159 protein-coding genes, 1 tRNA gene and 2 riboswitches are annotated in these 176,435 nt (G+C 59.7%); of the genes, 69 read left to right on the top strand and 91 right to left on the bottom strand.

Going from position 1 to position 176,435, the window contains the following annotated elements; genetic code table 11:
• From R6X40_RS28470 to R6X40_RS28425, 10 genes are all read right to left on the bottom strand, one after another.
• Positions 1-266, bottom strand: a 266-nt coding sequence (locus R6X40_RS28470; protein WP_318418209.1) for a hypothetical protein, incomplete at its 3' end; no start/stop codon positions are given.
• A 19-nt stretch (positions 267-285) separates the two neighbouring features.
• The gene (locus tag R6X40_RS28465; protein ID WP_318418207.1) at positions 286-1,479 is read right to left on the bottom strand and encodes a saccharopine dehydrogenase family protein; all 1,194 of its coding nucleotides are present in this window, start codon (positions 1,477-1,479) and stop codon (positions 286-288) included.
• 38 nt (positions 1,480-1,517) lie between these two features.
• A complete protein-coding gene (locus tag R6X40_RS28460) occupies positions 1,518-3,023 on the bottom strand; it encodes an aldehyde dehydrogenase family protein (protein ID WP_318418205.1) in 1,506 nt (501 codons plus the stop codon).
• Between the two features lie 54 nt (positions 3,024-3,077).
• The gene (locus R6X40_RS28455) at positions 3,078-3,425 is read right to left on the bottom strand and encodes a cupin domain-containing protein (RefSeq protein WP_318418203.1); all 348 of its coding nucleotides are present in this window, start codon (positions 3,423-3,425) and stop codon (positions 3,078-3,080) included.
• Positions 3,426-3,513: 88 nt separating this feature from the next.
• On the bottom strand, positions 3,514-3,870 hold the full coding sequence (locus R6X40_RS28450; RefSeq protein ID WP_318418202.1) for a cupin domain-containing protein: 357 nt from the start codon (positions 3,868-3,870) through the stop codon (positions 3,514-3,516).
• Complete coding sequence (locus R6X40_RS28445; protein WP_318418225.1) at positions 3,863-5,158, bottom strand: glycosyltransferase; 1,296 nt, start codon at positions 5,156-5,158, stop codon at positions 3,863-3,865. Before R6X40_RS28445 ends, R6X40_RS28450 begins: the two co-directional genes overlap by 8 nt.
• Positions 5,159-5,174: 16 nt before the next feature.
• A complete protein-coding gene (locus R6X40_RS28440) occupies positions 5,175-6,236 on the bottom strand; it encodes an ABC transporter ATP-binding protein (RefSeq protein ID WP_318418200.1) in 1,062 nt (353 codons plus the stop codon).
• Complete coding sequence (locus R6X40_RS28435; RefSeq protein WP_318418198.1) at positions 6,233-7,024, bottom strand: ABC transporter permease; 792 nt, start codon at positions 7,022-7,024, stop codon at positions 6,233-6,235. The genes R6X40_RS28440 and R6X40_RS28435 overlap by 4 nt, the downstream gene beginning before the upstream one ends.
• On the bottom strand, positions 7,017-7,853 hold the full coding sequence (locus R6X40_RS28430) for an ABC transporter permease (protein WP_318418224.1): 837 nt from the start codon (positions 7,851-7,853) through the stop codon (positions 7,017-7,019). The genes R6X40_RS28435 and R6X40_RS28430 overlap by 8 nt, the downstream gene beginning before the upstream one ends.
• 170 nt (positions 7,854-8,023) lie before the next feature.
• Positions 8,024-9,076, bottom strand: coding sequence for a spermidine/putrescine ABC transporter substrate-binding protein (locus tag R6X40_RS28425; protein ID WP_318418197.1), 1,053 nt, complete (start codon positions 9,074-9,076; stop codon positions 8,024-8,026).
• Between the two features lie 57 nt (positions 9,077-9,133).
• Between R6X40_RS28425 and R6X40_RS28420 the strand changes: the two genes are divergently transcribed.
• From R6X40_RS28420 to R6X40_RS28405, 4 genes are read left to right on the top strand one after another with little or no spacing between them, the layout of a single operon-like run.
• Positions 9,134-9,424: a hypothetical protein gene (locus R6X40_RS28420; RefSeq protein ID WP_318418195.1), complete on the top strand. Its 291-nt coding sequence runs from the start codon at positions 9,134-9,136 to the stop codon at positions 9,422-9,424.
• 40 nt (positions 9,425-9,464) lie between these two features.
• Positions 9,465-10,313: a GntR family transcriptional regulator gene (locus tag R6X40_RS28415; protein WP_318418193.1), complete on the top strand. Its 849-nt coding sequence runs from the start codon at positions 9,465-9,467 to the stop codon at positions 10,311-10,313.
• A 15-nt stretch (positions 10,314-10,328) separates the two neighbouring features.
• Positions 10,329-11,594, top strand: a complete 1,266-nt coding sequence (locus tag R6X40_RS28410; protein ID WP_318418191.1) for a glycosyltransferase — start codon at positions 10,329-10,331, stop codon at positions 11,592-11,594.
• Between the two features lie 16 nt (positions 11,595-11,610).
• Positions 11,611-13,089 (top strand): aldehyde dehydrogenase family protein, encoded by a 1,479-nt coding sequence (locus R6X40_RS28405; RefSeq protein WP_318418189.1) that lies wholly within the window; start codon positions 11,611-11,613, stop codon positions 13,087-13,089.
• Between the two features lie 88 nt (positions 13,090-13,177).
• Here R6X40_RS28405 and R6X40_RS28400 read toward each other — a convergent pair whose 3' ends face one another.
• From R6X40_RS28400 to R6X40_RS28370, 7 genes are all read right to left on the bottom strand, one after another.
• The gene (locus R6X40_RS28400) at positions 13,178-13,669 is read right to left on the bottom strand and encodes a BA14K family protein (RefSeq protein ID WP_318418187.1); all 492 of its coding nucleotides are present in this window, start codon (positions 13,667-13,669) and stop codon (positions 13,178-13,180) included.
• A 128-nt stretch (positions 13,670-13,797) separates the two neighbouring features.
• A complete protein-coding gene (locus R6X40_RS28395) occupies positions 13,798-14,016 on the bottom strand; it encodes a hypothetical protein (RefSeq protein WP_318418185.1) in 219 nt (72 codons plus the stop codon).
• 143 nt (positions 14,017-14,159) lie between these two features.
• Complete coding sequence (gene cml / locus R6X40_RS28390) at positions 14,160-15,356, bottom strand: CmlA/FloR family chloramphenicol efflux MFS transporter (protein WP_318418183.1); 1,197 nt, start codon at positions 15,354-15,356, stop codon at positions 14,160-14,162.
• Between the two features lie 220 nt (positions 15,357-15,576).
• Positions 15,577-19,350: a methionine synthase gene (gene metH, locus R6X40_RS28385; RefSeq protein ID WP_318418182.1), complete on the bottom strand. Its 3,774-nt coding sequence runs from the start codon at positions 19,348-19,350 to the stop codon at positions 15,577-15,579.
• A gap of 161 nt (positions 19,351-19,511) precedes the next feature.
• On the bottom strand, positions 19,512-20,675 hold the full coding sequence (locus tag R6X40_RS28380) for an AGE family epimerase/isomerase (protein ID WP_318418181.1): 1,164 nt from the start codon (positions 20,673-20,675) through the stop codon (positions 19,512-19,514).
• Between the two features lie 14 nt (positions 20,676-20,689).
• Positions 20,690-21,184: a heme-degrading domain-containing protein gene (locus R6X40_RS28375; protein WP_318418179.1), complete on the bottom strand. Its 495-nt coding sequence runs from the start codon at positions 21,182-21,184 to the stop codon at positions 20,690-20,692.
• A 14-nt stretch (positions 21,185-21,198) separates the two neighbouring features.
• Positions 21,199-22,095 (bottom strand): ROK family protein, encoded by an 897-nt coding sequence (locus tag R6X40_RS28370; protein ID WP_318418177.1) that lies wholly within the window; start codon positions 22,093-22,095, stop codon positions 21,199-21,201.
• Positions 22,096-22,314: 219 nt separating this feature from the next.
• Between R6X40_RS28370 and R6X40_RS28365 the strand changes: the two genes are divergently transcribed.
• Positions 22,315-22,391 (top strand) — tRNA-Arg (locus tag R6X40_RS28365).
• Positions 22,392-22,530: 139 nt separating this feature from the next.
• Here the strand turns inward: R6X40_RS28365 and R6X40_RS28360 are convergent.
• From R6X40_RS28360 to R6X40_RS28350, 3 genes are all read right to left on the bottom strand, one after another.
• On the bottom strand, positions 22,531-22,698 hold the full coding sequence (locus tag R6X40_RS28360; protein WP_318418175.1) for a hypothetical protein: 168 nt from the start codon (positions 22,696-22,698) through the stop codon (positions 22,531-22,533).
• Positions 22,699-23,040: 342 nt separating this feature from the next.
• Positions 23,041-24,324 carry a cystathionine gamma-synthase family protein gene (locus tag R6X40_RS28355; protein ID WP_318418173.1) on the bottom strand — a complete coding sequence of 428 codons (1,284 nt, stop codon included), beginning with the start codon at positions 24,322-24,324 and terminating at the stop codon, positions 23,041-23,043.
• A 183-nt stretch (positions 24,325-24,507) separates the two neighbouring features.
• On the bottom strand, positions 24,508-26,238 hold the full coding sequence (locus R6X40_RS28350) for a cation:proton antiporter (protein ID WP_318418171.1): 1,731 nt from the start codon (positions 26,236-26,238) through the stop codon (positions 24,508-24,510).
• 221 nt (positions 26,239-26,459) lie between these two features.
• Here R6X40_RS28350 and R6X40_RS28345 point away from each other — a divergent pair, with 221 nt between their 5' ends.
• The 3 genes from R6X40_RS28345 (at position 26,460) to R6X40_RS28335 (ending at position 28,529) form a co-directional block, all read left to right on the top strand.
• Positions 26,460-26,597 (top strand): hypothetical protein, encoded by a 138-nt coding sequence (locus tag R6X40_RS28345; RefSeq protein ID WP_318418169.1) that lies wholly within the window; start codon positions 26,460-26,462, stop codon positions 26,595-26,597.
• Positions 26,598-26,735: 138 nt separating this feature from the next.
• Positions 26,736-26,948 carry a hypothetical protein gene (locus R6X40_RS28340; RefSeq protein ID WP_318418167.1) on the top strand — a complete coding sequence of 71 codons (213 nt, stop codon included), beginning with the start codon at positions 26,736-26,738 and terminating at the stop codon, positions 26,946-26,948.
• Positions 26,949-27,056: 108 nt separating this feature from the next.
• Positions 27,057-28,529, top strand: a complete 1,473-nt coding sequence (locus R6X40_RS28335) for an FAD/NAD(P)-binding protein (protein WP_412178477.1) — start codon at positions 27,057-27,059, stop codon at positions 28,527-28,529.
• Here R6X40_RS28335 and R6X40_RS28330 read toward each other — a convergent pair.
• A complete protein-coding gene (locus tag R6X40_RS28330) occupies positions 28,517-28,648 on the bottom strand; it encodes a hypothetical protein (protein ID WP_318418165.1) in 132 nt (43 codons plus the stop codon). The genes R6X40_RS28335 and R6X40_RS28330 overlap by 13 nt on opposite strands.
• Before the next feature lie 168 nt (positions 28,649-28,816).
• Between R6X40_RS28330 and R6X40_RS28325 the strand changes: the two genes are divergently transcribed.
• Positions 28,817-31,186 carry an arylsulfatase gene (locus R6X40_RS28325; RefSeq protein ID WP_318418162.1) on the top strand — a complete coding sequence of 790 codons (2,370 nt, stop codon included), beginning with the start codon at positions 28,817-28,819 and terminating at the stop codon, positions 31,184-31,186.
• 24 nt (positions 31,187-31,210) lie between these two features.
• Here the strand turns inward: R6X40_RS28325 and R6X40_RS28320 are convergent, their stop codons facing one another.
• Positions 31,211-31,924, bottom strand: a complete 714-nt coding sequence (locus tag R6X40_RS28320) for an META domain-containing protein (protein ID WP_318418161.1) — start codon at positions 31,922-31,924, stop codon at positions 31,211-31,213.
• Between the two features lie 168 nt (positions 31,925-32,092).
• Between R6X40_RS28320 and dxr the strand changes: the two genes are divergently transcribed.
• Positions 32,093-33,286 carry a 1-deoxy-D-xylulose-5-phosphate reductoisomerase gene (gene dxr / locus R6X40_RS28315; RefSeq protein WP_318418159.1) on the top strand — a complete coding sequence of 398 codons (1,194 nt, stop codon included), beginning with the start codon at positions 32,093-32,095 and terminating at the stop codon, positions 33,284-33,286.
• A gap of 7 nt (positions 33,287-33,293) precedes the next feature.
• On the opposite strand, the gene R6X40_RS28310 is transcribed toward dxr, so the two are convergent.
• From R6X40_RS28310 to R6X40_RS28290, 5 genes are all read right to left on the bottom strand, one after another.
• Positions 33,294-34,412 carry a serine hydrolase domain-containing protein gene (locus R6X40_RS28310; protein ID WP_318418158.1) on the bottom strand — a complete coding sequence of 373 codons (1,119 nt, stop codon included), beginning with the start codon at positions 34,410-34,412 and terminating at the stop codon, positions 33,294-33,296.
• Between the two features lie 101 nt (positions 34,413-34,513).
• Positions 34,514-35,731: a 5-aminolevulinate synthase gene (gene hemA, locus R6X40_RS28305; protein ID WP_318418220.1), complete on the bottom strand. Its 1,218-nt coding sequence runs from the start codon at positions 35,729-35,731 to the stop codon at positions 34,514-34,516.
• A 225-nt stretch (positions 35,732-35,956) separates the two neighbouring features.
• Entirely contained in the window at positions 35,957-36,754 is a 798-nt protein-coding gene (locus R6X40_RS28300) for a xanthine dehydrogenase family protein subunit M (RefSeq protein WP_318418156.1), read from the bottom strand.
• 12 nt (positions 36,755-36,766) lie between these two features.
• A complete protein-coding gene (locus tag R6X40_RS28295) occupies positions 36,767-39,115 on the bottom strand; it encodes a xanthine dehydrogenase family protein molybdopterin-binding subunit (protein ID WP_318418154.1) in 2,349 nt (782 codons plus the stop codon).
• A gap of 132 nt (positions 39,116-39,247) precedes the next feature.
• A complete protein-coding gene (locus R6X40_RS28290) occupies positions 39,248-39,736 on the bottom strand; it encodes a (2Fe-2S)-binding protein (RefSeq protein WP_318418152.1) in 489 nt (162 codons plus the stop codon).
• A 431-nt stretch (positions 39,737-40,167) separates the two neighbouring features.
• Here R6X40_RS28290 and R6X40_RS28285 point away from each other — a divergent pair, with 431 nt between their 5' ends.
• The 3 genes from R6X40_RS28285 to R6X40_RS28275 all read left to right on the top strand — a co-directional run bounded on the left by R6X40_RS28285 (position 40,168) and on the right by R6X40_RS28275 (position 48,402).
• A complete protein-coding gene (locus tag R6X40_RS28285) occupies positions 40,168-40,425 on the top strand; it encodes a glycine zipper domain-containing protein (protein ID WP_037097462.1) in 258 nt (85 codons plus the stop codon).
• A 256-nt stretch (positions 40,426-40,681) separates the two neighbouring features.
• Positions 40,682-42,592 (top strand): autotransporter assembly complex family protein, encoded by a 1,911-nt coding sequence (locus R6X40_RS28280; protein ID WP_318418149.1) that lies wholly within the window; start codon positions 40,682-40,684, stop codon positions 42,590-42,592.
• A gap of 98 nt (positions 42,593-42,690) precedes the next feature.
• Complete coding sequence (locus R6X40_RS28275; protein WP_318418147.1) at positions 42,691-48,402, top strand: translocation/assembly module TamB domain-containing protein; 5,712 nt, start codon at positions 42,691-42,693, stop codon at positions 48,400-48,402.
• A gap of 35 nt (positions 48,403-48,437) precedes the next feature.
• Here the strand turns inward: R6X40_RS28275 and R6X40_RS28270 are convergent, their stop codons facing one another.
• Positions 48,438-48,881, bottom strand: coding sequence for an Lrp/AsnC family transcriptional regulator (locus tag R6X40_RS28270; protein ID WP_318418145.1), 444 nt, complete (start codon positions 48,879-48,881; stop codon positions 48,438-48,440).
• Positions 48,882-49,019: 138 nt separating this feature from the next.
• On the opposite strand from R6X40_RS28270, the gene rocF reads away from it, so the two are divergent.
• The 5 genes from rocF (at position 49,020) to R6X40_RS28245 (ending at position 54,437) form a co-directional block, all read left to right on the top strand.
• A complete protein-coding gene (rocF, locus tag R6X40_RS28265; protein WP_318418144.1) occupies positions 49,020-49,955 on the top strand; it encodes an arginase in 936 nt (311 codons plus the stop codon).
• A 34-nt stretch (positions 49,956-49,989) separates the two neighbouring features.
• A complete protein-coding gene (rocD, locus tag R6X40_RS28260; protein WP_318418142.1) occupies positions 49,990-51,195 on the top strand; it encodes an ornithine--oxo-acid transaminase in 1,206 nt (401 codons plus the stop codon).
• A gap of 354 nt (positions 51,196-51,549) precedes the next feature.
• Complete coding sequence (locus R6X40_RS28255; protein ID WP_318418140.1) at positions 51,550-53,340, top strand: PAS domain-containing methyl-accepting chemotaxis protein; 1,791 nt, start codon at positions 51,550-51,552, stop codon at positions 53,338-53,340.
• Positions 53,340-53,819, top strand: coding sequence for a chemotaxis protein CheW (locus R6X40_RS28250; protein WP_037097448.1), 480 nt, complete (start codon positions 53,340-53,342; stop codon positions 53,817-53,819). The genes R6X40_RS28255 and R6X40_RS28250 overlap by 1 nt, the downstream gene beginning before the upstream one ends.
• Before the next feature lie 201 nt (positions 53,820-54,020).
• Complete coding sequence (locus R6X40_RS28245; protein WP_318418218.1) at positions 54,021-54,437, top strand: hypothetical protein; 417 nt, start codon at positions 54,021-54,023, stop codon at positions 54,435-54,437.
• 62 nt (positions 54,438-54,499) lie between these two features.
• On the opposite strand, the gene R6X40_RS28240 is transcribed toward R6X40_RS28245, so the two are convergent.
• Together R6X40_RS28240 and mprF are read right to left on the bottom strand one after the other, a co-directional pair.
• Complete coding sequence (locus R6X40_RS28240; protein ID WP_318418137.1) at positions 54,500-55,879, bottom strand: virulence factor family protein; 1,380 nt, start codon at positions 55,877-55,879, stop codon at positions 54,500-54,502.
• The gene (gene mprF / locus R6X40_RS28235; protein WP_318418135.1) at positions 55,876-58,476 is read right to left on the bottom strand and encodes a bifunctional lysylphosphatidylglycerol flippase/synthetase MprF; all 2,601 of its coding nucleotides are present in this window, start codon (positions 58,474-58,476) and stop codon (positions 55,876-55,878) included. Before mprF ends, R6X40_RS28240 begins: the two co-directional genes overlap by 4 nt.
• Before the next feature lie 224 nt (positions 58,477-58,700).
• Here mprF and R6X40_RS28230 point away from each other — a divergent pair, with 224 nt between their 5' ends.
• The 4 genes from R6X40_RS28230 (at position 58,701) to R6X40_RS28215 (ending at position 62,405) form a co-directional block, all read left to right on the top strand.
• Positions 58,701-59,507 carry a potassium channel family protein gene (locus tag R6X40_RS28230; protein WP_318418133.1) on the top strand — a complete coding sequence of 269 codons (807 nt, stop codon included), beginning with the start codon at positions 58,701-58,703 and terminating at the stop codon, positions 59,505-59,507.
• A gap of 107 nt (positions 59,508-59,614) precedes the next feature.
• Positions 59,615-60,013 (top strand): hypothetical protein, encoded by a 399-nt coding sequence (locus R6X40_RS28225; protein ID WP_318418132.1) that lies wholly within the window; start codon positions 59,615-59,617, stop codon positions 60,011-60,013.
• 389 nt (positions 60,014-60,402) lie between these two features.
• A complete protein-coding gene (locus tag R6X40_RS28220) occupies positions 60,403-61,281 on the top strand; it encodes a DUF6030 family protein (protein ID WP_318418131.1) in 879 nt (292 codons plus the stop codon).
• Positions 61,282-61,649: 368 nt separating this feature from the next.
• A complete protein-coding gene (locus R6X40_RS28215) occupies positions 61,650-62,405 on the top strand; it encodes a sugar transferase (protein WP_318418129.1) in 756 nt (251 codons plus the stop codon).
• Between the two features lie 123 nt (positions 62,406-62,528).
• Here R6X40_RS28215 and R6X40_RS28210 read toward each other — a convergent pair whose 3' ends face one another.
• The 8 genes from R6X40_RS28210 to R6X40_RS28175 form a co-directional block, all read right to left on the bottom strand.
• Positions 62,529-64,253 carry an ABC transporter substrate-binding protein gene (locus R6X40_RS28210; RefSeq protein WP_318418128.1) on the bottom strand — a complete coding sequence of 575 codons (1,725 nt, stop codon included), beginning with the start codon at positions 64,251-64,253 and terminating at the stop codon, positions 62,529-62,531.
• A 75-nt stretch (positions 64,254-64,328) separates the two neighbouring features.
• A complete protein-coding gene (locus R6X40_RS28205; RefSeq protein WP_318418126.1) occupies positions 64,329-64,748 on the bottom strand; it encodes a DUF2160 domain-containing protein in 420 nt (139 codons plus the stop codon).
• Positions 64,748-65,584, bottom strand: coding sequence for a carbohydrate ABC transporter permease (locus tag R6X40_RS28200; protein WP_318418125.1), 837 nt, complete (start codon positions 65,582-65,584; stop codon positions 64,748-64,750). Before R6X40_RS28200 ends, R6X40_RS28205 begins: the two co-directional genes overlap by 1 nt.
• Before the next feature lie 21 nt (positions 65,585-65,605).
• Positions 65,606-66,472 carry a sugar ABC transporter permease gene (locus R6X40_RS28195; protein WP_318418123.1) on the bottom strand — a complete coding sequence of 289 codons (867 nt, stop codon included), beginning with the start codon at positions 66,470-66,472 and terminating at the stop codon, positions 65,606-65,608.
• Positions 66,473-66,474: 2 nt separating this feature from the next.
• Positions 66,475-67,563 (bottom strand): ABC transporter ATP-binding protein, encoded by a 1,089-nt coding sequence (locus R6X40_RS28190; RefSeq protein WP_318418121.1) that lies wholly within the window; start codon positions 67,561-67,563, stop codon positions 66,475-66,477.
• 10 nt (positions 67,564-67,573) lie between these two features.
• Positions 67,574-68,656: an ABC transporter ATP-binding protein gene (locus tag R6X40_RS28185; protein WP_318418120.1), complete on the bottom strand. Its 1,083-nt coding sequence runs from the start codon at positions 68,654-68,656 to the stop codon at positions 67,574-67,576.
• Positions 68,657-68,703: 47 nt separating this feature from the next.
• Complete coding sequence (glpD, locus tag R6X40_RS28180) at positions 68,704-70,245, bottom strand: glycerol-3-phosphate dehydrogenase (protein WP_318418118.1); 1,542 nt, start codon at positions 70,243-70,245, stop codon at positions 68,704-68,706.
• 105 nt (positions 70,246-70,350) lie between these two features.
• On the bottom strand, positions 70,351-71,115 hold the full coding sequence (locus R6X40_RS28175) for a DeoR/GlpR family DNA-binding transcription regulator (protein ID WP_318418116.1): 765 nt from the start codon (positions 71,113-71,115) through the stop codon (positions 70,351-70,353).
• A gap of 174 nt (positions 71,116-71,289) precedes the next feature.
• Here R6X40_RS28175 and R6X40_RS28170 point away from each other — a divergent pair, with 174 nt between their 5' ends.
• The 8 genes from R6X40_RS28170 to R6X40_RS28135 all read left to right on the top strand — a co-directional run bounded on the left by R6X40_RS28170 (position 71,290) and on the right by R6X40_RS28135 (position 80,166).
• On the top strand, positions 71,290-72,060 hold the full coding sequence (locus R6X40_RS28170) for an SDR family oxidoreductase (RefSeq protein ID WP_318418115.1): 771 nt from the start codon (positions 71,290-71,292) through the stop codon (positions 72,058-72,060).
• A 31-nt stretch (positions 72,061-72,091) separates the two neighbouring features.
• Positions 72,092-72,985 (top strand): LysR family transcriptional regulator, encoded by an 894-nt coding sequence (locus R6X40_RS28165; protein ID WP_318418113.1) that lies wholly within the window; start codon positions 72,092-72,094, stop codon positions 72,983-72,985.
• Positions 72,986-73,258: 273 nt separating this feature from the next.
• Complete coding sequence (locus R6X40_RS28160; protein ID WP_412178482.1) at positions 73,259-73,678, top strand: formate dehydrogenase subunit gamma; 420 nt, start codon at positions 73,259-73,261, stop codon at positions 73,676-73,678.
• Positions 73,675-75,231, top strand: coding sequence for an NADH-quinone oxidoreductase subunit NuoF (locus R6X40_RS28155; protein WP_318418110.1), 1,557 nt, complete (start codon positions 73,675-73,677; stop codon positions 75,229-75,231). Before R6X40_RS28160 ends, R6X40_RS28155 begins: the two co-directional genes overlap by 4 nt.
• 5 nt (positions 75,232-75,236) lie before the next feature.
• Positions 75,237-78,116, top strand: coding sequence for a formate dehydrogenase subunit alpha (gene fdhF, locus R6X40_RS28150; RefSeq protein WP_318418108.1), 2,880 nt, complete (start codon positions 75,237-75,239; stop codon positions 78,114-78,116).
• Between the two features lie 8 nt (positions 78,117-78,124).
• Complete coding sequence (fdhD, locus tag R6X40_RS28145) at positions 78,125-78,952, top strand: formate dehydrogenase accessory sulfurtransferase FdhD (protein WP_318418106.1); 828 nt, start codon at positions 78,125-78,127, stop codon at positions 78,950-78,952.
• The gene (locus R6X40_RS28140) at positions 78,942-79,238 is read left to right on the top strand and encodes a formate dehydrogenase subunit delta (protein ID WP_318418104.1); all 297 of its coding nucleotides are present in this window, start codon (positions 78,942-78,944) and stop codon (positions 79,236-79,238) included. Before fdhD ends, R6X40_RS28140 begins: the two co-directional genes overlap by 11 nt.
• A gap of 211 nt (positions 79,239-79,449) precedes the next feature.
• Positions 79,450-80,166: a pentapeptide repeat-containing protein gene (locus R6X40_RS28135; RefSeq protein ID WP_318418102.1), complete on the top strand. Its 717-nt coding sequence runs from the start codon at positions 79,450-79,452 to the stop codon at positions 80,164-80,166.
• A 19-nt stretch (positions 80,167-80,185) separates the two neighbouring features.
• Here R6X40_RS28135 and R6X40_RS28130 read toward each other — a convergent pair whose 3' ends face one another.
• Positions 80,186-80,791, bottom strand: a complete 606-nt coding sequence (locus tag R6X40_RS28130; protein ID WP_318418100.1) for a nucleotidyltransferase domain-containing protein — start codon at positions 80,789-80,791, stop codon at positions 80,186-80,188.
• Between the two features lie 196 nt (positions 80,792-80,987).
• Between R6X40_RS28130 and R6X40_RS28125 the strand changes: the two genes are divergently transcribed.
• The 3 genes from R6X40_RS28125 to R6X40_RS28115 all read left to right on the top strand — a co-directional run bounded on the left by R6X40_RS28125 (position 80,988) and on the right by R6X40_RS28115 (position 86,270).
• A complete protein-coding gene (locus R6X40_RS28125; RefSeq protein WP_318418098.1) occupies positions 80,988-82,382 on the top strand; it encodes a sigma-54 dependent transcriptional regulator in 1,395 nt (464 codons plus the stop codon).
• On the top strand, positions 82,375-84,378 hold the full coding sequence (locus tag R6X40_RS28120; RefSeq protein WP_318418097.1) for a cache domain-containing protein: 2,004 nt from the start codon (positions 82,375-82,377) through the stop codon (positions 84,376-84,378). The genes R6X40_RS28125 and R6X40_RS28120 overlap by 8 nt, the downstream gene beginning before the upstream one ends.
• Positions 84,379-84,617: 239 nt before the next feature.
• A complete protein-coding gene (locus R6X40_RS28115; protein ID WP_318418096.1) occupies positions 84,618-86,270 on the top strand; it encodes an OFA family MFS transporter in 1,653 nt (550 codons plus the stop codon).
• 165 nt (positions 86,271-86,435) lie between these two features.
• Here R6X40_RS28115 and R6X40_RS28110 read toward each other — a convergent pair whose 3' ends face one another.
• A complete protein-coding gene (locus R6X40_RS28110) occupies positions 86,436-86,867 on the bottom strand; it encodes an Lrp/AsnC family transcriptional regulator (protein ID WP_318418094.1) in 432 nt (143 codons plus the stop codon).
• 123 nt (positions 86,868-86,990) lie between these two features.
• Here R6X40_RS28110 and R6X40_RS28105 point away from each other — a divergent pair, with 123 nt between their 5' ends.
• Complete coding sequence (locus tag R6X40_RS28105) at positions 86,991-88,094, top strand: saccharopine dehydrogenase family protein (protein WP_318418092.1); 1,104 nt, start codon at positions 86,991-86,993, stop codon at positions 88,092-88,094.
• Positions 88,095-88,364: 270 nt separating this feature from the next.
• Here the strand turns inward: R6X40_RS28105 and R6X40_RS28100 are convergent, their stop codons facing one another.
• From R6X40_RS28100 to R6X40_RS28065, 8 genes are all read right to left on the bottom strand, one after another.
• Complete coding sequence (locus R6X40_RS28100; protein WP_318418090.1) at positions 88,365-89,792, bottom strand: mannose-1-phosphate guanylyltransferase/mannose-6-phosphate isomerase; 1,428 nt, start codon at positions 89,790-89,792, stop codon at positions 88,365-88,367.
• Positions 89,793-90,034: 242 nt separating this feature from the next.
• Complete coding sequence (locus R6X40_RS28095) at positions 90,035-90,442, bottom strand: F0F1 ATP synthase subunit epsilon (protein WP_318418089.1); 408 nt, start codon at positions 90,440-90,442, stop codon at positions 90,035-90,037.
• A 129-nt stretch (positions 90,443-90,571) separates the two neighbouring features.
• Entirely contained in the window at positions 90,572-92,134 is a 1,563-nt protein-coding gene (gene atpD, locus R6X40_RS28090; RefSeq protein WP_318418087.1) for a F0F1 ATP synthase subunit beta, read from the bottom strand.
• A gap of 24 nt (positions 92,135-92,158) precedes the next feature.
• Positions 92,159-93,037, bottom strand: coding sequence for a F0F1 ATP synthase subunit gamma (locus R6X40_RS28085; RefSeq protein ID WP_318418085.1), 879 nt, complete (start codon positions 93,035-93,037; stop codon positions 92,159-92,161).
• Positions 93,038-93,065: 28 nt separating this feature from the next.
• Complete coding sequence (atpA, locus tag R6X40_RS28080) at positions 93,066-94,595, bottom strand: F0F1 ATP synthase subunit alpha (protein ID WP_318418084.1); 1,530 nt, start codon at positions 94,593-94,595, stop codon at positions 93,066-93,068.
• Entirely contained in the window at positions 94,595-95,161 is a 567-nt protein-coding gene (locus R6X40_RS28075) for a F0F1 ATP synthase subunit delta (protein ID WP_318418083.1), read from the bottom strand. The genes atpA and R6X40_RS28075 overlap by 1 nt, the downstream gene beginning before the upstream one ends.
• Positions 95,162-95,422: 261 nt before the next feature.
• Positions 95,423-95,809: a DUF4345 domain-containing protein gene (locus R6X40_RS28070; RefSeq protein ID WP_318418082.1), complete on the bottom strand. Its 387-nt coding sequence runs from the start codon at positions 95,807-95,809 to the stop codon at positions 95,423-95,425.
• Between the two features lie 89 nt (positions 95,810-95,898).
• Positions 95,899-98,103 carry a primosomal protein N' gene (locus R6X40_RS28065; RefSeq protein ID WP_318418080.1) on the bottom strand — a complete coding sequence of 735 codons (2,205 nt, stop codon included), beginning with the start codon at positions 98,101-98,103 and terminating at the stop codon, positions 95,899-95,901.
• Between the two features lie 96 nt (positions 98,104-98,199).
• Here R6X40_RS28065 and fsa point away from each other — a divergent pair, with 96 nt between their 5' ends.
• Positions 98,200-98,853, top strand: a complete 654-nt coding sequence (gene fsa, locus R6X40_RS28060; protein ID WP_318418078.1) for a fructose-6-phosphate aldolase — start codon at positions 98,200-98,202, stop codon at positions 98,851-98,853.
• A gap of 59 nt (positions 98,854-98,912) precedes the next feature.
• On the opposite strand, the gene R6X40_RS28055 is transcribed toward fsa, so the two are convergent.
• Both R6X40_RS28055 and R6X40_RS28050 read right to left on the bottom strand, forming a co-directional pair.
• Complete coding sequence (locus R6X40_RS28055) at positions 98,913-100,046, bottom strand: AAA family ATPase (RefSeq protein ID WP_318418077.1); 1,134 nt, start codon at positions 100,044-100,046, stop codon at positions 98,913-98,915.
• Positions 100,047-100,055: 9 nt separating this feature from the next.
• Positions 100,056-100,982 (bottom strand): GNAT family N-acetyltransferase, encoded by a 927-nt coding sequence (locus R6X40_RS28050; RefSeq protein WP_318418075.1) that lies wholly within the window; start codon positions 100,980-100,982, stop codon positions 100,056-100,058.
• 130 nt (positions 100,983-101,112) lie between these two features.
• On the opposite strand from R6X40_RS28050, the gene R6X40_RS28045 reads away from it, so the two are divergent.
• From R6X40_RS28045 to ftsZ, 3 genes are all read left to right on the top strand, one after another.
• The gene (locus tag R6X40_RS28045; RefSeq protein WP_318418073.1) at positions 101,113-102,054 is read left to right on the top strand and encodes a tyrosine recombinase XerC; all 942 of its coding nucleotides are present in this window, start codon (positions 101,113-101,115) and stop codon (positions 102,052-102,054) included.
• A gap of 98 nt (positions 102,055-102,152) precedes the next feature.
• Positions 102,153-103,256 (top strand): TraB/GumN family protein, encoded by a 1,104-nt coding sequence (locus R6X40_RS28040; protein ID WP_412178481.1) that lies wholly within the window; start codon positions 102,153-102,155, stop codon positions 103,254-103,256.
• A gap of 245 nt (positions 103,257-103,501) precedes the next feature.
• Positions 103,502-104,533 (top strand): cell division protein FtsZ, encoded by a 1,032-nt coding sequence (gene ftsZ / locus R6X40_RS28035; RefSeq protein WP_412178476.1) that lies wholly within the window; start codon positions 103,502-103,504, stop codon positions 104,531-104,533.
• 40 nt (positions 104,534-104,573) lie between these two features.
• Here the strand turns inward: ftsZ and R6X40_RS28030 are convergent, their stop codons facing one another.
• The 14 genes from R6X40_RS28030 to R6X40_RS27965 all read right to left on the bottom strand — a co-directional run bounded on the left by R6X40_RS28030 (position 104,574) and on the right by R6X40_RS27965 (position 120,109).
• Positions 104,574-105,842, bottom strand: a complete 1,269-nt coding sequence (locus tag R6X40_RS28030) for a CHASE3 domain-containing protein (protein WP_318418070.1) — start codon at positions 105,840-105,842, stop codon at positions 104,574-104,576.
• 117 nt (positions 105,843-105,959) lie between these two features.
• Complete coding sequence (locus R6X40_RS28025; RefSeq protein WP_318418068.1) at positions 105,960-106,457, bottom strand: DUF2867 domain-containing protein; 498 nt, start codon at positions 106,455-106,457, stop codon at positions 105,960-105,962.
• A 106-nt stretch (positions 106,458-106,563) separates the two neighbouring features.
• On the bottom strand, positions 106,564-107,970 hold the full coding sequence (gene lpdA, locus R6X40_RS28020) for a dihydrolipoyl dehydrogenase (protein WP_318418066.1): 1,407 nt from the start codon (positions 107,968-107,970) through the stop codon (positions 106,564-106,566).
• Between the two features lie 24 nt (positions 107,971-107,994).
• Complete coding sequence (locus R6X40_RS28015; RefSeq protein WP_318418215.1) at positions 107,995-108,747, bottom strand: SDR family oxidoreductase; 753 nt, start codon at positions 108,745-108,747, stop codon at positions 107,995-107,997.
• A complete protein-coding gene (locus tag R6X40_RS28010) occupies positions 108,747-109,241 on the bottom strand; it encodes a hypothetical protein (protein ID WP_318418064.1) in 495 nt (164 codons plus the stop codon). The genes R6X40_RS28015 and R6X40_RS28010 overlap by 1 nt, the downstream gene beginning before the upstream one ends.
• 2 nt (positions 109,242-109,243) lie before the next feature.
• The gene (locus tag R6X40_RS28005) at positions 109,244-109,885 is read right to left on the bottom strand and encodes a LysE family translocator (protein WP_318418062.1); all 642 of its coding nucleotides are present in this window, start codon (positions 109,883-109,885) and stop codon (positions 109,244-109,246) included.
• A gap of 33 nt (positions 109,886-109,918) precedes the next feature.
• Positions 109,919-110,335, bottom strand: coding sequence for an MAPEG family protein (locus R6X40_RS28000; RefSeq protein WP_318418059.1), 417 nt, complete (start codon positions 110,333-110,335; stop codon positions 109,919-109,921).
• Between the two features lie 216 nt (positions 110,336-110,551).
• Positions 110,552-111,793: a 2-oxoglutarate dehydrogenase complex dihydrolipoyllysine-residue succinyltransferase gene (gene odhB, locus R6X40_RS27995; RefSeq protein ID WP_318418057.1), complete on the bottom strand. Its 1,242-nt coding sequence runs from the start codon at positions 111,791-111,793 to the stop codon at positions 110,552-110,554.
• Between the two features lie 75 nt (positions 111,794-111,868).
• On the bottom strand, positions 111,869-114,865 hold the full coding sequence (locus R6X40_RS27990) for a 2-oxoglutarate dehydrogenase E1 component (protein WP_318418055.1): 2,997 nt from the start codon (positions 114,863-114,865) through the stop codon (positions 111,869-111,871).
• Between the two features lie 165 nt (positions 114,866-115,030).
• The gene (gene sucD / locus R6X40_RS27985; RefSeq protein WP_318418053.1) at positions 115,031-115,933 is read right to left on the bottom strand and encodes a succinate--CoA ligase subunit alpha; all 903 of its coding nucleotides are present in this window, start codon (positions 115,931-115,933) and stop codon (positions 115,031-115,033) included.
• 17 nt (positions 115,934-115,950) lie between these two features.
• A complete protein-coding gene (sucC, locus tag R6X40_RS27980) occupies positions 115,951-117,144 on the bottom strand; it encodes an ADP-forming succinate--CoA ligase subunit beta (RefSeq protein WP_318418051.1) in 1,194 nt (397 codons plus the stop codon).
• Positions 117,145-117,190: 46 nt separating this feature from the next.
• Entirely contained in the window at positions 117,191-118,153 is a 963-nt protein-coding gene (gene mdh, locus R6X40_RS27975; protein WP_318418048.1) for a malate dehydrogenase, read from the bottom strand.
• Between the two features lie 193 nt (positions 118,154-118,346).
• A complete protein-coding gene (gene zapE / locus R6X40_RS27970) occupies positions 118,347-119,459 on the bottom strand; it encodes a cell division protein ZapE (RefSeq protein WP_412178480.1) in 1,113 nt (370 codons plus the stop codon).
• A 107-nt stretch (positions 119,460-119,566) separates the two neighbouring features.
• Positions 119,567-120,109: a protease inhibitor Inh/omp19 family protein gene (locus R6X40_RS27965; protein ID WP_318418046.1), complete on the bottom strand. Its 543-nt coding sequence runs from the start codon at positions 120,107-120,109 to the stop codon at positions 119,567-119,569.
• 399 nt (positions 120,110-120,508) lie between these two features.
• Here R6X40_RS27965 and R6X40_RS27960 point away from each other — a divergent pair, with 399 nt between their 5' ends.
• Both R6X40_RS27960 and R6X40_RS27955 read left to right on the top strand, forming a co-directional pair.
• Positions 120,509-121,147, top strand: a complete 639-nt coding sequence (locus R6X40_RS27960) for a hypothetical protein (RefSeq protein WP_318418044.1) — start codon at positions 120,509-120,511, stop codon at positions 121,145-121,147.
• A 45-nt stretch (positions 121,148-121,192) separates the two neighbouring features.
• The gene (locus R6X40_RS27955; RefSeq protein ID WP_318418043.1) at positions 121,193-121,435 is read left to right on the top strand and encodes a hypothetical protein; all 243 of its coding nucleotides are present in this window, start codon (positions 121,193-121,195) and stop codon (positions 121,433-121,435) included.
• Positions 121,436-121,672: 237 nt separating this feature from the next.
• Here R6X40_RS27955 and R6X40_RS27950 read toward each other — a convergent pair whose 3' ends face one another.
• Genes R6X40_RS27950 through sdhC form a run of 5 tightly spaced genes read right to left on the bottom strand, consistent with a single transcriptional unit; the run spans position 121,673 to position 125,930 of the window.
• Positions 121,673-122,452, bottom strand: coding sequence for a succinate dehydrogenase iron-sulfur subunit (locus R6X40_RS27950; RefSeq protein ID WP_037097354.1), 780 nt, complete (start codon positions 122,450-122,452; stop codon positions 121,673-121,675).
• Entirely contained in the window at positions 122,445-123,290 is an 846-nt protein-coding gene (locus R6X40_RS27945) for a hypothetical protein (RefSeq protein WP_318418040.1), read from the bottom strand. The genes R6X40_RS27950 and R6X40_RS27945 overlap by 8 nt, the downstream gene beginning before the upstream one ends.
• Positions 123,291-125,135 (bottom strand): succinate dehydrogenase flavoprotein subunit, encoded by a 1,845-nt coding sequence (gene sdhA / locus R6X40_RS27940; protein ID WP_318418038.1) that lies wholly within the window; start codon positions 125,133-125,135, stop codon positions 123,291-123,293.
• 6 nt (positions 125,136-125,141) lie between these two features.
• Positions 125,142-125,522: a succinate dehydrogenase, hydrophobic membrane anchor protein gene (gene sdhD / locus R6X40_RS27935; protein WP_318418036.1), complete on the bottom strand. Its 381-nt coding sequence runs from the start codon at positions 125,520-125,522 to the stop codon at positions 125,142-125,144.
• A gap of 15 nt (positions 125,523-125,537) precedes the next feature.
• Positions 125,538-125,930, bottom strand: coding sequence for a succinate dehydrogenase, cytochrome b556 subunit (gene sdhC / locus R6X40_RS27930; RefSeq protein ID WP_318418035.1), 393 nt, complete (start codon positions 125,928-125,930; stop codon positions 125,538-125,540).
• A 304-nt stretch (positions 125,931-126,234) separates the two neighbouring features.
• Here sdhC and R6X40_RS27925 point away from each other — a divergent pair, with 304 nt between their 5' ends.
• The 5 genes from R6X40_RS27925 (at position 126,235) to R6X40_RS27905 (ending at position 129,034) form a co-directional block, all read left to right on the top strand.
• Positions 126,235-126,882, top strand: coding sequence for a hypothetical protein (locus tag R6X40_RS27925; protein ID WP_318418033.1), 648 nt, complete (start codon positions 126,235-126,237; stop codon positions 126,880-126,882).
• Between the two features lie 105 nt (positions 126,883-126,987).
• Entirely contained in the window at positions 126,988-127,767 is a 780-nt protein-coding gene (locus R6X40_RS27920) for a helix-turn-helix transcriptional regulator (RefSeq protein WP_318418031.1), read from the top strand.
• 72 nt (positions 127,768-127,839) lie between these two features.
• Entirely contained in the window at positions 127,840-128,241 is a 402-nt protein-coding gene (locus R6X40_RS27915) for a VOC family protein (protein WP_318418030.1), read from the top strand.
• Between the two features lie 35 nt (positions 128,242-128,276).
• Positions 128,277-128,681: a VOC family protein gene (locus tag R6X40_RS27910; RefSeq protein WP_318418028.1), complete on the top strand. Its 405-nt coding sequence runs from the start codon at positions 128,277-128,279 to the stop codon at positions 128,679-128,681.
• Entirely contained in the window at positions 128,678-129,034 is a 357-nt protein-coding gene (locus R6X40_RS27905) for a DUF1801 domain-containing protein (RefSeq protein WP_318418026.1), read from the top strand. Before R6X40_RS27910 ends, R6X40_RS27905 begins: the two co-directional genes overlap by 4 nt.
• A gap of 41 nt (positions 129,035-129,075) precedes the next feature.
• On the opposite strand, the gene R6X40_RS27900 is transcribed toward R6X40_RS27905, so the two are convergent.
• The 5 genes from R6X40_RS27900 to tsaD all read right to left on the bottom strand — a co-directional run bounded on the left by R6X40_RS27900 (position 129,076) and on the right by tsaD (position 132,816).
• A complete protein-coding gene (locus R6X40_RS27900) occupies positions 129,076-129,735 on the bottom strand; it encodes a methyltransferase (RefSeq protein WP_318418024.1) in 660 nt (219 codons plus the stop codon).
• Positions 129,736-129,972: 237 nt separating this feature from the next.
• The gene (locus tag R6X40_RS27895) at positions 129,973-130,404 is read right to left on the bottom strand and encodes an EVE domain-containing protein (protein WP_318418022.1); all 432 of its coding nucleotides are present in this window, start codon (positions 130,402-130,404) and stop codon (positions 129,973-129,975) included.
• A gap of 2 nt (positions 130,405-130,406) precedes the next feature.
• A complete protein-coding gene (locus tag R6X40_RS27890; RefSeq protein ID WP_318418020.1) occupies positions 130,407-130,700 on the bottom strand; it encodes a YciI-like protein in 294 nt (97 codons plus the stop codon).
• A 20-nt stretch (positions 130,701-130,720) separates the two neighbouring features.
• Positions 130,721-131,719: an NAD(P)H-dependent glycerol-3-phosphate dehydrogenase gene (locus R6X40_RS27885; protein ID WP_318418018.1), complete on the bottom strand. Its 999-nt coding sequence runs from the start codon at positions 131,717-131,719 to the stop codon at positions 130,721-130,723.
• Positions 131,719-132,816 carry a tRNA (adenosine(37)-N6)-threonylcarbamoyltransferase complex transferase subunit TsaD gene (tsaD, locus tag R6X40_RS27880; RefSeq protein ID WP_318418017.1) on the bottom strand — a complete coding sequence of 366 codons (1,098 nt, stop codon included), beginning with the start codon at positions 132,814-132,816 and terminating at the stop codon, positions 131,719-131,721. The genes R6X40_RS27885 and tsaD overlap by 1 nt, the downstream gene beginning before the upstream one ends.
• Before the next feature lie 76 nt (positions 132,817-132,892).
• On the opposite strand from tsaD, the gene hemC reads away from it, so the two are divergent.
• The 6 genes from hemC to R6X40_RS27850 all read left to right on the top strand — a co-directional run bounded on the left by hemC (position 132,893) and on the right by R6X40_RS27850 (position 138,906).
• Positions 132,893-133,822 (top strand): hydroxymethylbilane synthase, encoded by a 930-nt coding sequence (gene hemC, locus R6X40_RS27875; protein WP_318418016.1) that lies wholly within the window; start codon positions 132,893-132,895, stop codon positions 133,820-133,822.
• Between the two features lie 4 nt (positions 133,823-133,826).
• A complete protein-coding gene (locus R6X40_RS27870; protein WP_318418014.1) occupies positions 133,827-134,537 on the top strand; it encodes a uroporphyrinogen-III synthase in 711 nt (236 codons plus the stop codon).
• Between the two features lie 129 nt (positions 134,538-134,666).
• Positions 134,667-135,962 (top strand): hypothetical protein, encoded by a 1,296-nt coding sequence (locus tag R6X40_RS27865; protein WP_318418012.1) that lies wholly within the window; start codon positions 134,667-134,669, stop codon positions 135,960-135,962.
• A 10-nt stretch (positions 135,963-135,972) separates the two neighbouring features.
• On the top strand, positions 135,973-137,649 hold the full coding sequence (locus R6X40_RS27860; protein ID WP_318418011.1) for a heme biosynthesis protein HemY: 1,677 nt from the start codon (positions 135,973-135,975) through the stop codon (positions 137,647-137,649).
• Positions 137,650-137,675: 26 nt separating this feature from the next.
• Entirely contained in the window at positions 137,676-138,161 is a 486-nt protein-coding gene (locus tag R6X40_RS27855) for a TerB family tellurite resistance protein (RefSeq protein WP_318418010.1), read from the top strand.
• A gap of 1 nt (position 138,162) precedes the next feature.
• On the top strand, positions 138,163-138,906 hold the full coding sequence (locus R6X40_RS27850; RefSeq protein ID WP_318418008.1) for a glutamine amidotransferase: 744 nt from the start codon (positions 138,163-138,165) through the stop codon (positions 138,904-138,906).
• A gap of 3 nt (positions 138,907-138,909) precedes the next feature.
• On the opposite strand, the gene R6X40_RS27845 is transcribed toward R6X40_RS27850, so the two are convergent.
• Positions 138,910-140,151 carry an MFS transporter gene (locus tag R6X40_RS27845; protein WP_318418007.1) on the bottom strand — a complete coding sequence of 414 codons (1,242 nt, stop codon included), beginning with the start codon at positions 140,149-140,151 and terminating at the stop codon, positions 138,910-138,912.
• A 130-nt stretch (positions 140,152-140,281) separates the two neighbouring features.
• Between R6X40_RS27845 and R6X40_RS27840 the strand changes: the two genes are divergently transcribed.
• Positions 140,282-140,575 (top strand): YggT family protein, encoded by a 294-nt coding sequence (locus R6X40_RS27840; RefSeq protein WP_112834609.1) that lies wholly within the window; start codon positions 140,282-140,284, stop codon positions 140,573-140,575.
• A gap of 111 nt (positions 140,576-140,686) precedes the next feature.
• On the opposite strand, the gene ppa is transcribed toward R6X40_RS27840, so the two are convergent.
• Positions 140,687-141,220: an inorganic diphosphatase gene (gene ppa, locus R6X40_RS27835; RefSeq protein WP_318418005.1), complete on the bottom strand. Its 534-nt coding sequence runs from the start codon at positions 141,218-141,220 to the stop codon at positions 140,687-140,689.
• Between the two features lie 152 nt (positions 141,221-141,372).
• Between ppa and R6X40_RS27830 the strand changes: the two genes are divergently transcribed.
• Positions 141,373-141,990, top strand: a complete 618-nt coding sequence (locus R6X40_RS27830) for a hypothetical protein (protein ID WP_318418004.1) — start codon at positions 141,373-141,375, stop codon at positions 141,988-141,990.
• Between the two features lie 14 nt (positions 141,991-142,004).
• On the opposite strand, the gene R6X40_RS27825 is transcribed toward R6X40_RS27830, so the two are convergent.
• Positions 142,005-142,511: a GNAT family N-acetyltransferase gene (locus tag R6X40_RS27825; RefSeq protein WP_318418002.1), complete on the bottom strand. Its 507-nt coding sequence runs from the start codon at positions 142,509-142,511 to the stop codon at positions 142,005-142,007.
• Positions 142,512-143,040: 529 nt separating this feature from the next.
• On the opposite strand from R6X40_RS27825, the gene R6X40_RS27820 reads away from it, so the two are divergent.
• The 3 genes from R6X40_RS27820 (at position 143,041) to R6X40_RS27810 (ending at position 147,579) form a co-directional block, all read left to right on the top strand.
• Positions 143,041-143,907, top strand: coding sequence for an RNA polymerase factor sigma-32 (locus tag R6X40_RS27820; protein WP_318418001.1), 867 nt, complete (start codon positions 143,041-143,043; stop codon positions 143,905-143,907).
• Between the two features lie 198 nt (positions 143,908-144,105).
• Positions 144,106-145,578: a diguanylate cyclase domain-containing protein gene (locus R6X40_RS27815; RefSeq protein ID WP_318417999.1), complete on the top strand. Its 1,473-nt coding sequence runs from the start codon at positions 144,106-144,108 to the stop codon at positions 145,576-145,578.
• 246 nt (positions 145,579-145,824) lie between these two features.
• A complete protein-coding gene (locus R6X40_RS27810; protein WP_318417998.1) occupies positions 145,825-147,579 on the top strand; it encodes a penicillin-binding protein 2 in 1,755 nt (584 codons plus the stop codon).
• Between the two features lie 62 nt (positions 147,580-147,641).
• Here the strand turns inward: R6X40_RS27810 and R6X40_RS27805 are convergent, their stop codons facing one another.
• The 4 genes from R6X40_RS27805 to thiB all read right to left on the bottom strand — a co-directional run bounded on the left by R6X40_RS27805 (position 147,642) and on the right by thiB (position 152,774).
• The gene (locus R6X40_RS27805; RefSeq protein ID WP_318418213.1) at positions 147,642-149,129 is read right to left on the bottom strand and encodes a M48 family metalloprotease; all 1,488 of its coding nucleotides are present in this window, start codon (positions 149,127-149,129) and stop codon (positions 147,642-147,644) included.
• A 307-nt stretch (positions 149,130-149,436) separates the two neighbouring features.
• Positions 149,437-150,159: an ATP-binding cassette domain-containing protein gene (locus R6X40_RS27800; protein WP_318417996.1), complete on the bottom strand. Its 723-nt coding sequence runs from the start codon at positions 150,157-150,159 to the stop codon at positions 149,437-149,439.
• Entirely contained in the window at positions 150,146-151,789 is a 1,644-nt protein-coding gene (gene thiP, locus R6X40_RS27795) for a thiamine/thiamine pyrophosphate ABC transporter permease ThiP (protein WP_318417994.1), read from the bottom strand. Before thiP ends, R6X40_RS27800 begins: the two co-directional genes overlap by 14 nt.
• Positions 151,790-151,796: 7 nt before the next feature.
• Complete coding sequence (gene thiB, locus R6X40_RS27790) at positions 151,797-152,774, bottom strand: thiamine ABC transporter substrate binding subunit (protein WP_412178479.1); 978 nt, start codon at positions 152,772-152,774, stop codon at positions 151,797-151,799.
• A 73-nt stretch (positions 152,775-152,847) separates the two neighbouring features.
• A riboswitch (TPP riboswitch) is annotated at positions 152,848-152,964 on the bottom strand.
• Positions 152,965-153,147: 183 nt separating this feature from the next.
• On the opposite strand from thiB, the gene R6X40_RS27785 reads away from it, so the two are divergent.
• Positions 153,148-153,495 (top strand): hypothetical protein, encoded by a 348-nt coding sequence (locus R6X40_RS27785; RefSeq protein WP_318417992.1) that lies wholly within the window; start codon positions 153,148-153,150, stop codon positions 153,493-153,495.
• Positions 153,496-153,682: 187 nt separating this feature from the next.
• On the opposite strand, the gene R6X40_RS27780 is transcribed toward R6X40_RS27785, so the two are convergent.
• From R6X40_RS27780 to R6X40_RS27770, 3 genes are all read right to left on the bottom strand, one after another.
• Positions 153,683-154,984 carry an MFS transporter gene (locus R6X40_RS27780; RefSeq protein ID WP_318417991.1) on the bottom strand — a complete coding sequence of 434 codons (1,302 nt, stop codon included), beginning with the start codon at positions 154,982-154,984 and terminating at the stop codon, positions 153,683-153,685.
• 16 nt (positions 154,985-155,000) lie between these two features.
• On the bottom strand, positions 155,001-155,276 hold the full coding sequence (locus tag R6X40_RS27775) for a metal-sensing transcriptional repressor (RefSeq protein ID WP_318417990.1): 276 nt from the start codon (positions 155,274-155,276) through the stop codon (positions 155,001-155,003).
• A gap of 320 nt (positions 155,277-155,596) precedes the next feature.
• Positions 155,597-157,099, bottom strand: a complete 1,503-nt coding sequence (locus R6X40_RS27770; protein ID WP_318417989.1) for an MDR family MFS transporter — start codon at positions 157,097-157,099, stop codon at positions 155,597-155,599.
• 122 nt (positions 157,100-157,221) lie between these two features.
• Between R6X40_RS27770 and R6X40_RS27765 the strand changes: the two genes are divergently transcribed.
• The 6 genes from R6X40_RS27765 to R6X40_RS27740 all read left to right on the top strand — a co-directional run bounded on the left by R6X40_RS27765 (position 157,222) and on the right by R6X40_RS27740 (position 164,311).
• Positions 157,222-157,773 (top strand): MarR family winged helix-turn-helix transcriptional regulator, encoded by a 552-nt coding sequence (locus R6X40_RS27765; RefSeq protein ID WP_318417987.1) that lies wholly within the window; start codon positions 157,222-157,224, stop codon positions 157,771-157,773.
• 81 nt (positions 157,774-157,854) lie between these two features.
• Positions 157,855-158,505 (top strand): thiamine diphosphokinase, encoded by a 651-nt coding sequence (locus tag R6X40_RS27760; RefSeq protein WP_318417985.1) that lies wholly within the window; start codon positions 157,855-157,857, stop codon positions 158,503-158,505.
• A gap of 2 nt (positions 158,506-158,507) precedes the next feature.
• The gene (locus R6X40_RS27755) at positions 158,508-160,331 is read left to right on the top strand and encodes an ABC-F family ATP-binding cassette domain-containing protein (protein WP_318417984.1); all 1,824 of its coding nucleotides are present in this window, start codon (positions 158,508-158,510) and stop codon (positions 160,329-160,331) included.
• A gap of 423 nt (positions 160,332-160,754) precedes the next feature.
• Complete coding sequence (locus R6X40_RS27750) at positions 160,755-161,582, top strand: hypothetical protein (RefSeq protein ID WP_318417983.1); 828 nt, start codon at positions 160,755-160,757, stop codon at positions 161,580-161,582.
• On the top strand, positions 161,507-162,340 hold the full coding sequence (locus R6X40_RS27745; RefSeq protein ID WP_318417982.1) for a hypothetical protein: 834 nt from the start codon (positions 161,507-161,509) through the stop codon (positions 162,338-162,340). The genes R6X40_RS27750 and R6X40_RS27745 overlap by 76 nt, the downstream gene beginning before the upstream one ends.
• A gap of 1,179 nt (positions 162,341-163,519) precedes the next feature.
• The gene (locus R6X40_RS27740) at positions 163,520-164,311 is read left to right on the top strand and encodes an SDR family oxidoreductase (protein ID WP_318417981.1); all 792 of its coding nucleotides are present in this window, start codon (positions 163,520-163,522) and stop codon (positions 164,309-164,311) included.
• A gap of 166 nt (positions 164,312-164,477) precedes the next feature.
• Here R6X40_RS27740 and R6X40_RS27735 read toward each other — a convergent pair whose 3' ends face one another.
• The 7 genes from R6X40_RS27735 to R6X40_RS27705 form a co-directional block, all read right to left on the bottom strand.
• Positions 164,478-164,708 carry a glycine zipper 2TM domain-containing protein gene (locus tag R6X40_RS27735; RefSeq protein WP_412178478.1) on the bottom strand — a complete coding sequence of 77 codons (231 nt, stop codon included), beginning with the start codon at positions 164,706-164,708 and terminating at the stop codon, positions 164,478-164,480.
• A gap of 618 nt (positions 164,709-165,326) precedes the next feature.
• Positions 165,327-167,159, bottom strand: coding sequence for a methyl-accepting chemotaxis protein (locus R6X40_RS27730; RefSeq protein WP_318417977.1), 1,833 nt, complete (start codon positions 167,157-167,159; stop codon positions 165,327-165,329).
• 864 nt (positions 167,160-168,023) lie between these two features.
• Entirely contained in the window at positions 168,024-168,371 is a 348-nt protein-coding gene (locus tag R6X40_RS27725; protein WP_318417975.1) for a hypothetical protein, read from the bottom strand.
• A gap of 9 nt (positions 168,372-168,380) precedes the next feature.
• Positions 168,381-169,223 carry a hypothetical protein gene (locus R6X40_RS27720; RefSeq protein WP_318417973.1) on the bottom strand — a complete coding sequence of 281 codons (843 nt, stop codon included), beginning with the start codon at positions 169,221-169,223 and terminating at the stop codon, positions 168,381-168,383.
• Between the two features lie 3 nt (positions 169,224-169,226).
• Complete coding sequence (locus tag R6X40_RS27715; RefSeq protein WP_318417972.1) at positions 169,227-170,333, bottom strand: fused MFS/spermidine synthase; 1,107 nt, start codon at positions 170,331-170,333, stop codon at positions 169,227-169,229.
• A 6-nt stretch (positions 170,334-170,339) separates the two neighbouring features.
• Complete coding sequence (gene speD, locus R6X40_RS27710; protein WP_318417971.1) at positions 170,340-170,711, bottom strand: adenosylmethionine decarboxylase; 372 nt, start codon at positions 170,709-170,711, stop codon at positions 170,340-170,342.
• 409 nt (positions 170,712-171,120) lie between these two features.
• Positions 171,121-171,558, bottom strand: coding sequence for a DUF4345 domain-containing protein (locus R6X40_RS27705; protein ID WP_318417969.1), 438 nt, complete (start codon positions 171,556-171,558; stop codon positions 171,121-171,123).
• A gap of 144 nt (positions 171,559-171,702) precedes the next feature.
• On the opposite strand from R6X40_RS27705, the gene R6X40_RS27700 reads away from it, so the two are divergent.
• From R6X40_RS27700 to R6X40_RS27675, 6 genes are all read left to right on the top strand, one after another.
• Positions 171,703-172,056: a metalloregulator ArsR/SmtB family transcription factor gene (locus tag R6X40_RS27700; RefSeq protein ID WP_318417967.1), complete on the top strand. Its 354-nt coding sequence runs from the start codon at positions 171,703-171,705 to the stop codon at positions 172,054-172,056.
• 11 nt (positions 172,057-172,067) lie between these two features.
• Positions 172,068-172,541 carry an SRPBCC family protein gene (locus R6X40_RS27695; protein ID WP_318417965.1) on the top strand — a complete coding sequence of 158 codons (474 nt, stop codon included), beginning with the start codon at positions 172,068-172,070 and terminating at the stop codon, positions 172,539-172,541.
• A 65-nt stretch (positions 172,542-172,606) separates the two neighbouring features.
• Positions 172,607-172,684, top strand: a riboswitch (SAM riboswitch).
• A gap of 72 nt (positions 172,685-172,756) precedes the next feature.
• Positions 172,757-173,683, top strand: a complete 927-nt coding sequence (gene metA / locus R6X40_RS27690) for a homoserine O-acetyltransferase MetA (protein ID WP_318417963.1) — start codon at positions 172,757-172,759, stop codon at positions 173,681-173,683.
• A complete protein-coding gene (locus tag R6X40_RS27685; RefSeq protein ID WP_318418211.1) occupies positions 173,680-174,132 on the top strand; it encodes a GNAT family N-acetyltransferase in 453 nt (150 codons plus the stop codon). Before metA ends, R6X40_RS27685 begins: the two co-directional genes overlap by 4 nt.
• 142 nt (positions 174,133-174,274) lie before the next feature.
• Positions 174,275-175,291 (top strand): aldose epimerase family protein, encoded by a 1,017-nt coding sequence (locus tag R6X40_RS27680; RefSeq protein ID WP_318417961.1) that lies wholly within the window; start codon positions 174,275-174,277, stop codon positions 175,289-175,291.
• A gap of 166 nt (positions 175,292-175,457) precedes the next feature.
• Positions 175,458-176,225: an SDR family oxidoreductase gene (locus tag R6X40_RS27675; protein WP_318417960.1), complete on the top strand. Its 768-nt coding sequence runs from the start codon at positions 175,458-175,460 to the stop codon at positions 176,223-176,225.
• Positions 176,226-176,435: the final 210 nt, after the last annotated feature.

The following is a 176,435-nucleotide window of genomic DNA, read 5'->3' as shown; positions in this document are numbered from 1 at the left end:
CCCACAATCCGCACCAAACTTTCGTAAGAAACTTCAGAGCGAGTTCGTCGGTCGCCAGCAGCGCCGCCGCCCTCGTTGGTGAGCGGTTTATAGTCCCACACCCCAAAAGAAGTCAACACAGACGGGGAAAGAAAATCAGATTTCTGATAAGCGGCTGTTATCGCTACGCTTTTCTTATACACGGCAAAAACCAGCCGAATCCGGCGAAAAACACCAGAACCAAACAAACGAAATCTTGTCCAAATGGTCAAAATTGGAATGGGCACGGAGGAGGTCAAAGGCGCCCTAAAGCGCCTTTACACTGTGGCTCACCTTGAACTTTCGTTTCTCCAGTTCAGGGAAGAAATCAGCGGCCGTAAAATATTCCTCCGGCGCCCAGACGCCGGGCCGCTTCGGGTTCTTCAAAACCAGTTGGGCTGCGATCGACGCGCTCATCGAGGTGCCCGCATCCACATAAGGGGCATACATTTCATCCGGCGTAACGATCACCTCGTAGCGGACCTCCACCGGCTTGCCGTCCTTCATGCCCCGGCCGATAGCGAAATGGATCTCCGAACTCTCCTGCTGCGGAATGCGGTGCGGGTTGCGGGCGATGTTGCGCTGGATGACGGCATTGAGCACGTCCAGCGGCTTCACCGACACGCCACCGATCTCGACCGGATCGTTGAAATCACCAAACCCGGCCTTCACCAGACCGACCCAGGCTTCATGCTCGCGGTGCGGCAGATGCAGTTTCCAAGTGAATTCCTGAATGCCCTTGTCGCGAATGCCATCGGCGAGCGGTACGGTCAGCTGTTCGGAATGCGGCGAGTACATGAATTCGCAACGTCCCCAAGGCTCGGGAAGGTCGAGCACTTCCCTACCCGTCATCGGCGCGCATTCGACATGTTTACCGCCAAAAAACTGCGTGCTGGGATGGGCATATTCGGCGAGTACCGTCGAGACGCTATAGGGCGGCATCAGGATCGGGTTTTCATCGCCCGTCAGTTCGGCCGCCCAATAGAGATTGATCTTCTCGATCGTATCCAGTTCATCGGCCACCGCCCGGCAAATGACATTGGACATGCCGGGATCGGCACCGACGCCGACAACCGCGGTCACGCCAGCCGCCTTGAAGCGCTCATGTTCGGCGATCTGCTTGACGGTGAATGTGCCGAGGCCACCGAGATCCATATAAGCAACCCTGGCTGACAAAGCCGCCTCGAAGATGGTCATCTGGAAGCCGAGCAGGGTCGGGACGCAATTGATGCAGAGATCCGCAGCCGAGATCGCCTCGGCCAGCCGGGCCGGATCGGTAACGTCCAGGTCAAACAGTTCGAGGCGCGAATCGCCGAGGTCGGCGATGAGACTGTCCATGCGTTCGCGCGACGTGTCGCAGATACGGATCGTCGAGATATCGACAATGGCGCGGTCGGAAACCAGATCGCGGACGATACCGGCGCCCATCAGGCCGGCGCCACCGAGAATGGAGATTTTCATGACGTGCTACTTTCTTCGAAACGGAGACGGTTGGGTTCTCAGACGTGCTTGCGCCCGCCCTCCTCGTAGAACCAGCTGTCGGGATAGGGATACCACCACTCATGGATCACCGGCTTGTGGTCGATGATCACCATTTTCGAGCGGCGGAAGGCATCGAGACCCTGGCGGCCGAGTTCGCGGCCCATACCTGACGCCTTCCAGCCGCCGAACGGCAACGCATCATTGTCGATCATCGGGTTGTTGACCCAGACCATGCCGGATTCGAGCCGCTCTGCCGCCTCCATCGCCTCTTCGAGGCTGGTGGTGAACACGGAAGCGCCGAGACCGAACGGGCTGTCATTGGCAAGCCGCACGGCTTCATCGAAATCCGCAACGCGGGCGACGGCGGCAACCGGGCCGAAACACTCCTCCTGCATGATCGCCATATCCGGCGTGCAGCCGGTGAGGATGGTCGGCTCATAGAACCAGCCGACCGGCTCGCTTTCCGGGATCTTGCCGCCGAGGACAACGGTTGCGCCCTTGGACTTCGCATCCTCCACAAGCCGGATCACTTTTTGCCGCGCGGCTTCGCTGACCAGTGGGCCGATCTCGGCTCGGGTCAGGCCATTGCCAACGCGCAGACGGCGGGCCGCCGTCACAAATTTCTCGATGAAAGCATCGTGCACGCTCTCGACGACGAAGAAACGTTCGGCCGATGTGCAAACCTGACCGGAGAGATGGAAAGCAGCCGTGACTGCGCCGGCGGCCGCGACATCGAGCGGTGCATGTGCGGTGATGATCATCGGATCGCTGCCACCGGCCTCGATCACCGAGGGCTTCATCTGGCCTGCCGCCGCCGAGGCCACGGCGCGGCCGGCGGCGACCGAGCCGGTGAAGGCGACGGCGTGTGTCAGCGGCGAGGCGATCAGATATTGTCCCACCTCGGCGCCGCCGGGCACGCAGGCAATCAAGCCCTCGGGCAAAGCCTCGAAGACAGTCATGAATTCCAGCGTCGAGAGTGTCGTCGCCAGTGCCGGTTTGATGATGCAGGCATTGCCGGATGCAAGCGAGGCCGCCACCGTCCAGCACATCAGCAGGATCGGGAAATTGAACGGCATGATATGCACGCTGGTCCCGAGCGCTTCATAGCGCGCATACTGGAACGACCCGGCCTGCGTCGTGCCCGCCACCTTGCCGGCCTCATCGCGGGCCATTTCGGCGAAGTAGCGGAAGGCGCCAGCGCAATTGGCAACCTCGCCAATCGCTTCCGGATAGGGCTTGCCCATCTCGCGCGACATCAGCTCGGCGCAAATCCGCATGTCCGTCGCCTCGATCCGGTTGGCGATCCGGTGCAGAATGGTGGCACGGCTTTTGGCGTCGAGGCGTTTCCAATCCGTCTGGGCACGCCTGGCCGCAAACAGCACGGCATCGAGTTCGGCACCTGTGGTTTCGGCAAATGCGCCCTCGGTTCCAAGCGTGGCGGGGTTGATCACCGTGTGGCGCTCACCCGTCGCCTTGATGTAGAGCGGGTGCCGGTAAAAAACGGGCTCGGCTGGATTGAACATGGTGTTTTCCACTTCGGAGACTTCAAGCTTGTGGTGAGGCGGCCGCCAAAATCCTCAGCGGATCATGTAAACCTTCTTGATCGTCTCATGGACGGTGCAGACGCCCTTCCAGTGCTGCGGAAAAAAGGCCGCCGTATCCGGGGTGATCTCGATCACTTCGCCGCTTTCGTGCACATAGGTGCAGCGGCCTTCGAGAAAGTGGCAGAACTCATCGCGGGTGACGTGGCAATCCCACTTGCCGGGGGTGCAGACCCAGAGGCCGCATTCGGATTCGCCGTTCGGGCCTTTGTGGATCAGCTTTCCGGTCGTGCGGCTTTCACCCTCGATCATGGTCGTGATGACGCCCCAATCCTTGAGGTCAGTTTGTTCAAGCGGCTTGCGCATCAGTGGCGTGGCAGTCATGGCGTGTTTCCTTTCGTCTTTTCTTTGGGAAGCGGCAGCGTTTCGAGAAACGCCAAGAAACCGCTGCGGTAGTCTCAAGTCTCGCCGGTCAGACCAGCATGTAGATGTTCCGCATTGTGTCGATCACGTGACATTCGCCGGTCCAGCCGCCTGGGAACATCACCACCGTCCCTGCTCCCACCTCGATCACCTCCCCCTCATCAGAGCGATAGATCGCGCGGCCAGCGACGAAATGGCAGAATTCGTCACGCGGGATGGATAAACGCCAGCGGCCGGGCGTGCAGACCCAGATGCCGGATTCCGGCTGGTTGTTCGGCCCCTTGTGCACCAGGCGGCCGGTCGATTTCGATTGTCCCTCGACGCTATCGGGCTGCATGCCCCAATCGACCAGATCGCCGGTGGTCGTGGCGTTGTAGATATGCGGTGCGGATGAAGGCTCAGCCATCGAACTTCCCCGTGTTTGCCAGTTGATCGAGAATTCCGGCGGCCTTTGCCGGACCGTTCTGCGATTGCATATGCGCGCAGGTGGCTGCCAGTTTCGCCTTCATCCTTGAATCAGTGACGCAGGCCTCGAGCCGGGCCGCCAGTTCCTCGTCGGTCCAGTCGTAGCGCGGCATCTTGAAGCCGTGTCCCGTCTCATCGACGCGGGTCGCATTGTCGTGACCGTCCCAGACGTAGGGCATGATAATCGCCGGTTTGCCGAAATAGAGGCACTCGGTGAACGAGTTGTTGCCACCATGGTGGATGGCCGCGTCGATCTGCGGAATAACGGAAGGCTGCGGGAACCAGCTTTCGACAATTATATTACCGGGCAGGTCGACATACTGGTCCTTATAGTCTCCGACATTGACGAGTGCGCGGTAAGGAAGCTTTCCGATCGTTGTGATCAGCCGTTTCAGAAGATCGGTGTCGCCAGCACCAAGACTGCCGAATGATATATAAAGAAGCGGCTTGTCGTTGTTCTCGGAAAAGACCGGGACGTCGTAGGGCTTTTCCTTGCGCACGCAGCCTTCGAGATATTGGAACTGGTCTGGATCGAGCGGATGCTCACGATCGAACTTCACTGACTCTGGATAGAGAAGCAGGTTCATGAAGGGTGAAGCTTCGAAGAACTGACCGATCGGATAGGTGTCCTCCCCGGTCGAGGCGAGGAAGCCGTTGAAATCCTCGTGGATCGGCTTGATCACTTCGTTGAATTTTTCGCGGTAGGCGGCATGGCCAGCCAGATCGTCCTGGCGGCAGCCGGAGAGATGCGGCGGGATATTGTCGTCCTCGATCTCGTTCTCCGAGCAGGAGATGATCCGCACCCAGGGTTTGCCGAACTGCTTGATTGCCGGGAATAGGATGACGTTATCGACGCAGATGAGGTCCGGCTTGATCTTGGCGAGAACGCCCGGCAGATCCTTCTCAGCCCACTTTGCGCTATCGACGATCGCCTCCCAGCAATCGCGTACATAATTGTCGATCTGGTCGTAAGGCGATTTTCGGAAGTTCGGGATATGGCCGTTGATGAAATCTTCCCAGAACTTCGCCATCTGCTCGGGCGGCATCGGAGCCGATAGATTGACCGGATAGGCCTCAAACCCATAGCCTTTGTAGACATCAACAAAGCCCGGATCGGATAGGAAGACCGCTTTGTGGCCGAGCGCCTCGACGGCCTGCGCGATGCCGACAGAATTGAGCGCCGGGCCGAAGGCCGCTTCCGGAAAGAATGCAATCGTCTTGGACATCAGTTCCCTCTTGTTTTCCTTAGTCCTGAAAAATCCGGCAAGCCGCCGCATCAAACCCGAGCGACACCGCCGCCCCCGGGCGCACAACGTCTGCTCCGGTTGCCGCCACCCGAACCTGAAGCGGCGCCATAGATAGAGCTGTCTTGACGTAAAGCTGACGGTCGAGGCCGTGATAGGCGGCATCGACGACTGTTCCGGCGATCCCTGAGCCAGCCGGTTTCAACGTGATGTTCTCCGGCCGGATGGCCAGCACCGCCTTGGTATTGCGTTGCAGAGCGTCCGTGTCACAGGCGAATGCTTCGCCCCCCGCGTGGAACAGCCCGTCATTGCCGATCTCGCCCTCGATGAAATTCATCACGCCGATGAAGCCCGCAACGAAACGGTTAGCCGGCCGCTCGTAAACTTCCTCCGGCGTGCCGCATTGCAGGATGCTGCCATCTTTCAGCACGGCAACACGGTCGGCCATAACAAGCGCCTCTTCCTGATCGTGCGTGACGATAATGAAGGTGATTCCGACTTCATGTTGCAGCCGCTTCAGTTCCAGCTGCATCTTTTCACGCAACTTCTTGTCGAGTGCGCCAAGCGGCTCATCGAGCAACAAAACCTTCGGACGCTTGATCAGCGCACGCGCCAGTGCCACGCGCTGCTTCTGCCCGCCGGAGAGTTCCGCCGGCTTGCGCTCGGCCAATGCCTGCAGGTCCGTCGTCTTCAACATCTCATCGACGCGGGCCGAAATTTCCGGCTTGGCAAGCCGCTCCATTTCCAGACCGTAAGCCAGGTTCTGCCGAACCGTCATATGCGGAAACAGGGCATAGGACTGGAACATCAGATTGAGCGGCCGCTTTTCCGGGGCCTGCTCGGTGATATCGATGCCTGCCAGCCGGATGCGGCCTTGGTCCGGGACTTCGAACCCGGCGATCATCCGCAGCAACGTGGTCTTGCCGCAGCCGGACGGACCGAGCAGCGCAAAAAATTCGTTCTCTCTTATATCCAGCGACAGGCCGTTGACCGCGATGGTCTTGCCGAAACGCTTGACGACAGTATCGACCGCCAGAACCGGGGCTTTGGAAAAAGTGTTCATCGGGTCATCTGTTCTTTGTTCAGCCATTGCGAAAGAAGAAGGGCGGCAGCGCTGACGCCCATGACGATGGTGGCGAGCGCATTGATCTCGGGCGTCACCCCGAAACGGATCATCGAATAGATCTGCATGGGCAAAGTGATCGAGGAACGGCCAGCGCCTGAGGTAAAGAAGGCGATGATGAATTCATCGACCGACAGGGTGAAGGCAAGCAGCGCACCGGCAATGATGGCTGGCAGCAAAACCGGAAAGGTGATCCGCCAGAAGGTCGTGAACGACGAGGCGCCGAGATCCCGCGATGCCTCGACGATAGAGAAGTCGAAATTCTTCAAGCGGGCGCGCACCACGGAGCAAACGAAGGCGAGGTCGAAGATCACGTGACTGATGATGATCGTCGAAAGGCCCATCGTCACGTTCAGGCGCGAAAACAGGGTTAGAAGCGCCACGGCCAGCACGATGTCGGGAACGACCATCGGCGCAAACGCCAGCGCCTCCAGCGGTGTACTTTTACGCTTGCGGGTTTCCATACCGAGCGCCAGCATCGTGCCGAGCACGGTCGCAATCAGCGTCGCAAAGATCGCCACCACCAGTGTATTCCACGCTGCGTGCAGGATATCGCTGTTGTTGGCGAGCGAGACATACCAACGGAACGAGAAGCCAGACCAGGTGGTCGGCAGGCCGCTTTCGTTGAACGACAGGAGAACCAGAACCGCGATCGGCAGATAGAGAAAGCCGAACACCAGGACGAGAATTGTCCGGCCGGTCAACTTGGTGCGCAGGGCGTCAACCATTGGCGGTCTCCTGCCTTTCGCCGCTGAACCGCGCCGAGGCTCGGGCCTGCAACAGGAGGAGCCCGATCATGATGGCGATCAGCACCATGCCGAGTGCGGCACCGAATGGCCAGTCGTTGGCGGTGAGGAACTGGTCATAGACGAGGTTGCCGATCATCTGGAACCGACCGCCACCCAACAATGCTGGGGTAACAAAATTACCGATCGACAGGACGAAGACGAAGACGCCACCGGCGGCGACACCCGGCATGGTCAACGGCAAGGTCACGCGGAAGAATGTCTTCACCCGTCCCGCCCCAAGATCGCGTGAGGCCTCTATCAACTCGCCGTTCAGCCGCGACAGGCTGGAATAGATCGCAAGGATCACAAACGGCAGATAATTGTAGACCAGACCGGTGATGACGGCGCCTTCACTATAAAGAAGAGCCAACGGCTCACCCTCATAGCCAAACCAGCGCAGCATGTTGTTGATCAGCCCCTCGCGGTTGAGAAGCACGATCCAGGCATAGGTACGGATCAGGTAATTGCTCCAGAACGGCAAAACGGCAAAGAACAGCAGCAACGGTTGCGTCCGCTTCGGTGCCAGGCAGATCGCATAGGCAGCCGGATAGGCGATCAGGATCGCCAGCAATGTTGCGAGCCCGGCGATGCGCACCGATGTCAGGAAAATCTTGGCGTAGAGCGGGTCGATAACGCGTTGGACGTTTTCCAACGTGAATGTGTATTCGATGCCGCCATAGAGCCCGCGCGTCAGAAACGCATAGGCAAGGATGATCAGGCAAGGAACGACCATGAACAGGACGAGCCACGCGACGGCAGGCAGAGCCATGAGATTGGAACGAACCGTCTGCGAGGACAAGAAAAGGACTCCGGAAGTTGAAATGCCCCCTCTCCCCCGCCTGCGGGGAGAGGGCTGGCGTGAGGGGCTTTTGGACAGAATTGCCCCTCATCCGCCCTTCGGGCACTTTCTCCCCGCACGCAGGGAGAAGGGAAATCGGCTCAGTTCGCCGCCTTGATCTCGCTGACAGCACGCGAATAGTCGCGCTGTGCTTCGCCGAGATCCTGAAGTTCCTCATATTTGACTAGCGTTTCAGGCGAGACACCCATGGTCGGGTATTTCTTGATCAGCTCCGGATCGAGACTTTCCATCGCCGGCTTGTTTGGCACTTCATAGAAGATGTTGGAGGCGGCCCAGGCGTGGTTCTTTGCCTCGAGGATGAAGTCAAGGAACTTCATCGCGGCTTCCTTGTGCTCGGAATTCTTCATCACGACCATCGTATCGATCCAGAGGTCAGAGCCTTCCTTCGGCACGACGAACTTGATCTTGTCGTTTTCGGCAATGCCGTAGTTGCACCAGCCGTCCCAGGCCTGAACCAGCGAGGCTTCGCCGGACACGAGTTTCGAGAAGAACGTCGTATCGTCATAGGCGAGCAGGCCCTTCTTCGCCTCGATCAGGGCGTTCTTCGCCTCTTCGATCTTGGCCGGGTCCTTTTCGTTGACCGAATATCCCTTGTAGAGCAGGCCCGCGCCCATCAGCCAGCGATCGGTCGAGAGCATGGTGATCTTGCCCTTCAGCGCTTCCGGTGGATTGAGCAGATAGGACCAGCTGTCCGGCGTGCCTTCAACGAGGTCGGAGCGATAGCAAAGGCCGGTCGTGCCCCAGGCATAGGGAACGGCATAACTATTGCCAGGATCGAATGCGAGCTTGGTCGCCTGCGGATAGAGGTTCTTGAGGTTCGGCACTTTCTCCGCGCCGAGCGGCTCCAACAAACCTTGGCCGTTGAGAATATGCGCGAACGGCGAAGAGACGAACACGACATCATAACCCTTGCCCTGGCCCGCCATCAGCTTGCCCATGATCTCTTCATTGGTGGCGTGATTGACCACCTCGATGGTCAGCCCCGTCGCCGCCTTGAAGGTATCGGCGATATCGGGCGCCATGTATCCGGCCCAGTTGGAGATCACCAGATCGGCAGACAGCGCCGTTCCGGCCGAAAGGATCGTGGCTGTCGCGGCAAGACCGGCCAGGCGCAGTTTCACTGACGTTTTCAAGGGTAGTCTCCCGTTGCTGGCGCAGCCGGATGCCAAGCGACCTTGGATCACCACCGCATGCGCAAAACCATCATCCCGGAAGGTATCGCGACAATACGCAATGCCTCACCTGAGGGTTCAACCTCTGTTCCCAAAGCGGCGCGCCGGTTATCCGGTCTATGCCTCGCTTCGTCAGGCAGTATTATTTATAAAAAAAATACGTCAATACGAAATCGTAACATCGGCGAAAATTTAACAAATGCTCTTGCAGACCTTTTGAAGAAGATGCAGCATGCCCGTTACTCTATGGAATTCAAAGGTTATGGCGATGGAAGCAGAGGCGAAAAAGGTAAATCATCGCCATGTTGAACTGGCGCAAAAAATACTTGATATCGCAACAGAACGCGGAATGAGCCGTGGCGAACGGCTGCCGGAACAGGCACTCGCGTCGCGTTGCAACGTCTCGCGCACCCCGATCCGCAAGGCGCTGCAGTTCTTGGCCGAAAAATCGATCGTCACGGCGGAAGTGGAAGGTGGCTATCTGCTCGCCATCGACCCTGCCTCGTTCCCCGGCCTCGAAGACACCACCCAGCCGGCCGAAGAAACCGAACTCTACAACGCCATCCTGCGTGACGTCTCGGCCGGGCGCATCAGCGATTCCCAGACCGTTGCCACCCTGCAGCGCCGCTATGACGCATCCAGAAACGCAGTACAAAATGCCCTGACAAGACTGGCCGAAGACAATCTCGCCGAACGGGCCGCCGGTCAGCAATGGCTGATCAAGCAATTCGCCATCAGTGGCGACGCCATCGCCAAGAGTTTCGAATACCGCCTTTCCTGTGAACCCCTCGCCTTGACCATGCCGGGCTTTCGCCGCGACATCGCGGCCATTACCTCGCTCCGGCAATCGATGGAGATCCTGCGCTCGATGACGGAAAGCGGTTTTGACCAGAAACTGTTCGAGCGCACCGATTTCGACTTTCACATGCTGATCGCCAGAAGCTGCGGCAACCCTTTCATGTCCGAAGCGCTCTCAAGTCATCACCGTCGCCGCCGGTCCAGCCAGCCGCCAGTGCATGTCAATGCCTTCCGGCTGATGCAGTCCAACATGGAGCATATCCAGATGCTGGAACAGATCGAGCGCGGCCAGCTTGAGCTTGCGGCCGACCTGATGCGCGTGCATATCCAGCTTTCCCATTCGCAGCGGCCACGCCTTGCCGGGCGCGGCGTCCCGCCCGTCTTCAAGATCGTGGGATAGATATTTGGTGCACGCATGAGCCAGCCCAAGGTGATCGCCTTTTTCCCGGAAGCCAGTTACGGCGCAGCGCTGAACTGTGTCGGCATCGCCCAGGAATTGCGCCGGTTGGGCGCACGACCGGTCTTCATCTGCCATCCCGGCTTTCGCGGCGTCTTCAGCGAGTACGGGTTTCCCGAGTATCAACTGCAGCCTTCGGGAGCGGAAAGCCAGACCGACTGGACAGACTTCATCAACCGGCATCAGGATGCCTTCCGGCAAACACCGCTAGAGCAGGTGAAAAGCTATGTCGCCCCAACCTGGGAAGCGATCGTCGATACGGCAATCGCTGCGGAAGAACCACTTCGCCAACTGCTGGCACAGCTAAAGCCGGCAGCCATCGTGCTCGACAACGTCGTGATGTTTCCAGCGATCGCCAACGCCGGCGTGCCCTGGGTTCGCGTCGTTTCCTGCGCCGAGACCGAGCTGCCCGATCCACAGGTGCCGCCCTATCTCTCCGGCTGCGGCGGAGAGATAGGCGCGCCATGGTCTGCCTTTGCGCGATCCTATGCCAAGGCCGTGGCCCCGGCTCAGAAACGGATGAACGCCTTTTTGACCGAATGCAGCCTCAGCCCGCTGCCGCCAAGCGAATTCCTCGAAAACTCGCCCTATCTCAACCTGCTCCTGTCGCCTGACGTTGTGCGTTTCCAGCGCGAAAACCCGCTCGATTCCAAGAAATTCGTCTATCTCGATGGCTGCGTCCGGCAGGAAGCGCCCTATACGCTGCCGCATTTTGCCTCGCATCAGGATGCACCGCTGGTGCTTACCAGCTTTGGCAGTCTCGGCGCCATGGACGTGTCGATGATCAAGCGGATGATCGGCGTTTTCGAGACCTTGCCCTATCGCTTTATCGTCAATGTCGGGCCATGGCGCGACGAGTACAACCGCATCCCTGACAACGTCTTCCTCGAAAGCTGGTTTCCGCAACCGTCCGTCGTCGAGCAATCCAGTCTGTTCATCCATCACGGCGGCAATAACAGCTTCTGCGAGGCGCTCTATTTTGGTGTGCCATCGCTCGTCATGCCGTTCTGCTGGGACGGCCACGACAATGCCCGGCGCACCGAAGATGTCGGTGTCGGCGCGCGGATCGACCGCTACCGCTGGACGGACGATGAACTGGTGTCGGCGATTACCGGCCTGCTCGACAATTCCGCTTTGAACGATACACTTGCAGCCAATTCCGCGACGATGAAAAAAGCCGCCGGCGTTACGGTGGCCGCAAAGGCAATACTTGATCTGATTTAAGAGGGGACGGCGACATATGCAGGACAGGCTTTACATCGACGGTGCGTGGGTAAGGCCTGAGAAGGGTGGCACGCTGGATGTCATCGATCCCGCCACCGAACAGGTCATTCACAAGGCGCCGGCAGGCACTAGCGGCGACATCGACAAGGCCGTCAAGGCCGCCCGCTACGCCTTCGATTCAGGGCCATGGCCTCATTTTACCGGCACTGAGCGCGCCGTCTACCTGCGCGCCATCGCCGCCAAGATCACCGAGAAGCGCGATTTTCTCGCGAGGCTCGAAGTCGCCGACAATGGCAAGCCACTGCCCGAAGCACTCTGGGATATCGATGACGTAGCGGGATGCTTCAATTACTACGCCGAACTTGCGGAAGAACTTGATCATCATCCGGAAGAAACGATCCCGCTCAACGAGCCTCGCTTCTCATCAAGAGTTGTGCGCGAACCGCTGGGTGTCGTCGGCGCCATCACGCCTTGGAACTATCCGCTGCTGATGGTCTCCTGGAAAGTCGCACCGGCCCTTGCCGCCGGCTGCACCATGGTGCTGAAGCCCTCGGAGCTGACGCCGCTAACAGCCCTCGAACTCGGTATCATTGCGCAGGAAGTCGATCTTCCCGCCGGCGTGCTCAATATCGTCACCGGCACCGGGATGCAGGCAGGTGAGCCCCTGACCGAACATCCGTTGGTCGACAAGCTTGCCTTTACGGGCTCGGTCTCCACCGGCCGCAAAGTGATGATGGCGGGCGCGCAGGACATCAAGACCGTCAGTCTCGAACTCGGCGGCAAATCACCCTTTGTGATCTTTGCCGACAGCGACATCGAAAAAGCCGTTGAATGGATCATGTTCGGCATCTTCTGGAATCAGGGTCAGGTCTGTTCGGCCACCTCACGCGTACTGGTCGAGGCCGGGATCTACGATGCCGTCGTTTCGCGCCTTTGCGAGGAGGCAGCCAAGATCAAGATCGGCAACGGGATGGACTACGGCACGCTGCTCGGTCCGATCGTCTCAAAGGGACAATATGACAAGATCGTCTCTGCCATCGACCGCGCTCGCATCGACGGCGCCACCGTCGCTTATGGCGGCAGCCGCCCGGCGGGGCTCAACAGCGGCTATTTCCTTGAGCCGACTGTTCTGACTGACATGAGCGAGGACAGCTATGTCTGGAAGGAAGAGATTTTTGGCCCCGTCGTCTGCGTCAAACCGTTCAAGGACGAGGACGATGCGATCCGCATGGCCAATGATAGCCGCTTCGGTCTCGCCGCCGCCGTCATGTCGAAGGACGTGATTCGCGCCGAACGCGTCGCCGAGGCGTTTCGCGCCGGCATTGTCTGGGTCAACTGCTCACAGCCCACCTTCGTGGAAGCGCCTTGGGGCGGCTACAAGCAATCCGGCATCGGCCGGGAACTCGGCCGGTGGGGCTTGTCGAATTATCTGGAAACCAAGCAGATCACCCGGTTCAACAGCAGTGAACCATGGGGATGGTATATCAAGGAATAAAAACTCAGCCAGATAGGGCGCCATTCGCCAAATCGGGCAGGACAATCACATCCTGCCCATCGTGAACGAAATTCAGCACTCCCGAATGTCAGTAGGGCGAAATGCACTGACGACGGCCGCCATTATACGGCTGGAACGTGTTGTCATAGGCCCGGTATGAGCGATAGCGTGCATAGCACCAATCGGCGTGCGAACCGCCCGTACGATAATATCGGCGCTCACCATAATAGCGATTGTCATCGCCGTAGTATCTCGGCTGCGCCAGAATGCCACCAATGATTGCACCTGCGGCAAGGCCGCCAAACGCTGCACCAAAGTTGTCGTTATAGCCACCGTAATAGCGCCGATTATTGTAATAACCGCGATGACCGTAGTAACCGCCATTGCGATAGTTGCGCCTGATGTAAGGGCCGCGGTTGCCGCCATAGCGGCCGATGCCCCAGGAACTGCGATAGGACTCGACCTGTTGAACATCCGAAACTTCTACCTTCGGCCGTTCGACGGATGGAAATGCCTGTGCCGGCACAACGCTTGAAAAGGCGGTGGCCAGCGACAGACCGATGATTGCGAACATCTTCATTTGAATCACCATTTTACCTTTCCCAGAGGAAACGTTTCAAACAGCGCTTTTGTGCCATGGATCACCTAAAAAAATGAAATCGTGATAATCCGGTACGCTCGCTTGACGCTTTTTATGCCGCGCCAGGTTCAATCCAGACGTTTGAATGTCCACTTGACGGTATATTCGCCGCTGCGTTTCATCTTGCTTTTGGTCCGCACCCGCACCGGACCACCAAGAGCAATCTCCGCATCTTCAAAGGCCTGACGCGCCTCGGCCATCGCCCGGTGGTAGGCGCTGTTATCGCGCTTCGGGCTATCGGCAATCGCCTTGAGAAGGGCGATCGTGTCGAGCTTGTTATCGGCCATGAATTCTCCGCACTCTTTCTCGGCTGAACATATATTGACGTGGCTATGCCGAACGCGTGGTTGAATACACCCAACGAAGCGCCTTTCCCAATCCAAACATCCGGAATTGGGCAGGACGGCGAATGCTGCCCTGCCCAATTCCATTATCCCAATATTTTCTGGCGGCGAAGCAAGGCCAGCGCGGTAAGAACCACGACCGCCATGATGGAGGAATAGGCCACCAGTGGCCATGCCGTATCACCTCGCAAAGTGATGACCGCCAGCGTTCCGAGAATACCGGTGATCAGGCTCTGGATACAAAAATAGAACGCAACCGCTGTCCCGGCGATATCGTCAAAGCCTTTCAACGCGCCGTTGGCCGTCACCGAAACCGCAAAGACGATACCGATCGCCATGACCCACATCGGCATGATGAAGGTGAGGAAGGACGCGGCGCCAAAGAGCTGGCCAATGCTCAGCAGGACGGCCCCCAAAAGCAGCAGCAGCATTCCTCTCGCGAGACTGCCGGAAATGCCCCACTTCGCCACAAATGTCCGGGCAAAGCGCGTGGTAACGATCATGGCAAAAGCCGCGGTGGCGAAAGCCAGACTGAACGTTACCTCGGAGAAACCCGCACCATCGATCAGCACCCGGGGCGCGGTCGAGAAAAACACGAAGAACGTGCCCATGGCCGCGCTGAATCCGAGCGTATAGGTCCAGAACGCCAAGCTTATGAAAATCGGCAGGATTGAACGCTTCGTGTTTACCGCAGCTACCGGCCGCGTTTCGTGCCAGCGAAACACGGCATTGACGAGCGCCAGGATCGTGAAGGCGCCCAGGGCCACGAAGATGGCGCGCCAGCCCAACCCATCGGCGAGCACGGCGCCTGCAATCGGACCAAGAGCCGGCACGAAGGACAGCATCGCGCTGAAAAGGCTATAGATCACCGCGCTTTCCGGACGCTCCGCATAAACATCGCGAACGGTCGCAAACGTTGCCACCAAAGCTGCGGACGCCCCGGCAGCCTGAAGAAACCGGAAGACGATGAACGGGATAGCGGTCGAAGACGCAGCAAGGCAGAACGACGCGACGGCAAACAACAGCGCACCGCCGATCAGCACCGGGCGTCTGCCGATACGATCGGAAATCGGTCCGAACACGATCTGTCCAAGGCCGAGCATGACCATATAAAGGCTCAGGCTCAGCTGAACAATCGCCGGGCTGGTATTGAGAATTCCGGGCATGGCCGGAACCACAGGGAGATAGATATCCATCGCCAAAGAGGCGAGAATATCGAACGGGGCCATCAGCAACACAGTTGCCGGCAGGGAGTAGGCCCAGACACGGGAGTTTGTAGACATAGAAAAATCCGCTCAAATGAGTCCATTTGGCGGCGTCTGCCTGTCAGCTTAAGCTGGGATTGGGTTCAACAGATCGCCGCAACAACAAGAATGGTTGTTGCGGCTTACTTGTCTGCCGATTTGGCGGCTCCCATGCCAATGCTCCAAGATCCGGAATTCGATGAACGCTCCTATATCAAATCAGGAGCGTGCAAACAACATTGTCCGGAATGCGGAAATTTTATTCCGCCGCCTCGGCTCTCGGTGCCGGGACATAGTTCAGGATCGGCCCCAGCCAGCGCTCGACTTGGATAACCGGCATGTCCTTGCGTTCGGCATAGTCCTCGACTTGGTCCCGCTCCACCTTGGCGACGCCGAAATAATAAGCGTCCGGATGGCCGATGTAGATCCCTGAGACGGACGAGCCGGGCCACATGGCATAGCTTTCCGTCAGGGTGACGCCGATTTCGTCTTCCGCCTTCAGAAGATCGAACAGCGTTGCCTTCTCGGTATGATCCGGTTGCGCCGGATAGCCGGGCGCGGGGCGAATACCCGCATAAGGTTCGCCAGCCAACTCGCTCGGTGCAAAGGTCTCGCTGGCGGCGTAGCCCCAGAGTTCCTTGCGGACATATTCATGCATGCGTTCGGCAAAGGCTTCGGCAAAACGGTCGGCCAGCGCCTTGACCATGATCGAGGAATAGTCGTCGTTAGCGCGTTCGAAGCGTTCGGCAATCGCCACTTCCTCGATACCGGCAGTGACGACGAAGCCACCGAGGTAATCCTGCTTGCCGCTATCGACCGGGGCCACAAAGTCCGACAGCGCAACGTTTGGCCGTCCATCACGCTTGGCCATCTGCTGGCGCAGCGTGAAGAAGGTGGCGCGCTCGGTTTTCCGGCTTTCGTCGGTGAACAGACGGATATCGTCGCCGACCACGCCAGCCGGCCAGAAGCCGACAACAGCCTTCGGCGCAAACCATTTTTCCGCAATGACCTTGGCCAGCATGGCCTGCGCATCGGCAAACAGCGCGCGGGCGGCTTCGCCCTGACGTTCGTCGTTTAGAATTTTCGGGTAGACGCCCTTCATCTCCCAGGTCTGGAAGAACGGTGTCCAGTCGATGTATTCAGCCAGTTCCGCAAGGTCCCAGTTCTGGAAAACACGCGTACCGAGGAACGATGGTGTCGTCGGCTGGTATGCGTCCCAATCGACTTTCTGGGCATTGGCACGGGCTTTGGCCAGCGGCAAACGCTGCTTCTCCAGCTCGTTGCGCGCATGCGCATCCGCGACCTTCTTGTACTCGGCCCGGACGGTATCGATGTAACCGCCCTTCATTTCCGGCGACAGCAGGCTGGAGACCACGCCGACAGCGCGGCTGGCATCGGTGACGTAGATCGCCTGGCCCTGATTGTAGCGCGGGTGGATCTTGACGGCGGTATGGACACGGCTGGTCGTCGCGCCGCCGATCAACAGCGGAATATCAAAGCCCTCGCGCTCCATTTCGGCCGCCACATGCGCCATCTCGTCGAGCGAGGGAGTGATCAGACCGGACAGGCCGATGATATCGACATTCTTTTCACGGGCGACCTCCAGGATTTTGGCCGCAGGCACCATGACGCCGAGATCGATGATTTCATAATCGTTACAGGCCAGAACGACGCCGACGATATTCTTGCCGATATCGTGCACATCGCCCTTCACCGTCGCCATCAGCACCTTGCCAGCGCTCTTGCGCTCGCCAAGCCCGCCACCGGCCAACCGTTCGGCTTCCATGTAAGGCAGGAGAATGGCGACCGCCTGCTTCATCACGCGAGCGGATTTCACCACCTGTGGCAGGAACATCTTGCCGGCGCCGAAGAGATCGCCGACGACGTTCATCCCGGCCATCAGCGGGCCTTCGATGACATGCAGCGGCCGCTCGGCATTCTGCCGGGCTTCCTCGGTATCCGCCTCGATGAACTCGGTGATGCCATTGACCAGCGCGTGTTCAAGCCGCTTTTCGACAGCCCATTCGCGCCATTTCAGGTCCCGCTCCTTGGCTTCCTTTCCGGCGGTGCCCTTGAAGCGCTCGGCAAGTTCCAGCATGCGCTCGGTCGAATCGGCGCGACGGTTGAGAACGACGTCCTCGCAGGCTTCCTTCAGCTCCGGCTCGATCTGGTCATAGACCACGAGCTGACCGGCATTGACGATGCCCATGTCCATCCCCGCCTGAATGGCGTGATAAAGGAACACGGCATGCATCGCTTCGCGCACCGGCTCGTTGCCGCGGAAGGAGAAGGACAGGTTGGAAACGCCGCCGGAAATATGCACATGCGGCAAGGTATTGATGATCTCGCGCGTCGCTTCGATGAAATCGACGCCGTAATTGTTGTGTTCCTCGATACCGGTAGCCACAGCAAAGACGTTCGGGTCGAAGATGATATCTTCTGGCGCGAAATTGGCCTGTTCCGTCAGGAGCTTGTAGGCGCGGGTGCAGATCTCGACCTTGCGTGCCTGCGTATCCGCCTGCCCCTGTTCATCGAAAGCCATAACCACGACGGCGGCGCCATAGGCGCGGCAAAGCCGGGCGTGATGCAGAAAGGCTTCCTCGCCTTCCTTCATCGAGATCGAATTGACCAGCGGCTTGCCCTGAACGCATTTCAGGCCCGCCTCGATGATCTCCCATTTCGAACTGTCGATCATCACCGGAACGCGGGCGATGTCGGGCTCGGCAGCGATCAGGTTGAGAAACTCGACCATCGCGTGTTTCGAATCGATCAGGCCTTCATCCATGTTGATGTCGATGATCTGGGCGCCATTGGCCACCTGATCGCGGGCCACATCGAGCGCTGCCGCATAATCGCCAGCAGTGATCAACTTGCGGAACTTGGCCGAACCGGTGACGTTGGTACGCTCACCGACATTGACGAAGGGAATGTCCTTGGTCAGCGTGAACGGCTCCAGGCCGGACAGCTTCATCAGCCGCGGCACTTCCGGGATTTCGCGGGGCGCATGTTTTGCAACAGCCTGCGCGATAGCCCGGATATGAGCAGGTGTCGAGCCGCAGCAGCCACCGACGACGTTGACCAGACCTTCGCGGGCAAAGCCCTCGATCTGGGCAGCCATTTCGTCCGGCGTTTCATCGTATTGGCCAAATTCGTTGGGCAGGCCGGCATTTGGGTAGGCGCAGACGAACGTATCGGCGACGCTGGAAATTTCAGCGAGATGGGCGCGCATGGCGTTGGCACCGAGCGCGCAGTTGAGGCCGATGGTGAAAGGATCGGCATGACGCACGGAATGCCAGAAGGCGGTCGGGGTCTGGCCGGATAGCGTGCGGCCGGAAAGGTCGGTGATCGTGCCGGAGATCATCACCGGCAGGCGGATGCCCATCTCAACGAATACTTCCTCGGTCGCAAAGATCGCCGCCTTGGCATTCAGCGTGTCAAAAATGGTTTCGATCAGAATGATATCGGTGCCGCCGTCGATCAGGCCGCGCAGCTGCTCGGTATAGGCGATGCGCAGATCGTCAAAACTGACTGCGCGGTAACCAGGATTGTTGACATCAGGCGAGATCGAGGCCGTGCGGTTGGTCGGGCCAAGCGCGCCAGCAACGAAGCGGCGCTTGCCATCGACCTGTTGCGCCCGTAACCCGGCACGCCGAGCAAGGCGGGCGCCATCGCGGTTCAGCTCATAGACCATCGCTTCCATGCCGTAGTCGGCCTGGGCGATCGACGTAGAAGAGAACGTATTGGTCTCAAGGATGTTGGCGCCGGCGATGGCATAGTTGTAGTGGATTTCTTCGATCGCGCCCGGCTGCGTCAGCGTCAGGAGGTCGTTGTTACCCTGCAGATGACACTCGCAAGCAACGAACCGGTCGCCGCGGAAATGATCTTCACCAAGGCCCAGCTGCTGGATTTCCGTACCCATCGCGCCATCCATGATGAGGATGCGTTCACGCGCCGCCGCCTTCAGCGCGGCCATGACTTCGGATCCATCCGGCTTGGGTAAAACGGCACCGAAAAGTGCATCAATGGCGGACATGGGAAATCTCCCGTTCTGAAAACGACAATAAACTGCAAATCAGAGATCACATAAAGATATCTTTATGTCAATATATCTGTTTGTTATTTGAGCCCACGGAAACAAAACGACCCGCCTCTTCCGGAGGCGGGTCGTTTGGAAAAGCGAGACCATATCCCGGCTTATAGCCGCTTCAGGCAATCGTCCAATTCGTAGATGGCGCACAGAATATGGTAGAAACTGCTGGCCGGTGCCGGTTCGTCGACGAAGACGCCATCTGCTTTCTGCTTGTCACGCCAAAGGCCTTCAACCGGCGTATCGAGAAAGCTCTGCAATGCGGTTGCAGCACGGACGGCGGACCGCAGATAACGTTCACGCTCCTCGCCCTGTGTGAACGCGGCAAAACGGATTGCCGACTTCAGCCATTCCGTTTGCGGCCATAACCGGGCGATCGGATCGGCGACGGAAAAATCATCAAACAGCGTCATGACGGCGACGTCGCGCGGCTGGGCAATGCCATATTGTTCGCCGATTTCGAACAGCCGCCGGGCTTTGACCAGCGCATCGGCATTGCCGCGCCGCTCGGCCCAGCGCAACAACAGCCAGGCCCATTCGAACTGGTGGCCGGGCGCGACGATACGGCCCTTGTCGCCGGGCATCGGTGCCCAGTCGTGATCGAAGAATTCACGCAACGCGCCGGTTTCCCGGTCGATGAAATGCTCCATGCAGAGGAAAGCGATCTCATCGGCAAGATTGATCCAGGCAACAGTATCGAACCCCTCCACCGTCTCGCTGGCAAGGCACGCTTCAAACAGATGCATATGCGGATTGGAGCACAGCGGCAGACGGGAAGGACTATCCTCCTCGAAGCCTGCCAAAGGGTGCTTAAAATGAGCATCCAACCTGTCGCGCAGCGCGTTGCTGCGGTCAATCATCTCCTGGCTGCGCCCGGGGAAAACCTGCGCCAGATAGGCGAAGGACAAAAGTGCAAAAGCCTGATTGTAGAGATCGAAGGACGCATCGATGAGATTGCCGTCGGCATCAGCGAGCGCACCGTAAAATCCGCTCGGCTGCAGATAGACCCGGTCGAAATAGGCGATGCCATCATTGGCGACCGTCTGCCAGTCGCCTGGCCAGCCGCGCCGCCCGGCCTCTGCAAAGCAATAGACCTGGCGCGGCTGGACGCGCGAACGGCGGTTCGCCCGCGTCGGCTGCCCCACCATGTCGATGGTCTCGACGAAACCGCCGCTGCCTGCGTCGAAGCCTTTGTCCCGCCAGAGCGGCAGAGCCTTCTCGGAAAGCCATTCGTTCAGTTTCGCAGAAAAACCGGTAATATCCATGGTCATCTATCCGTTCAGTCTCATTCGCTAAGCGTCAACCCGGCAATATCCTTGCCGAGGAGCCGGGCAAGCGCTTCAACGACCATGATGTGATCGTCGCGCTGCGGCAAGCCCGAAACGGTGACCGCGCCGATGCAGCCGGTGCCCTTGACGACAATCGGGAAACTGCCGCCATGAGGCGCAAATTCAGCGTCAGGCAGGCCGAACTTCTCCTGGAGAGTGCTTTGCGACTTGGCCAAGGATAAGCCCACAGCATAGCTGCTTTTCAGAAACCGGAAGACGCAGTTACGCTTGCGGCGCACCCAGCTCGGGTTGTCGGGCGTCGAACCTTCGAGCGCCACGTAAAACACCGGCATGGAAAACAGTGTTACGTCGATAACGACACCGAGTTTGCGCTCCACCGCCATCTCACGCAGCAGCGATCCCAGCGCCCAGCCGGTTTCCAGGCTGAAACTATCGAACTGCAATTCCTTTTCCTGAAGGGCAATACGCTCCAAATCCGCTTCGATAATCATCCTGCTCTCCCCTTCTAGTCCTTCCAGAGCCATGCGGCACCGCGCACGCCGGAACTGTCACCATGCACCGCCTTGCGGATCGGCGTTTCGAAACTGTCGCCGAAAATGTACTTGACGATCAGATCCGGCAATTCATCGTAAATTTCATCGACATTGGACATGCCGCCGCCAAGCACGAAGACATCCGGATCGACGATATTGGTCAAAAGCGCCAGGCTGCGGGCGAGCCGGTCGACAAAACGGTCATAGACGGCGGTCGCCACCGGTTCGCCATTGCGCTTGTCGGCGATGATGTCGCGGCCGCGCCGATCGACACCCGTGGTCAGACGATAATCCAGCTCGACGCCGGTGCCGCAGGCATACATGTCCAGACAGCCATGTTTGCCGCACCAGCATTTATGACCGGGATATTCCTCCTTGGTCATCCAGGGCAACGGATAATGACCAATTTCGGCAGCAATGCCCTGATAGCCGGCATGGACATGTTTTCCGATCGCCAGGCCGCCGCCGTGGCCGGTCCCGACGATCACCCCGAACACCGTATGGGCATCCTTGCCCGCGCCATCGACGGCTTCCGAAATCGCCAGGCAATTGGCGTCATTGGCAAGCCGGACCTCGCGGCCGAGCGCTGCGCCAAGATCGCGTCCGAGCGGCTGGCCATTCAAGAGCACGGCATTAGAATTGCGCACGATGCCGGTGCGCGGATTGGGGCTGCCGGGAATGCCGATGCCGATCGTGCCTGCTTGGCCGGCCGTCTGCTCAGCGGCAGCGACAAGCTCTTGAACGGCGTGGATACAGGCGTCGTAACCACTGGTCGGCGTGGCGATGCGATGCCGTGCCAGAGTTGCTCCATCGCGATCAAGCGCGATGACCTCCATTTTTGTGCCGCCCCAATCAATTCCAATGAACATGCTGGATCAAACTCTGTGGGTCTGGTTGTCAAAGGCGGCGCCATTGCGGCCGGGTCTCCTCCCCGTTTCGCCGCACCTTGCTTATCATCGGAAAACCGTTCAGCGCCAGCCCCGGCCCGCGTCACGCACATCAGAAAGGCCTGATCGCAGAAAACCACCAAAAAGCGCACCGGAAACACTTGGCTTCCACGCCCACCTTTTGTAAGGGTTCTTCAGGCTGGTCCCATAGCTCAGCAGGATAGAGCGCAAGATTCCTAATCTTGAGGCCACTGGTTCGAATCCAGTTGGGATCACCACTGACCGCCTTCACACGACATTTTCGCGAAAATGCGCAATCGGCAGATCATGTTGCCGCAGCAGCCGGCGGATATGGTGCTGGCAGGCAGGACAATCGCCCCACCTGCGTCACGTTTCGAAGCGATGCTTCAATGGCTATCAATAGCCAACCCGTACGCCGCCCGGATCAGACGCGCCGAAATCAGGCGTCGGGCCATACCCCTGATACTGGGAATAGGTGGTGTTGTTTGCGGCGCCGGTGCTTGCGCATCCAGAAAGCGCCAAAAGCGCCAGCGCTGCAACGGCCATCAGGGATTTAAGGGGCATGATTTTCTCCTGTCGAGGGAATTGGCCAGAAGGCCGGACGGCCACGGCAAATGTTCGTCTAAATCATCTGCAATGACAAGTAGGGTCGTCCCTGCGAAAGGCGAGATAACAAACGATAGCTTAAACACACCTTGAAGGGAAAACCGTGCGGCGGGCAGTCCGCAGACGTACGGACAAAGAAAAAGGCCGGGTGAAAACCCGACCTCTCCGACCCGTCTCGACAGCGATTGCCAGTACATCCGTGGTCAACCGCTGGAAACGAATTCCATGGTCGTAATATGGCAAGCGAATGTAACCATTTCAAGACAAAGCGAAAAATAAGAAAAAATCGCACAAATTCTCTCAGGCTGCATCCAGCGCCATCGTCAGGTCGGCGATCAGATCATCCGGATGTTCGATGCCGATGGAAAGCCGGATGGTGGATGCCAGTACGCCGATCCGTTGGCGAACCTCCAGCGGCACGCCGGAATGGGTCATCGTCGCCGGATGGCTGGCAAGTGATTCGGTGCCGCCGAGGCTGACGGCGAGCTTGAAGATCTGCAGCGCATTCAGAAACTTGAAGGATGCCGGCTGGCCGCCGCGAATATCGAAAGAAAAGGTCGATCCCGCCCCGGTGCACTGCGCGGCAAACGTCTTGCCGAGCGGCGACTGCGGATCATGGTAGGGCAGATAGTGGATGCCTTCGACCTTCGGATGATCGCGCAGGAAATTGGCGACTTCGAGCGCGTTGTTGTTGGCCTTCTCCATGCGGATCGACAATGTTTCCAGCGACCGGCCAAGCATCCAGCAGGAATGCGGATCAAGCTGGGTACCAATGGCGCCGCGCAGCGCCTTGACCTGTTTCATCACCGTTTTTGCGCCGAGCGCCGCCCCCGCGATCAGGTCGGAATGACCACCGACATACTTGGTCAGCGAATAGAGCGAAATATCGGCGCCATGCTCGATCGGCCGCTGAAAGACCGGGCCAAGCAGGGTATTGTCGCAGGCAACGATCGGGGTATGCCCCTGTTTCCTGCCGATCGCATCGGCAATCCTGCGGATCATTGCCACATCGACGAGACTGTTGGTGGGGTTGGCGGGCGTTTCGATCAGGATCATCGAGACCCGGCCTTTCGCCATTGCCTCTTCAGCCGCCGCCTGCACGGACGCCTCGTTGACACCATCGGCAAATCCGACCGCAGCAACGCCCATATTGAGGAAGGTCTTTGCCAGCAGCGTTTCGGTACCGCCATAAAGCGGCTGCGAATGAAGGATGGCATCACCCGGCCGGACGAATGCCAGCAACGTCGTTGCAATCGCTGACATGCCGGAGGAAAACAGCGCGCAGCTTTCCGTGCGTTCATAGACGGCGAGACGGTCCTCGACGATCTCGCTGTTGGGGTGATTGAAGCGGGAATAGACGAGCCCCGCTCCAGTTCCTGCAGGCGGCTCGCGGCGGCCTGAAACAAAATCGAAGAAATCGCGCCCTTCCTCGGCCGACTTGAAGACGAACGTGGATGTCAGAAACACTGGTGGCTTGACCGCTCCTTCGGAGAGCTCCGGATCATAACCGTAGTTCAGCATCAGGGTCTCGGGATGCAGTTTGTGATTGCCGATATGAGTCTTGGAGGGATGTGGAGCGGTCATGACAGTCTCCGGGATTGGATGCGAAAACCGCAGTCTACACCAAATTTCGCCACTGCTTCTTGCCATTCGTCGGCTTTTTTCATGCGAAAATTGCGCTTGAAGCACGAGTAGCGGGAAAAACCGGGATATTTTGAGCAATGCGAATTGGGGATCAGCCCATCTCCCGCGCTTTCCCCAGAACAATCAATCCACCCCGCCACTCTTGAGACTGCCGGGCACATTCATCTTCTTGCGCTCGCGGGCCATATCACTGACTGCAGCGCGCAGGCTCGGATGCCGGGCCATAAAAATGTTGAAATCGCGCCGGTCAAGTCTCAGGAACTGGCAGAAATCCACGGCGATCACATCGGCCGTGCGCAATCCGCCGCTGAGCAGCGCCATCTCACCGAAGAAAGCACCGGCCTCCAGCAGGACGGCATTGCCCGGCAAGCGGACCTCGGCAGCACCGGACGAAATGAAAAACATCGCATCGCCACGTTCACCGACCCGGATCACCTTGTCGCCTGGCGACGCCGATGCCGGCCGGAACAACAGCAGAAGCTCCTCGAGCGCATGCTCGTTGACTTCGGAAAACAGCGGAAAGGTATGGACCAGTTGCTGCTTCTTCAGCTGCTGTTGGCTTTCCTTCTCATCAACCCGCGCCTTGATGACGTCAAGCTCCCGGCTCAACACTTTAATTTTCCGATCGCCATACTGAGGCCCGGCACCACTGAGTGCCGTCTTCAGCCTTGCCGCAACCCAGAAAATCAGCGGATTGAGGGTAATCGAAAGAATGGCACCGGCCAGGATGAGGTCGTAACCCTCCTGCGACATGAGCCCCAGCGAAACCCCAAGCCCGGCGACGATGAAGGAGAATTCGCCGATCTGGGCCAGGCTCGCCGCCACCGTCAGCGCCATCGATGCAGGATAGCCCAGCATCAGCACGAAACCGGCGGCAATCAGCGATTTTCCAAGCGTGATCAGCGCCACGATGGCGAAGACCGCAAGCGGCTGGTCAATCAGGATCATCGGATTGAACAGCATGCCGACTGACACGAAAAACAGCACCGAAAAGGCATTCTGCAGTGGCAGAGAATCCGCGGCAGCCCGGTGGCTCAGATGCGATTCGCTCATGATGACGCCCGCAAAGAACGCTCCCAGAGCAAATGAGACACCGAAAAGCATCGCCGAGCCGAAGGCGATGCCAAGCGCGATGGCGAGAACGGTGAGTGTGAATAGCTCGCGTGAGCCGGTGCGGGCAACCAGAGTCAGCAGCCACGGAACGATCCTCGGTCCCAGAACGATGGCAAGGACGGCAAATGCACCGAGCTTGACCAATGTCAGAACGATCGTCAGCACAATAGGCGTCGTACCGGCGCTCGCCCCATGTGCCCCGGCCCCCTGAGCGCCCAGAATCTCAGCGGCGATCGGCAGGAGAACGAGCACCAGGACCATCGCCAGGTCCTCGACGATCAGCCAGCCGATGGCCACCCGGCCATTCGGCGAGTTGACCAGATTTCGCTCTTCCAGCGCCTTCAGCAGAACGACGGTGCTGGCAACGGAAATGCTGAGCCCGAAGACCAATCCGGCGCCGAGGTTCCAGCCCCAGAGCGTACACAGGCCGATCCCCAGAAGCGTTGCCAGGACGATCTGACCGACAGCGCCGGGAATGGCCACTCCGCGAACAGCGATCAGATCTGCGGCAGAAAAATGCAGGCCGACACCGAACATCAGGAGAATGACGCCGATCTCGGCCAATTGGGTGGCAAGGGCTGTATCGGCCGTGAACCCGGGTGTGAAGGGGCCCATCAGAATGCCGGCAACCAGATACCCGACCAGCGGCGGCAAACGGAGCCGATCCGCAAAATAACCGCAGCCTGCAGCCAGCACGAAGCTGATCGCGACAGTTGCTACCAATGCCATATCCTGATGCACGCACGACCCCCGGCTGCTCTTCATTCCGTCAATCTGATGTATTTGCATCATAAGCTGCCAGCAAGCGTTCGACCAACCGCCTATCGGAAAAAGGGAATATTATCGTCTTCCCGGTACCAGCAGGACGTGATGCCGCGCCCGGATAAGGCCTTGTAGCCAGCGCTTTCGGAACAAGCCGCCGATCCACACGTTTCAAGGCATGCTTAAACAGGAAATGCACAATGCAAATGACCATGCGCGCCGTTGTCTTCGTGATCGTCGGGTCGATTCTCAGCATCCTCGTGATCAAATATGCCGACAACGATCTGAACGCTGCCGTACCGATGATGGACCCCGCCACTGCCGCAGCGCCGGCCTGATCCCGCAGCGATAAAAAACCGCCACAATCAATCGTCACTCGTATCGTTCAAGGACGCGCCGCACCTCTGAGCGAAGCGTAAGCCTTGTTGGATTACGGCATTGGCAGGTCCGTGCCAGCCGGCAACAGGAGACGAAGTATGACGAAATGGCGCAACGAGCCGATGCTCCCCGATCACGTCCAGCTGTGCCAGCGTGTTTTTGACAGAGCAAGGTCAGCCCGTAACATTGCTCCCGACAGCGACGCTAACGACCCGGTGGCGGCCTTGGTGTTGACGCTCTATCGCCACGGTGTTCGCGACGAGGAAGAGCTGCTGACGCGAGTGCTCGTGGCGCTGGACGAGAAGTCCTGAAAACCGCGATGGGACCTCCGGCAGGGTTCGTCGCCACGGTAAAGGCTTGACCGTCGAATAATATTGATAAAAACTATAGACTATCAAACGGCCCGACGGTGAGGTGTCATGAACCAGTTGATCGTCAACCAGATGACAGTACCCGGCGCAGTCTCAGACGAAGCACCGGCGGGCTCGCAACGGCCGGTCGTCGCCATTATCGGCGGCGGTGTGTCGGGCGCGGCGACGGCCTTCCATCTCGCGCTGACGAACCAGACTCTGGCGCCGGAAATCATCGTGTTCGAGCCGCGTGAAAGCCTTGGCAAGGGCCTTGCCTACGATACGGCGGAACCCGCTCACCGCATCAACGTGCCGGCCGGGCGTATGAGTCTTCTGACCGACGAACCGGATCATTTCCTCCGCTGGATCGCCGACCAATCGGCAACATCAGGCGATGACGATGCCCTGCGGCCCGATGGCGCATTGTTTCCCCGCCGCAGTGTATTCGGCGATTATGTCAGTGCGATGCTGCAACCGCTTGTTACCAGCGGTGCCGTCCAGCATCGCCGCTCCACAGTCGCTCATGTCCTGCGCGATGGGCAACGCTGGTTGGTCGTCAGTGACGACGGCGCACAGACCAAGGCTGACATCGTCGTCATTGCCACCAGCCACCCGCCGCCGGTGGCACCCGGCCAGCTTCAAGCCGTGTTGAAGGACCATCCCCGCTTCATACCCGACCCAACCAGAGTAGATGCGCTTGCGGCCATCCGCCCATCGGACCGGGTGCTTGTCGTTGGCAACGGACTGACCTCAGCCGATGTGATCGCCGCACTCACTCTCAAAGGCCATGACGGCCCGGTCACCGCGATTTCACGTCGTGGACTGCGTTCTCGCGGCCATGCGCGGGTGGCGCAGGATCCCTCCGGGGACTTCCTTACGGAGCCAGCCTTCACCGCACAGGCCCTGCTGAAAAGTATTCGAAGTGCGATCCGGCAAGCGGCGCTTGACGGCCGGACCTGGCACGGTGTTATTGATCAGGTTCGGGCGCAGGGACAGGCGCTGTGGCAAATTCTCCCACTGGTGGAACAGCGGCGCATCGTCCGGCATTTGCGGCCGTTCTGGGATGTGCACCGGTTTCGGGTCGCGCCGCAGGTGGAAGCAGCGCTCGATACGGCGATCGCCGAAGGGCGTCTTGAAATCCTGGCCGGGTCGGTTGCGGCAAGCCGTATCGAGGCGGATGCGGTCCACTGTACGCTGCGTCTCCGGCGGTGTCCCGCGACCATAGAAAGAACCTACGATGCCATCGTCGTTACCACCGGCCCTGGTCATGGCGGCATTCTTGGCAGCCAGCCGTTCCTCGCCGAACTCTCGCAAAACGGCTATCTCGAACTCGATCCGACCGGCCTTGGGCTATCCTGCACCCGAAACTCGGAAGCCATCGGCCCGGTGGCGGGCGTGACGCCTTCCTTGCTGATCGCCGGCCCCCTGGCGCGCGGCACGTTCGGCGAGTTAATGGGGCTGCCGCAGGTGACCGACCATGCCGTGTTCATTGCCGCAAGGATCGCTGAATACTTGCAGGGACAGAGGCATCAACGGCCCTGATTGAGCTGGCCGGAACGTTGGCCACCCGGATTGGCTTCCATCTCGACCACCACCGGCGCGATGCTCGCGCCCACACACGGCATGATCCAGCGCGCTGGAAAGCCCATGTTACCAGCCATTTTCACCTGAACGGCATCACGACGCCGAAAAACTGCGCGCTTTGAAGGAGCCACCCGTTCCGGCGATACATCGGCACCAAAAACGGGCAATTGTTACTGTTACGTACTTACTCACGGCATCCCATTGCCATTTTCTGCGTGCACGAAACTCTGAGTGGAGCGGTGATCATGATATCGAAGCGGTCTTTGGTGGCCTCCCTCTTGCTTTCGGCAACGGCGTTGCTGCCTACCAAGCTTTCGGCCCAACAGGCGGATGACGCGGCGACGCCGAAGGCCCCGGTCGTATTGCCGTTCTCTGAACCAACGTTTCAGGGAGAGGTCGGGCGAACCTTCAAGGATTCCGACCTGCCGCAATTTCCGCGCCCGGTCCGGCCGCCACAGGGCGCCCCGAACGTGGTTGTCATCCTGCTCGATGATGCCGGGTTTGGCCAGTTCAGCACATTCGGCGGGGGCACGCCGTCTCCAACGGCAGACAAACTGGCGGCCGAAGGGTTGCGCTACAACGAATTCCATACGACGGCGCTCTGCTCGCCTACGCGCGCCGCGCTTCTGACAGGCCGCAATCACCATTCCTCCGGGTTTGGTGTGATCAGCGAGATCACCGACGGTTACGATGGCTATACCGGTATTCTGCCGAAGAGCACGGCAACCATAGCCGAAACCTTGCGTCTCAACGGCTATGCGACGGCGTGGTTCGGCAAAAACCACAATACGCCCGCCTGGGAGCAGAACCCGGCCGGTCCTTTCGATCACTGGCCCAGCGGCTATGGCTTTGACTATTTCTACGGCTTCATGGGCGGCAATGCCAGCCAGTGGGAACCGCTGATGTTCGAGAACCACACACCCGTGCCGCGCTCCGCCGACCCGAACTATCATATGGCCGCCGACCTCGCCGACCGGTCGATCGACTGGATACGATCCGAGCAGGCGATCGACCCGCAGCGGCCCTATTTCCTTTATCTCGCGCCCGGCGGCACACACTCGCCGCACCATGCGCCAAAAGACTGGATCGACAAGTTCAAGGGACAGTTCGATGCGGGATGGGACGTCTATCGCGCCCAGACCCTGGAGCGGCAGAAGGCGCTCGGGGTGGTTCCGGCAAACACGATGCTCACCGCCCGCGCCGAAGGCATTCCGGCCTGGGATAGCCTCGAGCCCGATCAAAAGCGCCTCTATGCCCATATGATGGAGGTCTTCGCCGCCTATGGCGCCTATACCGATCACGAAATGGGCCGGGTCGTCGATGCGATCCGCAAGATGCCGAATGGCGACAACACCATGATCATGTACATCATGGGCGACAACGGCGCGTCGGCGGAAGGTGGTCTCGACGGAACGCTGAATGAAATTGCGGCCTACAGTTCCGTGCCGATGACATGGAAAACCATGCTCCCGGCCATCAACGATCTCGGGTCGAAGAAATACGACAATCATTTCCCGGTCGGCTGGGCGCTGGCGATGAACACACCCTTTCAGTGGACCAAGCAGGTTGCGTCCCATTTCGGAGGCACCCGCAACCCGATGATCATTTCTTGGCCGGCCCGGATCAAGGACAAGGGCGGACTGCGGCCACAGTTCCAGCACATCATCGACGTCGCACCGACGATCCTTGAGGCAGCCGGCCTGCCGCAGCCGACGATGGTCAACGGTGTTGCGCAAAAGCCTATCGAGGGCGTCAGCATGGAATACACCTTTGACGGCGCCAAGACCGCCAGCCATCGCAAGACACAGTATTTCGAGATGCAGGGCTATCGCGGCATCTATCACGACGGCTGGATGGCCTCCTCGATCACCTTCCAGCCCTGGGTGCTGCTGCGCCCGGAATTCGATATCGATAAAGCCAAATGGGAACTCTACAAGATCGACGAGGACTTCTCGCAGGCCCACGACATCGCCGCCGCAAATCCTGGAAAGCTCAAGGAGATGGAAGACCTCTTCTGGGCTGAAGCAGCCAAATACAATGTGCTGCCGATCGACTGGCGCTCGCTTGAACGCTCATCGGACGAGGCGATGGGCCGGCCGAACCCGACCATCGGCCGCAAGCATTTTGAATATCCCGGCAACCTGACAGGCGTTCTTCTCGGCAGCGCACCGGTGCTCGTCGACCGCTCGTTCACGATCACCGCCGATATCGATATACACGCGGACAAACCGGACGGCATGCTGTTCACCCAAGGCGGCTTTACGGCCGGTTGGGGTTTCTTCGTTCAGAATGGCAAGCTTGTGGCGGAGCACAACTTCCTCGGCCTGCAACGCTACCGGATCGAATCGTCTGATCCACTGCCGGCCGGCAAGGCGACCGTTGCCATGGACTTCACCTATGATGGCGGTGGCCGCGGAAAGGGCGGGCGTCTCCTGCTATCGGTCAACGGCAAATCGGTGGGCGAAGGCAGGGTCGAGCGAACCGTGCCGCAACTCTACTCCGCCTTTGAAGGCCAGGATATCGGCATGGACAACGGCTCGCCGATCGATGAGAGCTATGCTCCGCCCTTCAAATTCCAGGGCAGGATCGACAGCGTGACCGTCGATCTGAAATAGGCACCCACCACCTGTGGACGCCGCTCACTCCACTTTGGAGCAGGAGACCCCAACGTCATCCTCGCCCTTCATGGTGTCGATCAACGTCGCCCCGTCGCCCTTCGTCCACCAGACATATTGCCCGCCGGCATATTTGGCGCCGGATCCCGAGATGACGTTTGACGCAACCACGAACTCGCTGCCGATGGTGAGTGTCACCAGCGAGACAGGTCCTGCATTGATGTATTCGGCGGCGACGGATTGACCGGCGCAGTCGTAGCGAACCGCCTGCCGGTCGATTGCCCGGGCGCCGGGAATATTGATGAGAACGTCTGACGACACCGTGTGCGGGGCAAGCCGCAGGGCCGCCTTCGAATCGGCTTTGATAAGCACCAGCTTTGTCTGTTCGATCTTCCAGGACAACCCGGTCTTCAGGGCCGCGAAAAACTTGGTCTCCTGGTCCATCACCGCCGGCACGCACATCTTGCGTGTCGCGCCCGCCGGACCGAACAGGATCTCCCCGCCCTTCAGGTCGAAAGTACCGGTGTAGTTGTTGCAGCCAGCAAAACCGGAATAGGTGCCGTCATCGTTGATTTCCAGCGTCGTCTGCAGATAATCGATGACGCCGCCGCCACCGATATCTTCGGCGAGCCATGTGCCGACCAGCTCGTTCGGCACCGATTCGGCCGCGACAGTGGAAACCGACGTGGCATCGATCAGCACGCAGGAACAGGAAAGAAACAGTGCAAGCTTCAGCATAAGGAACGTCCTTTCCGGCAAACGCCGGATTGCGCCTTGCCACCTGCGGCCAGTGATTCGCAGCACCTGCGACCCTATCGCCACCACCCGGAGCGAAGCTACCCTTGTTGACATCGGCTTTCACCTGTAGAGCCTAGCGTGAAACAACAAAAACCACGGGACTTGGCCATGACCTCCGGCGCATCTGACAAACGCCGCCTGACGATTCTGGGCTCGACGGGCTCGATCGGCACCAACACGCTTGACGTCATCCGTCAGCTCGGTGGCCGCGAAGCTTTCGAAATTGCCGCCGTGACCGGTAATGGCAATATAGCGCTGCTTGCCGAACAGGCAAAAGCCTCGGGTGCCGAGCTCGCCGTTACGGCCGATGAAAGCCAGTACGAAAATCTCAAGGCGGCACTGGCCGGAACCGGTATCGAAGCCGCGGCCGGCCGTAGCGGCCTGATCGAGGCAGCACAGCGGGATGCCGGCTGGGTCATGGCCGCCATCGTCGGCACGGCGGGTCTTGCGCCGACACTGGCTGCAGCACGGCGCGGTGCCGACATCGCGCTCGCCAACAAGGAATGCCTCGTTTCGGCCGGCGATCTCTTCGTGCGCGCCGTCCATGCCGGTGGCGGCAAGCTGCTACCGGTCGATAGCGAGCACAACGCCATCTATCAGGTATTGGAAGAACATCAGCGCCATGCCGTCGAGCGGATCATCCTGACGGCATCCGGCGGCCCGTTTCGTCGGTCAACGCTTACAGAAATGCGCGACGTCACCGCCGCAACAGCCCGCGCCCATCCCAATTGGTCGATGGGCCTGAAAATCTCGATCGACAGCGCGTCGATGTTCAACAAGGCGCTTGAGATGATCGAGGCCAAGCATCTTTTCGGCATGCGGCCGGACCAGATCGAAGTGATCGTCCATCCGCAATCGGTCATCCATTCGATGGTCGGCTATAGCGACGGTTCGGTGCTGGCACAGCTCGGCTGCCCGGATATGCGCACCGCCATCGGCTATGCGCTATCGCATCCGGCGCGACCGGCGCTCGATGTTGAGCGGCTGGATTTCGCAAAACTCTCCCGGCTCGATTTCGAGGCGCCGGACGAAGAGCGCTTCCCCGCGCTACGTCTTGCGCGACTGGCCATGGAACGCGGCGGCATGCAGAGCGCTGTGCTGAATGCCGCCAAGGAAGTGGCGCTGGAGGCTTTCATCGAAGGGAATGTCGGTTTCCTGCAAATGGCCGAGATCACCGAGACGGTCATGGAGGCGATGATCACCACTTCTGCCGCATCCAGCATGGACGACGTGTTTTCCGTCGATGCTGAAGCCCGGCGCATCGCAAAAACGATCGTCGAACGCAAGGCGGCGGCCGCCTGAGCGCAGACTACGTCGCGTAGACTGCCTCGACGATCCGGCCGGGGAACTCGCCCATACATCCTTCCAGCGCATTGTTGGTCATATTCAACACCGTCAGCCCGTTGGCTGGATCGATGAACCAGCTGTGCCCATAAACGCCTCCCCAGCGGATAGTGCCTGTTGACTGGGGCGTCATTGCTTCATCGGGGTTATCGATAATCGCACCGAAGTAACCGAAGGAGCAACCGGGGTCCGAGAGCAGCTCCCCGATGCGATTGGAAAGACCGAGACCCACCGTCTCCGGCTTGAGAACGGCACCGCCGCCGGTGCGCAACGTTTCCAGGAAAATAAGAAAGTCATCAGCCGTTCCCACCATTCCTGCACCACCGGATTGGAAGGCCTTGGGGTTGAAAATCCGCGACGGCGAAAACCCGAGCGTCCATTCCGCATCTGCCGGCCCGAAATAGGGATCACCCATTCGTACGGGAGTAGGATGCGCATCCGCATAGGGTACGGCAAGCCGCGTCCTATCGGTGACGTGAAACCGGCTATCAGCCATTCCAAGCGGACCGGCAATGTGTGCCACCACGGCATCTTCCAGCGATCCGCCATGAACCTTGGCAATCACCGCGCCGAGAATATCCGTGGCGAAGGAATAGGCCCATGCGGCTCCGGGGCGGAAAGCCAGCGGCAAGGCATTGTGACGACCGAAATTCGCCTCATAACTGAGGTCCGTATCGAGCAGCCCGCAAGTGATGGCCTGCCCCTCGGGCAGACGCTCAAGCGCCACGTCGTAGGCTAGGCCGGATGTATGGGTCAGGAGGTGATGGACCGTAATATCCGCCCTGCCGCCGTCCGAGGCTTTCGGCTGGAACCAGGGCAGATGGTCGGTAACACGGTCTGACAGGTCCATCAGGCCACGATCGACCATCGCCAGCGCCGTTGCCGCAACGATCGGCTTGGTCAGCGACGCCATGCGGAAAATCGTATCGAATTCAACCGGCTTGTCCGCTTCCCGGTCGGCAAGGCCAGCGGCGCGGCGGAAAAGCGGTTCTCCATGCTGATAGGCAAGAACCACCGCCCCGGTGATTTTGCCGGATTCGAGAAACCGGTCGATCACCTGATTGAGCCTGTGCTCGATGCCCATGCGAGAACTCCTGAAAGACTGTCCAGAATCAAAAATGCGGATCATCTTTCGACAATCCGCATTGTAAATTCAAGCCTTTGCCAATTCTTCCGCAAGAGCCCTTACGCGACAGCCCTTGCCAGCGCGCAACGCGACCAGAGTTGATGCAGAGCGCCGACCAGATGATCGATATCAGCATCCGAATGCAGCGGCGTCGGGGTGATGCGCAGACGCTCGGTCTTCTTCGGCACCGTCGGATAGTTGATCGGCTGGACATAGACGCCGCAATTGTCGAGCAAAAGATCGGAGATCCACTTGCATTTCGCCGCATCGCCGACAATCACCGGCACGATATGGCTGGCATTATTGAGGTGCGGAATGCCGTTCTTGTCGAGCAGATTGCGCAGCCGGCGGACCCGTTCCTGATGGGCGAAGCGCTCGACCTGGCTTTCCTTCAGGTGACGGATCGAGGCAACCGCACCGGCAGCAAGTGCCGGCGGAAGCGCCGTCGTGAAGATGAAGCCGGAGGCGAACGAGCGGATGAAGTCGCAAAGCGCGGTGGATGCGGCGATATAGCCGCCCATCACGCCAAAAGCCTTGCCGAGCGTGCCTTCGATGACCGTCAGGCGGTGCATCAGACCTTCGCGTTCGGCAATGCCGCCGCCACGCGCGCCGTACATGCCAACGGCGTGCACTTCGTCGAGATAGGTCATTGCACCGTACTTGTCGGCGAGGTCGCAGATTTCCTTGATCGGCGCGATATCGCCGTCCATCGAATAGACCGATTCGAATGCAATGATTTTTGGCGCGCGCGGATCGGCAGCCTTCAGCTTCGCTTCGAGATCAGTGAGAGAATTATGCTTGAAGATGACCCGCTCGCACTTGGAGTAGCGGATGCCTTCGATCATCGATGCGTGATTCCCGGCGTCCGAAAAGACGATCACACCGGGAATCTTCGAACAGAGCGTTCCGAGCGCTGCCCAGTTGGACACATAGCCGGAGGTAAACAACAGCGCCGATTCCTTGCCGTGCAGATCGGCAAGTTCGCGCTCGAGAAGAACGTGATAGTGGTTGGTGCCCGAAATATTCCGAGTGCCCCCAGCACCCGCGCCACACTGGTCGATGGCGAGCTTCATCGCCTCGGTGACCTTGGGGTGCTGGCCCATGCCGAGATAGTCGTTGGAACACCAGACGGTGACGTCCTGTTTCTCGCCCGCTGCATTGTAACGGGTCGCCTTGGGGAACTGCCCACTCTGGCGCTCCAGATCGGCGAAAACACGGTAGCGGCCTTCCTGATGCAGGCCGTCCAACTCACCCTTAAAGAAACTCTCGAAATCCATCATTGTCTCCAGAACCTTGCCGTCTTTTTGATCCAAAGCGTGGCTGCGTCAACCTTTGAGAGGGTTATCGTGGCCAAGTGCGGCAAAAGGCCCCTAATTTTGAACAGTTCCAAACTATCCGTCATGGATTTCATTCCACTTAACCTTGATCTGAGTCAAGACCATGCAAAAAGGACGGGGCCTCCCGTCCTTATATTCTGTTTCAAATAGATCAGCGGTAATCCCTCACGCGCCAGCAACGGCGCGTTTGGCCATGACCTTCACCAGATTGGCGCGATACTCCGCATTGGCGTGGATATCCGCCAGCAGATCCGACGGATCGAGCGTGATCCCGGCAAGCGCATCCGGTGACCAGTTGGCGGCAAGGGCTGCCTCCATTCCGGCATGCCGGAAGACCCCATCGGCGCCAGCACCGGTTACCGCAACCCGCACATCGCCATTGTCCCGGCGTGCCACGAAGACACCGGTCATGGCATAACGCGATGCCGGATTCCGGAACTTGGAATAGGCAGCCTTGGCCGGTGCATCGAAGGTCACAGCGACGATCATCTCGCCCTCCTCCAGCGCCGTTTCGAACAGGCCGGTGAAGAAGTCCGCCGCCTTGATCTCCCGGCCGTTGGTGACAACAACGGCATCCAGTGCCAGAAGAGCGGCGGGATAATCCGCCGCCGGATCATTGTTGGCCACCGAGCCGCCAATCGTCCCCATATGCCGTACATGCGGATCGCCGATATGATGGGCGAGATCGCAGATTGCCGGACAGACGGCTTTCAGCTCGGCTGAAGACGCCACATCGAAATGCGTCGTCGCAGCCCCAATCCGCACCGACTTGCCGTTGATGGAAATACCCTTGAGATCGGGAATATGCCGGAGATCGACGAGATCGCTCGGCGACGCCAGCCGCTGTTTCATGGTGGCAATCAGCGTCATACCGCCCGATAGATATTTGCCTTCATCTGCACCGGCTTTCAGCTTCACCGCATCCTGAACCGAGGATGCGCGATGGTAATTGGTTGCATACATATCGTTTCCTCCTCAGTTGGCGGCGTTGAGCGCAGCCCAGACCTTTTGCGGGGTGGCTGGCATCGTCAGGCTGTTATCGCCGATCGCATCGGTTATGGCGTTCATCACCGCCGGTGGCGAACCGATGGCACCCGCCTCGCCGCAGCCCTTGATCCCCAAAGGATTGGACGGGCACGGCGTGTTCTGATGCGACAGCTTGAACGACGGCAGATCATCGGCGCGCGGCATGGCGTAATCCATGTAGCTTGCAGTGATCAGCTGGCCGTTCTGCGGGTCGTAGTGGACGTTTTCAAGCAATGCCTGGCCGATCCCCTGCGCGATCCCGCCATGCACCTGACCTTCGACGATCATCGGGTTGATGATATTGCCGAAATCATCGGCAGCCACGAACTGGATGATATCGGTCACCCCCGTTTCCGGGTCGATCTCCACCTCACAGATGTAGCACCCGGCCGGGAAGGTGAAGTTGGCCGGATCGTAAAACGCCCCCTCCTTCAATCCCGGTTCCATGCCTGCGGGTAGATTGTGGGCGGTATAGGCCGCGAGCGCCACCTGAAACCAGGGCAGTGCCTTGTCGGTACCGGCCACTTTCAACTCGCCATTCTCGATGACGATATCACTTTCGTCCGCCTCCATCAGATGGGCGGCGATCTTCTTGGCCTTGGCCTCCACTTTATCGAGCGCCTTGGCGACCGCCGACATGCCGACGGCACCCGAACGCGAGCCATACGTGCCCATGCCCATCTGCACCTTGTCGGTATCGCCATGAACGATGTTGACGCTGTCGATCGGAATGCCGAACCGGTCCGAGACCAGCTGGGCAAAGGTCGTTTCGTGCCCCTGGCCATGACTGTGCGATCCGGTCATCACTTCGATGGTACCGACGGCATTGACCCGGACCTCCGCCGATTCCCAAAGGCCGACGCCCGCACCGAGCGAACCCACCGCCGCCGACGGCGCAATACCGCAAGCCTCGATGTAACAGCTCATGCCGATACCACGCTTCATGCCACGGCTGGCGGCCTCTGCCTTGCGGGCAGCAAAACCGTTCCAGTCGGCGGATGCCATCGCCGCCTCCAGCGAAGCCTCATAGTCTCCCGCATCGTAGTTCATGATCACAGGCGTTTGGTAAGGGAAGGTCCGCACGAAGTTCTTGCGCCGCAGCTCGGCCGGCGAAACGCCGAGTTCCCGTGCTGCGGTTTCCATCGTCCGTTCGAGCAGGTAGGTCGCTTCTGGCCGCCCCGCCCCGCGATAGGCATCGACTGGCACTGTGTTGGTATAGACCGTGCGGACATTGGCATGGATGGCCGGAATGGCATATTGGCCGGATAGCAGCGTCGCATAGAGATAGGTCGGCACGCAGGACGAAAACAGCGACATGTAGGCGCCCAGATTGGCAATCGTATCGACCTTCAGCCCGATGACGCGGTTGTCCTTGTCGAACGCCATTTTCACTGTCGAGACGTGATCACGGCCATGCGCGTCGGTGAGGAAAGCTTCCGTGCGGTCGCATGTCCATTTGACCGGAACCCCAGTCTTCTTCGACGCCCAGAGACATACGATCTCCTCCGGGTAGATATAGATTTTCGAACCAAAACCGCCACCAACGTCGGGCGCAATCACCCGCAGTTTGTTTTCCGGCGCGACATTGTAGAAGGCGCTCATCACCAGCCGGGCGACATGCGGATTCTGACTGGTGGTGTAGCAGGTATAGTGATCCTCGGCGCTGTCATAAATCCCGAGCGTGGCGCGCGGTTCCATCGGGTTTGGCGCCAGACGGTTGTTGCGCAACGTAATCTCGGTCACATGCGCGGCTTCGGCAATTGCCTTGTCCGCCGCGGCACCATCACCGATCTCCCAGTCGAAAATCAGATTGTTCGGGGCTGCCGGATGCAGTTGCGGCTGGCCCGGCTCCATGGATTTCACGGCATCGGTGACAGCGGGAAGGACGTCATAGTCGACCACCACGGCTTCGGCCGCGTCGCGCGCTTCACCCAGACTGTCGGCAACCACGACGGCAATGGCATCGCCGACATAGCGCACGGTTTCATGCGCCAGAGGCCGCCAAGTACCCATTTTCATCGGCGAGCCATCCTTGGAATGGATCATCCAGCCGCAGATGATGCTGCCGATCCCATCGGTCTCCAACTGCTTGCCTTCGAGGATGCCGACGACCCCCGGCATGTCGTTGGCCGCAGACATATCGATGCTTATGATCCGTGCATGGGCGTGCGGGCTGCGCACGAAGAACGCATATTTCATGCCCGGAACGCTCATGTCGTCCGTATACCGGCCCTTGCCGGTCAAAAATCGCTTGTCTTCCTTTCGCGCAACGCTTGCGCCAATGCCTTCAACACCCATGCTGCATCTCCTCCCGAGATATCTCTGCGTGGTCGGGTCGTGGCAGACGTTGGACGGCAATAGCGAAACGGCAACGCTGCAAGAGCGTGTTCGTTTCGTGTCCACCGGCTACCTTAAGTCTTCGACCGCTGCTTATTCGGCTGCTTGCTGCGCGCCGGCCATTTCGGCAGCGGCAGCGAGGATCGATTTGACGATATTGTGGTAACCGGTGCATCGACAGATATTGCCGTCGAGTTCCGAGCGCACCGTCGCCTCATCCAGATTGGCACCGTGCCTGCGGATCATGTCGACGGCAGTCATCACCATTCCGGGTGTACAGAAACCGCACTGGAGACCGTGATTGGCCTTGAAGGCCGCCTGGACAGGATGCAGCTCGCCGTTTCCGGCCAGCCCCTCGATTGTCAGGATCATCGAGCCTGCCGCCTGCGCAGCCAGGATGGTACAGCTCTTTACCGACCGGCCATCCATATGCACGACACAAGCACCACATTGCGTGGTGTCACAGCCGACATGCGTTCCAGTCAAAGCCAGATTTTCCCGTAGAAAATGCACCAGAAGGGTGCGGTCTTCGCAGTCACTGCCGACCTGCCGGCCGTTGACCGTCATTTTCACTTTCGCCATATCGCTCCTCCGAGGTTGGTCTTGCCAACGCGAGCGGCTTGTCGGGCAGATAAATCCGTTATCGCGACAGAACCGCGTCAACTCTCATGCCTGGACCGCAGGCTTTCTCCTCAAAGCGTTACGGCATTCGCATCATTTGTCTTTTTTCGGATTGCTGCAACCGCTACTTTCGATCCTGCGAAAAATTCGGAAAGCTGAGAAACATCGGCTGGACCTGTCACGCAAGGAACAGCCTTCAGCTTCCGTTCAGGTTGAATAGCATTACTTGCGACGAGGGGATTTTGCAGGATATCTGTAGACTTTCACAGACAGGCATTTATCTTTCGAAGGTGCAAGTTCGACCGGAGGGGGGCCTTACAGTCCATCTTCTATCCCTGGGGAGAAACGGGCGGCCGAGAACTCGGTTCTCGCGTCCACATTTGGAGAAACATATGAAGAAGGCCATCGTGCTTGTTTTGCTCGCTCTATCCGTCGCGAGCTGCACGCAGACTGAAAAGGGTGCCGGCATCGGCGCAGTTTCCGGCGCCATCATCGGCGGCGCAATCACCGGCGACGTTCGCGGCGCGGCTGTTGGCGCAGCGATCGGTGGCGTTTCGGGTGCTGTCATCGGTCACGTTACCGAGCAGCCCGGCCAGTGCTACTACCGCGATCGCTACGGCCGCCGCTACATCGACAGCTGCCCGCGTTGATTGCAGGCCGCGTCGCAAAAACGGTGCAACACACCGCTTTTTGACTCTCAACCCCGGAGAAATCCGGGGTTTTTTGTTTCCCTCCTGCCACACCGGCCGGGGTTTTCCATAAAAAAGAAAGCCAAAAGTCTTCATCCCCCGGCCAATGCTGTGTAGGGTCATCATTAACAAACGGCAAACCTTGTCATGCGATTGTACCTCTGCCGTGATGGCAGGCAGGTGTTCGGAGTGGCCTGAACAGCGGAATGCGGAAATTATGCGTTTGCCGACAATGAGTGTTGCGTATCGGAAGATTGGTGCTGCTTTTGCGGTCGCGGCTCTGGCTGCCTGCGGGCCTCTGTCGGTCAGCGATGCCTATGCTTTCAAGATCTTCGGCATGCGGTTTTTCGAAAAAGAAGAAGAACCCAACGATATCGTCGATCCCGTCAATTTCAGCCTGACACTGAATGAATCCACCGGCGACGCCGACCTGAAGAGCGCGCTGGAAAACAGTTCGCGGCTGTTCCAGGACAAGGACAAACCGGTTTCCGGCGATCTTGGCCTCGCCATCAAGGCCCGCGACGACCGCGACCGGCTGCTGGCAGCACTTTACGAACAGGCCCGCTATGGTGGCACGGTGGCCGTCAAGGTCAATGGCCAGGACATCGACACGCTGCCGCCTGACCCCGTCTTTCCAGACGGCGCCCCGGTGCCGGTCGAAATCACCGTAACACCCGGCCCGGTTTTCACCTTCGGCGATGTAGTTCTCAAGGGAGACGCTATCGGCCGCAAGCCTGATGAATATCTGAAGCCAGGCGCCCGGGCAGACTCCACTCTGATCATCAAGGCCGGTGAGAAGGTTGTCGAAGACCTCAAGGAAGAAGGCCGTCCACTCGCCAAATTGATCGAACGCAGCGTCGTTGCCGACCACGCGACCAACACCGTCGATGTGACAATCGCAGCCGAAGGCGGCCCCGTCGCACCGGTCGGCGCCGTCACCGTCAACGGCACCAAGACGGTCGATCCGAGCTTTGTGGCCGATTATTCCCGCCTGAACGGCGGCAAGCCCTATTCTCCGGAAGCATTGCGCAAGGCCTCCGACCGTTTGCGGCAGTTGGGCGTGTTTTCTTCGATCACTATCAAACAGGCGAACGAGCTGGCTCCTGATGGCACCATCCCGATGACCATCGAAGTTTCGGAAGGCAAGCACCGCTATTTTGGCGCCGGTGCGCAATACTCCACCACCGATGGCTTCGGTATCCAAGGCTATTGGGGTCATCGCAATCTGTTCGGCAGGGCCGAATCCCTGCGCCTCGAGGGCTCGGTCAGCCGCATCGGCGAGACCACTGATATCGGCAATCTTGATTATTCGGCCGGTCTGCTGTTTGCCAAACCCGGCGCCTTCGGGCCTGCCTCCACCTTCAATGCCAGCTTGAAGGCACAATTGCTCGATCCGGATGCCTACAAGGCGACAATCTTCACGGCGGCGGCGGGGGCCACGTTCGAATTGTCCGATACTGACACGATATCGGCCGGCGGCGAACTGGCCTGGGCCGACGTCGAGGATGCGTTTGGAAAGAACGAATACCTGACAGCATCGATTCCTATCGAATACGTTCGCGACACCCGCGACAACAAGCTCAATCCGGCCTCAGGATATCGCGCCTCGATCAACGCCAAGCCGAGTTACGAGATCAACGGCCAGAGCTTCTTCAGCTCGTTTGAGGGATCGGCCGCAGCCTATGTCGGGTTCGGAGAAGAAAACCGCTTCGTTCTGGCCGGGAGGCTCGGCGCCGGCGTGATTGCCGGTGGCGACGGGCTCGCCTCTATTCCGGCAAACCGGCGCTTCTATCTCGGTGGCGGTGGCACCGTGCGTGGTTATTCCTATCAGGAGATCAGCCCGCGCAACGGCGACAACGAAATCCTCGGTGGCCGCTCCTATGTCAATGCAACGGTGGAAGCGCGCATCGGTATAACAGACACAATTGGCATCGTACCCTTCATCGATGCAGGCACCGTATCGGCCAAGACCGCGCCTGACTTTTCCGATATCCGCGCCGGTGCAGGCATCGGCCTGCGCTACAATACACCGTTCGGGCCGATCCGCCTGGATGTCGCCGTGCCGCTGAATGCCTATCCGGGTGGCACAAAATACGGAATCTACGCCGGCATCGGCCAATCCTTCTGATTGCTCCGGGCAATCACCACGACCTGAACCCGAACGCAAAGAGCCGGTTTCAGGGACACGCAATTTCACCGCGACGCGACTTGCGCTATGGATGAACTATGAATCGTTTGCTCCGTTTTCTGAAAATTGCGTCGCGCTGGCTGGCTTACGGCCTCGGCTTTGCCTTGGTCGCCCTCGTGCTTCTGGTGCTTTTCGCGGGCTTCACGGCCCCGGGAGCACGCTTTGTCGCTGCGATGATCGAGAAATACGCATCCACGCCGGACCAGATCGTTCGCATCAACGACCCCAGCGCACTTCTGACTGGCGATTTCACCGCCTCCAGCGTGACGCTGTTCGACAGCAAGGGCGTTTATGCGGAAATCCGCGAAGTGGCGATCGACTGGTCGCCGACGGCGCTGTTTTCCAAACGCTTCGATGCAGCGAAACTGTCGGCCGGATCCGTGCGCCTTGAACGGCTGCCGATTCCCTCGCAGGAAACCAAACAAGTCCGTGAGACCTTTGCACTGCCGCTTGAGGTCAAGATCGATGCCTTCAATCTGGAAGAAATCGTCATCGGCAAAGACATTGCCGGCGTCGATCAGTTCCTCAACGCGCAGGGTAAGCTGAACGCCACCAATGCCAGCATTGCTGCAGCCCTTGCCGTTGCCCAGCGCGACCGGCCGGACGCCAAGGCGATCGCCGATATCGTCTTCAATCCGGCCAATGATGAACTGAAGCTGGAAACCACTATCAACGAGCCAAAGGGTGGATTGCTGGCCAAGGCCATGCGCCTGCCCGGCGAGCCGGCGGTCCGCATTTCCGTAACTGGTGATGGGCCGCTGACGAAATGGACCGGCAAGGCTACCGCTGCCCTCGACGGCAACGAAGTGCTCAAACTGGACGGCGAGCACACGCTTGCTCCTGATGGATTCCGCACCCTGGCTCTTAAGGGTGGCGGCACGTTCAGCGATCTCCTGCCGGCCGCTTTCAGGCCGCTGTTCGAAGGTACCACGGACATTGACCTGTCCGCGGCAATCGATGGCACGACCATGCGCATTCAGCGCGGTAAATTCACCACCGCTGCATTCACGTTCGCAGCCTCTGGCACGTACACTACGGCAGGTCAGAACGACCTGCAGGCAAGCCTCACCGGCACGAACGGCCCCATCGACTTCCGCCTGCCATTGGCGAAAGGCGAAGCACAGTTTTCGATCAACAATGCCAACGTCTCGCTGATCGGCGAGGCACAAGCTGCCGTACTCGACATCGGCGCCGACATCGGCAAGGCGACGCTGCCACAGGGCGAGATCGACGCAATCAGGCTGCATGCCTATAGCGATGGGTTCAACCTCTCGACCAAGACCGGGCCGCTGAAAACCACGATCGAGACCGGTGCAACCCGCTTTGTCAGCGCCGATGTCGACCGTCTCGTCAAGGGACCGGTCAAGATCGACGGCACACTGTCAGTAACCCCAGAAACGGTCTCCTTCGATCCGTTGACACTGGAAAGCGCCAGCATCGGCGGCGCACTGACCGGCTCCTACACGATTGCCGAAAACACGCTTGCCACCGGTTTCAAGCTCTTCGCCTTGCCTGCCGTCCTTCCGCCCGCGCTGGCTGAAAAATTCGACACAACCATCGCTATCACCGGTAATCTCGGCACCGGCGCAAACGGCAGCGTCAATGTCAGCGATCTCGCCCTCAAGTCCGGAACCATCGAAGCGGCCGGATCGGCAGCACTCGAAACCGGAAACCTGACTGCCGCAGTCAGCGGCACCGTTCCCGAAATCGGCAAGTTCCTCGCAGACGCCAAGGGTGCCGCCAATTTCAAGGCGGATGTCAGTGGACCGCTCGACGCCCTGGTCATCAAGGCTGAGGTGACGGCAAACGGCGCGACGCTTGCCGGACGCAGCCTGAACGATCTCGCCGTCAATGCCGATGCGACCGTTGGCCAGAACGGCCCCAATGCGACGGTCACGGCCACCGGTTCGCTGGATGGACAGACGATCAACGCAAAGGCCGAAATTGCCTCGGCCAAAGGCGCAACCAGCCTTCCCTCTATCGAAGCGACAATCGGCCAGAACACGCTGACGGGCGCACTGGATCTGACAGAGGATCTGCAGCCGAACGGCGCTCTCACCTTCAACTTCCCGGATCTCGGGCTCTTGGCCGCGATGGCAGGCCAGACCGCGTCCGGCGACCTAACCGGTACGGCCAGCATCAAGTCGGAAAACGGCATCACGTCGGTTGCCGTCAAGGCCAATGGTTCTGGCATTACCCGCGGTGATCTGGTGATCAGCAAACCTGCCGCCGACATCACCATTGCCGATCTGAAAGCCCTGGCGATCAAGGGCGCGGTGACAGTGGAACAGGTCAGCCAAGGCGACACGCGACTTGCCGGCCTCAAGCTCGGCTTCGAACAGCAGGGTCCAAAAACCAACTTCGCCCTCGACGGCACCTATGATGCCGCGCCGCTGACGGCGCGCGGCGATTTGCAGAGCAATGACGGCAAGACGACAATCAATCTCCAGTCATTTGCAGCCGCTCCGAAGAAAATCCCGCTGCAACTCGCCGCCCCCACAACGATCACCATCGAAAAAGGCGCGGTCAATCTTCAGCAACTCGCAATCGCCGCATCCGGCGGCACTGTGACACTCAACGGCAGTGCAGGCGAAAGGCTGGACGTCACTGCGACGCTCGCGGGGATCGACGCACGTCTGCCGCTTGAAAATGGCGAAGCGCATATCGTGCTCGACGCGGGTACAGCGTCCATCACCGGCAGCATGCAAGCCGCCGTGCTCGATATCCGCGCCGAAGTCGGGCAGTTGGCGCTTCCGCAAGGCCGCGTCGAGGCAATCGCGCTCACGGCCCATAGCGATGCTTTCAACCTGTCAACCCAGACCGGCCTGATCAAAACCCGCCTTGAGACCGGGAATACCCAACTGACCAGCGCCGACCTCGACAGACTGGTCAAGGGGCCTTTGAAAGTCGAAACGGTTCTGGACGTGTCGCCAGCACGGATCGGCTTCGATCCCGTCACCATCGACAGCAGCAATCTCGGCGGCACAGTTGACGGTTCTTACGAGATTGCCGCAAAGACGCTGAATGCCGGGTTCAACCTGTCCGTTCTTCCGGCCGGCCTGCCAACGTCCCTTTCCCCCAAGTTCGACACGCCGGTAACACTATCCGGCATGGCAACGACCGGCGCAGACGGTGCGGTTGATATCAGCAGACTGGCCGTCGATTCCGGAACGATCCAGGCCGCAGGCTCCGTTGGCCTCAAGGAGGGGACCCTGACAGCAGCAGTCACCGGTACCCTGCCCGATCTCGGCAAGGTGCTGGCGGATGCGAGCGGCATCGCCGACTTCAAGGTCGACGCCACCGGCCCGCTCGACAATCTCGGCATCAAGGCTGAAGTCACCTCGAGTGGTGCAACACTGGCTGGCCGGACACTAAGCGATCTCCAGCTTACGGCCGACGCGACCGCCAATCCGAAAAATCCGCAAGCCAAGATCAAGGCCACCGGCGCCCTTGGCGGCCAGGCCATCAACGTCAATGCGGACCTTGTCTCGGAAGACGGGCGCACCAGCGTTCCGGTGCTTCAGGTGCAGGTCGGTGACAACAGGCTGAACGGCAAAATCCAGTTCACCACCGACTTCCTGCCCCAGGGTAATATCGATTTCACATTCCCCGATGTCGGGCTGCTTGCTGCCATGGCGGGCGAAAAAGCGTCAGGTGACATTGCCGGATCGGCATCGATCAACAGCGATGGTGGCAAGACCTCGATTGCACTCAAGGCCAGCGGCTCGGGCATCAAGCGCGGTGATCTCGTCATCACCAAGCCCGTTGCCGACATTACCATCGCCGACCTCAAGGCTCTGGCGATCAAGGGCAATCTATCCGTCGAAACTTTCGCGCAGGGAGAAAACCGTGTTGGCGGCCTGAAGCTCGATTTCACGCAAGCGGCCGGCAAGACCGACGTGACGCTCGACGGCCAGTATGACGGCGCGCCGCTTAGCCTTCGCGCAGCTATCGAAACGGCAAACGGTAAGACGACGGTCAACCTCGCGTCCTTCACTGCCACCCCGCGGAAGATCCCGGTAAAGCTGTCGGCACCCACGACGATCACCATCGAGAACGGCAAAGTGAGCTTGCAGAAGCTGACAATCGGCGCTTCGGGAGGCACGATTGCGGTGAGCGGCTCGGCTGGGGAGAAGCTGGACCTCGACGTCAATCTCAACGCCTTGCCCGCAAGCCTTGCCAACACATTCGTGCCATCGCTGGGCGCAGACGGCGCCATCAGCGGTAAGGTCGATGTCACGGGAACCGCAGCCGCTCCCATAGTGGCTTACGACCTGCGCTGGGCAAACGCCGCGGTTGCGCAGGCCAAATCTGCAGGCGTCGGCGCCCTCGACATCGCGGCAAAGGGCCAGTTTGCCAACAACATCGTGACACTCGATACCACGCTTAGCGGGGCCGGCGGTCTTGCCTTCAAGGGCAATGGCAAAATCGGCATCACCGGAAACAAGCCGATCGACATGAAGGCATCGGGTAATTTGCCATTCGGTCTTGCGGCCGGTCTTCTGGCCGAGCAAGGTTTCACCCTGACCGGTGCCGCCAATGTCGATCTTTCCATCACGGGCGTAGCGACAGCACCACAGATCACCGGCACGATCACCACCTCCGGCGCACGCTTTGTCGACGTTCGCCACAATCTCGCGGTCACCGACCTTGCCGCCAACGTCGCGCTCGACGGCAAGCAGGCGAATATCCAGAAGTTTTCCGGCAAGCTTGCCAGCGGCGGCACGCTCGATGTGACGGGCACGGTCGGCATCGCACCCGGCTCCGGATTCCCGGCCGATCTTGCGATCCGCCTCGCCAAGGCGACCTATGTTGACGGCAGCCTGTTCACAGCCAGCGTCGATGGCGCGATGACCCTCAAGGGCTCGCTCACAGCAACGCCAGTGCTGGGCGGAAAAGTCACTATCCAGAAGGCCGCGATCACCATCCCGGAAAAGCTGCCGGCATCGCTGTCCGAAATCAACATCAAGCACAAGAACGCCCCCGCCAAAGTCAAGCAGATGCAGGCAGATGTCCGTAGCGACACAACGAGCGGCGGCAGCACCAAGAGCGGCGGCATCGCCTTCGACCTGGCGGTCAGTGCGCCGAGCAAGCTGTTCGTTCGCGGACGTGGTATCGATGCCGAGCTTGGCGGCGATCTGACCATTCGCGGCACTGCCGCGGAACCGGCAGTGTCGGGCGGTTTCGAGATGCGGCGTGGCCGGTTGGAAATTCTCGGCAAGCGCCTCAACTTTGCCGATGGAACGATCAGTTTCGGTGGCAATCTGGTTCCTACCCTCGATCTCGACGCAACCTCCAGCGCCGGGGCAACGACGATCACCGTCAACGTGGCGGGCCCTGCCAACAATCCGGCCATCACGTTTTCATCGTCGCCTGCCCTGCCGCAGGACGAAATCCTGGCACAGCTGATCTTCAACCGGTCGCTGTCCAATCTTTCGGCCCTGCAGATCGCCCAGCTGGCAGGCGCCGTCAGCGAGTTGGCCGGCGGCGGTTCAAACTCGCTGCTCAGCGGCCTGCGTAACAAGCTGGGTGTGGACGATCTCGATGTCTCAACCGATGCGACCGGCGGCGCCACCGTCACCGCAGGCAAGTACCTCAATGACCGCACCTATCTGGAGCTTCAATCGGGCGCGGAAGCCGGAGGCGGCAAGGCGATCATCAATCTCGACGTTGGCCGCGGCGTCAAGCTGCGCGGCGAAGCAGGAGCGAGCGGCGCAGGCGGCGGTATCTTCTATGAAAAGGAATATTGAGCGACGCGTGATGGCGATGCTCAATATCTCCAACTCTAAACCGCAGCCGAAATCTTGCTGGTCTTCAGCAGGATGTTCGTTTCCGTCAGGTTGATCCCGTCGATCAGCCGGATCAGCCGTAGCGTCTCGTCGAAGGTACCGAGATCCTTGTCTTCCAGCTCGGCGATGAAATCCCAGCGGCCGTTTGTGGAATGAAGGGCGCGTACTTGTGGCAGGCCGCGCAGTTGCGCCGCAACGCGATCAGCCATTTTGCCGTGGATTTCGATCATGACGATCGCACGCACACCGCTGCCAGAAAGCTCGGCCCCAGTGCGGATGGTGAACGCGGCAATGGTGCCGGATGCCACCAGCCGGTCGATTCGGGCGGCAACGGTCGCACGCGAGGCGCCGGTCGTGACGGCAAGGGATGAAACGGGGGTACGAGCATTGTGGCGTAGCGCACTGATCAGGGAATGGTCGAGATCATCAAGACTTATCATTCTGTACATCCACGCTTCTCATAGTGTCAATTATTGCCATCTATTTGCCAGTTTTCCATCTATTTGCCAACGAACAAATCCGTATAATCCGCACACAAACCGGGCAAACCGGCATCACGCGAGCTTGCGGGGAAGACCATGGCTGAATCGAAGAAGAACATCGTGCTCATCGGCGCACCACTCGAAGAAGGCTCCGGCCGCAGAGGCGCTGCAATGGGCCCGGCGGCACTGCGCATTGCAGGTCTCGACACCATTCTGGCCGGTCTCGGCCACAGCGTTGCCGACGAAGGCGACCTGAAGCCTTTGCCTGCGCGCGACCTTCCGAACCATCCGAAAGCCAACAATCTGCAGATCGTCGCCGCCATCACCCGCGCGCTCGACGAGGCGGTGCACCAGGCTGCCCGCGCCGGAAAGTTCCCGGTGATCCTCGGTGGCGATCATGCCCTGTCGATGGGCTCGGTTTCCGGCATGGCGCGCTATGCCCAGGAACAGAACCGTCCGCTTTTCGTGCTCTGGCTCGATGCCCATGCCGATTTCAATTCGCCGGCAACATCGCCCTCGGGCAACATGCACGGCATGCCGGTGGCGTTCTTCTGCGGCCAGGCCGAATTCGCGCCCATCCTCGACCAGAACCGCCCGATGGTCGATCCGAAGAATGTCTTCCAGGTCGGTATCCGCTCTGTCGATGACCGCGAGCGCGAGGAAATCGCCGCGCACGGCGTCAACGTCTATGACATGCGTGCCATTGATGAGACCGGCATGGCGCATATTATGCACGAGATCATCGCAACGATCAAAGCCGCCAACGGCCTGCTGCATGTCAGCCTTGACGTCGATTTCCTCGACCCTGAACTGGCGCCTGGCGTCGGCACCACTGTACCGGGCGGCGCGACCTTCCGCGAAGCGCATCTGATCATGGAGATGCTCTGCGACAGCGGCCTCGTCTCCTCGCTCGACCTGGTGGAACTCAATCCCTTCCTCGACGACCGCGGCAAGAGCGCCCGCATCCTCGTCGAGCTGACAGCAAGCCTGTTCGGCCGCCGCATCCTCGATCGCCCGACCCGAGGCGCCTGAGCCAAGAACAAATAACAAAAATACCGGAGGAACTATGAACACGACCAACGCACTGATCGAAACCGAATACCGGCTGGGCGCACATAACTACAAGCCGATCGACGTCGTCCTGTCGCGCGGCGAAGGCGTCTATGTCTGGGACCTCGATGGCAATCGCTATCTCGACTGCCTGTCGGCCTATTCCGCCGTTAACCAGGGCCATTGCCACCCAAAAATCCTGGCGGCAATGATGGAACAGGCGCAGAAATTGACGCTGACATCGCGCGCCTTCCGCAACGATCAGCTCGCCCCTTTCTACGAGGAACTGGCAGCGCTCACCGGCAGCCACAAGATCCTGCCGATGAACTCTGGCGCCGAAGCCGTCGAGACCGCTGTCAAGGCGGTGCGCAAATGGGGTTATGAGGTCAAGGGCGTTGCGGAAAACAAGGCCGAGATCATCGTCTGCTCCAACAACTTCCACGGCCGCACCATGGGCATCGTCGGCTTCTCGACCGACCCGGATGCCCGCTCGGGCTTTGGCCCGTTCGCACCCGGCTTCAAGACCGTTCCGTTTGGCGATATCGAAGCATTCCGCGCAGCCATCAATGAAAACACCGTTGCCTTCCTGATCGAACCGATCCAGGGCGAAGCTGGCGTGATGATCCCGCCACAGGGCTATTTCCCGGAAGTTCGTGCGCTCTGCTCCAAGCACGGCATCACGCTCATCCTCGACGAGATCCAGACGGGCCTTGGCCGTACCGGCAAGCTGCTCGCCGAAGAGCACGAAGGCATCGAAGCCGACGTGACGTTGATCGGCAAGGCTTTGTCCGGCGGCTTCTATCCGGTGTCGGCTGTCCTCTCCAATTCCGAAGTGCTCGGCGTCTTGCAGCCCGGCCAGCACGGCTCGACCTTCGGCGGCAATCCACTGGCCTGCGCCATTGCCCGCGCTTCGCTGAAGGCGTTGACCGAAGAAGACATGATCGGCAATTCCGCCCGCATGGGTGACCGCTTCCAGGCTGGCCTCAAGGACATCCGCTCCAACATCATCAAGGACGTGCGTGGCCGTGGCCTGATGCTGGCTGTCGAACTGGTTCCGGAAGCCGGCGGCGCCCGCAAGTATTGCGAAGCGCTGAAGGAACGCGGCATCCTCGCCAAGGATACCCATGGCGATACGATCCGCATCGCTCCGCCGCTGGTGATAACCGCCGATCAGGTCGATTGGGCCGTCGAGCAATTTGCGGGCATTTTGACCGCACAGTGATTCGCGTCGCAAAAGCCTGCAAACGCGGCTTTCTGCACCCTTTGAATGTATTCAAGCGACCTGCAATACCCGGCGTTGAGCCGGGTATTTTCATTTGTAATATTTAAGCCAGTTAATGATCAGCAACCGGCAAATCTTAAATATCTGTTCAAGTTTTACCCCCTAGATGTAGCCATCGCGACCGGTACTGACCGGGCATGAAGCAATCGCGTGACGCCAGACAGCCGGCATGACCGATCGACGAAGGCGCAACAGTTCGCCGGTAGTCCGCATCCCAGATACATGAAAATTCGCCCCGTTCACGCGGCGCGCACCTGTGCGCATTGCCGCATCGTGCACAAGGACCGAGAAAACATGCGCAATTTCCCATCGCCGTTCGGCGGCGACGCCAAGGCAATCCTAGCTGCGATGCAGCGATCGCAGGCGATCATCGAATTCGATCTGCAGGGCAAAATCCTGACAGCCAACGAAAACTTCTGCAAAACACTCGGCTATGACCTGTCCGAAATTGTTGGTCAGCACCACCGCATGTTTGTCGATCCAGCTGACGTGGTAAGCACCGACTATCGCGACTTCTGGGCGAGGCTTGCCCGCGGTCAATTCGATAGCCGCCAGTACAAGCGGATCGGCAAAGGCGGCAAGGAAATCTGGATCGAGGCGTCCTACAATCCTGTTTTCCGCGGCTCCCAACCCTATAAGGTGGTCAAGTTTGCGACCGACATCACCGCTGCGAAACTGAGGAGCGCCGAAGATGCCGGAAAGATCGATGCAATCTCTCGTGCCCAAGCCGTTATAGAGTTCACCCCGAACGGCGACATTCTCACGGCCAACGCGAATTTTCTCTCGACGCTCGGTTATCAGCTTGCCGATATTCAGGGCAAACACCACAGCATGTTCTGCGAACCTGCCTATAGCCGGAGCGACGAATACGGGAACTTCTGGGCCAAGCTGCGCAACGGCCAGTTTATCGCCGACGAATTCAAACGGATCGGCAATGGCGGCAGACAAGTCTGGATTCAGGCAAGCTACAATCCGATCTTCGGTTTGAACGGATCGGTCATCAAGGTGGTAAAATTCGCTACAGACATTACCGGCCGCGTCAACAACAGCCAGGAACTGGCAGAGGCGCTGCTGGATCTCGCCGACGGCAATCTCGATCAGCATTTGAACAGGCCATTCATCCCGGCACTGGAAACCATCCGCCTCAGTTTCAACGATTCCATTGCCAAATTGAAACAGGCCATGTGCGCCGTCGGCACCAACGCGAAGGCGATCACCGCTGGGTCCAGCGAAATCAGCAACGCCGCCCAGGACCTTTCAAGGCGCACTGAACAGCAGGCCGCATCGATCGAGGAAACCGCCGCAGCACTTGAACAAATCACCACCACCGTGGCCGACAGCAGCCGTCGTGCCGAAGAAGCGGGCACGCTGGTGGCGCAAACCAAGCTGGGTGCCGAACGCTCCAGCGATGTGGTGCGCAATGCTGTCAAGGCGATGGGCGAGATCGAGAACTCGTCGCGCGAGATTTCCAGCATCATCGGCGTGATCGACGAAATCGCATTCCAGACCAACCTGCTCGCCCTTAATGCAGGCGTCGAGGCAGCCCGCGCCGGTGATGCCGGCAAGGGGTTTGCTGTTGTGGCGCAGGAAGTGCGTGAACTTGCCCAGCGCTCGGCAAAGGCGGCCAAGGAAATCAAGAGCCTGATCACCACCTCCAGCGACCAGGTCAAGAACGGCGTCTCTCTCGTTGGCCAGGCCGGCAAGGCGCTAGAGGAAATCCTGACACAGGTGCATCAGATCAACACCAATGTGGCCGCTATTGTAGAAGGTGCAAAAGAACAGGCGACAGGTTTGAAAGAAATTAACCAGGCTGTGAATACAATGGACCAAGGTACACAGCAGAATGCAGCAATGGTCGAGCAATCCACGGCTGCCAGCCACGCCTTGGCAAGGGAAGCGGACGGTCTTTTCAGTCTTCTCAGCCAGTTCAAGGTCGGCGAGGCATCCACGGTTCGCATCGCGACAGCGCGGCAGGACGCAAAACCGGTCGCTTCCCCGGCTCGAACCATGGCCAACCGGGTAGCGAAGGCCTTTAGTTCAAACGTGGCAGTTGCCGCCAATCGGGATAGCTGGGAAGAATTTTGATGAACAATACGATCTCTACAGGTACCTTCGGTCACGAAACGCTCGAGATCATTGCCTTCCGTCTCCACGATCAGGAATTCTGCGTGAAGACCACGACCATCCGCGAAATCCGCGGCTGGGCGCCCTCCACCCCGATCCCGCATTCACCGGCCGACGTTCTCGGCGTGATGAACCTGCGCGGCACCGTCATCCCGATTATCGACCTTGCCCACAAGCTCGGCATGAAGAGCACGGTTGCCAATGAGCGCAGCGCCATCGTCGTTGCAGAAGTGCACAACATGGTCATCGGCCTCGTCGTCGACCGCGTCTCCGACATCCTGACTGTCCGTGGCGATCAGGTTCAGCCGGTTCCGGAGATCACCACATCCTTCGACAAGAGCTATGCGGAAGGCATCATCGCCAACGAGACCGGCATGATCTGCTTCCTCAACCTCGCTCGCATGTTCAAGGAACGCGAGATGGAAGACGTCGCAGCCTGATCGCTGCCGCTTGCCTATCCCTTTCAAAGAGCGGCTCCGGCCGCTCTTTTTGCGTTTAGGGCTGGAGATTTAAAATAGCGCCGTCGCCGTGGTGCCGTATGAGTGCTGGCTATCCGCTCGTTGTGTCATGACGCCCGCAAGCGGAACAAAACGTCTTCCGGCACGGTTAGTAGCGGTAACGCAATCACGGAGGCGACTGTCATGGAAGTAATCGGCACGCAGGTCCACCCGCAGCCTTCATTCGGGCTAATGACCGTTGAATTCGTCGGCGAAGGCGGCGATGTGATTTCCGTTCAGATGCATCAGAGCGAATCCGATGGCCTGAACCGTTTCAATGCCATCAAAAAGGCCAAGGCGATGATGCTGCAAGTGGCGTCGTTCGATCAGCCCGAAGAGGAACAGTCCGATGATGGCTCACGCTCTGGCGACAATTCCGATGGGGAACCCCCAGCCGTAATTTCACTGCGAAGTGCAAGAGCTGCAGGCGATACCGGAACGCTGGAAGAGCAGCTTGATGAAGGGCTGGAAGCATCCTTTCCTGCCAGCGACCCGGTTTCGGTCACCGTCAGCACCATCCCCAGCGGCCGCGCCGACGCTGAAGAAGCCAATAAGCGGTAATTTCCCAGGAAGACAGGATCGCCCACCAGGACGGTCCTGTTATGTCAGGTCTCAAAAAGCAACTACGGTTTGGCGTTCGCCGCCAGCCTGCGATCAAAACCATCCAGAATGCGCTTGACCAGTGCCGGATAATCCTCGTCGAAATGATGGCCACCATCGATGGCAATGACTTCGACGCCAGTATCCTTTAACGTCGGGCAAACATCATCATCCTCGTCGGTACCGTAAACGCACTGTACGACGGCCGGCTTCATCTTGCTGATGTCGTCGCCCGGATCTCCGGCACTGTCAGCCGCGGCCGCACCGAGCCACCCGAGCACGGAAATCTTGTAATCCACCTGATGCGACACGGCGAGCAGCGACACCTGCGCAACCCTGTCACGATCAGCCTGCGGAAGCAGATTGTAGGTCCGGGGCAGGATATCGGCACCGAAGGAATAGCCGATCAACAGAACGTGTTTGACGTTCCAGCGCTTGCTGTAAAAAGCGATGATGCGGTGCAGGTCGTCGGCAGTCTCTTGAGGCTGGCGCTCCGACCAGAAGTAACGCAGCGAATCGATGCCCACCACCGGCATGCCCTGCTGCTGGAGAACATCGCCGACTTCCTTATCGATATCGCGCCAACCGCCATCACCGGAATAGACAATCGCCATTGTGTCGCGCGTCGGCTTAACCTCAAGCACCGTCAAGGGCAGACCCAGCGGATTGTCCTCGCCAGCGGATGCGGAAACGAGCGCTGAAAGCGCGTCGGAAAAAGCCGTCCACACATCATCATCGGTTTCGGTAATCTCGATATCGCTATGCTTGGCGGTCAATTCTGCAACATGGGCACGGCCATCCGCTGGCGCATCCTTTGTGAACAGCACCGTGACCGGATCGGGCAGCGGTCCGTCGGTCAAACCATAAACCATCCGGTCGCCCACCTTCTTCTTGTCGGCAGGCGTGCAGAGTTGCTTGCTCAGCGCGATGCCGGCCTCGGGATCGATAGCCAGCGTCTGCCCGATTGTCGCTGCCGGGGTCTGCGCAGCAATGGCCAGAGCCAGCGCGCCACCCGCACCGGCACCGGCAACGATCGGCAGTCGATAATCGTTGTTCTTCGCCGCCCGCTGGACTTGCTGGCTTAAGGCTTCGATGTCGGACACCATGTAGATGCAATCGCCATCATCCTTTGCCAGCGACGCCAGATAGCTCGGCAGATCGATGCCGATAACCAATGCACCGCCATCGGTCAGGCTTTTGGCAAGCGTATCCTCCTTTTCAGACCAGCCGGCCTTGTCGGAAATCAGCACGACAGCTGCAGCGACGTCGCCGGTGGGCATCAGGATGTGCGGCGATGGAATCATGCCCGTATCGAACGAGGCCGGATCCTCAGAACGTGCCGCGGATGCCCCAAAAAACAGGCTGGCTGCGAAGGCGGCCTGGCAGAATGTTTTCAAGATCATTTCTTCACAATTCCCTTTACACCGCCGCCAATCAGGAATGTTGCATCCATCAGGGCCAGAACGGGATTGATACCACCACCCGCCGCCATATACCGAGGCTGCCAGTGCGGATGGAATTTCGACTTGAAGGCCTTCAGACCCTTGAAGTTGTAGAAGCGCCCGCCGTGTTCGAAAACCGTGCGGCCGACCTTGTCCCAGACCGGTGAGGACCGCCGGCCGGAAAGGCCAGCCAGAGGCGCCATACCAAGATTGAACCGCTTGAACCCTTTATCGCGCAAATATTCCATCAGCGATACGAAGAGGAAGTCCATCGATCCTTTCGGTGCATCCGGCAGGAACCGCATGAGATCAATGGTCCCTTCCTCGCGGGCATCGGTCACGAGGATATTGGCAAAGGCGACGATTTTCCCGTTCAGCCTCAGAACTCCAACCGGCTGGGCAGCAATATAGTCGGCGTTGAACGCACCCAGAGAAAAACCCTTTTCCTTGGCACGATGATGCGCGAGCCAGGCATCCGATACCGCGACGAGATCATCCATGATCGCCGGGACATCGCCCGTCTCGATGACGGCGAATTCCAAGCCGTCGCGCTGCGCCCGGCTGACGGTTTGGCGCAGAGTGGCCCACTTGCCGCCCTTCAGCTCGAACGTTGTGAGGTCTGCGGTAGCCAATTCACCGAGGCGGAAGGCCCGCAGGCCCGCATCCGCGTAAAAGGAAAGACCTGCGGGTGAGACCTGATAGAAGACCGGGCGGCAACCACAGGACCGGGCCTCTTCGATGAATCGCCAGATCAGGTCCGGCCACGCATCGCGCGGTCCGACCGGATCGAACAGGGCGATCCAGGACCGCGCCTGGCGGCCATACATGATGAAAGCGCGGCCATCGGTTGAAAACATCAGGCTCTTGTCGCCCGTCCGCACAAGATTAGCATCGGACATGTCCTGCGCGCTGGCGATGGCGATCGCTCTTTCTATATCCGTAGCAGTAGACGCTTCTCTCGGGCCTTTGGCTGGCCGCAGCAGGCTCCAGAGTGCGGCAGCGCCGGAGAAGATCGTCAGTCCGAGAACAGCGCGCAAACCACGCGGCGCTTCCTCCGACAGCTCGAACTGCCACCAGAGCGTATTGCTGTATTCCACGTCGCGATACACGAACAAAAGCACGATCACCGCGAAGGCGCACAGTGCCAGCATCGCCGTCAACCATGGCAGCGTCAGCCGCTCGTTCGACAGGTTTGCCGGCCGGTCGAACAGGCGATGCGTGGCAAGCAGGCTGACGATGAAAAAGGCAAGCAGGCTGGCCTCGATCAACGCAACCGCCTTGAGCAACGAGAACAGCAGTGCGATGACGGCGACAACCAGTGCTGCCCACCAGGCACTGTCCAACCGCCGCGCAAGGCCGCGCGCGACGATGACGAGCACCAGACCGAGCAGGCTGGCCAGGAAATGCGTACCTTCGATCACCGGCAACGGCACGTAATCGGCAAGAAAGGCCAGGTTGTCGTCCGGCGTCGGCGTGACGCTGGAAAACACCAGCATCGCAGCCAGAATAAGCGCAAGCGTCGCTAGCAAGAGCGGCGTCAGTCTTCCCGCCACGCGGCGCAGGCTGGACGCCATCGGCTTTCTGTACAGACTGCGCAGTTCGGCACCGATAACGAAGATAACCGCCAGAAGCAGCGGCAGGACATGATAGATCAGGCGATAGAGGACGAGGGCGCCCAGCACCGTATCGACATCGACAGCCTGACCGAGCGCCGCAACAATGACGGTTTCAAAGACGCCCAACCCGGCCGGGACGTGGCTGAGAACGCCAAGTCCGACAGCCACCGCATAAATGGCAAGAAACGCCGGCCAGCCGATCACCCCTTCGGGCAGCAACACGTAAAGCACGGAGGCTGACGCGGCCAGATCAAGCACAGTGACAAGGAACTGACGCGACGCCGTACGCGAATCGGGAATGCGCAAAGAAAAGCGCCCCAGCTGCAAGGCGCGATTGTTGCGCCCAGCCACCATCAACGCCAGCAGAACAGTCAGGATCAGGATCGCAATGACACGCAGGGCAGCCGAACTCATACCGACAAGCGGCGCCACTTCCGGGGCGATCATCAACAGGCTGAGAGCCGCGACACTGGCAAGCCCGAGCCCGAACGCAAGGGTAACGAAGGCGATGACCCCGCCGATTTCTTCAGGCTTCAGGCCGAGACGGGAATAGGCGCGATAGCGGATGGCACCACCGCTCAACGGGCCGAAGCCTGCCGTATTGCCAACCGCATAGGCCGCCGACGCGGTCAGCGCCACGTCGGCATAGGGCAGCCGTCGCTTCAGATAGATCAGCGCGCCGACGTCGTAGAAGGTCAAGGCAAAGAAGCTCAAGCCGGTAAAGCCGATGGCAAGCGCGATGGACGCTGCGCTGGTGTTATCGAGCGCGGACATCACGTCTTCGTAACGAACTTCACTCGTCAGATGGAAGATCGCATAACCGGCAAGGGCAAGAATGAGGATCGTGGCAATCGCCGTCAGCAGCCGACCCTGAAGCCACACTCGCTGAACCAAGGCTTGAGCACCATCGTGCTCATCGTTTCTATCGACCGGATTGGACATGGAGCACCTGGTAGGGCATTTCAAACTGATACGTTATCGACGATATACATCCTGCGAAAGCTAAATAAAGTGAACTTAATGTAATCTTCAAGCGCCCGATTTCCGGCTTTTTTGGGCAAGCTACACAGGTAGCGCGAAATTTCACCGGACTGCTATCGCCCACCGCCCGCTTCACGGTATCCCGCAGCATTGACCGTTTCGGCGCACCAGCCTATCTCAACATCATGACAGAGCACATCAAGACCAAAAAACCCGAAGAACAGGTCCTGTACGCCCTGCGCTGCAAACTGCGCGTGCTTTATCTCGGGACCAGTACCCGGGCGATCCGGTTTCAGATCACCATGGCAATCATCGATCTTGCCATCATCATCTTCTTCCTCGCAGGCCCCTATATCGCCGCAGGCCACACTTACCTCATCATCGACTATGCGATCGCCGCGCTGATCGCCTTCGAGCTCGGAGCCCGGGCACTGATCGCCTCGAACCTCCGGCGCTGGCTGACACGGCCGATGACCTGGGTCGATATCGCTATCCTGGCGACACTGCTGTTTCCGGCGCAATTTTCCAATTTCGCCTTCCTGCGCGCCTTCCGCATCTGGTCGCTCGGGCAGAGTAAGGTGTTCACGCTGCTGATCAAGCGGGCGGGTTATGCCGAGTGGGAAGACGTCATCCGCGCCTGCATCAATTTCGTGACCTTCCTGTTCCTCGTTACCGGCTTCGTCTACACGGCGTTCTTCTACCATCAGGCAGCGGGCGTCGAGGGGTTTGTCGATGCGCTCTACTTCACCGTCGCGACCATCACGACGACAGGCTTTGGAGACATCACCTTGCCCGGGACGCTTGGCAAGCTGACTTCGATTGTCACGATGATCTTCGGCATTTCGCTGTTCGTACGGCTGGCGCAGGCGATCGTACGCCCGCACAAGGTGGTCTTCCCCTGTCCGCAATGCGGCCTGCAGCGCCATGATGCCAACGCAGTGCACTGCAAGGCCTGCGGCCATGTCCTGAACATCCCAGACGAAGGAAACTGAGGCTCTTCCACCGGCTTGACCAGTCGCAGAAGCAACCAAATTTGGTCTTCCCTCAAAATCCAACTAAATGCTAATATTCGCTCGGGACAACATCTGGGGGAAGACACATGCCGCGCATCGCAAAGCTCTACTTTCGCACCGCAATCATTTTCCTGATCATCGGAATTGCAATGGGCCTGAACATGGCCATCTCGCAGGATCACAGCGCAATCGGTGCGCATGCCCATTGCAATCTGCTCGGCTGGGTCACGATGGCGATCTTTGGTGGATATCACGCGCTGAACCCTACCAAGGCGGAACGGCGGATCGCCATAATCCAGTATGTCGTCTACACGGCGGGCGTCGCCCTGATGGTACCGGCGCTCTATCTTATGCTCACCGGAAATCCGGAGATGGAGCCTGTCGTTGGTATCGCATCACTGATCACATTCGCAGGCGTACTGCTGTTTGCAGTGATCATCTTCAGCGGCGAAACCGCAGCCCGTCCGGCAACAGCTACGCAATAAGACTGTTTTGAATTTCATGCGGTTGAAAACCCTATACTGCGCTGAGATACACCGGCGCGGTATAGCTGCGGCTGGCCGAAAGGCTGAGCGCCCGGACCACCAAGCAACAGCGTTGCCCGCTTTGCCGTGATGCGCCCGCCGACCGGGAAGCCAACCAGGCTTTCGCGGCAGCGGCGCCAGTTGCAAGGGCGTCCAGACCCACGTCTTTTTCTTTCAGCCAACTCCCGGCTGTCGCGCGATAGCATCGCTTCTTTCATTTTATACCTTGATATGTCTGTTTTTTCTCGACAATACCTATCGCGAGGGTGAGACGGGAAGCGCCGGATGGTCAAGGCATGTGGATTCATGATGTCTGAGATCGGCGAAAACTGCGGAGTTCAGGTTTCGGCATGAATGTGCAGCGGAAAAGCCGGTCCGGAAAGATATTCTTCGTCGTCGCTGTCGGGCTGGTGTTTGCCGGCATCCTGGCAACGGTTCTGCTTGCCAACAGCCACCGCAATCTCGATCTGCTGCTAATCTATCTCGGCTATCCCAATCTGATCATCAAAGCCGACGCTGCGCGCCAGCAGGTGAAGATAACCCAAAGCAGGAGCATACGGTTGCCGCCGGCGCGCATGGTCCTGCCCGTCTACGCCTTTACCGACCTCAAGACCCCTGAGCAGCGCTTCATTCGCCTGTTTCAAAGCGACCCGAAGACTCTGTGCGAGCAGCTGAGAGACGGCGGTTTCGGCCAACTGGACTGGACGATCAGTCTTGCCCGCAAAGACGATTGGGAATGCTCTTCCTCGATCGACCTTCCTCCCAGAGGCACCGGTAAGCCCGAACAATCCTCGCTCTTCATCGTCATCAAGGGCGACGGGGAAAACCGCGTCACCTCGTTTCGGGTTAAGCTGAACATCGAAAATACGGCCGACACGGCCAAGGTTGCCGAACTCGCTGGCGATGCCGCAAACATCTTCCTGCGGCAAGTCCGCTGGGGGAACCCGGAAGAGATCATCGGCAAGATCCATGCACTCGAACCCTTCGACATCCGCAATTTCGGCAGCCGCATCCAGTTCAAGAAAGAATTCGGCGACACGCCACGCTACAATTTCCTCGCCAATCAGATCAGCGCACGCGGGAAGAAGATGCCGGCAGATCTATTCTTCGATCGCAGCAAGTGGTTTCCGCTGACCGGAAGTGACGGGCTGCCGATGATAGATGGCATGATGGCCGGTGAAAGCGCCGGTGGAATGCCGCTCACAGAGCCCGGCAATCCGGCGCCGTAAACCAATCTGTCCTCTGGAAAAATGCGATCGCGACGCGCGGCGGCCAGCTATCTCGATACCCTGTTCGAGAAAAATCGAACCGCATTCAAAATGCGGCACATTAACCACGGGAACGGATTGGATTCGCACGGCGTGCTCAGAGAGTCTACTCTTTAACAAATCGTTAAGATTAAAAACCTCACTCATACGGGACTATAGCCTCGAAGAGGTCTGACGAAAGTATCGCACGCAACGCAGTATTATCGTCAATAATCAGAATTTCCATCGCTGCATCAGATAGCAATTCTGCCTCTGCGGGCGAAGCATTTCTTGGCAACGATCCATGAAAAGCGGAACTGCCTGTCAAAAGCGGAAGGAGATGTAAAACCATGACGGAAAAAACACTGCCGCAACGAACACTTCCCATCCGGGGAACGAAAATCGGCAATACCAGAGCTCATTCTTCGACGCTTCCAGGCAAGCAATCCGCAACAGGCATTACCCAGTTTCATCTCAATCCGGTCCGCGTCCCGGACCTTCCCGTTCAGCTCGGAATCAAACGCACCGTCGATGCCACCAGCGCATTGTGCGGGCTTCTCGTTCTTGCGCCCGCTTTGGTTCTCATCGCGGCTCTTATGAAGCTGGACAGCAAGGGGCCGGTTTTCGCCCGGCAATTGCACACAGGCCTCAATGGAGCGCCCTTCACGCTTTTGACATTCCGCTGTCGGCCCATCGGCCTCGGTGACGGCTACAGCGCCTTTCAGCCCGAAACCGGCGTTTGGCACGTCACGCCGCTCGGGCGGCTCTTAAACAGCACCAATCTCGGCGCATTGCCGCGCTTGTGGAACGTACTGGTTGGCGACCTGTCGCTTGTTGGCCCTCGCCCGCACGTTCCCGACCTGCTGGCCGCAGGGCGCAGCTACAGTGACCTCATCCAGGGATATGAATACCGCAACCTGATGCGGCCGGGGCTTACAGGACTTGCACAGACCCACGGCTTCCGAGATCCGGCCGAGACCCCCAGGATGGCGTTCCGCCAGCTCATCTCCGATGTCGATTACATCGGGCAATTCTCACTGCTTCTGGACCTGAAGATCATGATACGTACCGCAATGAATGCCGTGAAGCGGCGGCCGCGGCCTTAGCAGAGCCACCACGACCCGACAGCAAAAACGAAAACCGCCCGAAGATCATCTCTTCGGGCGGTTTCATTTTTAACTGAGGCAGAAAACACGCTCCGGCACCGGTGTTACCCGGTGCCGGTTTGCTTACTTGCCCTGCCAGCTCTTGACCAGTTCGTCGTAGTTGACGGTCATCGGCTTTTCTTTTTCGTTCTCGATCTTCAGCTGCGGAGCGAGGTTACCCTTCGAAACGGCATCCTTGTTCCAGAAGTCGAGATCATGCTCTTCGGCGAGCTTCGGGCCGATATCACCCTGGACTCCGGAACGCTCGATGCGGCCCATCACCTTTTCCTGCTCGGCGCAAAGGCTATCCATGGCTTCCTGAGCAGTCTTCGCGCCCGAGGATGCATCACCGATTGCCTGCCACCACAGCTGTGCCAGCTTCGGATAATCGGGAACGTTGGTACCGGTCGGCGACCATTGGATACGGGCCGGCGAACGGTAGAACTCGACCAGACCGCCAAGGTTTTTGGCGCGTTCGGTGAAGCTCTTGTCCTGGATCGTCGATTCGCGGGCGAATGTCAGGCCAACCTGGCTCTTCTTCACGTCCACGGTCTTCGAGGTCACGAACTGCGCGTAAAGCCAGGCGGCCTTGGCGCGGTCTTCAGGGGTCGACTTCATCAGGGTCCAGGAACCCACGTCCTGGTAACCGAGCTTCATGCCGTCTTTCCAGTAGACGCCATGCGGGCTCGGAGCCATACGCCATTTCGGCGTGCCGTCTTCGTTGACGACCGGCAGGCCCGGCTTGACCGAGTCAGCCGTGAAGGCCGTGTACCAGAAGATCTGCTGGGCGACGTTGCCCTGGGCAGGAACCGGGCCGGCTTCACCGAAGGTCATGCCTGCTGCTTCCGGCGGAGAATAGGCCTTCAACCAATCGAGATATTTCTGGATCGAGTAGACTGCAGCCGGGCCGTTGGTGTCACCACCGCGAGCAACGCAGGAGCCGACCGGACGCGAATTTTCGTCGACCTTGATGCCCCATTCGTCAACCGGAAGACCGTTTGGCAGACCCTTGTCGCCGTTGCCGGCCATCGAAAGCCAGGCGTCGGTGAAGCGCCAGCCGAGCGACGGGTCCTTCTTGCCGTAGTCCATGTGACCATAGACCTTCTTGCCGTCGATTTCGCGACCGGTGAAGAATTCGGCGATGTCTTCGTAAGCGGACCAGTTGACCGGAACGCCGAGATCGTAGCCGTACTTCGCCTTGAAGTCGGCCTTGTTCTTGTCGTCGTTGAACCAATCATACCGGAACCAGTAAAGGTTGGCGAACTGCTGGTCGGGAAGCTGGTAGAGCTTCTTGTCCGGCGCGGTGGTGAACGACGTGCCGATAAAGTCGGCAATGTCGAGGCCGGGGTTGGTGACGTCCTTGCCTTCTTTGGCCATCCAGTCGGTCAGGTTGCGAACCTGCTGGTAGCGCCAATGGGTGCCGATCAGATCGCTATCGTTGACATAGGCGTCATAGATGTTCTCGCCCGTCTGCATCTGGGTCTGCAGCTTTTCAACCACATCGCCTTCGCCGATCAGGTCATGCGTGACCTTGATGCCCGTGATCGCGGTGAAGGCCGCGGCAAGGGTCTTGGATTCGTATTCATGCGTCGTCAGTGTTTCGGAAGCGACCTTGATATCCATGCCGGCAAAAGGCTTTGCAGCATCGATGAACCACTGCATTTCGGCTTCCTGACCGGCGCGATCGAGCGTCGAGACATCGCCGATTTCCTTATCGAGAAACTGCTTTGCCTCGTCCATGCCCGCGAATGCGGACCCGGTAAAGGCCAGCAGCAGAACTGCTGTCGATGTTAAAAGGTGCCGTCGCATAATTGTCCTCCCTTAAAGGTTTTGCGATTGCGATGTCGAACTGCCTCCCAGGCAATCCGTTTCAGTAATCTTGCCTCAAACCAGCTTGAAAACGCCGACGGCGTACACGAAGGAAAGCGCAAGAGCCCACCACACGTTGGGACCAACAAGTCCCAGCCATGCGAGATGAATGAAGGCGCTGCCAAGCAGCGAGACGAACAGCCGGTCGCCGCGCGTCGTCTCGAAACGAAGGATGCCGACACGCGGACTGCCACCCGGCCGCGCGTATTCCCACACAGCCATCAGCGACAGGAGCGCGAAGATGCTGAGGAAGAACATCGCGCCTGGAAACGACCATGCCATCCAGCCGCCACGGATCAGCGGCGCAAACCAATCGCGCACGCCATCCTTGATCGGCAAGATCGAGATCAACAGACCGGTAACGCCGACATAGACCAGCACGACGGCAGCCAGCGCCAGAGGCCAGCGAGAGTTACGTTGAGACACGGTGGCCATTAGACCCTCCCCAGGGCAAAGCCCTTGGCGATATAGTTTCTGACAAAATAGATGACGATCGCGCCGGGGATGATGGTGAGCACACCCGCGGCGGCAAGAACGCCCCAGTCCATGCCCGATGCAGACACCGTGCGCGTCATGATCGCGGCGATCGGCTTGGCGTCGGTCGTCGTCAATGTCCGGGCGATCAACAGTTCGACCCAGGAGAACATGAAGTTGAAGAACGCGGCCACACCGATGCCGGACGCGATCAGGGGGATGAAGATCCGGACGAAGAAGCGCGGGAACGAGTAGCCGTCGATATAGGCGGTTTCGTCGATCTCCTTTGGCACACCAGACATGAAGCCTTCGAGGATCCACACCGCCAGCGGCACGTTGAACAGGCAGTGCGCCAAGGCAACCGCGATATGCGTATCGATCAGGCCGAAGGCGGAATAGAGCTGGAAGAACGGCAGCGCGAAAACGGCCGGCGGTGCCATGCGGTTGGTGAGCAGCCAGAAGAACAGGTGCTTGTCGCCCAGGAACCGGTAACGCGAGAAGGCATAGGCTGCCGGCAACGCTACCGAGACCGAGATCACGGTGTTCATCACCACATAGATGATCGAGTTGATATAGCCTTTGTACCAGGACGGATCGGTGAAGATCACCGCGTAGTTCCGGAGCGTCGGCGCATGCGGATAGAGCGAGAAGGTACCGGTGATCTCGGTGTTCGTCTTGAAGCTCATGTTGACGAGCCAATAGATCGGCAAGAGCAGGAAAATGATGTAGATCGTGGGCACCAGCCAGGAGAGGCTGCGGCCGGATGCCAGGGGTGCAGGTTGTGTCGCGGTGGTCATTGTTTTTCCTCCCTCCGTCCGTCAGCTCTTGGCATCGCTATTGGTCATCACGGTGTAGAATATCCATGAGAGCAACAGGATGATCAGGAAGTAGATGAGCGAAAGTGCTGCTGCCGGACCGAGGTCGAACTGGCCGATGGCCGTTTTGACGAGATCGATCGACAGGAATGTGGTGGCATTGCCAGGTCCGCCGCCGGTGATGACGAAGGGCTCGGTATAGATCATGAAGCTGTCCATGAAGCGCAGCAGGAAAGCGATCAGCAGCACGCGCTTCATTTTCGGCAGCTGGATGTAGCGGAACACGGCCCAGCGCGAGGCACCATCGATCTTCGCAGCCTGATAATAGGCATCCGGGATCGACACGAGACCGGCATAGCAGAGCAGAACGACAAGGCTCGTCCAATGCCAGATGTCCATGACGATCAGCGTCACCCAAGCATCGAAGACGTTGTTGACGTAGTTATAGGGAATGCCGATCGCATCCAGCGTATAACCGAGCAGGCCGATATCGACGCGGCCGAACACCTGCCAGATGGTGCCGACGACGTTCCACGGAATGAGCAGCGGCAGCGACATCAGGACGAGGCAGACAGGAACGCCGAGCCCCGTCTTCGGCATGTTGAGGGCGATCAGAATGCCAAGTGGAATTTCGATCGCCAGGATGATGCCGGAGAAGATCAGGTTGCGGGTCAGCGCATCCCAGAAGCGGTCGGATTGCAGCACCTGGATGAACCAGTCGGTGCCTGCCCAGAAGAATTCGTTATTGCCGAACGTGTCCTGTACCGAATAGTTGACCACCGTCATCAACGGGATAACAGCCGAGAAGGCGACCAGCACCAGCACCGGCAGAACCATGAACCAGGCCTTGTTGTTCCAGGTCTTTTCCATGATTAGGCCTCCCCCCCTACCAGCAAGGAATCTTCGACACGCCATGAATCGGCGTAAATATTGATGGCATTGGGATCGAAAGTGATCTTCGGTTCTGCCGGAATCTCACCGTCCTCGTGGACGACGATGGCGATCGGCCGGTTGGCAAAGGTGGCGCGAACAATCTTCTGGCGGCCGATATCCTCGACCTTGGAAATCGTGACCGGCATGCCTTCACGGCCAAGCCGGACGAATTCCGGACGGATACCGAGCTCGGTCTTGGCACCGGCTGCAAACTTTGGCGCGAACGACAGGGCGATCTTCTGCCCATCGAGATCGACGGAGGACCCATCGATCTTCGCCGGCAAGACATTCATGCCCGGTGAACCGATGAAATAGCCGACGAATGTGTGCTTCGGCTTTTCGAAAAGCTCGGCCGGCGTGCCGATCTGCACGATCTCGCCGTCATACATGACGACGACCTTGTCGGCGAAGGTGAGCGCTTCGGTCTGGTCATGCGTGACATAGACCATGGTGAAGCCGAACTGCTTGTGCAGCCGCTTCAACTGCGAGCGCAGCACCCATTTCATATGCGGATCGATGACCGTCAGCGGCTCGTCGAACAAGATGGCGCTGACGTCGGAGCGGACAAGACCCCGGCCGAGCGAGATCTTCTGCTTCTGGTCGGCCGTCAGCCCTTGCGCCTTTTTCTTCGCACGGTCGGATAGGCCGATCATTTCGAGGATTTCGGTAACGCGGCGATCGACTTCCGTTTCCGGAACACGGCGGTTGCGCAGCGGAAAGGCCAGATTGTCGTAGACGGTCATCGTGTCGTAGATCACCGGAAACTGGAACACCTGGGCGATGTTGCGCTCCTGTGTCGACAGATTGGTAACATCCTTGCCGTCAAACAGGATCTTGCCTTCCGATGGCTGCAACAGCCCGGAAATGATGTTGAGCAGCGTGGTCTTGCCGCAACCGGAAGGACCGAGCAGCGCATAGGCACCGCCGTCATTCCATTCGTGATGCACTTCCTTCAGCGAATAGTCCGAAGGCTTTTTCGGGTTCGGGCCGTAGGCGTGGCGAATATGGTCGAGATTGATGCGTGCCATGATTTTCTCCTCACGCCCCCCGAGCAGCAGAGCCGCCGATCGCGCGTCCATCCTGCCCGAAGGCCATCAGGTGGCGGGTATCGACGAAAAGCTCGACCGCCGTATCCGGCTCGATGTCGTGAATGCCGTGTTCGAGCATGACCCAGCGCGATCCCGCGCAGTCGACATGGATAAAGCTCTCCGAACCGGCGATTTCCGAAATGATGATGCGCGCCTTCAGCGTTGCCGCCGTGTCATGCGGGCGGGCAAGCGACAGGTGATGTGGATGGAAAGCGATGGTGTAGGCATCATCGGCAATACCGGCCAAATGCGCCGGTACCGGCAGGACGTTCAGCCCACCCCGTTCGAACGCGTTGCCGGACTTCACGACGTCGAGCGTATTGAGCGGCGGATCGGCAAAGGTTTTTGCGGTCGCGATATCGGCCGGCTTGCGATAGACGGAAATGGTCGGCCCGAACTGGCTGATGCGGCCCTGGCTCAGCGTCGCCGTGCTGCCGCCGAGAAGCAGCGCTTCCTGCGGTTCGGTCGTCGCATAGACAAAGATCGAACCGGCGGCGGCAAACAGCTTCGGCAACTCTTCGCGCAGTTCCTCGCGCAGCTTGTAATCGAGGTTGGCAAGCGGCTCGTCGAGCAGAACGAGGCTGGCATTCTTGACAATGGCCCGCGCCAGCGCCGTACGCTGCTGCTGGCCACCCGACAGGTTGAGCGGCGTGCGCTCCAGAAAGGGCGTCAGCTTCATCAGCTCGGCTGCCTTGCGCACTTCGCGATCGATCGTTGCCGCGTCCTTGCCCGAGATGCGCATCGGCGAGGCGATGTTCTCGTAGACGGTCATCGCCGGATAATTGATGAACTGCTGGTAGACCATGGCGACAGAGCGATCCTGCACGCGCACGCCGGTCACATCCTTCCCGTCGAACGTGATGGTTCCGGTGGTCGGCTTATCAAGGCCCGCCATCAACCGCATCAGCGATGTCTTGCCCGACAGCGTCGGGCCCAAAAGCACATTAAGCGAGCCCCGCTCCAGCACAAGATCGGTCGAGTGGATATGCGTATCCGCCCCCACGACCTTGGTTATGTTTTTCAGTTCAAGCATTCTCAGGCTTCCTCCCAGCCATAGGCAACGCCATCCCGGCGCGACCTTCAGGCAACGTTGCGGATAGTCTCCCGCATGTATTCCTCCAACCCGGCGGCTTCCGCCTGGGTCAATGTCAGTCCAAGCTTGGTGCGGCGCCACAGGATGTCCTCGGCACGCCGCGCCCACTCCTCGGCAATCAGCCACTGCACCTCGACCTCGTAGAGATCGGCGCCGAAATGCCTGCCGAGATCCTCGTTCTTGGCAGCATTTCCAAGCAGACCCGCCGCCAGCGTGCCGTAGAGGCGAACCAGGCGGCGCGCGTAGCGTTCGGCCAGAAACGGATAGCGGCTCTTCAGCTTCAACACTTCGGCCTCGTAGCCGGTCGCCGGAAAATCACCGCCCGGCAGCACGCTCCTGGCAGTCCACGGATTGCCCTTGGCCCCGATAGCGCTGGCAATCTTTTCCAGCGCATGTTCGCCAAGCCGGCGATAGGTGGTCAGCTTGCCGCCAAAGACGTTGAGCAGAGGCGCCTCGCCCGTCTCGCCGTCGATCTTCAGCACGTAATCGCGCGTCGCTTCCTGCGCCTTCGAAGCGCCATCGTCGAACAGCGGCCGCACACCGGAATAGGTCCAGACCACATCCGAAGGCTTGACGGGTTCGGAGAAATATTCGCTTGCCGCATTGCAGAGATAATTGATCTCGCCATCGGTGATCTGGATGTTCTTCGGGTCGCCGGTGAAATCGTTGTCGGTCGTGCCGATCAAGGTAAAATCGGTCTCGTAAGGGATCGCGAAGATGATGCGATTGTCCGGGTTCTGGAAGAAGTATGCGCGACTATCGTTGAACTTCTTCTTCACGACGATATGGCTGCCCTGAACCAGCCGGACATTGTGGACCTTGTTCTTGCGCACCGCATGGGTCAGCACGACATCAACCCAGGGGCCTGCAGCATTGACCAGCATGCGGGCCTTGAAGGTATTGACGGCACCGGTCGCCCCATCCTCGACACTGACGGACCAGATGCCATCCTGACGCTCGGCCGAAACGACGCGGCTGCGCGTCATGATATGCGCGCCCTTGAGCGCTGCATCCTTGGCATTGAGAACCACGAGGCGGGCGTCATCCACCCAGCCATCGGAATATTCGAACGCCTTAGTGAACAGCGCCTTCAAGGGCTTTGCAGCCGGATCGCGCCGCATGTCGAGCGTGCGGGTGGCGGGCAAAAGCTTGCGGCCACCGATATGGTCGTAGAGGAAAAGACCGAGGCGGATCAACCAAGCCGGACGGATGCCGCCCTTGTGGAACGGCAGAACGAAGCGCATCGGCCAGATGATGTGTGGCGCCATCGCCCAGAGCACTTCGCGCTCCATTAGCGACTCGCGCACCAGCCGGAATTCGTAATGCTCGAGATAACGCAGCCCACCATGAATGAGCTTGGTGGCACGTGAGGAAGTGCCGGAGGCGAAATCGTCCATTTCGGCCAGCGCAACCGAATATCCACGGCCGACAGCATCTCTTGCGATGCCACATCCGTTGATACCGCCACCGATCACGAAAATGTCGAGTACATCCTGCGCAGGCACTGCTTCCCCTCCCACATTTCGCATTGCACAATTTTGAGCACATGCGAAAGTAAAAATAATTAAAGCGAAAACCGTACGAATGTCAAACGAATGTTCGTGGAAACCAAGCAGCCGCTAAAATCAGCGATTTCAGCGCGAAGTTTCGATTAGTCGAACATCCTGCTCCTGACAGATGCTGCGGACGTTTTCGATCGGGCAGATATCGGTAATGAAGGTGTGAACCTGGGTAATATGGCCGATCCGAACGGGCGCAGTCCGCTCGAATTTGGTTGAATCGGACACCAGAATGACATGCCGGGCATTGGCGATAATCGCCTGCGCCACCTTCACTTCGCGATAATCGAAATCCAGAAGCGCGCCGTCATGATCGATCGCCGATGCGCCGATCACTGCATAATCAACCTTGAACTGGCGGATAAAATCCACCGCCGCCTCGCCGACGATACCCCCATCGGCACCGCGCACGACACCACCGGCAATCACCACTTCGATCGAGGGAAAGACACGCAACCGATTGGCCACATTGATATTATTGGTGATGACCATCAGTTCCGTATGATCCAGCAGAGCCTCGCCGACCGCTTCCGTGGTCGTGCCGATATTGATGAACAACGAGGAATTGTTCGGGATCATTGCGGCTGCCGCCTGGCCGATTGCCTGCTTTTCCAGCGCTGCGATCGAGCGCCTGGCCTCGTACTTCACATTCTCATTGCCGCGCGGAAAAACTGCTCCGCCGTGGATGCGCGTTAGCACCCTGCCATCGCAGAGATCGTTCAGATCCTTGCGGATGGTCTGCGGCGTCACAGAAAAGCGCGCTGCGAGTTCATCGACCAGAACCCGGCCTTCTGTCTTGGCAAGTTCCAGGATTTCCGACTGGCGCGCCGTCAGGTACATGATTATTCCTCCCCGTCGTTTTCGTTTTCTTTCATAATATGCAAAAACGAAAGCAGCGCAATTTCATAAACGCGGCGAGTGCTTGAAAATGAACCCTTCTCAAAGAAGGGAACCCCGCCGCGTTGCAATTCCTGTCATCATGCGACAGCCTGTCGGTCGCGGGAGGTACTTACAATGTTTCATCCATCGTTGTTCAAAGGTCTGAACGTCGTCGTCACCGGCGCCGGCCGCGGCATCGGCCTGGAGGTCGCACGCCAGTTTCTCGATTGCGGCGCAACCGTCTATCTGCATGGCGGACGCACGGCGCGAGAGCCGTTGCCGGATTTTCTCGATGCGGCGCTGACCGAAGGCCGGGCGTTCCTCTCCTATGCCGATTTCTCGACTGCAGGCGGCATCGAATTGCTCGCCACCAGTATTGCCTCGCGATTCCAGACGATCGACATACTCGTCAACAATGCCGGCACGATGGTCGGGCGGTTTCTTGCCGGTGACCTGACTGACGAACAATATGAGACGGTGGTGCAACTGAACCAGACCTCGGTGGTCCAGACCACCCGCGCGCTGCTGCCGCTGATCCGGCGTGGTACCCATCCGGCGATCATCAACACGGTGTCGATTTCGGCACTCACCGGCGGCAGTGCCGGATCGGCGATCTATTCCGCCACCAAGGCCTTCGTCTCCACCTATTCCAAGGCGCTTGCCCGCGAACTGGCGCCGGACGGCATCCGCGTCAATTGCGTTTCGCCGGGAACGATCACCACGGATTTTCATGAACGCTACTCATCCGCCGAAAAGCTCGAAGCCACCCGCAAGACCATTCCGCTGCAACGGCTGGGCACCGCAGAGGATTGCGCGCCGGCCTATTTGTTCCTCGCCTCGAACGCGCTCTCGGGTTACATCACCGGCCAGGTGCTGGAAGTGAACGGCGGTCAATTGATCTGCTGAGCGCAGGTTTTAGCGTCGGGGAGGGTGGCGATTGATCGACAAGCTGGAATTCTTCATTGCGCTTGCGCAGGAGCGCCATTTCGGCCGCGCCGCCGATCTCTGCGGTATCACCCAGCCGACGCTATCGGCCGCGATCAAGCAGCTGGAGGACCAGCTGGGCGTGATGCTGGTCAATCGCGGCTCGCGCTACCAGAGCCTGACGCCGGAAGGCCAGCGTGTGCTGGAATGGGCCCGCCGGATCGTCGGTGATTCCCGCACCATGCATGAGGAAATGCGCGCGGCCCGGCGCGGTCTGGTCGGTCATATCCGGCTGGCCGCAGTACCGACGACGCTTGCCATGGTGCCGCGCATCACCGCACCGTTTCAGGAAAAGCACCCGGACGTCACCTTTTCCATCCTCTCCACCACATCGCTGAAAATCCTCGGCCTGCTCGAAAACCTGGAGATCGACGCCGGCCTCACCTATCTGGAAAACGAGCCGCTTGGGCGGGTCACCAGCGTCCCGCTGCAGGTGGAGCGCTACCATCTGGTGACCGCTGCGGGATCTCCCCTTTCGGATCGCGAAACTGTGACCTGGAAGGAAGTCGGCGGCATTCGGCTTTGTCTGTTGACCGCCGATATGCAGAACCGGCGCATCATCAACCAGCATTTCGCGGAAGCTGGCGTCACCGTGTCGCCGACGTTGGAATCCAACTCGATGATCGTCCTGTTCTCTCATGTGCGCACCGGTCACTGGGCCAGTATTATGCCCTATAACGTCGCGAAATCATTCGGTTTTCACGAGGAAATCAAGCTCATCCCGATCATCGAGCCGGACGCCCGGCACACGGTCGGCTTGGTCGCGACGCACCGGGAACCCTTTACGCCGCTCGTCTCGGCGCTGCTGCATGAGGCGCGCATTCTGGCCGATGCCCAGGCGCTTTGATAGAAAACATCTATCGCTTAACGGAATACGCCTATTGACCCTCCCTCAGCCTGCTGACACGCTGTCTTTCAGTGCGTGAGCTGCGAAACCGCGTGTTTTTTGGTCCTTTTGAACCAAGAATCGGAATGAAACGATGGTCTGGAGGGGCTTCGTTTGATTTGAGGGATCGCCGATTACGACCAATTGTTCATTTCAGTTCGGGAGGTCTGAACGTTGAACCTGCATGTATCAAGTCGTGATATCGGTGAACGGACGCTGGATATCGTCAGCGCGATGAAGTCGCTCGAAGGGCCGCTTCTGCCGATCCTGCACGAGATCCAGGCCGAATTCGGCTATGTGCCGCAGGAGGCCCTGCCGATCATTGCCCGCGAACTCAACCTGTCACGCGCCGAAGTGCACGGTGTCGTCTCCTTCTATCACGATTACCGCGATCACCCTGCGGGCCGGCATGTCTTGAAACTCTGTCGGGCCGAGGCCTGCCAGTCGATGGGCGGCGACCAGCTGGCCGAACGGGTCAAGTCCCTGCTGGGCATCGATTTCCACCAGACGACACTCGATGGCGCAGTAACGCTCGAACCCGTCTATTGTCTCGGGCTCTGTTCCACCGCACCCGCCGCGATGCTCGACGGCGAGGTGCACGGAAGGCTGGATGCGGACGCAGTACGTGACCTCGTTGCGGAGGTGCGGGCATGAGCGTACGGATTTTCGTTCCCCAGGATGCGGCAGCACTCGCGCTCGGCGCTGATCGGGTTGCCAAGGCATTGTCGCGAGACATCGAAGCCCGCGGCATCGATGCGACGATCGTTCGCAACGGTTCGCGCGGCCTGCATTGGCTGGAGCCGATGGTCGAAGTCGAGACGCCTGATGGGCGCATCGCCTATGGTCCGGTCAAGGCTTCGGATGTCGCCTCTCTCTTGGATGCAGGCCTGGCGACGGGCAGCAGCCATCCGCTCTGTCTCGGGAAAACCGAGGAACTACCATTCCTGAAAAACCAGACACGGCTGACCTTTGCCCGCTGCGGCATCGTCGATCCTTTGTCGCTGGAGGACTACAAGGCCCATGACGGCCTGAAGGGTCTTGCCAAGGCCGTGGCGATGGCGCCAGCCGACGTGGTGACACAAGTAACCGAAAGCGGCCTGCGTGGTCGCGGCGGCGCCGGTTTCCCGACCGGTATCAAGTGGAAGACCGTGCTCGATACGGCCGGTGACCGCAAATACATCGTCTGCAATGCCGATGAAGGCGACAGTGGCACCTTCGCCGACCGGATGATCATGGAGGGCGACCCCTTTGTCGTGATCGAGGGCATGACGATCGCTGGTCTGGCAACGCTTGCGACCAAGGGTTTCGTCTATATCCGTTCGGAATATCCGCATGCCATCGCAACGATGACAGAGGCCGTCGAAATCGCCCGGCGCGCCGGTATTCTCGGCGCATCGGTGCTCGGCTCCGGCCGGGCGTTCGATATCGAAATCCGCACAGGCGCCGGCGCTTATGTCTGCGGCGAAGAAACTGCGCTATTGAATTCACTGGAAGGCAAGCGCGGCATCGTCCGCGCCAAGCCGCCGTTACCGGCTCACAAGGGCCTGTTCAACTGTCCGACTGTCATCAACAATGTCATCTCGCTCGCCTCTGTTCCGATCATCATGGACAAGGGCTCGGCCTATTATAAAGACTTTGGCATGGGCCGCTCGCGCGGCACGATCCCGATCCAGATCGCCGGCAACGTCAAGCATGGCGGACTTTATGAGGCAGCCTTCGGCCTGACGCTCGGCCAGATCGTCGATGAGATCGGCGGCGGCACCGCGACGGGCCGGCCGGTCAAGGCCGTACAGGTTGGCGGCCCGCTCGGCGCCTATTTCCCGCGTGCCCTGTTCGACACGCCGTTCGACTATGAGGCCTTCGCCGCCAGGGACGGCCTGATCGGCCATGCCGGCATCACCGTCTTCGACGACACCGCCGACATGCTGAAACAGGCCCGCTTCGCCATGGAGTTCTGCGCCATCGAGTCCTGCGGCAAGTGCACCCCCTGCCGCATCGGCTCCACCCGTGGCGTCGAAACCGCTGACAAGATCGCCCAGGGCATCGAACCCGAAAAGAACCTCGCGCTGCTCGCCGACCTCTGCAACACGATGAAATTCGGCTCGCTCTGCGCGCTCGGCGGCTTCACGCCCTATCCTGTGACCAGCGCCATGAACCACTTCCCGGACGATTTCCGCCCGGCTCCCCTTGTCGAAGCTGCGGAGTAATTCCCATGCCCCTCGTCTCTGAAATCGACTTCGGTACCCCCGCCTCCCGCTCGGAAAAGATGGTAACGCTGACCATCGACGGCAACGAGATCACCGTGCCGGAGGGCACCTCGATTATGCGCGCCTCGATGGAGGTCGGCATCAAGGTGCCGAAACTCTGCGCCACCGACATGGTCGATGCGTTCGGCTCTTGCCGCCTCTGTCTCGTGGAAATCGAAGGCCGCAATGGTACGCCGGCATCCTGCACCACGCCTGTCGCCCCCGGCATCACAGTCCACACCCAGACCAGCCGCCTGAAGGACATTCGCAAGGGCGTCATGGAGCTTTATATCTCCGACCACCCGCTCGACTGTCTGACCTGCGCCGCCAATGGTGACTGCGAATTGCAGGACATGGCCGGTGCTGTCGGCCTCCGTGATGTGCGCTACGGCTATGAAGGCGACAACCACGTCAAGGCGCGCAACAATGGCGACGTCAACGCCAAGTGGATGCCGAAGGACGAGTCTAATCCCTACTTCACCTATGATCCGTCGAAATGCATCGTTTGTTCGCGATGCGTGCGCGCCTGCGAAGAGGTTCAGGGCACGTTTGCGCTGACCATCGAGGGCCGTGGTTTCGGCTCCCGCGTTTCGCCCGGCATGCACGAAAACTTCCTGGAATCGGAATGCGTTTCCTGCGGTGCTTGCGTCCAGGCCTGCCCGACCGCGACGCTGACTGAAAAGTCCGTCATCGCCATCGGCCAGCCCGAGCATTCCGTCGTCACCACCTGCGCCTATTGCGGCGTCGGCTGTTCGTTCAAGGCGGAGATGCGCGGCGAAGAGCTGGTCCGCATGGTGCCGTGGAAGGACGGACAGGCCAATCGCGGCCATTCCTGCGTCAAGGGCCGCTTCGCCTACGGCTATTCGACCCACAAGGAACGCATCCTCAACCCGATGATCCGTGAAAAGATCAGCGATCCCTGGCGCGAAGTCAGCTGGGAAGAGGCGCTGGCCCATACGGCTTCCGAATTCCGCCGGATCCAGTATCAATACGGCCGTGAATCAATCGGCGGCATCACCTCGTCGCGTTGCACCAATGAAGAAACCTATCTCGTCCAGAAGCTGATCCGCGCGGGCTTTGGGAACAACAATGTCGATACCTGTGCCCGCGTCTGTCACTCGCCGACAGGCTACGGTCTCGGCGCCACCTTCGGCACCTCGGCCGGCACGCAGAATTTCGATTCGGTCGAACATACCGATGTCGTCATCGTCATCGGCGCCAACCCGACCGATGGCCATCCGGTCTTTGCCTCGCGTCTGAAGAAGCGCCTGCGCCAAGGCGCAAAGCTGATCGTCATCGATCCGCGCCGTACCGACATGGTCTCCTCGCCGCACATCAAGGCGTCGCATCATCTGCCGCTGCGCCCCGGCACCAACGTCGCCATCGTTACGGCACTCGCCCATGTCATCGTCACCGAAGGCCTGTTCGACGAAAAATTCATCCGCGAACGCTGCGACTGGTCTGAATTCGAGGATTGGGCAGCCTTCGTCGCCGAACCGCATCACAGCCCGGAAGCCATCGAACAGCTTACGGGCGTTCCGGCAGAAGAAGTCCGTGGCTCTGCCCGCCTGTTTGCCACCGGCGGCAACGGCTCGATCTATTACGGCCTCGGCGTTACCGAACACAGCCAGGGTTCGACGACAGTCATCGGCATCGCCAACCTCGCCATGGCGACCGGCAATATCGGCCGTCCGGGCGTCGGCGTGAACCCGCTACGCGGCCAAAATAACGTCCAGGGCGCCTGCGATATGGGCTCCTTCCCACACGAACTGCCGGGCTATCGCCACGTTTCCGACGATGCGACCCGGGATATCTTCGAAAAGCTCTGGGGCGTCACAATCTCCAACGAACCGGGCCTGCGCATTCCCAACATGCTGGATGCTGCCGTCGATGGATCCTTCAAGGGCATCTACATCCAGGGCGAGGACATTCTTCAGTCAGACCCCGACACCAAGCACGTCTCGGCTGGCTTGGCCGCCATGGAATGCGTCGTCGTCCAGGACCTGTTCCTCAACGAAACCGCCAATTACGCCCATGTCTTCCTGCCGGGCTCGACCTTCCTCGAAAAGGACGGCACCTTCACCAATGCCGAGCGCCGCATCAACCGCGTCCGCCGCGTCATGACGCCCCGCAACGGCTATGCCGATTGGGAAGTGACCCAGAAGCTGGCGCAGGCGATGGGCCTTGCCTGGAATTACAACCATCCGTCCGAGATTATGGACGAGATCGCCGCAACAACACCGAGCTTCGCGCTGGTGTCCTACGACTATCTGGAAAAGATGGGCTCCGTGCAGTGGCCCTGCAACGAGAAGACGCCGCTCGGTTCGCCGATCATGCATATCGACGGTTTTGTGCGCGGCAAGGGCAAGTTCATCCGCACCGAATATGTCGCGACCGACGAAAAAACCGGCCCGCGCTTCCCGCTGCTGCTCACCACCGGCCGTATTCTCAGCCAGTACAATGTCGGCGCCCAGACCCGGCGCACCGACAACGTCGTCTGGCACGAGGAAGACCGGCTGGAAATCCACCCGCACGATGCCGAACTGCGCGGCGTGCGCGATGGCGACTGGGTGAAGCTGCAGAGCCGCTCCGGCGATACCACGCTGCGCGCGCTGATCACCGACCGCGTCGCCCCCGGTGTCGTCTACACCACCTTCCACCACCCGACGACGCAGGCCAACGTCATCACCACCGACTTCTCCGACTGGGCAACCAACTGTCCGGAGTATAAGGTGACAGCAGTCCAGATCTCGCCATCGAACGGCCCGTCGCAATGGCAGGTGGACTACGACGAACAAGCCCGCCAGTCCCGCCGCATCGCCGGCAAGCTGGAGGCGGCGGAGTAGGCATCTCAATGACAGGGTTGAAGCTCACCCAGACCGTTCCGGAAACCGCCCATCGCGGCGGTAAGCTGACGGCCGGCTCCCGCGTGGTGCCGGAGGAAACGCCGATTGCGCTCTCCTATGGCGGCTCGACCCATGCCGTGATGATGGCGACGCCCGGTGATTTCGAGGATTTCGCCGTTGGTTTCAGCCTGACCGAGGGGATCATCACCGATCCCTCGGACATCGAATCGACCGAGGCTATTGCGGATGAAAAGGGCATCGACCTTCAGATCATACTGAGGGACGAGCAGAACGAGGCGCTCGTGTCCCGCCGCCGCCATATGGCCGGGCCGGTCGGCTGTGGCCTCTGCGGCATCGAATCGATCGAGCAGGCCGTGCGCAAGACGCCGAGTGTATCTGGTTCGACGCTTCGTTTATCGGAACAGCAGATCATCGAGGCCGTCGCCCTGCTCAATGGCCAGCAACCGCTGCATTTCGAGACGCGCGCCGTGCATGGCGCCGGCTTCTATGTGCCCGGCAAGGGCCTGATCGCCGTGCGCGAAGATGTCGGCCGCCACAATGCGCTGGACAAACTGGTGGGCGCTGCGGCGCGGGCCGGATATGCTGGATCAACCGGCGCCGTCGTCGTCACCAGCCGCGTTTCCGTCGAGATGGTGCAGAAGACCGCCATTATCGGCAGCCCCTTCATCATCGCCATATCCGCACCGACGGCGCTTGCCATCCGCACGGCCGATGAGGCCGGCATGACACTGATCGCACTGGTGCGCGGCGCCGATTTCGAGATATTTACCAACCCCCACCGCATTCAATCCGGAGCCATCGCCGATGTCGCTTGATAACACCAATGGCAAACTCGTCCGCATGGCCAACCAGATCGCCACTTTCTTCAAGTCGCAGCCCGAGGCTGAGCGCGTTCAGGGTATCGCCACGCACATCAACAAGTTCTGGGAGCCGCGCATGCGCAAGGCCTTCTTCGAACTGATCGAACAGGGTGATGCCGGCTTCGATCCGCTGGTCCTATCCGCTGCAGCCATCATCAAACGACCTGACAGCCCAGCACGCCCTTCCGAGCCGTCAGAACACGTCGATCAGGCCATGTTGGAGGCCGGCTTCAGCGATTGATACACGGCCGCGTTTCCTTTCCACGTTGAACCTGATCAACCTGTGCGGTATGCAGCAATACCGAAAAAGATGGGCCGGTTGGTAATCCGGTCCCTGCAATCAGCAGCTTATGACCCTCCCTGGTTTCCACGGTACCGGTTTGATCAGCAGTGGTCGGCGAGGTACGTGGTTTTGCGCCGTGTTTCCTCGATCACGAATAAGGAACAGCGACATGGCGCCATCCACCTCCCCGGACCTATCTCCGATTTCACCGGCCAATACCCTTGAGAACCGCGCGCTTGATCGCTCGGCCGTCGAATTCCTGTCGAAAACCGGACTGCCGCACAGGCTGGTCGGCTGCATCCTCGAGGAAGCCGATCTCTCGCGACTGACGCTGGACGGCTGGGTGTTCGAGGCCTGCAACGTCAAGCAGGCCAATTTCACCGGAGCAAAACTCAGCGCCACCACCTGGTCGAGCTGCAAGGGCGGGGTGTCCGATTTCACCGGCTGCGATCTGTCGGAAAGCAAAATCGAGGGCTGCGACTTCAACAACAGCAATTTCCGGGGCGCAACGCTGACCGGCTCACGGTTCGAACGGTGCAAGCTCACAGGCGCAAATCTGTCCGAAACGAAAACGCTCAACCTGACCTTCAATGAAACAAGGTTGGCCGACGCTAGGCTGCCCGGTCTCTCCTTTCGAAAGTCCCGCCTGACCGGCCTCGATTTCCAGATGGCCGACCTCAAAAAATGCGATTTCCGCGACGCGATCTTCCAAGACTGCAGCCTGCGCGACGCCAATCTGGTCGACTGCCGCTTCGAAGGCGCCGACCTTCGCGGCGCAGATCTCGGCGGCATCCGCCTGCTCAACGCCAAACAATTCAAAGGCGCAACGATCTCGCGCGATCAGGCAGGGCAATTGTTGGCTGAGCTGGGATTGAAGGTCCGGTAGGCTGGGGGCTAATCGCCCCCTACAGCACACCAATCCAGTCATGCCCCGGATGCACCACCTCGAGACTAGCCTTCAACCAAGCTCTTTCCGGCGAGGAAAGCTTCGGCAAGGCATTTTCAAAATCGGCCTCGTCCTTGGCGCGGCGGTATTTTGCCTTGAAAAGAAGGATTGGCGCGGGCGCCAGATAGGGAATTCCGTCCACAGTTGAGCGAACGAATTCGTTGCGTGGCGCACGGATTTGCGGATCGCGTTTGCAGACCCATGTCTGTGGCGTTCCGGGCTCGAGCATCATATCCACCCGCCAGCGGCGTTCGACGCTGTCCAGGCACCAGATTTGCGCGATATCGGCCGGTGGCTCTGCGTTCTCAGGTAGGGGCGTCACGACGCCGCTTCCGGCGGTATAGAAATCGAGCCCCCGTAATGTCCGGCGAAAAAAACCGACATCCTCGCGCAACACCGTGAATTCGAGATCGTCGTGATCGCGGGTCTGGTGCCCATGCCAAAGATCGAGGGCCCATCCGCCAACGATGCACCATGGTTTGGACACGCCGCTGAGCCGGCTGGTCAGGTCCAGTGGATGCCAGGCGCTCCAGGCATCATGGTCCGGAATTTCCTGCGCAGTCATCGAAGTCCCCCTCAGTCAGCTCATTCGATCCGGCACCTATCAGAATCGAGACGGCGAATAAACTACGTCCATCAATTGCGGCAACGGGAGATATCTGCAGCAAGCAATCTGGCTGTTTCGCGAAAGAAACTCGAAACGGCTTTGTACCTCCCGCCAGCCTTGCTATGGTCGGCATTGTCAAAAGAGGGAGAGACTTTTGCAGGGAGAGGCAGCGCGAAAAACGTCCGTGCCGGAGCGCGATCCGGAGTTCGGCCCGTGGCTTGCGCAGGCATCCATCCTGATCGTCGACGACGAGCCGGGCATGCGCAATTTCCTTGTCCGCACACTTGGCCCGCGCTGCAAGCGGATCGAGGAAGCGGCCGATACCGACGAGGCCTCGCGCAAGCTCGATGCCCATCATTTCGACGTCGTCATTCTCGACAACATCATGCCCGGCAAGAATGGCGTCGACTGGCTGGCCGAGCAGCGGGCCATCGGCTTCTTTGCCGAGGCGATCCTGATTACCGCCTTTGCCGATCTCGAAACCGCGATCCAGGCTTTGCGCGCCGGTGCCGTCGATTTCGTGCTCAAACCCTTCCGCTCCAACCAGATCCTCAATTCCGTCGCCCGCTGCCTCGACCGCATGCGGCTGCAGCGCGAGAATTTTGTGCTGCGCTACGAGTTGAAGGCGACCTCCGATCATATCCTTTTGCGCGACCGGCTGATCGGCACATCGCGGGTGATCGGTGATGTCCGCGATACGATCGCACGGGTGGCGCCACTGCCGACTTCGGTACTTTTGACCGGTGAGTCCGGGACCGGAAAGGAAGTCGCGGCCCGCTCCCTGCACACCCTGTCTGACCGCGTGGACAAGCCTTTCGTGCCCGTCAATTGCGCCGCCATCCCGGCCGACATGATCGAGACCGAGCTGTTCGGCCATATCAAGGGCGCCTTTACCGGCGCCGAAAACAACCGTGAAGGCCTGTTCACCCATGCGCAGGGCGGCACGCTGTTTCTCGACGAGATCGGCGAAATGCCGCTCGCAACGCAGAGCAAGCTTTTGCGCGTCATCGAAGACCGGCGCGTCCGGCCGGTCGGCTCCGAGCGCGAGGTTCCGGTCGATCTGCGCTTCGTCTTCGCCACCAATGCCGACCTGCAGAAAGAAGTGGAGAGAGGCCGGTTCCGCGCCGATCTGTTCTACCGCATCAATGTCATGCAGCTCTACCTTCCGCCGCTGCGCGATCGCGGCAATGACGTGCAGGAACTGGCCGATCTGTTCATGCAGAAACTATCGCAGCAGCTTGGCATGCCACAGGTGCCGATCGACGCGCCGGTGCGCGCCGCGATGGCGCGCTACGCCTGGCCGGGCAATGTGCGCGAGCTGCGAAACCTGATCGAGCGCTCGCTGATCCTCGGGAAGTTCCCGGACGATTTTCGGGGTGGTGGCCGCAGCCAGCAAGCCGGTTCGGCCGGTGAGACGCTAGACGATATCGAACGGCGGCATATTCTGGCGGTGCTGGAGGAAACGAGCGGCAATCGCGATGAAGCCGCCCGGCGCCTGGGCATTTCGCGCAAGACCATCGACCGAAAATGCACCGTGTGGAATGGTTGAGACTTCCCGCCCGCAGGAGCGCCCTGCCCGCTCCATCCGCTTCCGGCTGTTGGCCATCGCACTCCTGCCGACGCTGGTCATCCTGCCGCTTCTGCTCGGCATCGCCATTACCCGCTGGAATGCGAAATTCGATGCGCTGCTGATCACCAAGGTCAATGGTGACCTGACCATCGCCCATCAATATCTGTCCCGCATTCTCGAAAACACCGGCGAGCATATCCAGGCGCTTGCCGTCTCCGCCGCCTTCCGGGACACAGTCGGTTCCGGCGAGGTACCAGCTGTACCTGCTTTTTTGGAGGAGAGCCGCCAAAAGCTCGGCCTCGATTTCCTGATGCTCGTCGATCGTCAGGGGCAGCCGATCAGAGCAGCAGGGCAGGCGCAGGGGGCCTGGCCTGTGGTGATCTCGGCGCTTGACGGCACGTCCTCGACCGCCATCGACATTTTCTCCAACGAACAACTGACCGCCCTGTCAGCCGCCTTGGCTGAGCGCGCCCGGATCGATCTCGTGGAAACGCCCAATGCCGTGCCGACCGACAGAAAGAGCGAAACGCGCGGCATGGTCGTGCACTCAGCCAGCCCGGTGACGCTGGCAAATGGTGCAAAGGCAGCACTCGTTGGCGGCATTCTGCTCAACCAGAACCTCGTTTTCATCGATACGATCAACGACCTCGTTTATCGCGAGGCAAGCCTGCCGGAAGGCAGCAAGGGCACAGCAACGCTGTTTCTCGAGGACGTGCGCATCAGCACCAATGTGCGGCTGTTTGAGGATCGCCGTGCATTGGGAACCCGGGTCTCCGCCGCCGTGCGCGCTGCGGTGCTGGATGAAGGCCGAACCTGGCTCGATAGCGCTTTCGTCGTCAACGACTGGTACATATCGGCCTACGAACCGATCGTCGACAGTTTCGGCAAGCGTGTCGGTATGCTCTATGTCGGCTTCTTGGAAACGCCGTTCCGGCAGGCGAAATACACGACGCTGCTGACCATCGTGCTTGCCTTCCTTGCCGTCACCGCGGCCAGCGTACCGATCTTCCTGCGCTGGGCACGGGCGATCTTCAAGCCGCTGGAACGCATGAGTGACACCATTACCCGCGTCGAAGGCGGCAATATGAGCGCCCGCACCGAGCTGAAAGCTGCCAGCGACGAGATCGGCCGCGTGGCCCTTCATCTCGACGGTTTGCTCGACCAGTTGCAACAGCGCGATCGTGAACTCAGAGAGTGGAACGAGGAACTGAACGACCGCGTCGCCGAACGGACCAGCGAACTGGAGCTTGCCAACCGTCAGATCGAGGCAACGACAAAACAGCTGATCATGTCGGAAAAACTCGCCGCCCTCGGCGAAATCACCGCCGGTGTTGCCCACGAGATCAACAATCCGATCGCCGTCATCCAGGGTAATCTCGATGTCGTCCGCAGCGTTCTTGGCGCAAAGGCCGATGAGGCTAAGATCGAGTTCCGGCTGATCGACGAGCAAATCCACCGCATCAGCCAGATCGTCACCAAGCTCTTACAATTTGCCAAGCCGGAGGAATATGCCGGTTATGTCGAGCGCCACGCGCCATCAGAGGTGATCTCCGATTGCTTGCCGCTGGTGCAGCATCTGTTCCACAAGGCCGAGATCAAACTCGTTCGCGACGACCGGGCCACACGGCTGGTTTTGATGAACCGGACAGAGCTGCAGCAGGTGGCCGTCAATCTGATTGTCAATGCCATTCATGCCATGCCGAAAGGTGGCGTCCTGACGATCCGCACGCTGGACCAGGACATCGAGGAAAAGCCGGGCGTGACACTGGAAATCATAGATACGGGTGTCGGCATGACGCCGGAGCTGATCGGCAAGATCTTCGATCCGTTCTTCACAACAAAACGGCAGGAGGGAACGGGCCTGGGCCTCTCTATCAGCCAGCGGCTGATCGCCCGCCAGAGCGGCCGCATTTCCGTTCAAAGTGCAACGGGAGAAGGAACAACCTTCTCCATCTGGCTGCCGGAAGCCAGCTAATTCGGACAAAGTGTCCGCCAACTCTTGGACATTTTGTCCGATTCCCACTTCTTGCCCTCATAAGCCATTGAAATCTTGAATGGTCCGATTTGGCACGCCGATTGCTCTTGTGGTGGGAGGAACGGCTGAGGAGGCAACATGCGTTGAGGAGCGGGTGGTGCGAAACGATCTTCAGTCGCTCTGACATGACATTCACAGGGGACGCCCGACGGGACATGGGCGGATGGAGGAAAACCAAAATGGCAGCAACAACAGATACATTTAACAGCGGAGGCTCGATCGGCCTTCTCGACCGCGAGCGCATCATCGCCAAGCCCGGCTTCAACCGCTGGCTCGTGCCTCCTGCAGCCCTCGCCATCCATCTCTGTATCGGCATGGCCTATGGCTTCAGTGTTTTCTGGCTGCCGCTTTCCAAATCGCTCGGCACCACGCCGGACACCTGCGCCAGCATGAATCTCGCCTCCGCCCTGTTCACCACCAGTTGCAACTGGCGTGTCGCCGATCTCGGCTGGATCTACACGTTGTTCTTCGTGCTGCTCGGCTGCTCCGCCGCCATCTGGGGCGGCTGGCTGGAACGTGCTGGCCCGCGCAAGGCCGGTTTCGTCTCCGCCTGCTGCTGGTGCGGCGGCATTCTCGTCGCCGCTCTCGGGGTCTATACCCATCAACTCTGGCTGATGTGGCTCGGCGCTGGTGTGATCGGCGGCATCGGCCTTGGCCTCGGTTATATCTCGCCGGTCTCAACCCTGATCAAATGGTTCCCCGACCGGCGCGGTATGGCGACCGGCATGGCCATCATGGGCTTTGGCGGCGGTGCCATGATCGGCGCTCCGCTGGCAAACCTTTTGATGACGCATTTCCGCACCGATATGTCTGCTGGCGTCTGGCAGACCTTCGTCGTCATGGCCGTCATCTATTTCGTCTTCATGATGGGCGGCGCCTTCGGTTACCGCATCCCACCCGCTGGCTGGCGCCCGGAAGGCTGGACTGCACCTGCGTCTAAAAGCACGATGATAACAACCAAGCACGTGCATCTGCGCGATGCTCACAAGACCCGGCAGTTCTGGTTAATCTGGGCCGTTCTGTGCCTCAACGTTTCCGCTGGTATCGGCGTCATCGGCATGGCATCGCCGATGCTACAGGAAATCTTCGCTGGCTCGCTGATCGGCCAGCCGGGTGTCGCCTTTGCCGCTCTGGACACTGTACAGAAAGCATCCATCGCGGCGATCGCCGCCGGGTTCACCGGACTTCTCTCGCTGTTCAACATCGGCGGCCGTTTCTTTTGGGCCTCGCTGTCGGACAAGATCGGACGCAAGAATACCTACTTCTGCTTCTTCGTTCTCGGCATCGCGCTCTATGCCTTGGCTCCGACGCTTGCCGGTCTCGGTAGCAAGGCACTGTTTGTCCTGGCCTTCGGCATCATTTTGTCGATGTATGGCGGCGGTTTCGCGACGATCCCTGCTTATCTCGCCGATATCTTCGGCACGCAGTTCGTCGGCGCGATCCATGGCCGTCTGCTTACGGCCTGGGCGACTGCCGGCATCGTCGGACCGGTGGTGGTCAACTATATCCGCGAGGCTCAGATTTCGGCGGGCGTGGCGCCGGGTCCCGAACTCTATACGGGTACGATGTACATTCTCGCCGGCATGCTGGCACTTGGACTGGTCGCCAACGCACTCATCCGGCCACTATCAGACAAGTGGTTCATGAAGGACGAAGAAGTGGCGGCGTTGCAAGCCAAGTCGGCTGCGGCAAACGCAGGCCCGACCGGCTCCTTCGGCATTGGCACCGGCGGCTTCGACGGCAAGGCAATGATCGCCTGGGCCGTCGTCGGCATCCCGATGCTCTGGGGCGTCTGGGTCACGCTGAGGGCCAGCATGGCGCTGTTCGGGTAGGAAAGCTCTCGGGCACAGCACCCCCTCATCCGCCCTGTCGGGCACCTTCTCCCCGTCGAGACGGGGAGAAGGAACTTGCGGCAAACTCGGTCATCCCCTCTCCCCGCTCGGGGGGAGAGGGCTAGGGTGAGGAGCCACTGGCGGCACACACCATCATTCGAAGTCCTATCGATTGATCCGCGTCGACAGAATGATCGACGACAGCGTCTTTTCCACCCCGTCGATCTCGCCGATCCGGTCGATGACCAGATCGAGTTCACTGATCGACGATGACGCGACAATGGCGATCAAATCGAAACTGCCGCTCACCGAATGTAGCGTGCGGACATCCTCGATATCGTGCAGATCCTGCGTCACCCGCCCCAGTGCCTTGGCGGCAAGCGTAATCAGCACATGCGCCTTGACCAGGCCCTTCTCGAAATCATCCGACAGCCGTACGCCGTAGCCTGCGATGATGCCGTCCCGTTCCAGCCGCTCGAGTTTTGCCTGCACCGTGGTGCGCGAAAGGCCAAGTTTTCGCGCCAGAAGCGCCGTCGGCATGCGGGCATTTTCGCAGAGAATGGCTAAAAGCTGCCGGTCTTTGTCCGCTAACGTCATTATGATCATCCATATCGGCACTATGCCGATTATTGATCGGCATTTTTATCAGATCATCGCTTCATATCAACCAGAGAAAAGCAGACAATTCGCCCACAGACAGATTCATTCGGGGGACCCATTATGAAAAACATCGTTGTCATCGGCGCCGGCAAGATCGGCTCGACCATTGCCCGCCTTCTCGCCCATTCCGGCGATTATCAGGTGACGCTGGCCGACCGCAGTGCCGAACAGCTCGCCCTGATCGAAAAGCATGACGCCATCTCGGTCGCCGAAATCGACATTTCCGACAGCGCCGCCATGGTTGCCCTGCTCACTGGCAAATTCGCCGTTCTTAGCGCCGCTCCTTTCCACCTGACGATCGCCATCGCCGAAGCCGCCTCCAAGGCCGGCGTGCACTATCTCGACCTCACCGAAGACGTCGAATCCACCCGCCAGGTCAAGGAAATCGCTGAAAAAGCGAATACCGCTTTCATCCCGCAGTGCGGCTTGGCACCGGGCTTCATCTCCATCGTCGCCAACGATCTCGCCAGCCGCTTCGATACGCTCGACAGCGTACGCATGCGCGTCGGCGCCCTGCCGCAGTATCCGTCCAACGCGCTGAACTATAACCTCACCTGGAGCACCGACGGCGTTATCAACGAATATATCGAGCCCTGCGAAGCCATCGTTGAAGGTCAGCTGATCAAGGTACCGGCGCTCGAAGAGCGCGAAGAGTTCTCGCTTGATGGCGTGACCTACGAAGCCTTCAACACCTCGGGCGGCCTCGGCACACTGTGCGAGACGCTGAAGGGCAAGGTTCGCACGCTGAACTACCGCACCATCCGTTATCCCGGCCATGCCGCGATCATGAAGGCGCTGCTCAACGATCTCGGCCTGCGTCACCGCCGCGAAGTCCTGAAGGACATCTTTGAAAACTCGCTGCCGTCAACCATGCAGGACGTCGTCATCATCTTCGTGACGGTTTCTGGTCGCAAGGAAGGCCGCCTGGTTCAGGAAACCTACGCCAACAAGGTTTACAGCGCTGTTGTTGCCGGCCGCATGATGAGTGCCATCCAGATCACCACCGCATCCAGCATCTGCGCCGCTCTCGACATGCTGGCCAAGGGCGAACTGCCTGCCAAGGGCTTCATCCGCCAGGAAGAAATCGGCCTCGACGCCTTCCTCAAGAGCCGCTTCGGCCACCACTATGAGCAGAAGGCCTACGCGGACAAACTGGCAGGCTGATCTGCGGGGAACCGCAGCAGAACAAGACCATCATCCGCAGCGCCCGGGACCGAAAGGTTCCGGGCGTTTTTGCGTCGGCTTGTCCAGTCTTTCGGTACCGCCCTCATCCGGCCTGTCGGCCACCATCTTCCCGCGGGCAGGGAGATGGGCTTGCCGCACTCTCAGAACCCATACCTGATGGTTCAGAGCATTAAGCCAATTGTTTGAGGCCTTCTCCCGTTCACGGGAAGAAGGTGCCCGAAGGGCGGATGAGGGGCAGTCCGAAGAAATTTATGTCCGCCCAAACTCGTCATCGAGCCGGATGATATCGTCATCCTCGAGATACGAGCCCGTCTGCACCTCGATCAGTTCCAGGGCGATCTTGCCGGGGTTGGTCAGCCGGTGCACGACGCCCTGTGGGATATAGACCGATTCATTTTCATGTAGCAGCCGTGTCTCGCCATCGATGGTGATCTCCGCGGTGCCGCGCACGACGATCCAGTGCTCGGATCGATGATGGTGTTTCTGCAGCGAGATTTTCCGACCAGGCGTCACATGCAGGCGCTTCACCTCGAAACGCTCGCCGCTCAGCACCGATGCCACGGCACCCCAGGGGCGATAGGATGTCGGATGGGTCTCCGTCAGTCCTCGGGTCTTTGCCGAAAGAGCCAGTTGCTTGACGATCTGGCCGACATTCTGGCTATCTTCCATCCGTCCGACGTAGACGGCATCTTCGCTGGCAATGACAGCGACATCATCCAGCCCCTGCACAGCGAGGTGGATATCGCGCGACAGCACCAGCGAATTGCGGGTATTGGAGACAGTCGCTTTCTGGCCGACGACATTGCCGTCCGCATCCTTTTCGCCGATCGCCCAGACGCTGTCCCAGCTGCCGAGATCCGACCAGCTGAAGGACGATGGCACGACGGCCGCATGCGGGGTGTTCTCGAAAACAGCGTAGTCGACCGAAATATCCGGCGCCTGCGAAAATGCCGCCTCGTCCAGGCGGTCGAAGTCGAGATCGCGCTGTGCTCCTTGAATTGCCCGCTGCGCCGCGTCGTACACCGCAGGCGCATAGCGCAGGATTTCTGCCAGGAATTGCCCGACGGGCAGCATGAACATTCCCGAGTTCCACAGATAGCGGCCGCTCGCTAAAAGTTCCTCGGCGCGCTCCCTATTCGGTTTTTCGACGAACCGAGCGACCGTCTTCGCTCCCGTATCGAGATCATCCCCAGTTTCGATATAGCCGTAACCGGTTGCTGGTTCCGTTGGCTTGATGCCGAACGTCACCAGCTTGCCGGCCTCGGCGGTTTCCCGCGCAATTCGAATGCAATCGAAATAGTGCGCGCCGGCATCGATCTCATGATCGGAAGCAAGCACCTGCATGATGGCGCCGTCGCCATGGTCGCGCAGCACGACAAAAGCGGCGGCGGCGAGCGCAGGTGCGGTATTGCGGGCCATCGGCTCCAGGAGGATGCTCGAAAGCGGCGCATCTAGCGCACGCGCCTGCTCGGCGACGATGAAGCGGAATTCGGCATTGGTGACAACAACCGCTGGCGTATAGCGGTCCTGATCGGAAACGCGCTCCAGCGTCTTCTGGAACAGCGATTGATCGCCGAGAAACTGCAGAAACTGCTTGGGCGCCGCCGAGCGCGACAGCGGCCAAAGCCGCGTTCCCTTGCCGCCAGCCATGATGACCGGCACGATCTTGGAAGACATACGCATCCTCTTGTTTCTTGTCGGAGCTTACAGTCCGAAATTCTCAAAAACGTCTGCGGCCGGCACAGCCTAACGAAGAACCAAGGCTTATGAAACCAAATACCGGCATGAGCCAACATAGAATCAAAGCGTTAACGTGAAGATGAATGGCGATAGTGCGCGATACGGCCGCGGGTACGCCAAATTCCGGACAATAAAAAACCCCGCCGGAGCGGGGTTCGAAAGTCACGCCGTCAACCTTTTCAGGCGGCAACAACAATACCGTTGAGCTGCGTCAGTTCGGCGAGGAATGTCTCCAGGCGTGTCTTGTGCTCGTCGCTATGCGAACCATCGTCCAGTTCGGACTTGGTTGCGTCCATGCGCCTGCGGATCAGGTCAGCATCGACTTCGCTGACCGGAATGGCCGATTCGGCAAGCAGAGTGCAACCCGTCGGCAGGATATCGGCGAAACCGCCGAAAACGACGTAACGCGTAACCTTGCCGTCAGCAGCCTTAACGGTCACGACGCCCGGCTTGATCGTTGTCATCACAGGCGCGTGGTTGGCCATGACGGTCATTTCGCCTTCCGTTGCCGGAATGACGACTTCGCTGACACGCTCGGACAGCAGCAGGCGTTCCGGGGAGACGAGTTCGAAATTGAAATCAGCCATGATCATTCGCTTCTATTGGCGCTACCGGCGAGAAACCCCGGCAGAAAATCCCGTTCGGCACGGCCGGACCTATGCCAGCCGCAGCGATTGTCGACCGGGGCACCGTTGTGATGCCCCAGCCGAAAGTCATTAAGCGGCTTCAGCAGCCAAGCGCTTGGCCTTCTCGACGGCTTCCTCGATGGAGCCAACCATGTAGAAGGCAGCTTCCGGAAGATGGTCGTACTCGCCGTTCACGAGGCCCTTGAAGCCCTTGATCGTGTCTTCGAGTGCAACCAGCTTGCCCGGCGCACCGGTGAAGACTTCAGCGACGAAGAACGGCTGCGACAGGAAGCGCTCGATCTTGCGGGCGCGGGCAACCGCGACCTTATCTTCTTCCGACAGTTCGTCCATGCCCAGGATGGCGATGATGTCTTGAAGCGACTTGTAACGCTGCAGGGTCGTCTGGACGCGACGCGACACTTCGTAGTGCTCTTCGCCGACAACCATCGGGTCGAGCATGCGCGAGGTCGAGTCGAGCGGGTCAACGGCCGGGTAAATACCCTTTTCAGCGATCGAGCGCGACAGAACGGTCGTTGCGTCCAAGTGGGCGAACGATGTTGCCGGTGCCGGGTCGGTCAAGTCGTCGGCCGGTACGTAGATGGCCTGAACCGAGGTGATCGAGCCCTTGGTCGTCGTGGTGATGCGTTCCTGCATCTGGCCCATGTCGGTGGCGAGCGTCGGCTGATAGCCCACAGCCGAAGGAATACGGCCGAGAAGAGCCGACACTTCGGAACCTGCCTGGGTGAAGCGGAAGATGTTATCGACGAAGAACAGAACGTCCTGACCTTCGTCGCGGAACTGTTCAGCGATCGTCAGACCGGTCAGAGCGACGCGAGCGCGGGCGCCCGGCGGTTCGTTCATCTGGCCGTATACGAGGGCTGCCTTCGAGCCTTCGCCGCCGCCGAGCTTGTTCACGCCGGATTCGATCATTTCGTGGTAAAGGTCGTTGCCTTCGCGGGTACGTTCACCCACGCCGGCGAATACCGAGTAACCACCGTGCGCCTTGGCGACGTTGTTGATCAGTTCCATGATGAGAACCGTCTTGCCAACGCCGGCGCCGCCGAACAGGCCGATCTTGCCGCCCTTGGCGTAAGGTGCGAGCAGGTCGACGACCTTGATGCCGGTGACGAGGATCTGTGCTTCCGTCGACTGCTCGACGTAGGACGGTGCCTCCTGGTGGATCGAGCGCTTGCTCGAGGTGATCAGCGGACCAGCTTCGTCAACCGGCTCACCGATGACGTTCATGATGCGGCCGAGCGTTTCCAGACCAACCGGTACGGTGATCGGGGAGCCCGTGTCCGTTACCGGCTGACCGCGAACCAGACCTTCGGTCGAGTCCATGGCGATCGTGCGGACGGCATTTTCGCCGAGATGCTGAGCAACTTCGAGAACAAGGCGGTTACCGTTGTTGTCGGTTTCCAGCGCGTTCAGGATCGAAGGCAGCTGACCTTCGTCGAAGGTCACGTCGACGACGGCGCCGATGACCTGCGTTACGCGGCCGACTGCGCCGGTTGCCGTAACGGCGACCTTGGCTGCCGGAGCCTTCTTCGCGACAGCGGTCTTCGCTGCTGCTGCCGGCTTTTCCGCTGCTGCCTTCACTGCAGTCGGCTTCTTAGCCGCTGCTGTTGTACTGGGGGTAGCTGCCTTAGCCATAATCCTTACCCTCTTTCCGTAACCTTAGAGCGCTTCCGCGCCCGAAATGATTTCAATGAGTTCCTTGGTGATCTGAGCCTGGCGCTGACGGTTGTAGGAAAGCGTCAGCTTGTTGATCATATCACCGGCATTGCGCGTGGCGTTGTCCATCGCGCTCATCTTGGCACCCATTTCACCCGCAACATTTTCGAGCAGAGCCCGGAAAACCTGCACCGAAATGTTGCGCGGAATAAGATCGCTGAGGATCTCGCCCGCATCTGGCTCGTATTCGTAGATCGCAGCAGCGTCAGACGATACCGCATCTGCTGAAACGGCAGCGGGGATCAGCTGAAGTGCGGTCGGAATTTGCGAAATGACCGACTTGAACTCCGAATAGAACAGCGTGCAGACATCGAACTCGTTCTTTTCGAACAGGCTGATGATCTTCTTGCCAATCTGGTCGGCGTTTTCGAAGCCGATCTTCTTGACTTCACGCAGATCGACGCGGTCGATGATCAGCGAGGCGAATTCGCGACGCAGGATATCGAAGCCCTTCTTGCCGACGCAGACGATCTTCACCGTCTTGCCTTCGGCCAACAACTTGCGCACGTGGTCGCGGGCAAAGCGGGCGATCTGCGAATTGAAACCGCCGCAGAGACCGCGTTCCGCCGTGCAGACCACGAGCAGGTGCGTCTGGTTCTGACCGTTGCCGGTCATCAGGCGAGGTGCACTGTCATCCTGACCGACAGCGGCGGCGATGTTCGAAAGAACAGCGCTCATCCGTTGCGAGTAAGGCCGTGCAGCCTCGGCCGCCTCCTGCGCACGCCGAAGCTTCGCCGCTGCGACCATTTTCATCGCTTTGGTGATCTTCTGCGTCGCCTTGACGGAGGCGATCCTGTTTTTCAGATCCTTTAGTGAAGGCATCCGTTAATCCGTCCTAAATGGTACCCGATCAGGCGAAGGATTTCGCAAACGTGTCGATGGCAGCCTTGAGCTTGCCCTTGACGTCGTCGCTGATAGCCTTGTCCTTGCGGATAGCTTCAAGAATGTCCTTGCCTTCGGACCGCATGTACGACAGCAGACCCTGCTCGAACGCGCCAACCTTGTTGACGGCGATCTTGTCGAGGTAGCCGTTCACGCCGGCGAAGATGACTGCGACCTGTTCTTCCGTCTTCAGCGGCGAGAACTGCGGCTGCTTCAGGAGTTCGGTCAGGCGTGCACCGCGGTTCAGCAGGCGTTGCGTCGCAGCGTCAAGGTCAGAACCGAACTGGGCAAACGCTGCCATTTCGCGATACTGGGCAAGTTCACCCTTGATCGAGCCGGCAACCTGCTTCATCGCCTTGACCTGAGCGGCTGAACCCACGCGGGAAACCGACAGACCGACGTTAACAGCCGGACGGATACCCTGGTAGAACAGGTCCGTTTCAAGGAAGATCTGGCCGTCGGTGATCGAGATCACGTTGGTCGGAATGAACGCCGAAACGTCGTTACCCTGGGTTTCGATAACCGGCAGAGCGGTCAACGAGCCAGCGCCGTTGGCGTCGGAAAGCTTTGCAGCGCGCTCAAGCAGACGCGAATGCAGATAGAAAACGTCGCCCGGGTAAGCTTCGCGGCCCGGCGGGCGGCGCAGCAGGAGCGACATCTGACGGTAGGCGACGGCCTGCTTGGAAAGGTCGTCATAACCGATCAGCGCGTGCATGCCATTGTCACGGAAATATTCGCCCATGGCGGCGCCGGCGAACGGTGCGAGATACTGCATTGGAGCCGGATCGGAGGCCGTTGCAGCAACGATGATCGAATACTTCAGGGCGCCGCGTTCTTCGAGAACCTTGACGAACTGGGCAACCGTCGAACGCTTCTGCCCGATGGCGACATAGACGCAATACAGCTTTTCAGCATCCGGGCCATTGTCGTGAATGGCCTTCTGGTTGAGGATCGTGTCGAGGATGATGGCGGTCTTGCCGGTCTGGCGGTCGCCGATGATCAGCTCGCGCTGGCCGCGGCCGACCGGGATCAGAGCGTCGATGGCCTTGAGGCCGGTCGACATCGGCTCATGAACCGACTTGCGCGGGATGATGCCCGGCGCCTTGACGTCAACACGCGAACGGCGCGTTGCGTTGATCGGGCCCTTGCCGTCGATCGGGTTGCCGAGCGCGTCAACGACGCGGCCGAGCAGTTCCGGACCAACCGGAACGTCCACGATGGCACCGGTCCGCTTGACGATGTCGCCTTCCTTGATGCCACGGTCGGCACCGAAGATAACCACACCGACATTGTCGGCTTCAAGGTTCAGCGCCATGCCGCGAATTCCACCCGGGAATTCGACCATCTCACCTGCCTGGACATTGTCCAGACCGTAGACGCGGGCAATACCGTCACCGACGGAAAGCACCTGGCCAACCTCGGAGACTTCTGCCTCCTGGCCAAAGTTTTTGATTTGATCTTTAAGAATTGCGGAAATTTCCGCGGCGCGGATATCCATCAGCCGACCTCTTTCAGTGCAAGCTTAAGGCTAGAAAGCTTTGTGCGAAGGGAAGTGTCAATCTGGCGGGACCCGACCTTGACGATCAGACCACCGAGAATAGAGGGTTCAACCGTGACGTTGAGCGTCACGTTTTTGCCGGTGACGCCCTTGAGCGCCGCCTTCAATTCAGTCTGCTGCGCGGCCGTCAGGGCATGAGCCGAAGTCACCTCAGCAGAAACTTCGCCACGATGACGGGCGGCAGTTTCGCGATAAGACTTGACGATGCCAGGTACTGCGAACAGGCGGCGATTGCGTGCAACCACCTTCAGGAAGTTACCGACCAGACCCGTAATACCAGCCTTCGCGATAAGCGCGGAAATGGCCTTGAACTGGTCGTCTGCAGAAAAGATCGGGCTGACGATAAGGCGCTTCAGATCGGCGCTCTCATTGATCAGCGACTGGAACTTGTCCAGATCCGCACCTACGCTCTCCACCGAACCCGCTTCCAGTGCGAGATCGAAAAGCGAAGACGCGTACCGTTCTGCAACACCGGAAATAAGCTGGGATGTGTCTGCCACGGGCACAAGCTTCTCTTATTTTAATTCAAAGGCGATGTCTGCGGAGAACCGTAAACCCAACACTTTGAATTTGTTGCTATATTTTAAAGGACATACAAGCCGGGCGGCCTGTTTCCCCCACAAGTCGCGGTTCGTCTAGCATAGGATATCTGGACTCGCAACACGCGAACAGCACGAATGCGCATAGTTCACCCCGGTTTGGCCAAATTTTGACAAAAATGGGGTATGAGCTGACGAGGTCCACGCTGTAGGCCTTGCTGGCCGGGCTTAGACGAAGCCAAAGACGTAAGCCAAGGGTAAAGCCGAAAGCGCGATCTGGACGGCAAGATACAACCAGTTCACAACCGTATTGCCGCCATCCGACAGCATCGACAGGATACGCCCGAACGCTGCCAGCGCAAAGGCAGCACCCAGCGCCAGATAAACCATCGGCTGGGCAAGCAGCAGAGCGGCGATACCAAGACCGAGATGAAAGCCACCCATTGTCGAGCGCGCTTCAGCATACCCGCCGCGTCGGCCTTCGCGGATATCGATGCCAAGCGCGCGAAAAGCAATGCCCGGCGCAAACAGGAAGACCAGCCCAAGCAGCGACGTCACAACGGCGGCGCAAAACGCCAGGAACTCTCCGGTTTCGGTCGGAATGTAGAACTCCATGGCATATCCCCGTACTCGTTCGATGGCTTTGGTCTAACCCAAGTCCCAATGAAAGGGAATCGGGCGAAGCTTCGAATTGCTCGCTGAATTTAGAGGAAACTCTGCGGATCGATATCGAGCTGGACGCTGACCGAACCGCGCACCTTCGGGCCGCTGGCCATCATGGTCTTCACGAAAGCCTGCATGTCGCTGTTGCGGCGGCCGTGGACCAGCAACCGAAACCGGTGGCGGCCGCGGATCAACGCCAGCGGCGCTTCGGCCGGCCCCAGAATGGTGATGCCGCTGACCTTGGGCGCGGCTTGGCGTAAGCCGCGCGCATGCCCCTCGGCGTCGGAGCGGGTGTCAGCAGAGACGATGATCGAGGCAAGACGCCCAAAGGGGGGCAAAAGCGCCTTTTCCCGCTCGCTGATCTCGCGCTCGTAAAACGCATCCGAATCACCCGAAACGATCGCCTGCATCACCGGGTGCTGCGGCTGGTATGTCTGCAGCAATCCGAGGCTCTTCAGTCCGGTACGCCCCGCCCGGCCCGTCACCTGGCTGAGTAGCTGAAATGTCCGCTCCGCCGCACGTGGATCGCCATTGGCAAGGCCGATATCCGCATCGACGATGCCGACGAAGGTCATCATCGGAAAGTTATGTCCCTTGGCCACCAGCTGCGTGCCGACGACGATATCGGCCTCGCCCTTGGCGATGGCGTCCAGTTCCAGCCGCAACCGCTTGACGCCCATCAGGTCGGAGGACAGCACGATGGTGCGGGCGTCCGGGAAATGCCGGTCGACCTCTTCGGCGATCCGCTCGACACCGGGACCGCAGGCGACCAGATGATCGAGCGTGCCGCATTCCGGGCAGCTCTCCGGCGTCTTTTGCGCATAGCCGCAATGGTGGCACTGGATCTGGCCGCGAAACCGGTGCTCGACCAACCAGCTGGAACAATCCGGGCATTGGAACCGATGGCCGCAGACGCGGCAGAGCGTCAACGGTGCATATCCGCGCCGGTTGAGAAACAACAGTGCCTGTTCGCCACGCTCCAGCGCCTTGCCGATATAGCGCAGCATCACCGGCGACAGGAAACCGCCGCGTTCCGGCGGATGCTTGCGCATGTCCACAAGCCCGAGATCCGGCAACGCCGCATCGCCAAACCGCGTCGGCAGGTGGATCGGGGTGTAACGGCCGAGATCGCCGTTGACTCTGCTTTCCACCGATGGTGTGGCCGAGACCAGCACGATCGGAAACTCGCCGATCCGGGCGCGCACCACCGCCATGTCGCGTGCATTGTAGAAGACGCGGTCTTCCTGCTTGTAAGCGGGGTCGTGCTCCTCATCGACAATAATGAGGCCGAGATTTTCGAATGGCAGAAACAGCGCCGAACGGGCGCCGGCCACGACCCGCACGCCCCCCTCGGTCACCTGCCGCCAGACTTTTTCACGGGTACGCGGCGCAAGGTCGGAATGCCACTCAGCCGGTTTTGAGCCGAACCGGTCCTGGAAACGCTCCAGGAAACTCGCCGTCAGCGCGATCTCGGGCAAAAGGATCAGCACCTGTTTGCCGGCCTTCAGCGTCGCTGCGATCGCTTCGAAATAGACCTCGGTTTTGCCAGAGCCGGTAATGCCATCGATCAGCGACACGGAAAATCCACCGGCATCAACACTTTCGAGCAGATCCAGTGCCGCCTGCTTCTGCGGCCCTTCGAGCCGATGCGCCACGTAATCCGGATCAGGGACTGCCACCACCGGCGGCGGTGGAATGAACACCCTCTCGAACACACCCTGCGCCGTCAGCCCGTCGATGACACTGGACGAGGTTCCGGCCGCATGGGCAAGCCCCGATCGCGTCCAGGTAAATCCATTGTCGGCCGTCGCGATCACCCGTTCGCGCGCCGAAGTCATCCGCTCCGGCCGCATGTCAGTCAGCCGCAAACCCTCGATCATCGGTTCCGGATCGAAGGCCGCCGGGGCTCGCAGAGCCATCCGGGCGACAAGACCGGGCGGCGAGACCGTATAGGTCGCAACCCAATCGAGAAAAGCCCGCATCTCCTTTGTCAAGGGTGGGCAATCGAAGCTACGGGTAATGGCCTTCAGCTTCTTCGGATCGACACTGCCGTCGTCGATCCCGTCCCAGACCACGCCCAGCACCTGGCGGGGCCCAAGCGGCACCTGAACGATCGATCCGGGCTCGACAGCCATTCCCTCCGGCACGGCATAGGAGTATGGTTTCGGGGCGGGCATCGGCACCAGAACGGGCACGACGCGGCGGGCGAACAGGTCGTCAAACAAATTGGTCGAATCTTCAGTCATCGGCCGTGACCTTGCCTCCGGATTGCGTTAAAGAAAACCCCGAAACAACACAGCAGCCCGCGCATCGCCCGCCCGAGCGCCGAAAGGGAGAATTCCATGAAGTTTTTTGTCGATACAGCCGATGTCAATGAAATCCGGGAGTTGAACGACCTGGGCCTCGTCGATGGCGTGACGACCAACCCTTCGCTGATCCTCAAGTCCGGCCGTAACATCGTCGAAGTGACCAAGGAAATCTGCGGCATCGTCGACGGCCCTGTATCCGCTGAAGTAGCGGCTACCGACTATGAGACGATCATGAAGGAAGCGGCTGTCATTGCGAAGATTGCCGACAATATCTGCATCAAGCTGCCGCTGACGCTCGATGGCCTCAAGGCCTGCAAGAACCTGTCGTCGGATGGCCACCTGACCAACGTGACTTTGTGCTTCTCGGCCAACCAGGCCCTGCTCGCCGCAAAGGCCGGCGCCACCTTCGTATCGCCCTTCGTCGGCCGCCTTGACGACATTGCGTTTGACGGTATGGAACTGATCCGCGAAATCCGCCAGATCTTCGACAACTACGGCTACGAGACCGAAATCCTCGCCGCCTCGATCCGCACGGTCAACCACGTCAAGGAAGCCGCCCTCATCGGAGCCGACGTCATCACCGCCCCGCCGGCAACCCTCAAGGCACTGGTCAAGCACCCGCTGACCGACGCCGGCCTCTCCACCTTCCTGGCCGACTGGGCCAAGACCGGCCAGAAGATCGCCTGATCTTTTTCGGTGTGAATTAAACAAAAAGCCCCGCGAGACGATCGCGGGGCTTTTTCGTTTCAGTCGTCATCCTCGTCGATCATCCCCGTCAGCCGCATGCCCTCGATCCAGGTCGCACCATCGTTGCGGATGACGCGCTTGGGGCGGGTGCCGCAGCGGGTCTGGATTTCCGATGCGAGAATTTCAGAGTGGGTGACGATCCAGATCTGGCTTTCGCTGGCGGCGGTGGCGATCATTTGGGCCAAGGCCGGCAGCATATCGGGATGCAGGCTGGTTTCCGGTTCGTTGAGCGCGATGAAGCGCGGGCGGCGATAGGAAAGCAGCGCGCCAGCTAACGCCAGAAAGCGCATCTGGCCATCCGACAATTCGCGTGGCGAAAACTGGCGTTGCGGAAAGTCCGGGAAGACCATCGAAAACTCGGCAAACTCCTCCGGTTCGGGCACCACCAGGCGAGCGCCGCCAAAGGCATCGGCAACGGCCCGGTCCAGATCAACCGTATCCTGGCGCGTATGAAACAACGTCGCAAAGACCGCCGCCAGATTGGAGCCGTCCTCGTCCAGCATTGGCGCGGTAACGGCAAGGCAGGGCGAACGCAACGGTGAATCGCGATCGGTGCGAAAGCCATGAAAGAAGCGCCACCCATCGATAGCCCGCCGGAACGTGCCAATCTCCGGATAATGCCCGGCATCGCCGAGAAGTGCGATCGCCGTTTCCGAAGTCAATGCCTGTTCCGGATGCTCCTCCATTCGTCCGGCGCCGTTTCTGACGAAAATGCCCGGCCCCGCGCGCTTCATCACCGTGACCGGCCGGCCCGCATCGACCTTCAATTCCTCTTCTTTTACCTGCGGTTCGAAGATGAACCCGGCGGCGGCCTTGGGTGGTCGCAAACCGGCCTCGACGCGGTAGAGAAAACTCAGCGCCTGGACCTCATCGAGCAACTCGACCTCGAGTTTGATGCGCACGGGATCGCCACTCCGGCGCTTGCCGCTCCACAACGCCGAGGCCATTCCACCCTCGCGGGCGATCTCGGACGCGAGCCGGCCGCGAACGGCGGCCTGGACCAGCTGCAAGGCACGATAGAGATTGGATTTGCCAACACCGTTTTCGCCGATGAAAAGATTGACGCCTGCCATGTCCATTCGGATGGACTTCAGCGAACGGTAATTGGCGGCGAACATGGAGCGAATCTGCATGACGCAGATTTACTCGATCGTCTCCCGCGATGAAACCCGGGGGCGGAATCCCGCATCCCCGTCAAACGCCAGATCAACCACGGTATGCCGCTCAAGCGCCCGCGTCACCTCGAGCGGATCGCCATCCAGCGCATCCGGCTGGATCAGGTTGCCGATAGTGAAATCGAACAGGTCGCCTTTCTTGTTCAAAAGCTCATGGAACACCGTCATGTCACGTAGCTCGGTCGACCATTTGGCCAGCCAGTAGAACAGCCCGGAATTGCGCGCCGACATGTGCACGGGCAGGATTGGCAGATTGTATTTGCGGGCAAAGCCCACGGCCGAGGTTTTCCACGGACGCTCGTTGAGTTGTCCATCCGCCCAATAGGCGATACGGCCGGAGGGAAATAGCACCGTCGCCTTGCCTTCCGAGATCGACCGGTTGGTGATCTGCAACGTCTCCCGCGCCTTCAGTTTGCTCTTGTAATCCTCGCGCCATTCCACCGGGATGACCATTTCGGCAAAGCGCGGATTGACCCTTATCGCATCGCGATTGGCAAAGAACATCATGTCGGGGCGGCGGTTCTTCAAAAGATCGAACACGGCGATACCATCGGCGATGCCCGTCGGGTGATTGCTCACCAGAAGAAACCCGCCCTTTTGCGGAATGCGCTCTTCATTGCGCACGCGGATATCCAAAGACAGGGTCTGGCTCAGATGTTCGAACGCCTGGAAGCCCGGCACGTTGGTCACGGCATCGGCAAACTCGATCGCCTTGCGATAATTCAGCACCGTATAGAGCAGCGGCCGCAGAACCGGCCAGAGCGGATGTTGGACGATGCGCTGGCCACGCTCGGCAATCAGCGTATCGACGATATGGCCGGGCTGGCCATGCGACACCAGCGCGACTGTCTCCGCGAAATAGGTGAAACTGCTTGCCGAATCGCGTCTTTCCATCGCTTCTTCCGCCTCGTCTGCCGTCAGCTATCGCAGTTGAATATGATCCGGGCATGACAAATTCCAAGGACCGTTAGGAAAAACATAACCGGCTGACGCGCAGAGTCGCAGCCGTCTGAAATCGCGGAGCATGGCTGTGAACGAACTCCTGATCATAGGTCATCCCGAACTGATGGCCGAGCGTCTGCGTTGGCTCTCCAGCCTCGGCGAAGAACGGCGTCTATCGGACAAGACCGTGGAAGCCTATGAGCGCGACACGCGGCAATTCCTGCATTTCCTCACCGGCCATCTGAGCGGTCCGGCCCGGCTGAGCGATATCAGCGCCCTGCGCCCTGGAGACCTGCGCGGCTTTCTGGCGTCCCGCAGGCGCGATGGTGCCGGCGCCAGAACCCTTGGACGCGGGCTTGCGGGTCTGCGCTCCTTTCTGCGCTATCTTGAGAAGAAGGGCCTCGCCAATGCCGCCGGCGCCTCCGCCGTGCGCTCACCGAAACAACCGAAGTCACTGCCGAAACCACTGACGGCGGTGGACGCACTGATGGTCGTCACCAGCGACGCGCAGCTTGCCGAAGAGCCCTGGATCGCTACCCGCAACGCCGCCGTGCTGACACTGCTTTACGGCTGTGGCCTGCGCATTTCCGAAGCTCTGGATCTGACACCAGACGATTTCACCGGAAGCCCGAGCGCGCTGCGCATTCACGGCAAGGGCGGCAAGACCCGCATCGTGCCGCTGATATCGGCGGCGATCGATGCCGTGCGCGCCTACGAAAAGCTCTGCCCCTATCATCTCGCCACCGACGGTCCCCTGTTTCGCGGCGCCAAAGGCGGCAAGCTTCAGCCGGCCATCATTCAGCGTGAAATGCAGAAGCTGCGCGGCGCGCTTGGCCTGCCGGATACGGCAACGCCACATGCCCTGCGCCATTCCTTCGCCACCCATCTTCTGGCCGGTGGCGGCGATCTCAGGACCATCCAAGAACTGCTCGGCCATGCCAGCCTGTCGACGACGCAGGTTTATACCGGCGTCGATTCGGCGCGTCTGCTCGAAATCTACGACCGCGCCCATCCCCGCGCCTGAATTTTGCCAGTTAACACGCGTTAACCAGCTTTGTTAAACGGCCGTGAGGCTTGGCTGTCTAGGATCGGCGGATACATGTTTCGCAGACAGGATCGATGATGTTTCAGCACTTCGCAAAACCGGCACGCAGCCTGGCGGATAGAATGCCCGGCAAGCTGGGCGACAACGTCCTTGCGTTGATCGCCACGTTGCACGTTCTGTTTGCACTGAGCCTCATCGTCACCCTCCTGTCGATCTCGCCGGCCCATGCGGAAGATGCGTCCTGCGGCGGTAAGAACCTGATTGCCGAAATGCGAACCTCCGACCCGGCCAAGTTCGCCGCGCTGGAAAAGGAAGCCGCAGCCGTTCCGAACGGCAAGGGCACCTTCTGGAAGATCGAGAAGGCGGGAATTGCGCCATCCTATCTGCTCGGCACCATGCATGTGACCGATCCGCGCGTGCTTGCCATGCCGGCGGGCGCCAGCCAGGCCTATGATACCGCGAAGACTGTCATCGTCGAATCCGACGAGATCGTCGATGACCGCAAGGCAGCGGCCGCGATCATGATGCAACCCGGATTGACGATGTTTGCCGACGGCAAGACCATCCAGGATTTCCTCAAGCCGGAAGACACAGAAAAGCTGGCGGCGGGACTGAAGGCGCGCGGCATCCCGCTGACGCTGGTAGCCAAGATGAAGCCGTGGATGATCGCCAGCTTTGTGGCCCTGCCCGCCTGCGAAATCAGCCGCAAGGCAGCCGGTGCCGCCTTCCTCGACAAGAAGCTTGCTGAAGACGCCTTGAAACAGGGCAAGAGCCTGAAGGGTCTGGAAACTTTGGTCGAGCAATTGCAGGCGATGGATGCACTGCCGGTGCAATTTCATCTGGAGGCGCTGATCGAGACGCTGGCGCTCGGCGACACGATCACCGACGTGATGGAAACGACCACCGAACTCTATCTTTCCGGTGATACCGGCCTGATCATGCCGATGATGAAGGCCGTCTCGGAGGAAAAGGCCAGCCAAAGCGATGCCGGCTACGCCGATTTCGAACAACGCATCATCACCGACCGCAACAAGACAATGGCGACCCGCGCCAAGCCTATCCTCGACGGTGGCGCCGTCTTCATGGCCGTCGGCGCCCTGCATCTGCCGGGAGACGAAGGCGTAATCGCGCTTTTGCGCAAGGACGGCTTTACCATCACCAGCATGTCCGCCGCCAACTGAGCAACCTCCCTGTTCTCCCCCGCAGGGGAGAAGAAGCAAGCTTGAGCGCCCTCACCACACCCTCGACAAACTTCGCCGGCACAGCAATTTTAGCTGTGACTCTTGCACCCGCGCCGTCTCTCTGCCTTTTTGCCAGCATAACCTGCGGCAGCCTGATTCGCGCCCGCTCCGCTTCGCATTCGATGCAGCTCCCGGAACGCGCTTCCATACGCCGGGGCCGCAAGCACGTCCAAGGAGACGACGAGATGACAGACATCAAGAAACCCGTGATTTCGGAAATGAGACCGAAGATTACGGTCATCGGCGTCGGCGGCGGCGGCGGCAATGCCATCAACAACATGATCACTGAAGGCCTGCAAGGCGCCGAATTCGTGGCGGCGAACACCGACGCGCAGGCGCTGACCATGTCGAAGGCGACGCGGCTCATTCAGTTGGGCTCGTTGGTAACCGAAGGTCTCGGCGCCGGATCGCTGCCGGAAGTCGGCCGCGCGGCAGCAGAAGAATCGATCGACGAGATCATGGATCATCTCGGCGGCACGCATATGTGTTTCGTCACCGCCGGCATGGGCGGTGGCACAGGCACCGGTGCAGCGCCGGTGATCGCACAGGCCGCGCGCAATGCCGGCATCCTGACGGTTGCCGTTGTCACCAAGCCGTTCAGCTTTGAAGGCAAGCGCCGCATGCAATCGGCCGAGGAAGGCATCGAGCGCCTGCGCGAAGCGGCTGATACGGTCATCGTCATTCCGAACCAGAACCTCTTCCGCATTGCCGATGCCAAGACCACTTTCGCCGATGCCTTCGTCATCGCCGACCGGGTTCTCTATTCCGGCGTTGGCTGCATCACCGACCTGATCGTCAAGGAAGGTCTGATCAATCTCGACTTCGCCGACGTCAAATCGGTGATGAAGGGCATGGGCCGCGCCATGATGGGCACTGGCGAAGCCAGCGGCGACGGCCGCGCTTCCAAGGCCGCCGAAGCGGCGATCGCCAACCCGTTGCTCAGCGAAGTGTCGATGAAGGGCGCCAAGGGCGTGCTGATCTCGATCTCCGGTGGCTCCGACATGACCCTGTTCGAAGTCGACGAAGCGGCAACCCGCATCCGCGAGGAAGTCTATGAAGACGCCGATATCGTCGTCGGCGCCATCTTCGACAAGAGCCTCGACGGCGTGTTCCGCGTTTCGGTCGTTGCCACTGGCCTCGACAGCCAGGCTGCGGGCACGGGCGCCAATGTCGCGGTCGATCAGCCAGGTCAGCTGCAGCCCCGGACGCTGCAATAAGCCTGTCGAAGCGCGACGCCGGTTGCCGGCGTCGCCGCCATCAGGTCAGCATTCCGGCAGCGTGAGTTGCCGGATCGAACCGCACCCGGAAGGCGCTGACCGGGTGGGCGATGTTCTTCACCTTGAGGAAGCCCAGATCGTCGAAGTTCAAGTGCCGCTGCTTGCGGATATGATCGCGCACCGCGCGTGATATGCAGATGCCGCCGGGATCCGCCATCGGCTCTAGCCGGGCCGCCACATTGACCGTGTCACCAAACACATCCCCATCCTGCACAATGACATCGCCGACATTGATGCCGATGCGGAACATCAGATGCTGGTCCTCCGGCAGTTCACCATTGTCGGCCGCCATCGACCCTTGGATCTCCACCGCACAATCGATCGCCGACAGGGCGCTGGCAAAGGCAACGAGCACACTGTCGCCCGCCGTGGTGACGATGCTGCCGCTATGATTGGCAATGATCGGATCGATGCGATCGCGCACGTCCTTGAGCCGCGACAGGGTCTGGGCCTCATCACCCTCCATCATCCGGCTGTAGCCGACGATATCGGCCGCCATGATGGCCAGCAGCTTGCGGTCGAGATGCTGCAGCAACTCATCGCGCGATGCCTCCGCTGATCGTGCGCGCCGCAGCGTCGCCCGCACCGCGATCACGCCCATGAGTGCCGTCAGGAGCGCCAGCCCGATCACCATCATCTCCAGTATGAATCCGGCTCGCCGCGCCTGATTGGCGCGCACCGTCATCAGGCTTTCCTCTTCCGTGCGCATGCGTTGAAGGACGTCGCGCACCCCGTCCATTAAAACCTTGCCCTGACCGTTGCGCAGCACCGAGACGGCCGCGGCCTCATCGCCAGCACGGCGGTGCTCGACGGTCTGGCGTAGTTCCGACAGTTTCTGTGTGCTCAGCGATCGCAGCACCGCAATATTGCCGTCCTGGCGGCGATTGTCGGAAACCCCGGTTGCAAGGCTCTCCACGCTGGCACTGATCGCGCCCACAGCCTTGTCATAGGGCTCGAGGTAGAACGGATCGCCGGTCAGAAGATAACCGCGCTGGCCGATTTCCGCATCCTGGAGCTGGGACTGCACGACAGAGATCAGACGCTCGTTATGGACGGTGCGGGCGACGGCCTCGTCTGCCTCTTGGCCCTTCTTGGACACCCAGAAGGACGCGCCCAGAAGCAGGATGATGAACACCGCGACGCCGGCCGTAATCAGCCGCAGGTTCTGCCCCGCCTCGTAGCTGATACGCCGGATAACCGTCGACGTTTTTGGGCCGGAAAGTTTGGGCGCGCTGAAATCGGATGCCACGAATACCTGCCTTGGGCCACCGGCACTGGTTGCGCCGATAAGGAAAAATGGCGCAGAACCGCGGTTTTGCAAGGGTCCGCCAACAGGCAATATGAGAATATCCAGCGGCCGGAAAGATCAGCCTACAGCTGTCACAGGGCGAGCGAGCCGCGCCAGCATCGTCTTGACGATCAGCCGGTGAAAAGGGGTAATTACGGCGATATAGATTTTTCCGAGCAGGATCTTGCGGCGCACCAGCGTCGTCACGCTGACCCTTTGGGCAAGCTCGCCGGCCTGACGAACATCGATGACAATGCGGAAATCCAGATGGGTATCGTCGAAGCCGAGAACGGCCCGTTCGCTTGACTGCGAAATCACCGGAAAAAAGCCGATCATCTGCACCTTGCCGTCCGGGCAGGCACCTGAGCCCTTCAGACCGAATGGACTGACAATGACGTTTCGCAGCCACATCAGGGCACGAACCCAGGCTGGAAAATCACCCAATGCGCGCTTGGCCGCAGAGATGGCGGTGGTCGCTTGACCCGGCACCAGAAGCTCGTAACAATCCGCCCAATCGGCCAATGGTAGTGCCGGATTCGGTAGGTTGACCGGAACGGCGTGGGGGCGTGGGGGCATAGGCAGCACTCCTTGAATGCACCGATCCTAGACCGCACGCTCAGGAGCCGCAAAGGGGCCGATTGTCACGGCCCCTTGGATTTTCTTACATTCTAAGCAGATTTTCTTACATATGGATCGGCTTGAAGAAGGTGGCGAGAGCGGCTTCCTTCACCGCTTCCGACATGGTCGGATGGGCATGGCAGGTCCGGCCGAGATCTTCCGAAGAGCCACCGAATTCCATCAGAACGGTGATTTCGTGGATCATTTCGCCAGCGCCGAAGCCGACGATATGGCCGCCGAGAACACGATCGGTTTCCTTGTCGGCAAGGATCTTCACGAACCCATCCGTTTCCAGCATGGCGCGGGCGCGGCCGTTGGCGGTGAACGGGAACTTGCCGACCTTGTAGGCGACGCCTGCAGCCTTCAGCTCTTCCTCGGTCTTGCCGACGGAAGCGACTTCCGGCTGGGTGTAAACGACGCTCGGGATGACGTCATAGTTCACATGACCGGCCTGACCGGCAATGATCTCGGCAACAGCAACGCCTTCGTCTTCCGCCTTGTGGGCCAGCATCGGGCCGCGAACGACGTCACCCAGAGCATAGATGCCGGGAACGTTGGTCATGAAGTGGTGATCGATCTCGACGCGGCCGCGCGTGTCCATGACGACGCCAGCTTCGGCAAGACCCAGGCCATCGGTGAACGGCTTGCGGCCGGTGGCGATCAGAACGACATCGGCATCGATGGTCGCAGCGTCGCCGCCCTTGACCGGCTCGAACGTCACCTTGGCGCCATTGCCGGACTTTTCAACGCCGGTCACCTTGGCGCCGAGCTTGAAATCGATGCCTTGCTTGGCCAGCATGCGCTGGAACTGCTTGGAGACTTCGCCGTCCATGCCGCCGAGGATGGTATCGAGATACTCGACAACGGTGACCTTGGCGCCGAGGCGCGACCAGACCGAGCCGAGCTCTAGGCCGATGACGCCACCGCCGACCACGACCATGGTGCCCGGAACCTTTTCCAGCGACAGACCGCCAGTCGAGGAAATGATGATCTTCTCGTCGATCGCAACGTCAACGCCCGGGATGCCGGCAACGTCGGAACCGGTGGCAATGACCACGTTCTTGGTTTCGATGATCTGCTCTTCACCCTTGTCGTTGGTGACGGAGACCTTGCCTTCGCCAACCACCTTGCCGGTGCCCTGGAAGGCATCGATCTTGTTCTTCTTGAACAGGAAGGCGACGCCATCGACGTTCGACTTAACGGTCGCGTCCTTATGGGCAAGCATCTTGCCAAGGTTCAGCTTCGGTGCGGAAACCTCAACGCCGAGCGCATCGATGCCGTGGCCAACCTGGTGGAAGACTTCCGACGCATGCAGCAGCGCCTTGGATGGAATGCAGCCGATGTTGAGGCAAGTGCCGCCATAGGTGGCGCGCTTTTCGATGACGCCGACCTTGAGGCCAAGCTGTGCCGCCTTGATGGCGCAGACATAGCCGCCGGGGCCGGTACCGATAACGATGAGATCATAAGCCATTTGAATGGTCCTTCCTGAGAGCGGCTAGCGTCCGCCGCTGACGTTGAGAATGGCGCCCGTGACATAGGACGACGAAGGGGAGAGAAGATAGAGAACGGCATCGGCGACTTCTTGCGCAGTGCCCGGCCGTTTCATGGGAATGGTCGGCCCGAGTTCACGGGCACGGTCCGGAAGCCCGCCGGAGGCGTGGATATCCGTATCGATGACGCCGGGCCGCACCGCATTGACGCGGATGCCGTCCGAAACGACCTCGCGTGCCAGGCCGACTGTAAACGTATCGATCGCACCCTTGGAGGCGGCATAGTCGACATATTGCCCGGCCGATCCGAGAACGGCGGCCATCGAGGAAATATTGACGATGACGCCGCCCTTGCCGCCATGGCGCACCGACATGCGCCGGACGGCGGCTGCGGCACAGAGGATCGAACCGGACACGTTGACACGCAGCATGCGTTCCAACCGGTCCGGGGTGATCTCGTCGATCCGTGCCGGCACGCCGACGATGCCGGCATTGTTGACCAGACCATCCAGACGGCCGAACGCCTTGTCGATCACGGCAAAGATCGCATGGATGCCGGCTTCGCTGCCGACGTCGCCTTCAACCGCGGCGGCTCTACCGCCAGCCGCTTCGATTGCCGACACGACGGCATCGGCTGCAGGGCGGTTCGATGAATAGTTGACGGCAACGGCCCAGCCCTGTTCGGCTGCAGACAGGCAGATGGCAGCACCGATGCCGCGGCTGCCGCCGGTAACCAGAAGAACGGGCAGATCACTGATCATTGCGCACACTCCTTGAAAGCAAGCGCATCCCAGGGCGCGACCGTGGCCTTGCCCCAGATCGACGAATTGCGCACGGCCGGGCCGAAATCGGGCAGCAGCACTTGCGTTGCTGCCACGGCCCCCTCCTCCGGCAGGTTGGCAACCTTGCCGTCAGCACTGACCGAATAGATCACACCCTGCCAGATCGTGCAGGCGGCGATATCCTCGCCTGTGATATCCCCCTCGGGGCATTTGTGCATGATCATGCCATTCGGCCGCATGGGCTCGCCCGACTGCATGACGATACCGTCGAGCACCAGATCGGTCTTGGCGACCTTGATCTTGAAATGATTGCTGGTGGCGGCGCTCTGCGAACCGACCGGCTCGAACCGCAGCTCATAAGCGCCATCCGCATCGCCATAGATTGCCTGCCCCTGCAGGCAATCGGCCGCAACTGCCGGCGAGACCGCCAGCACTGCGCACAATATCGATGAGAAAGCGGCAACGCGCATGCTCAGGCAGCCTTTTCCGTGGCGAGCTTGAGGCCGAGCGCAATGAAGACCAAGCCGCTGGCACGGTCGATCCACTGGCTGGCACGCGAGAAGGCGGCGCGCATCTTCGGCGTCGTCATGAACATGCTGACACCGACAAACCAGAGGATGAGGCAGCTGGCCATGACCAGGCCATAGCTGAACTTGATCATGATCGGGGTGTGAGCGTTGACCACCGTCGAGAAGATCGACAGGAAGAAGAACACCGGCTTCGGGTTCAGCGCGTTGGCAGCAAAGCCGAGGCCGAAGGCTTTCAGGCCCGACTGCTGCTTGCCAGTCGTATCACTGCCTTCCGCCTGTACGGTCATATCCGTCTTGCCGGCCCGCAGCGACTTGATGCCGATGTAGAGAAGGTAAGCGACACCGCACCATTTGACGATGTTGAACAGGTAGATCGACTGCGAGATGATCAGCCCGAGGCCAAGGATCGTATAGGTCACATGGAACATCAGCGATGTGCCGACACCGAAGGATGTGATGATCGCCGACCGGCGGCCATTCACCAGCGACTGACGCATGACCATGGCAAGGTCCGCACCGGGGGAAACGATAGCGAAGGCGAAGATCGCCATCAACGAGGCCAGTTCGAACAGATAGGGATGCACGGCATGTCTCCGGTAATATTGCGAACGCTACGCCTACGAGAAGATAAGCACGCCGGTCATGATGAGCAAGCCGACCAGCGATCCGACCCAGACGAGCGAACGGACATAGGGAATGCCGGCGAGATACAGCGGGATATAGACGATCCGGCAGACGAGCCACAACCATGCGCCGATCAGCCCCCAGCCGGTGAGATCGCCGACGATGGCGAGCGACAACGACAGCCCGATGAAGGCCGGATAGGTTTCACGGAAGTTTGCAAAAGCCCGTTCCGCGCGTCCGGCAAACACGCCCGACGGTTCCTGGCGATCGTCACGCGGACCAGCGTTCCATGCCGAGCCGAGTTCCAGTGTGGCGGGGATGCTCTGCAAGCCAATATGGACGGCGAGCAGCACGACGCTCCAGGCGAGAAGCGTGATGAAAGGCGATACTGCCAGCTGTGTCGCGTCCACTGAAAAATCTTCCCTAGGTTTGCCGCCAATCGACCCAAACTGCGAGCCGCGGTCGCATAGCGAAACGGCCCCTCACCCTAGCCCTCTCCCCGCTCGCGGGGAGCGGGGACGACAGAGCTTGCCGCTTGTCCCTTCTCCCCGCACGCGGGGAGAAGGCGGCCGCCCCCATTTCCTATAAGAGGGCCGGATGAGCGGCTTTTACGCCAGTCGAGATTATTACAGATCGAGAACGAGACGTTCCGGATCTTCCAGGCTTTCCTTGACGCGCACGAGGAAGGTCACGGCTTCCTTGCCGTCGACGATGCGGTGATCGTAGGACAGAGCGAGATACATCATCGGACGGATGACGATCTGACCACCGACGACGACCGGACGGTCCTGGATCTTGTGCATGCCGAGAATACCCGACTGCGGTGCATTCAGGATCGGCGAGGACATCAGCGAGCCGTAGACACCACCATTGGTGATCGTGAACGTGCCGCCCTGCATGTCAGCCATAGAGAGTGCTCCATCGCGGGCGAGCTTGGCGAGACGGCCGAGATCCTTCTCGACTTCGGCAATCGACATTTCGTCGGCATCGCGGATAACCGGGACGACGAGACCCTTGTCGGTACCGACGGCCATGCCGATATGGCAGAAGTTCTTGTAGATGATGTCAGTGCCGTCAATCTCGGCATTGACCGAAGGAATTTCCTTCAGGGCATGCGTCACTGCCTTGGTGAAGAAGCCCATGAAGCCCAGCTTGACGCCGTGCTTCTTCTCGAAGATGTCCTTGTACTTGGTACGCAGCGCCATCACGGCCGACATATCCACCTCGTTATAGGTGGTGAGCATGGCAGCGGTGTTCTGCGCATCCTTGAGGCGGCGGGCGATGGTCTGGCGCAGACGGGTCATCTTGACGCGCTCTTCGCGCGGCGCATCCTCTGTCGACGACGGACCGCGCGATACGGCCTTGACCGGCTCGGACACGGCAGGCGCCGAAATACCCTTGGCAACAGCAGCGATGACATCGCCCTTCAGCACCTGACCGCGCTTGCCGGAACCATCGACCTGATCGGCCGAGAGATTGTTTTCAGCCAGCATCTTGGCAGCAGCAGGCGCTGCCGGCATGGCAGAAGCGACTGGCGTGGCGGCAGCCGCTGCAGCAGCGGCTGCCGGTGCAGCAGCAGTGGGTTCAGCAACCTTCTTTTCGGCAACAGCCGGAGCAGCTGCTCCTGCGGCGCCAGCAGCGATATTGCCGAGCAGCGCGCCGAGGCCGACGGTTTCGCCGGCAGCAGCAACGATTTCGGACAGGACGCCGGCGGCGGGCGACGGCACTTCGATCGTCACCTTGTCGGTTTCAAGTTCAAGCAGCGGCTCATCAGCCTTGACGGTATCGCCAACCTTCTTGAACCAGGTACCGATGGTGGCTTCGCTGACGGATTCGCCCAGAGTGGGAACGCGGATTTCTGTGGCCATGATATTTTGTCGTCCGTTGATCGGGTGTCTGTTTCTGAAGAGGCAAAAGAGGGAGGCCTTTCAGCCTCCCGTTTCTCAGCCCCCGAGAGCGTCTTCGAGGAATGCGGCAAGCTGGGCGAGATGCTTGGACATCAGGCCCGTCGCCGGAGAGGCGGCAGCCGGACGGCCGGTGTAACGCACGCGCTGGTACTTCGCATCGATATGGGCAAGCACCCATTCCAGATACGGGTCGATGAACGACCAGGCGCCCATGTTCTTCGGCTCTTCCTGGCACCAGACCATTTCCGCATTGCGGAAACGGGACAGCTCGTTGATGAGCGCCTTGGCCGGGAACGGATAGAGCTGTTCGACGCGCAACAGGTAGACATCGTCGATGCCGCGCTTTTCGCGCTCTTCCAACAGGTCGTAATAGACCTTGCCGGTGCAGAGCACGACGCGGCGGATCTTGGCATCCTTCTGCAGCTTGATCGGGCCGTCCTTGATGACCTCGGCATCGTCCCAGAGCAGACGGTGGAACGAGCTCTCGCCAGCCATTTCCGACAGCGAGGACACAGCGCGCTTGTGGCGCAGCAGTGACTTCGGCGTCATCATGATCAGCGGCTTGCGGAAGTCGCGCTTCACCTGGCGGCGCAGGATGTGGAAATAGTTGGACGGCGTCGTGACGTTGGCAACCTGCATGTTGTCTTCGGCGCACATCTGCAGCCAGCGCTCGAGGCGGGCCGACGAGTGCTCCGGGCCCTGACCTTCATAACCATGCGGCAGAAGGCAGACGAGACCCGACATGCGCAGCCACTTGCGTTCGCCCGACGAGATGAACTGGTCGAACACAACCTGCGCACCGTTGGCGAAGTCGCCGAACTGGGCTTCCCACAGGGTCAGCGCATTCGGACGGGCCAGCGAATAGCCATATTCGAAACCAAGCACAGCTTCTTCCGAAAGCATCGAGTTGATGACTTCGTAACGAGCCTGGGTCGGCGACAGGTTGGCAAGCGGGATATAGCGGTCTTCGGTTTCCTGATCGTAGAGAACCGAATGGCGCTGCGAGAACGTGCCGCGTTCGCAATCCTGACCCGAAAGGCGGATCTTGGTGCCTTCGACGCAGAGCGTGCCGAATGCAAGCGCTTCTGCCATCGCCCAGTCGATGCCTTCACCGGTCGTCACCATGTTGGCACGGCCGTCCATGAAGCGCTGGATGGTCTTGTGGGCGTTGAAGCCGGCCGGAACTTCCGACAGCTTGCGGCCGACATCCTTCAGCACCTTCATCGGCACCGAGGTCTTGCCGCGGCGCTGCTCATCCTGGTTGTCGGCAGCGCGAAGCCCCGACCAGACGCCGTCTAGCCAGTCAGCCTTGTTCGGCTTGTAGGACTGCCCTGCCTCGAACTCCTGTTCCAGACGCGCGCGCCAGTCGGCCCGCATCATTTCCAGTTCGCCTTCGGTGATCAAACCTTCGGCGATCAGGCGTGCGCCATAGATCTGCACGACCGTCTTGTGGGCGCGGATAACCTTGTACATCTTTGGCTGCGTGAACGACGGCTCATCGCCTTCGTTATGGCCGAAGCGGCGATAGCAGAACATGTCGATGACGACAGGCTTGTGGTACTTCATCCGGTATTCGGTGGCGATCTTGGCGGCGTAGACGACCGCTTCCGGATCGTCGCCGTTGACGTGGAAGATCGGCGCTTCGATCATCTTGGCAACATCGGACGGATAGGGTGACGAGCGCGAGAAGGCCGGATTGGTGGTGAAACCGATCTGGTTGTTGATGATGAAATGCACGGTACCGGCAACGCGGTGACCGCGCAGACCCGACAGGCCGAGAATTTCAGCCGTGACGCCCTGGCCAGCGAAGGCAGCATCGCCATGCAGCAGGAGCGGCATGACCTGTGCCCGCTCGGACAGCGGAATGACGTCGCCTTCGAAGATCTTCGCCATCTGGTCCTGCTTGGCGCGAGCCTTGCCCATGACCACAGGATTGACGATTTCCAGATGCGACGGGTTAGCCGTCAACGACAGATGCACCTTGTTGCCATCGAACTCGCGGTCCGAGGAGGCACCCAGATGGTACTTCACGTCGCCCGAACCTTCGACATCGTCCGGAGCGGCAGAACCGCCCTTGAACTCGTGGAACACCGCGCGGTGCGGCTTGCCCATGACGTTGGTCAAGACGTTCAGACGGCCGCGATGGGCCATGCCGAGGATGATTTCCTTCAGGCCTTCCTGGCCGCCGCGCTTGATGATCTGCTCCAGCGCGGGGATCAGCGATTCACCGCCGTCGAGACCGAAGCGCTTGGTGCCCTTGTACCTGACGTCGATGAACTGTTCGAAACCTTCGGCTTCGATCAGCTTCTGCAGAATGGCCTTCTTGCCTTCCGCAGTGAATTCGACGCCCTTGTCCGGGCCTTCGATGCGCTCCTGGATCCAGCCTTTGATTTCCGGATCGGAGATGTGCATGAACTCGACGCCGAGCGTCGAGCAATAGGTGCGCTCGAGGATATCGACGATCTCGCGCAGGGTCGCGTATTCGAGACCCAGCACATTGTCGATGAAGATCGGGCGGTCCATGTCTTCCGGGCCAAAACCGTAGTTTGACGGCGACAACTCGTGATAGTCCTCGACCGGTGCAGCAATCGCCAGCGGGTCCAGCTTGGCATGCAGATGGCCACGCATGCGGTAGGCGCGGATCAGCATGATCGCCCGGACACTGTCGCGGGTCGACTGGTGAACATCGGCGGGTGCAGCGGCAACCCCGGTTGCAACGGCCTGTGCCTCGGCCTTCGCCTGCACCTTCTTTTCGATGACCTTTTCGACCGTGCCCCAGTCGCCATCCAGCGCCGAGACCAGATCGCCGCTGGCCGGGATCGGCCAATGCGGCTTCTTCCAGGAAGCGCCCTTGGCGGCCTTGATGACGTCTTCAGGCTGCTCCTGCAGCGCCTTGAAGAACGACTGCCACTCACCGGAGACCGACGACGGATCGTTTTCGTAGCGCGCATAGAGCTGATCGATATAGCCGGCATTCGCTCCATCGAGGAACGATGTCAGCTGAAATTGCTCGTTGGCTTCTTGCCTTGCCATGGTGTTCCGCGGACCTGTCCGTCCGCCTCCTGACTTGTTAACTCTGCCGGGTGTGGGCCCCGGTAAACCGCATTTTCAAAGCGCCGAATGCGCCTTCACGTCATCAGATGGTGCGGACCGGGCCATCCGCAATGGGAAGCCCGGTCACGTTATCGGTGTGCCGTCTCAGCCCTTGAGGACTTCGACCAGCGTCGTGCCGAGGCGTGCCGGGGAAGGCGACACGCGGATGCCGGCCTGTTCCATGGCGGCGATCTTCGATTCTGCATCGCCCTTGCCACCGGAAACCACAGCACCGGCATGGCCCATGGTGCGGCCCTTCGGAGCGGTCCGGCCAGCGATGAAGCCTGCCATCGGCTTCCTGCGGCCCTTCTTGGCTTCGTCGATCAGGAACTGTGCGGCGTCTTCTTCAGCCGAACCGCCGATTTCGCCGATCATGATGATCGAGGTCGTGGCTTCGTCGGCGAGGAACATTTCCAGCACGTCGATGAATTCCGTGCCCTTGACCGGGTCGCCGCCGATGCCGACAGCCGTCGTCTGGCCGAGGCCTTCGTTCGACGTCTGGAACACGGCTTCATAGGTCAGCGTGCCGGAGCGCGAAACGATACCGACTGAACCCTTGCGGAAGATCGAGCCCGGCATGATGCCGATCTTGCATTCTTCCGGTGTCAGGATACCCGGGCAGTTCGGCCCCAGCAGGCGCGACTTGGAGCGGTCGAGGCGAGCCTTGACGCGGACCATGTCCATGACCGGGATGCCTTCGGTGATGCAGGTGATGAACGGCACTTCTGCTTCGATCGCTTCGATGATCGCGTCAGCAGCGCCTGCCGGCGGCACGTAGATCACGGTCGCGTCGGCGCCGGTGCGTTCTTTGGCTTCGGCAACCGTTGAAAAGATCGGCAGGCTTTCGCCCTTCGATCCGGTCCAGGTTTCGCCGCCCTTGTTCGGATGGATACCACCGACCATCTGCGTGCCGTAGTAAGCAAGCGCCTGTTCGGTGTGGAATGTACCGGTCTTGCCGGTCAGGCCCTGAACCAGGACCTTGGTATTCTTGTTGACGAGAATAGACATGAATTCGGTCCTTAAAATTAGGCGTTGATCGCAGCGACGATCTTCTTGGCCGCATCGTCCAAGTCGTCAGCCGCCGTGATCGCGAGACCCGACTCATTCAGGATCTTCTTGCCGAGCTCGACATTGGTACCTTCGAGGCGCACGACGAGCGGAACCTTGAGGCCGACTTCCTGCACGGCAGCGACAACGCCTTCAGCGATGACATCGCATTTCATGATGCCGCCGAAGATGTTGACCAGAATGCCTTCGACCTTCGGGTCGGCAGTGATGATCTTGAAGGCTGCAGCAACCTTCTCCTTGCCGGCGCCGCCGCCGACGTCACAGAAGTTTGCCGGCTCTTTGCCGTAAAGCTTGATGATGTCCATCGTCGCCATCGCAAGACCAGCGCCGTTGACCATGCAGCCGATGTTGCCGTCGAGAGCAACGTAGGCGAGATCCCACTTGGAGGCCTCGATTTCCTTGGCATCTTCTTCGCTCTCGTCGCGCAGCGCCTTGACGTCGTCGTGACGGAAGATCGCGTTGCCGTCGAACGACATCTTGGCATCGAGAACGCGCAGATGATCGTTTTTCATGACGATCAGCGGATTGACCTCGAGCAGCGCCATGTCCTTCTCGTTGAAGGCCTTGTAGAGGATCGGGAAGAGCGACTTTGCGTCTTCTGCAGCAGCGCCCGAAAGCTCGAGAGCCTTGGAGATCGCAGCGACGTCAGCGTCCGTCACACCGGCTTCCGGATCGATGGCGATGGTGTGGATCTTCTCCGGCGTGTCATGAGCGACAGCCTCGATGTCCATGCCGCCTTCGGTGGAAACCACGAAGGCAACGCGGCCGACCGAACGATCAACCAGCAGCGAGAGGTAAAGTTCGCGGGCAATGTCCGCGCCGTCTTCGATGTAGAGGCGGTTGACCTGCTTGCCGGCTTCACCGGTCTGCGCGGTTACCAGCGTGTTGCCCATCATGTCCTTGGCATGCGCCTTGGCTTCTTCGATGGAGAATGCCAGGCGAACGCCGCCCTTGGCATCCGGGCCGAGTTCCTTGAACTTGCCCTTGCCGCGGCCACCAGCATGGATCTGGCTCTTGACGACGTAGAGCGGGCCTGGAAGCGACTTTGCAGCCGCTTCGGCTTCATCGGCGGAGAAGATGGCAACACCTTCCGCAACCGGTGCGCCAAAGGTCTTCAACAGAGCCTTGGCTTGATATTCATGAATGTTCATCGGGAAATTTCCTGTTTAAGCCTGATGGCAATGACGTGAGGTGCCGTTACTTCAGGCTGGGAGCGATGGCGACGCAGGCTTCGCAAAGGCTTGCCACCGAAGCGACAGACTTTTCGAAGGCTTCCTGCTCGGCCTTGTTGAATTCGACTTCGATGATGCGCTCGATACCACCGGCACCGATGATCGTCGGAACGCCGACATACATGTCCTTGACGCCGTACTGGCCGGACAGATAGGCGGCAGCCGGAAGCACGCGCTTCTTGTCCTTGAGGAAGGAGTCAGCCATTTCGATCGCCGACGCAGCCGGTGCATAGTAGGCCGAACCGGTCTTGAGCAGACCGACGATTTCGGCGCCGCCGTCACGGGTGCGCTGGATGATTTCTTCGAGGCGCTCCTTGGTGACCCAGCCCATCTTGACCAGATCGGTCAGCGGAATGCCGCCAACGGTCGAGTAGCGTGCGAGCGGCACCATCGTGTCGCCATGGCCGCCGAGAACGAAGGCAGTGACGTCCTGGACGGAAACGTTGAATTCCTGCGACAGGAACAGGCGGAAACGCGAGCTATCGAGCACGCCGGCCATGCCGACGACCATGTTCTTCGGCAGGCCGGAGAACTTCTGCAGCGCCCAGACCATCGCGTCGAGCGGGTTGGTGATGCAGATGACGAAGGCGTTCGGGGCATACTTCTTGATGCCGGCGCCGACCTGTTCCATGACCTTGAGGTTGATACCGAGCAGGTCGTCGCGGCTCATGCCGGGCTTGCGGGCAACACCGGCGGTGACGATGCAGACATCGGCGCCTTCGATTGCGGAATAGTCGCTGGCACCGGTCAGGTTGGCGTTGAAGCCTTCGACGGGAGAGGACTGAGCGATATCGAGACCCTTGCCCTGCGGGATGCCGTCGGCAATGTCGAACAGGACGATGTCGCCCAGTTCTTTCAGGCCGGCGAGATGCGCCAGCGTGCCACCAATCATTCCAGAACCAATAAGTGCGATCTTGTTGCGCGCCATGAAAGTGCTTCCTTTGCGATCAAATCTGACAAGGCCTGACGTGGCGCCTCAAGCGCGAGCTGTGGCAAACCTTCGGCGCAAGGAATTAAACTTCAAAAACTAAAATATCAACCGATACTTTTGGATAGAGCAATTTCAATCGGTTAGATCATAAAATTCTTACGTAAACGTAAGATAACGCGTCGCGAATGTGTCACAAAACAGCAGAATTGGCATGGTGGTTTGCGGCGTATTCCTTGCTCTGCAGCTCGATCAGCCGCGACACCGTGCGGTCAAATTCAAACCCCTCGGTGCCTTTTTTCGCGGTCAGCAGATCGATCGGCGTTGAAGCGGCCGAGGCAAACAACCGGGCACCATGATCGTAGATCGTGTCGACCAGCATGATGAACCGCTTGGTCTCGTTGCGGCGCTCGGGGCCGAGATGCGGAATATGCTCGACGAAGATCGTCCGGTACTGCGAGAGAATGGCAAGATAATCGGCCGCCCCAAGCGGTTTTTCGCAAAGATCGGCAAACGAGAACCGGGCACACTCGCCGGCAGCCTTCGGCACAACGATCTTGCGCCCCTTGAACGCCACTTCGGCGGAATGCACCGTCAGCCCCGCCGTCGCCAATTTCCAGGCGTTGTCGAGTTCGGCGTCGGCTTCCGGTCCCAGCGGCGACGACCAGACCGGCAGGCCCTCGATCTTCGCCAGCCGGTAATCCGTCGTCGTATCCAGCGGCACGATATCGGTATGCGCTTTCAACAGGTCGATGAACGGGAGGAACAGGCCGCGATTGAGGCCGTCCTTGTAGAGGTTTCCCGGCTCGACATTCGATGTCGCGACCAGCACGCAGCCTTTTGAAAACAATTCTCCGAACAGCCGCGACAGAATCATAGCGTCAGCAATATCGGTAACGGAGAATTCATCGAAGCAGAGAAGACGGGCCTCGGCAAAAATTTCCGCAGCAACCGGCGGCATCGGATCAGCCTGGCGCGTCTCGCCATTTTTCAGCTTCTGCCGGTGCTTGAAGATGCGCTCGTGCACATCGGCCATGAATTCATGGAAATGCGCCCGCCGCTTGCGCTGGATCGGCACTGTCTCGAAGAACAGATCCATCAGCATGGTTTTGCCACGCCCGACGCCGCCGTAGAGATAGAGCCCCTTCAGCGGCGGATGCTCGTTCTTGCGCGAGGCAAACAGCCATCCGAGCGCATTCGACTTGCGCTGGGCGCGGCTGGCGGCCAGCTCCGATGAAAGGTGATCCAGGCGCTTGGCGATGACAAGCTGCGCCGGATCGCGCGTCAACGTTCCCGCCGCGATCATGGCTTCAAGTTTTCGGGAAATACTGTCTTCGGGATTTGGCACGCGCTGGACCGCTCTGGTGTCGGAGACGACGGCAAGAAAAAGCCCGGCTCAAGCCGGGCTGATGATTAGCGGCTGAGGCTGACCGACTGGCCGCCATTGGTCGAGCCGTCAAAGCGCGCATCGGCCGTCTTGAACAGACGGGCGAGCGGATTGCCGTTGCGATCCTTGAGCACGACCTGCTTGCCGGCCACTTCCCAGGAGCCCATCGCCGTCAGTTCGCCAGCGCAACCGCGCGTACCGCCGCGTGAGCCGCTGCCGAGATTGGTGAGCGTCAGGAACATGTCGCAGGAAGCGCCCGCATTCGAGACACGCCAGTTGCCGACCATCGATTCCTTGGTGACGTCAAGCGCGTTGGTCGCCGCCGCAACCTCGGTCCCGCCGGGTGTCGTGACGCCGCCGACTGCAGCCGTGCCGCTGACCGGGGCTGCCGGAAACTGCGATGTATCGCCGGGCGCAGCAAGCTGGCCGGACGAGACGGTCGCCACAGGCTGCGCCTGCACGGGAGACGGCGACGTGTTGTTGTTGCTGAAATCGGTCATGGACGTCCTCTGACATCCAGCCAGCGCCAGCACCACGGCCAGTCCCGCGACTGCATGTATTGTCCGCATATTTAAGCTCCCGATCATCTCTGCTAACGCGTTGTCCAGGGGAATATAGGCGGAATTAGCTTAAAACTAACTTTAAAATCAAGATGCACCGGAATCTTTAAGACCTGTGGCAGGATTGAAACGGTTACGCGCGCTGCCCTGGGAAGTTGCCGGAGCATTTGGGATACGCAACAACATCCACCCAACCGGTTATGGTCGTGCAGGGTGACAACCCTCAAGGTAACGCCGAATAGAACTGTAACAGCCGAACGAGATGAAGGGCACCTCCTTCGATAGAAGCCGATCCCAAACTTAGAACTCTTAAAGGCTCGGTTATAATATGCCGCTTACTTTCAACCATAACGACAGATTGAGGCAAGCATTCCCCTCTAAAGCGAGACGCTCACGGAGGAGTATGGGATGGATATTAGAAATGTAAGCTACTCAATCATTCAAACCGCCAGCCGGCTCGTATCGACCAGAGAGTTGGCCAATTCCGGGAATTTAGTTGCAGCAGCCCCCTCCTATGACGGCACTGAGCCTGATGATGGGCACGGTGACATTGGGATATATGATAGCTTTGGCAAATTAGCCCCCATATCCGATAGCTTCATGACTGCGCAGCCGAATGGCTTCGAAATTTACATGCCGGCCCGGCTAGGATTTTCATCCAACAATTTGGCCCTCGCTGTGAGTGATCCAGCGGCAGAGCCGTTCTCTTCGGGAAAGACAAAGACGGAGGTTGCGCAAGCGGCGCATAAGGCGATCGACATGCGATACGCCCAAATGGCGGAAAATGGTCAACCATTTGATTATAATAGTTTTGAGGGCAAAGATTCGTATTCTGCCCTCGGCGATTTGGATCGTCGTGCTTTGAATACGATGCGCACCGACACCACCGGTCTTTTTTCAAAGGAGGAAAAGGATATGGCGGCTTCCATCATGGCAAATCAACAAGGGTTTGCCATGGGGCTCTATGCTGGCCCCATACGGCTGGCGGAAACGTTCACATCGGAGCCTTCTAATCACATGGCTGTCGGCAAGGCAGGAGCGGTTTAGCTCGATAAGGTCAGCTACGAAGAAAAAACCACGTCTGTCGAGTGGATGGAGCAGCGGGCGGCGACACAGCGCCTCTATCAGCATGGCGCGGAGCATGCCGGGGTCGAGCCAGAAGACCTGAGTTCCGGATTCTCATTCGTGGATATGTTACTGCAGGCCTATAAAGACCTCGAACGGCTTGGCGAAGGGTCCGACTTGAAAGACGTCGCGGCCTACCAGAAGGCGTTCGAACTTTTTGCGAATTATGCGTCAGCCAAGCAACCGGCGGCATCAATTTTGTATCTCTGATCAGAAGCGTGATTTCGTCAGCCTTCCAGACGAATACGAAACCACTTGCTTTGCAAGCTGGCGAGACTTCGAACCCCTTTCAATCGGCTACGCGCGTGAGATGCGCTTTTCCGTAAAAGCCGACCGCAACGTTCTGCTGCGACCGGCTTCAACTCTCAACACATGCCGATCTACATATCGGTTGATAAAAGGAGGCTGAAACACCTAGCCCCAACGATCAAACCGCCTCACACATTATCAGACCCGACGCTCCACCATCATCTTCTTGATTTCGCCAATGGCCTTGGCCGGGTTCAAGCCTTTCGGACAGGTCTGGGCGCAGTTCATGATCGTGTGGCAACGGTAGAGGCGGAAGGGATCTTCGAGGTTGTCGAGACGCTCGCCCTTGGCTTCGTCGCGGCTGTCGATCAGCCAGCGATAGGCCTGCAAAAGCACAGCCGGGCCGAGATAGCGGTCGCCGTTCCACCAGTAGCTGGGGCACGAGGCGGAACAGCAGGCGCAGAGGATGCACTCGTAAAGACCGTCGAGCTTCTGGCGATCCTCGTGGCTCTGCTTCCATTCCTTGGCTGGCGTCGGCGAAACCGTCTTCAGCCAGGGCTCGATCGACCGGTGCTGGGCGTAGAAGTTGGTGAGGTCCGGAACCAGATCCTTGACGACGGGCATATGCGGCAGCGGGTAGACCTTCACAGTCCCCTTCACCTCGTCCATGCCCTTGGTGCAGGCCAGCGTGTTGGTGCCGTCGATATTCATGGCGCAGGAACCGCAAATGCCTTCGCGGCAGGAACGGCGCAGCGTCAGCGTCGGGTCGATCTTGTTCTTGATGTACAGGAGCGCATCGAGAACCATCGGGCCACAATCGTCGACATCGATGTAGAACGTGTCGATCGACGGGTTCTTGCCGTCGTCCGGGCTCCAGCGATAGATGCGGAACTCGCGAGTATTGGTGGCACCGGCCGGCTTCGGCCAGACCTTGCCTTCGGTCATCGTCGAGTTCTTGGGGAGAGCGAGTTCAACCATTGTGATTTCCTATCTGCGGCGGAACCGAGACCAGCAGCATACGCGAATCTATTTTAGATATTTGAGATTTTATGGCCTCAAAACCTTCATCTTGAGGCAAGATCAAAATCATGTCGTCACTTGACGCTAGCAACTTGTAAAGCAACAGTTGACCGATCGCAGTCGCTATTGACTGTTGCCTCAGGTCAGGTTTGACCTCTACCACCGCCGTTCGACCGTTCTTTCGAACAAAGAAATCCGGGCGGCAACCTGTGGCGAGGAGAAAAGTGAAACCGTTGTCTTTAAGATAGGCTTCTGCCGTTTTCGCGACCGGATGATGTTTGGGAATAATGGTACATCCAGCTCGATTGTATTCTTTATCGACACCATAATCCGCAGTCCATTTGTCGGAAAGCGGCAGATCTCTCCCCGTCGCATCTTCATAGAAACGAACAATTTCCGAGCCAATAAAATCACTTAGGGAGCATATGACGTAGAAGCGTTTACTCTGTACTTCGATCACACCGAAGTTGGGTCTGTAGCCACCGGAAAGCGCAAGCACCTCCCGCAGAATATATATTTCGCCATCACTATCACATGCGAATTTTGAACGGCGGTTCGGTCCAAAACCGAATTCAACCAAAAAAGCCTGTCTGCCTGCAGGTTCCAATCGAATTTGGAAATCCGTTCCGATATCGTGCTCAAAAAGGACGAGCTTGTATTCATCACTTAAAGCGATGCTGACATGCAAACGGTGGGCTTCCACCGTCTCGATCACATTACCTGTTTCTTTCGCGATAAGACCTGCAATTTTTGAAAAATATTCAAAAATCTCTTCAGCCTGCTCAACGATTTTCATCTAATACACTCGAGCCTTGGGCTCGATCTTTTTCGGATCGATGCCCTCGGCCAGAAGTTCGGTGTGAACCGGGCGGTAGTCGAGACGGACTTCGCCGGCTTCGTTGACCCAGGACAGCGTATGCTTGCGCCAGTTGACGTCGTCGCGGCCAGCAAACGGGCCGTCAACGAAATCTTCGCGTGCGTGGCTGCCGCGGCTTTCCTTGCGGGCTTCGGCGCCATAGACGGTGACGATGGCGTTGGCCATCAGGTTTTCCAGCTCCAGCGTTTCGACCAGATCGGAATTCCAGATCATCGAGCGGTCGGTGACCTTGACGTCGCTCAGTTCCTGCCAGATCGCGCTCATCCGCTTGCAACCGCTTTCCAGCGATTCCTGCGTGCGGAACACGGCGGCGTCGTCCTGCATGGTGCGCTGCATCTTTTCACGCAGCACCGCAGTCGGCGTTCCGCCATCGGCATAACGCAGCTTGTCGAAGCGCGTCATGATCTTTTCGCAGGCCTTTTCGTTGATCGCCGGGATCGGCGAGGCGCGGTCGATAACCTCGCCGGCACGGATCGCAGCGGCGCGGCCGAAGACCACGAGGTCGATCAGCGAGTTTGAACCGAGACGGTTTGCCCCGTGCACCGAGGCGCAACCGGCCTCACCAACAGCCATCAGGCCCGGCAGAATGCGTTCCGGATTTTCACCGTCGGCATTCAGCACTTCGCCCCAATAGTTGGTCGGAATGCCGCCCATATTGTAGTGAACGGTTGGCAGAACCGGGATCGGTTCGCGGGTTACATCAACACCGGCAAAGATCTTGGCGCTCTCGGAAATGCCCGGCAGACGCTCATGCAGAACGGCCGGATCGAGATGGTCGAGATGCAGGTAGATGTGGTCCTTGTTCTTGCCGACGCCGCGGCCTTCGCGGATTTCCAGCGTCATGCAGCGCGAAACTACATCGCGGGAAGCAAGGTCCTTGGCCGATGGGGCATAGCGCTCCATGAAGCGCTCGCCTTCGGAATTGACCAGATACCCGCCTTCGCCGCGCGCACCTTCGGTGATCAGGCAGCCGGAACCGTAGATACCGGTCGGGTGGAACTGGACGAATTCCATATCCTGCAAAGGCAGGCCCGCGCGTGCCACCATGCCGCCACCGTCGCCGGTGCAGGTATGGGCAGAAGTTGCCGAGAAATAGGAGCGGCCGTAACCGCCTGTCGCCAGAACAACCATCTTGGCGGAGAAACGATGGATCGTGCCGTCGTCGAGGTTCCAGGCGACAACGCCGGTGCAGCGGCTGCCGTCATCCGACATGATCAGGTCGAGCGCAAAATACTCGATGAAGAATTCGGCATTGTGCTTCAGCGACTGGCCATAGAGCGTGTGCAGGATGGCGTGGCCGGTACGGTCGGCCACGGCGCAGGTGCGCTGGACAGGAGGGCCTTCGCCGTAATTCTGCATGTGGCCGCCAAACGGCCGCTGGTAGATCTTGCCTTCGGCATTGCGCGAGAACGGAACGCCGTAATGTTCCAGCTCGTAAACGGCCTTCGGCGCTTCCATGGTCAGGTACTGCATGGCATCGACGTCGCCGAGCCAGTCAGAGCCCTTGACGGTGTCATAGAGGTGCCACTGCCAGCTGTCCGGCGTCATGTTGGTCAGCGAGGCGGCAATGCCGCCCTGGGCCGCGACCGTGTGCGAGCGCGTCGGGAAAACCTTGGTGATGCAGGCCGTCTTGAAGCCCTGTTCAGCCATGCCGAGCGTGGCGCGCAGTCCAGCGCCACCAGCGCCAACGACGATAACGTCATAGGCGTGGTCGACATAATCATAGGCGTGGCCGTTAATGAGCGGCGATGAAGTGGGTGCCATTTTGAATTACCCTGCAAACGCGATCTTCAGGATGGCGAAAAGACAGAGCCCGCCAACTGCGATCGCAAAAAACGTATTAAGCATGACGAGGACGATCTTGGCGCCTTCGTTGTGGACATAGTCCTCGATGACGATCTGCATGCCGAGCTTCATGTGGATCAGGCCGGAGATAACCATCAGCCCCATAACCACCGCCACGAAGGGGTTCGACAGAGCAACGACGACCTCGGCATAGGGGGCGCCGGCGTATTTGATCAGGAACAGCACGAAGAAGATGATCAACGGCACGTTGGCAACGGCCGTCAGCCGCTGGCGCCAGAAATGATCGGTGCCTTCCTTGGCTGAACCGAGGCCGCGAACCTTACCGAGGGGAGTACGCATATCCATGGAATTCTTGTCCTCTCAGCGAACCATGTAGCCGACGATCCAGATCAATATGGTCACAGCGACCGAACCGATCAGATTGGCAATGGCAAGCTTGGTCGCGAAGTGTTTTTCGTAGCCGTAACCCAGATCCCAGACAAAGTGCCGGAGACCGCCGAACAGATGATGCACCAGCGCCCAGGTATAACCAAACAGAATGAGCTGGCCGATGATGGTACCGAAGGCCCACATGGCCCAGTCGTAATATTCAGGCCCGCTGGCTGCGGCGATCAGCCACCATGCGACGAGGACCGTGCCGAAGTACAAAGCGCATCCAGTGATGCGGTGCACAATAGACATGATCATGGTGGGAATTGGCTTATAGATTTGTAGATGCGGCGACAAAGGCCGACTTTTGGTGACATTCGTCATCTGAACCTCACGGAAGACCCGGAAAGATGCCCAAAAACTGGACTATTTTCATCCGGTATTGCACCTGATTGTGCGCAATTCAGTCAGCCGACGTTTAATCACCATATTGATTAACGACAAGTGTGTTTGCACTGCAAAATCAATTTAATCGATTAGACAAAAATCTGACGGCTTGACGAACCCGATTCGCCTGAGCCGTTAACGATAAGGCGTGAAAATTCAACGCAATCCGTGACTTTTTGCCGTCCCTGCCCCACATTGGCCGTTAAGGATTTGTTAAGAGTCATCCGGAGGGCTGCACGAAATGCGTCCAATCAGCATGCAGAATGCGACGAAAGTCTTGATCGCGGCCCTGGCTGTGATCCTCTCGTTTGCCAATTTCGCCGAAGCGCAGGAGCGCAACGGCGACAGAAACCATCGCCGGCCGCATTTCGAACGGTCGCACGACCAGCGTCCGAACCGTGGCCGGCAGGAAGCCATTTCGGGTGTCACCGCAGATCACCATTATTATCGCCGTGACCGGCGCCCCCGTAGCGACTACGGTTATCGCAACGATCGCCGCAATGACAGGTTCCAGTTCGATCGGCGAACCGCCAATCGCGGGCATTTCGAACCGAGATATGGGCGCGATCGCTACGACCCCACCCTCCCCGTGCGGAGCTATCGCGATCAAGGCAGGCACGATCAAGGCAGAAATGGCTGGAGCCGGTCCTATGGCGGCGACGGCTTTCCGTCTGAAGCCAATGGCGGCACCTATTTCGGCGGCCTGTCCGCCTGGACCGACCCGGGCAACGGCACCTATTTCAGCTCGGAGCGTAATGGTTACGGCTATTACTCCGATGATACCGGCATGAACTATCCTCCATCGCGGCCCAAGATCATCCGCGTGACGCCATCGACTGCCGGCCGTGCCTGCTCTTGGGAATCCGGCGTCTGCGTTGTCAGGCGATGACGCCGAGCCGCCTGTAGCAACGATGAGCGGAAAAGCGAATGTGGAGCGGCACAATCGCCGCGTCCCTTATGCTGGCTTCCTGTTCTATTGATGTCACAGAACCTCATGACGCTTTCATCGCGCTACTCGGAACGGCCTGAACTGACCGACCTGAATGCCGGGATCGAATCCGTCTGGTCATCAGTCAGCGATCAGGCGGGAGACTATCGCGTTCTGCCTGACGGGCGATGCGACATCATCGTCAGATTCCCGGCTGGCGAACGCCCGATCAGGAATTTAACGGTGACGGTGACTGGTCCAGCGACCGGGTATTATGATGTACCCGTAACGCCCGGAATGGGATTTGCCGGGATCCGGCTTCGTCCCGGCTATTTCTGCAGAACACTGGCACTGGAACCCGCCAGCCTTCGTGATCGGAACCTGGTTGGCGACGCGGCACTTGCTGCTTGCCCCGACCTCGCCGCGATCTGCCTGCCGGCAGCGAACACCGAGGAATTGCTCACCCGTCTCGTCAATTTCGTTCGCAGCCGCAATGCGCAGAGCGATTACCGGCCCCTGCCCCAGACACGCGAGGTTCTCAGCGCTATTCATGCATCCAGCGGACGGTTGCGCATTCAGGACATCGCCCGGATGCACGGCATCACCGATCGCACCGTCCGGCGCATTCTCACGACGGCTGTTGGTCTGCCACCCAAAGCCTTTGCGCAAATCCTGCAGTTTCATCGTGCATTGCGCCTGTTGCGCGATCACCGCCTGAGCCCAGCCGATGCGGCTCTGGAAGCGGGTTTTTCTGACCAGTCGCACATGAACCGTGTGTTTCGCCGCATGGGTGGCATGTCGCCAGCCCGCCTGTCCGATATCACCGTGGTGACAATGCACGATTGATGTCCGGTTTGTTCAAGACCGGCCCATCATTGTGCTTCATGATCGGGCCGCAATAGAATTCAACGAGGAAAAATGACCGTAAGGTTCGGATATACCATCCTTTATGTGCCGGATGTGACAGCGGCCATCGCCTTCTACGAGGCGGCGTTTGGCCTTGAGCTGCGGTTCCTGCACGAAAGCAAGCTTTACGCTGAGATGGAAACAGGCGCGGTCACCCTGGCTTTTGCGAGCGAAGATATGGCGGAAATGAGCGGTCTTGCCATCCGCGCAAGCCGCAAGAGTGATCTGGCAGCCGGCTTCGAGCTTGCCCTCATCTGTGTCGAGCCGCAGGCGGCGTGGGACAGGGCGCTTACCAACGGCGCCACTCCGGTCAAACCACCCGAGATCAAACCGTGGGGACAGACGGTGGGCTATGTTCGCGATCTCAACGGCTGCCTGGTGGAGCTGTGCTCCGACATGTCCTCCCCGGCGTGACGTCGGCCGCAAACATTCCATCTAGGAGAAGCACCATGCGCCCAACCACGGCTTCCCCTTGCATCACCACACCGCATGTCGCCGCCTCAAGGACATTCTACCAGACCCATCTTGGTGCGCGGCTGGTCTTCGATTGCGGTTGGTTCATCAGCCTTGAGTTCGGCGACGGGCTGTCCTTGCAGTTTATGGAGCCGCAAGGCAGTCAACCGGCCTGCAAGACCGATGGCCTGACCTACAATTTCCGGGTGCCGGATGTGGATGACGAGTACCAGGGCCTGATCCGGTCCGGCTTGACCCCGTACAATCCGCCGGAAGACCATCCCTGGGGTGATCGGGGATTTTCGGTTAAAGACCCGAACGGCGTTACCCTCTACATCTATTCCGACCGGGAACCCGCGCTGGAGTTCAAATATGCTGTCATCGGATCGACTGCGACATGAGTACAGATAAGATTGCAATCTTCCTTCAAGACGTAAGGGAGCATCGCGGAGATCTCTTCCCAATTGTCGCGCGCCTGCGCGACATGGCTCTGGCCGCAGGCCCATCGATCACCGAAGAGGTGAAATATGGTGGCGTGCTATTCTCATCCAACGACGGCTTTTGTGGAGTCTTTCCCTACAGGGCCCATGTCACGCTGGAATTCAGCCATGGCGCGTCCCTTGCCGATCCGCATGGCATGCTTTCGGGCGAAGGCAAATATCGGCGCCACATCAAGCTGGAAACACTGCAAGACATCGATACAAGACACGCCGCCGCATACATCGCGCTAGCACGCGCAGCGGCGGACAGCTGAATCTGCATTACATGCCAACGGAAAGGTGACCGCAAAAGCCCTCAGCCAAAATCTGCGTTCAGAAACCGCCAGACCGTCGTCTTCTTGACCTCGCTGTCCTCCAGCGCCCGGGTCACCGGAACTTGGTAGGTTGCCAGCATCTCCATCCGGTCACGCGGGCAATAGGCGCGGCCGGGGTCACCGACAAGAACATCGGCACCGTCCTGAGCAAGCGCGCTCAACCACGGAACGATCCGGTCGGCAAACGTCTTGTCATAGAAGACGTCCCCGGCAAGATAGACATCCGCATCCCGCCCGGCGCCGATCATATCTGACGCCGCTGAGAGGACTTCGACACCATTGATCGCGGCATTGAGCCGGATGGCGGTTTCGGTCCAGGGGTCGATATCGACGGCGAGAACGCAGGCTGCACCCGCCTTCATCGCGGCGATCGCCACCAGCCCCGAACCGGAGGCGAAATCGACCACCCGCTTGCCCGCGACCAAATCCGGATGATCGAGAATATGACGCGCCAGCCCCTGCCCGCCTGCCCAGGCAAACGCCCAGAACGGCGGCGGCAAGCCAATCTCCTCCAGCTCCTCCTCCGTCTTCAGCCACAGATCATGGGCCTCGCTCGCCAGATAGAGCCGGATCTCCGGCACATGCGGCGGCGTCATGATGTCTGTGTTGTCGCGGATGAAGGTTTCGGGATCGGTTTTCACGGTGGTAGGGTTTCCGGGCATCGTCATTGGCAAGTTGACGGATTTGGGTATGAGGCATTCCCAACTTCCCGTCATCCTCGCCCTTGTGGCGGGGATCCAGCAGCGGCGCGTCTGCGCCGCTGAAAAAACTCCTTCACGCGACGGACGTCGCGTGGCTGGAATCCTGTGACAAGCACAGGAATGACGGAGATAAAGCGGCTACTGTCAGAACAAACCGCCCCAACAGCGTATGAAAACTCACCGCGGCGGATTGTCCAACCCGCCAAGCCGGCAGACTTCCAGATACTCTTCCTCGGTCACCGGTTGCACCGACAACCGCATCGAGGTGACCAGCGCCATCTTCTCAAATCGCGGATTGGTCTTGATGTCTTTCAGCGAAATCGGGTTCGGCAGGTCGCAAACCGCGCGGATATCAACGCAGTCCCATTTGGGATCGCCCTCGGCGGTCGAATCCGGATGCGACAGCGCGCAGACTTCGGTGATCCCGACGATCTCCAGGCCTTCATTCGAGTGGTAGAAGAAACCCTTGTCGCCGATCTGCATCGCCCGCATGTTGTTGCGGGCCAGATAGTTGCGCACGCCGGTCCATTCAGTTCCCTTGGCGCCCGCATCCTTCTGCATTGCCCAAGACCATTTGAATGGTTCGGACTTGTAAAGCCAGTAACCCACGCTCAAGCCTCCGGCTTGTTGAAGACCCAGTTCCAGGGCTTGATATCGACATTGGCGAATAGGCCGGCCTTGGCGTAGGGATCGGCGCTCGCGATCTCGCGTGCGCCGTCGATCGTCTCCGCCTGAATGACCACCAGGCTGCCGTTCGGCTTGCCGGCGTCGTCGAGAAATGGACCGGCGAAGGCAAGCGTGCCCTTGGCATTGAGATCGTTCAGAAACTCGACGTGCTCGGGACGGGCGTCCATCCGCACCTGCAGGGCATTCGGCTTGTCCGTGCACAGAACCGCAAACAGCATGGTGTTCTCCTTGAGTTGATTTATTCCTGCGTGATCGGCCGGGACATCAGCTGTTCCAGCGCCGTTCTCACATCCATTTTTCCGTCGATGATCGCAGCCACCGCTTCGGTCACCGGCATATCGACATTGAGCGTTCTGGCGACTTCGGCAGCAACCGAGGCTGCAAACGCGCCTTCGACCAGCTCGCCCGAGTGCCCTTTGGCGCTGCCGCTTTGGCCAAGCGCGATGCCATAGCGCAGATTGCGCGACTGATGGCTGGTTGCCGTCAGCACCAGATCGCCAAGACCCGACAGCCCGCGCACCGTATCGGCCTCGCCGCCACGCGCCGCAACGAAGCGCGACATTTCGGCCAGTCCACGGGAAATCAGCGCCGCCCGGGCAGAATCGCCAAGACCGGCCCCTTCGACGATACCGCAGGCGATCGCCAGCACGTTCTTCAAGGCGCCGCCAAGCTGGACGCCAATCCGGTCGGCGGACGGATAGAGACGAAAGGTCGTGCTGGACAGCGCCTCTGCCAGAACCGCGGCGCGCTCGATGCTACCGGCCGCAATCACCATCGCCGTCGGCAGGCCCTTGGCAATATCGGCGGCAAAGCCCGGACCGGACAAAACGGCGACATTCTGCAGATGCAGCTCTTCTTCGACCACATCGGTCAGCAACCGGCCGCTGGCGCGCTCCATGCCCTTGGCACAGATCACCACGTCGGCACCCTTGCCGATAAAACCATGCAACGACCGGCCAGCCTCGCGCTGCGCCTGCGACGGCATGGCGAAGAGGACGATACCGGCTCCCTTGAGGACGGTCGGATCATCGGAAACGACCAATGTTTCCGGCAGATCGATGCCTGGCAACGCGCTGTCGTTGCGGCCGGTCTGCTTGAATTCCTCGACAACGCTTTCGCGGCGGGCAAGCAGCATCACCGGCACCTTGCCGGATGCAGCCGCAACCGCAGCCAGCGCCGTTCCGAATGCGCCAGACCCGACAACGACTATACGATCCGTCTTTACAGCGTCTGCCATCACGCTTTTGCTCCCCGCTTGCCAAAACCGATCAGGGCCTTCGCATCCGCATCCAGCGGCCAGCGCGAACGTGGCGCGACATCGAGGTCATCAGCCGGCAATCCCGCCGCCATACGCTCGGCGCCTGCCCAGGCAATCATCGCCGCATTGTCGGTGCACAGCTGCAAAGGCGGCGCGATGAAGCGAAAACCATTCTTGTCGCAGAGTTCCTGCAACGTTGCCCGCAGCGCCTGGTTGGCCGCAACCCCGCCAGCGACGACCAGCGCCGGATGCTCGACCGTGCCGGAAAACTGCTCCTTGAAACGCGCAAGCCCCCGGCCGATACGGTCCTTCAAAGTGCGCGAAATTGCCTTCTGGAAAGACGCGCAGATATCGGCAATGTCCTGCTCTGTCACCGGCGCGATCGACTGCGCGGCCTGACGAACGGCCGTTTTCAGGCCGGAAAATGAAAAATCGAGCCGCGCTTCGCCGACCAGCGGGCGCGGAAAGGAAAACCGGTCCGGGTTGCCACCTTTTGCCGCACGTTCGACGGCCGGGCCACCCGGATAGGGCAGACCGAGCAGCTTCGCAGTCTTGTCGAAGGCTTCGCCGAGCGCATCGTCGATCGTCGTGCCCCAACGCTCGTAGGCGCCAACGCCCTTGACGAGGATCAGCTGTGTGTGACCGCCGGAAACCAGCAGCATCAGGTAGGGAAAGGCGAGCCCGTCGGTCAGCCGCGCCGTCAGCGCATGGCCTTCCAGATGGTTGACCGCATAGAGCGGTTTGCCCGAGGCGCGCGCCATCGCCTTGCCGGTCATCAAGCCGACCAACAAGCCGCCAATCAAGCCGGGACCGCTGGTGGCAGCGATCGCATCGATATCTGCAAGCGTGACACCGGCGCGCAAAAGCGCTTCCTCGATCAGCGTGTCCAGCGCCTCGACATGGGCGCGCGCGGCGATCTCCGGCACGACGCCACCATAGGCGCTATGCTCTTCCAACTGGCTCAGAACCACGTCGCCAAGGATCTCGCCATGGCCGTTTTCGTCGCGCAAGACAACGGAGGCGGCGGTCTCGTCGCAGCTAGTTTCGATACCGAGGATACGCAGGCGGGCGGACATGGGCAGGTTTACTCGAACATTGCGGTCGCGGGGAAAGGCGGATACACGGAACTCCGGTAACAACGGATCGCAGTGGATGCAAACAAAACCTTTCCGGATCGGCACGCGGGGCAGCCCGCTGGCACTGGCGCAGGCCCATGAAACACGGGACCGGCTGATGGCGGCGCATGGCCTGCCACCCGAAATGTTCGAGATCGTCGTGCTGTCGACCATGGGCGACCGGATCACCGACCGCTCGCTGTCTGAGATCGGCGGCAAGGGACTTTTCACCCAGGAACTGGAGGATATGCTGACCTCCGGCGGGCTGGATTTTGCCGTGCATTCTTCCAAGGACATGCCGACCAAGCTGCCAACCGGGCTGTATCTCTCGGCCTATCTGCCGCGCGAAGACGCCCGCGATGCCTTTGTCGGCCGCACGGCTGCAAAGCTGCTCGATTTGCCAGAGGGTGCCACCATCGGCTCTTCCTCGCTGCGCCGTCAGGCACTGATCAAGCGCCTGCGCCCGGATATCAACGTCATTACCTATCGCGGCCTGGTCGATACCCGGCTAAGGAAGCTGGCGGAAGGCCAGGTCGATGCCACTCTGCTCGCCTTCGCCGGCCTGAAGCGTCTCGGCAAGGACAACGTGCCGACCGAAATTCTTGATCCGGAAATCTTCCCGCCCGCACCGGCGCAGGGTGCCATCTGTATCGAGAGCCGCATCGGCGATGACAAGGTCAATGCACTGCTCGAAGCCGTCAATCACCTGAGAACCCATGAAGCCGTGACCTGCGAACGGGCGTTCCTCGCCACGCTCGACGGCTCCTGCCGCACGCCGATTGCCGGCTATGCGGTTTCCGATGGCGACACCATCCGCTTTTCCGGCATGGTGCTGACCCCGGACGGCAGCGATTATTTTCGCGTGACGACCGAGGGCAAGGCGTCTGATGCCGAGCGGCTCGGCGCCAAGGCCGGCGACGATATCCGCCTCGATGCAGGACCGGATTTCTTTTCGAGCTGGGCCTGAGCCCATGCGCATTCTTGTTACCCGGCCGCAACCTTCGGCGGCGGCAACAGCAGCAAGGCTCCAGGCGATGGGGCACGAGGTCGCCGTTCTGCCCGTGATGGAAGCCAGCCATCAGCCGCAGGCAGCTCTCGCGGCGCTCGCCCGCCCCCACAGCGCCATTGCCGTAACCAGCGCCGAGGCGATCCGCGCATTGATGCCGTATAGGGTGGAGCTGGCACCGCATTTACAGACCCCCGTCTACTGCGTTGGCCCGGCAACCGCTGAAGCAACCCGGAAAATCGGCTTCCAGTCGATCGTCACCGGGACAGGCACTGGCGAAGCTCTGGCAAAGATCATCACGGCCGCCTCCGCAAATCTTGAAGATGGCCTCGTCTATTTCGCCGGCTGGCCGCGATCTCCCGCTTTCGAGGCCGGTTTGAAAGCCGCAGGCATTGCCTGCGACACCGCCGAAACCTACCGGATGGCGGCCATCGCCCATCCGGCGGAAACGGTCGAAACCCTGCTCAGTCCACATCTTCCGGACACGGTTCTTCTCTACTCTCACGAAACCGCGCGGCATTTCTTTGCCCTGCTTTCCCCAGTGATGGCACGCGCACTTTCGGGCGCACGGCTGATCTGCCTGAGCGATCATGTCGCAGACGCCGTACCCGCTGGTTTCGGGCCAGTTTCTGTCGCTGCAGAACCCAGCGAAGACGCCCTTCTGGCGCTGCTCTGATCCGTCCAGCGGCGGGCCTTGATCATCGCTTGGTCAAGGAATTGTCGCTTGGGGGCTTTCCCTATCCCCACTCCGTGTCTAGGTTTAAGACAGTGCCTTAAGTTCATGCGATAACGGGAAGAGATCATCATGGGACCGGAAAATCCTCCGCGCCGCTCGAAATCCGATCAGGAGCCGTTGACCATCGATCTGGACGCCAATCCGGCTGCCGTGGACGACGCAAAGACCGGTGCCGCTGAGGCAAACGCCGAAATCGGCGACGCCGCGGAAATCCGGGCGGGCGAAGCCGATGACGTGGTGCGCGCCGACATCCCCGAAGCGTTCGATGCTGCAAAAGCAGACACCATCGCAGCATCGCCTGCAGAGGACGAGGATACGCGCGCCGAAGCCGCGTCCGCCGCCTTTGCCGAGGAGCCGACATCGGCAGCAACTGCCGCCGAAGAACCGGTCAGGCCTATCTATCCCGCCCAGCACCGTACCTCCAATTCGGGCGCCTTTGCCGCCGGTATTCTCGGTGGCCTCATTGCCCTTCTTGGCGCCGGTGGCCTGCAATATGCCGGCATCATGCCTTCGCTTGGCCCGGGCGGTAGCAATACAGCCATGGAACAAAGCCTTGCCAGCGATATCGAAGCCCTCAAGGCGCAGCTGGCCGCAGCTCCGGTACCGGCGGCGACCGCCGATCTCGGCCCACTTGAAACCCGCATCGCCGAGCTGGAGAAGAAGACCGCAGAAGCCGGAAATGGCGCAGCGGCCGATGTCTCCGGCCTCGACGCCCAGATCACCAACCTGACGGGCGAGATCGCCACTCTGAAATCTGCACTGACTGATGCGCAGCAATCGGCAGAAGCCGCGAAATCAGAGCTTTCGACCCGTCTTGACGCCGCCGAAAAGAAGATCGACGAACCGGCAAGCGACGTGCAGCTGGCTCGCGCCGTGGCCGTGACTGCCCTGAAGACCGCGATCGATCGCGGCGGACCGTTCCTGGCCGAGCTGGATGCACTGAAGAGCATCGCCGCCACCGACCCGGCCGTCACCGGCCTTGCGGATGACGCCAAGACCGGTATTGCCCCGCGGGCTGATCTGGTTCGCGATTTCCCGGCCGTTGCCGATGCGATGCTGGAGGCGACCCAGCACAGCGATCCCAATCAGGGTGTTTTCTCCCGCCTGATGGACAGCGCCTCCTCGGCCATCCGCGTCCGGCCCGTCGGCAGCGTCGAGGGCGAAGGCCCGGAAGCCGTCGTCGCCCGTATCGAGGACAAGCTGACCAATGGCGACCTGAAGGGCGCAAGCCTCGAATGGGACACCTTGCCGGAGCCCGCAAAGCTGGCCGGCGCCCAATTCAAGACGAAACTGGACCAGCGCATCCGCGTCGAGGGTCTGATCGACGCCACCGTTGCCGGCGCCATGACGGCCAACCAGGGCTAAGGAAGAGTTCATGATCCGTATTCTGTTCTATGTTCTCATCGTCCTTGCCCTTGGCGCAGGTTTTGCCTGGCTGGCCGATCGTCCCGGCGAACTGTCGCTGATCTGGCAGGGCCAACGCATCGAGATGAGCCTGATGGTGGCAGCGACGCTGCTCGCCTCGCTGGTCGCCGCCATTCTGCTTGTTGTCTGGTTCATCCGTGTCGTCTGGCTTTCGCCCCATTCGATCTCCCGCTATTTTCGCGCCCGCAAGCGGGATCGCGGCTATCAGGCCCTTTCGACCGGCCTGATCGCCGCCGGCGCAGGTGACAGCGCGCTTGCCCGCAAGATGACGGCCCGCACCCATGCGCTGCTCAGCGCTGACCAGGAACCGCTGATCCATCTGCTCGAAGCGCAGACGGCACTGATCGAAGGCAAATACGACGACGCCCGCAAAAAGTTCGAGTTGATGGCTGACGATCCGGAAACCCGCGAACTCGGCCTGCGCGGTCTCTATCTCGAAGCCAAGCGGCTGGGCGCCAACGAAGCCGCCCGGCAATATGCCGAACGGGCCGCCGACAAGGCCCCGCACCTGCCTTGGGCAACGCTGGCCGCGCTCGATTATCGCAGCCAGACAGGCCAGTGGGATGAAGCAATCCGCCTGCTCGACCAGAGCCGCACGGCGCATGTCATTGAACGTAAGGAAGCTGACCGCAAGAAGGCCGTTCTCTTGACGGCCCGAGCCGCGGAAAAGTTGGAATCCGATCCGAAGGGCGCCCGTGACGATGCGCAGGCAGCTTTGAAACTGGCGGAAGATCTGGTCCCCGCCGGCCTGATCGCCGCCAAGGCGCTGTTTCGCGAGGATAACCTGCGCAAGGGCGCTGCCATTCTGGAAAAGCTCTGGAAGCAGGACCCGCATCCGGAGGTCGCCAAGCTCTATGTCCGCGCCCGCAGCGGCGATTCGGCCACCGACAGGCTGAAGCGCGCCAACAAGCTTGAAGCTCTGCGGCCCAACAATCCGGTTGCGCTCGCAGCAGTCGCCGAAGCCGCGCTCGAAGCCCGTGAACTGCCACTTGCCCGTTCCAAGGCGGAAGCCGCCGCCCGTATCCAGCCGAGCGAAAGCATCTTTCTGCTGCTTGCCGATATCGAGGAGGCTGATACCAATGATGACGGCCGCATCCGTCACTGGATGAACCAGGCGCTGAAAAGCCCGCGCGATCCGGCCTGGACTGCGGATGGCGTGACAGCGCCGGAATGGCTGCCGGTCTCGCCGGTCAGCGGCCGCCTCGATGCGTTCGAATGGAAACAGCCGGTCGCCCAGATCGCTGGCCCGATCGAGGACGGCACGCCTGATTCTGCAGACGCGGCAATCCGCAGCCTGCCGCCGGTGGCCATTGTCCACCAGCGCCCGGAGCCGGTGCGGCAGCCTGAACGCGCCGAGCCCAAGCCTGCACCTGCGCGGGTAATCGAGGCTGAGGAAAAACCCGCGGAAACCGTCGTCAAGACGATTGCCGTTCCTGCCCCTTCGGAATCTGTTATTATTCCGCAGACGGTGAAGGCCGAGCCGAAACCAGCTTCCGTCAAAACCGAAGAAAAAGTCAAAGCCGAGGAAAAAATCGTCGAGCCGTTTTTCGGGCGTCCGCCGGATGATCCCGGCGTCCGGGACGACAGCACCAAGCCATTGGAAAAAAGCACATTCCGTCTGTTTTAAAGAAACCCGATTTTTAACGGAAAACCATGTTTGACAGATTTCGACATTTCATCGACAGCCTGACAGGCAGCGGCGCCCCTGCCATCGAGCCGGGTGACCCCCGTATTGCCATCGCGGCGCTCTGCATCCAGGTGATGGAAGCCGATGGCGAGGTCCACGAGAAAGAGCGCAAGAAAATACGCGCAATGGTCAAGGACCATTACCAACTGGATGATGCATCGCTCGGCGCGTTGATCGTTGCCGGCGAGACCGCGGAAAGCCAGGCCATCGACTTCTTCCGCTTCACCTCCGACATCAAGCGGCATTATTCCGAGGAGCAACGGATAGACCTGATCGGCATGCTGTGGGAGATTGCCTACGCCGATGGCAAGCGCAGCGAGATGGAGGATCATGTGATCTGGCGGATCGCCGATCTGCTCGGCGTCTCCGGGAGAGACAGAATTATCAAGCGGCAGGAGGTGGTCGCCAAGCTCGACGTCGTGGAGGAAGCAACCGCGCACCAGGAAAAGTGACATGCTTTTCGACGACAGTACTTACTACAAGCGCAACACCGGCAAACCGGTCCTGATCATCCTGCATCAGGAACGCTCCAGCCCCGGCCGTGTCGGGCATCTCTTGCTGGAAAAGGGGCTGAGCCTCGATATCCGCCGTCCGGTGCTGGGCGACCCCTTGCCTGCAACGCTGGAACAGCATGCCGGCGCCGTTGTCTTCGGCGGACCGATGAGCGCCAATGACGACGAGGACTATATCCGCCGCGAAATCGACTGGCTCTCCGTGCCGCTTACTGAAAACAAGCCTTTCCTCGGCATCTGCCTTGGTGCCCAGATGCTGGTGCGTCATCTCGGCGGCGTGGTCGGCCCGCATCATGAGGGCCAGACGGAAATCGGCTGGTACCCGTTGCATACCACCGAAAAGGGCCGCGCCCTGATGGAATGGCCATCGATGGTCTACCAGTTCCACCGCGAAGGCTTTGACCTACCGGCTGGCGCCGAACTGCTCGCCTCCGGCGGCACCTATCCCAACCAGGCCTTCCGCTACGGCGAAAATGCCTGGGGCATCCAGTTTCATGGAGAATTGACCCGGGTGATGATGCATCGCTGGGTCGTGCACGGCGCGCACCGGTTCGAACTGCCCGGAGCCCAGGTTGGCCGCGCCCATCTGGAAGGCCGCATGGACTTTGATGCGCCGCTGCGCGCCTGGATGGACCAGTTTCTCACCCATATCTTCCAGCGGCAGGGTGAGAAGGCCGTTCTCTGACGGTTAGGCCTTGCGGTCTGGCGCATCGAGCGAATCGATCTTGCGCAATTGCGGGAAACCGAGTGCCCAGATAACGGCAACGGCAAGCGTGCCCACACCGCCGATGACGACGGCTGGAACCGCACCGATAAAATGCGCCATCGTCCCGGCGCGGAATTCGCCAAGTTCGTTGGACGCGCCGACAAACACCATGTTGACCGCATTGACGCGGCCGCGCACGGCGTCAGGCGTCCACAGCGCAATCAGCGTTTCGCGCACATAGACCGAGATCATGTCGGCCCCACCCATCAGCATCAGCGCCATGATCGACAGCCAGGCGACCTTGGACAGGCCGAAAATCACGGTGCCCAGACCGAACAGCGCCACACCTGCAAACATCAGCCTGCCGGCATTGTGACGGATCGGGTAGGCGGCCAGCGTTACCGCCACACAGATGGCGCCGATACCGGGTGCCGCACGCAACAAGCCAAGGCCGAGCGGTCCGAGCACAAGAATTTCACTGGCAAACACCGGCATCAGTGCCACGGCACCACCCAGCAACACGGCAAACAGGTCGAGCGAGATAGCACCCAGCACGATCTTTTCCGTACGGATGAACCTGAACCCGGCCAGAACCGAGGTCCAGTCACGCGGCTCGCTGAGACTGTGCTGCGCCGGCTTCTCGATCAGGAAGATGAGAATGGACGAAAGAACAAGAAAGACCAGCGCCACGGAATAGGCAACGAGGGCACTGAGCCCATAGAGCAGACCGCCGGCCACCGGCCCGAGAATAGCAGCCGTTTGCCAGGACGACGAATTCCAGGCGATGGCGTTCGCCAGATCCTTGGCCGGAACGAGATTTGGCGCCAGCGACTGCACAGCGGGTGCCATGAAGGCACGCTCGATGCCGAAGACGATGAGGATGGCAAACACCGGCCACGGTGAAAAAGCGTCGGCAATCGTCAGACCGAGCAGGGCCGCCGCGCAGAACGCGCTGATGATCATGCAGATTGAAACGATCATCCGCCGCGAATGGCGGTCGGCCACCGATCCCGTAATCAGGATGAGCAGCAGCGACGGCAGGAACTGGAAAAGGCCGATCAGGCCGAGATACAGTGTGTTCTGCGTCTGCTCGTACATCTGCCATCCCACCGAGACGCTGATGATCTGGATGGCGAAGGACGCGAGAAAACGGGCGAAGAAGAATCGGGCGTAGGAGACATGCCGGAACGCGGCGAACCGGTCAGCACCCTGAAGGACGGACATGCGGCGATCTTTCCGAACAACGGCAGGCTATCCCGCCGTATTAAACATGTTTGGCCCATCGCGAAAGCGCGGACTTGCCGGTTTAGTCGTCAATGTCTACATGTCTGTCAACAACGAATTGGAGACCGGCATGCTTGCTGTCATTGCGACCCTGAATTTCATCATCAACATTGCGTGGTTCCTGGTTATCGCCTCGGCCATTTTTTCCTGGCTTTACGCTTTCAACGTCATCAACGTGAACAACAATGCCATCAACATGATCGGCCGCTCGCTCTACCAGCTGACGGAACCGCTCTACCGGCCGATTCGCAATATCCTGCCCAACATGGGCGGCGTCGACCTGTCGCCGCTGGTGGTTTTGGTCATCCTCTATTTCCTCTGGTATTTCCTCAACACGACCGTTGCTGCGGCCTTGCTCAGCTAAACGCCGATAAGCCTTCGGGCTCAAAGCTTGGATCGTCGAAAACAAAAAACCTCCGGATCAGCCTGATCCGGAGGTTTTCTTTTGAGGCCCTAAGGCTTGCAGCCGTGGCTGTTACTTTTCTGCCTTGGCGCGTTCGACCGCTTCCAGGATCAGCTGCTGGGCAACGGTGACATCCTTCCAGCCATAGATCTTCACCCATTTGCCAGGCTCCAGATCCTTGTAGTGCTCGAAGAAGTGCTCGATCTGCTGCAGGGTGATTTCCGGCAGGTCGGTGTAGTCCTTCACCTTGTCGTAGCGCTTGGTCAGGTGATAGTTCGGCACGGCGACGATCTTTTCGTCCTTGCCGGAATTGTCTTCCATCATCAGCACGCCGATCGGCCGCACGTTGATGACGCAGCCCGGAACCAGCGGACGTGTCGAGGCGATCAGAACATCGATCGGGTCGCCGTCTTCCGACAGCGTATGCGGCACAAAGCCGTAATTGCCCGGATAGGTCATCGGCGTATAGAGGAAACGGTCAACCACCAGCGTGCCGGCTTCCTTGTCCATTTCATACTTGATCGGATGACCGCCAACCGGAACCTCGACGATGACGTTGATATCTTCCGGCGGATTCTTTCCAATCGAAATTGCATCAATACGCATGAGTTTTCCCCCAAGGGCGCGTTTTTCGGATGGCAAGTCCGATAACGGGAAACATGACGCAGCGCAACATTACTTTCGTTTTAGCTCCAAAAATGCGACGTTTAGACGGATGTTATACGACTTTGCGACGTTCCCGCGAACAAGGAGCCTCCATGAAAAAGCGCGCCGGCATTCTCGCATGCCTACCCCTTTTGATGACAACGCCTCTGGCTGCCCAGGCCAACGACAGCGTCTATACCGACCTCGACACCGATCATTGCAAAAAGCTGTCAGCCGGTGACGAACCGGGCGGCGGCGTCATCTTGATGTGCAAGGGCTACGCGGACCACCCGGTCTACTACAAGGAAGGTGACCTGCGGCAAGCTGTTCTCTACGGCCGGGTCAACGCCGCCTATATTGACGGGACGTACGAAACCTTCGGACCGTTCAACTATACCGGCCGGAAGATAGAATGGCGGCTTGATAACGCCGGCAAGCCTTTTGCCGCCATCCAGCGCTGGTATATTTCCAACTCCGGCCCCATGGAACCGGGTCCCGCCCCCACTGATACGGGGCAGGTCCTCGTCATCTCGAAAGTTGCCGGAAAGGATGGAACTGGCTGTGTCGTCGGCTATGTCGATGCCCTGTCAAATGACAAACCCAATCTTTTGGCACGCCAGATAGCCGACAGGCAGGCGGAAATCTTCACCTGCGAGGAGGATAAAGCCGCTTTCCACGGGACACGCGGCCCGCTCGCAACGGACCCTGTCCATTCATTCCCGCAGCCTTGACCTATCCCGGGATATCAATCCCAGATGTAGCCGATTTTCTTGAGGTTCTTTTCGCCGAAATCTTCCATGCCCTCGCAGCTATCGCGGCCGCCAGCCATGCGAAAGAAGCGGTCGGCATGGTGGCTGTCTTCCAGGGCCCAGACGACAAGACCCTGGCAGCCCAGCGATTTCAGCAGGCTCTTGGCTTCACCAAACAGGATGCGGCCGAGTCCGATGCCCTGATATTCCGGGCGCAGGTAAATCTCGTAGACCTCGCCTTCCTGCGGCAGGGACCGCGACCTATTAAGGCCAAGCGTCGCGTAGCCGGCGATCACCCCGGCAACTTCGACGACGAGCAGCGTCGAGGGTCCGCGCGTGGCTTTGCGCCACCACGCATGATCGCGCCGGTGAACCATCTGGGTCAGCGGCTTGTGTGGAATGAGGCCGCCATAGGCCTGCAGCCACGAGACGCGGTGCACATCCGAGATGGACATGGCGTCCCTCGGCTCGCCCGGACGCACCTCGATTGACAATGTTTTCATAACGCGACTCTAGACCCGTGCCGGACAAACAGGAATCCCGTCCAAGCCCTGTCTTTAACTAACTCACAGGCAACTTATGGGGACAACCATCGAAAGTTAACGCTTTTTTAACTTTTCCGGCAAGCGGCTTTCATCGCGGCGCACAAGTTTTGGCACCCGCCGCGCCTCTAACACCCGGATGACTTTCTCTTTTTTGGTCGTGGCGTGGCCGTGGAGGTGATTCGATCCGGCAGACAGCCGCCTCCGGCAGCCCCGCGGCCCGCGACAGAGACACAAACGCAGATAAACGCCCACCGCCGCAGAATACAGCAGCGCGTCATGGAACCTTTTGATCGGCCGCGCGTTTGAGAACGTCCGGATATGTGCACTCGCACAAATCAGGGCTGCCGCGGCCTCTTCTTCCGGCCCCGGATCTTAACGGGAAGTAGGGCGGTTCGAATTCTGGTCAAGTTCCAGGCAGCGGAAATCCCGAAACACCTATCGACCTATCGTTCAGCGGCACGCCCTTGTGCCCGTCATGGAGTAGCCGATGAAAAATCTCTCAGCAGACAGGCGGATGATCAAGATCGCCATGGCGGCACCCTATCTCGAGCGGGATGAGGAGCACGCGCTTGCGCTGGCCTGGAAGGACCACCACGATCAGGACGCCCGCAACAAGATCGCCATGGCCCATATGCGGCTGGTGATTTCCATGGCCTCCAAGTTCCGCAATTTCGGCCTGCCGATGAGCGATCTCGTTCAGGAGGGGCACATCGGCCTTCTGGAAGCAGCCGCCCGCTTTGAACCGAGCCGCGAAGTCCGTTTCTCGACCTATGCCAGCTGGTGGATCCGCGCCTCGATGCAGGATTATGTGCTGCGCAATTGGTCGATCGTGCGCGGCGGTACCTCCTCGGCGCAGAAAGCGCTGTTTTTCAATCTGCGCCGCCTGCGCGCCAAGCTTGCCCAAGGCGATCGTCAACTGACAGCGCGTGCCGTGCATGAGGAAATCGCCGTGGCGCTCGGCGTCAGCCTTGCCGATGTGCAGACAATGGATGCACGCCTGTCCGGCAATGACGCCTCGCTGCAGGCGCCGATCTCCTCGTCGGGTGAATCCGACGGCGGCGAGCGCCTCGACCTTCTTGCCTGCGACGCACCGCTGCCGGACGAGCAGGTCTCCGAGATGATCGACAGCGAACGCCGCCGCACATGGCTTAGCCATGCGCTGTGCCAACTGAACGAGCGCGAGATGAAGATCATCCGCGCCCGCCGCCTCTCGGAAGACAGCGCCACGCTGGAAGAACTCGGCACCGACCTCGGCATCTCCAAGGAACGCGTCCGCCAGATCGAAACCCGCGCACTGGAAAAGCTCAAGATCGCCCTTGTGGCAGAAGCCCCGGTGCTGGCGATGCGGCACTGACAGCAAGTTGATGGGCATCAAACCGGACGGAAAGCTTCGTCCGGTTTTCGTGCGTCTTGCCCCGAAACAACCATGTCAGTTTCCTGATGCTGTCCCACGGCAATCAAGCTGCGGTTTACCTTTCACAGCTAATACTGCGAATATGCGGTGTTTGCGCCGGTGGCGCATGTTGTTCTCAGCTCGTTTTCAGGTGGCAGTATGCAAGAGACAATCGATTCCGGCGTCTTCAACCTTGCGCCGATTGCCATGTGGATCGAGGATTTCAGTGAGGTCAAAGCGCTTTTCGATATCTGGCGATCGGAAGGCGTCACCGACATTCGCGCCTTCTTGCGGGACGATGTCTTGCGCATCGCCGAATGCTCCAGGCGAATCCGGGTGTTGGATGTCAACAGGAAGACGCTTGAGCTTTTCGAGGCCGGTGACGTCGATCAGCTCCGGGCCGGCGTAGCGCAAATCTTTCGAGACGACATGCTCGAAACCCACATCAACGAACTGGCCGACCTTTTTGACGGAAAGCTCGAGTTTTCCAGCACCACCGTCAACTACACGCTCTCCGGACGCCGTCTCGATATCCAGCTTCGCGGCGCGGTCATGCCGGGTCACGAAAGTTCGCTCGGTAAGGTGCTTCTGACCACGGAAGACATCACCATGCGGGAGGATGCGCGCCGGGCAGAAATCACTCACAGACTATACGCCGAAGGCATCTTCGAACACTCACCGGTGTCGCTCTGGATCGAGGATTTCAGCCGTATCAAGGCTTTGATCGAGGATATCCGCGCGCGCGGCATCACTGACTTCAGGACATTCATGGATGTCCACCCGGAATTTGTCACCCAGTGCATGAGCGAAATCCGCGTCATCGACGTCAACCAGGCGACGCTTGACCTCTTCTGCGCTCCCGATCGCATGACGTTGCTTCAGCGCTTAAGCGATATCTTCCGTGGCGATATGGAAAAGCCGTTTCGCGAACAGCTGATTGAGCTTTGGAATGGAAACCTCTTCCACCACCGCGAAGTCATCAACTATGCGCTGGACGGCTCCGAACGGCACATACTTTTGCATTTTTCGGTCTTTCCCGGTCACGAAAACCACTGGTCCCGCGTTCAGGTCGCCCTGACCGACATTACGGCGCGCAAAAAGGCCGAAGCCTATCTCGAATATCTCGGCAAGCATGACGTGCTGACGAAGCTCTATAACCGCGCCTTCTACGCCGACGAAATCAACCGGTTGGAGCGGAAGTCGCTGCGCCCGGTTTCGGCGATCATCATCGATCTCAACGGACTGAAAGAGGCAAATGACCAACTTGGTCACGATGCTGGTGATGCCCTGTTGCGGCGGTTCGGTGAAATCCTGAATGGCGCCGTCTCGCAGCCCAACCACGCCGCCCGCATCGGCGGCGACGAGTTCGCCGTCCTGATGCCGGGGGCAGACAACAAGGCGGCGGGCGCCATCATGGAGACGATCAACGAGCTCCTGAAGATCAACAACCAGTTCTACTCAAGCGCTCCCCTCACCATGTCCTTCGGCGTCGCGACAAGCGAACAGGGCGAATCCATGGAATCCCTCATCCAGCGCGCCGACGCCCTGATGTACGAGCACAAGAAGGCATTTTACGAAGCCAGAGGCATGATGGGCATCAGCGGAGCACGGATCGCTCGCCGGACGTCGTGACATCGGTCGAATGCCGAGGGTTGAACTGTTCGCGGAGGCCGCGATGCGCGCCATCGAAAGCAAACGTTAACGACGACCCAAGCAATTCACCTCAACTTTAAATGTATATTAATTCAACTTTAATCATCTGAGGCCATCCGCCCACTCTTTGATTGGCTTCCACTCCAACTGCGTGCACCTTTCACCCCGACGGCCATAGAGCCCTTCTGGGGCGGCGTCACCGGCGTGGCGTGGGGGGCGTTCGGAATGATTGCCTTTGTCATCCGGCTCCGGAGCCGTGCACATTTCAAGGTAGCAAGCAAAAGCGCGCAAAAAGACAGCGCTTTCATCGGCTCCGGCAAGCGCCGAATTGATACGCGGCAGAGGCTTGGCATCCTGATCGCAGGGTTTGCCGTGATCTTCCTTGTGACCCTCGGGCGTCTTGTTCAATACGGCCTCGCTGAACCCATCGCGGCCGCATCGATCAGCGACAACGCCAGCGCGGTTGCCTCCCGGCCGGATATCGTCGATCGCAACGGACAACTGCTCGCAACTGATCTCAGAACCATGTCGCTTTATGCCGAGCCGCGCCGGATCGTCGATGCCGATGAAGTGGTCGAAAAACTCGCGACCGTTATTCCCAATCTCGACTGGAGCGGTACCCACAACAAGCTGAAATCCGGCTCGGCGTTCCAGTGGCTGAGACGGCAGCTCACCCCGCGCCAGCAATCGGACATCCTGGCGCTCGGCATTCCCGGCATCGGCTTCCGGCCGGAAAACCGGCGCTTCTATCCCGGCGGCCCCACCGCGTCCCATATTCTTGGCCATGTGAACGTCGACAACCAGGGTCTTGCCGGGATGGAACGGTATATCGACCAGCAGGGACTGGCGGATTTGCGGGCCGCCGGCCTCACAAGCGATGTGCCGCTGGAACCCGTAAAACTCTCGATCGACCTTCGCGTTCAGCACATCGTCCGCGATGTGGCGGCAAGAGCCATGGAAAACTATCAGGCGGAAGCCGCCGGAGCCGTGGTTCTCGACATGGAAACCGGCGAAGTCCTCGCCATGGCTTCAGTGCCCGATTACGACCCGAACGAACCCTCCCGGACGTTGCCCGACGGCAGCATCGACAAGGAATATGAAAAGGGGTGGTTCAACCGCATGAGCAACGCGACGTTCGAGATGGGATCGACGTTCAAGAGTTTTACCCTGGCCATGGGTCTCGACGCCGAAAAGATCACCCTCGATTCCGTTGTCGATGCATCCCGTCCCATCCGCATGGGCGGATTTACGATCAAGGATTTCAAGGGCAAAAACCGCCCCCTCTCGATCCTCGAGGTCTTCCAATATTCATCGAACATTGGCACGGCGGCAGTGGCCGATATGGTCGGTATCGAAGGGCATCAGGAATTTCTCACCAGACTCGGGCTGCTATCCAAAATGGAAACTGAAATGCCGGGTGTGGCGACGCCAACGCAGCCGAGGACCTGGAAGAAGATCAACGCGGTGACCATCTCCTTCGGCCACGGAGTAGCGACGACGCCGTTGCAGACCGCTGTTGCAGCCGCCTCGCTTCTCAACGGCGGGAACCTGATCGCGCCGACGTTTCTTCCCCGGTCACGCGACGAGGCGAACGCAATCGCCCGCACGGTTGTGAAGGAAAAGACCAGCACCGATATGCGCTACCTCTTCAACTGGAACGGAACGAAAGGCTCCGGCCGCAATGCGCAGGTCGCCGGTTTCAATGTCGGCGGCAAAACCGGAACGGCCGACAAAGTCATCAATGGCCGATATGCCAGCGATATCAACTTCAACGCCTTTGTTGCTGGCTTCCCGATGGACAAGCCCAGATATGTCGTCCTCTCGATCGTCGACGCACCGAAGACGGGAGAGAACGGAGGGCGCACGGCAGCATCGACGGCCGCCCCGATGATCAAGGAAATTATCGGTCGCGCGGGCGCATTGCTCGGCGTGCAACCACAATTCGGGGTGGATGGATCGCTCGTCCTGGTCGACTACTGACGGGCTTTCCATTCCAGATCAGGAACCGCCCGCCCCCAATCCGAAAACGCTCCAAGCCCACCCTATTCCGAAATGATCTTCACCTTATCGCCGGCCTTCACCGTCGAGGTCACCTGCATGGCGTTGATCAGGCGGAAGAGATCGAGCTTGCGGTCGGTGCTCATCATCCGGGCAGAGAGCGTGGCCAGTGTGTCGGCCGATTTGACAGTTACGACGCGGATGCGCAGCGGCTTCAGGGCAGCGGCTTCCTGCGGTGTCATACGGCGGAAGGAAGCCCGCAGGACATCAGCCGTCGGCTCCAGGCTCGTCGCACCCTTCGGCACCGCCGTCAGGAAGCGATAGATCTGCGTGTCGATGCGGATCACGGTCACGTCGAAATCCCAGCGCTCAGCGGATGCGCGGGCCGTTGCGGCCTCGAGACCGTTGATGGTGACGGCATGGATCGTCTCCGGCTGCAGGCCGGTCACCCAGCCGCTGCCGATATAGTCGGTCAGGCTACGCTTCCGGTCGTCGGCGACACCGTCGAAACGAACCGCCGTCTCGTTAGGCCCAGTCGCCAGCACAGCCTCGGCCTTGTTGTCGATCTGGAAACCGGCGGGCACATCGAAGCGGATGCCGAGCTTGCCATGCAGGAAGGTCTGGCCGCGGACATAGCCCTCCTGTGGGCTATCGCCGTAGAGCAGGCCGTCGATGCCGGCGAGATAATAGTCGCGGCCGCGATCGCCGACGGTGCCTTCTGCGCCGAACGCACGGGCATGGCGGCGGGCGAGATCGACGCGCTGCGGCGCGCTCGGATGGCTCGACAGGAAGTCCAGGCTCTGGTCGCTGTCGGGATCGACCGAGGAGAAGCGGCTATAGGCCGCCATTGAATCGAGGAAGCGCGCCGCCGCATAGGGATCATAGCCGGCTTCGCCGAGCATGCGCACGCCGATCACGTCAGCCTGCAATTCCTGATTGCGCGAGAATGCCGCGAGACGCAGCTTGCCACGCGCCAAGGCCTGCTTGCCGGCAAGATCGCTCGACAGCACTTCGGAAACGACGCGGCTGGCGATGACTTCCGCTTCTTCGCGCTGCTGCCGCTCAATGCCGTGGTTGGCAGTGACGTGGGCCATCTCGTGCGAGAGCACGGCTGCAACTTCCGAGGCGTCGTTGGCAAGCGCCAACAGGCCGCGCGTCACATAGAGATAGCCGCCCGGCAGTGCAAAGGCATTGATGGCCGGGGAATTGAGAATAGTGATGCGGTAGGACTGGTTCGGGTTTTCCGAGACCGCCGTCAGCGCGCCGGTGATGCGGGCGACAAGGCGTTCGGTCTTTTCGTCCTGATACTCGCCACCATAGCTCGCAACGATGCGCGGATGCTCGCGGGCACCGACCTGGGCGCGCGGATCGTTCTTCTGGACTTCCTCGACGATCTGCGGATTGGAGGACGGCGAGACCTTGGGCTCATAAGTCTGCTCAATCACCGACTGGCAGCCGGATAGGAACAGGCTTCCGATGAGCGCCACGACAGCGCGCGCGGACACACCCGAGCGTGTTGCCGGATCCCGCATCTGCTTGCCTGTCGTCCTGCTCATTGCCTCAACTCGTTTCCAGTCTTCAGGCCAGCCGTGCAAACCGTTTCAATGTTTGCCCGCGTGCAAATTCAGTATTCTTTACAGCCGTATAAATAGGTCTGGCGACGCTAACGGCAATGACCTGCTGTAGCCTATTCGCGCCATGCGTGCCTAGCATACACCCATAGAAATAGTTCCCCCGTGATATCCCGGCAACGCACGTGCCATTATGACCGCGCGGATAGCAAAAGCGCCGTCGCACAGGCTGTCGTTCAAATTGTGGCAAAAGCATCGCACACGATGCTCACCGGCCGAGAAACCGGGCGACGGCCGGGATATCATTATGATCGAGAAACCGGGTCGTCGGTTCATGCAATAGGACGCGCCCCTCATCGAGGAAAACCACGCTGTCTGCCAGCAGCCGGACATCATCTGAATGATGGGTGATGATCAGGATCGTATGGCCCTCTTGCCGGTGCAGGTCGAGCAGAAGGTTAGCCATGCCGGCACGCAGGCCCGGATCCAGCGCCGCGAAAGGCTCGTCGAGAAGCAGGATCGGCTTGCGGCGCACCAGCGCTCTGGCCAGTGCCACCCGCTGCCGTTCGCCGCCGGACAGGGTCGGCGGCAGGCGCTTGCCGAAACCCTCAAGCCCGACCCGCATCAGCGCAGCAGCAATTTTGGCCTTCTCCTTGACGCCCAGCTGCAGCGCCGGATCGATACCGAGACCGATATTGGTGGCGACGTCGAGATGGGCAAACAGATTGTGCTCCTGGAAGATCACTGACACAGGCCGCTCGGCAGGGTCACGGCCAGCCACATCTTCCCCGAGAATTTCGACCTTGCCCGCATCCGGCGTCTCGAACCCGGCAATCACGTTGAGCAGCGTCGATTTGCCGGAACCGGATGCGCCGGTCACGGCGACGATCTGCCCCTTGCCAATGGCGCAATCGAAATCAAGCGCGGTTTCACCGAATTGCACATGCACGCCGCTGAGGCGAATGGCGATATCCGTTTCAAGCGGTGACATCTTTTCTCCTCTGATGATCGGCCCCTGCCCGCGGCGTACCGGCGATCGTCAGCACCAGGCAGACAAGGCCGAGAAAGAGGGCCAGCCCCGCCGCATCAGTCGAGCGGTAACCGGCCATGCGGCTGTACAATAGCCAGGGCAACGTCACCATATCCTGCGAACCGAACAGCGCCACGGCGCCGAGATCACCCAGCGACAAGGCGCAGGCAAAAGACAGCGCCATCAGCAACGGCCGGCGCAACCCCGGCCAGTCGATCAGCCGCAGACGATGCCAGCCGCCAAGACCGAGGCTCATTGCAAGCTTCGCCGTACGGGCCGTATGCGTGGCCATCGCCGGCTCCAGCACGCGATAAACAAAGGGAAGCGCCATCAGCGTGTTGATCAGGATGACCAGCAGCGGCGCAAAACGGGCGACATCGCCAAGCGGCCGCAACAGCAGGAACCAGCCCGCCCCCAGGACGACGGGCGGCACCAGAAGCACCAGCGATGCGCTTGCCGAAATCCCGGCGGCCAACCCGCGATGAACCGCAAGCGGCCGCCTGGGCGACAGTGCGGCCTGCCGCGCCCGGATCATCAGCGCTGCCGAGAAAACGCAGAGCAGACCAGACACCAGCGCGATGACAACACTGGTCAGTAAGGCCCGCTGCACCATCGGATCGTTGGCAAGCCGGACAAGGTCTGAGCGTAGCCCGGAAGACACGACGGAGCCGAGCGGCAGGGCAAGAAACAGAACCGCAAGCGCGATCACCAGCCCGTCGCCAGCCCGGCCAAACCCGTCACGGCCATCGAAACGGCGCACCATGCGCCCGCCGCCATGGCCTTCGTCGGAAGCCGGTATCAGCAAGCGGATGGCAATCAGCAGCGCTGCCGTCACCGAAATCTGCAGGAATCCCAGCGCAATGGCCCGTGGCGGATCAAAATCAAACCGCAGCGCCTGATAGATCGCCACTTCGATCGTACTCGCCGCCGGCCCGCCACCAAGCGTCAGCACCAGCGTGAAACTGGTGGCACAGAGCATGAAGATCAGCCCGGCAATGCCCGGCAATAGCCCCCGGATTACCGGCCATTCGATGAAGCGGAAAATCGAAACCGGCCGCATGCCGAGATTGGCCCCGACCAGCCAGTATTCACCGGGAATGCGCTCCAGCCCGCCGAGCATCAGCCGGGCGGCCAGCGGCATGTTGAAGAACACATGGGCGATAAGAATGCCCGAGAGGCCGTAGATACTCACCGGCTGATCGAGGCCGATGGCGACAAGCGCGGTATTGAGCACACCTTGCCGCCCCCAGATGCCGATCAGCCCAAGCGCTGCCACCAGTGCTGGCAGCCCCAGTGGCAGCGCCATCAGCCGGATGATCCAGACGCGGCCGGGAAAGGCCACCTGCCGCGCCAGCGCCCGAGCAACTGGGATGGCAAAAAAAATGGAGAGAACGGTCGAAAGCGAGGCCTGCAACAGCGTGAAGCGGGCGACACGCCAGACATAGTCATCGAACAGGACGGCGTCATTCGCGGAGCCCGGCTCGTCAAAGGCCAGAAGGGCCGCGGCCGCAAGGCAAACGAACAACGCGATACCGCCGAGGCAAAGCGCCCCGGCGGCAAGCGTCAAACGTCGTTCAATGCGGCCGATCAAGAACGGCTCAGTTCTTACTCATGGCGGCCAGCCATTCGTCGATCCAGGCCTTGCGGTTGGCGGCAACCTCGTCCGACGACATCAGGAAGGTCTTTTCCGGCGTCACCAGTTTGCCGAAAGCCTCCGGCAACGGTTCTTTGGTGGCGGCAACGGGCATCATCCAGTTGGTCGTCGGAATGATCGACTGGAATTCCGGACCGGTCACGAAGGAGAGGAACTGCTTGGCCAGCGCCGGATCCTTGGCAGCCTTGGTCATGCCGGCCACTTCGATCTGGATGTAATGGCCTTCGGAGAAGGAAGCCGCCTGATAGCGGTCGGTGCCTTCGGCCACCATGTGATAGGCGGGCGACGTCGTATAGGACAGAACCATCGGCGCTTCACCCTTGGTGAACAGGCCGTACGCTTCCGACCAGCCGGGGGTGACAGTCAGGACGCGACCCTTCAGCTTCGCCCAGGCGGCACCGGCCTGATCGCCATAAACCGACTTGACCCACAGCAGCAGGCCAAGGCCCGGCGTCGACGTGCGCGGATCCTCGATGACGATCTTCTGGTTCGGGTCACCCTCGACCAGCTCCTTCAGGCTTTTCGGCGGTTCCTTCATAGTCTGCGTGTCGTAGATGACGGCGAAATGGCCGTAGTCATAGGGAACGAAGGTATCGTCGGTGAAGCCGCCGGGAACCTTGACGGCGGACGTATCGACGCCGTGCGGCGCAAAGAAACCGGTGGCCTTGGCTTCGGAGACAAGGTTGGTATCGAGGCCAAGTACGATATCGGCCTTCGACGACGCTCCTTCGAGCTTCAACCGGGTCAAAAGCTCGACGCCATCGGCGACGCTGACATAGGAAACCTTGCAGCCACAGGTCTTTTCGAACGCTTCCGCGACCTTGGCGCCGGGGCCCCATTCGCTGGTGAAGCTCTCATAGGTATAGACGGTCAGCACCTTGTCCTCGGCCGAAGCGGAAAACGGTGTGGCGAATGCGGCCATGGCCACGAGTGCTGGAATGATTGCCTTGCGCATCAGCGCCTCCTTATAAATCCATAAATTGGGAATAGGGCGCTGGAATGTGCCGTCTAATCCCTCCGCCGGTACAAACCGGATCAGGTTCTTCGGGTTGGCTTCGAAAAGCCTCTCAGCCGGACATCCCAAAGAACGACCGGCACCCCGTTAGAGCAGGAGGAGATTTAGACCTGAGCCATAGGCTTGGCAAGAGGGAAGAACAGGTGGCGATGTCGTGCGGTCAGGCCCTCCCGCTTGAAAGGAAACTGGACTGCGAACGGCCCAAATCGGCCATAATTTCATCACACGATCTTGCGGCTAACTAATTGACTAATTTACATTTATCTTGGAGATTCGATTAATGACTGAGAGCTGCCCGATCCCCACTCCCGCTGAACGGAAAATCGGCGACATAATCGTCCGATCCCAGCAAGGAATGATGGAAAACATTCACAAAGCTATTGAGGATGCCATCAGCCAAGCCACCGAGGAGCTGCATTCAGCGGGCTTGCAGCACGAAGCCGACCATCAGTACTTTGCTGCAGTCGCAAACCAGCAGCTGTTTTTATTCCTATGCGGCGCCGACCCTGAAACGTTTGCGGGCGGCGATCCCGAAATGGCTGCCCACATCATCAGCAACAATCAAAACATATCCCACCACTACTTCGGCAAAAAGGGTAAAGAGCCGGTTTCAGACACCGCGTCCTGAGGATTCTGCGCGGCAACCATTTCGGCTATCGGCAGAAAACTGACCATCACCTGTTCCAAAGGTGATGGTCAGACCTCTCAAGCCGCCGGCTTTTGCGGCAGCCGCACGGCCTTCAGGCTGATGACCGCGGTGGGATACTCCGGTTGATCACCAAGCCAGCACTTTCAGGAAGAAACCAGATATCCTGTCACCTGTGATGCTGATCCTTGGCATGCGCGTGGGCATGGCGATAACCGCCTTGTACCTTTGTGGCGCCCACCAGATGAGGATGAGACGGGTTCAAACCATGATGGACATGATGGTCGTCCATGTCTTCGGCGGGCCAGAGCCGGATCGCCGCAATGGCTCCAAGGCCCGTCAACACGGCCAGCAGTGCGAACGTTGCAGGCAAACCGATTGTTGCCCCCATCCATCCGGCCAACGGATAGGTAATCAACCAGCAGCCATGCGACAGGGCGAACTGCGCAGCGAAAAGTGCTGGCCGCATTTCCGGGGCCGCGGACTTCCGCAGGATACGGCCAGAAGGGGTCAGGACGAGAGAGTATCCGATCCCTATGATCGCCCAGAGTGCGATCAGCGCCGGATAGGAAGGCAACATTAGTCCGATCAGCAGGGCCGCCACGAGAACAGCCGTGCCGGCAAGCATGACCGGGCGGTCCGGTACTGCTTTTAAGAGGCGCGGAAGCGACAGTGCCGCCAGCATGGATCCGAGACCGAAGGCAGCAAGGGCAAATGCGGTGTAACGTTCACCCAGCCCATAGGTGCTCTGCACCAAGACCACCGTGTTGACGAAGACCATCGAACCGCCAGCGGCAACAGCAAGATTCAGCGCCATCAGGCCCCTCAAACGCGGCACGGTCAGATAGAGCCGCAGGCCACGCGTCGTCCGGTCATAAATGCTACGCCGCTCTGCTGGCTTGGGATCGGGAAGTAGCACCGACACCACTAGGCAGGCCGATGCAAGAAACCCGACGACCGTGCCGAGATAGAGATCGTGATAGCTCACCAAAGTGAGCAAGGCAGCGGCCAGCAAAGGACTTCCGACCTTTTCCAGATCGTAGGCGAGACGGGACAGAGACAGTGCGTTGGTATAGTCGTCCTCATCAGGAAGCACATCCGGAATGGTGGCCTGAAAGGTCGGCGTGAACGCGGCCGAGGCAGCCTGCAGCACGAAAATGAGCAGGTAGGCCTGCCAGACCCCGGTAATGAAGGGCAGACAGAGCGCAACGCCCGCTCGCACGAGATCAAGCGTCACCAGCATCGCCCGCCGTGGAAACTGTTCTGTAAAAGCGGTCGCGATCGGAGCGACCACCACATAGGCGATCATCTTGATTGCCAGAGCCGTGCCAAGCACCGCCCCCGCATTTCCGTCAGCGAGTTCATAGGCCTGCAAACCAAGAGCCACGGTTGCAAGCCCCGTCCCGAGAAGGGCTATCACCTGGGCAAAAAAGAGATGGCGATAGGTACGGTTTTTCAGGACATCCAGCATGCCGCGATCTCTTCCCTCAGAGGTATTTTGTGATTGCCTTGAACTCGTCGATGGAATGGCGCTGCTCCCGCGACATGGCTCCGGTCATGTCTTCGAGACAATGGTCGAGATGATCCTGGATCAATGTGCGCTTGGCATTGGCGATCGCCTTTTCGACAGCATGAAGTTGCTGGGCGATGTCGATACAGGGCCTGCCATCTTCGATCATGGCGACAACGCTTTTCAGGTGCCCTTCGGCCCTTCTGAGCCGCTTGACAATGTCCGGGTGAGTCTCGTGACGATGTTCTTCCATGTGAAATACCTATCCCCCCGGATAGGATATTTCAATCCGAATTCTTGTCTCTTCTGAAGATTGGAGTCTTCTCAGTCTCCTGCGTGAATTTGTCATTCTCATCTGCCCATGCGCGGCCGGCGCGCCGGGATGAGATTTCGCGAACCTGATAAAACCCGATAAAAGGGTGAAGGAGCCGCACAGCCAGTTACAGACTGGCGGCGCGTGATTGCGCATTCAAGCGAATGATGTGAACCGTTTGGGACACGGTCAAACCGTGCCCCAAACTGTCATCAGGTTCCGCGAACGGCGGAAAGCAAACCCCGGTGATGGTCTGGCCCTCACGCCGCCGGTTTCTGCGGCAGCCGTACGGCTTTCAGGCTGATGGCCGCCGTCAGGGCGATCAGCGAGATGCCACCGGCCGTCAGAAACAGCGGCAGGAATGCGGCCGTGTAGCTTTGCGCGACCAGTTGGCGTGTTGCCTCCGGCAATGTCGACAACACCAGTGGCGTCAGCTTTTCGATATCGGCAACGCCCGGGATCGCGGTCGTGCCGCGCGCCAGGCCCGCCGCGACGATCGCGCCGTAGATCGAGATGGCGATCGAGGCGCCGCCCATGCGCGACAGGGTGACGGCACCGGTGGCCGCCCCGACGTCGCCGCGCGATGCAATATTCTGGACGGCGACGATCGGCACCTGCTGGCCAAAACCGATGCCAATGCCATGAAGAGCCATAACAGCGCAGATGACATAGAGCGGCGTGCCCGGCTGGATCTGCGTGAAGATGAGCAAGGCCAGAACCGTCAGGCTGGCGCTGACAATCGCAAACGGCTTGTAGCGGCCCGAACGCGAAATCAGCCGTCCTGCCGTCAGCGAACCGCAGACGATGCCGCCTGTCAGCATGATGAACAGCATGCCGGCGAGCGACGGCGTCAAACCGGTTGTCGTCTGCAGGTAGAGCGCGAAATAGTTGACCATGCCTATGCCGACGGCGCCGCTCGCCAGCGAAATCACCAGCATCAGACCAAACGTCGGATTGCGAAACAGCGTCAGGGGCACGATCGGCTCCGGCGCCCGCCGCTCGACAAAAACCCACGCCGTTGCGCAGATCACGCCAAGCATGACGATCCCCAGGCTGCCGAGCGAAAACAGCGAGCCAAACAGTTCGGCGCCATCGCCCAGAAGCACGACACAAGTGACAGAGGCCGCGAGAAGCAGTGCACCGGCATAATCGATGGTCGGGCGGCGCGTCGGTCGGCGGAACGGCAGGAAGACGAACAGGCCGATAAGCACCGCGATACCGATCGGAATGTTGATCAGGAAGATCGAGCGCCATCCGAACAGGTCGCTCATCGTGCCACCGAGCACCGGGCCGATGGCGCCGGAAGCCATCAGCACCAGGCTGGAATAGCTCTGATAGCGCGCCCGCTCGCGCGGCTCGAACAGGTCGGCATTGATGGAGAAGATCGACACCATGATACCGCCGCCACCCAAACCCTGCAGCACGCGGGCTGCAATCAGCGTGTTCATCGAGACGGCAAGGCCACAGGCGATCGAGCCCAGCGTGAAGATCGTCACCGCTGTGATCATCACATATTTGCGGCCGAAGAGATCGCCGAGCTTGCCGTAGAGCGGCATGACGGCGCAGGTGGCCAGAAGATAGGCCGATCCGATCCAGCCGAAACGCTCCATCTGGCCGAACTCGCCGACGATGGTCGGCAGCGCGGTGGCGACGATCTGGTTGTCCAGCGTCGCCATGAACAAAGCCGTCATCAGGAAAAAGAAAAGCGTAAGGCGAAGCGCATGGCTCGAAACGAGCGGCGCCGGGGTGACCTGCATGTCCATTGGGGGGGTATCCGGTTGCGATGGCGAATTTATGTGCTGTTAGCATATAATTGTCAACAGCACATTTGTGTCAACGGCATATTCATGCTTTATGGAACGCGCCTGTTTTGCTAGGATCAGACATGGACCAGGCACCTTTACCCTTGGAATGCACCGCCGAAACAGCAGAGCCGGAGACCAACCGTGCCCTCATCGCCCAATCGATGAGCCGCTGGCGGCTGATGATCGGCCGGCGCGTGCTCGCCCGGCTGGCGATCGAAAACATCGCCCGCGACCTTGAGATCAGCCATATCGACGTTCTCGATGCTGTCCGGCGGGCGGAACCGGAGGGCGAGGTAACGGTCGGCACCATCGCCGAGATCATGCGCATCGATCCCTCCCGCGCCAGCCGCATCGTCGCCGACATGGTGACGCGCGGGGCGCTGAAGCGCGAAGCCTCGCAAGCCGACGCCCGCCGCATCATCGTCGTCATGACCGATTTCGGCAAAAAGCTGGTGCTGGAAGTGCAGGCGGTCAAGCGCGGCGTGATCGAAAGCGTACTGGCCGAATGGCCGGAAGAGGACGTTGGCGCCTTTGCTCATCTCTTCGACCGGTTCGTCACCTCGTTCGAACGGGTCTGCAGCACCCGCGAAAAGGAAAATGCCACGCGCCGGGACGAACAGACTGCCCCATAAGGCCCGCCTCATCCGATTGCCCCGCCAAATACGCGAGCGCCCCTTTCCCTTCTGCCCCTGTTTACGCTATGGCCTTGCGCCATGAGCAAACAGGCTTTCGTAATCTTGATGGGCGGCCCGCTGACGCCGACGGACCGGCTTGGCGAGCAGCTTGCCGGTGCCCGCGTCATTGCGGCCGATGGCGGCATGCGGCATGCAAGACCGCTCGGCCTGACGCCCGAACTCTGGGTTGGCGATTTCGATTCCACGCCGCAGTCGCTGATCGACGAATGGCCGGACGTGATCCGCGAGCCCTACCCCGCCGCCAAGAACGAAACCGACGGCGAAATCGCCGTGGCAACCGCCCTTGAGCGCGGCGCGAAACGTCTCATCCTGGCCGGTGCGCTGGGCGGCGAACGCAGCGACCATGCCTTCATGCACCTGCTCTATGCCGCACGGCTGGCCGAAGACGGCATCGAGGTGCTGCTCACCTCCGGCGAGGAGGAAGCCTGGCCGCTTCTGCCCGGCAGTTTCGAGATAGACCTGCCGAAAGGCTGCCTGTTTTCCATCCTCGGGCTCGATACGCTGGCCGGCCTCTCCATCACCGGCGCCCGGTATCCGCTCACGGATTTTCATCTGCCGTTCGGCTCCTCGCGCACCGTTTCCAATGTCGCTGAGGGCACCGTCCGCTTCACCCTTTCCTCCGGCCGGGCGCTCATTCTCGCCCGCCCGCAAGACTTTTCGGGAGCCTGACCATGGCACCACCTATTCTGAAACTCGATAATATCGTCCTGTCCTTCGGCGGCACGCCGCTGCTTGCCGGCGCCAATCTGCAGGTGGAACCGGGCGACCGTATCTGCCTCGTTGGCCGCAACGGCTCGGGCAAATCGACGCTGATGAAGATGGCCGCAGGCCTTGCCGAGCCGCAGTCCGGCGAGATCTTCCGCCACCCGTCCGTCACAATCCGTTATCTGCATCAGGCACCGGATTTCGAAGGCTTCGACACCGTGCGCGCCTATGCCGAATCCGGCCTCGGCCCGAGCGACGATCCCTACCGTGTCGCCTACCTGCTCGAACATCTGGGCCTTACCGGCGACGAAGACCCGAACCAGCTGTCGGGCGGCGAATCCCGCCGCGCGGCGCTTGCGCGCGTCATGGCGCCGGAGCCGGATATCCTGCTTCTCGACGAGCCGACCAACCATCTCGACCTACCCACCATCGAATGGCTGGAAGGCGAGCTGATCAAGAGCCGCTCGGCCCTCGTGGTCATCTCCCACGATAGACGCTTCCTCGAAAAGGTCTCCAATGCAACCGTCTGGCTCGATCGCGGCCAGTCGCGCCGCTTGAGCCAGGGCTTTGCCTTCTTCGAGGCCTGGCGCGACAAGGTGCTGGAAGAGGAAGAGCTCGAACAGCACAAGCTCGGCAAGGAAATCGAGCGCGAAGAACACTGGCTTCGTTACGGCGTCACCGCGCGGCGCAAGCGCAACATGCGCCGCCTCGGCGCCCTGCAGGACCTGCGCGCCAAGCACCGCGGCCATAATGGCCCGCAAGGCTCGGTACAGGCCACCGTCTCCGACGCCCGCGAATCCGGCAAGCTGGTGATCGAGGCAGACCAGATCACCAAGTCCTATGGCGACCGCACCATCGTCGCCCCGTTCTCGATCCGCGTTCATCGCAGTGATTGCATCGGCCTCGTCGGCCCGAACGGCGCCGGCAAGACGACGCTTTTGAAGATGCTGACCGGCCAGATCAAGCCCGACAGCGGCTGGGTCAAGCTCGGCACCAATCTTGAGATCGCCACGCTCGACCAGCGCCGCGAAGACCTGAATCTTGAGGATACGCTGGCGCATTACCTCACAGACGGCCGCGGTGACAACCTGCTGGTCAATGGCGAGCAGCGCCATGTCACGGGCTATATGAAAGAATTCCTGTTCCAGCCCGAACAGGCTAGAACCCCGATCAAGAACCTCTCCGGTGGCGAGCGCGCCCGCCTGATGCTCGCCCGCATCCTGTCGCGCCCGACCAACCTGTTGATCCTCGACGAACCGACCAACGACCTCGACATCGAGACGCTGGACCTGCTGCAGGAAATCGTCGCCGGCTTCCCCGGCACAGTCATCCTCGTCTCCCACGACCGCGACTTCCTCGACCGCACCGTCACCTCGACCATCGCGCCCGCCAACCCGGACGCGCCCGACGGCCGCTGGATCGAATATGCCGGCGGCTATTCCGACATGATGGCCCAGCGCAAGGGCGCCGCCGACGAAAAGAAGCGCGCCGACAAAGCCGACAAAGCCAAGTCCACCGGCAACGACGCCTCCTCCGCGCCCAAAACCGGCAAGGCCAAACTCTCCTTCAAACAGAAATTCGCGCTGGAAAACCTGCCGAAGGAGATGGAAAAGGCCGAATCCGAGATCGCCAAACGCGAAAAGGAAATGGCCGACCCGAATCTGTTCACCAAGAACCCCACCCGCTTTTCGGCACTGGCATCGGAACTCGAAAAGCTACGGACCTCGATCACGAAGATGGAAGAGGAATGGCTGGAGCTGGAGATGCTGCGGGAAGAGATTGAGGGGTAGGGAGTTGACGCAGTTGATCTCGATGTCGAATGCCCGCGTTGCGCTAAAGTGTTGCGCCCGCAGGGGGTATCGACCGTTAAAAGTGCCACCGAAATAATCGGAATGACCCAAACGGACACCCAAATTGCAGCGGTATAAGGCGTCCGCACGGATATACCCTTGTGGACACCAACTGGCACACTGTCGCTTATCTCTTTCACACGACCCCAGAAAGCTCGTTGAACGGTCATATTGCTTAAGCGGACCAGCACCTACTCGTGCCATAACGCCATACCCAAGGGGGAAGTGGCTGCACGAAGCTACTTAAATACCCTCTCGCAAAAATTTATCAATTTTCAGCATTTTTAAAGCGTTAGCCAATGTGGTGATCCATTGACAGCGCGCTTGTACTTTACAACCATGGCGTGGGCTGGGGATTCGCGGATGGAAACACTAAAATACGAACTGGTATACGATGGCGGCGTTGCGACTGCGGGCCAACTACCTGCTCACAGCGGGGCAACTTCACTGGAAGGGATGACATGGACCCTCACGCTGATAGGTCACTACGCAGCAACCGGTAAGATCAAGTCACGAGGAGAGCTCTCCCCTGAGGTGCGGATATATCTCATCCCCCCGCGCCAAGGTTCCTTCATTCAAGAAGTCTGGGTACAACTCACAGAGCCAAACAACCTCTTCCTTACATCAGTTTTAGGCAGCTACGTTGTAGGCTCGGTCAGTCAGACCCTGAACAGCCTAATAACTACCACCATCAAACAGGTCTGCGGTCTGACCATTAATCTCTTGAAGGGAGAGCAGGACGCTTTAGGCAGACTTCCGTCTGGCGACCGCGAGGCCCTTGTCGATAAAATTGAACCCTCCATGAGGCGCGCCCATACAGTCATTGGGGAAGGTGCAAATACTCTGGATATCAGAGAAAACAAGGCATCTTTGCTAAGGCTCGACCAAGACACGAAAGCGTATGTCAACGCGGATTTCTTGACAGACGAAACGCTCATGGTGGTCAGTGTAGGGGCGTACAACGCTAACTCCGGCAATGGCAGCGCCTATCTGCCTGAGATTGGCAAAACAGTGCGTTTTTACGCGCCCAAAGGACTTGATGCCGACACCTACGCAGCGTTGAGCTACAGCTTGGATAAGTACGTCAACGGATTGCCCAGCGAAATCCAAATCGCTTGCGTGCCAACAGTGTCTTTGGACGACCGGTACAAGCGCCTAAAGATAGTCAGGGCATTCAAGACTGTTTTGTAAATCAACCCAAGATGGTGATTGAAAAATATTATGAGGCACATAATTTGATGGATATCATAAACGCTGTATGGGGATACAAGCTCTCCATCGTGCCCATATTGACAGTATACTTAGTATTCGAGCTATCTACATTGATACGTCGCTATATGCGCATTGCCTATACACCCATATACTTCATGTTTTTCCCACTTGGACACGCAGACAGCCTTTACTCTTACTACTTTAATGAAGACGACCTATACATTGGGGCTAGCCAAACGCCAGCAGAAAAACGGAAACTTCGGAAAAAGATAATCTCCGTATCAGTTTTCTCGATGGTATTTTCTACCGTATTTAACCCCGCTATTGCAGGCATATTCGCTGCATACATTTTGACCGAGGCAGAATTCACAGAATTCATGTGGTTTTTAGTTGCTCTTAAGAGTATATTGATATCATTCTCATTATACAACGTGAGAAGAATTTCTTTTGTAGAAAAGAGCGGCTCGTTCCCGTGGCTTGCGCTGATGTATACACTTTACATTATCCTCATTGCGCGCATCGTGTCATACTCATATACTTGGGGAATAGAGACTATTGCTAAAGTGGGAAGCAGCGGCTTGCTGTTTGCAATTGTCGACTTCATTATCTTTGATGTATTGATTTATATCGTCTTCGTTGCTCTGGGTGGTGCTGCAATTAGCTATTGGATGACGGACCCCGATTACATCCCAGAAATCGATGTGATTTATGAACCAGAGCTCATAAATGAGAAGTAAGGACCTTTACCTTCGGATCGCAGCGGAACATGACAAGCAAAACATTGACCTTGTCGCAATATCTATAATCATGACCGAGCGTCGATTTAGACGACGGAGCTTCAGGGCGATGGAGTATTTGATACTTATCGTCAGCATAATGATCGGAAAGACGAGACATCGCACGACTATCGGCATGGGACAATTGCGATACGAACTGTGGTTAGAGCGATACGGATCACACACAAAATCCCTGTGCGCATCTTTAAAGCCGATGGAAAACTACAGAATGTGCAAGTCGTTCATCGACGCCACTGGACGACATTCGATCGCCGACATTCTCAAAAAATATAACGGAACTTCTAGCGCCATTTACAGTCGGGAATTTACTCGTCACTTTGCATACATATCTATGTTTCATAGCAGATTTGTCGGCTTTCCGCAGCGTTGTAGGTAGCCGTGGCGTTAATTTTCCGGTCTTGACAATCAATAACTTTGGAGGTTGGCACACGCTATCATCTCCCATCACCTTTCATGATACGGGGAGTTCGCAAGGGACTGATCTCGCCCAGCGCATTGTTTGATGCTCTCCGTATGCATGATGCGCACATCGAAATGGGCGCGTGGTTTTAGACTCTGGCATAAGTGAACTCATGGCTCTAAAGCCTTTCATGTGCGGGACCGTTTCGCCCCACCACCATTATGACGCTTCCGTTCCCTGATGGCTTCGAGATTTGCCGCTGTACCCACAGGTTGGTTGTTGCCATCTGTCCTTTTGCATATGATGCAGAGACAGAAAAGGGGGACATCGTGTCCCCCTAGCCATTCCTTGAAAGCCCGGTTTCTAAGGCTTCTGAGCGATGGTGGGCGCTCCCTCCAGAGCCACCATTCAAAGTTCGCTTCGGGTTGAAAGCAGCCTATCTGCCAAAAAACCATCCCCGCAAATCTTCACCCACAATCCCCGTGCTATACTCTTCCTGTCCCACACAGACACACCGGGTTGCGTTTCCGGCGAGGTAGGCCCGGAGGCGGAACGCGCCTCAAATCCCCGGAGCTGCGTGAATAGCAGTTCTCCTCCGGCTTTTCGGACGCGATCATTGGTATAACGGACCGTCGAATCCGATTTCCGATCGGCGACAGCTGTTGCGGGACCGGCCGCAAGTTCATACCTTGTGTGCTCACCCTCACAAGGAGCAGCAGATGCAGATCGACCTTACAGGCAAAACCGCTCTGATTACTGGATCCACCGAAGGCATCGGTTACGCGATCGCCCGCCAGCTCGCGCGGGCTGGCGCTGATGTGGTGATCAATGGACGGTCCGAAGAAAAGACCACAAAGGCCGCCGAACGCTTGAGAGGCGAAGGTGCTAAGGGCACAGTCGCTGCGGCCGCAGCCGATGTTGCAACCGCTGAAGGCTGTGATGCTCTTTTCGCCAAGGTTCCGCATGTGGACATCCTCATCAACAACGCGGGCATTTTCCAGCCGCTCGATTTCTTCGAGGCGAGCGACGAGGTGTGGGATCGCCACTGGCAGGTCAACGTCATGTCGGCCGTCCGGCTTTCGCGCGCGTACCTTCCGGGCATGCAGAAGCTCGACTGGGGCCGCGTCATCTTCATTGCGTCGGAATCCGGCTTTAATATTCCGGTGGAAATGATCCACTACGGCGTGAGCAAGACCGCAGATATCGCGGTTGCCCGCGGGCTTGCCAAGCGCATGGCGGGCACTGGCGTTACCGTGAACTCGGTCCTCCCCGGCCCGACATTGTCGGAAGGCGTCGAGGCGATGCTTGCCGAAGAGCGTGCGAAGACGGGCAAGTCCATCGAGGAGGTCGCGGCGGACTTCGTCAAGACGCATCGTGCCAGTTCGATTATTCAACGCGCTGCAAGCGTGGAGGAGATTGCCAACCTCGTCACCTATCTCGCCTCGCCTTTGGCATCCGCGACGACCGGGGCTTCCATGCGCGTGGACGGAGGACTGATCGACACGCTTTGAGGCAGACGCAGCATGATTTGGGAAATGGGCGCGCCAAGTGACGCGGAAAAGCCCTCGGTGCGGTAAGTCTTTACACGCCGAGGGCCTTCGAGACGGCAAATGAATAAATCAGTTATTTTTCAGGCAAGTGACGCATGTATTTCGCCACCTGCCTTGTCGTAAACAATTAGCGGCCGCAAGCTATTGCAGAACCGGCAGCGCCGCCCAGCGTTGCTCCGGCGCCAACGGCCCAGAGCTGGCCGGTACCTGACCCGATTGCGGACCCCGCCACACCGCCCAGGACTGCGCCTCCAACCGTCCCAGCCACACAGCCGGGCGTCGCCGGGCCAGCGGTGGAATTCATGCTCGCTGTTTGACATCCGGCTAATGCACAGCATGATGCAGCGACGACGACCATAGTGGAATAATAAGACATTTCTTCCTCCTATCGTTGGTTTGGAAGTTTGCTTAATTCAGAAATTTCGACCAGCGCAGACATCACCAAGGCCACCACCGCTTTGGTCGAACAGTGTATAACTCAGAGAATTGGGCTTTGTTCCATTTGGAGTGACGGCGGCCGGTCTACTTTTGTCCCATTTCAAATGGTGACGACACCTGCGTGGCAGAAGGATGACTTTCAGCAATTCCAGCTGGCGGTACAAACGACCGGACTGAAGGCGCGAAGCCGCCTCTGAGTATGCAAACGTTACATGTCCGCTTTGGGCGAAGGATGGCCTCCAAAAAAACTCATCCCCGCAAATCCCGCCCATAATCCCCGTGCCATACTCTTCCCGTCCCACCACGGATACACCGGTTTGCGGTGCCCGCGAAGTACCCGGATGGTTTGGCGGAACGCGCGCGCGGGTCTGCGTGAAAGACGGTTCTCCTCCGGTTCGTGAATGAACGGGGGCGTGACCGTCCAGTATATGCCCCACCTCATTGAAAGACCGGCCGGAACACAACGTCGCGAATGTCCGGTGGACCCCATTCAGCAAAAAGGCCTCGCACACCGGCGAGGCCTCGTCTCCGGGAAAGACTATGCTGCCCGGCGGGACCGGTATGCACCACTCTCCCGCGTGGCAGCGCCCGCTGCCAGCGTGAACTGGGAGATCAGCTCCTTGAGATGGTTGGATTCCAGCGCAAGAGTTGCACCCGCCGCATTCATCTCCTCGACCATCGCTGCGTTCTGCTGCGTGACCTGATCCATCTGGTTGACGGCCGTGTTGACTTCGGCAAGCCCGACGGATTGTTCGCGCGATGAGAGAGCGATCGCATCCATATGCTGGTTGATCGTCACCACATAGTCGCCGATGACTTTCAGCGCGTTGCCGGTGTCGCGCACCAGCTTGACGCCGCTGTCGACCTCCACGCTCGAATTCCGGATCAGCTCCTTGATTTCCTTGGCTGCCTTGGCAGAGCGCTGGGCAAGTTCGCGCACCTCCTGGGCGACAACGGCAAAACCCTTGCCAGCCTCACCGGCACGGGCCGCTTCAACGCCGGCATTCAGCGCCAGCAGATTGGTCTGGAAGGCGATTTCATCGATCACCGAGATGATGCTGGAGATTTGACCTGAGGATTGCTCGATGCGCTCCATGGCATTGACCGCATTGGCAACGACCGAGCCCGACTGGGTGGCACTGGCATTGGCCTGGATGGCAATCTGCCGTGCTTCTTCGGCCCTTTGCGAGGAGTTCGAAACGTTCGCGGTGATCTGATCCAGTGCCGCTGCCGTTTCTTCAAGCGACGCCGCCTGATGTTCCGTGCGTTTCGACAGATCGTCGGAACTCTGGCTGATTTCCCGTGATCCGCTGTCGATCGACTGCGCAGCCGTTGTCACGGATTGAAGTGTCTCTGCCAGTTGAAGAACGGACGCATTGAAATTCTTCCGCAGCGTTTCGAAGTCCGGTGCAAAGGCCTGGTTCAGCTGGAAGGAAAGATCACCTGCGGCCAGATGTGACAGGCCGTCTGCCAGCCCAGCCGTCGCCTTCTCCATTTCGTCCGCCTTGATCCGTGCGGTTTCCGCATTTTGCCGCCGCTCGCTCTCGGTCATGTTCCGTTCGCGTGCAGCTTCGGATTCAAGCTGGATAGTGGCCAGCGCATTGGCCTTGAACACCGCAACCGCTGCCGCCATCGCACCGATTTCATCTGCCCGTCCGACGAAGGGAATAACCGTTGCCGTGTCGCCTGCAGCCAGCGCCTTCATAGACCCGGTGATTGCCTCGATCGGCTTGGCGATCCCGGAAAGTGCAAAATAGATGCCGCCTGCAATCACCGAAAGGCCAACCGCGATCGCGACCATGGCAATGGTCATCGTCGTCTGAAAGACTTGCTTGCTGATCTCGTAGGAGCGCTGCGATCCCTCTGTTTTGATCCTGACGATTTTATCGACGATATCCGTCAGCTCTGCAGCGGCTGGGCGGATCGTCGTCTGCTGGGCGACTTTCGCCTCCTCGGTTTTGCCCGCACGCGAAAGGGCGAGCATCGGCTCTGCCAATTGCTGGAGGGCTGCAAACTTCGTTTCAATGCCCTTTGCCAGTGATTGTTCGTCGGCATCGTTACTGGCAGCTTGGTTTAATTTCAGTTGCTCCAGAAAATGATTGGCGTCCGTATCCAGCGCCTGCTCGACGGTCTTGCGGCTGGCGTCATCCAGGGCCATCACATGATTAAGGTAGTTCCGGCGCATCGAAGACAAGGCCAGATTCATTTCCTTGGCGACCGAAACCCCCGGTAACCAATCCGTCGCCATTTCAGCAACGTTCCTATTCAACGTGTTCATGCTTTGAATGGCAAAGCCGGCAAATGATAGGAACACGACACCGATAAGCATTAACACAGCGGTCAATGCAGTCTTGATTTTTGGGCGGGACACAATGGCCTCCTGATGGGGTAGATCGACATGCAACCGTACCGCGACATCATGTCAACTCCGGTGGCAGACCATCCGACGGGCATCTCGGAGTTAGGGAGAATTTAGCTCCCGATGTAATTAAGGAATTCATAATGTGGCCAGCAAGCCACTGAAATAAAAGGATATTAGCATCTCAGGATTGTTTTTTGCAATCTCAAATATCCTGGATTGTTATATTTGCAGCATGATGGAGAAGCGAAACGCGTTGCGCCGTTTGTCTTTCAACCTGACGCACTCGGCGGAACAAACGCAACGGTGGCGACGGAAATCGGAAACACCAGTTTGCAGGTTGCATTCAGGCACTGCCCAAAAAAATCATCCCCGCAAATCCCCGGCCTTTCATCTCGTGCCATACTCTTTGCGTCCCACCACGGATACACCGGTTTGCGTTGCCGGCGAGGTGGAGCCGGTGCCCGGATGGTTTGGCGAAACGCGCGCAAAATCCCCGGGGCTGCGTGAAGGTGGTTCTCCTCCGGTTCAAAATGAACCGGGCGTGCCGGGCATACTCCACCACGGGCGGTTCACCCCGCGGACGGCTTTGCCGTCGAGGGGTCCAGGGTATGCCCCACCGGATTGAAAAGCCTGGCGGATAAGCGGCCGGGCCGGGGCATTGGAGGCTTCCTGCACCTCACAGGCAGGAAGCGCAGAAGAACCTGAGAAGCGCGGCAAAAGACACTGAACGGGGCGCTGAGAGGTGTCACTTACTTTTACTTTACGAGGCAGCTTTCAGCGCCCCGGCCGACCTGCTTTTTGAAAACTGCGGCGATTTTTCGCGCGCAGGCGCAAGGCGTTGCAACACGCGCCAACGCGCGGGACGGGCGGCGGTTACTTCACCGTTGCCTTCGACTGCGAGCCATCGTCGTCGATAAAGTTCACGGTGTTGCCCTTCATGACGATACGGGAGCAATCATCGTCATCGTCATCATCGTAGTAGAAGCAGATTTCGTTGCCGGAGATTTCCCATTCGCCGTCATAGGCGGGCTCGGTGGCTGAATGGCCCTTGATCGTGCCGTTGGCCAGCAGCTTTTCCGAATAGCGCACCCCGTCCTCGGTACCGGAGATCGTCCTGCCGATGAGTTTCGCGCGGATTTGCGCGCCAGTCAGAAAGGCGTCCTGCGTCATCACCGGTGATATTGGAATGACGAGAATGAACGCAGCAAGCAGTCGTTTCATGTCCTCCTCCTACAGTTCGTAGACCAGAAACAGGGCGATTTCGGTGATGATGGCGATCAGAATGGCGGCTTCCAGCACCGATGAAACAACGAACAGGCGGAACTCGAACATCCGCTCCGAGGCCTGATTGTAGAGCGCCTCGCGGCTCTCGATCATGTCGCCGATCAGGGTCAGGCGCTTTGTCAGCTCCAGTTGATGGCAAAGCTCGAAGAAGACGCGGCGGGCATTGCGGGAGAGCCCGCTATCGCCACGCTCCAGAACGCGCATGGCACGCAGAAACCACTGGCGATCCCGCGTCGCCTCGACAGCCCTCTCTCCCAATCGGCGCCCTTGCGATCTGCCGAACGAACCGCCGGCCAAAGCCAGCGCATCGCCATGCTGGACACCCCAGTCGGCTTCAAGTTTCCGCTCCACCCGCTCGACATTGAGCCAAAGCCAACCGAAGGCGGCGATAGCGGCAGTGACGTCGTTGAACTGATCCCGGGGCGCCTGCACCACGATCCGCGAACCGCGCCACCGGATCTGGCCATTGCGCAGCTGCAGTTCGATCGCCAGCTCATCGAAGTCGTTGGGGCCAAGGGGCTCGTTTACCCAGTCGCTCGTAAGCTGCTGCACGGCAAAGGGCGTTTCCGAACCGGGCGCCAGTTTGACGATATCGAGACTATCGGTCCGGGTGTCGCCCAGTTCCGCCGATGGCATCGCCGGCCCTTCGATCCGGATGGCGTGCTCGACCACCACAACGGGTTCCGGATAGGACAGGGCGCAAACCACACCGCCACTCTGCACCTCCTGCCCATCCGGATGCGTGAACGCCAGCCTGGAGAGGACCGAAATGTGCGTGGACTGATCCATGGTTCAATCCACGGACAAGGAGGGAAGCTGCCTGATGCCATCATCGACTGTGTGGACATCAGGCGGAGGGACAAACGCGACCCCGTCCTCCAGGATCGGGCCAGACAGGCCGAGATAGAAGGCGGTTTCCTTGTCGAAGCAGAAGCTCGCCTTGACGAAGGCGCCGGTCAGATGGTCAAGCCAGTCCGCCCCAAGCCGCGCCTCGATCGTCTGGTCCATGCGCGCCGCACTTTCCTCGTTCGGGTCCAGCCAATCCGAGGCCATCAGAAAACCCCAGGGGGCGAGGAAGGACGGTACCGTCACCTGATAGCTGTGAACCTGCGAGAACACCGTTGCCATCGTGCGGGAGACTGCGGTGTGGCCCTTGTAATCGCAGAACGACAATTCCAAAGCCTGCACCACGACGATACCACCCGGCCGCAGCCGTTGCCGGACCAACGCATAAAATTCCCGGGTGTAGAGATGCTGGGCTGGGCCGTTGTCCAGCATATCGACCACATCGATGATGACGACATCGAAGAGATCGTCGGTCTTCTCGACGAATTCCCGGCCGTCGCAATAATGCAGTTCGGCGCGTGTATCCGTGAAGGCACCGTAGTTCCATGGGCCAAGATGCTCGCGGCAGATATCGACGACATCGCGGTCGATATCGACCATCACCGCGCGGGTCACGCTGCCATAGGCGAGCACTTCCCTGAGCGTTGCCCCCTCCCCGCCACCGATGATCAGCACATGCCGGGGATTCTCGTGCATCAGCAGCGCCGGATGCACCAGCATCTCGTGATACAGCGCCTCGTCTTCTTCCGAACTCTGGATGGCGCCATCGAGGAAAAGTGCCCTGCCGAAACTGTAGGTATCGGCGATCGTCACCGACTGGAACGGTGTGCGCAGCGAGCAGATGATCGACTTTGCCCGGTAATGATATTCGTCGAAGATATCGGCATCCTCAAGCACGAAAACGCTGCCGCCACGCTCCAGAGGGACCGCATCATTGCTTTCGACGAAGAACTTGTTGGGAGGAAGCTCGGGCAGAGGGTAGGGACGCTCGACCAGAACGGAGCTCTGAAACGCTCCTAACAAATCGGGTTCATGGGGTAGCATGTCGCTCATCGCCGCCTATTGCGCTTCCGCCAGAGTTTCGGCTGTGTCCCTGACGATCTGGCGCAACTCGATCAACGACGGCGTAAAAGCCTCGATCAGCGCCGGAAGCGCGTTCAGTGGGTCGCAGACCCCACACATGAAAATGTCGAGTGCGGCATAGGCATTCTCCGGCCAGGTGTGGATGGAGATATGGCTTTCGGCCAACGACGCGGTGCCGGTGACGCCGCCTCCAGGGCTGAACACGTGGAAACTCATGCTGAGCAGCGTGGCCCCCGCAGCAGCGATGGCGCTGGTGAACGCAGCCTCGATGCGAGCAACGTCGTCGAGGTTTTCCGCACCACTGAAATCCGCGATAACATGCCTGCCCGGCAGTTCACCGGCCGTCATAGAGGAGCAGCCTCTCTTGCCCGCCGGAATCTCCGGAAAATAATGGTTCGCAAACTTTCTGTGCGTCGACAACAAGTCTTTCAGACCACTCGAACGCCCCACGACCAAAGTCCTCGCAAAAGGTAAAAAGCACTTAATTAGTGTAATCTAAAATAAATAGATCAGCAATCGTGAGCAATTGCCCGCCCCCAGAGCTATAAAACATCAAATCTGCGGAACGCGTCGGCAAAGATGTGCCGTTCTGTTCAACCGACGCCAGCAGCAATCCGGCTACACTGGCTTAGCCACTGCTCCGCCCCTCAAAATATGCAGATGTGTGGCGACCCTCCCAGCCACCCCTAGGACCGCCCCACCGCCGCATTGCGGCAATCATCTCCGATGGAGAACCCAGATTGCCGCGTGACCTTGTTCACCCCGTGGAGTGCCGCTGACTAAGTGCCGCGACTCGCCCATGCCAGACCACCAGGAAGGGCACGACGACAAGCTCCATGCCAAGCCCGAGCAGATGCCCGGCCGACGGCACGCCATCGACCGCCAGCGCATACAGCCGTGCCAGACCGCCACTGAAGGTCAGGATCGCCAGAAACCGGATACGTTCGGTCTTTTTCTCGATTGCCGGAATGCAGCTGTACCAGCCGATCCCGAAGGCAAGGAAAAGCCCGGAGAGAAACCGCACATGGCTGCTGAGATCCACCGGCGGGGTCTTCTCTCCGAGAAACCCAGGTCCCATCACCACACCACACAGGCCGGCAAACACCGGCAGCATCGCAAGGACAGCGATGGTTGCCTGCAGCAGGCGCCGCTGCCGGAAATCGGTCGGGCTGATCTGATAGGCAAGACTGGGCATCGCGCATCCTCCTGAAGTCATCAAGGGGTACGGGGGCACGAGCGGCCGAGTTTCAGTTTTCCGAACACATCGGCGTGAACGCAATACTTAGCATTTCACTTAACTATTTCTTGCATCCGGCGTCGCGCCATGATAGTTAGGCACATGCTTAACCAACCAAACCAACTCGACCTGATGTTCCAGGCACTCGCCGATCCGGCACGGCGTATGATGGTGGACAGGCTCTGCCACGGACCGGCCTCGGTCAGCGAACTGGCTGGCCCGCTCACCATGTCCCTGCCCTCCGTCATGCAGCACCTGCAGGTGCTGGAGCTGAGCGGCCTCGTCCAGTCGCAAAAGACCGGCAGGGTCCGCACCTGCACCATTGACCGGCAGGTGCTGAGCCTCGCCGAGCAATGGATTTCAGACCGCCGCGCCCTGTGGGGACACCGCCTCGATGCACTGGGGGAGTATCTGGCCGAAAATCCGGAAAACGTGGAAGAGCTTGAAGAACCATAAAGGAGACGAACATGACGGAACGTTCGACACATCATTCCACCATCGTCATTGAGCGCACCTATGACGCGGCGCCATCGCGCGTCTTTGCCGCCTGGTCGAACCGGGAGGCATTGCTGCGCTGGGGCAATCCGGGCGACGGCTGGGAGATTGCCTATGACCAGTTTGTCTTCCGGGTCGGCGGCACCGACATCAACCGGTTCGGCCCGAAGGGCGGCCCGGCCTATGTCAACGAAACCACCTACTACGATATCGTCCAGGACGCACGGATCGTCTCGGGCGGCAATATGACGACGGAAGGCAGGCGCATCTTTGCCGGCCTGATGACGGTGGAATTCCTGCCCGCAGGCAAGGGCTGCCGCCTCATCATGACCGAACAGGGCGTGTTCCTCGACGGTCATGACAAGCAGGCAAACCACGAGGTCGGCTGGGCCGAAATGCTCGACAAGCTCGGCATCGAACTCAAGCGCAATGAGACAGCCGCCTGAACCCGGCTTGGCGTCCGCTCCGCCTGGCGGGCGCCATATTGATTCTCGCGCGGACAGGCGCTATCTAATGCTCTCGTGGTGATTTGGCCGGCCGGCTTGCAGCCACGTTAAATAAGTTGCTAAAGGGCCGTGCATGCGCAAGCAAGCTGGCCCGGTAGCGATTCTGTCGTTGCCGGTTTTTTTGTGCCGGCGTGTTCGGAGACCCGAGTGTAGCCATGCCCATCAAAATTCCCGATACGCTGCCCGCCTATGAGACCCTCGTCAAAGAGGGTGTGCGGGTGATGACCGAAACTGCGGCGATCCGTCAGGATATTCGGCCGCTGCAGATCGGCCTGCTCAATCTCATGCCGAACAAGATCAAGACCGAAGTGCAGATGGCGCGCCTTGTCGGTGCGTCGCCGCTGCAGGTCGAGTTCTCCCTGATCCGGCTGGGTGGCCACAAGGCCAAGAATACGCCGGAAGAGCATCTGCTCGCCTTCTACGAGACCTGGGACGAGGTGAAGCACCGCACGTTCGATGGCCTGATCATCACCGGCGCGCCCGTCGAACTGATGGACTACGAGGACGTGACCTACTGGAACGAGATGCGTGAAATCCTCGACTGGACCCACACCAATGTCCATTCGACGCTGAACATCTGCTGGGGGGCGATGGCGGCGATCTACCATTTCCATGGCGTGCCGAAACACACGCTGAAAGAAAAAGCTTTTGGCGTCTACCGTCACCACAATCTCAATCCGGCATCGCCCTATCTCAGTGGCTTTTCCGATGATTTCCAGATCCCGGTGTCACGCTGGACCGAGGTGCGCCGCGCCGATATCGAGAAAAAGCCAGATCTCGAAATCCTGATGGAATCCGACGAGATGGGCGTCTGTTTCGTGCATGAAAAGGTCGGCAACCGGCTCTACGTCTTCAATCATGTCGAATATGATTCGACCTCGCTGTCAGACGAATATTTCCGTGATGTCGATGCCGGCGTACCGATCAAGATGCCGCACAACCATTTCCCCCACAACGACCCGTCGCTGGCGCCGCAGAACCGCTGGCGCAGCCACGCACACCTGTTGTTCGGCAACTGGATCAACGATATCTATCAGACGACATCCTTTGATCTCGCCGATATCGGGAAGGACAGACGCTGACCGAAGCCCTCACCATCCGTCCTGTCCAACCCGGAGACGAGCAGGACTGGCGCCGCCTGTGGAAGGCCTATCTGGCCTTCTACGAAGCCACCTTGCCAGAAGACATCTACGCCCTCACCTTTTCGCGGCTAATCAGCGGCGAAACCAATGAATATGCCGGATTTCTGGCCGTCCTCGATGGCAAGCCGGTCGGCCTTGCGCATTTTCTCTTTCACCGCTCCTGCTGGCACGCGAACTCCATCTGCTATCTGCAGGACCTGTTTGCCGATCCGGACGTGCGCGGACAGGGGATTGGCCGGGCACTGATCGAGGCTGTTTACGCACGGGCGAACACGGAAAAGGCTGAGGAAGTCTACTGGATGACCCAGGACTTCAACGCCAATGCCCGCAAGCTCTATGACCGCATCGCCGATAAGACGCCTTTCATCATCTATCAGAAGACGTTTTGAGACGAATCTGCTTTGTCTCTGCTACGCAACGCGCCGGAACGCTTGCGGCGGCGGAACGGCCGCAAATTGTATGACTTTTCGGTTGCCGCCTTCAGCGAAATGACGCAGGTTGCCGCCCGGGAAGAGTGGAGGAAGAATGGCCGTGCAGACAGAAACTGAAGTGTTCGGCCATATGCCATCCGGCGAGCCCGTGCATCGCATCGTGATCAAGGGCGGCGGACTGACCGCGCATGTCCTCACCTGGGGCTCCGTCATCCAGGACCTGCGTCTTGATGGCCATGCAGCGCCGCTGGTACTCGGTTTCGAGAATTTTGCCGATTATCTCGCACATTCCCCCTATTTTGGAGCAACGCCCGGCCGCAATGCCAATCGCATCGGCGGTGGCCGTTTCGCCATCGACGGGGTGCAGTACCAACTCGAATGCAATGAAAAGGGCGTGACACACCTGCACGGCGGCAGCGACGGCATTGCCAAACGCCTGTGGACCCTGATCGAGGCGGCGGAGAACCGCGTCGTGCTGCAGATCGTCGATCCCGATGGCCGCGCCGGCTATCCCGGCAATTGCACGACCACCTGCACCTACACGGTCAGCGATGGCGGCGTGCTGAATGTGCTTTACGAAAGCACGACCGACCGCGCCACGATCTGCAACGTCTGCCAGCACAGCTACTTCAATCTTGACGGCACCGCCGATGCGCTCGGCCATGACGTGATGATCGCCGCGAATAGCTATTTGCCGACCAACGAACTCCAGGTCCCGACCGGCGAGATCCGCTCCGTCGAGGGTAACGCCTTCGACCTGCGCGCTATGACCCCGATGCGCCGCCAGCTGGAAGGCGAGAAGATCGGCTACGACCACAATTTCTGCCTGGCAGACGCCCGCGGCCCCAAACAATCCGTCGCCCTGGTGCGCAGCATCAATTCCGGCGTCTCGCTGGAAGTCCGCACCACCGAGCCCGGCGTGCAGTTCTATACCGGCTTCAAGATGAACGTTGCGGTACCCGGCCTTGAAGGCCGCCATTACGGCCCCTTCGCCGGCTTCTGTCTGGAAACCCAGATCTGGCCGGACGCGATCAATCATGCCGATTTCCCGCAGGCTGTCTTGCGGCCCGGCGAAACCTTGCGGCAGGAAACCGACTACGTCTTCACCCGGAACTGAGGCTTCGGCGCGCACCGCTCCCGGCCGCTCGAGCCGGAGGCCACAGGCGAATCACCTCTTGCAACAACGTTCGCTTGATGTGGCGCTACGCAAATCCGCTGGGCTTTCATCGCCAAAGCGGATTTGATGCGCTGGCAGATATCGGCGATGAGGGAGGATTTGCACCATGACCGAGGCGGGAAAAGCAAAAATCGCGCTGGTGACCGGCGGCGGCACGGGTATTGGCCGCGCAATCGCCAAGGCACTTCTGGAAAAAGGCTTCACCACCGTCATTTCCGGGCGGCGCTTTGACGTTCTCCAGATAGCGGCAAAGGAGCTGTCCGTCGAGACCGGCGGCACAGCGCGGGCATTCGCCGCCGATGTCGGCGATCCGCAGGCGGTTGCCACCCTGTTTTCAACCATCCGCCATGATTTCGGCCGTCTCGACCTGCTGGTCAACAATGCCGGCATGGGTCTACCGGCCGTTCCAATGGAAGACATCACCTTCGACCAGTGGACCGCCATCGTCAGCGCCAACCTGACTGGCGCGTTCCTCTGTACCCAACAGGCGATGAAGCTGATGAAGGCCCAGACGCCGCGTGGCGGACGCATCATCAACAACGGCTCGATTTCCGCCTCGACCCCGCGCCCGATGTCGGCGCCCTATACTGCCACCAAACACGCTATCGCTGGCCTGACCAAATCCACAGCACTTGACGGCCGTCTGTTTGACATCGCCTGCGGCCAGATCGATATCGGCAATGCCTCGACAGAAATGACGGCAAAGATGAGTGGCGGCGTCCTGCAGGCCAACGGCGAAATCGCCACTGAACCCACCATCCCCGCCAACCTCGTTGCCGAAGCCGTCGTCTACATGGCCGGCCTGCCGCTCAGCGCCAATGTCCTGACGATGACAGTGATGGCGACGCAGATGCCGTATGTGGGGCGAGGGTGATTTCGGGTGCTGAACTGTGCCCGCGGGTCACGATCGAATAAAGCGGTATCGTGTATGACGTTGTCCGTGGACGTGGCTCTCCCTGTAAGCTAGGAGGCCGTCCACGATTTCGTTCGGAAGGGGTGGACGTTCAGGCTTTGATTTGATTCACTCCATTCATGAGCAAGAGTTTTCTCCCTTGGAATGTTGAGCAGGTATCGCTGTTTCCAG

Source organism: Rhizobium sp. PL01, assembly GCF_033447125.1.
GTDB lineage: Bacteria > Pseudomonadota > Alphaproteobacteria > Rhizobiales > Rhizobiaceae > Pararhizobium.
The sequence above is the reverse complement of the archived record's forward strand: the minus strand, read 5'-3'. Positions and strand labels throughout refer to the sequence as shown.

Bases quoted from the DNA above. Each gene is read 5' to 3' on its own strand.
- R6X40_RS28465 (WP_318418207.1), bottom strand. From the start codon at position 1,479: ATGAAAATCTCCATTCTCGGTGGCGCCGGCCTGATGGGCGCCGGTATC.
- R6X40_RS28460 (WP_318418205.1), bottom strand. From the start codon at position 3,023: ATGTTCAATCCAGCCGAGCCCGTTTTTTACCGGCACCCGCTCTACATC.
- R6X40_RS28455 (WP_318418203.1), bottom strand. From the start codon at position 3,425: ATGACTGCCACGCCACTGATGCGCAAGCCGCTTGAACAAACTGACCTC.
- R6X40_RS28450 (WP_318418202.1), bottom strand. From the start codon at position 3,870: ATGGCTGAGCCTTCATCCGCACCGCATATCTACAACGCCACGACCACC.
- R6X40_RS28440 (WP_318418200.1), bottom strand. From the start codon at position 6,236: ATGAACACTTTTTCCAAAGCCCCGGTTCTGGCGGTCGATACTGTCGTC.
- R6X40_RS28435 (WP_318418198.1), bottom strand. From the start codon at position 7,024: ATGGTTGACGCCCTGCGCACCAAGTTGACCGGCCGGACAATTCTCGTC.
- R6X40_RS28430 (WP_318418224.1), bottom strand. From the start codon at position 7,853: ATGGCTCTGCCTGCCGTCGCGTGGCTCGTCCTGTTCATGGTCGTTCCT.
- R6X40_RS28420 (WP_318418195.1), top strand. From the start codon at position 9,134: ATGCGCAAAACCATCATCCCGGAAGGTATCGCGACAATACGCAATGCC.
- R6X40_RS28415 (WP_318418193.1), top strand. From the start codon at position 9,465: ATGAGCCGTGGCGAACGGCTGCCGGAACAGGCACTCGCGTCGCGTTGC.
- R6X40_RS28410 (WP_318418191.1), top strand. From the start codon at position 10,329: ATGAGCCAGCCCAAGGTGATCGCCTTTTTCCCGGAAGCCAGTTACGGC.
- R6X40_RS28405 (WP_318418189.1), top strand. From the start codon at position 11,611: ATGCAGGACAGGCTTTACATCGACGGTGCGTGGGTAAGGCCTGAGAAG.
- R6X40_RS28400 (WP_318418187.1), bottom strand. From the start codon at position 13,669: ATGAAGATGTTCGCAATCATCGGTCTGTCGCTGGCCACCGCCTTTTCA.
- R6X40_RS28395 (WP_318418185.1), bottom strand. From the start codon at position 14,016: ATGGCCGATAACAAGCTCGACACGATCGCCCTTCTCAAGGCGATTGCC.
- cml (WP_318418183.1), bottom strand. From the start codon at position 15,356: ATGTCTACAAACTCCCGTGTCTGGGCCTACTCCCTGCCGGCAACTGTG.
- metH (WP_318418182.1), bottom strand. From the start codon at position 19,350: ATGTCCGCCATTGATGCACTTTTCGGTGCCGTTTTACCCAAGCCGGAT.
- R6X40_RS28380 (WP_318418181.1), bottom strand. From the start codon at position 20,675: ATGACCATGGATATTACCGGTTTTTCTGCGAAACTGAACGAATGGCTT.
- R6X40_RS28375 (WP_318418179.1), bottom strand. From the start codon at position 21,184: ATGATTATCGAAGCGGATTTGGAGCGTATTGCCCTTCAGGAAAAGGAA.
- R6X40_RS28370 (WP_318418177.1), bottom strand. From the start codon at position 22,095: ATGTTCATTGGAATTGATTGGGGCGGCACAAAAATGGAGGTCATCGCG.
- R6X40_RS28360 (WP_318418175.1), bottom strand. From the start codon at position 22,698: ATGCCCCTTAAATCCCTGATGGCCGTTGCAGCGCTGGCGCTTTTGGCG.
- R6X40_RS28355 (WP_318418173.1), bottom strand. From the start codon at position 24,324: ATGACCGCTCCACATCCCTCCAAGACTCATATCGGCAATCACAAACTG.
- R6X40_RS28345 (WP_318418169.1), top strand. From the start codon at position 26,460: ATGCAAATGACCATGCGCGCCGTTGTCTTCGTGATCGTCGGGTCGATT.
- R6X40_RS28340 (WP_318418167.1), top strand. From the start codon at position 26,736: ATGACGAAATGGCGCAACGAGCCGATGCTCCCCGATCACGTCCAGCTG.
- R6X40_RS28335 (WP_412178477.1), top strand. From the start codon at position 27,057: ATGAACCAGTTGATCGTCAACCAGATGACAGTACCCGGCGCAGTCTCA.
- R6X40_RS28330 (WP_318418165.1), bottom strand. From the start codon at position 28,648: ATGGCTGGTAACATGGGCTTTCCAGCGCGCTGGATCATGCCGTGTGTG.
- R6X40_RS28325 (WP_318418162.1), top strand. From the start codon at position 28,817: ATGATATCGAAGCGGTCTTTGGTGGCCTCCCTCTTGCTTTCGGCAACG.
- R6X40_RS28320 (WP_318418161.1), bottom strand. From the start codon at position 31,924: ATGCTGAAGCTTGCACTGTTTCTTTCCTGTTCCTGCGTGCTGATCGAT.
- dxr (WP_318418159.1), top strand. From the start codon at position 32,093: ATGACCTCCGGCGCATCTGACAAACGCCGCCTGACGATTCTGGGCTCG.
- R6X40_RS28310 (WP_318418158.1), bottom strand. From the start codon at position 34,412: ATGGGCATCGAGCACAGGCTCAATCAGGTGATCGACCGGTTTCTCGAA.
- hemA (WP_318418220.1), bottom strand. From the start codon at position 35,731: ATGGATTTCGAGAGTTTCTTTAAGGGTGAGTTGGACGGCCTGCATCAG.
- R6X40_RS28300 (WP_318418156.1), bottom strand. From the start codon at position 36,754: ATGTATGCAACCAATTACCATCGCGCATCCTCGGTTCAGGATGCGGTG.
- R6X40_RS28295 (WP_318418154.1), bottom strand. From the start codon at position 39,115: ATGGGTGTTGAAGGCATTGGCGCAAGCGTTGCGCGAAAGGAAGACAAG.
- R6X40_RS28290 (WP_318418152.1), bottom strand. From the start codon at position 39,736: ATGGCGAAAGTGAAAATGACGGTCAACGGCCGGCAGGTCGGCAGTGAC.
- R6X40_RS28285 (WP_037097462.1), top strand. From the start codon at position 40,168: ATGAAGAAGGCCATCGTGCTTGTTTTGCTCGCTCTATCCGTCGCGAGC.
- R6X40_RS28280 (WP_318418149.1), top strand. From the start codon at position 40,682: ATGCGTTTGCCGACAATGAGTGTTGCGTATCGGAAGATTGGTGCTGCT.
- R6X40_RS28275 (WP_318418147.1), top strand. From the start codon at position 42,691: ATGAATCGTTTGCTCCGTTTTCTGAAAATTGCGTCGCGCTGGCTGGCT.
- R6X40_RS28270 (WP_318418145.1), bottom strand. From the start codon at position 48,881: ATGATAAGTCTTGATGATCTCGACCATTCCCTGATCAGTGCGCTACGC.
- rocF (WP_318418144.1), top strand. From the start codon at position 49,020: ATGGCTGAATCGAAGAAGAACATCGTGCTCATCGGCGCACCACTCGAA.
- rocD (WP_318418142.1), top strand. From the start codon at position 49,990: ATGAACACGACCAACGCACTGATCGAAACCGAATACCGGCTGGGCGCA.
- R6X40_RS28255 (WP_318418140.1), top strand. From the start codon at position 51,550: ATGCGCAATTTCCCATCGCCGTTCGGCGGCGACGCCAAGGCAATCCTA.
- R6X40_RS28250 (WP_037097448.1), top strand. From the start codon at position 53,340: ATGAACAATACGATCTCTACAGGTACCTTCGGTCACGAAACGCTCGAG.
- R6X40_RS28245 (WP_318418218.1), top strand. From the start codon at position 54,021: ATGGAAGTAATCGGCACGCAGGTCCACCCGCAGCCTTCATTCGGGCTA.
- R6X40_RS28240 (WP_318418137.1), bottom strand. From the start codon at position 55,879: ATGATCTTGAAAACATTCTGCCAGGCCGCCTTCGCAGCCAGCCTGTTT.
- mprF (WP_318418135.1), bottom strand. From the start codon at position 58,476: ATGTCCAATCCGGTCGATAGAAACGATGAGCACGATGGTGCTCAAGCC.
- R6X40_RS28230 (WP_318418133.1), top strand. From the start codon at position 58,701: ATGACAGAGCACATCAAGACCAAAAAACCCGAAGAACAGGTCCTGTAC.
- R6X40_RS28225 (WP_318418132.1), top strand. From the start codon at position 59,615: ATGCCGCGCATCGCAAAGCTCTACTTTCGCACCGCAATCATTTTCCTG.
- R6X40_RS28220 (WP_318418131.1), top strand. From the start codon at position 60,403: ATGAATGTGCAGCGGAAAAGCCGGTCCGGAAAGATATTCTTCGTCGTC.
- R6X40_RS28215 (WP_318418129.1), top strand. From the start codon at position 61,650: ATGACGGAAAAAACACTGCCGCAACGAACACTTCCCATCCGGGGAACG.
- R6X40_RS28210 (WP_318418128.1), bottom strand. From the start codon at position 64,253: ATGCGACGGCACCTTTTAACATCGACAGCAGTTCTGCTGCTGGCCTTT.
- R6X40_RS28205 (WP_318418126.1), bottom strand. From the start codon at position 64,748: ATGGCCACCGTGTCTCAACGTAACTCTCGCTGGCCTCTGGCGCTGGCT.
- R6X40_RS28200 (WP_318418125.1), bottom strand. From the start codon at position 65,584: ATGACCACCGCGACACAACCTGCACCCCTGGCATCCGGCCGCAGCCTC.
- R6X40_RS28195 (WP_318418123.1), bottom strand. From the start codon at position 66,472: ATGGAAAAGACCTGGAACAACAAGGCCTGGTTCATGGTTCTGCCGGTG.
- R6X40_RS28190 (WP_318418121.1), bottom strand. From the start codon at position 67,563: ATGGCACGCATCAATCTCGACCATATTCGCCACGCCTACGGCCCGAAC.
- R6X40_RS28185 (WP_318418120.1), bottom strand. From the start codon at position 68,656: ATGCTTGAACTGAAAAACATAACCAAGGTCGTGGGGGCGGATACGCAT.
- glpD (WP_318418118.1), bottom strand. From the start codon at position 70,245: ATGCGAAATGTGGGAGGGGAAGCAGTGCCTGCGCAGGATGTACTCGAC.
- R6X40_RS28175 (WP_318418116.1), bottom strand. From the start codon at position 71,115: ATGTACCTGACGGCGCGCCAGTCGGAAATCCTGGAACTTGCCAAGACA.
- R6X40_RS28170 (WP_318418115.1), top strand. From the start codon at position 71,290: ATGTTTCATCCATCGTTGTTCAAAGGTCTGAACGTCGTCGTCACCGGC.
- R6X40_RS28160 (WP_412178482.1), top strand. From the start codon at position 73,259: ATGAAGTCGCTCGAAGGGCCGCTTCTGCCGATCCTGCACGAGATCCAG.
- R6X40_RS28155 (WP_318418110.1), top strand. From the start codon at position 73,675: ATGAGCGTACGGATTTTCGTTCCCCAGGATGCGGCAGCACTCGCGCTC.
- fdhF (WP_318418108.1), top strand. From the start codon at position 75,237: ATGCCCCTCGTCTCTGAAATCGACTTCGGTACCCCCGCCTCCCGCTCG.
- fdhD (WP_318418106.1), top strand. From the start codon at position 78,125: ATGACAGGGTTGAAGCTCACCCAGACCGTTCCGGAAACCGCCCATCGC.
- R6X40_RS28140 (WP_318418104.1), top strand. From the start codon at position 78,942: ATGTCGCTTGATAACACCAATGGCAAACTCGTCCGCATGGCCAACCAG.
- R6X40_RS28135 (WP_318418102.1), top strand. From the start codon at position 79,450: ATGGCGCCATCCACCTCCCCGGACCTATCTCCGATTTCACCGGCCAAT.
- R6X40_RS28130 (WP_318418100.1), bottom strand. From the start codon at position 80,791: ATGACTGCGCAGGAAATTCCGGACCATGATGCCTGGAGCGCCTGGCAT.
- R6X40_RS28120 (WP_318418097.1), top strand. From the start codon at position 82,375: ATGGTTGAGACTTCCCGCCCGCAGGAGCGCCCTGCCCGCTCCATCCGC.
- R6X40_RS28115 (WP_318418096.1), top strand. From the start codon at position 84,618: ATGGCAGCAACAACAGATACATTTAACAGCGGAGGCTCGATCGGCCTT.
- R6X40_RS28110 (WP_318418094.1), bottom strand. From the start codon at position 86,867: ATGACGTTAGCGGACAAAGACCGGCAGCTTTTAGCCATTCTCTGCGAA.
- R6X40_RS28105 (WP_318418092.1), top strand. From the start codon at position 86,991: ATGAAAAACATCGTTGTCATCGGCGCCGGCAAGATCGGCTCGACCATT.
- R6X40_RS28100 (WP_318418090.1), bottom strand. From the start codon at position 89,792: ATGTCTTCCAAGATCGTGCCGGTCATCATGGCTGGCGGCAAGGGAACG.
- R6X40_RS28095 (WP_318418089.1), bottom strand. From the start codon at position 90,442: ATGGCTGATTTCAATTTCGAACTCGTCTCCCCGGAACGCCTGCTGCTG.
- atpD (WP_318418087.1), bottom strand. From the start codon at position 92,134: ATGGCTAAGGCAGCTACCCCCAGTACAACAGCAGCGGCTAAGAAGCCG.
- R6X40_RS28085 (WP_318418085.1), bottom strand. From the start codon at position 93,037: ATGCCTTCACTAAAGGATCTGAAAAACAGGATCGCCTCCGTCAAGGCG.
- atpA (WP_318418084.1), bottom strand. From the start codon at position 94,595: ATGGATATCCGCGCCGCGGAAATTTCCGCAATTCTTAAAGATCAAATC.
- R6X40_RS28070 (WP_318418082.1), bottom strand. From the start codon at position 95,809: ATGGAGTTCTACATTCCGACCGAAACCGGAGAGTTCCTGGCGTTTTGC.
- R6X40_RS28065 (WP_318418080.1), bottom strand. From the start codon at position 98,103: ATGACTGAAGATTCGACCAATTTGTTTGACGACCTGTTCGCCCGCCGC.
- fsa (WP_318418078.1), top strand. From the start codon at position 98,200: ATGAAGTTTTTTGTCGATACAGCCGATGTCAATGAAATCCGGGAGTTG.
- R6X40_RS28055 (WP_318418077.1), bottom strand. From the start codon at position 100,046: ATGCAGATTCGCTCCATGTTCGCCGCCAATTACCGTTCGCTGAAGTCC.
- R6X40_RS28050 (WP_318418075.1), bottom strand. From the start codon at position 100,982: ATGGAAAGACGCGATTCGGCAAGCAGTTTCACCTATTTCGCGGAGACA.
- R6X40_RS28045 (WP_318418073.1), top strand. From the start codon at position 101,113: ATGGCTGTGAACGAACTCCTGATCATAGGTCATCCCGAACTGATGGCC.
- R6X40_RS28040 (WP_412178481.1), top strand. From the start codon at position 102,153: ATGTTTCAGCACTTCGCAAAACCGGCACGCAGCCTGGCGGATAGAATG.
- ftsZ (WP_412178476.1), top strand. From the start codon at position 103,502: ATGACAGACATCAAGAAACCCGTGATTTCGGAAATGAGACCGAAGATT.
- R6X40_RS28025 (WP_318418068.1), bottom strand. From the start codon at position 106,457: ATGCCCCCACGCCCCCACGCCGTTCCGGTCAACCTACCGAATCCGGCA.
- lpdA (WP_318418066.1), bottom strand. From the start codon at position 107,970: ATGGCTTATGATCTCATCGTTATCGGTACCGGCCCCGGCGGCTATGTC.
- R6X40_RS28010 (WP_318418064.1), bottom strand. From the start codon at position 109,241: ATGCGCGTTGCCGCTTTCTCATCGATATTGTGCGCAGTGCTGGCGGTC.
- odhB (WP_318418057.1), bottom strand. From the start codon at position 111,793: ATGGCCACAGAAATCCGCGTTCCCACTCTGGGCGAATCCGTCAGCGAA.
- R6X40_RS27990 (WP_318418055.1), bottom strand. From the start codon at position 114,865: ATGGCAAGGCAAGAAGCCAACGAGCAATTTCAGCTGACATCGTTCCTC.
- sucD (WP_318418053.1), bottom strand. From the start codon at position 115,933: ATGTCTATTCTCGTCAACAAGAATACCAAGGTCCTGGTTCAGGGCCTG.
- sucC (WP_318418051.1), bottom strand. From the start codon at position 117,144: ATGAACATTCATGAATATCAAGCCAAGGCTCTGTTGAAGACCTTTGGC.
- mdh (WP_318418048.1), bottom strand. From the start codon at position 118,153: ATGGCGCGCAACAAGATCGCACTTATTGGTTCTGGAATGATTGGTGGC.
- zapE (WP_412178480.1), bottom strand. From the start codon at position 119,459: ATGATCGCGGCGGGAACGTTGACGCGCGATCCGGCGCAGCTTGTCATC.
- R6X40_RS27965 (WP_318418046.1), bottom strand. From the start codon at position 120,109: ATGCGGACAATACATGCAGTCGCGGGACTGGCCGTGGTGCTGGCGCTG.
- R6X40_RS27960 (WP_318418044.1), top strand. From the start codon at position 120,509: ATGGATATTAGAAATGTAAGCTACTCAATCATTCAAACCGCCAGCCGG.
- R6X40_RS27955 (WP_318418043.1), top strand. From the start codon at position 121,193: ATGGAGCAGCGGGCGGCGACACAGCGCCTCTATCAGCATGGCGCGGAG.
- R6X40_RS27950 (WP_037097354.1), bottom strand. From the start codon at position 122,452: ATGGTTGAACTCGCTCTCCCCAAGAACTCGACGATGACCGAAGGCAAG.
- R6X40_RS27945 (WP_318418040.1), bottom strand. From the start codon at position 123,290: ATGAAAATCGTTGAGCAGGCTGAAGAGATTTTTGAATATTTTTCAAAA.
- sdhA (WP_318418038.1), bottom strand. From the start codon at position 125,135: ATGGCACCCACTTCATCGCCGCTCATTAACGGCCACGCCTATGATTAT.
- sdhD (WP_318418036.1), bottom strand. From the start codon at position 125,522: ATGGATATGCGTACTCCCCTCGGTAAGGTTCGCGGCCTCGGTTCAGCC.
- sdhC (WP_318418035.1), bottom strand. From the start codon at position 125,930: ATGACGAATGTCACCAAAAGTCGGCCTTTGTCGCCGCATCTACAAATC.
- R6X40_RS27925 (WP_318418033.1), top strand. From the start codon at position 126,235: ATGCGTCCAATCAGCATGCAGAATGCGACGAAAGTCTTGATCGCGGCC.
- R6X40_RS27920 (WP_318418031.1), top strand. From the start codon at position 126,988: ATGACGCTTTCATCGCGCTACTCGGAACGGCCTGAACTGACCGACCTG.
- R6X40_RS27915 (WP_318418030.1), top strand. From the start codon at position 127,840: ATGACCGTAAGGTTCGGATATACCATCCTTTATGTGCCGGATGTGACA.
- R6X40_RS27910 (WP_318418028.1), top strand. From the start codon at position 128,277: ATGCGCCCAACCACGGCTTCCCCTTGCATCACCACACCGCATGTCGCC.
- R6X40_RS27905 (WP_318418026.1), top strand. From the start codon at position 128,678: ATGAGTACAGATAAGATTGCAATCTTCCTTCAAGACGTAAGGGAGCAT.
- R6X40_RS27890 (WP_318418020.1), bottom strand. From the start codon at position 130,700: ATGCTGTTTGCGGTTCTGTGCACGGACAAGCCGAATGCCCTGCAGGTG.
- R6X40_RS27885 (WP_318418018.1), bottom strand. From the start codon at position 131,719: ATGGCAGACGCTGTAAAGACGGATCGTATAGTCGTTGTCGGGTCTGGC.
- tsaD (WP_318418017.1), bottom strand. From the start codon at position 132,816: ATGTCCGCCCGCCTGCGTATCCTCGGTATCGAAACTAGCTGCGACGAG.
- hemC (WP_318418016.1), top strand. From the start codon at position 132,893: ATGCAAACAAAACCTTTCCGGATCGGCACGCGGGGCAGCCCGCTGGCA.
- R6X40_RS27870 (WP_318418014.1), top strand. From the start codon at position 133,827: ATGCGCATTCTTGTTACCCGGCCGCAACCTTCGGCGGCGGCAACAGCA.
- R6X40_RS27865 (WP_318418012.1), top strand. From the start codon at position 134,667: ATGGGACCGGAAAATCCTCCGCGCCGCTCGAAATCCGATCAGGAGCCG.
- R6X40_RS27860 (WP_318418011.1), top strand. From the start codon at position 135,973: ATGATCCGTATTCTGTTCTATGTTCTCATCGTCCTTGCCCTTGGCGCA.
- R6X40_RS27855 (WP_318418010.1), top strand. From the start codon at position 137,676: ATGTTTGACAGATTTCGACATTTCATCGACAGCCTGACAGGCAGCGGC.
- R6X40_RS27850 (WP_318418008.1), top strand. From the start codon at position 138,163: ATGCTTTTCGACGACAGTACTTACTACAAGCGCAACACCGGCAAACCG.
- R6X40_RS27845 (WP_318418007.1), bottom strand. From the start codon at position 140,151: ATGTCCGTCCTTCAGGGTGCTGACCGGTTCGCCGCGTTCCGGCATGTC.
- R6X40_RS27840 (WP_112834609.1), top strand. From the start codon at position 140,282: ATGCTTGCTGTCATTGCGACCCTGAATTTCATCATCAACATTGCGTGG.
- ppa (WP_318418005.1), bottom strand. From the start codon at position 141,220: ATGCGTATTGATGCAATTTCGATTGGAAAGAATCCGCCGGAAGATATC.
- R6X40_RS27830 (WP_318418004.1), top strand. From the start codon at position 141,373: ATGAAAAAGCGCGCCGGCATTCTCGCATGCCTACCCCTTTTGATGACA.
- R6X40_RS27825 (WP_318418002.1), bottom strand. From the start codon at position 142,511: ATGAAAACATTGTCAATCGAGGTGCGTCCGGGCGAGCCGAGGGACGCC.
- R6X40_RS27820 (WP_318418001.1), top strand. From the start codon at position 143,041: ATGAAAAATCTCTCAGCAGACAGGCGGATGATCAAGATCGCCATGGCG.
- R6X40_RS27815 (WP_318417999.1), top strand. From the start codon at position 144,106: ATGCAAGAGACAATCGATTCCGGCGTCTTCAACCTTGCGCCGATTGCC.
- R6X40_RS27810 (WP_318417998.1), top strand. From the start codon at position 145,825: ATGATTGCCTTTGTCATCCGGCTCCGGAGCCGTGCACATTTCAAGGTA.
- R6X40_RS27805 (WP_318418213.1), bottom strand. From the start codon at position 149,129: ATGCGGGATCCGGCAACACGCTCGGGTGTGTCCGCGCGCGCTGTCGTG.
- R6X40_RS27800 (WP_318417996.1), bottom strand. From the start codon at position 150,159: ATGTCACCGCTTGAAACGGATATCGCCATTCGCCTCAGCGGCGTGCAT.
- thiB (WP_412178479.1), bottom strand. From the start codon at position 152,774: ATGGCCGCATTCGCCACACCGTTTTCCGCTTCGGCCGAGGACAAGGTG.
- R6X40_RS27785 (WP_318417992.1), top strand. From the start codon at position 153,148: ATGACTGAGAGCTGCCCGATCCCCACTCCCGCTGAACGGAAAATCGGC.
- R6X40_RS27780 (WP_318417991.1), bottom strand. From the start codon at position 154,984: ATGCTGGATGTCCTGAAAAACCGTACCTATCGCCATCTCTTTTTTGCC.
- R6X40_RS27775 (WP_318417990.1), bottom strand. From the start codon at position 155,276: ATGGAAGAACATCGTCACGAGACTCACCCGGACATTGTCAAGCGGCTC.
- R6X40_RS27770 (WP_318417989.1), bottom strand. From the start codon at position 157,099: ATGGACATGCAGGTCACCCCGGCGCCGCTCGTTTCGAGCCATGCGCTT.
- R6X40_RS27765 (WP_318417987.1), top strand. From the start codon at position 157,222: ATGGACCAGGCACCTTTACCCTTGGAATGCACCGCCGAAACAGCAGAG.
- R6X40_RS27760 (WP_318417985.1), top strand. From the start codon at position 157,855: ATGAGCAAACAGGCTTTCGTAATCTTGATGGGCGGCCCGCTGACGCCG.
- R6X40_RS27755 (WP_318417984.1), top strand. From the start codon at position 158,508: ATGGCACCACCTATTCTGAAACTCGATAATATCGTCCTGTCCTTCGGC.
- R6X40_RS27750 (WP_318417983.1), top strand. From the start codon at position 160,755: ATGGAAACACTAAAATACGAACTGGTATACGATGGCGGCGTTGCGACT.
- R6X40_RS27740 (WP_318417981.1), top strand. From the start codon at position 163,520: ATGCAGATCGACCTTACAGGCAAAACCGCTCTGATTACTGGATCCACC.
- R6X40_RS27735 (WP_412178478.1), bottom strand. From the start codon at position 164,708: ATGGTCGTCGTCGCTGCATCATGCTGTGCATTAGCCGGATGTCAAACA.
- R6X40_RS27725 (WP_318417975.1), bottom strand. From the start codon at position 168,371: ATGAAACGACTGCTTGCTGCGTTCATTCTCGTCATTCCAATATCACCG.
- R6X40_RS27720 (WP_318417973.1), bottom strand. From the start codon at position 169,223: ATGGATCAGTCCACGCACATTTCGGTCCTCTCCAGGCTGGCGTTCACG.
- R6X40_RS27715 (WP_318417972.1), bottom strand. From the start codon at position 170,333: ATGAGCGACATGCTACCCCATGAACCCGATTTGTTAGGAGCGTTTCAG.
- speD (WP_318417971.1), bottom strand. From the start codon at position 170,711: ATGACGGCCGGTGAACTGCCGGGCAGGCATGTTATCGCGGATTTCAGT.
- R6X40_RS27705 (WP_318417969.1), bottom strand. From the start codon at position 171,558: ATGCCCAGTCTTGCCTATCAGATCAGCCCGACCGATTTCCGGCAGCGG.
- R6X40_RS27700 (WP_318417967.1), top strand. From the start codon at position 171,703: ATGCTTAACCAACCAAACCAACTCGACCTGATGTTCCAGGCACTCGCC.
- R6X40_RS27695 (WP_318417965.1), top strand. From the start codon at position 172,068: ATGACGGAACGTTCGACACATCATTCCACCATCGTCATTGAGCGCACC.
- metA (WP_318417963.1), top strand. From the start codon at position 172,757: ATGCCCATCAAAATTCCCGATACGCTGCCCGCCTATGAGACCCTCGTC.
- R6X40_RS27675 (WP_318417960.1), top strand. From the start codon at position 175,458: ATGACCGAGGCGGGAAAAGCAAAAATCGCGCTGGTGACCGGCGGCGGC.